This window comes from Patescibacteria group bacterium (assembly GCA_020148045.1).
Taxonomy (GTDB): Bacteria; Patescibacteriota; Minisyncoccia; order Minisyncoccales; family GWA2-38-27; genus JAHCRG01.
The window spans coordinates 1-207,536 of sequence record JAHCRG010000006.1; the positions used below are offsets into that span (position 1 = coordinate 1).

The 207,536-nt window shown below is 36.3% G+C and carries 236 protein-coding genes, 9 tRNA genes, 1 rRNA gene and 1 other annotated feature; of the genes, 213 read left to right on the top strand and 33 right to left on the bottom strand.

Going from position 1 to position 207,536, the window contains the following annotated elements:
- From KJA13_01405 to KJA13_01415, 3 genes are all read left to right on the top strand, one after another.
- A partial coding sequence (locus KJA13_01405) for a hypothetical protein (GenBank protein ID MBZ9577673.1) occupies positions 1-815 on the top strand: 815 nt, incomplete at its 5' end.
- Positions 816-994: 179 nt separating this feature from the next.
- Positions 995-1,303 (top strand): RNA-binding protein, encoded by a 309-nt coding sequence (locus KJA13_01410; protein ID MBZ9577674.1) that lies wholly within the window; start codon positions 995-997, stop codon positions 1,301-1,303.
- A gap of 176 nt (positions 1,304-1,479) precedes the next feature.
- Complete coding sequence (locus tag KJA13_01415) at positions 1,480-1,896, top strand: hypothetical protein (GenBank protein ID MBZ9577675.1); 417 nt, start codon at positions 1,480-1,482, stop codon at positions 1,894-1,896.
- Between the two features lie 56 nt (positions 1,897-1,952).
- Here KJA13_01415 and KJA13_01420 read toward each other — a convergent pair whose 3' ends face one another.
- Complete coding sequence (locus KJA13_01420) at positions 1,953-2,141, bottom strand: hypothetical protein (GenBank protein ID MBZ9577676.1); 189 nt, start codon at positions 2,139-2,141, stop codon at positions 1,953-1,955.
- A 295-nt stretch (positions 2,142-2,436) separates the two neighbouring features.
- On the opposite strand from KJA13_01420, the gene KJA13_01425 reads away from it, so the two are divergent.
- The 6 genes from KJA13_01425 to KJA13_01450 all read left to right on the top strand — a co-directional run bounded on the left by KJA13_01425 (position 2,437) and on the right by KJA13_01450 (position 7,280).
- A complete protein-coding gene (locus KJA13_01425) occupies positions 2,437-3,267 on the top strand; it encodes a hypothetical protein (protein ID MBZ9577677.1) in 831 nt (276 codons plus the stop codon).
- Positions 3,268-3,757: 490 nt separating this feature from the next.
- A complete protein-coding gene (locus tag KJA13_01430; protein MBZ9577678.1) occupies positions 3,758-3,952 on the top strand; it encodes a hypothetical protein in 195 nt (64 codons plus the stop codon).
- A gap of 176 nt (positions 3,953-4,128) precedes the next feature.
- Positions 4,129-4,749: a YkgJ family cysteine cluster protein gene (locus tag KJA13_01435; protein MBZ9577679.1), complete on the top strand. Its 621-nt coding sequence runs from the start codon at positions 4,129-4,131 to the stop codon at positions 4,747-4,749.
- A 113-nt stretch (positions 4,750-4,862) separates the two neighbouring features.
- Entirely contained in the window at positions 4,863-5,909 is a 1,047-nt protein-coding gene (locus tag KJA13_01440; GenBank protein MBZ9577680.1) for a hypothetical protein, read from the top strand.
- Positions 5,910-5,983: 74 nt separating this feature from the next.
- On the top strand, positions 5,984-6,547 hold the full coding sequence (locus KJA13_01445) for an MBL fold metallo-hydrolase (protein MBZ9577681.1): 564 nt from the start codon (positions 5,984-5,986) through the stop codon (positions 6,545-6,547).
- 157 nt (positions 6,548-6,704) lie between these two features.
- Positions 6,705-7,280: an Hpy99I family type II restriction endonuclease gene (locus tag KJA13_01450; protein ID MBZ9577682.1), complete on the top strand. Its 576-nt coding sequence runs from the start codon at positions 6,705-6,707 to the stop codon at positions 7,278-7,280.
- 5 nt (positions 7,281-7,285) lie between these two features.
- On the opposite strand, the gene lexA is transcribed toward KJA13_01450, so the two are convergent.
- Positions 7,286-8,752: a transcriptional repressor LexA gene (lexA, locus tag KJA13_01455; GenBank protein ID MBZ9577683.1), complete on the bottom strand. Its 1,467-nt coding sequence runs from the start codon at positions 8,750-8,752 to the stop codon at positions 7,286-7,288.
- Positions 8,753-8,836: 84 nt separating this feature from the next.
- Between lexA and KJA13_01460 the strand changes: the two genes are divergently transcribed.
- The 34 genes from KJA13_01460 (at position 8,837) to KJA13_01625 (ending at position 35,198) form a co-directional block, all read left to right on the top strand.
- The gene (locus tag KJA13_01460; protein MBZ9577684.1) at positions 8,837-9,562 is read left to right on the top strand and encodes a hypothetical protein; all 726 of its coding nucleotides are present in this window, start codon (positions 8,837-8,839) and stop codon (positions 9,560-9,562) included.
- Between the two features lie 103 nt (positions 9,563-9,665).
- On the top strand, positions 9,666-12,431 hold the full coding sequence (locus KJA13_01465; GenBank protein ID MBZ9577685.1) for a hypothetical protein: 2,766 nt from the start codon (positions 9,666-9,668) through the stop codon (positions 12,429-12,431).
- Positions 12,432-12,487: 56 nt separating this feature from the next.
- Complete coding sequence (locus KJA13_01470; GenBank protein MBZ9577686.1) at positions 12,488-12,862, top strand: hypothetical protein; 375 nt, start codon at positions 12,488-12,490, stop codon at positions 12,860-12,862.
- On the top strand, positions 12,863-13,483 hold the full coding sequence (locus KJA13_01475; protein MBZ9577687.1) for a hypothetical protein: 621 nt from the start codon (positions 12,863-12,865) through the stop codon (positions 13,481-13,483).
- A gap of 5 nt (positions 13,484-13,488) precedes the next feature.
- On the top strand, positions 13,489-14,064 hold the full coding sequence (gene rdgB / locus KJA13_01480; protein ID MBZ9577688.1) for an RdgB/HAM1 family non-canonical purine NTP pyrophosphatase: 576 nt from the start codon (positions 13,489-13,491) through the stop codon (positions 14,062-14,064).
- A gap of 53 nt (positions 14,065-14,117) precedes the next feature.
- Positions 14,118-14,918 carry a slipin family protein gene (locus tag KJA13_01485; GenBank protein ID MBZ9577689.1) on the top strand — a complete coding sequence of 267 codons (801 nt, stop codon included), beginning with the start codon at positions 14,118-14,120 and terminating at the stop codon, positions 14,916-14,918.
- 20 nt (positions 14,919-14,938) lie between these two features.
- Positions 14,939-15,697, top strand: a complete 759-nt coding sequence (locus KJA13_01490) for a CPBP family intramembrane metalloprotease (protein MBZ9577690.1) — start codon at positions 14,939-14,941, stop codon at positions 15,695-15,697.
- Between the two features lie 98 nt (positions 15,698-15,795).
- Entirely contained in the window at positions 15,796-16,077 is a 282-nt protein-coding gene (locus KJA13_01495; protein MBZ9577691.1) for a hypothetical protein, read from the top strand.
- A 292-nt stretch (positions 16,078-16,369) separates the two neighbouring features.
- Entirely contained in the window at positions 16,370-17,143 is a 774-nt protein-coding gene (locus tag KJA13_01500; GenBank protein MBZ9577692.1) for a hypothetical protein, read from the top strand.
- A gap of 523 nt (positions 17,144-17,666) precedes the next feature.
- Positions 17,667-18,254, top strand: a complete 588-nt coding sequence (locus KJA13_01505; protein ID MBZ9577693.1) for a hypothetical protein — start codon at positions 17,667-17,669, stop codon at positions 18,252-18,254.
- A gap of 79 nt (positions 18,255-18,333) precedes the next feature.
- Entirely contained in the window at positions 18,334-18,639 is a 306-nt protein-coding gene (locus KJA13_01510) for a hypothetical protein (protein ID MBZ9577694.1), read from the top strand.
- 69 nt (positions 18,640-18,708) lie between these two features.
- A complete protein-coding gene (locus tag KJA13_01515; protein ID MBZ9577695.1) occupies positions 18,709-19,053 on the top strand; it encodes a hypothetical protein in 345 nt (114 codons plus the stop codon).
- A gap of 122 nt (positions 19,054-19,175) precedes the next feature.
- Positions 19,176-19,682 carry a hypothetical protein gene (locus KJA13_01520; protein ID MBZ9577696.1) on the top strand — a complete coding sequence of 169 codons (507 nt, stop codon included), beginning with the start codon at positions 19,176-19,178 and terminating at the stop codon, positions 19,680-19,682.
- Between the two features lie 113 nt (positions 19,683-19,795).
- Complete coding sequence (locus tag KJA13_01525) at positions 19,796-21,580, top strand: peptidase S8 (GenBank protein MBZ9577697.1); 1,785 nt, start codon at positions 19,796-19,798, stop codon at positions 21,578-21,580.
- Positions 21,581-21,616: 36 nt separating this feature from the next.
- The gene (locus KJA13_01530) at positions 21,617-22,207 is read left to right on the top strand and encodes a hypothetical protein (GenBank protein ID MBZ9577698.1); all 591 of its coding nucleotides are present in this window, start codon (positions 21,617-21,619) and stop codon (positions 22,205-22,207) included.
- A gap of 48 nt (positions 22,208-22,255) precedes the next feature.
- Positions 22,256-22,786 carry a hypothetical protein gene (locus tag KJA13_01535; protein MBZ9577699.1) on the top strand — a complete coding sequence of 177 codons (531 nt, stop codon included), beginning with the start codon at positions 22,256-22,258 and terminating at the stop codon, positions 22,784-22,786.
- A gap of 163 nt (positions 22,787-22,949) precedes the next feature.
- The gene (locus KJA13_01540) at positions 22,950-23,600 is read left to right on the top strand and encodes a hypothetical protein (protein ID MBZ9577700.1); all 651 of its coding nucleotides are present in this window, start codon (positions 22,950-22,952) and stop codon (positions 23,598-23,600) included.
- 206 nt (positions 23,601-23,806) lie between these two features.
- Complete coding sequence (locus KJA13_01545; protein MBZ9577701.1) at positions 23,807-24,292, top strand: 8-oxo-dGTP diphosphatase; 486 nt, start codon at positions 23,807-23,809, stop codon at positions 24,290-24,292.
- A 4-nt stretch (positions 24,293-24,296) separates the two neighbouring features.
- A complete protein-coding gene (locus tag KJA13_01550; protein ID MBZ9577702.1) occupies positions 24,297-24,815 on the top strand; it encodes a GNAT family N-acetyltransferase in 519 nt (172 codons plus the stop codon).
- Between the two features lie 4 nt (positions 24,816-24,819).
- The gene (gene pgeF / locus KJA13_01555; protein ID MBZ9577703.1) at positions 24,820-25,512 is read left to right on the top strand and encodes a peptidoglycan editing factor PgeF; all 693 of its coding nucleotides are present in this window, start codon (positions 24,820-24,822) and stop codon (positions 25,510-25,512) included.
- A gap of 35 nt (positions 25,513-25,547) precedes the next feature.
- Positions 25,548-26,069, top strand: a complete 522-nt coding sequence (locus KJA13_01560; GenBank protein MBZ9577704.1) for a hypothetical protein — start codon at positions 25,548-25,550, stop codon at positions 26,067-26,069.
- Between the two features lie 8 nt (positions 26,070-26,077).
- Positions 26,078-26,389, top strand: a complete 312-nt coding sequence (locus KJA13_01565) for a divalent-cation tolerance protein CutA (GenBank protein MBZ9577705.1) — start codon at positions 26,078-26,080, stop codon at positions 26,387-26,389.
- Between the two features lies 1 nt (position 26,390).
- Positions 26,391-26,714 (top strand): hypothetical protein, encoded by a 324-nt coding sequence (locus KJA13_01570; GenBank protein MBZ9577706.1) that lies wholly within the window; start codon positions 26,391-26,393, stop codon positions 26,712-26,714.
- Positions 26,715-26,717: 3 nt separating this feature from the next.
- Positions 26,718-27,509, top strand: coding sequence for a DUF362 domain-containing protein (locus KJA13_01575; GenBank protein MBZ9577707.1), 792 nt, complete (start codon positions 26,718-26,720; stop codon positions 27,507-27,509).
- A gap of 4 nt (positions 27,510-27,513) precedes the next feature.
- Positions 27,514-27,708, top strand: a complete 195-nt coding sequence (locus KJA13_01580; GenBank protein MBZ9577708.1) for a hypothetical protein — start codon at positions 27,514-27,516, stop codon at positions 27,706-27,708.
- 272 nt (positions 27,709-27,980) lie between these two features.
- Positions 27,981-28,553, top strand: coding sequence for a hypothetical protein (locus KJA13_01585; protein MBZ9577709.1), 573 nt, complete (start codon positions 27,981-27,983; stop codon positions 28,551-28,553).
- A gap of 351 nt (positions 28,554-28,904) precedes the next feature.
- Positions 28,905-29,573 carry an HD domain-containing protein gene (locus KJA13_01590; GenBank protein ID MBZ9577710.1) on the top strand — a complete coding sequence of 223 codons (669 nt, stop codon included), beginning with the start codon at positions 28,905-28,907 and terminating at the stop codon, positions 29,571-29,573.
- A gap of 390 nt (positions 29,574-29,963) precedes the next feature.
- Positions 29,964-31,178: a hypothetical protein gene (locus KJA13_01595; GenBank protein MBZ9577711.1), complete on the top strand. Its 1,215-nt coding sequence runs from the start codon at positions 29,964-29,966 to the stop codon at positions 31,176-31,178.
- Positions 31,132-31,896: a hypothetical protein gene (locus KJA13_01600; GenBank protein ID MBZ9577712.1), complete on the top strand. Its 765-nt coding sequence runs from the start codon at positions 31,132-31,134 to the stop codon at positions 31,894-31,896. Before KJA13_01595 ends, KJA13_01600 begins: the two co-directional genes overlap by 47 nt.
- Before the next feature lie 93 nt (positions 31,897-31,989).
- A complete protein-coding gene (locus tag KJA13_01605) occupies positions 31,990-33,129 on the top strand; it encodes a glutaredoxin family protein (protein MBZ9577713.1) in 1,140 nt (379 codons plus the stop codon).
- Positions 33,126-33,701: a uracil-DNA glycosylase gene (locus KJA13_01610; protein ID MBZ9577714.1), complete on the top strand. Its 576-nt coding sequence runs from the start codon at positions 33,126-33,128 to the stop codon at positions 33,699-33,701. Before KJA13_01605 ends, KJA13_01610 begins: the two co-directional genes overlap by 4 nt.
- A gap of 1 nt (position 33,702) precedes the next feature.
- Entirely contained in the window at positions 33,703-34,455 is a 753-nt protein-coding gene (locus KJA13_01615) for a ZIP family metal transporter (protein MBZ9577715.1), read from the top strand.
- Between the two features lie 150 nt (positions 34,456-34,605).
- Entirely contained in the window at positions 34,606-34,842 is a 237-nt protein-coding gene (locus KJA13_01620) for a DUF5320 domain-containing protein (GenBank protein MBZ9577716.1), read from the top strand.
- Positions 34,843-34,922: 80 nt separating this feature from the next.
- A complete protein-coding gene (locus KJA13_01625) occupies positions 34,923-35,198 on the top strand; it encodes a DUF134 domain-containing protein (protein MBZ9577717.1) in 276 nt (91 codons plus the stop codon).
- Positions 35,199-35,266: 68 nt separating this feature from the next.
- Here KJA13_01625 and KJA13_01630 read toward each other — a convergent pair whose 3' ends face one another.
- From KJA13_01630 to purL, 3 genes are all read right to left on the bottom strand, one after another.
- Entirely contained in the window at positions 35,267-36,397 is a 1,131-nt protein-coding gene (locus KJA13_01630) for a hypothetical protein (protein ID MBZ9577718.1), read from the bottom strand.
- A gap of 11 nt (positions 36,398-36,408) precedes the next feature.
- Positions 36,409-36,651, bottom strand: coding sequence for a hypothetical protein (locus KJA13_01635; protein ID MBZ9577719.1), 243 nt, complete (start codon positions 36,649-36,651; stop codon positions 36,409-36,411).
- 147 nt (positions 36,652-36,798) lie between these two features.
- Entirely contained in the window at positions 36,799-40,734 is a 3,936-nt protein-coding gene (purL, locus tag KJA13_01640) for a phosphoribosylformylglycinamidine synthase (GenBank protein ID MBZ9577720.1), read from the bottom strand.
- Between the two features lie 243 nt (positions 40,735-40,977).
- Here purL and KJA13_01645 point away from each other — a divergent pair, with 243 nt between their 5' ends.
- The 16 genes from KJA13_01645 to KJA13_01720 all read left to right on the top strand — a co-directional run bounded on the left by KJA13_01645 (position 40,978) and on the right by KJA13_01720 (position 54,832).
- The gene (locus KJA13_01645) at positions 40,978-41,886 is read left to right on the top strand and encodes a phosphoribosylaminoimidazolesuccinocarboxamide synthase (GenBank protein ID MBZ9577721.1); all 909 of its coding nucleotides are present in this window, start codon (positions 40,978-40,980) and stop codon (positions 41,884-41,886) included.
- Positions 41,887-41,992: 106 nt separating this feature from the next.
- On the top strand, positions 41,993-43,486 hold the full coding sequence (locus tag KJA13_01650; protein ID MBZ9577722.1) for an efflux RND transporter periplasmic adaptor subunit: 1,494 nt from the start codon (positions 41,993-41,995) through the stop codon (positions 43,484-43,486).
- Between the two features lie 19 nt (positions 43,487-43,505).
- Entirely contained in the window at positions 43,506-44,210 is a 705-nt protein-coding gene (locus KJA13_01655) for an ABC transporter ATP-binding protein (protein ID MBZ9577723.1), read from the top strand.
- Positions 44,195-45,415, top strand: a complete 1,221-nt coding sequence (locus tag KJA13_01660) for an ABC transporter permease (protein MBZ9577724.1) — start codon at positions 44,195-44,197, stop codon at positions 45,413-45,415. The genes KJA13_01655 and KJA13_01660 overlap by 16 nt, the downstream gene beginning before the upstream one ends.
- Before the next feature lie 122 nt (positions 45,416-45,537).
- Complete coding sequence (locus KJA13_01665; GenBank protein MBZ9577725.1) at positions 45,538-46,404, top strand: class I SAM-dependent methyltransferase; 867 nt, start codon at positions 45,538-45,540, stop codon at positions 46,402-46,404.
- 152 nt (positions 46,405-46,556) lie between these two features.
- Positions 46,557-47,417, top strand: a complete 861-nt coding sequence (locus KJA13_01670) for a DMT family transporter (protein ID MBZ9577726.1) — start codon at positions 46,557-46,559, stop codon at positions 47,415-47,417.
- A gap of 306 nt (positions 47,418-47,723) precedes the next feature.
- Positions 47,724-48,317, top strand: coding sequence for a hypothetical protein (locus tag KJA13_01675; GenBank protein ID MBZ9577727.1), 594 nt, complete (start codon positions 47,724-47,726; stop codon positions 48,315-48,317).
- Positions 48,318-48,493: 176 nt separating this feature from the next.
- Positions 48,494-48,904: a hypothetical protein gene (locus KJA13_01680; protein MBZ9577728.1), complete on the top strand. Its 411-nt coding sequence runs from the start codon at positions 48,494-48,496 to the stop codon at positions 48,902-48,904.
- Between the two features lie 69 nt (positions 48,905-48,973).
- Complete coding sequence (locus tag KJA13_01685; GenBank protein ID MBZ9577729.1) at positions 48,974-49,378, top strand: Rrf2 family transcriptional regulator; 405 nt, start codon at positions 48,974-48,976, stop codon at positions 49,376-49,378.
- Positions 49,362-50,525, top strand: a complete 1,164-nt coding sequence (locus KJA13_01690; GenBank protein MBZ9577730.1) for a cysteine desulfurase — start codon at positions 49,362-49,364, stop codon at positions 50,523-50,525. Before KJA13_01685 ends, KJA13_01690 begins: the two co-directional genes overlap by 17 nt.
- The gene (locus KJA13_01695; protein MBZ9577731.1) at positions 50,518-50,991 is read left to right on the top strand and encodes an iron-sulfur cluster assembly scaffold protein; all 474 of its coding nucleotides are present in this window, start codon (positions 50,518-50,520) and stop codon (positions 50,989-50,991) included. Before KJA13_01690 ends, KJA13_01695 begins: the two co-directional genes overlap by 8 nt.
- A complete protein-coding gene (locus tag KJA13_01700; protein ID MBZ9577732.1) occupies positions 50,979-51,551 on the top strand; it encodes a DNA-3-methyladenine glycosylase in 573 nt (190 codons plus the stop codon). Before KJA13_01695 ends, KJA13_01700 begins: the two co-directional genes overlap by 13 nt.
- Positions 51,548-52,594: a tRNA 2-thiouridine(34) synthase MnmA gene (mnmA, locus tag KJA13_01705; protein ID MBZ9577733.1), complete on the top strand. Its 1,047-nt coding sequence runs from the start codon at positions 51,548-51,550 to the stop codon at positions 52,592-52,594. The genes KJA13_01700 and mnmA overlap by 4 nt, the downstream gene beginning before the upstream one ends.
- A gap of 108 nt (positions 52,595-52,702) precedes the next feature.
- Positions 52,703-52,861, top strand: coding sequence for a hypothetical protein (locus KJA13_01710; GenBank protein ID MBZ9577734.1), 159 nt, complete (start codon positions 52,703-52,705; stop codon positions 52,859-52,861).
- 58 nt (positions 52,862-52,919) lie between these two features.
- Complete coding sequence (locus KJA13_01715) at positions 52,920-53,762, top strand: MBL fold metallo-hydrolase (GenBank protein ID MBZ9577735.1); 843 nt, start codon at positions 52,920-52,922, stop codon at positions 53,760-53,762.
- On the top strand, positions 53,759-54,832 hold the full coding sequence (locus KJA13_01720; protein ID MBZ9577736.1) for a nucleoside monophosphate kinase: 1,074 nt from the start codon (positions 53,759-53,761) through the stop codon (positions 54,830-54,832). The genes KJA13_01715 and KJA13_01720 overlap by 4 nt, the downstream gene beginning before the upstream one ends.
- Positions 54,833-55,059: 227 nt before the next feature.
- On the opposite strand, the gene KJA13_01725 is transcribed toward KJA13_01720, so the two are convergent.
- From KJA13_01725 to KJA13_01735, 3 genes are all read right to left on the bottom strand, one after another.
- Positions 55,060-55,884 (bottom strand): metallophosphoesterase, encoded by an 825-nt coding sequence (locus KJA13_01725; protein ID MBZ9577737.1) that lies wholly within the window; start codon positions 55,882-55,884, stop codon positions 55,060-55,062.
- Between the two features lie 77 nt (positions 55,885-55,961).
- A tRNA-Pro gene (locus KJA13_01730) sits at positions 55,962-56,035 on the bottom strand.
- Between the two features lies 1 nt (position 56,036).
- Positions 56,037-56,258, bottom strand: a complete 222-nt coding sequence (locus KJA13_01735) for a hypothetical protein (protein ID MBZ9577738.1) — start codon at positions 56,256-56,258, stop codon at positions 56,037-56,039.
- 63 nt (positions 56,259-56,321) lie between these two features.
- On the opposite strand from KJA13_01735, the gene KJA13_01740 reads away from it, so the two are divergent.
- The 3 genes from KJA13_01740 to rpsG are packed head-to-tail and all read left to right on the top strand — an operon-like array spanning position 56,322 to position 57,886.
- Positions 56,322-56,945: a site-2 protease family protein gene (locus tag KJA13_01740; GenBank protein ID MBZ9577739.1), complete on the top strand. Its 624-nt coding sequence runs from the start codon at positions 56,322-56,324 to the stop codon at positions 56,943-56,945.
- 43 nt (positions 56,946-56,988) lie between these two features.
- A complete protein-coding gene (gene rpsL / locus KJA13_01745; protein MBZ9577740.1) occupies positions 56,989-57,402 on the top strand; it encodes a 30S ribosomal protein S12 in 414 nt (137 codons plus the stop codon).
- A 13-nt stretch (positions 57,403-57,415) separates the two neighbouring features.
- Positions 57,416-57,886 (top strand): 30S ribosomal protein S7, encoded by a 471-nt coding sequence (gene rpsG, locus KJA13_01750; protein ID MBZ9577741.1) that lies wholly within the window; start codon positions 57,416-57,418, stop codon positions 57,884-57,886.
- A gap of 84 nt (positions 57,887-57,970) precedes the next feature.
- Here the strand turns inward: rpsG and KJA13_01755 are convergent, their stop codons facing one another.
- Entirely contained in the window at positions 57,971-58,177 is a 207-nt protein-coding gene (locus tag KJA13_01755) for a hypothetical protein (GenBank protein ID MBZ9577742.1), read from the bottom strand.
- Between the two features lie 146 nt (positions 58,178-58,323).
- Between KJA13_01755 and fusA the strand changes: the two genes are divergently transcribed.
- The 41 genes from fusA to KJA13_01960 all read left to right on the top strand — a co-directional run bounded on the left by fusA (position 58,324) and on the right by KJA13_01960 (position 85,236).
- Positions 58,324-60,429 (top strand): elongation factor G, encoded by a 2,106-nt coding sequence (fusA, locus tag KJA13_01760; GenBank protein ID MBZ9577743.1) that lies wholly within the window; start codon positions 58,324-58,326, stop codon positions 60,427-60,429.
- Positions 60,430-60,554: 125 nt separating this feature from the next.
- The gene (gene tuf, locus KJA13_01765) at positions 60,555-61,754 is read left to right on the top strand and encodes an elongation factor Tu (GenBank protein MBZ9577744.1); all 1,200 of its coding nucleotides are present in this window, start codon (positions 60,555-60,557) and stop codon (positions 61,752-61,754) included.
- A gap of 66 nt (positions 61,755-61,820) precedes the next feature.
- Positions 61,821-62,168, top strand: coding sequence for a 30S ribosomal protein S10 (gene rpsJ / locus KJA13_01770; GenBank protein ID MBZ9577745.1), 348 nt, complete (start codon positions 61,821-61,823; stop codon positions 62,166-62,168).
- 100 nt (positions 62,169-62,268) lie between these two features.
- Positions 62,269-62,841 carry a 50S ribosomal protein L3 gene (rplC, locus tag KJA13_01775; GenBank protein MBZ9577746.1) on the top strand — a complete coding sequence of 191 codons (573 nt, stop codon included), beginning with the start codon at positions 62,269-62,271 and terminating at the stop codon, positions 62,839-62,841.
- A 96-nt stretch (positions 62,842-62,937) separates the two neighbouring features.
- The gene (gene rplD, locus KJA13_01780) at positions 62,938-63,567 is read left to right on the top strand and encodes a 50S ribosomal protein L4 (protein MBZ9577747.1); all 630 of its coding nucleotides are present in this window, start codon (positions 62,938-62,940) and stop codon (positions 63,565-63,567) included.
- A gap of 39 nt (positions 63,568-63,606) precedes the next feature.
- Positions 63,607-64,068 (top strand): 50S ribosomal protein L23, encoded by a 462-nt coding sequence (rplW, locus tag KJA13_01785; protein ID MBZ9577748.1) that lies wholly within the window; start codon positions 63,607-63,609, stop codon positions 64,066-64,068.
- A gap of 3 nt (positions 64,069-64,071) precedes the next feature.
- Entirely contained in the window at positions 64,072-64,872 is an 801-nt protein-coding gene (rplB, locus tag KJA13_01790; protein ID MBZ9577749.1) for a 50S ribosomal protein L2, read from the top strand.
- 24 nt (positions 64,873-64,896) lie between these two features.
- Positions 64,897-65,211, top strand: coding sequence for a 30S ribosomal protein S19 (rpsS, locus tag KJA13_01795; GenBank protein MBZ9577750.1), 315 nt, complete (start codon positions 64,897-64,899; stop codon positions 65,209-65,211).
- A gap of 3 nt (positions 65,212-65,214) precedes the next feature.
- A complete protein-coding gene (rplV, locus tag KJA13_01800) occupies positions 65,215-65,784 on the top strand; it encodes a 50S ribosomal protein L22 (protein MBZ9577751.1) in 570 nt (189 codons plus the stop codon).
- 3 nt (positions 65,785-65,787) lie between these two features.
- Entirely contained in the window at positions 65,788-66,534 is a 747-nt protein-coding gene (gene rpsC / locus KJA13_01805) for a 30S ribosomal protein S3 (GenBank protein MBZ9577752.1), read from the top strand.
- A 7-nt stretch (positions 66,535-66,541) separates the two neighbouring features.
- Positions 66,542-66,946, top strand: a complete 405-nt coding sequence (gene rplP, locus KJA13_01810; protein MBZ9577753.1) for a 50S ribosomal protein L16 — start codon at positions 66,542-66,544, stop codon at positions 66,944-66,946.
- A gap of 2 nt (positions 66,947-66,948) precedes the next feature.
- A complete protein-coding gene (rpmC, locus tag KJA13_01815; protein MBZ9577754.1) occupies positions 66,949-67,137 on the top strand; it encodes a 50S ribosomal protein L29 in 189 nt (62 codons plus the stop codon).
- Positions 67,119-67,346 carry a 30S ribosomal protein S17 gene (rpsQ, locus tag KJA13_01820; GenBank protein ID MBZ9577755.1) on the top strand — a complete coding sequence of 76 codons (228 nt, stop codon included), beginning with the start codon at positions 67,119-67,121 and terminating at the stop codon, positions 67,344-67,346. Before rpmC ends, rpsQ begins: the two co-directional genes overlap by 19 nt.
- Positions 67,343-67,711: a 50S ribosomal protein L14 gene (gene rplN / locus KJA13_01825; protein MBZ9577756.1), complete on the top strand. Its 369-nt coding sequence runs from the start codon at positions 67,343-67,345 to the stop codon at positions 67,709-67,711. The genes rpsQ and rplN overlap by 4 nt, the downstream gene beginning before the upstream one ends.
- A gap of 21 nt (positions 67,712-67,732) precedes the next feature.
- The gene (gene rplX / locus KJA13_01830; protein ID MBZ9577757.1) at positions 67,733-68,038 is read left to right on the top strand and encodes a 50S ribosomal protein L24; all 306 of its coding nucleotides are present in this window, start codon (positions 67,733-67,735) and stop codon (positions 68,036-68,038) included.
- Positions 68,035-68,592: a 50S ribosomal protein L5 gene (gene rplE / locus KJA13_01835; protein MBZ9577758.1), complete on the top strand. Its 558-nt coding sequence runs from the start codon at positions 68,035-68,037 to the stop codon at positions 68,590-68,592. The genes rplX and rplE overlap by 4 nt, the downstream gene beginning before the upstream one ends.
- A 1-nt stretch (position 68,593) precedes the next feature.
- Positions 68,594-68,779 (top strand): type Z 30S ribosomal protein S14, encoded by a 186-nt coding sequence (locus tag KJA13_01840; GenBank protein MBZ9577759.1) that lies wholly within the window; start codon positions 68,594-68,596, stop codon positions 68,777-68,779.
- The gene (rpsH, locus tag KJA13_01845) at positions 68,767-69,186 is read left to right on the top strand and encodes a 30S ribosomal protein S8 (protein ID MBZ9577760.1); all 420 of its coding nucleotides are present in this window, start codon (positions 68,767-68,769) and stop codon (positions 69,184-69,186) included. The genes KJA13_01840 and rpsH overlap by 13 nt, the downstream gene beginning before the upstream one ends.
- 7 nt (positions 69,187-69,193) lie before the next feature.
- A complete protein-coding gene (gene rplF / locus KJA13_01850; GenBank protein MBZ9577761.1) occupies positions 69,194-69,742 on the top strand; it encodes a 50S ribosomal protein L6 in 549 nt (182 codons plus the stop codon).
- Positions 69,743-69,751: 9 nt separating this feature from the next.
- Entirely contained in the window at positions 69,752-70,099 is a 348-nt protein-coding gene (gene rplR / locus KJA13_01855; protein MBZ9577762.1) for a 50S ribosomal protein L18, read from the top strand.
- 4 nt (positions 70,100-70,103) lie between these two features.
- On the top strand, positions 70,104-70,610 hold the full coding sequence (locus KJA13_01860) for a 30S ribosomal protein S5 (GenBank protein ID MBZ9577763.1): 507 nt from the start codon (positions 70,104-70,106) through the stop codon (positions 70,608-70,610).
- On the top strand, positions 70,579-71,010 hold the full coding sequence (locus KJA13_01865) for an uL15 family ribosomal protein (protein MBZ9577764.1): 432 nt from the start codon (positions 70,579-70,581) through the stop codon (positions 71,008-71,010). The genes KJA13_01860 and KJA13_01865 overlap by 32 nt, the downstream gene beginning before the upstream one ends.
- Positions 71,011-71,014: 4 nt before the next feature.
- Positions 71,015-72,310, top strand: a complete 1,296-nt coding sequence (gene secY, locus KJA13_01870; GenBank protein ID MBZ9577765.1) for a preprotein translocase subunit SecY — start codon at positions 71,015-71,017, stop codon at positions 72,308-72,310.
- On the top strand, positions 72,297-72,992 hold the full coding sequence (locus KJA13_01875; GenBank protein ID MBZ9577766.1) for a nucleoside monophosphate kinase: 696 nt from the start codon (positions 72,297-72,299) through the stop codon (positions 72,990-72,992). The genes secY and KJA13_01875 overlap by 14 nt, the downstream gene beginning before the upstream one ends.
- 24 nt (positions 72,993-73,016) lie before the next feature.
- Entirely contained in the window at positions 73,017-73,769 is a 753-nt protein-coding gene (gene map, locus KJA13_01880) for a type I methionyl aminopeptidase (GenBank protein ID MBZ9577767.1), read from the top strand.
- Positions 73,770-73,773: 4 nt separating this feature from the next.
- Entirely contained in the window at positions 73,774-74,817 is a 1,044-nt protein-coding gene (gene galT, locus KJA13_01885; protein MBZ9577768.1) for a galactose-1-phosphate uridylyltransferase, read from the top strand.
- A gap of 15 nt (positions 74,818-74,832) precedes the next feature.
- Positions 74,833-75,579 (top strand): triose-phosphate isomerase, encoded by a 747-nt coding sequence (gene tpiA, locus KJA13_01890; GenBank protein MBZ9577769.1) that lies wholly within the window; start codon positions 74,833-74,835, stop codon positions 75,577-75,579.
- Between the two features lie 68 nt (positions 75,580-75,647).
- Positions 75,648-76,169, top strand: a complete 522-nt coding sequence (locus KJA13_01895; protein ID MBZ9577770.1) for a hypothetical protein — start codon at positions 75,648-75,650, stop codon at positions 76,167-76,169.
- A gap of 16 nt (positions 76,170-76,185) precedes the next feature.
- Positions 76,186-77,901, top strand: a complete 1,716-nt coding sequence (locus KJA13_01900) for an alanine--tRNA ligase (protein ID MBZ9577771.1) — start codon at positions 76,186-76,188, stop codon at positions 77,899-77,901.
- 27 nt (positions 77,902-77,928) lie between these two features.
- A complete protein-coding gene (locus KJA13_01905; GenBank protein ID MBZ9577772.1) occupies positions 77,929-79,068 on the top strand; it encodes a hypothetical protein in 1,140 nt (379 codons plus the stop codon).
- A 1-nt stretch (position 79,069) separates the two neighbouring features.
- Complete coding sequence (locus KJA13_01910; GenBank protein ID MBZ9577773.1) at positions 79,070-80,344, top strand: hypothetical protein; 1,275 nt, start codon at positions 79,070-79,072, stop codon at positions 80,342-80,344.
- Between the two features lie 35 nt (positions 80,345-80,379).
- Entirely contained in the window at positions 80,380-80,604 is a 225-nt protein-coding gene (gene infA / locus KJA13_01915; protein MBZ9577774.1) for a translation initiation factor IF-1, read from the top strand.
- A 73-nt stretch (positions 80,605-80,677) separates the two neighbouring features.
- Complete coding sequence (gene rpmJ / locus KJA13_01920) at positions 80,678-80,794, top strand: 50S ribosomal protein L36 (GenBank protein ID MBZ9577775.1); 117 nt, start codon at positions 80,678-80,680, stop codon at positions 80,792-80,794.
- Between the two features lies 1 nt (position 80,795).
- On the top strand, positions 80,796-81,185 hold the full coding sequence (gene rpsM, locus KJA13_01925) for a 30S ribosomal protein S13 (protein ID MBZ9577776.1): 390 nt from the start codon (positions 80,796-80,798) through the stop codon (positions 81,183-81,185).
- A 163-nt stretch (positions 81,186-81,348) separates the two neighbouring features.
- Positions 81,349-81,729, top strand: a complete 381-nt coding sequence (rpsK, locus tag KJA13_01930) for a 30S ribosomal protein S11 (GenBank protein MBZ9577777.1) — start codon at positions 81,349-81,351, stop codon at positions 81,727-81,729.
- 14 nt (positions 81,730-81,743) lie between these two features.
- Positions 81,744-82,373, top strand: a complete 630-nt coding sequence (gene rpsD, locus KJA13_01935) for a 30S ribosomal protein S4 (GenBank protein MBZ9577778.1) — start codon at positions 81,744-81,746, stop codon at positions 82,371-82,373.
- A gap of 84 nt (positions 82,374-82,457) precedes the next feature.
- Entirely contained in the window at positions 82,458-83,327 is an 870-nt protein-coding gene (locus tag KJA13_01940) for a DNA-directed RNA polymerase subunit alpha (GenBank protein ID MBZ9577779.1), read from the top strand.
- A 1-nt stretch (position 83,328) separates the two neighbouring features.
- The gene (gene rplQ / locus KJA13_01945) at positions 83,329-83,679 is read left to right on the top strand and encodes a 50S ribosomal protein L17 (protein ID MBZ9577780.1); all 351 of its coding nucleotides are present in this window, start codon (positions 83,329-83,331) and stop codon (positions 83,677-83,679) included.
- Positions 83,680-83,683: 4 nt separating this feature from the next.
- Positions 83,684-84,040: a 50S ribosomal protein L13 gene (gene rplM / locus KJA13_01950; protein MBZ9577781.1), complete on the top strand. Its 357-nt coding sequence runs from the start codon at positions 83,684-83,686 to the stop codon at positions 84,038-84,040.
- Positions 84,027-84,536, top strand: coding sequence for a 30S ribosomal protein S9 (gene rpsI / locus KJA13_01955; protein MBZ9577782.1), 510 nt, complete (start codon positions 84,027-84,029; stop codon positions 84,534-84,536). The genes rplM and rpsI overlap by 14 nt, the downstream gene beginning before the upstream one ends.
- Before the next feature lies 1 nt (position 84,537).
- The gene (locus KJA13_01960; protein MBZ9577783.1) at positions 84,538-85,236 is read left to right on the top strand and encodes a PD-(D/E)XK nuclease family protein; all 699 of its coding nucleotides are present in this window, start codon (positions 84,538-84,540) and stop codon (positions 85,234-85,236) included.
- Here the strand turns inward: KJA13_01960 and KJA13_01965 are convergent.
- A complete protein-coding gene (locus tag KJA13_01965; GenBank protein ID MBZ9577784.1) occupies positions 85,209-86,618 on the bottom strand; it encodes a WD40 repeat domain-containing protein in 1,410 nt (469 codons plus the stop codon). The two genes, KJA13_01960 and KJA13_01965, sit on opposite strands and share 28 nt — an antisense overlap.
- A gap of 67 nt (positions 86,619-86,685) precedes the next feature.
- On the opposite strand from KJA13_01965, the gene murA reads away from it, so the two are divergent.
- The 25 genes from murA to gatB all read left to right on the top strand — a co-directional run bounded on the left by murA (position 86,686) and on the right by gatB (position 109,197).
- Entirely contained in the window at positions 86,686-87,960 is a 1,275-nt protein-coding gene (gene murA / locus KJA13_01970; protein ID MBZ9577785.1) for a UDP-N-acetylglucosamine 1-carboxyvinyltransferase, read from the top strand.
- A 7-nt stretch (positions 87,961-87,967) separates the two neighbouring features.
- A complete protein-coding gene (locus tag KJA13_01975; protein ID MBZ9577786.1) occupies positions 87,968-88,975 on the top strand; it encodes a rod shape-determining protein in 1,008 nt (335 codons plus the stop codon).
- 1 nt (position 88,976) lies between these two features.
- The gene (locus KJA13_01980; protein ID MBZ9577787.1) at positions 88,977-89,723 is read left to right on the top strand and encodes a DNA polymerase III subunit; all 747 of its coding nucleotides are present in this window, start codon (positions 88,977-88,979) and stop codon (positions 89,721-89,723) included.
- Positions 89,724-89,816: 93 nt separating this feature from the next.
- On the top strand, positions 89,817-90,374 hold the full coding sequence (gene frr / locus KJA13_01985) for a ribosome recycling factor (protein ID MBZ9577788.1): 558 nt from the start codon (positions 89,817-89,819) through the stop codon (positions 90,372-90,374).
- 1 nt (position 90,375) lies between these two features.
- A complete protein-coding gene (locus KJA13_01990; protein MBZ9577789.1) occupies positions 90,376-91,449 on the top strand; it encodes a site-2 protease family protein in 1,074 nt (357 codons plus the stop codon).
- Positions 91,450-91,479: 30 nt separating this feature from the next.
- Entirely contained in the window at positions 91,480-92,721 is a 1,242-nt protein-coding gene (gene proS / locus KJA13_01995) for a proline--tRNA ligase (GenBank protein MBZ9577790.1), read from the top strand.
- Positions 92,682-93,734, top strand: coding sequence for a rod shape-determining protein (locus tag KJA13_02000; GenBank protein MBZ9577791.1), 1,053 nt, complete (start codon positions 92,682-92,684; stop codon positions 93,732-93,734). Before proS ends, KJA13_02000 begins: the two co-directional genes overlap by 40 nt.
- A 13-nt stretch (positions 93,735-93,747) precedes the next feature.
- Complete coding sequence (gene gatC / locus KJA13_02005) at positions 93,748-94,050, top strand: Asp-tRNA(Asn)/Glu-tRNA(Gln) amidotransferase subunit GatC (protein ID MBZ9577792.1); 303 nt, start codon at positions 93,748-93,750, stop codon at positions 94,048-94,050.
- Between the two features lie 7 nt (positions 94,051-94,057).
- Positions 94,058-95,470, top strand: a complete 1,413-nt coding sequence (gene gatA / locus KJA13_02010) for an Asp-tRNA(Asn)/Glu-tRNA(Gln) amidotransferase subunit GatA (protein MBZ9577793.1) — start codon at positions 94,058-94,060, stop codon at positions 95,468-95,470.
- Positions 95,463-95,963, top strand: coding sequence for a hypothetical protein (locus tag KJA13_02015; protein ID MBZ9577794.1), 501 nt, complete (start codon positions 95,463-95,465; stop codon positions 95,961-95,963). Before gatA ends, KJA13_02015 begins: the two co-directional genes overlap by 8 nt.
- Before the next feature lie 157 nt (positions 95,964-96,120).
- A tRNA-Met gene (locus tag KJA13_02020) sits at positions 96,121-96,196 on the top strand.
- 1 nt (position 96,197) lies between these two features.
- Positions 96,198-96,271 (top strand) — tRNA-Asp (locus tag KJA13_02025).
- A gap of 160 nt (positions 96,272-96,431) precedes the next feature.
- Positions 96,432-97,298: a hypothetical protein gene (locus KJA13_02030; protein MBZ9577795.1), complete on the top strand. Its 867-nt coding sequence runs from the start codon at positions 96,432-96,434 to the stop codon at positions 97,296-97,298.
- 12 nt (positions 97,299-97,310) lie between these two features.
- Positions 97,311-98,015 (top strand): hypothetical protein, encoded by a 705-nt coding sequence (locus KJA13_02035; protein MBZ9577796.1) that lies wholly within the window; start codon positions 97,311-97,313, stop codon positions 98,013-98,015.
- 274 nt (positions 98,016-98,289) lie between these two features.
- Positions 98,290-98,769 (top strand): hypothetical protein, encoded by a 480-nt coding sequence (locus KJA13_02040; GenBank protein MBZ9577797.1) that lies wholly within the window; start codon positions 98,290-98,292, stop codon positions 98,767-98,769.
- A gap of 116 nt (positions 98,770-98,885) precedes the next feature.
- The gene (pheS, locus tag KJA13_02045; GenBank protein MBZ9577798.1) at positions 98,886-99,668 is read left to right on the top strand and encodes a phenylalanine--tRNA ligase subunit alpha; all 783 of its coding nucleotides are present in this window, start codon (positions 98,886-98,888) and stop codon (positions 99,666-99,668) included.
- 1 nt (position 99,669) lies between these two features.
- On the top strand, positions 99,670-101,664 hold the full coding sequence (pheT, locus tag KJA13_02050; protein MBZ9577799.1) for a phenylalanine--tRNA ligase subunit beta: 1,995 nt from the start codon (positions 99,670-99,672) through the stop codon (positions 101,662-101,664).
- A 6-nt stretch (positions 101,665-101,670) separates the two neighbouring features.
- Positions 101,671-103,629 (top strand): DNA topoisomerase (ATP-hydrolyzing) subunit B, encoded by a 1,959-nt coding sequence (gyrB, locus tag KJA13_02055; GenBank protein MBZ9577800.1) that lies wholly within the window; start codon positions 101,671-101,673, stop codon positions 103,627-103,629.
- A 24-nt stretch (positions 103,630-103,653) separates the two neighbouring features.
- A complete protein-coding gene (secE, locus tag KJA13_02060) occupies positions 103,654-103,854 on the top strand; it encodes a preprotein translocase subunit SecE (protein ID MBZ9577801.1) in 201 nt (66 codons plus the stop codon).
- Complete coding sequence (gene nusG / locus KJA13_02065; protein ID MBZ9577802.1) at positions 103,854-104,399, top strand: transcription termination/antitermination protein NusG; 546 nt, start codon at positions 103,854-103,856, stop codon at positions 104,397-104,399. Before secE ends, nusG begins: the two co-directional genes overlap by 1 nt.
- A 4-nt stretch (positions 104,400-104,403) precedes the next feature.
- Positions 104,404-104,829, top strand: coding sequence for a 50S ribosomal protein L11 (gene rplK / locus KJA13_02070; protein ID MBZ9577803.1), 426 nt, complete (start codon positions 104,404-104,406; stop codon positions 104,827-104,829).
- A gap of 11 nt (positions 104,830-104,840) precedes the next feature.
- A complete protein-coding gene (locus KJA13_02075; protein ID MBZ9577804.1) occupies positions 104,841-105,362 on the top strand; it encodes a cytidine/deoxycytidylate deaminase family protein in 522 nt (173 codons plus the stop codon).
- A 1-nt stretch (position 105,363) separates the two neighbouring features.
- Positions 105,364-106,077: a thymidylate kinase gene (locus KJA13_02080; GenBank protein ID MBZ9577805.1), complete on the top strand. Its 714-nt coding sequence runs from the start codon at positions 105,364-105,366 to the stop codon at positions 106,075-106,077.
- Between the two features lies 1 nt (position 106,078).
- Complete coding sequence (locus tag KJA13_02085; GenBank protein MBZ9577806.1) at positions 106,079-107,740, top strand: FAD-dependent thymidylate synthase; 1,662 nt, start codon at positions 106,079-106,081, stop codon at positions 107,738-107,740.
- Positions 107,737-109,197 carry an Asp-tRNA(Asn)/Glu-tRNA(Gln) amidotransferase subunit GatB gene (gene gatB / locus KJA13_02090; protein ID MBZ9577807.1) on the top strand — a complete coding sequence of 487 codons (1,461 nt, stop codon included), beginning with the start codon at positions 107,737-107,739 and terminating at the stop codon, positions 109,195-109,197. The genes KJA13_02085 and gatB overlap by 4 nt, the downstream gene beginning before the upstream one ends.
- Here the strand turns inward: gatB and miaA are convergent.
- Entirely contained in the window at positions 109,177-110,064 is an 888-nt protein-coding gene (gene miaA / locus KJA13_02095; protein ID MBZ9577808.1) for a tRNA (adenosine(37)-N6)-dimethylallyltransferase MiaA, read from the bottom strand. The genes gatB and miaA overlap by 21 nt on opposite strands.
- Before the next feature lie 74 nt (positions 110,065-110,138).
- Here miaA and KJA13_02100 point away from each other — a divergent pair, with 74 nt between their 5' ends.
- Entirely contained in the window at positions 110,139-110,393 is a 255-nt protein-coding gene (locus KJA13_02100; GenBank protein ID MBZ9577809.1) for a hypothetical protein, read from the top strand.
- A gap of 40 nt (positions 110,394-110,433) precedes the next feature.
- Here KJA13_02100 and KJA13_02105 read toward each other — a convergent pair whose 3' ends face one another.
- The 6 genes from KJA13_02105 to KJA13_02130 all read right to left on the bottom strand — a co-directional run bounded on the left by KJA13_02105 (position 110,434) and on the right by KJA13_02130 (position 120,322).
- The gene (locus tag KJA13_02105) at positions 110,434-111,612 is read right to left on the bottom strand and encodes a MiaB/RimO family radical SAM methylthiotransferase (GenBank protein ID MBZ9577810.1); all 1,179 of its coding nucleotides are present in this window, start codon (positions 111,610-111,612) and stop codon (positions 110,434-110,436) included.
- A gap of 87 nt (positions 111,613-111,699) precedes the next feature.
- Entirely contained in the window at positions 111,700-113,034 is a 1,335-nt protein-coding gene (locus KJA13_02110) for a hypothetical protein (protein MBZ9577811.1), read from the bottom strand.
- A 76-nt stretch (positions 113,035-113,110) separates the two neighbouring features.
- Complete coding sequence (locus KJA13_02115) at positions 113,111-114,733, bottom strand: hypothetical protein (protein ID MBZ9577812.1); 1,623 nt, start codon at positions 114,731-114,733, stop codon at positions 113,111-113,113.
- A 27-nt stretch (positions 114,734-114,760) separates the two neighbouring features.
- A complete protein-coding gene (thrS, locus tag KJA13_02120) occupies positions 114,761-116,461 on the bottom strand; it encodes a threonine--tRNA ligase (protein ID MBZ9577813.1) in 1,701 nt (566 codons plus the stop codon).
- Complete coding sequence (locus tag KJA13_02125; protein ID MBZ9577814.1) at positions 116,458-119,625, bottom strand: DNA polymerase III subunit alpha; 3,168 nt, start codon at positions 119,623-119,625, stop codon at positions 116,458-116,460. The genes thrS and KJA13_02125 overlap by 4 nt, the downstream gene beginning before the upstream one ends.
- Positions 119,626-119,752: 127 nt before the next feature.
- Positions 119,753-120,322, bottom strand: coding sequence for a hypothetical protein (locus KJA13_02130; GenBank protein ID MBZ9577815.1), 570 nt, complete (start codon positions 120,320-120,322; stop codon positions 119,753-119,755).
- Positions 120,323-120,500: 178 nt separating this feature from the next.
- Between KJA13_02130 and KJA13_02135 the strand changes: the two genes are divergently transcribed.
- The 34 genes from KJA13_02135 (at position 120,501) to KJA13_02300 (ending at position 144,579) form a co-directional block, all read left to right on the top strand.
- A complete protein-coding gene (locus tag KJA13_02135; GenBank protein ID MBZ9577816.1) occupies positions 120,501-120,851 on the top strand; it encodes a hypothetical protein in 351 nt (116 codons plus the stop codon).
- Between the two features lie 63 nt (positions 120,852-120,914).
- A complete protein-coding gene (locus tag KJA13_02140) occupies positions 120,915-121,550 on the top strand; it encodes a ribonuclease HII (protein MBZ9577817.1) in 636 nt (211 codons plus the stop codon).
- Between the two features lie 34 nt (positions 121,551-121,584).
- Positions 121,585-121,869, top strand: coding sequence for a 50S ribosomal protein L32 (gene rpmF / locus KJA13_02145; protein ID MBZ9577818.1), 285 nt, complete (start codon positions 121,585-121,587; stop codon positions 121,867-121,869).
- A 5-nt stretch (positions 121,870-121,874) separates the two neighbouring features.
- A complete protein-coding gene (gene nusB / locus KJA13_02150; GenBank protein MBZ9577819.1) occupies positions 121,875-122,300 on the top strand; it encodes a transcription antitermination factor NusB in 426 nt (141 codons plus the stop codon).
- Positions 122,300-122,992 carry a ribonuclease III gene (gene rnc, locus KJA13_02155; protein ID MBZ9577820.1) on the top strand — a complete coding sequence of 231 codons (693 nt, stop codon included), beginning with the start codon at positions 122,300-122,302 and terminating at the stop codon, positions 122,990-122,992. The genes nusB and rnc overlap by 1 nt, the downstream gene beginning before the upstream one ends.
- Before the next feature lie 13 nt (positions 122,993-123,005).
- Positions 123,006-123,467 (top strand): 30S ribosomal protein S16, encoded by a 462-nt coding sequence (gene rpsP / locus KJA13_02160; GenBank protein MBZ9577821.1) that lies wholly within the window; start codon positions 123,006-123,008, stop codon positions 123,465-123,467.
- Positions 123,468-123,593: 126 nt separating this feature from the next.
- On the top strand, positions 123,594-123,908 hold the full coding sequence (locus KJA13_02165; GenBank protein ID MBZ9577822.1) for a KH domain-containing protein: 315 nt from the start codon (positions 123,594-123,596) through the stop codon (positions 123,906-123,908).
- Positions 123,909-123,983: 75 nt separating this feature from the next.
- Positions 123,984-124,667 (top strand): tRNA (guanosine(37)-N1)-methyltransferase TrmD, encoded by a 684-nt coding sequence (trmD, locus tag KJA13_02170; GenBank protein ID MBZ9577823.1) that lies wholly within the window; start codon positions 123,984-123,986, stop codon positions 124,665-124,667.
- A 26-nt stretch (positions 124,668-124,693) separates the two neighbouring features.
- Positions 124,694-124,778: transfer RNA gene (locus KJA13_02175), tRNA-Tyr, on the top strand.
- An 8-nt stretch (positions 124,779-124,786) separates the two neighbouring features.
- A tRNA-Thr gene (locus KJA13_02180) sits at positions 124,787-124,860 on the top strand.
- A gap of 7 nt (positions 124,861-124,867) precedes the next feature.
- Positions 124,868-125,029 carry a 50S ribosomal protein L33 gene (gene rpmG / locus KJA13_02185; protein ID MBZ9577824.1) on the top strand — a complete coding sequence of 54 codons (162 nt, stop codon included), beginning with the start codon at positions 124,868-124,870 and terminating at the stop codon, positions 125,027-125,029.
- Positions 125,030-125,038: 9 nt separating this feature from the next.
- Positions 125,039-125,111: transfer RNA gene (locus KJA13_02190), tRNA-Trp, on the top strand.
- A gap of 63 nt (positions 125,112-125,174) precedes the next feature.
- Positions 125,175-125,669, top strand: a complete 495-nt coding sequence (gene def, locus KJA13_02195) for a peptide deformylase (GenBank protein ID MBZ9577825.1) — start codon at positions 125,175-125,177, stop codon at positions 125,667-125,669.
- A gap of 12 nt (positions 125,670-125,681) precedes the next feature.
- Positions 125,682-126,299: a protein-L-isoaspartate O-methyltransferase gene (gene pcm, locus KJA13_02200; GenBank protein ID MBZ9577826.1), complete on the top strand. Its 618-nt coding sequence runs from the start codon at positions 125,682-125,684 to the stop codon at positions 126,297-126,299.
- Complete coding sequence (gene mltG, locus KJA13_02205) at positions 126,296-127,228, top strand: endolytic transglycosylase MltG (GenBank protein MBZ9577827.1); 933 nt, start codon at positions 126,296-126,298, stop codon at positions 127,226-127,228. Before pcm ends, mltG begins: the two co-directional genes overlap by 4 nt.
- Before the next feature lie 46 nt (positions 127,229-127,274).
- Positions 127,275-127,799, top strand: coding sequence for a DJ-1/PfpI family protein (locus KJA13_02210; protein MBZ9577828.1), 525 nt, complete (start codon positions 127,275-127,277; stop codon positions 127,797-127,799).
- A gap of 11 nt (positions 127,800-127,810) precedes the next feature.
- Entirely contained in the window at positions 127,811-128,455 is a 645-nt protein-coding gene (locus KJA13_02215; protein MBZ9577829.1) for a hypothetical protein, read from the top strand.
- The gene (locus KJA13_02220) at positions 128,452-129,621 is read left to right on the top strand and encodes a hypothetical protein (GenBank protein MBZ9577830.1); all 1,170 of its coding nucleotides are present in this window, start codon (positions 128,452-128,454) and stop codon (positions 129,619-129,621) included. The genes KJA13_02215 and KJA13_02220 overlap by 4 nt, the downstream gene beginning before the upstream one ends.
- A gap of 39 nt (positions 129,622-129,660) precedes the next feature.
- Positions 129,661-129,771 (top strand) — a sequence feature (ribosomal protein L10 leader region).
- Positions 129,770-130,285 carry a 50S ribosomal protein L10 gene (gene rplJ, locus KJA13_02225; GenBank protein MBZ9577831.1) on the top strand — a complete coding sequence of 172 codons (516 nt, stop codon included), beginning with the start codon at positions 129,770-129,772 and terminating at the stop codon, positions 130,283-130,285. (Overlaps the previous feature by 2 nt.)
- A 4-nt stretch (positions 130,286-130,289) precedes the next feature.
- Positions 130,290-130,727 (top strand): 50S ribosomal protein L7/L12, encoded by a 438-nt coding sequence (gene rplL / locus KJA13_02230; protein MBZ9577832.1) that lies wholly within the window; start codon positions 130,290-130,292, stop codon positions 130,725-130,727.
- Positions 130,728-130,847: 120 nt separating this feature from the next.
- Positions 130,848-131,207, top strand: coding sequence for a hypothetical protein (locus KJA13_02235; GenBank protein ID MBZ9577833.1), 360 nt, complete (start codon positions 130,848-130,850; stop codon positions 131,205-131,207).
- A gap of 129 nt (positions 131,208-131,336) precedes the next feature.
- Complete coding sequence (locus KJA13_02240; GenBank protein ID MBZ9577834.1) at positions 131,337-132,215, top strand: short-chain dehydrogenase; 879 nt, start codon at positions 131,337-131,339, stop codon at positions 132,213-132,215.
- Positions 132,216-132,378: 163 nt separating this feature from the next.
- Positions 132,379-132,759 carry a hypothetical protein gene (locus KJA13_02245; GenBank protein ID MBZ9577835.1) on the top strand — a complete coding sequence of 127 codons (381 nt, stop codon included), beginning with the start codon at positions 132,379-132,381 and terminating at the stop codon, positions 132,757-132,759.
- A gap of 593 nt (positions 132,760-133,352) precedes the next feature.
- Positions 133,353-134,486, top strand: a complete 1,134-nt coding sequence (locus KJA13_02250) for a SipW-dependent-type signal peptide-containing protein (GenBank protein ID MBZ9577836.1) — start codon at positions 133,353-133,355, stop codon at positions 134,484-134,486.
- Between the two features lie 68 nt (positions 134,487-134,554).
- A complete protein-coding gene (locus KJA13_02255) occupies positions 134,555-135,193 on the top strand; it encodes a SipW-dependent-type signal peptide-containing protein (protein MBZ9577837.1) in 639 nt (212 codons plus the stop codon).
- Between the two features lies 1 nt (position 135,194).
- Complete coding sequence (locus tag KJA13_02260) at positions 135,195-135,707, top strand: signal peptidase I (GenBank protein ID MBZ9577838.1); 513 nt, start codon at positions 135,195-135,197, stop codon at positions 135,705-135,707.
- Positions 135,667-137,217, top strand: a complete 1,551-nt coding sequence (locus KJA13_02265) for a lamin tail domain-containing protein (protein ID MBZ9577839.1) — start codon at positions 135,667-135,669, stop codon at positions 137,215-137,217. Before KJA13_02260 ends, KJA13_02265 begins: the two co-directional genes overlap by 41 nt.
- Positions 137,210-138,364, top strand: coding sequence for a fibronectin type III domain-containing protein (locus tag KJA13_02270; protein ID MBZ9577840.1), 1,155 nt, complete (start codon positions 137,210-137,212; stop codon positions 138,362-138,364). The genes KJA13_02265 and KJA13_02270 overlap by 8 nt, the downstream gene beginning before the upstream one ends.
- 266 nt (positions 138,365-138,630) lie before the next feature.
- Positions 138,631-139,416, top strand: a complete 786-nt coding sequence (locus KJA13_02275; protein ID MBZ9577841.1) for a hypothetical protein — start codon at positions 138,631-138,633, stop codon at positions 139,414-139,416.
- A 71-nt stretch (positions 139,417-139,487) separates the two neighbouring features.
- Complete coding sequence (locus KJA13_02280) at positions 139,488-139,922, top strand: curli assembly protein CsgF (GenBank protein ID MBZ9577842.1); 435 nt, start codon at positions 139,488-139,490, stop codon at positions 139,920-139,922.
- Positions 139,923-139,937: 15 nt separating this feature from the next.
- Positions 139,938-140,858, top strand: a complete 921-nt coding sequence (locus KJA13_02285) for a curlin (GenBank protein MBZ9577843.1) — start codon at positions 139,938-139,940, stop codon at positions 140,856-140,858.
- A 50-nt stretch (positions 140,859-140,908) separates the two neighbouring features.
- The gene (locus tag KJA13_02290; GenBank protein MBZ9577844.1) at positions 140,909-141,886 is read left to right on the top strand and encodes a hypothetical protein; all 978 of its coding nucleotides are present in this window, start codon (positions 140,909-140,911) and stop codon (positions 141,884-141,886) included.
- A 496-nt stretch (positions 141,887-142,382) separates the two neighbouring features.
- Positions 142,383-143,288, top strand: a complete 906-nt coding sequence (locus tag KJA13_02295) for a hypothetical protein (GenBank protein MBZ9577845.1) — start codon at positions 142,383-142,385, stop codon at positions 143,286-143,288.
- A gap of 472 nt (positions 143,289-143,760) precedes the next feature.
- Complete coding sequence (locus tag KJA13_02300) at positions 143,761-144,579, top strand: hypothetical protein (protein MBZ9577846.1); 819 nt, start codon at positions 143,761-143,763, stop codon at positions 144,577-144,579.
- A 65-nt stretch (positions 144,580-144,644) separates the two neighbouring features.
- Here the strand turns inward: KJA13_02300 and KJA13_02305 are convergent, their stop codons facing one another.
- Positions 144,645-146,375, bottom strand: coding sequence for a hypothetical protein (locus KJA13_02305; GenBank protein ID MBZ9577847.1), 1,731 nt, complete (start codon positions 146,373-146,375; stop codon positions 144,645-144,647).
- 46 nt (positions 146,376-146,421) lie between these two features.
- On the opposite strand from KJA13_02305, the gene KJA13_02310 reads away from it, so the two are divergent.
- Positions 146,422-146,494, top strand: a tRNA-Val gene (locus KJA13_02310).
- A gap of 181 nt (positions 146,495-146,675) precedes the next feature.
- On the opposite strand, the gene KJA13_02315 is transcribed toward KJA13_02310, so the two are convergent.
- Positions 146,676-147,350 carry a CDP-alcohol phosphatidyltransferase family protein gene (locus KJA13_02315; protein MBZ9577848.1) on the bottom strand — a complete coding sequence of 225 codons (675 nt, stop codon included), beginning with the start codon at positions 147,348-147,350 and terminating at the stop codon, positions 146,676-146,678.
- Positions 147,351-147,418: 68 nt separating this feature from the next.
- Here KJA13_02315 and KJA13_02320 point away from each other — a divergent pair, with 68 nt between their 5' ends.
- Together KJA13_02320 and KJA13_02325 are read left to right on the top strand one after the other, a co-directional pair.
- Positions 147,419-147,802, top strand: coding sequence for a hypothetical protein (locus KJA13_02320; GenBank protein MBZ9577849.1), 384 nt, complete (start codon positions 147,419-147,421; stop codon positions 147,800-147,802).
- A gap of 16 nt (positions 147,803-147,818) precedes the next feature.
- Positions 147,819-150,320, top strand: a complete 2,502-nt coding sequence (locus KJA13_02325; protein MBZ9577850.1) for an ATP-dependent Clp protease ATP-binding subunit — start codon at positions 147,819-147,821, stop codon at positions 150,318-150,320.
- A gap of 59 nt (positions 150,321-150,379) precedes the next feature.
- On the opposite strand, the gene KJA13_02330 is transcribed toward KJA13_02325, so the two are convergent.
- Entirely contained in the window at positions 150,380-151,219 is an 840-nt protein-coding gene (locus KJA13_02330; protein MBZ9577851.1) for a hypothetical protein, read from the bottom strand.
- Positions 151,220-151,447: 228 nt separating this feature from the next.
- Here KJA13_02330 and mraZ point away from each other — a divergent pair, with 228 nt between their 5' ends.
- The 8 genes from mraZ to KJA13_02370 all read left to right on the top strand — a co-directional run bounded on the left by mraZ (position 151,448) and on the right by KJA13_02370 (position 159,658).
- The gene (gene mraZ, locus KJA13_02335; GenBank protein ID MBZ9577852.1) at positions 151,448-151,879 is read left to right on the top strand and encodes a division/cell wall cluster transcriptional repressor MraZ; all 432 of its coding nucleotides are present in this window, start codon (positions 151,448-151,450) and stop codon (positions 151,877-151,879) included.
- 8 nt (positions 151,880-151,887) lie between these two features.
- The gene (gene rsmH, locus KJA13_02340; GenBank protein ID MBZ9577853.1) at positions 151,888-152,730 is read left to right on the top strand and encodes a 16S rRNA (cytosine(1402)-N(4))-methyltransferase RsmH; all 843 of its coding nucleotides are present in this window, start codon (positions 151,888-151,890) and stop codon (positions 152,728-152,730) included.
- A 3-nt stretch (positions 152,731-152,733) separates the two neighbouring features.
- Positions 152,734-153,072 carry a hypothetical protein gene (locus KJA13_02345; protein ID MBZ9577854.1) on the top strand — a complete coding sequence of 113 codons (339 nt, stop codon included), beginning with the start codon at positions 152,734-152,736 and terminating at the stop codon, positions 153,070-153,072.
- Positions 153,069-154,694: a penicillin-binding protein 2 gene (locus KJA13_02350; protein ID MBZ9577855.1), complete on the top strand. Its 1,626-nt coding sequence runs from the start codon at positions 153,069-153,071 to the stop codon at positions 154,692-154,694. The genes KJA13_02345 and KJA13_02350 overlap by 4 nt, the downstream gene beginning before the upstream one ends.
- Before the next feature lie 27 nt (positions 154,695-154,721).
- Positions 154,722-155,768 carry a hypothetical protein gene (locus KJA13_02355; GenBank protein MBZ9577856.1) on the top strand — a complete coding sequence of 349 codons (1,047 nt, stop codon included), beginning with the start codon at positions 154,722-154,724 and terminating at the stop codon, positions 155,766-155,768.
- Between the two features lie 51 nt (positions 155,769-155,819).
- A tRNA-Glu gene (locus tag KJA13_02360) sits at positions 155,820-155,894 on the top strand.
- A 101-nt stretch (positions 155,895-155,995) separates the two neighbouring features.
- Positions 155,996-158,605: an HAD-IC family P-type ATPase gene (locus KJA13_02365; protein MBZ9577857.1), complete on the top strand. Its 2,610-nt coding sequence runs from the start codon at positions 155,996-155,998 to the stop codon at positions 158,603-158,605.
- Between the two features lie 15 nt (positions 158,606-158,620).
- The gene (locus tag KJA13_02370; protein ID MBZ9577858.1) at positions 158,621-159,658 is read left to right on the top strand and encodes a sodium:calcium antiporter; all 1,038 of its coding nucleotides are present in this window, start codon (positions 158,621-158,623) and stop codon (positions 159,656-159,658) included.
- 625 nt (positions 159,659-160,283) lie between these two features.
- Here KJA13_02370 and KJA13_02375 read toward each other — a convergent pair.
- Positions 160,284-160,523, bottom strand: coding sequence for a hypothetical protein (locus tag KJA13_02375; protein ID MBZ9577859.1), 240 nt, complete (start codon positions 160,521-160,523; stop codon positions 160,284-160,286).
- 121 nt (positions 160,524-160,644) lie between these two features.
- On the opposite strand from KJA13_02375, the gene KJA13_02380 reads away from it, so the two are divergent.
- From KJA13_02380 to KJA13_02390, 3 genes are read left to right on the top strand one after another with little or no spacing between them, the layout of a single operon-like run.
- Positions 160,645-161,679, top strand: a complete 1,035-nt coding sequence (locus tag KJA13_02380; protein MBZ9577860.1) for a DNA recombination protein RmuC — start codon at positions 160,645-160,647, stop codon at positions 161,677-161,679.
- Between the two features lie 6 nt (positions 161,680-161,685).
- The gene (gene rplU, locus KJA13_02385; GenBank protein ID MBZ9577861.1) at positions 161,686-161,997 is read left to right on the top strand and encodes a 50S ribosomal protein L21; all 312 of its coding nucleotides are present in this window, start codon (positions 161,686-161,688) and stop codon (positions 161,995-161,997) included.
- A 32-nt stretch (positions 161,998-162,029) separates the two neighbouring features.
- Positions 162,030-162,260 carry a helix-turn-helix domain-containing protein gene (locus tag KJA13_02390; protein MBZ9577862.1) on the top strand — a complete coding sequence of 77 codons (231 nt, stop codon included), beginning with the start codon at positions 162,030-162,032 and terminating at the stop codon, positions 162,258-162,260.
- 81 nt (positions 162,261-162,341) lie between these two features.
- Here the strand turns inward: KJA13_02390 and recR are convergent, their stop codons facing one another.
- Positions 162,342-162,935, bottom strand: a complete 594-nt coding sequence (gene recR, locus KJA13_02395) for a recombination mediator RecR (GenBank protein MBZ9577863.1) — start codon at positions 162,933-162,935, stop codon at positions 162,342-162,344.
- A complete protein-coding gene (gene dnaB / locus KJA13_02400) occupies positions 162,936-164,306 on the bottom strand; it encodes a replicative DNA helicase (protein ID MBZ9577864.1) in 1,371 nt (456 codons plus the stop codon).
- 469 nt (positions 164,307-164,775) lie between these two features.
- On the opposite strand from dnaB, the gene KJA13_02405 reads away from it, so the two are divergent.
- Positions 164,776-164,931: a hypothetical protein gene (locus KJA13_02405; GenBank protein MBZ9577865.1), complete on the top strand. Its 156-nt coding sequence runs from the start codon at positions 164,776-164,778 to the stop codon at positions 164,929-164,931.
- On the opposite strand, the gene cysS is transcribed toward KJA13_02405, so the two are convergent.
- Positions 164,883-166,289: a cysteine--tRNA ligase gene (gene cysS, locus KJA13_02410; protein ID MBZ9577866.1), complete on the bottom strand. Its 1,407-nt coding sequence runs from the start codon at positions 166,287-166,289 to the stop codon at positions 164,883-164,885. The two genes, KJA13_02405 and cysS, sit on opposite strands and share 49 nt — an antisense overlap.
- 64 nt (positions 166,290-166,353) lie before the next feature.
- Here cysS and KJA13_02415 point away from each other — a divergent pair, with 64 nt between their 5' ends.
- From KJA13_02415 to KJA13_02435, 5 genes are all read left to right on the top strand, one after another.
- Positions 166,354-166,971, top strand: a complete 618-nt coding sequence (locus KJA13_02415; protein ID MBZ9577867.1) for a GtrA family protein — start codon at positions 166,354-166,356, stop codon at positions 166,969-166,971.
- Between the two features lie 2 nt (positions 166,972-166,973).
- Positions 166,974-168,092: a DNA polymerase III subunit gamma/tau gene (gene dnaX / locus KJA13_02420; protein MBZ9577868.1), complete on the top strand. Its 1,119-nt coding sequence runs from the start codon at positions 166,974-166,976 to the stop codon at positions 168,090-168,092.
- Positions 168,093-168,348: 256 nt separating this feature from the next.
- Entirely contained in the window at positions 168,349-168,708 is a 360-nt protein-coding gene (locus tag KJA13_02425; protein MBZ9577869.1) for a hypothetical protein, read from the top strand.
- A 132-nt stretch (positions 168,709-168,840) separates the two neighbouring features.
- Entirely contained in the window at positions 168,841-169,686 is an 846-nt protein-coding gene (locus KJA13_02430; GenBank protein MBZ9577870.1) for a hypothetical protein, read from the top strand.
- Positions 169,687-169,830: 144 nt separating this feature from the next.
- Complete coding sequence (locus KJA13_02435) at positions 169,831-170,610, top strand: hypothetical protein (GenBank protein ID MBZ9577871.1); 780 nt, start codon at positions 169,831-169,833, stop codon at positions 170,608-170,610.
- Positions 170,611-170,720: 110 nt separating this feature from the next.
- Here the strand turns inward: KJA13_02435 and KJA13_02440 are convergent, their stop codons facing one another.
- On the bottom strand, positions 170,721-172,499 hold the full coding sequence (locus KJA13_02440) for a glycosyltransferase family 39 protein (GenBank protein MBZ9577872.1): 1,779 nt from the start codon (positions 172,497-172,499) through the stop codon (positions 170,721-170,723).
- 97 nt (positions 172,500-172,596) lie between these two features.
- Here KJA13_02440 and KJA13_02445 point away from each other — a divergent pair, with 97 nt between their 5' ends.
- Entirely contained in the window at positions 172,597-173,328 is a 732-nt protein-coding gene (locus tag KJA13_02445) for a glycosyltransferase family 2 protein (GenBank protein MBZ9577873.1), read from the top strand.
- 4 nt (positions 173,329-173,332) lie between these two features.
- Positions 173,333-174,337 carry a hypothetical protein gene (locus KJA13_02450; GenBank protein MBZ9577874.1) on the top strand — a complete coding sequence of 335 codons (1,005 nt, stop codon included), beginning with the start codon at positions 173,333-173,335 and terminating at the stop codon, positions 174,335-174,337.
- Positions 174,338-174,398: 61 nt separating this feature from the next.
- On the opposite strand, the gene KJA13_02455 is transcribed toward KJA13_02450, so the two are convergent.
- From KJA13_02455 to KJA13_02470, 4 genes are read right to left on the bottom strand one after another with little or no spacing between them, the layout of a single operon-like run.
- Positions 174,399-175,553, bottom strand: a complete 1,155-nt coding sequence (locus tag KJA13_02455) for a LysM peptidoglycan-binding domain-containing protein (protein ID MBZ9577875.1) — start codon at positions 175,551-175,553, stop codon at positions 174,399-174,401.
- Positions 175,554-175,557: 4 nt separating this feature from the next.
- Positions 175,558-176,295, bottom strand: a complete 738-nt coding sequence (locus tag KJA13_02460; GenBank protein MBZ9577876.1) for a methyltransferase domain-containing protein — start codon at positions 176,293-176,295, stop codon at positions 175,558-175,560.
- Between the two features lie 2 nt (positions 176,296-176,297).
- Positions 176,298-177,911, bottom strand: coding sequence for a hypothetical protein (locus tag KJA13_02465; GenBank protein ID MBZ9577877.1), 1,614 nt, complete (start codon positions 177,909-177,911; stop codon positions 176,298-176,300).
- Between the two features lie 32 nt (positions 177,912-177,943).
- A complete protein-coding gene (locus tag KJA13_02470; GenBank protein MBZ9577878.1) occupies positions 177,944-178,531 on the bottom strand; it encodes a WxL domain-containing protein in 588 nt (195 codons plus the stop codon).
- Between the two features lie 113 nt (positions 178,532-178,644).
- Here KJA13_02470 and KJA13_02475 point away from each other — a divergent pair, with 113 nt between their 5' ends.
- From KJA13_02475 to gap, 13 genes are all read left to right on the top strand, one after another.
- Positions 178,645-179,673, top strand: coding sequence for a hypothetical protein (locus KJA13_02475; protein MBZ9577879.1), 1,029 nt, complete (start codon positions 178,645-178,647; stop codon positions 179,671-179,673).
- A gap of 5 nt (positions 179,674-179,678) precedes the next feature.
- A complete protein-coding gene (locus KJA13_02480) occupies positions 179,679-180,587 on the top strand; it encodes a hypothetical protein (GenBank protein ID MBZ9577880.1) in 909 nt (302 codons plus the stop codon).
- The gene (locus KJA13_02485; protein ID MBZ9577881.1) at positions 180,560-182,041 is read left to right on the top strand and encodes a hypothetical protein; all 1,482 of its coding nucleotides are present in this window, start codon (positions 180,560-180,562) and stop codon (positions 182,039-182,041) included. The genes KJA13_02480 and KJA13_02485 overlap by 28 nt, the downstream gene beginning before the upstream one ends.
- A 181-nt stretch (positions 182,042-182,222) precedes the next feature.
- Positions 182,223-183,965: a cell division FtsZ family protein gene (locus tag KJA13_02490; protein MBZ9577882.1), complete on the top strand. Its 1,743-nt coding sequence runs from the start codon at positions 182,223-182,225 to the stop codon at positions 183,963-183,965.
- 1 nt (position 183,966) lies between these two features.
- Positions 183,967-184,848: a UTP--glucose-1-phosphate uridylyltransferase gene (locus KJA13_02495; protein ID MBZ9577883.1), complete on the top strand. Its 882-nt coding sequence runs from the start codon at positions 183,967-183,969 to the stop codon at positions 184,846-184,848.
- Entirely contained in the window at positions 184,845-185,723 is an 879-nt protein-coding gene (locus tag KJA13_02500; GenBank protein ID MBZ9577884.1) for an NAD(P)H-hydrate dehydratase, read from the top strand. The genes KJA13_02495 and KJA13_02500 overlap by 4 nt, the downstream gene beginning before the upstream one ends.
- Positions 185,724-185,737: 14 nt before the next feature.
- Entirely contained in the window at positions 185,738-186,499 is a 762-nt protein-coding gene (locus tag KJA13_02505) for an SDR family oxidoreductase (GenBank protein MBZ9577885.1), read from the top strand.
- A gap of 80 nt (positions 186,500-186,579) precedes the next feature.
- Entirely contained in the window at positions 186,580-187,500 is a 921-nt protein-coding gene (locus tag KJA13_02510; protein MBZ9577886.1) for an FAD-dependent oxidoreductase, read from the top strand.
- Positions 187,497-188,597 (top strand): enolase, encoded by a 1,101-nt coding sequence (locus tag KJA13_02515; GenBank protein MBZ9577887.1) that lies wholly within the window; start codon positions 187,497-187,499, stop codon positions 188,595-188,597. The genes KJA13_02510 and KJA13_02515 overlap by 4 nt, the downstream gene beginning before the upstream one ends.
- Complete coding sequence (gene apgM / locus KJA13_02520) at positions 188,594-189,796, top strand: 2,3-bisphosphoglycerate-independent phosphoglycerate mutase (GenBank protein ID MBZ9577888.1); 1,203 nt, start codon at positions 188,594-188,596, stop codon at positions 189,794-189,796. The genes KJA13_02515 and apgM overlap by 4 nt, the downstream gene beginning before the upstream one ends.
- Before the next feature lie 22 nt (positions 189,797-189,818).
- On the top strand, positions 189,819-190,547 hold the full coding sequence (locus KJA13_02525) for a thioredoxin family protein (protein ID MBZ9577889.1): 729 nt from the start codon (positions 189,819-189,821) through the stop codon (positions 190,545-190,547).
- Between the two features lie 4 nt (positions 190,548-190,551).
- Positions 190,552-190,779: a glutaredoxin family protein gene (locus tag KJA13_02530; GenBank protein MBZ9577890.1), complete on the top strand. Its 228-nt coding sequence runs from the start codon at positions 190,552-190,554 to the stop codon at positions 190,777-190,779.
- Positions 190,776-191,741 (top strand): type I glyceraldehyde-3-phosphate dehydrogenase, encoded by a 966-nt coding sequence (gene gap, locus KJA13_02535; GenBank protein MBZ9577891.1) that lies wholly within the window; start codon positions 190,776-190,778, stop codon positions 191,739-191,741. Before KJA13_02530 ends, gap begins: the two co-directional genes overlap by 4 nt.
- A 66-nt stretch (positions 191,742-191,807) precedes the next feature.
- Here gap and KJA13_02540 read toward each other — a convergent pair whose 3' ends face one another.
- Positions 191,808-191,984 (bottom strand): hypothetical protein, encoded by a 177-nt coding sequence (locus tag KJA13_02540; GenBank protein MBZ9577892.1) that lies wholly within the window; start codon positions 191,982-191,984, stop codon positions 191,808-191,810.
- On the bottom strand, positions 191,953-192,810 hold the full coding sequence (locus KJA13_02545) for a hypothetical protein (GenBank protein ID MBZ9577893.1): 858 nt from the start codon (positions 192,808-192,810) through the stop codon (positions 191,953-191,955). Before KJA13_02545 ends, KJA13_02540 begins: the two co-directional genes overlap by 32 nt.
- Positions 192,811-193,216: 406 nt before the next feature.
- Between KJA13_02545 and acs the strand changes: the two genes are divergently transcribed.
- The 10 genes from acs to KJA13_02595 all read left to right on the top strand — a co-directional run bounded on the left by acs (position 193,217) and on the right by KJA13_02595 (position 203,702).
- Positions 193,217-195,139: an acetate--CoA ligase gene (gene acs / locus KJA13_02550; protein MBZ9577894.1), complete on the top strand. Its 1,923-nt coding sequence runs from the start codon at positions 193,217-193,219 to the stop codon at positions 195,137-195,139.
- Positions 195,140-195,142: 3 nt separating this feature from the next.
- Entirely contained in the window at positions 195,143-195,697 is a 555-nt protein-coding gene (locus tag KJA13_02555; protein MBZ9577895.1) for a response regulator, read from the top strand.
- A 1-nt stretch (position 195,698) separates the two neighbouring features.
- A complete protein-coding gene (gene ppsA / locus KJA13_02560; GenBank protein MBZ9577896.1) occupies positions 195,699-198,074 on the top strand; it encodes a phosphoenolpyruvate synthase in 2,376 nt (791 codons plus the stop codon).
- On the top strand, positions 198,071-198,898 hold the full coding sequence (locus tag KJA13_02565) for a prepilin-type N-terminal cleavage/methylation domain-containing protein (GenBank protein MBZ9577897.1): 828 nt from the start codon (positions 198,071-198,073) through the stop codon (positions 198,896-198,898). The genes ppsA and KJA13_02565 overlap by 4 nt, the downstream gene beginning before the upstream one ends.
- 4 nt (positions 198,899-198,902) lie before the next feature.
- A complete protein-coding gene (locus tag KJA13_02570; protein MBZ9577898.1) occupies positions 198,903-199,892 on the top strand; it encodes a carbohydrate kinase family protein in 990 nt (329 codons plus the stop codon).
- A complete protein-coding gene (locus tag KJA13_02575) occupies positions 199,889-200,692 on the top strand; it encodes a class II fructose-bisphosphate aldolase family protein (GenBank protein MBZ9577899.1) in 804 nt (267 codons plus the stop codon). The genes KJA13_02570 and KJA13_02575 overlap by 4 nt, the downstream gene beginning before the upstream one ends.
- A 54-nt stretch (positions 200,693-200,746) precedes the next feature.
- Positions 200,747-201,184, top strand: a complete 438-nt coding sequence (locus KJA13_02580; protein ID MBZ9577900.1) for a hypothetical protein — start codon at positions 200,747-200,749, stop codon at positions 201,182-201,184.
- Positions 201,185-201,352: 168 nt separating this feature from the next.
- Positions 201,353-201,571, top strand: a complete 219-nt coding sequence (locus tag KJA13_02585; GenBank protein MBZ9577901.1) for a ferredoxin — start codon at positions 201,353-201,355, stop codon at positions 201,569-201,571.
- A gap of 3 nt (positions 201,572-201,574) precedes the next feature.
- On the top strand, positions 201,575-202,297 hold the full coding sequence (locus KJA13_02590; GenBank protein MBZ9577902.1) for a 50S ribosomal protein L25: 723 nt from the start codon (positions 201,575-201,577) through the stop codon (positions 202,295-202,297).
- Entirely contained in the window at positions 202,284-203,702 is a 1,419-nt protein-coding gene (locus KJA13_02595; GenBank protein ID MBZ9577903.1) for a lytic murein transglycosylase, read from the top strand. Before KJA13_02590 ends, KJA13_02595 begins: the two co-directional genes overlap by 14 nt.
- On the opposite strand, the gene KJA13_02600 is transcribed toward KJA13_02595, so the two are convergent.
- Positions 203,689-204,477 (bottom strand): PCRF domain-containing protein, encoded by a 789-nt coding sequence (locus KJA13_02600; GenBank protein ID MBZ9577904.1) that lies wholly within the window; start codon positions 204,475-204,477, stop codon positions 203,689-203,691. The two genes, KJA13_02595 and KJA13_02600, sit on opposite strands and share 14 nt — an antisense overlap.
- Position 204,478: 1 nt before the next feature.
- Positions 204,479-204,694, bottom strand: a complete 216-nt coding sequence (gene rpmE, locus KJA13_02605; protein MBZ9577905.1) for a 50S ribosomal protein L31 — start codon at positions 204,692-204,694, stop codon at positions 204,479-204,481.
- 77 nt (positions 204,695-204,771) lie between these two features.
- Between rpmE and rpsB the strand changes: the two genes are divergently transcribed.
- From rpsB to KJA13_02630, 5 genes are all read left to right on the top strand, one after another.
- A complete protein-coding gene (gene rpsB / locus KJA13_02610; GenBank protein ID MBZ9577906.1) occupies positions 204,772-205,497 on the top strand; it encodes a 30S ribosomal protein S2 in 726 nt (241 codons plus the stop codon).
- 33 nt (positions 205,498-205,530) lie between these two features.
- Positions 205,531-205,977 (top strand): translation elongation factor Ts, encoded by a 447-nt coding sequence (gene tsf / locus KJA13_02615; protein ID MBZ9577907.1) that lies wholly within the window; start codon positions 205,531-205,533, stop codon positions 205,975-205,977.
- Between the two features lie 2 nt (positions 205,978-205,979).
- Positions 205,980-206,291, top strand: a complete 312-nt coding sequence (locus tag KJA13_02620; protein ID MBZ9577908.1) for a hypothetical protein — start codon at positions 205,980-205,982, stop codon at positions 206,289-206,291.
- A gap of 4 nt (positions 206,292-206,295) precedes the next feature.
- Positions 206,296-206,366, top strand: a tRNA-Thr gene (locus KJA13_02625).
- 241 nt (positions 206,367-206,607) lie between these two features.
- Positions 206,608-207,536 (top strand): 16S ribosomal RNA (locus KJA13_02630); the annotation flags it as partial.

The following is a 207,536-nucleotide window of genomic DNA, read 5'->3' on the forward strand; positions in this document are numbered from 1 at the left end:
AAGTAGAAGAGGAGGCTGTATCTGGGAAAGGATTTGAAGCTGAACGCATATCAAGTGAACAATATGATAGTATTGAACTGTTTTTAAAAGATAATGGCTTTGAAGTAGATCTTTACAATATAGCTGACGGTACCTTTGTTGGATTGGTAGGGTATAGGAAAGAGAAGACTATTTGTGCTGTCTCCGGGGGCGCAACAGGATATAAAGAGGCCGAAGGCCAGTGGATCCCACCAGAACCTGACATCAAAGATGTAACGGTGAATTGCGGAAAGTTAGAGAAAACCGAGATGGAATATGCAACAGAGGACTGGCAGGTTTATACGAATGAAAAGTATGGATATTCTTTAAAGTATCCTACCGATTGTCTTTATGGACCTTTGCCTGGTTATTGCAAGCTGAAACCACCAAAAGAAAGGCCCCGAGAATGTTTATGCTACTTTAATGCTGAAGATCCAAACAGCGTCTCATTGGGAACCTTTACTGGCACAAAATCTGATTTAACCGGTGCTTCATTTGTTGTTTTCCATTCTATTTACGTTGATTATTATAGTCCTCCTGCTGGCACAGACCTGGTTGAATGGGTTAAAGAAAACTTTTCTTACTATGACGATATTCCCGATGAAATAAATATGGAAATAGACGGAATACCAGCTTTGAGGGTTTATACTCCTAAATCACCTATGGCTTGGTCTCAAGAAGACATTTACTTTATCAAGAGTGGTAAAGTCTTTCAGATTAGCATGTTAAACGTGGACAACGAAGATAATAGGGCGCTGTATGATAAAATACTTTTTACTTTTAAGATTTCGGAGTAAAGCTTATTCGGGGAGAAGTGGATTGTTTAACTTGACAGAATAAGTGCTACGTGTATACTTAAATAACTTTCTGTGGAAACTCAGAAGTAGGTCGATAAATTTAACCTGCGAGCTTCGCTCGCAGAACCTTGATTCGCTATTGTATAAATATATAATCTTGGATTAAGTTTCTAAAAAAAATGACAAATAAAGTTTATGTAGGAAGTCTTTCTTTTGATACCACTGAAGACACTTTAAAAGATTTGTTTTCCAAGGCTGGAACAGTAGATTCTGTTTCTATCGTGATGGATAAATTCTCTGGCAGATCAAAGGGATTTGCATTCGTGGAGATGTCTTCAGAAGAAGAGGCAAAAAAAGCAATAGAGATGTTTAATGGAAAAGAATTAGACGGAAGGAATATTGTAGTAGACGAAGCCAAACCGATGGTAAAGAAACCTTTTAGAAAATTCTCTGACGATCGTAGAGGATTTGGTAAAAAGAGGTTTTAGAAAGAAGATTAAAAATCAAATAGCAAAAGAGCCTTTCACAAAAGGCCCTTTTGTTTTAGATACCCACCAAATATGTTAGAATAATAGGAAATATGCCACTTACACCGTTTCATTGGGGACCGAGTTCTTGGATAGGACTGCTCTTGTTCAAGATTTTTGATTTCCCCACCCTTTTTATAGCCAGCGTTATAGTTGATATTGAACCCTTCTGCATTTTATTTTTTAGTTTGAATTACCCTCTTCATGGATTCTTTCACAGCTTTTTAGGTGGCTCAATATTGGCGGCGTTAACCGCGATAATTTTATATCTTTTGAAGGCTAAGATTAAAAAGATGATGGCTATTTTCAAATTGGCTCAGGACTCTTCATTTAAAAAAATCCTCTGGACCTCATTTTTCGGCGTTTATTTCCATCTTCTTTTAGATGCTTTTATACATCGAGATATGAAGCCGTTTTATCCTCTTGAAAGTAACCCTTTGCTTGGATTGTTTTCATCCTCACAGATTTATCTTTTTTGCAGTTTATCTTTCTTGCTTGGGATTTTAGTTTATTTATTTAGATTAGCGACTATCAAAAGAACAAAGAGTTTATAAGATAATAATAAGATAAAAAAACCGCCCCACTTAGTGAGGCGGTTTTTTTTATTGGATTAGCGTTCGAATCTTTGAGTTCTTCTTTTTGACCAGCACTCTCTACAATAGATTGGTCTGTCTGGTGATGGTTCAAATGGGAGTTCAGTTATTTCTTTTTCACAATCAGCGCATTTCCAATTTCCTTGGAACATTTTCCGAGGGGGGAAATCCCCTCCCGGTTGTTCATTAGGTTTTTCGAAAGCCATAACGAAATCGATACATCTGTCCACCGATCGCTTCGCTTAAAGCAACGGCAGGCAGGAATTTTAAAAAAAATAAAACGACCTTTTGATATAGTGTATTATATTCCTTGTCTTTTAAAAAGTCAAGGGTTGTGCTGTAATTTCTAACAAGGTAAAATAGGGTATAGAAATTTTATCAAGAGTAAAAACCCAGTCTCTGTAAACTTTCGTTTTTGTTGTGGTATAATAGAAGAAGCAAAAGTCGACAAAATAATAAAGAATAAAAAAGGTCGAGAAAAAATAATTGAAGATTAATATTATGAAAAGAAAAAACATAATAGTCATTGTAGTTGTTGTAGTGTTGATAGTATTGGTTGGAAGTTTAATCTGGTGGTGGGGTGGTAAAGAAGAAACTACAATTCCTTTGGGCGAACAAGAAGAGGAAGAGGAAGAAGAGGAGGAAGAAGTATATGGAATTCCGCTTCCAAAATATCCGAACATGACAAAGTTTATGGAAGAAAAGGATAAAGAAACTGAAAGTTTTTCAGTGATGTATTTTATAGAAGGACCGGATAGAACTGCGGAAATCATAGATTTTTACAAAACAAAGTTAGCTGCTGAGGGATGGACATTGGACAGCGAAATGTCTTTTGGAGAGATGTCAATTCTTGAGTTCTCAAAAGGAAAGAATTACAAGTTAACGTTGACTACTTCTTACGCAGATGGAATAACAAATCTTACTCTTGTCTATGAGGCGCCAACTGAAGAGGAACTAAAAGGACCCTATGATTCTGCTTCAGAGGTTGAACCTGCCTCAGACCTTAATGCTGCATTTCATGATGATTTTAAAGCAGTTCTTGTTTCAGTATTCGGAGGAGCAAAACTTACAAGTGCTTCTTCAGATAAGTATTACGAAGAGTTTGCTTACATTGTGAAAAGGAAAATTACCAAAGCGGATGCTCAGCAAGTAAGAGTTTCGCTTGATGGGAAAGGGTATGAAACAACCTCTACTAAAGCCGAGACCGATGTATACAAGTATAAGTTTTCTAAGGAAATGCTGGGAGAAACCTATAAGGAAATTAGCGTAAGGATTTACTTAGAAGAGGAAGGAAGCCGTCAGCAAAAGGTCTTGATTACGGTGTATAAATAATAACAGATAGAACTGAAAATCAATTTTAAAAAAGGTGTTATCTTTATCTAATAAAATAGGGAGAGATTTTGGATAGGTTAGAAACAGAGAATAGCTTTCGCAGATTTTAGGCGAAACCGCAGGTTTCGTCTTTTTTTACCTGATTGAGTTTTTAAAAAAATTGACAAGTATTTTATAACTTGATAAAATAAAAGGGATAAGTTCTTTCTGCGTAAGGGAAGAGGGTCTCTAAAAATAAGCAAGTTCATTGTGAACTTGCACCAATGTTAACTTTATTGGAGGATCCCGTCGAAAGTAATTCGTCCGGGAACAGATGACATACATTCAGCCTTTGACCCAGGATGACTGTTAAGAAAGTATGTTAAAAGACCCTCTCTCCCTTTTTCTTGCCCCCACACCAAAGTTCGGTAGTGGGGGTTATTGACAAATTTCTAATATACTGTTAAAATTTAAAATCAAATAGTACTTTAGATAAGAAAGGAGCATTAAAATGGCTGCTGTAAAATGTCCAAAATGCGGCGCTGATGGAGAATGCTTTTGTCGTGACATTGACCTGGGCGATATTTTTCAATATACATTGTTCTGTAAAAAATGCTGCCATAAAGAAGAGAAATATGAAAGAAATTGTCCATTTTGCGGTCAAGCGCAAAGAGAGCATTTAGAAACACCAATACAATGTTGGTAATAAAAAGCCCTTAAGAGGAGATACTTCCCTGCGGGCTTTTTTATTTTCGCCAACAAAAATCGCCAAAAATTGGAGTGTTACCCAAGAGCTTCGCTCTCGGGCTTGACTTTTTGGAGCGAAATAATAATATAATTATAGTTCTTAATATTCCAATAAGCAAAGAAAGGAGGTCAGAGATGACTGATCAGGAAATCGTAACTCAAGGAGACGTCACCGAAGAAGCTTTTCAAGAAGCGGTAGACCAAAAGAAGAGAAATGGGCTATCTTTTGTTCTCGCTGTTTACCAGACATTGGATGAATTTTTGGAAAAGGAGAAAGAAAATTCAGGAGTGACTCTGGCTTGCAAAAAGGGTTGTTCTTCGTGTTGTTATCAGTTAGTTAGCTGTACGGAGATGGAAATAGATGAGATCGTTAGATTTATAAAAGCGATGTCCAAACTCCGTCGTCGCCCTCTGGAGAGGAGATTAAAGAAATTTGCCACAAAGTGGCAAAAGTACTTCGGGAGGAATGAAATTGCCCTAAATAGGGATTCTTTCAAAGCGCTTCAAGATTGGCTAGGTGAAGCTTGCCCTTTTCTAAATGAAGGTGGAGGGTTCTGCGATGTCTATCCAGTCCGCACTATCGATTGCCGCACTGCCAGCAGCCTAAGTCCTTGCAATGAAGGAGGAAGAGGAGAGCGTTTCCTTTTTCAATCTGAAAATTGGGCTAACAACCTGATTTTAGATGAACAACAAAAAAGAGCAGGGAAAATGCGGGTAACGCCTATTCATCATTGGCTTCTCATCAAGAAGTTTTAGCCAAAGACCCGGGATAAGTCTTGGGTCTTTTTTTTGTTCCCTTGACATTTTGGAGCGAAATAATAATATAATTACAGTTCTTAATATTCAAACAAATCAGGAAGGAGTAAAAAATGGAACAGTTATATCTAGTAGGAGAACCTATTTTTAAACCACCATCCAGCAAAAAGCGCTATGCCCCAGTTAGTCAACTGGACCTTTGCCAGCAAGTTTTAAAGGAAACCCAGGAGCCGAATATAGTTCTAAAAAAACTTCAAGATGAGTATTTGGCAATCATTTGGAGTTTAAACGAGATAGGGATTAATTTTCGGATAATCTATTCCCACGAGGACAAAATCGATAAGCAGGTACTTGGAGCGTGTGTTCATGGCGTTGGATGCAGATTAGCAGGCTTCCATCAGGACTATTTTCCTCCCGCAGTTGCTTATCCCCGTGATTTTGTTACTGTCTTGCCAAAGCTTATTTTAGTGAATTCTCAAATGGCTAGGGTAAAAGTTGGAGAAAAAGATAATTACCGCATCCTTTCTTCGCCCTATGGAGAAGGTGGTCGGGTATTGGCTTGGGAAAAGACTATGCTCGTTTGCGAAAGATTAATTTTAGAAGATAAACATTCAAGCGGACCAAAAGGATTGCGAGAGATTAGACAAGCAGGAATAAAAATAGCCCTACTTCCTCTTCCTCTATCCATAGCATTTTCAATATCCGAAGTCGAAAAAAGAGCTTTTTTTAACGATCACCCTGACAGAGTAGCTTGTTTGATTCAAGGAAAAGACAGAGGCCTTCATCTTGTGGTAGACCCACAAATTCATACGGCAGATTGGAAGGGTCACAAACAAGCTCCTTCTTGGATTCAGAGGTTTCCGGAAGACACGATCAAGAGAATTAAGCAGGTCTGTGAACCATTAGAAATCGAGGTTCACTGTCCTAAAAAGCTGGAGATCCCTTATTCTCTCAACCTTATTCAATTTCCAGACGGTCAGGTTCTAATGACAAGCGGGGATGATTCTGTTGTAGAAGTGGTGAGCGAAATTGTGGGGGAGGATAAAATAGCCCAGACGCCGATTCCTATTCGTTTCTTTCCGGTTTGGGCTTATGCTGGCATTCGTTGTTTAGTCAATGAAGCACCTATGCCATTATTAAAGCCAAAAGCCCCGGTTTAGTAAGATTAACAACCCAGGGCTTTTTTATTTTAGTTGAATTTCCTCAAAAAAAGGGGTAGCCTGAAAGTAGAATTATGGCTGAAGTTAAAATTTTAATTGAAGGTTATACATCAGCAGATTCCGTTGCCGAAGGCGGCGAGGAAAAAACCTGCTCAACGATTACTTTAATTAAAGATAAAGATATTGTAATGGTTGTAGATCCAGGCGTTTTAGAGGATCAAAAAATACTTGTTGATAAGCTTAAAGAAGAAGGTTTAACTATAGATGATGTAAATATCGTTTGTATAACTCACTCACATCTTGACCATTACAGAAATATAGGGATGTTTCCTAAAGCAAAAACCCTGGAATATTATGGTTTATGGGATAAACAGACGGTTGATGACTGGCAGGAACAATTTACAGATGATATTAGAATTATAAAAACGCCGGGTCATAGCTACGATTCAATTACCTTTCTCGTAAGAACAGAGAAGGGAACTGTTGCTGTTTGCGGCGATGTCTTTTGGAAAGAGAATTTTCCAGAGGACGATCCCTATGCCTCAGATAAAGAGGAATTAGAAAAAAGCAGAAAAAAAGTTTTAGAAATGTCAGATTGGGTAATCCCCGGCCACGGCGGGATGTTCAAAGTCCGCTGAAAATCAAATCGGCGATACACAAAAAAGAGGTAAATTTTTGCTCCGGCAAAAGGTGACAAAAATTGACAAAATTTTTTCAAGGTTTAAGATAAAATATTCAGCTAAAAAAATTCGCTAAAATTTATAAAAAAGATATAAATTTTCTTCTTAATTAAATATGAATCAACTTACTAATAAATTTGTGTTTGCTAAAAAGAATATAAGAATTTCAGATACAATCTCAATTGAAAAAGATGATGTTGGTGTTATAGAATCTGAGGCAAAAAAAGACGCTTCCATTTTTTTTATAAGGATTTGGCAAAAGGTTACATTAAATAAAAATGATTTTGAAATTTTTGATACCAAAAAGATTGGAGACGGCTTTCCTAAAAAAATTTGTAATATTTGTCATAAACTTTTAAATACCACAGAATTTGCAAGAAATCAAAATGCTAAAAATAATAGACCAGTTCGAAGACCGTCATGTAGAGAGTGCAGAAAGCAACTTGAGGGGATAAACCCGACCCCAAAAGCAAAGCGTAAATGGCTAAAAAATAAACCACAAAATAAACCTTTTGAGTGTCCAATCTGTGCTAAAAGAACTATTGCAGGAATCACTAGCAAAGTGGTCCTTGACCACAATCACCGCACTGGAAAGGTAAGGGGTTGGATATGTGACAGTTGTAATACAGGAATAGGTAGATTTAAGGACGATATAGAGCTTCTAAAAAGGGCTATTAAATTCCTCAAGTAAAATAGTTAAAAATTTAACATTTTTAATCTTTTCTTGGTCAATTCAACATATTCTTTAGATATATCACAACCAATATAAAAACGTTTATTTTTAAGTGCTATTTTACAAGTAGTCCCAGAGCCACACATTGGATCAAAAACAATATCATCTTGATTAGTCCATGAAAGGATATGATCTTCAGCTAATTTTTCTGGGAAAACTGCGGGATGTTTAAAAGCAATTTTGTCGCTTGTCGTTCCATGAAGGCCTACGGCATATTCCCAGATATTTGTCATTGTTTTTTCAGGTTTAAGTTCACCTAAAATTTTCTTATTTATCCCATCTGATCCTTTGTTGAAAGGTAGCATTTCTTGCCCTTGCCTGACAGTTTTAACCTTTAGAGGATTGAATGTTTTTGGTTTACCTTTACTCAAAACAGACATAAATTCAAAACAGTTTGTATAAGCATTTGTCCTCATAAAAGGAGTATTTTTTTTCTTGTAAATCATAATATCATGAACATTAAATCCAATTTTTTGAAAGAATATCGCTTGCTTGAAACTCGTAAGGCTTCGATTCCCATTTTTAATTTTATCTCCAATAACCCAAACCAAAACACCCCCTTTCTTAGTTACCCTAAATAAATTTTTAGCAATACTCTCAAAGTCAAAATGATAGCCATTATAGTTTCTTAATTTATCATAAGGAGGCGAAGTGATTGTTAGATCGATGGAACAATCTGGCATTCGTTCCATTACATCAACCGCATCACCGCAAATAATTTGGCCTAAAGGCAAACTAGAATATTTTTTTATTTGTTTCGATGCTTTCTCGTTTGCAAGACTTTCTAAGTTTTTATTTCTGATAATATCAATAACTATTCCCTGGATAGTAATTTCTCTGTCTTTTTTTATTATAATTGGCTCGAGATTCTTATTCGCTGGCTGTAATCTAATGTGCTCTTTTTCTTTATAGAACTTTTTAAGCGTTGCTTCGTCATTATTAATAAGCGCCACAACTTTGTCGCCATTTTTAGCAACGGGTTGATTTTTGATAATAATGATATCGCCGTCACTAATGTTTTCATCAACCATACTGTTACCGATCACTCTAAGAGCATAAACCCCTCTTGATTTAGAAAGTCTGTTTTCGGGCACTGCAATTGTTTCTTTTTCTTCTATTGCTTCAATTGGTTGGCCAGCAGCTATAGTTCCAAGCAGGGGAATAGCTATTAGTCCTAATTCTCCCCTTTTATTATTTATTTCAATAGATCTTGGTTGGTTTTCTATTTTATTTAAAAATCCCTTTTCTTTTAATGCTTTTATATGTTGATGGACTGTGGCTACGGAAGACAATTTAAAATGCTCCTTCATTTCTTCTAAGGAAGGAGCATAATCATTTTTTTTAATGAATTTTGTAATATAATCCAATATTTGTTTTTGTCTTTTGGTTAATCCTTCAAAAAGTTTTCCTCTTGACCGTCTTTTCCTCATATTATAGAATTATAACATACCGAAAGAAAACCGAAAATAGTGTCAACTGTGGAAAACTAAAAATATTAAAAATTAATCAAATTTATGACAAATACAAATTATGGCATAAAGAAGAAAGGAGCTTCAAGATTTATTATAGTTGCTCCTCATGCTGCTGGAGACGATTTAAGGACTGGAAAAATTGCTGAAATTATTGCTAAACAATTAGGAGCATTTTTGGTTGTGAATAAAAAATACGTTAAGCCTACAAATTCTAAAGCTGGGATTAAGCCAGTAAAAGATTTTAATAAATTATCTATAAGGAATGAAAAATATGTATGGGGTAATAGTATAGCAAGCCAACATATGAAAGAGTTTTATGATGATATTCAAGAATTTGTAAACTGTGCTCACAAATTTAATAAAAATGCCGTTGTTGTTTATATTCATGGCATGAGAAATGGTAAGGATAAGATAGGCATAGATATCGGTTGTGGTCTTAAGTACCATGATAATAAATTAAAAACAGCAAAAATACATCCAGAAGCTGGTACGAACACTGGAGTGCGTAGGGCAAAGCGAAACCATATGGAACGTTTGAAGAAAATTTTAGGAGAGAGACTTAATAAGTATGGTTTGAAAGCTGGCATCGGTGAAGCTAAAAGAGGGAAGAAAAAATTTGCAGCTTGGGATAGGAGAAACGCGGTACAACTTCATGCTGGATCAAAAAATTATTCATTTCAATTAGAAATTGCTCGCAGTTTGCGTAATAAAGGTAAATTAAAAAATACATCAGAAATTATAGCAAAAGCATTGAAAGAAATATACTAAGAAAATTCAAAAATTGAGAAAAATTTAATAAAAAAATAAAGTAAAAAACTTATATTTCCGAACTAATTTCAAGGGTATATAGGAGAATATTTAGATAGAAACTATGACAGATAAAAATAATAAAATCGAATATCCGAGAGGCTCTGAATGGAGAAAGTGGGACTTACATATTCACACTCCGGTTAGTGGTTGGGACAAGAAAGAAATCTTAAAAACACCCCAAAGCGAAAAAGAAAAAAGAGAATTTTGTAAAAAATTCATTCAAAATGTTCAGAATAAGATAGATGTTATTGCGATTACAGAACATAACGACGGGAGCTATATTGATTCGTTATTAGACGAAGCAAAAAATCTAAAATCAGAGTTAGTGATATTCCCAGGCGTAGAAGTAATTTCTACAGAAGGAATTCATATGTTAGTGGTTTTTGATAAGGATAAGTATATTAAAAAAGATCAGATTAAAAACTGGAGTGATTATATTTCAGACTTTCTTGCTAGAATTAAAGTTCCGATAAAAAGATTTAAAAATAAGCAACCTCAAAAATCTGACATGAAAGCGATTGAAATATTAGAAGAAACGAATAAATATTTTGGGTTGGTAATTTTTCCCCATGCGTTGAGCGATCAAGGAGTTGTGAATGAGTTACGAAAAGATACCCTTTTAGGGTATGCAACCGCTCAAACAAAACAACAAATTTATACCCATCGCTTAGCGGGAGTTTTAGAAATACCAGATAAAATCGAGAATTTACCAAAAGGATATTCAGGAATTGTATCAGGTAAAGATAAAAATTACAAATATAAAAAAGTTGCCTGTATAAATTGCTCCGATGCAAGGAGCTTTTCGAAAGTAGGAATTAGTGGAAGTTATACATGGGTCAAGGCAATACCCACCCTTGAGGGCTTAAAACAGATTATTTATGAACCAGAGGAAAGAGTTCATATAGGATTAAAAGACCCTAGAAAATTTAACTATCCCATTCTGTTTAAACTTAAAATTGATAATTGCTCTAAATCCTTTTTCTTTGGAAAAGGATTGGAAGTAAATCTTAATCCTCATTTCGTCACTATTATTGGAGGTAGGGGAAGCGGGAAATCTGCGTTTCTGGATACGCTTGTTTTATCATTAAATAGAAGTGAGGTTTTAAATAGAGATAATTACATCAATAATTATTTAAAGAAAAAAGAAAGTCTTATTATTAAAGCGGATATTCTTAGTTCAAGTGATGGGACCGAAAAATCACTTTCTTTCAGGAGCCTTAGTAGTGATGAAATTATTAAAGAGTTCCCTTTTGAATATTATCCCCAAAAAGAGATAGGAAAACTAGCTGATCCAAGAAGTAAAACAGATTTAAGCAAGCTTATTTTCCAAAAAATCTTTGAGAAAAAAGCCAAGGAGGAGATAAAATTGATTAGAAAATATAATGACGATACACTTTCAGATTTAGGAGAGAATCGAGAACAAATTCAGAAAATTGAAAGAATTTTAAAAGATGAAGAGATTCTTAAGAAAAATTTGGAAGAAAGTAAAAAACAAATTGAATTTCTTCAAGATAAGAAAATCGAAACCCTTCTAGAAAAGAGAAAAAATTTTATTCAGATTCAAAACCAATATAAAGAAATAAAAGAAAAAATTAGTGATGAAATTAAAATAATAAAAGAAAATCTAGAAGTATTTCAAAAAAATCATTTTGATTATTTATTTTTTCAAACCGAGGGGAATAAGAATTTTTTACCTAAAAAGTGGATTCAATTTGAAAAGTCTCGTTTACCTCAATTACTAAAAAATATATTCGATGGAAAAGAAAAATTATTTACCGGTTTGGAGATATTACTTCAGGAGATTGAAAAATATATTAAATATTTCGACCTAGAAAAAGAAATCAAAGAAATTAGTAGAGAAATCCAGAAAGTAGTCAAAACAAAAAGTCTCTCATATTCTGACAAAGGAGTAGAAGATTTACAGAAAAAAATCTCTGATGTTGAAACTAAGCTTAAAAAAATTGAAGAATTGAAATCCCGAAAACAAGAACTGATAAAAGAAAGAAAGAAAATTAGGGAAAATTATTTTTTACACCTTAAGGAGATCAGAAAGAAACTAGAAGATGTTTTCGGTAGTTTCTGTAATAATGAAGGTAAAATTTTAAATGAGCGCATTCGGATAGGCTTCTTTTTAAGTACAAAAAACAAAGAATGTATAAAAATGATTGAGAAAAATCACATAGTAGAGGATTCATTTCGTGGATATTTTCCACGGGAAATATTATTGTGGGTGATGGAAAATAAGGGATTAAATAAAGTAATTGAAGCATTCCGCGAAGGGAGCTTTGATTCGTGGCGGAAATGGAAAAAGATAGGACCGCAAAAAGTTAGTTATTTAAATAATATCATAAACAAAGAGGGAATTGCTATGAGATTAGAAGAAATATTACCTACCCTTTCATCTGGCTTAAAATGGCGAGTTGCTAAAAATTATAAACCATTATCCGAATGCTCGATTGGAGAAAGAAGTACGGCTGTATTAAGTATTATATTAGTATCAGGAGAAACTCCTCTTATAATTGATCAGCCAGAAGATGATTTAGATCACTCATATATATTTAAACCCCTTGCCGATATTATTAAACATGTAAAAAAGAAGAGGCAGTTAATTTTTGCTAGTCATAATGCAAACATTGTAATAAATGGAGATGCTGAGCAGATTTTAATTATGGAAGCAGAGGGCGGGAAGCACGGTAAGATTACGATTTCCACGATCGAGGATATAGAAAAAAGAAATAAATTACTTTCTATTTTAGAGGGAGGAAGAGACGCTTTTGATAAAAGGGAGAAAAAATATGGCCCCGCAAACTCTCAATCAAAAAATTAATTGACCCATCACTACCAAAAGTTTTCAACTTTGATGTGAGAGCAAGGAAATAAAATATGAATGGATATTTTTGTAAAGAATGTAATCATAGAAAATGGCTTTATGAATGGTTAAAAATCAATTTTTGTTTCTATTGCAAGAAAAAAACACCAAATAATGTTAATATTACTGTTTCTGATAAAGTATCGATTAAAGATAATGTAAGGATAAAAATTAAAAGAAAAGGGTTTAAGAAATTTGTAATAGAAACTATAAGCGGATGGTTTAGCAGTGTGAATCCAAGATTAAATAAAGGAGTTAATATCACTCGGACTATCGACAAGGAAAAAAAATGGTATGATCACGTCGTGAAAGATGCAAATACCGGGGAAATTATTCATGAAGAACATGAACCATTGGATGAACATAAAAGCAAAAAGTCAAAGAATTAATTGAGAAATAAAATTATGATGAACGACATTTTAGAACAAGTCGTAGAAGATTATTTTAGAAGCAAGGGATATTTTACTCAACATAATGTTAAATATAGGCCTAATAAAGTGGGTCCACAGTATACGGTTTATTCTGATGTGGATGTCGTTGGTGTGCATCCTAAAAAGAGAGGTAGGGAAAGAGTCGTTGTAGTGAATTGCAAAAGTTGGCAGGTGGGACTTAATATAGATAAAACTTTAAAAACACTCGATAAAAATCCTAATAAAAAAATTGCTGGAAAAGAACAATGGAAAAAATTTAGAGAAATAAGTAATAAAGTTTGGGCAGAAGCCCTTAAGAAGAAAATATTTAATATAACTGGCCAAAAGAGCTTTAAATTTTATTTAGCAGTTACTAAATATAAAGGGAATAAAGATAGCTGGGAAAAATTTCCTTTATTTAAAAAAAATCTGATAGGCTGTGATATTGAAGTTATTGATATAAAAGCCATGCTTTTGGATACTTACAAATCAATAGGACGCACTCCGCTACACAGCGAATTAGGCCGTTTGTTGCAATTAATAAAGGCTAGTGGTGGTAAAATAGAATATATAGAAAAGAATAAAAAATCAAAAAATTGATTAGGATGAAAATCATATTTATAACTACAAATAAACATAAGTTTGAAGAAGTGCAGGGTATTTTAAAAGATTATCCTATTGAGTTGGAACAGTTGTCTATGGAGTACGAAGAAAATCATGATTCTAGAATGGAAGAGATTGCAACAAGTGCAGCAAGAAAACTTGCAGCAGAACTTAATAAACCACTAATATTAGAAGATACGGGTTTGTTCTTTGAGGCTTATGAGGGTTTTCCAGGAGCACTTCCTAAATTTGTTTTTAACGCTTTAGGATATAAGGGGATATTTAAGTTACTTCAAGGTGAGTCAAGAAAGGCATATTTTAAAACAGTAGCTGCTTATTGTGAGCCAAATAAAGAGCCTGTTTTATTTGACGGGATTGTGAGGGGGGATATTACTAATAAAGTATATAATAAAGATAAAGACGCAATGCCATATGATAGAATTTTTATTCCACAAGGTGTGTCCAAAACAATTTCTGATATGACGTTAGAAGAAAAGAACGCACTTTCTCAAAGAGCAGAAGCATTTAAAAAATTCGGGGATTATATTGTAAACAAAAATAAAAAATCAAAAAATTAATTAAGAAATAAAAGGTCGGAAAGGTTAATAATTAATTAAATTATTTTAAGAATATGACAAACACAATCTTAATAATTTTAGGAATAATTATCTTCATTATTTTGATTTCTATCAAGCAAATTAATCAGTATCAAAAAGGAGTAAAGTTTATGCTGGGTAAGTATATTGGTTTGATGAATCCGGGATGGAGATTGGTTTTCCCTATTATTCAGACCTATAGAAAAGTAGATTTAAGAGTAAAAGCAGTAGATGTACCAAGTCAGGAAGCAATAACTAAGGATAATATTTCAGTGAGCGTTAATGCTGTTATTTATTATAAGGTTCGAAGTGCTGATAAGGCAGTTTTAGAGGTAGAAAACTTTAATTATGCTATTTCTCAGTTGGCTCAGACAACAATGCGAAATGCTGTAGGTCAGGTGGATTTAGATGAACTTCTTTCCCAGAGAGACAGGGTTTCGGAAAACATAAGAACTATTGTAGATAAAGCCACTGATCCATGGGGAATTGAAGTTATCAATGTTGAGTTGAAAGATATAACTTTGCCGGAAGAAATGAAAAGAGTTATTGGCAAACAGGCAGAGGCAGAAAGAGAAAAAAGAGCAATAATTATTAAAGCTCAAGGAGAGGTGATTGCTGCTGACAACATGGCTAAAGCTGCTCAGATTTTGTCAGAATCAAAAGGAGCCCTGCATTTAAGGACTCTTCAGTCAGTTAATGATATAAGTTCTGACCAGTCAAATACTATTGTTTTTGCAGTGCCTCTGGAAGTTTTAAGGGCTTTTGAAGCATTTGGTAAAAAATTACCAAAAGAAAACAAGAATGAGGAAGATAATAGCCCTCAATCTCAACTTTGATTTTTTGGTAGAATGAAATAATGAAAGAAGAAACTAAAAAACAATTAAAAGTTTATACAATTTTAGTTATTATTTTGGCTGCGGCGGCAGCGTTAAGTGTTTTTTTTCTTGGTTCTATTCAAGTTGGCGGGCAGGAGATTCCGATGGAAATAGAAATACCGCTATATTTAGGTGCTTTGGCTAATTTTGGAATGATGTTAATAGGTTATGGCTTAGTTGGGTTATTGGGTTATTATTTATCAAAGAAATTAGGATGGCCTGGTATTTTTAATGAAAGAGAAAACTGGAAAAGGTTATTTTTAAGACCATTATATCTTGGTGTAATAGCAGGGATTATTTTAATTATTGCTCAGAAAGTATTTGTTTTATTTCATAATTTAGGAGAATTGCCTCATCCAGCTTTTCCTCTTTCTTTTTTTGCTTCTATTACAGCAGGAATAGGAGAGGAATTAATGTTTAGATTATTTTTATTATCTTTTTGGGCTTTTATTCTTCATTTGCTATTTAAGAGGTTTAAGAAACAAAACATAACAAACTGGATAGCTGTTATCATTGCTGCTTTAGTTTTTGGGGCTGTACACTTTCCAACTGCAATGATTCTTTATGGATTTACCTCACTTAGCCAGTTTCCAATTATTTTTATAGTTGAAATATTATTATTAAATGGAATTGTTGGCGTGGTAGCAGGCAGAGAGTTTATTAAATATGGCTTTATAGCAGCTGTTGGTATTCATTTCTGGGTAGACATTGTTTGGCACGTTATGTATGGATTATTTTAGAAAAAATAGTGTCAACTCTATTTTTATAAAAAATCAAAAAATTGATTAACCCATCACTACCAGAAATCCTACGGATTTTGGTGTGAGGGTAAAAATTTATGGAGAAGATAAATAAAAAACAATTTACAGAGGAAGAGGCGAAGAGGATTGGTGAGGAGTTGGGGATTGATTGGAGCAAGTTTGACGTGGAGCAGTTTCGGATGGGATTAGATGTGGAGCTGGAGCATGGAACAGTAGATCCAAAGACAAATGTTACTGACGATGATGAAATAATGACTGGCAAGATTGCTCTTGCTCACTTGAATGAATTTTCAGATTACTACACACGGCTTGAAAAGATGGAAAAAGAGGCAGAAGAATATTGGGAAGGGCTGAAGTAAAAAATCGCCCTCCGGGCGATTTTTTTGGTGGAGCGAAGAACTGATATTTTGCAAATCCGAGCATTTCGCTCGGCTTTTTATAAATTGACCCGGCATTATACCTACAATTCTCTTGACAAAGTCCTATCATGTTATATAACTTTAAGATAGAGTAAAGATAAGAAGAAATTATCTTAATTCAAAGCAATTTAAAAACTTAAAAGGAGATTATAGTGGATAGAAAAATTTGATGTGATGTTAGACAGTTTTTAAGATTAGAGTGTTTTTGGTTTTAGACAGAAAGGAGAAAAGAATGAACACAAAACCCAAAACCCTGTTATTTGTGTTTGTTGCGGCGGGGATGATTTTGTATGGCGGGTGTGCCGTGAGTGCTCCCCTTGTCGAAAAAGAGCCAAAAGAAGGCGTCTATTCGGCAGTAGAGGCAAGGCTCGTTATGGATCTCGTCTACTATAAGGCCGACCTGGGAAAGAAGATTACGACCACCCCTGTCCATTCAAGTGATTCCGGTTTTTTGTCAGGCGAAACTACAACAAAACCTGGCGGGGGAACCACCTTTGCACCCGGTCTGGGTCTGTTCGGCTCAATCGGGACCGAGAACTTGAGGGTTATTGGCGGTATTTCTAGTAGGTGGAATACGCTGCACCATGAAGACGGCTACCGGGAAGGATTTCACAGCACAAAGCAGCAGGTTTCCGACATCAGGCCGCCATCCAGGGGCTCTTTCGTCTTTACCCAACTGGTGCCTGGTACTTTTACCTTCATTCCTTCTGTGGGTCTTGAAGGTAAAATCAGGGAAAATCTTACGATAGGAGCAACTGTGGGCTTTCCTTATATGGAATGGACAGCCCGATCAGGCCATGACAGATGGGGCTCTTGGGAAACCGTCCAGGATGACTCCTGGAAGGGTTTCGGTACAAGGTATACCGGAACTCTTGGCTGGGACTTGAATGATAGCGACAAGATCTTCCTTGGCGTTTTCTGGGAGGAATACCGGCCCGAGTTTGCCGGCGAGGGGGCCGAGATATCTGGTATAGGTGGCTTATTTGGTTTTATTCGTAGATGGTGAAGCTACAATCGTCGCCCAGTATGTTTGGGACACATTTTGCGTAAAAAGGGCTGAAGTTTATTCAGCCCTCTTTTATTTGGGCGTTTTTTGACAATTACAGGGAGGCGCAGCGTAAGCCCTTGACAGGTTATTTTAATTGCGCTATATTGCTCAATGGTAATGGGTGAGCCAGATGAAGAGAGAAAGGTAAAAATAAGTTCAGTTTACAATAACATAAAAAAAAAAGAGCTTGAACTATTAACCTTTTAGCTCTTCATCATTAGGTTCTTCCCATTAATCACGGGTGAGAAGAGAGGCTGTTAGCGATCGCACAAAGAGGACATCTAGCTTAACCGACTAAGTTATTAATACAAGCAGAGAGAGTTAATACCCAAACCGGGTATAGATCGTTGCGTGTCTCTCTTTCTCATCCTATTGCTCTTTTAAAAGGGGCTTTTATCAAGCCCTTTTTTATTTGGGCGTTTTTTGGCTTGTCCTCACACCAAAATTGGAAGATTTCTGGTAGTGATGGTAAAATGAAGAAATGGAAAAAGCAACGCCTGTGACTTCAGCGGCTCCGGTTCCTCCTAAAAGCGGTGGCAGATCAGGATACGGGGCTGGTTGCGCAATAGGGTGTTTAATAATAGTGCTGATAACACTGTTAATCTTAGGTGCTTTGATTGGAACAGGGTATTATTTCCTTTTTATGAGAGAAAAAGAGCCGGGAAGTTATTTTGATGTTGATAAAAAAGCTGAAAAAACAATTAAATGCGACACTGCTTCCTGCTTGGAAGAAAATCTTAAGAAATGCGCCCCAGCTAATGGCGGGGCAGAGATAGGAGAGTTTGCCGAGGTTGAATTTGAAATCTTAGGGCAAAGTGGTGATTTCTGTGTGGTCTATGCTGAAGTAACTGAATTAAAAGAAATTCCTTCTCAATTGGAAGTAGCCCCTGATTTCATTCTTGAGAAATTGTTGGAAAATCTGACACTGGAGTGTTTAATTCCAGAGAGAGTTTATACTCAAGGGATAGAGGAAGTCGGGGATTACATTGGAGAAAATCCCCACGCTGCCTGCAAAGGTCCTTTATTTGATTTAATGGACAAATTTGGAATAAAAATAGAAGAATATTAAATTAAGAAAGTGTCCTGGCTGCGGAGCAAAACTTTAATTAGATTTGACAAAGTTTTAGGGCTGTGTATTATGATACATTATGGTGCTGAGGAGAAATATAATAATTATTTCGCTGATTATCTTGATTTTGGTTATTGGTTTTGTTGTTTTTAAAGAAGGATTAAAAGAAGAAGAAAAAGAGCAAGAAGCAGAACAAGGAATTTCCCTAGAAGAAAAACAGCAGATTGAGGCCTGGATAGAAGAAAATAATTTAAATCAATACGGGGATCCCAAAGATACAGTTTATACTGGAGGGACCCCGCTTTTTAATGAAAAGACCGGCGAGAGAATTGATAAATATGAATATATTTTAAGAAAACATCCGGATAGACCCTGGTTAAGGTAAAAATTGGAGGACTGAAAGGTCGACCGAGGTCATAAAGAATAAAAAATTAATTAAGTAGAAAGCAAAAATATGAAAAAATTAATTCTATTTGGAGCAATAGCAGTATTTCTAATGGCATCGATAGGAACAGTAGTAGCTAAGGGACCATATAATCCAAATGCAATTGACAAAAATCCAAATCTAAATGATTTTAGTGAGATTTGGCCCACAGCATTAGATTTACAGACGAATCTGGATGGCGACTTTGTTCAGTGGTTTCACAACAGACACTACATTTGTCAATGCACAGATGGTATGAATCCAGATGCGATAGCTAGCAAGCTAAGTGAAGGTTGGTTTATATGGCATCCAGCAACAGATGATCCACGCTACGAATGGTGCAGCAATCATGAATACATCATAAAAATGATTTAATTTCGTTCTTTTTCGAGATTCTCAATAGTCCACCCATTACATTAGAAACCCACATCTTTGAATAGAGATGTGGCAAAGGTCGACAATAATTAAATAATTAATAAGTAAAAAGAAAGAAAAAAATGAAATCATTAATCGCTTCAATTTTGATTTTAGGATTAGTTGGAATGGTAGTGGGAGCGGCAGTGAAGGCAGCTACAGAGGGAAGTGTTACTGCTACTGTAACTCCGGGAGTAGTTTCAGTGATAGTATCTCCAAACAGTTTCGATTATGGTTATATGACATTGAATACATCAAAGACTTCGCATGAGGCAGGCCAGACATCAGGAATAACTGCTACTGTTGGTGGTGTTAATACCGACCTCGAGATTAAAGGAGCTGATGCAACCTCTTCTAGTGGGTCATGGACACTTGTTGGTACCCCTGGATCAGATGAATATGTGCATGAATTTGGTGAAGGCGCTGATCCTAGTTCATACACTACTTTAACTACAACCTATGTTGATCTTGCTAGTGTGTCTGCAAGTGGGAGTTACGTCTTCGGGTTAAGAATTACTACACCTACTTCATCAACATATACAGAGGAATACTCTGTGCCTACTATTGTTCTGGCGAGCTGGGGAGGCTAATTACCCTAAATATTCTTAGAAAATGGTGTCAATTCTATTTTAAACGCTAAAATCCCTGCCCTGCTAAGCAGGGCAAAGCGTAAGTTTATATGATTAAAAAAGGGAATTTTTATATGTCAAAAATTTCTAAAATTTTGATATTGGTTTTGATTATTGGTGGGATGGTTTTTGGATTTGGTTTAAATAAAGGCACAGCTCAGTCAGAGCCGCCTTTTCCAATAATAGAAAAACCCTTCCCAAAAGCACTTTCGTCTCGATACGTTTCTGATGAAATTATCGTTAAGTTTAAACCAGGAGTATCGGCAGAAAGAATTAGTGAGATTTATCAGAAAGAAAAAATTCCTGAAGAAAAATATATTAGCCCCTTCGTTGGTTTTCGAGTTCTTAAAATCCCTGCCGGCAAAACCGTCGAAGAAATGGTTAATATTTTCCAAAAAAATCCGTTAGTTGAATATACGGAGCCAAATTCGATTTGTTATGCCTTTATGATTCCCGCTGATGAACATTATCCTTGGCAATGGAACTTTGATGATGATAATACCATTAATACCGGTGGTGCTTCTTCTAATCCCTATGGTGGGGCAAACGGAGGAGGGATTAGAATGGAGGAGGCTTGGGATATTGATACTACAGCTCCTTTATATGGGGGTGATCCTAATGTGGTAGTGGCTGTGTTAGATACCGGGATTGCTTATGAAAATTATAAAGGGTTTTGCCGCTCTCCGGATTTTGCTGGTTCATATCCTGGTTTTACTGCTGGTTATGATTTTGCTAATAGTGATATCCATCCTAATGATGATGAGGGTCACGGTACCCATGTAGCTGGAACAATAACCAGCTCTACTAATAATGACTACGTAGCTGGAATTGCTTTTAATTCGACCTTGATGCCAGTTAAAGTTCTCAACCGAAAAGGAGAAGGAACAGCCGATTGGGTAGCCGATGGGATTTATTATGCTGTCAATAATGGGGCAGATATTATTAATATGAGTTTAGGTTGGCCACCGGGTTACGATCCAGGAGAAACAGTTTATAATGCGATTAAATACGCTTACGATCATGGCGTTGTTCAAATTGCCGCCACTGGCAATGAGAGTGCCAGCCAAATTTCTTACCCGGCTAAATATTCAGAAGTTATTGCGGTTGGGGCGACAAGATATGATGAGACGCGAGCTTCTTACTCTAATTACGGAGAAGGAATTGACTTGGTTGCTCCTGGGGGAGATTTGGGTGTTGACCAAAATGAAGATGGATATGGTGATGGAGTTTGCCAGATTACATTTTCTGGAGGAGCCTGCAGCTGGTATTACGTTTGGGCGGATGGAACCTCAATGTCCACTCCTCATGTTTCAGGGGTTGTTGCTTTGCTTTTGGCTCAAGATTCTAATCGAACCCCTGATGACATAAGAAATATTCTTCAAAGTACTGCCGAAGATAAAGGAACAACTGGTTGGGATCAATACTATGGACACGGAATCGTTGATGCCTATGCTGCCTTGACTTACGCACCAGCTGTTTCTATTAGCTTAACCACTGATGGCTTGGTGGAATTTGGAACTTTACCATTGGAGGCAACAGCAGACAGTTCTGAAGATGTTCAAACTGTCAGTATTAATATAGGACCAGCTAACTTAGATGTTAGAAGCACGGTTTTTTCCGACAATGGAAACAGTTGGTCTCTGGGAACAACCAATGGTGACAATCAGGTAGTTTGGGAATATTCAGAGGATGGAAGCATTTGGACTATTTTTGAAGCTCCCGATACCCTGTATGATTTGGCTGATAATGTGGCCCAAGGAAATACTCAAAATCTATATTTACAGATAACTATGCCCACTGAAACCTCTTCTTCAAATCAATATAGTTCAGTAGTAACTATTGTTGCAACTGAACCTTAATGTAATAATTAATTAATAACTAAAATCATTAAAAATATGCAAAAAATTATTATTCTTTTTCTAACAGCTTCTTTAATTCTTCCTTTAATGGTTTTTGCCGGGATTGGTGTTGGGGTAAATCTTGGCAAAATAGAGATTGATGAGGCCTTGAAACCAGGAGGAATTTATAATTTTCCAAGTATTGGGGTAATCAATACCGGGGATGAACCAGGTGAATATGAATTGGCAGTTACTTATCATCAAGACCAGCCTCAAATAAGGCCAGCTCAAGAGTGGTTTAGTTTTAGCCCTTCTTCCTTTCATTTAGAGCCGGGTCAATCTCAAAGCGTGGCAGTAAAATTGGCTTTGCCAGTTAGAGTAAAGCCCGGAGATTATTTTGCCTATTTGGAAGCTCATCCTATTATTGAGGCAGGCCCGGGAACAACGATTGGCATAGCAGCTGCAACCAAAACTTATTTTACGATTGCTCCAGCTAATATCTGGCAGGCGATTTATTATAAAATTGCTTCTTTCTTTACGATGTATGCTCCCTGGACTTATGTAGCTTTAGCAATAGTGATAGGGGCTATAATTATTGTCATTTTTAGAAAGTTTTTTGCTTTGCGAATTGGAATTAAAAGAAAATAGGATGCGAATATTTATATGCGATTTTTGTCAATTGCGGATACTATTTATATGCCAAAGTATATAAAAAAAATTTTACTTTCAGTTTTTGTAATTTCTGTTTTGTTCCTCGTCTTTTTAGGAGTAAGCTATACCAAGAACAATTTAGCTTCTCTTTCTGGTATTATTACTGCTTGGGTGACCATCAATCCTTTAGAGGTTAATATTTCTTCTCCTAAGAAGGTGGAAGTAAATAGAGTTTTTTTAGTAAAAGCAGAAATAGAAAATAAAGGAGAGGAAAAAATTGAAAAAATGAAGACCAAGATTTTTCTTCCTGATGAGTTAGAATTGATTAAAAAAAACAAGGAACAGAAAACAGGAGTGTTAAATCCTGGGGGCAAAAAACTTATTTCCTGGTCAGTAAAAGGAAAAGAGATAGGGGAATATATTATTTCAGTTAAAGCTTCCGGAGAATTAAGAGGAGATTTAATTAGCGCTGAAGATAGCGCAATGGTTAAGATAAAAAAACCATGGAAAGAGGGTTGGCCCCAAAGATGGTTTCAGGGTATTATTGATTTTTTTCGAGTAAAGCCCGGCTATTAATTATAAGTTTGCTTGACAAATTTACCCCTATGATTAAAATGGGAATATCAAGTCCTCTTATTAGGGCAGCTCTTTAAAAAGAAGGCGTCTGATTGAGTAAAAACAGGAAGAAATTACAAAATTTTCCTTCTTTTTTTGTAATTACAAAACAGGAGATGGAATAATGGATAAAAAGGAAATTATTCAGGAAGTAAAGGAGCAAATCAAGCTAGAGTATATTAAATACCTGGTCTGGTATGGTAATCTGAGGGGGAACGACATTAATGTGATGGCAGTAATAGATAAAAGAGCCAGAGTTCGCCTTTATAAGTTGCCAAAATCAAAATTAGATATTTTGACGATTGGTAAAGACGAATTTCGAAGGAGATTGAGGATGCTTGACCCTGCAATTACCGAGCCCCTCATAACTGGTTTTCGATTATTAGGTGACGAGAGAGAGTTTAGTCTACTAAGAAGCAAAACATTTTTATCTTTACCTCTTTCAAACAAAGCACTTCAGTTTCTTAAAGAGAAAGCCAGGGAAAGGTTAGGAAATGCCAAAGAGCTGTTACAAGCTTCTGGGCAGGAAGATGAAGATAATTTGCTTCCCTGTTTGGTCAATCTTTCTTGGGCTTGCAGCTATTTTGGATTTGCTGAGTATTATGGGGACAGTCCCGAATTCGTTCCTATCACCTTTGCTCACTTATTGGCACAAGATGGAGAATTCGTACTCGGAGAAGTTATGGGAGTTTTGAAAGCTGTTAAATCAGGTAGAGAATTTAATAAAGACCAAGCGGTTGATTTGTTCAAAAGAACTCAGAAGATGTTAAGATAAATATATCGTGGCCGTTTGTGAGAAAAGGAAGCGTGGTAATGCTCACTTGTTATATTCGTCTGCTTCCTTTCCTCACCCTATTGCTCTTTTAATTTGCTGCGCGCAGGAATGGGAGCGCTCTTAATAGTTTAGCACTGAGTTCGCGCTCTCATCCTTGTTTTCAATAAGAGGTCCCAAAAGACCTCTTTTTTTGGTATAGTAAAAATATGAGACAGGCAACACTTTGTTTATTGGTCAAAGAAAATCAAAACAACAAAGAGCTTCTTTTGGCAATGAAAAAGAGAGGGTTTGGAGTTGGAAAATGGAATGGAGTTGGGGGGAAGATAGATTCAGAAAAAGGAGATAAAAACATAGCAGACGCAGCTATTCGGGAGACCGAGGAAGAAATTGGAGTGAAGATTAAAGATTTAGAAAAAGTTGCTGTTTTAAGTTTTTATTTCCCTTATAATCGGGCATGGAATCAAGACGTTCATGTCTTTTTAGTTAAAAATTGGGAAGGAGAGCCAATAGAATCTGAAGAAATGCTGCCAAAATGGTTTAAGGTTAAAGACATTCCTTTTAAACAAATGTGGGAGGATGATAGATTTTGGCTTCAGCAGGTTTTGGAAGGCAAAAAATTAAAAGCTAAATTTATTTTCAAAAAAGGAGAAAAGATTTCTAAAAAAGACGTTAAGGTTATAGAAAATATTTAAAATTATGCCTGTTATTAAAACAAAAAACTTTATTTTGAGGCCGTTTAAAAAAGGGGATGAAGTATCTTTAGCTAAGAATATAAATCATAAGAAGATTTATCGAAACACTTGGACGGTTCCTTATCCTTACAATTTAAAACATGGCAAAGAATTTATAAGAAAAGATTTAAAAGAGCAGAGAAAGAAGAAACCAGCAGAGATAAACTTTGCAATTGATATTAATAAGGAGGTTATTGGTGGAATTGGATTTAAAGAAATAGAGAGTCATCAAGCAGAAATTCATTATTGGCTTGCTCCGAAATGTCATAATAAAGGCATAATGACCCTTGCCCTGAAAAAAATGACAAAGTATGGGTTTGAGAAACTAAAAGTTAGAAGAATTTATGCTTGCGTTTTTCCTTTTAATAAAGCTTCAATGAGGATTTTAGAGAAAAACCACTATAAATTGGAGGGAATTTTAAGAAAAGAAGTTAAAAAAGGAAGGAAATTGTTTGACGATCATCTTTTCGCTAAAGTTAGATAAAAATATGTTTGAGGTTTTTAAAGAGTATGCTAATTTAATTGTTGTTCTTTCTGAAAAAAGTGATGGAGCGATGAAATTTTCACCTGAGAATAAAGAAAGATTTTTAGGAAAATTGGGGATTAAAGATAAATTGGCAGTGAAAGCAGGTTTGGTTTATGGGAATAATGTAAAGGTTGTTTCTAATGAGGAAGCCGGGAAGACAATAGAAAAAACCGATGGATTAATAACAGCAGATAAAAATTTATTTTTGACTATTACAATGGCTGATTGCCTGCCGATTTTTATTTTTGACCCGGAAAAAGAAATTATTGGTTTGGTTCATGGAGGGTGGCGGAATTTGGCTCAAAATATTTTGACTTTGAGTGTTGAGAAAATAGCTGAAAATTTTGGTAGTTTGCCAAAAGATATTTTAGTTGGAATAGGGCCAGGGATTTCCCAATGCCATTTTGAAGTGAAAGAAGATTTGTTAGTAGAATTTAAACCTTATTTGGGAAACGCTTTATTAAATAAAAACGGGAAATTATTTTTAGACCTAAAAAAAATAGCTAAAATTCAATTAATTAATTTAGGAATAAAAGAAGAAAACATTGAAATCAGTCCGGAATGCACTTTCTGTCTTTCCGATAAATATTTTTCTTATAGAAGGGATAGATTTAAAGAAATCAAAACAATGATGGCAGTTATTGGAAGGAAATAAAAAATCGCCCAAAAGGCGATTTTCTGGTAGAATGAATGTATGGAATAGAATTAGAAAGAACTTTTTTACTAAAAGAAATACCAAAAAATTTAAAAAACTGTAAATCTATTGAGATTCTCGATATTTATATTCCTCAGTCAGTAGAACATCCAATTTTGAGAATTCGAAAAAGGGGAGATGTTTTTGAGATGACTAAAAAATCACCAGTGGAAAACGATTCTTCAGAACAGGGAGAGCAAACCATTTCTTTGTCAGAGAAAGAATTCTATGAATTATCGGTAATGGAGGGAAAGAGATTAAGAAAAATTCGTTATTTTTACCCTGTAAATAATAAAATAGCAGAAATAGATTTTTACTTAGATGATTTAGAAGGGCTGGTAACTGCAGATTTTGAATTTGATTCGGTTGGAGAGAAGGCAAGCTTTGTAATGCCGGATTTCTGTTTAGCAGACGTTACCCAAGAGAAAGGGGCTGCTGGAGGTATTCTTGCTGGAAAAAAATACTCTGATGTCCAGTCCACTTTGGACAAATATAATTACCAAAAAATTAAATTATAGTAAATTATATGGATTTTGTTTTTGTTTATATAACTAATCCGACAAAGAGGGAGGCGAGAAAGATAGCTAAGCATTTACTTAAAAAGAAATTAATTGCTTGTGCGAATATTTTTCCAATAAATAGTTTATATTGGTGGGAAGGGAAGATTATTGATGATAATGAATTTGTTTTGATTGCCAAGACAACCAAGGCAAATTTTAAAAAAGTTAAAAAAGAAGTTGAAAAAGTTCATTCATATAAAATTCCCTGCATCGTCAAAATTCCCGTAAGTTCAAATAAAAAATATTTCAATTGGCTAAAAAGAGAAATTAAAAAATAATATGGAATACACAGATTTTAGGGAGATTTTAGAAATTATTGCCAAAGCTGCCGGGAAAATAGAGACAGTGGAGATTTATTATCCTAAAACTGAAAATACTCCTGAGGGATGGAGAGAAGTTGAGCCATATAGTTTAACTACTGATATAGGTGACGAAGGGGAACATTTAGTTTATGGAAAAGATCGTTTAAGCCCAGGTCATATTTTTAATGGATACACTGTGGGGAGTAATGATAAGCACTGTGACTCTTTTATAATTGGGAAAATTAAAGCAGCTAAACTTACTAATAAAAGATTTAAGCCAAAATGGCCAGTAGAATTTTAAATTATGAGCAAGGTTTCGCGAGTCAAAGTTGATAAAAATTTAAAAAGGACAATTTTGGAGGCAGTGGATGGGGTAAGTGGGTTTAAGAAATTTATCAAGAAAGGAGATGTGGTTTTGCTAAAGCCGAACTTTAATACTGCTGACCCTTTTCCAGGTTCCACTGATTTTAAGTTTTTGAAAACTGTAGTTGAATTGGTTTACGAATACAAGCCTAAGATGGTGCTGCTTGGCGATTCTTCTACAATGAGTTTGAACACACGGAGAGTAATGAAGAAATTAAGAATCTTTGATTTGGAGAAGATGAAGAGGCCTCCCCGGGTTTATGTTTTTGATGAGAGACCCTGGGTAAAAAAAGAGATACCAAATGGTAAATATCTAAAAAGAGTTTATATTACTCATTATTTAGATAGAGCTGATAAATTGATTCTTCTTCCTTGTTTGAAAACTCACTTTTTGTCTCAGTTTACCGGGAGCTTGAAGCTTTCCATGGGCTTTATAAAACCTTTTCACCGGGTTCACTTTCATATAAAACATCTTCAAGAGAAAATAGCAGAATTAAACAAAATTATTCATCCTGATTTGGTTATTATGGATGCTCGGAAGTGTTTTGTTAATAAAGGACCGGGACAAGGCAAGCTTGCTGAGCCGAATTTAATTTTAGCTTCAACAAGCAGGATTGCTATTGATGTTGAAGGGATAAAAATAATTCAGAGCTTTAGAGGAAATTCCCTTAAAGGTATTGACCCTTGGGAATTACCCCAAATTAAAAAAGCAAAAGAATTCGGAATTAAATAAAATTATGGAATGTAAAAAGGAAGAAAATTTAAAAGATTGTCCTTGTACTTATCCCAATTGTCCCAGAAAAGGGACTTGTTGCGATTGTATAAAATATCATTGGCAGACGGGTGAACTCCCAGCTTGTTTTTTCTCTTCAGAAGCAGAGAAAACTTTTGACCGCTCAATTGAAAAATTTATTGAAGACCAAAAGAAATAGCTATTGGGCTTGACAAAGGTTTTTGATGGACTAATATAGAAAAAAGAAAAATGTTTGGAGATATAACTAATAAATTGAATAATCATAACCTCTTAATCGGTTTACTTGGCTTGCTTCTTTTGCTGGAGAAGCCGATTGGGAGGTTTAACAAAAATTTCTAATTTCTAATTACTAATTTCTAAACATTGAACCTCCCAACCAGGAGGTTCTTTCGTTTTTGTACCTTGAAAAGTAAATAAGAAAAGGAATCTTTTTAAAGAAAGGAGCGAAAAATGAGTAGCGAAGCACAAACAGCTGTTTTGAAGGGAAGATTAGAGGGCATTGGTTATGAGTTGTCAGAGGACGAATTGATATTAGTTTGTAGAGGATTCGATAGCCTGGTTCAAGTAAAAGCTCCTCTTAATAATGGCGATCTCTATATGCTTGTCCAGGAAGTTCTTGTTCAAGAAGAGACAACAGCGGAGGGCTTGATTACAGTAAAAAGGGTTGATTATCGCCGTGAGCATGATGTTTTATCTGCTACAGTAGTTCTTTCCCAAAACGAAGTTGAATTTGAAGCCACTGGAAGTGGAGGTGGGCCAATTGCCTCGGTTTGGACGGCTATTACGGGGGCTGTTTTCGAGAAAGGAATTCTTTTAGGAGAAGTAAAGCTTAAAGATTTTAAGATTTTTGCAGAGCCAGGGGGAGTTGAGGCTAAGGGATTATCTACTATTTGTATGGAGAATGACGGTAAGATAGGTTATGCTAGAGGAGTTGACCAAGATATTATTTTAGCTTCTGCCAAGGCCATAGTCTCAGCCATTAACCATCTCCTGTATGTTCCTGTAGAATCTGCGCTCGTTTAGCACCAACAAGCAAAGGCTCAAGTGAAATTCTTGGGCCTTTTTATTTTTGAGTTTTCTATTTTAGGAGAATAAGGTAGAATAAGAATTAGAAAACGGTCGGAGTAATAAATAGTAACTAAATAAAAATATGTGTGAGACTTGTGGTTGTACCCCAGCAGAACCAGAAAAAGAAGGAGAAGCAGAGGAAGAAAAAGAAGAATAAAATATGGCTTTGTGTTGTAGAAGATAATTCCTCGAGAACTGTTCTCGGGAAGTTTGTTTTGTGTTAAACCCCGTAGAAGAATTTTGAATTGAGCTTTGCTCAATCAATACTATTGTTCAAAATTTCTCTACGGGGTAAAATAATTTAATATGATTACTTTAGCCCAAGTAAAAAAGAATCCTCAGATTTTAGAGTTTATTAAAGGGACAGAAAATGTTCTGGCTGCTCTTTCTTATACTGATCATGGTTTTAGGCATGCCGATTTAGTAGCTGATAGGGCAAGGACAATTGCTAAAGAAATTGGTTTGAGTGGAGAAGAAGGAGAGTTGGCGGCAATTGCCGGTTTTTGTCATGATATGGGAAATTTCTTGAGCCGTACTTACCATAACTATTTTGGTGCTTTACTTTTTTCACAAGTTTTTAAAGATAAATTTGAGCCAAAAGAATTAGTAACTATTATGCAGGCCATTGCCAATCATGATAAGAAGATAGAAGATGTGAGTTTTGCAAGTCCAATTTCTGCTATTGTTGTTTTAGCCGATAAATCCGATGTTCATCGCTCAAGAGTGAGTGCCAGGGTTATGGAGGAAATAAAATCTGATATTCACGACAGAGTTAACTATGCCACCAAGCTGAGTCGTCTAAAAATTGATAAAAACAAAAAAAGGATTACTTTGACATTAAGAATTGATACTAATTTTGTTCCGATAGTGGAATATTTTGAAATTTTTACTGACAGAATGGTTTTTTGCCGAAAAGCAGCAGAGTATTTGGGTTATGATTTCGGTCTGATAATTAATAAATTTAGGTTACTTTAGCACTAAAGGTCAGATAATTATTGTTAAAAAATTAAATAGAAACTATGGAAGAATTTATATTAGGAAACTCATGGGTTCTTTTATTAATAGCTCTCTGGACTCTCCCCTGGAAGGGAGTGGCTTTATGGAAATCAGCCCGCAACAAACAAATGGGCTGGTTCATCATCCTCTTGATTTTGAATACCCTGGCCATCCTGGAAATCATTTATATTTTCTACTTCAGCAAAAAGAAAACCCGGTGAGCAATAAACAGTAAACAAAAGAAACAGAGGCCCGTCCTCTGTTTTTTATTGCGCTATTGACAAAAAATAACAATAATGCTATAATTTTGGATAATTGTGGTCTTTGAAAAGTTAATTTGGAACTGAATATACAGAAAGGAAATAAACGATGAAAAAGATAGAACATATTCTCAGAAGATACGATACGATGTTAAAGATAGTTTTGCTTGCGCTGTGGTTGTTATGGGCGCTTCCGTTATTCTCTCCTCTGAAAGAATTTCTTGCGAGAGAAGCAGAATCTCTGGTAAGCCGCGATACCAAGAAGATAAAACAAGAAAGTTTAGAGTTGTTAGAGTTTGCTGGAGAGGAAGTAAAAAGAGCAAAGGTAGAAGGAATTTCCTACAGCCCTCAAAAATATTTTGAAGATTTGAAAGAAATCGAAGAAAAGAGGGACTCTAGTGAAACCTTCTATCCTCAATATGAAGTGGATCAATTGAGAGGGCTCGCTTCGGATAACCTTAAAAAAGGATATTATAAATGGCACAAATGGGAGAAGGCTTGTTCCATTTATAACAACTGGCGTAAAGAAAATACGCCTGAGGAGAACTTCTTTCCGATTGAAAAAGTTAGCTTGCGAGGGGTACTGTCTCGGTCAACAATCTTCTACCTGCGTTCGATGCTTTTAGTCCTTTTCTTTTATCTGATAAGGATGGCCCAGAGATACAAAAGCATTCTTGGAACCATCCTTGCTGATAAAAAGAAGTTCATTTTGGCAATTCTAGGATGGTTCTTCTACATCTATGAGTATCCCTACAATGTTGTCCGTGAGATAAGAGTAGAAGCAGAACTCCGTAGATTAAAGGGGCTATTCCGAGTTTTCAGTGCTAAAGAGTCAAAATTAGTCAGAGAAGTTGCTAATAGTAGTTATTACAAGCAATGGATTGCTGAATACCGTCAGCAAAACAGAGGTAGTTTTAGACGAGGACTATTCTTGGCTCTAATGGCAACTTTGTTCCTTCATCTATTGCTTTCCTCTAGTCTCAGAGCTTCGGAAAAGAGAATAAGAAGTCCAGGATTAATACTTTGTCGGGCAGAGAATCAGATTGAGACAGAACAGAATCTAAACGATGATACCAGTGAAGACACTCATCAAGTTGAAAGGTGGGGAATACCCCCAGAGATTGGATTACCTGAACCTCCATTACTGGTAATGATTGTAAGATTTCTAAAAGAGATTTGGCGCAGCAGACAACCAGATAGTATTGATCGTGTCCCTCGTTCCTCTCTGTTTGGTGTAATTAACGTCAACATTAACCAAACAATGAAAGGAAAAAGAAATGAATACGGTCAAAAAGATAATTTGGTTGGTTGTCTTATTAACTAGGGTAACAGGAGTTGTATTTGCTGGTGATGAGAGTCAAGATATTTCTGTAACCCTATCGTCGAAGATTTACTCAAAGTATCTTAATGAGGGCGGTGGTAACATTTTGCATGACAAGCCAGTTATTCAAACTGATTTGTTTGCTTCACTGCCAAAAGGATTTTATCTGGGTATTTGGCATTCTGCCGGGCTTGATGGAACGGGTTTGTCCTCTGACAATGGCGACGAAATTGATTATATTGTCGGTTGGAGCGGAAAAGTAGGAAAGGTTAATTTAGATATCGGCGCATACTACTTTGACTTGGTTGATATTTTTAAATCACCCCACGGTGATATAATCGAGCCTTATTTTGAAATAAGTAAAGGCTTTGATATCTCTGACAAACATTGCTTAACGCCCTATGTATGGTTTGGATTCCCTTATTCAGCAAAAGGTGATGAATTTGGGCATGGGTTTTACGTCCGTCCCGGCGTTAAACATGCTTGGCAGATAACTCCGAAACTCACGCTTAATCAGAAAGCTAATTTATTCTTTGACGATGGTGCTTGCGGTTTCGATAGCGGTCTATTTGGAGAATACCGCTGCAGTTTCAGTTGGCAGATATCTAAATCAACTACAATTGACTTGATATCTGTAAAAGGTATTACCCCTTTTACTTCGCTATCCGACAATCGCAAGACCGAAATTGTATATGGAGCGGGCATAACATACCGTTTCTAAAAAGTAAGGCCCTTTGAGGTTTGTAAATCTCAAGGGGCTTTTTCTTTAAAAATTATTGAAACCTGTTATAATATATAATCAAATATTATATTTATGAAAAAATATATTTTCGCTATTTTTGTTTTAGGGTTGTTATTTGGTGTTTTTGATTTTGTCTTAGCTCAAGAGAATCTACTTGAGATTAATTTTTTTTATACCAGGGGCTGCCATTATTGTGCTGAAGAAAAAAAGTTCTTGAATGAGTTGGAGCAGCAATACCCCCAAATAGAGATAAAAAGATTTGATATTTCCAAAAGGGAAAGCATTGAGTTATTAAAGAAATTTTATCAGGAATATGAGGTAGCAAAAGAAGAGTGGGGCTTATTCCCAATTACTTTTACTAGTGAGCGTTATTTCTTGGGCTTTGATAATATAATTAGCCAAGAAATAGAATCTTGTATTGAAAAGTGTGTTACTGGTAGAGAACAAGAAATTAAAGAAAAAATTACTCTCCCAATTATTGGTGAAATAGATGTCAGGAAGTATTCTTTACCTACACTAGCTGTTATTTTAGGAACTTTGGATGGTTTTAATATTTGTTCTTTAGGGGCTTTGATTTTGATTTTAGGCCTGGTCTTAGCTCTTCGTTCAAGAAAGAAAACTTTGCTTTTCGGTGGGCTTTTTATCCTGACAACAGCTATTGTCTATGGATTTTTAATAGTTCTTTGGTATCAAATTTTCTCTTTTCTTGTTCCTTATATGAGAACTATGGAAATTTTAATAGGTCTTTTAGGAATAGGAGCAGGGATTTATTTTTTAAGACAATTTATCAGATTTAGGAAATACGGCCCAACTTGTGAAGTAGGTTTAGGAAAAGAAATAATATCAAAATTTTCTTTAAGATTTCAAAAATTTCTTAAAGAACCAGGAAGTATTTTATTACTCTTAGGAAGTGTACTTTTATTTGCCGGAATAATTACCATTGTAGAATTTCCTTGTTCAGCTGCGGTTCCCGTTGTTTTTGCTGGTATTTTATCCCAGTCTCAGCTTCCTGGACTTTTTTATCTTTTATACATTGCTCTTTTTCTCCTCTTTTACATGCTAGATGAAATTATTGTTTTTCTGGTTGCTTTCTTGACAATGAAAGTTTGGCTTGCTTCAAGCAAAGCAATAACTTGGATTACCTTAACTGAAGCAATAATTCTTTTCCTACTTGGATTTTATTATCTTTTTGGATTTGGTGCTTTGTTATGAAAAACATAAACCAAGAACTAAAAGAAATTAAAGAGGAGGTTATAAATTGTAGAAAATGTCCTTTATATAAAACAAGAACTTATCCAGTAATCGGAGAAGGAAACCATCAGGCAAAAATAATGTTTGTTGGGGAAGCACCCGGGGTTCAGGAGGATAAAACCGGTCATCCCTTTTGTGGAGCAGCAGGAAGGATTTTGGATGAGCTTTTAGAATCGGTAGGGATAAAAAGAGAAGATGTTTACGTTACGAATTTGTTAAAGGACAGACCGCCAGGTAATCGTGATCCTCAAAAAGAAGAAATTGAAGCCTGTGTTCCTTATTTGGAGAGACAAATTGAAATTATCAAGCCAGAAATCATTTGTCCTTTGGGTAGGTATTCAATGAAATTTTTAATGGAGAAGTTTGACTTAAAAGACGAGATTCAACCAATTAGCAGAATTCATGGGAGAGTTTTTAAAATAAAGGAAGGATTGTCCCTAATCCCTCTTTATCATCCAGCAGTAGCAACTTACAACCCAAATATGAAAGAAATTCTAAAAAAAGATTTTAAGATTTTAGAAAAATTTAATTAAAATGAATGTTTTATTTTATATCTTAATTAGTACATTTTTAATCAGTATCATTGCTTTTATTGGAGCTGTAACTTTATTTTTAAAAGAAAAACTTTTGAATAAAATCCTTTTAATCTTAGTTGCTTTCTCTGCCGGTGCTTTAATTGGGGGAGCATTTTTACATTTAATTCCAGAGGCAATTGAAAAGGTTGGCTTGGAAGAAAACTCACTTTTAAAAATATTCTTATATCTAATTTTTGGTTTCTGTATCTTTTTTATCTTAGAACAGTTTATCAGATGGCATCATCACCACGCAACCCAGCATCCAGAAATAGCTCCTTTTTCTTATCTAATTTTGATCTCGGATGCTGTCCATAATTTTATTGATGGCTTGATTATTGCAGCTTCCTTTGTTGTGGCCTTACCAATTGGAGTAGTTACTGCCTTGGCAGTAGCTCTCCATGAAATTCCTCAAGAAATCGGGGACTATGGAGTTTTGGTCTACGGCGGATTTAAAAGAGTTAAGGCCTTGTTTTTAAACTTTTTCTCAGCAAGTGCTGTAATTTTTGGAGGAATTGTTGGCTTTTTGCTTTCAGAGAAAATCGGTCAGTCAATTATTTTCCTTTTACCTTTTGCAGCTGGCAACTTTATTTACATTGCTTCTTCAGACCTAATTCCTGAAATTAAGCATAAAGAAAGTTTTAAAAAATCAATAATTTATTTTCTTGTATTTCTGCTTGGGATAGCTTTAATGTTATTGATAAGAATTATATAAAAATGTTTTATAAAATTATAGACAGCCGAGAGTTATTCTCTCGGCTTTTTAGTTATTAACAGGTTAGGGTCTTGACAGGGTATTATTATGGGTATATACTCATAATAGAAAGGTCGGAATTATGATTACAAAATTAAGTAGAACAAAAACATGCCAAGATTTGACCAAACTGGTCCTTTGGGTCAAGGTCCTATGACTGGAAGAGGTTTAGGCCCTTGCGGAGGCGGAATGGGCTATGGCAGAGGCTATGGCCGTGGCTTTGGCTGGAGAAGATTCTATACCAGAAGAGAGGAAGCGGAAATTTTGAAAGAAGAAACAGAAGTTTTAGAAGAAGAATTAAGAGCAGTTAAAGAACGTTTGACTGAACTAAAGGGTCAAAAAAAATAAAAGAAGGCCGTAAACCTGGCTCCTCCTAAGGGGGGGCCAGGGTAGCCTTCTTATTTAAACAATAACATTAAATTTTGATTATGCCAAGACCAAGACTTTGTAGAAGAATTAGATTTCATCCAAATATAACCTATTTTAAACCTCGAGGTGTACCAATGAGACATTTGGAGATTGTTGAATTAACTACTGAAGAAGTAGAGGCTTTGAGATTAAAAAATATAAAAGATTTAGATCAGGTTGATTGTGCCAAGCAAATGAAAACATCGCAGAGTACTTTCCAGAGGATTTTATCATCTGCTTACAAAAAAATTACAGAGGCCTTAATAAAAGGCAAGGCAATTCAGATAAAAAAGTAGAGACCGGGTCTCTACTTTTTGATTAGTAGGTGAAAACTACTTTTTTGTTTTTGGAGCGAGTTTTTTGATTAATCTCCAGGAGGAGGTAAAGTAATATCCTCGGGTTCGAAGATAACTTTTCTCTCACCTTCTTCCACTATACCAAGATCAATTAAATGGTAATTAGATTTTTCGCCAGTATTAATAGTCCTCTCTACAGCAGATGGGGGCACGAACATGTAGTAACCAATTCCCCAGTTAAAAGTTGTAAGACAATCTTCCAGCCCTACCCCAAGTTCTCGCATAAACAGAAATAAAGGAGGTATTTCTTTTACCCAAGTATGGATACGGTAAGTGAGCCGCCGTTTATCAAAGGCTATCTTGCTTACACCACTACCAGTACCTGGCAAAAGAGCATGGATTTCTATCTCGTTTTCTAATAGCGCTTCAACCAGAGCTACATATGACCTGGTAGGAATAAGGGCTTCTTCTCCAAGCGTCCTACCAGTGGCAGGTAATTTGGTAAGAAATTTTTCTGGAAGCATTAGAGCACGTTTGATAACAAGCGAAATCCCGTTGGCGTGTAAGCCCGAAGACGTAACACCGATTATATGATCACCCGGTTGCAATTTTTCTCCAGTGATAAGTCGATGGGATGGAGCAATAATCCCGGTAACGCAACCACTCAAAGAGGGAGCACTTTTTACGGGTCGCTTAGATTTGATTAAATAACGGAGAGAAGGAGACTCGCCTGCGGGTAGGGCCATACCAACCATTTTGCATACTTTTAAAAAACCATTAGCTAAATCTTCGCTCCTTTTTTCATCTTGAAACCACTCGCTATCACCGGCAGCGACTTCGTCAGTGTAGACAACCGGCATTGCCCCTTGAGCAATTACATCATTCACCGCCATCAGGGCAGTATCCACGCCGATGTCATTATAGAAAGTTTTACCTGTGCCAGAAAACTGATACATCCATTCAGAAATCCAATTCTTATTTCCAAGACCTTCCTGAGTGTTGCACCAGAGGTGAGGATGGTTGCCCCGGTATTCATAGACAGCTCCATGGGGGTCTATTAAATCCATACGAATAAAGACCTTCCGTCGATTGGGAAAACTTAATGTTTGCTTTCCTGTTCTTATCATTGCTCGTTTAAAAGCTTCGATTTTACTGTAATCTACGCCAGCTTGAGCATAAGCACTTTTTTTCTTTGCCATTTTTATCCCTTTCAATGATACCGTATTGTCATACTTGTAATTCCCCTTGATCCTTTTCGAGGTGTAAAGCCAAAATATTTTTTGAATTCATAAATGGCCATCTCGTCTATTTTACGTACTCCATTTGAAGAATACCACCGGCCCTCAGTTTTTTTTAATTCTGCTTTTATAGGCCAACGGCGAATCCAAGATTCAGAAGAAGACTCGCTTGGATTGTCTCTTGTTACAATAAATTCCTTTGTGATTATCTTCATTTTCTACCCCTTTCAATTATAAATGAACAGTTTTCTTTTTCCAATGCTATTTTAATTATTATGATAAATTTGTCAACTGAAATTTAAAGAAAGCCCGTTTTATAAAACGGGCTTTTTTATCAACAAGATTGTGTTTCGTTGATACTATTAATGTTCTTCACACCATTTTCTGGCGTTTTGGAAAAGTTTTAGCCAGGGGGAAACTTTGAGCTTTGGCCATTTTCTTGACCAATAAAACCATTGCCAGAAAGTGAATAATCTTTCAGGGTGAGGCATCATTGCCAAGTGCCTACCATCAGGTGAACACAAAGCAGTAATACCCAGGATTGAACCATTGGGATTGTAAGGATATCTCATTGTGGGAACTCCGTCATCATCAACGAAGCGAAGGGGAGCCAAGTTTTTCTCCAGGACCTCCTTAAGAATCGAGTCGCTAGGGAAGAAACAACGACCCTCGCTGTGAGCTACCCAGATACCGAGAACTGAGCCCTCCATATCCTGGAGCATTAACGCTGGGCTGGGCATGACTTTAACTGCTATAGGTCGCGATTCGAAGATTCTTGATTCATTCCGGACAAAACGCGGCTGTTTTATTAGCTCAATGCCTGGCCGAGGTATCCAACCGAGAAAAGGCATAACCTGAGAGCCATTACAGACACCCAGAGAAAAAGTGTCTGGCCGAGAGTAGAAGTTTTCAAACTCTTTTTGGACTCGCTCGTTGGTCTTAATTACCCAAGCCCAACCTTTGCCTGCATCCAAAACATCTGCGTAACTGAAGCCACCTGAGAAAGCAATGCCTCGAAAATCATTCAAGCTAATTCTTCCTTCAACCAAATCAGTCATGGTAACATCCCAGGCCTCAAAACCGGCAGCATCGAAAGCTCCAGCCATTTCCTTATCTCCGTTAGTGCCTACTTCACGGAGAATAGCCACCTTTGCTTGCTTAACTTTCATCTTTATCTCCGGGGTTGCTTCGGGCTTAAAGCGAAGCTCTAGAGGAAGGCCTTTCCGGTCATAAGTATTTTTCCTTTCAGCTTCTACACAGGCCGGATTGGCTTGGAGTTTATCCAGCCGATAGGAAGTTTCTTGCCATATGTTTCGAAGTTTTCTCATATCTTCAGACAAGACAGGCTGACCTTTGTGATGAATCTTTATCTGATAATCATTAGTGGTACGTCCGAGTATATGGCAGCAACCCTCTAGTCCTTGGCCTAGCAAGAATCTCAGGATTCTCCTTTCATCTTTGGGCAGATATTCAATGACTAGGCCTAACTCTTCTGAGAAAAGTATAGGTAGGATGTTTGTTTTCCAAATAGGCCTGCGAAAGCTAATATACAAACCACAGTTTCCCGCAAAAGCCATCTCTAAGAGGCAGGTTATTAAACCACCATCAGAACGGTCATGGCCAGCTAAGATTAAATCCCTCCTGATTAGCTCTTGAATCGCTTCAAATCCCTGACGCAAAATTTGGGGATTTTCAACATCAGGGGCTTGATTACCAATCTGATTGTGAACCTGAGCTAAGGCTGAGCCCCCGAGTCGCTGCTTGTCCCTGGAAAGGTCAATTAACATCAATTTGCTTTGACCCGGCATTTTAATATCTGGGGTGACAACTCTAGTAATATCTGGGCAGGGGGCAAAACTAATCATTTGGACAGTGCCTGGTGACTTAACAGGATGTTTCTGGTCATTTTTGGTAGTCCAGGCAGTCATTGAGACGGAATCCTTGCCAACTGGAATTCGCAGTCCCAACTTACGGCAGAGACCGCTAGTTGCTTTAACTGCTTCATAAAGCCGGGCATCTTCACCTGGCTGCTTGCAAGGCCATTGCCAGGTAGCTGAAAAGTTAATTGACTCAAAGCTTTCAACCAGTGCCCAGACCAGATTGGTTAAAGATTCACCTAGGCTCATTCTTCCTCCGGCTTTTGGATTAACCAGACCTTTAATTGGCTGTTCACCAATAGCCATTGCTGTACCAGTAGTTACAAAGAAGCTATCAGCAGTTACAGCACAGTCAGCCAAGGTAAGTTGGCAGGGCCCAACTGTTTGTTGCTGAGCAACCAAACCACCTACTGAACGGTCAACCTTGCGAGTTAGGAATTGTTTTGAAGCAACCTTTGGCAAACGAAGAACTCGCTCTAAGGCCTTCATAACTGTTAATCCTTCTGGTAGTTGAAGTGGTTTAAGTTGGCGGAGTATCTTTTGGCACTTGATAGTCATCTGAGGTAAATTAGCCAGCAGGAAATTCATATCAACATCAATGGGTATTTTTTGCTCCCGAGGTGCGTCATCGGGGGCTGAGCGGTCAGTGACCACCAATTTCCCATCACCAGTAATTTCTCCAACCACATACATTGGGCAACGATTTCGCTGACAGATTTTTCGCAATGTTTCTAATCTCTCTGGCCAGACAATCATTACCATACTCTCTTGGGACTCATTGCACCAGAAGACATAGACAGGCATGGTTTTATCTCCGCAGGGAATCTCCCGGAGTTCATAGCGGGCTCCAGCAGGAAAACTAATTTCAGGTAGGGCTACACTTTCACCACCAGCTCCTAAGTCAGTAGTGCTGACAATAGGATTTTCGTCTCCTAATTCTGAGCAGGCCTGAAAGACATCATTCATTCGATTTTCCATTTCCGGATTAGCCCGCTGGACTGAATTCCAGTCAAGTTCTTCCTCTTGAGCACCAGCATCTTTGCTTGAACCAGAACCTCCACCCAAACCAATCCAATATCTGTCTCCACCCAACTGAACAACTGGATACCCCTTTTCGGGCTTCATTTTATAGGCATGTTTCTCGTCAATATAGCCAAAGTTCCCAGCCACCATACAAGTTTTTCTCCAGCCATGGTGTTCTTTGCCAATCATTTGTTCAAACGAAGTAAAAGAGCCCAAGATTACTGGCTGTCCGAACATGTTGCCATAGTAACTGGCTCCATTGGAAGCTTGGATGATAATCTCTAAAGGTGTTTGGAAACGCTTGGGATGGGACGCATACTCTTTTTCCCAAAGTAAAATATAATCTGGGATAAAGAGATTGGCTACATAATAACAAGCTAAACCAACAGTCACGATGCCTCCTCTGCCAGTACCCATTGGATCGCGGATAACACCCCCGAGACCGGTTGCTGAACCATCATAGGCGTCGATAGCTGTTGGATGGTTATGGGTCTCGACCTTGGCAAGAATGCAGGAGCTTATGGGTCGGCAGGCAAAAGGCGAGGGCCTGGTAGGGTCTGATGTCACAAGTGCTGTTACCGGCCTCCCGGAAAGCACAGCAGCATTATCAGTATAGGCAACCAGGACATTAGCTTGATTTGCTTCGGTCGTTGCCTTAATCATGCCAAAAAGAGTGTCGGGCATTTCTTGGCCGTCAATAATATATTTTCCGTTGAAACGGTGATGCCGGCAGTGCTCAGAATTAAGCTGGCCAAACATGAACAATTCAGCATCAGTAGGATTACGCCCTATCTTTTTGCAGTACTGATGGATATACTCTGCCATTTGTTCATCTATTGCTAAGCCTAACTGCTCATTAGCTTGTTTAATAGCCTTGACTCCTTTTTCCAGAAGAGGAATTAGCTGAACTGGTGCTGGTTTTACATCTATCTCAAAGCTGGTTACTGGCTCTGGATAAACTTGTTCTGTCATTCGGTCATGAATCAAGGCATAAATTTGCTTCCGTTGGGCAGAAGTAAGAAGAGAATTCCCTCTGGTTGTAATCTGAAAACGTCGGTTAGTTTCTATTCTGGTAACTAAGTCTAATTCACAAGCATGGCAGATAGAAACTGCGCTGGTGCTTTGGGGAGAAACCCAGGCTAAACGAGGACCAGCCTCGAATACTGGTTCAGCTAATCTGGTCTGACTTCCGAATTTTTCTGGTTCAAAAGTCTCACGCAGTAGCCCTTCCAAGCGCTCTAATTCTCCGGACCTAAAGGGCCTCTTAGAATCAACATAGAATCTTCGTTCAATCTTAACCCCTTCAATTAATGGCGAAACTTCTTTCTTAAGATCTTTTAACCATAACTGTTCTTCAATCTCCCAAAGTTTTGAAGTTCGAAAACGTGAAACAATCATATCTTTTCTCCTTTCCCAACCTATGGTTGGTCAGCCGTAGGCTGATTTTCCAAAAAATATTGTCAATGAGCTACTTGCCCCGCACCGAAGTTGTTCTGGTGCGGAGTTCGCATACGATACTCAACCATAGAAAATTTTATATTGTTTGTCAAATTTTTTGACAAAGTTTGGAAATTTGCTAAGATAATTCATTAACTAATAGTTCTTTGAGTTTTTAATAATTGAATTAGAAAGGAGATAGAGATGAAGCAGACGATAATAATAAGAACAATGGTTTCAGGACACAAACGCAGACAGGGTAAGGTTAGAGATATTTATAATCTCGGAGATGGCAGATTAGTTATTATTGCCACTGACCGGATTTCGGCTTTTGATGTGGTTATGGAAAATGGTATTCCTGATAAAGGAAAAGTACTGACTGCACTTACTAAGTTCTGGCTGCAAAAACTTCAGTCTGTGGCTTCGCCGCACCATCTTGTGAGTACAGAGCTTGATCGTCTTCCAGAGGAGTTTCAAAGAGAATGTTTTGAAGGCAGAGTTATGGTTTGTCGAGAAGCAGAGCCCTTACCTGTTGAGTGTGTGGTCCGAGGATACTTAGCTGGTAGTGGTTGGAAAGAGTATCAAAAGACAGGTCAGATTTGTGGCATTAAGCTTCCTTCAGGATTAAAGCAATGTGACAAATTGCCAGAACCAATTTTTACTCCAGCAACTAAAGCTCAAGCTGGCCATGATGAGAATATTACATTTGAAGATGTTTGTAAGTTATTAGCTAATCGATCCCTAGCAGAAAGCTTGAGAGATAGAAGCATAAATCTATACCGAAAGGCGCATGATTTTGCGTTGAAGCGGGGTGTTATCATTGCTGATACCAAGTTTGAGTTTGGTAGAGTTGATGGTACAATTCTCCTTATTGACGAGGTATTGACTCCAGATTCCAGTAGGTTTTGGCCTGTTGATGAATATGAACCAGGTCATGACCAGGTAAGCTTTGACAAACAGTTTGTCCGTAACTATTTAGAGACGCTCTGCGAGAATGGCAAATGGGATAAAACTCCTCCTGGGCCAAGATTGCCTGACACTATTGTTGCAGGAACATGGAACAGATATCGAGAACTTTACAGACGTTTAACGAGAAAAGATTTAAAGCCCTGATTATAAAATTGGGGTTTGCCCTCACACCAAAATTTTGGTAGTGAGGGCTTGTTTTTTTATTTTGAAAATTATAAAATAGAATATTACAAGTAATTTTAATAAAACTATGAGTAAAAAAATAATTTTAATAATTGTTATCGTCGTTGTTTTAGGTGTTATTATTTACCAGTTTTTCATTAAAGACGAAGAGCCAGAATTTGCTTTGGAAAAAGTAGTTATAGGTATGGTCTTAAAAGAAGTTTCAGAAACTGGAACAGTTAAAATTTCAGAAGAGATAAATCTTAGTTTTAAGAATTCAGGAAGAATTGATGAGATATATGTTAAAGTTGGAGATAATGTTGAAGCTGGCCAGAAGCTGGCTAAACTTGATACGAGTCAGTTATATATTGAACTAACTGAAGCTCAGGCTGCTCTTGAAGTAGCCCGGGCAAAAAAAACAGATACCGAGATTTCTCTTAAAAATGCTGAACAGAATTTAAAAGATGTAAAAGCTGATGCTGAGGAAGATTTAAATAGCGCTTGTGAGGATGCTCTTAATGTTTTAGATGATTCTTATTTGAAAACTTACGATGCCTATAATGCAGTTTATGAAATTCAGCGAGATTATTTTACTTCCTTTGATGAAAAATCAACAGAAGTAATAGAAGAAAAGTATAAAATTAAGAGTGATTTAGAGAGGATTGAAGCTTATGTTAATGATGCTAAAAACAACCCCCAAGAGGAGAATATTGATTTAATCCTTTCTAAAGTAAAAGAGCAATTAGAGGCGGTGAGTAATTCCTTAGAAATAGTTCGAGATATTACAGAAAGCGAAGCTTACCGCAGTTCTGTTTCAACCACTGACAAAACATCTTTAGATACTCAAAGAACAAACATAATTAATGTTATCGCTGATATTGTTAATGCCCAGCAAACTATTTCAACAACTAAAATTGTTAACGAGACCAATATTAATAATGCTGAAGCGGAAAGTTCTTTAATTAAAAACAAGTTACAAGAAGGCGGTTTATATCAAGCGCAAATAAGCCAAGCTCAAGCTAAAGTTTCTCTTTTGCAGAATAAAATTCAAGAAGCTGTTCTAAAAAGTTTTAATGGGGGGCAAATAATAAAAATTAATAAAAGAGAAGGAGAAGTAGTTCAGCCAACCGATTCTGTAATTTCTTTTCTCTCGGTCGGCCCTTTTCAAATAGAAGTAGATATTTATGAAGAAGATATTGTTGACGTTAAAGTTAATAATCCGGTAGAGATTACTTTGGCTGCTTTTTCCGATGAGATTTTAAAAGGCAGAGTAATTTCAATTGACCCGGCAGAAAAGTTGATTGGAGGAATAGTTTATTATGGAATAACTATTGACTTTGAGGAAACCAAGGAGGGGATTAAACCGGGCATGACAGCTGACATTATTATTGAAAGTGATAAAAAGGAAAATGTATTAGTTATTCCAAAAAGGGCAGTAAAGAAAATGGATGGCAAAAAAATAGTTCAGGTTTTTAAGGACGGCGAGGTTAAAGAACGAGAAATAGAAATCGGCTTGGAAGGAGACGAGTTTTTTGAAATTATTTCTGGATTAAGCGAAGGAGAGGAAGTTGTTATTGAATAAAAAATCTATGGCAGAGCCATTGATAAAATTAGAGAATGTCTGGAAAATTTACCAGTTAGGAGAGGTAGAACTTACTGTTTTAAGGGGAATAAGCCTGGAAGTATTTCCAGGTGCTTTTGTTACAATAATGGGACCATCTGGTTCTGGGAAATCAACCCTTATGCATATTATCGGTTGTTTAGATGTTCCCACTAAAGGTGAGGTTTTTTTGGAAGGACAGGATGTTGCAGAACTTTCTGAAGATGAGCTTGCCCAGATTAGAGGACAAAGAGTTGGTTTTGTTTTTCAGCAATTTAATTTGCTTCATAATCTTAATGCTCTTGAAAATGTAATGCTTCCAATGATTTTTCAAGGCGTCCCTGAAAATAAGAGAGTAGAGAGAGCAAAGAAATTACTCGCCTCTATAAATTTAGGAAAAAGAATTTTCCATAGGCCTGGCGAGCTTTCTGGTGGAGAACGGCAAAGAGTTGCTATTGCCAGAGCTCTATCCAATGACCCTGAGATTATAGTTGCTGATGAGCCTACTGGGAACTTAGATTCTACTACTGGAAAGATGATTATGGAGATTTTAATTGACCTTCATAAAAAAGAAAAAAAGACCATTGTTGTTGTAACTCACGATCCTCATATCGCAGGATACACTGAAGAGGTAATTAATATTAAGGATGGACAAATAGTTGCTAATCATAAAACAGCTGGAAAAGTTCTATGGGAAAAGCAATAAAAGAATATATCAAAATTGCTATAAGGAGTTTAAGAAAAAGGCGTTTAAGGAGCTGGTTAACTATGATTGGTGTTGTTATTGGTGTTTTTCTGATAATGTCGTTACTTTCTTTAAGTGAAGGAATAAAAACAGCAGTTATGACCCAGTTAAGGATGATGGGCAAGGATTTAATTATGATAATGCCTGGAGAGATTACTGATATAGTAAGCATGATGGTCGGAGGATTAGAATTAACTGATGATGATATTAAAGCGATAGAAAAAGCGGAAGGAGTAGATATTGTTGTTCCTATGACCTATAGGGGGGAGGCAATGAGATATCAAGGAGAAAAAAGAACAGTTTTATTATGCGGAATTCCCTTGGGAGAAAGCTTGGATATATTTAAAACTGATATGGGCTTTGAATTAGTAGAAGGACGTTGGCCAACTCCTGGAAAAAGAGAAATTTTCGTTGGTTTTTTAGTGCCCGAAGAAATTTTTCCCGGAATGAAAACAGGAACTCAGATTACTCTCAAAGGAAAGCAGTTTGAAGTTGTCGGAGTATTAAAATCTGTAGGGAGCAAGCAAGACGACTCTCAGGTTTATATAGATTTAGATATTTACCGAGAAATTACCGGAGAGAGAACAGGGGCTAAAATGGCTATGGCTAAAATTAAACCCGGTTATTCAGCCGACGAGGTAGTGGAAAACATAAAAGAAAATCTTGAAGAAAGCAGAAAGAGGAAACGGGGAGAAGACTTGCCATCTTATACAGTTATTAGCAGCGAGAAAATGACTGATATAGTTGGCAATGTAATGGGTTTGATACAAGTAGCAATTTTTGGGTTTGCCTCAATAGCCATTGTTGTTGGAGGAATAGGAATAATGAATACTATGTATACTTCAGTTCACGAAAGGATTCGGGAAATTGGAATTATGAAAGCAGTTGGGGCGAGAAGGAAAACTATAATTGCTATCTTTTTAATTGAATCTGGTATGTTTGGTTTGGTTGGCGGATTGGGAGGGATAGTTTTAGGATTGGGATTGGCTAAAATGGTGGAAATTTATTGCCAAACCCAAAATCTCTTTCTATTAAAGGCTTCAATTAGTCCCCAACTTGTTCTTTTTGGCTTAACATTTTCTTTCTTAATTGGCTGTATCGCAGGATATTTACCAGCTCGTTCTGCTTCAAAGCTCAACCCGGTCGATGCCCTCCGTTACGAGTAGGAGTTCGAGTCCTGTCCCCGGAGCAGGCTAGTGAGGCGTTCGGGAGACCGAGACGCGTCAAAAATCGCCACAATGGCGATTTTTTGGTAGGATGAAAGAAGATATTAATTATTATTAATATTATGAAAGCAATCAATACAGCTATGGGTGTTGCTTATGTAAGAGCTACAGGAATGTTGTATCCGAAAGAAAAACGACTTTTTGAAGATCCATTTTCTGAAAAATTATTGTCGCCTTTTTACAAATTTTTTATATTTCTCCAGCATTCATCTAAAATAAATGATGCCATTGTAAAATTGAAAGAAATGGGTTGGTTTTTTTGCCGCTTTCGTTATATAGATGACGTATTAAAAAATAGTATTGCAAAAAAGGATCTTGAATCAGTTGTCAACCTTGGTGCTGGAATGGACTGCCGGGCTTATTATGTTCCCGGTATAGAAAATATACGTTACTTTGAAGTGGATTATCCATCTATAATAAAAAAGAAAAAAGAAAAAATAAAGAAAATATTAGGAAAACTTCCAGATCACGTTGTTTATGTTCCTGTTGATTTTGAGAAGCAAAGTCTTGATACTGAATTAAAAAAAGCAGGATACAATTTAATCTCTAAAACGCTTTTTATCTCGGAAGGAGTTACGCAATATATTTTAAAAGAAGCCAATGATAGTATATTAAAATATGTAGCACAGGCTGCTCCTGGCAGTAAAATTGTCTTTACCTATATTCTAAAAAGTTTCATTGAGGGTAAAAACCTCAGGGGGGCTACAGAAAAGAGCATGTATAAATGGCTGGTTAAAGGATTTAAGATGTTTATTTATGGCCTGGACCCAGCTGAAATGCGCGATTATCTTTCAAAATATAATCTTTCTCTTATTGAAGATATTGGAAGAGAGGAGGTTCAGGAACGTTATATGAAATTAGTAGACCTTGATTTAAAAGTATTTGAAATTGAAAGGATTGCTCTTGCTAGGGTTGTGAAAACGGATTAGAGTTTTTCAGAATAATTAATTCGACAACAGGAAACCCCTCCATAAACCAAGTTCTAATATTGTACCATCCCCGGAGCAGGCTAGTGCTCGGTTCGAGAGACCGAGAGGCATAGAAAATCGCCAATAAGGCGATTTTTTGATACAATTGATGTATGGGTATTTTATCAGGATTATTAAGTATGTTTGGTTGGGGGACGTCAGATTTTTTAGCTGCTAAGTCCTCGCGAAAAGTTGGCTATCTCATAACTTACTTTTGGACACAACTTTTTGCTTTCTCTATTGCTTTTGTTTACCTTTTAATAAAACTCCCAACACTTAATATAAATAATGTATTTCAGTTCCTCGTTTTTATTTTGCCTGCTGGATTTTTGTATATGGTGGGTACCTTATTTTTTTACAAGGGGTTTACAAAAGGACAGGTTTCGCTTGTTAGTCCGATAGGAGCTTCGTGGGCGATGATTACTGTCATTTTAAGTTTTGTATTTTTAAAAGAAGTTTTAAAAACGAACCAAATAGCAGCTATTATTTTAATGATCATTGGTGTTGTGTTAGTTTCCATAAACTTAAAAGAATTGCTGAAAGTAAGAAAACTTGCTCTTCTTGGTGGGATAAAGGAAGGACTTATTGCTATGTTGGCTTGGGGATTTTCCTTATTCTTAATAGTTATTCCCAGTAAGACCTTTGGCTGGTTTCTTCCGGTATTCGGGTTAAAGTTATTTGGAATAATGTTCATAGTCATTTATGCAATGCTTATCAAGCAATCTCTTAAGGTAAAGCTTCAGTTGTCTCTTCTTGCTTTATTCTTCTTAGTTGGTTTTTCAGATATGGTAGCTTTCTTTGGCTACAGTTTTGGAGTAGAAGGGGAATATGCTTCAATCATTGCTCCTGTTGCTGCTTCCTTCCCATTAGTGACCATCATATTAGCAAGGATATTCTTAAAAGAGAGAATAGTTTTAAATCAAGCTTTTGGAATAGTTGGAATCATAGCAGGACTAATTCTAATTTCTCTATAAGACAGGTTCTAACATCGTCCATCCCCCGGAGCCATTTAGGGCTCATTATAACTTTTCAGGTTTTGTTTTTAGGATTTTTTTAGTATAATAATAGAATATATTAATAAATTAGTTTTTACTTAATCAGGAGAAGGCCGGAATAGAATTTTAAACGAGGATAAAATAATTATTTCAAAAAAGGTCGACACTTTTTATTAAATAAATTATTCTATGATAAAAAAATACCCATTTCTTATATTCGGTTTGCTAGTCGCTGTTTTATTAGTTAACCTTGTGGTGCTATTTAATGAGTTTTTGACACGAGATATGCTAGCTAAGATATTACCAGGGAAGCTAGGCAAAGGGAGTGTCTGTGCCACTATACAAGATGGTTTAATTTATACCCCTGATGGGGAGTTGATAAACACCGGCTACAGTGAGTGGGGGTATAACTACCAGGCGCATATGTTTAACGGCATGTATTGTGATTACCACCCAATGTACCGCCCCGGAGGTGCTTACTACGAGTGGTGTCAAGAGCATTATGGAGATGATAGATTGATGATGAAATGGAATGATCCCTGGTTGGCGAAAAAAGATTGTGACAGTGATGATCTTTTAGACCGTCATTATGGATATGATAGTTATATTGGCTCTGGCGCCTGGTTGACAAACCATACAAGCGGTTTATATCAAGAGGGTGAGCAGTCCTGTTCCTGGAACTATTTTGTCAAGATTTTAGCCGTGCCCAGCGATGCCGAAAAGATAGATAATGTTTGGTATTTAGCTGATGGTACAGAATTAGGAGAGGTTATCTGGGGATCATTTGCTATAGTTGAAAGTATATACAACGATACCTGCACAGGCGAACACGGAGTTGAGTATCTAAGTCCGGCAGGTCCTGGTTTTGGCAAGTTTTGATCTGCCTCCAATCTACTAATCTGAAATTATCTAATGTGGTTAGCAGCGAGAACCTCTTAAGTGTCCTGTTTTTTTAAATCAACCGCCAAGGCAGGATATTTAGCTAGTAGCTATTTGTTTTTTGCTGTTAGCTGAATTGTCGCCAAAAAGGCGGTTTTTTGATATAATGAGATAATATGAGAAAGAAAAAACTCATAAAAGTTATAGAACCGAATCCTAAACCTGTCCGTTTGTTCTTCTTTTGGGCAGGCATAACCGCTACTATCGCATACAGGATAATTATTATATTAAACTGGTATAGTCCTTTATGGGTAAAAGTTGCTTGGTATATTGGTACTGTTGGCTTTGTTCTTTATTTTGGTCATCGTTTTAATATTGCCAGAAAAAGAGCAAACTTAGTTAAAGATTATAAATTGATTGAGACTGTAGATAAGGCTGATTGTATTAGTTCCCAAAAGAAGTTGGCTCTTCATTATTTGGTTAAAACTAGTTTGACCTCAAAATCGAGATGGAATTCAGCAGTTATTTTTATTCTTTCCGTTATAGCGCTGCTTGTAGGTATCTTCATAGATATTTATAGTGTTTGAGTAAAACAGGTTGACATAGTATCTTGCTATTTGTTATACTAAAACCGACGAAATTAGTCGGTTTTTATTATGAAAATCTCAAAGAAATCACAATATGGAGTTCGGGCAATGGTTTATTTGGCAAAGAATGCTCTGAAAGATAAAGTTTGTCCAATAAAAGAAATCTCTGAAAAAGAAGAGATTCCTTTTGATTTTTTAGAGAAGATAATTTCAGAGTTAGAAAAAGCAGGTTTGGTAAAAGCTAAGAAAGGTGTTCAAGGGGGATATTTTTTGGCTAAAGAGCCAAAAAATATTACAGCAGGGGAGATTGTTAGGGTTTTGGAGAGCACGGTGCCAGTTAGTTGCGCAGGATGCCAAATGGCAAGAATATGTTCAGCGAAAAGTGTTTGGGAGAAAGTCCAGGATTCTTTAGAATCCACTTTAGATTCTGTAACTTTAGCAGATTTAATTAAAAAAAATGGCAAGAAAAAATAAAAAAATCTATTTTGATTACGCAGCTACAACTCCAGTAGATCCTCGCGTGAAAAAAGTGGTGGAACCTTTTTTTATTGAAAAGTTTGGTAACACAATGTCTCTTCATAGCTTTGGCCAGGATGCTAAAATTGCTTTGGAAAAAAGCAGAGAAGCAGTGGCAAATCTAATAGGTGCTAAACCAAATGAAATAATTTTTACTGGTTCTGCAACTGAAAGTAATAATCTTGTTTTAAAGGGAATAGTTTTTGCGAATCGTAATAAAGGCCGCCACATCATTATTTCCCAAATTGAGCATCCTTGTATTATGGAAACAGCAAATTGGTTGGAGAAACAAGGATTTAAAATAACCAGATTACCGGTTGATAAATATAGTTTAGTTAATCCTTTGGATGTTAAAAAGGCAATAAGAAAAGATACGATTTTAGTTTCAATAATTCATGGTTCAAATGAGATTGGTACTATTCAGCCAATTGAGAAAATTGGAAAAATCTGCAAAGAAAAAGGAGTTTATTTCCACACTGATGCTGTCCAGAGTTTTGGAAAAATTCCTATTGATGTAATGAACATTGATTTATTGACAGCCAGCTCTCATAAAATGTATGGGCCAAAAGGAGCAGCTTGCTTATTTGTTAGGGAGGGAACTAAAATTGAGCCTCTTTTACACGGTGGGGGCCAAGAAATGGGTTTGAGGGGTTCAACAGTAAATGTGCCGGCAATTGTTGGTTTTGCTAAGGCCTGTGAGATTTGTAAAAAAGAAATGAAAAAAGAAAGCCAGAGATTAACTAAGTTAAGAGATAAATTGATAAAAAATGTTCTTAAAATAGAAAACTCTCATTTAAACGGTCACCCTACCAGAAGATTGCCAAATAATGCTAATTTCTGGTTTTCTTTTATTGAAGGGGAATCTTTAGTTACCCAACTTGATCTTTTAGGAGCTGCTGTTTCAACCGGCTCTGCCTGTTCTTCTGCAAAATTAGAACCAAGCCATATTCTTTTGGCAATCGGCTTAAAACCCCAGGAAGCTCACGGCTCTTTAAGGATTTCTTTGGGCAGATGGACAAAAGAAAAAGATATTGATTATTTAATCAAGGTATTGCCTGGGATAGTTAAGAAATTAAGAAAAATCTCACCATTTAAACATGAATAAATCTGGTCCCTATTCAAAAAAAGTTATTGAGCATTTTTCAAGTCCTCATAATTACGGAAAAATAAAAAATCCTTCTGGCATTGGAAAAGTGGGGAACATCGTTTGCGGCGATGTCCTCTGGCTTTATATTAAAGTAGAGAAAGATAGAATTAAGGATATAAAGTATGAGACTTTTGGCTGCGTGGCTGCAATTAGCACCAGTAGTGTTGTTACTGATTTGGCGAAAGGAAAAATCCTGGAAGAGGCACTAAAGATTGACAGTAACAAAGTTGTAAAGTCATTAGGAGGATTGCCCTCTCTAAAATATCATTGTTCATTACTTGGTGTTGATGCTTTGTCTGAAGCAATTTATGATTATTTATTAAAGAATAAAAAAGAAATTCCAGAAGAACTTCAGAAAAGACACCAGAAAATAGAAAAAGAGAGAAAAGAAATAGAGAAAAGATATAAAAAATGGATGAAATAAAAAAATTAACCAGAAGTTTTTACGTAAGGCCAACTTTAGAGGTAGCCAAAGAACTTTTGGGTAAGTATATTGTTAGGAAAATTGGCAGAGAAAAACTGGTTGGGAAAATTATAGAAACCGAAGCTTATATTGGTCCCCAAGATAAGGCCTCTCATGCTTTTGGAGGGAAAATAACGCCAAGAAACAGGGCTGAATATTTTGTCGGCGGCCATATTTATATTTATTTGGTCTATGGAATGTACTGGCAAATGAATATTTCCACCAGCAAAAAGGAAAAGCCAGAGTGTGTGCTTATTCGTGCCATAGAACCTGAAGAAGGTGAAATTTCTTCAGCTAATGGACCAGGCAAGCTTTGCCGTTATTTAAAATTAGATAAGTCGTTTTATGGAGAGGATTTAACGAAAAGCAAAAGAATTTGGTTGGAAGATCGCGGCGAGAAAATTAAACCATCTCAAATCTTAGCAACAAAAAGAATTGGCATTGATTACGCCGGTTCCTACTGGTCCCACCGCAAATTGCGATTTTTAATAAAGGATTTTAAAAAATATTTAGTGAAATGAGAAAAAAAACTAAAAAAGTAATAATTGCTATATCTGGGGGTATTGATTCAAGTGTGGCAGCGGCTCTATTAAAAAGAGATGGTTTTGATGTTGTTGGAGTTTTTATGAAGTTATGGCCAAGTTTTGATGAAAAAAGAGCCAAAAGAGTAGCTAAGAAGTTAGGTATTCCTTTTTATGTCTTTAATTTTGAAAAAGAATTTAAAAAAAGAATTGTGGATTATTTTTTAAAAGAATATAAAAAAGGAAGAACTCCTAATCCTTGCGTGGTTTGTAATAAAGAAATTAAGTTCGGCATTTTGCTAAACAAGGCATTATCTCTGGAAGCTGATTACGTTGCAACTGGGCACTACGTTAGAAGAAAGGGAAACAAACTATTAAAAGGCAAAGATAAAGAAAAGGATCAGTCATATTTTTTATGGCAATTGGACCAAAAAATATTGGGGAAAATTTTATTCCCAATTGGAGATTATACAAAGACTGAAGTTAGGGAATTAGCAAAGAAATTTAAATTGCCTGTTTTAGATATTCCAGAGTCCCAGGAAATTTGCTTTATTCAGACGACTACAGTAGATTTTCTAAAAAAGCATCTTAAGCTGGAACCAGGCAAGATTATTGATAACAAAGGCAAGGTAATTGGACAACATCGAGGTTTGTGGTTTTATACTATTGGCCAGAGAAAGGGAATAGAACTTCCTAAGGGTCCTTTTTATGTATTAGATAAAGATTTAAAAAAGAATGTTTTAATCATCACTAAAAACAAAAAGGACTTGTATAAAAAAGAACTAATTGCTAAAAATGTTAATTGGGTTTCAGACAAAGAGCCAAAAATGCCCTTGAAGGTGAAAGCAAGGATTCGTTATCGTCATAGCGAGGTTTCAGCTACTATTAAAAAACAAAAGAATGGTAGAATAAAAGTAGTTTTTTCCAGAGGCCAGAGAGCAGTCACCCCTGGCCAGTCAGTAGTTTTTTATAAAGGCCAGGAATTATTAGGCGGCGGCATTATTTCAAATTACCCTCAGACCAAATCGGTATTAAGGGCTTGACTATTGTTTTTGCTTAAATTAAGGTAAAATATATATAATAAAGGTGTGAATAACTTTATTAAACTCTTAAAGGTCGGTTTTAAAAATTGCTAACCAAAATATATTACTATGCAAGGATATTGCGTTAAATGTAAAGCAAAAAGAGAAATACAAAATGAAAGAGAAGTAGCAATGAAAGGAAAAGGTAAGGTAAAAAGGAGAGCTCTCACCGGCACTTGTCCAAATTGCGGCACCAAGATGTTCCGAATTTTAGGAAAGAAGGATTAGGGAGTTTCGTTTCGAACCACAGCCCCGTCTGCCGGGGCTGTTTAGTTAAAGAAGGTAGATGTTTAGACAAAAAAAATTAGTTTGGGTTGTTTTAGGGATTTTGGTTTGTTTGAATGTTGTTGCTTGGATTGTTGTTTGGGATTTGAGTCAACCGAGGTTTCTTGAAGTAGTGTTTTTTGATGTTGGCCAAGGAGATGCCATTTTTGTTGAAACGCCTGATAGGCATCAGGTTTTGATTGACGGAGGACCTGATTTAACTGTTTTAGAGAAGTTGGCAAAAGAAATGCCTTTTTATGATAGAAGTATAGATTTGATAATTTTAACTCATCCGGAGCATGATCATTTCTTTGGCTTGCTTGAAGTTTTAAAAAGATATGAAGTAAAAAATATTTTATGGACAGGAATTATTAGGGATACTGCTGAGTGGGAAGAGTGGGAGAAATTGATTAGAAAAGAGGGGGCTGATATAATAATAGCTGAGGCTGATCAGAAAATAGATTTATCTGAAAATATATATCTTTCCATTCTTTATCCGTTTGAGAATTTAGAAGGTCAGGAATTTAAAAACAGCAATGATACCTCTATTGTTGCTGAATTAGTTTTTAATAATGTTTCTTTTCTATTTACTGGAGACATTTCAAAGAAAATAGAAAAGCAATTAATTGTTGATTCAGATATATTGAAAGTAGCCCATCATGGAAGCAAGACATCAAGTTGTTTAGAGTTTTTAGAAGCAGTTTCTCCTGAGGTTGCTGTTATCAGTGTTGGAGAGAATAATTGGAATCATCCACACCCTGAGGTCTTGGCAAATCTTAATCAATTTGGTATACAAGTATTAATAACCAAAGAATTAGGAGATATAAAAATTGTTTCTGATGGAAACAATTTTAAAATCCAATGAGAAATTTAGAGTTTCCAATTTTTAAAACTAAAGTTAATAATTCTTCAAAGAAGTTTGACCTGACTGATTTTAAGCAACGTCAGGCCTATTTTGATTTCAAAGCTGGAGAAGAAATTAAAAAACTTAGAGAATACTTAAAAGAGAATACTTTTATTGCTTATCTCTTGGGCAAAAAGAATTCTGGCAAAGGAACTTATGCCAAAATGTTTAAAGAAGTGGTTGATAAAGATAGGGTAGAGCACTTCTCTATTGGGGATATGGTTCGCAAGTTTGATGAAGTTGTACAAGATAAAAAGAAAAGGAAAGAGTTAATTTCTTTTTTGGAGAAAAATTATCGGGGATTTATACCTTTAGAAGAAATAATTAAGTCATTAGAGAAAAGAAGCACCAAAACCCTTTTGCCCTCTGAGCTAATTTTGGCTTTGGTAAAAAAAGAAATAGCAAAAAGAGGAAGAAAAGTTCTTTTTATTGACGGCTTTCCCAGAGATTTAGGTCAGGTTGCTTATTCATTATTTTTTAGAGATTTAATTGATTATCGGGAAGACCCCGATATTTTTGTGCTTATTGATGTTCCGGAAGCAGTAATTGATGAAAGAATAAAGTATAGAGTGGTTTGTCCTCTTTGCCAAACTTCAAGGAATTTAAAACTTCTTCCGACAAAGAAAGTTGAATATGATAAAAAAGAAAAAAAGTTTCATCTTATCTGCGATGATTCTGATTGTCAAGGAGCAAGAATGGTTCAAAAAGAAGGTGACGCATTAGGGATAGAGCCGATTAAGGAAAGATTAAAGACAGATGAAAAACTAATAAAACAGGCTTTTTCGCTCTATGGAATTCCCAAAGTTCTTTTAAGAAACTCTGTTCCAAAGGACAAAGCTAAAAAATTTGTTGATGATTATGAAATTACTCCAGAATATAGTTATCAATGGGATGAGAAAAAGGGAAGGGTAAAGATAACTGAAAAGCCCTGGCAGGTCTTGGATGATAACGGAGTTCCTTGTTATAGCTTGATGCCTCCACCAGTAGTAGTTTCTTTAATCAAACAGATAACGGAAGCCCTCGGGGGTTGACTTATTATTTTGCTATATGGTATAATAAAATAGCCCTGTGATTATCTGGTTAGATCTTGGACTATACTTGTTTTTTGGGTAAATCCTATATCTGTACTCGCCGTGGCGGGTATGTGCGGACAACCACTTGGAAGTTTTTCCTAAAGATTCTTTCTAGATGTTGCGGGGCTTTAAATATAGAAATAGCCGGGACTAACGGCTATTTTTGATTCCAAAAACTTCCTTTCTTATTTTGAGTTTATCTTAAATTGATCTATGAGATTTAAGTCAGCATCAAATACATCTACAACCAATTGATTATCAGTAATAGACAATCTGCAGAAATGATGAACTTTTATAAATAATTGGCTGTAAGGACTTGTTCGTGCTTGGTCATAAAGAGGGGCTCCTCCTCCACCGGTAATAATATAATAAATATCATTATATAATAATTTTTCATAAGCATGGGTATGTCCATTGAAAACTATATCTACACCATATTGTTCAAATAAAGGCACAATCGTCTGTCTAAGTCCTTTTTCATCTTCAGGGTGTGGGCCAGTGCTTAAAGGTGGATGGTGAAAGATTACTATGGTAAATTTGATTTTGTCGCTAATATTTCTTAAATCAGATTCAAGCCATTTATATTGTTCTGAATCCTTGCTGTTATCAGAATTGCTATCCAATACAATAAAATGGATATCATTTTTTTCTACAGAGTACCATTGTTCATTGTTTGGTAAATCAAATTTATCAAAAAACAATTGAGAATTACCTTCGTGGTTTCCTAAAGCAGGATAAAACTCCGCAGTTTTAGTTAATTCGGAAGTTATCGCATTAAAGATTGCCCACTGGTCGGGATCTGCGCCGTCTTCTACAAGATCGCCTGCGTGGAAGACAACCGTGGGTTTTATTCCTGCAATGGCATTTACAATTTTTTGGTGAGCAGCGTGACCAGTTCGACTATCTCCGTAAATAACAAAGGTTTCTAAGGAAGGTTGGTATAGAAACCAAAATAATACAGCGGCAATTAAAATTACAATTGCTGCTAATAATAATTTTTTGAGTTTCATATGATATTGTTGTCGGGGTGCCGAGAATTGCCAACCTATGGTTGGTCAGCCGTAGGCTGAAACTCTTAATATTATAGTCGGGGCACCCGGACTTGAACCGGGAATCACGCGCACCCCATGCGCGTATGTTATCCAATTACACCATGCCCCGATTATTTCCTTTTTCCTATTGCTTTGATACACTTCGTGCAAGCCAAAACTCGCTTACCAGCAAACTTTCGATAAGCTCTCTTTTTTACATCAATAGGAATACGTACCCATTGTAAATTGGGATATTTTCTTTTCTTGACGGTTGGATTGTATTTCCCTCTGAGTTTTTTTAACCTCCAAACCATTATTGATTTTTTCCCACAAATCGTGCATTCTTTTGCCATAGTGGTTTTATTTTACCAGAATATTTTAATCTTAGCAAGATTTATGTTATTATTGTTAATAATATGGAAATTTTATTTCAGATTATTGTTTTAGTTTTCTCTATTGTTATTCATGAAGTTTCTCATGGGACAGTAGCAAATTATTTAGGCGACCCTACGGCAAAATATGCTGGCAGGTTGACTTTAAATCCTCTAAAACACTTAGATCCAATTGGCTCGGTGATTGTACCAGTTTTTTTAATTCTTATGACAGGTACAGGTGTTGGCTGGGCGAAGCCAGTGCCAATTAATCCTCGTAATTTTCGCGACCAAAAATATGGTTCTCTTAAAGTAGCTTTAGCTGGACCAGGAGCAAATTTAGGCATAGCTTTAATTTTTGGCTTGATTCTTCGTCTTGGTTTCTTTTTAGATTTAATTCCTATTAATCTCTATGCAGCTTTTTCTTTTATTGTGATTATAAATATACTTTTAGCTATATTCAACTTGATTCCTATTCCTCCTTTGGATGGTTCCCACGTTCTTTTCGCTTTCTTGCCTTATTCAATGCAAAAAATAAAAATATTTCTAAGTCAGTTTGGTATTTTTATTTTAATTTTTCTTATTTTCTTTTTTCCGTGGTTTTTCTCATTTTTGTTTTATATTGTTAATTGGATTTCCGCCTTAATTGTTGGTGTTCCGTTCCCTTAAAAAATATTGACACCATTAAGTTTATTTGTTAACTTTAAAAATTATGCCTACAATTCATCAACTAATCAAAAAGGGCAGAAAAAAAGAAAAAAAGCGTTCAAAGACGCCTGCTTTAGCATTTAGTTTCAACATTCTCAAAAATAGACCAAAAGGATATCCTTCACCGTATAAAAGAGGAGTTTGCCTTAAAGTTTTTACTGCTACTCCCAAAAAACCCAATTCAGCTCTAAGAAAGGTGGCTAGAGTTCGTTTGACTAATGGAATGGAAGTTACCGCTTACATTCCTGGAGAAGGGCACAATATTCAAGAGCACTCAATTGTCCTGATTCGGGGAGGAAGGGTTAAAGATTTGCCCGGGGTAAGATATCATATAGTTAGAGGAGTTTTAGATACAGAAGGAGTGGAAGGAAAAAAACAAGGGAGGAGTAGGTACGGAACGAAGAAAGAGAAAAAATAAGACCTTTTGTAACATGGCTAAAGGGAAAAAGATAAAAAAACATCCAATAATGCCTGACCCTGTCTATAACAATGTTATTGTTGCTAAGTTTATTAACCAAATTATGAGGCGGGGAAAAAAGACGATAGCTAGGAAGGTTGTTTATCGGGCTTTTGATATTATAAAAGAAAAAACTAAAAAAGAACCTTTAGAAGTTTTTGAGGTAGCTCTTGAAAATGCTTCTCCCTTACTTGAAGTAAAATCAAAAAGAGTTGGTGGAGCAACTTATCAAGTTCCGGTAGAAGTGAAAGGGGATAGAAGATTAACCTTAGCTATGCGTTGGATAATTTTAGGAGCTAAATCAAAAAAAGGAAAACCAATGAGAGAGAAATTAGCTGCTGAATTAATGGATGCGGCAAATAACACTGGCTGGGCGATAAAAAAGAAAACCGACACCCACCGGATGGCCGAAGCCAACCGCGCCTTTGCCCACTTCGCCTGGTAAATAAAAGAGCACCTACTGATCCTCGGTGTTTCCACCTACCGATCTTCGGTGCTTTTGTAAAAAAGAACTGAGGAGACCCCATTTTTAGATATCTGAATGGCCGTAAGGTGATCCAGGGGCTCCGTAATGATAATCGTCGTCATACTTCGGTTTGTCTTTACGGGAACACCAGGCATCGGCAAGAATCCCTATAGCGACTATAATCATAAAAGCAAGAAAGCAAATCGCCAAATTGGTAAATGCTCCAGCTAAAACTCTACCACCTGAAAATTCGATAACACTCGTAAACATCTTGTTTATCCTTTCAAAAGAATAATTTATTTCGTTTTCGATACTAATATAATATTAACAGATTAAATTATGAATGTCAAGGTTTGAAAATTAAATTATTAAAAATTCATTCATAATTCATAATTCTTAATTCATAATTCAAATTTATGCCGAGAGAATATCCAATTGAAAAAGTTAGAGATATAGGAATTATTGCTCATATTGATGCTGGAAAGACAACCGTTACTGAACGGGTGCTTTTCTATACTGGAATTTCTCATAAAATAGGCGAGGTTCATGATGGTCAGGCAATTATGGATTGGATGGAGCAGGAAAGAGAAAGAGGAATTACCATTACTTCAGCTGCTACCACTTGTTTTTGGGTACCCGGAGGCCAAGAGAGAAAAAAAGAAAATGAATACAGGATAAATATTATTGATACTCCTGGCCATATTGATTTTACTGCTGAAGTTCAAAGATCATTAAGAGTTTTGGATGGGGCAGTGGTGGTTTTTGATGGAGTGGCTGGAGTTGAGCCACAGTCAGAAACTGTCTGGCATCAGGCAGATAAATTTAAAGTGCCAAGAATTTGTTTCATTAATAAGTTAGATAGAACAGGAGCTGATTTTAAAAAGAGCTTAGGGTCTATTTTAGAGAAGTTAACTCCAAATGCAGTAGCTTTGCAAATACCAATTGGGGAGGAAGATAAGCATGAAGGAATAATTGATCTTTTAGAAATGAAGACCTTAAAATTTGAGGGTGATTTTGGTCAGATAGTAAAAGAAGAGGAGATTCCAAAAGATTTATCAAAAGAGGCGAAGAAATGGCAAGAGAAAATGGTTGAGAAGATTGCTGCTGAAGATGAGAAGCTTTTAGAGAAATATTTAAGTGGCAAGGAAATTCCAATAGAAGACCTTAGAAAGACCCTACGGAAGGCTACTTTAGAATATAAACTTATTCCGGTATTTTGCGGAGCTGCTCTAAAAAATAAAGGAATTCAACCCCTGCTTGATGCTATTTGTTATTATTTCCCAAGTCCAAAAGATATGCCACCGGTTAAAGGAATTGACCCTAAAACTGACAAAGAGATAAAGAGAGAGCCGGATGATTCAGAAAAATTTTCAGCCCTCGCTTTTAAAATCGCAGCTGACCCTTATGTTGGTACGCTTACTTATTTTAGGGTCTATTCCGGTTCCTTGACAGCCGGCTCTTATTTGTTAAACTCAACCACAAGTGAAAAAGAAAGAATCGGCCGAATTTTAAGAATGCATGCTGCTGAGAGAGAAGAAGTAAAAGAAATTTTTACTGGGGATATTGCCGCTACGGTCGGCCTTAGAAATACCAGGACAGGTCATACCCTTTGTGATGAGACCGCTCCAATTGTTCTTGAGAAAATTGTCTTTCCAGAACCAGTTATTTCTATAAGAATTGAGCCAAAAACAAAGGCAGACCAAGAAAAAATGAGTTTAGCTCTTAAAAGATTATCAGAAGAGGACCCAACCTTTAAGATGAAAAGCGATTTGGAAACCGGGGAGACCATTATTTCGGGAATGGGTGAGCTGCATCTTGAAATTATTGTTGAGCGAATGAAAAGAGAATTTAAGGTTGAGGGTTCAGTTGGAAAACCCCAGGTTGCTTATAAAGAGACAATTAAACAAGAAGCTGAAGCAGAAGGAAAGTATATTAGACAGTCAGGAGGCAGAGGTCAGTATGGACATGTTTGGTTGCGGCTCAAGCCGAAAAAGCGAGGTGAGGGATTTGAGTTTATAGACAAGATTAAAGGAGGTATTATCCCCCAAGAATTTATTCCGGCAGTGAAGAAGGGAGTAAAAGAAGCAATGGATAAAGGGATTTTAGCAGGCTATCCAATGGTAGATTTAGAGGCCACTTTATATGACGGGTCTTTTCATGAAGTGGATTCTTCAGAGAATGCTTTTAAAATTGCCGCTTCGGCTGCTCTTCAGGAAGCAGCAAAGAGAGCAAATCTAGTTTTGCTGGAGCCGATTATGAGATTAGAAGTCATTGTTCCTTCAGAGTTTTTTGGAGATGCGATAGGGGATTTGTCTGCTAGGCGTGGAAAAGTTGAAGAAACTAAAGACCGGCTAAATCTAAAAGTTATTGATGCTAAGGTTCCTTTAGCTGAAATGTTTGGATATGCTACCGCTTTAAGGTCTCTAACTGAAGGAAGGGGAAATTTCACAATGGAATTTGACCATTATGAAGAAGTGCCTTCAAATATTACCCAGGAGATTATTGAAGGAAAAAGACGGTAATTAACATTGACAAATTTTTTAAAAATAATAAGATAATAATATAACCTTAAAATCATGAAACCTGGGGCCTGAAACCCGAAACATTTAGAAGTTTCAAGTTTCAAGTTTCAAGTTTCAAGTTTAACATGGCGGAAAAAGAAAAATTTGAGAGGGCAAAACTCCATATTAATGTTGGCACCATTGGTCATGTTGACCATGGGAAGACTACTTTGGTTGCTGCAATTTTAAAGGTTTTAGGCCTAAAAGGTTTGAAAGCCCAAACAAAAACAGTTGAGCAAATTGACGCAGCTCCAGAGGAAAAAGCCAGAGGTCTTACAATCTCTGTTTCTCACCTTGAATATGAATCAGAGAAAAGACACTACGCTCACATTGATTGTCCTGGTCACGCAGATTATATCAAGAATATGATTACTGGAGCAGCCCAGATGGATGGGGCAGTTTTAGTTGTTTCAGCTTCTGATGGCCCGATGCCTCAAACCAGAGAGCATATTTTGCTTGCTCGCCAAGTAGGGATACCTTCAATAGTTGTCTTCTTAAATAAATGTGATCAGGTTGATGACAAAGAAATTATTGATTTGGTTGAGTCTGAGATTCGAGAGCTTTTGAAAAAATATGAATTTCCTGGAGACAAAATTCCAATAATCCGGGGTTCTGCCTTAAAAGCTTTGGAAGTTAAGTCAGCAGACGATGAGGCAGCTAAACCGATTTTAGATTTAGTCAAAGCTTTAGATGAGCATATTCCAGAACCCACCCGAGAGATTGATAAGCCCTTTTTAATGGCTATTGAAGATGTTTTCTCTATTGAGGGTCGAGGTACTGTTGCTACTGGAAGAGTTGAAAGAGGAATAATTAAACCCAATGAAGAAGTGGAGTTAGTTGGTATAAAGCCCACCACAAAAACAGTGGCAGTAAGCATTGAAATGTTTAACAAGATTCTTGACGAAGGAAGGGCAGGAGATAACGTCGGTGTTTTGCTTAGAGGTCTTAAAAAAGAGGAGGTTGAAAGAGGACAGGTTTTAGCAAAACCAGGAACAGTTACTCCTCACACTGAGTTTGAAGGTGAAATTTATATCTTAACTAAGGAAGAAGGTGGACGACACACCCCTTTCTTTAAAGGATATAAGCCCCAGTTTTATATCCGAACCACTGATGTTACAGGAGATGTAACCTTGCCAGAAGGAACAGAAATGGTTATGCCTGGTGATACCGTTAATTTGGCAGTTAAATTGATTGCTCCGGTTGCCCTTGAAGAAAAACAAAGATTTGCAATTAGGGAAGGAGGAAAGACAGTGGGAGCTGGAGTAGTGGTAAAAATCATTAAATAGATATTCGCTCATTCGGTAACCGAATGGGCGAATATTGTTAAATATCCATAAAAGTGTTCCTTTAAGATGCCAGCCAAGGCCAAAAAGAAAGCAGTTGAAGAAGAAGAAATAAAACCAAAGCTTAGGATAAAGCTGAAAGCTTATGATTATAAAGTGATTGATAATAGCACTCGACAGATTGTTGAAACAGCTTTGAGACATGGAGCTGAGGTTTCCGGACCTGTCCCTTTACCAACCGAAATTCACAAGTATACAGTGAATCGCTCTTCTTTTATTCATAAAGATAGCCGTGAGCAGTTTGAAATGCGAGTCCATAAACGTTTAGTTGATATTTTGAACCCTAATCCCAATGTGATTGACGCTTTGATGGGTTTAACTCTGCCCGCCGGAGTTGACATTGAAATAAAAATATAATATGTTTAATATTTTTAAAACCTGAAAATTTTGTTAAAATAAATTAACATTGCCTTTTAAAAAAACTGGGCGATGGCCCAGTTTTTTTATTCCCATTGTTATGAAATTCATCCTTGGTAAAAAATTAGAAATGAGTCAAATTTTTGATGATAAAGGAAATGTTATTCCAGTGACTTTAATTGGAGCTGGCCCTTGTTATGTTACTCAAATAAAAAAAGAATCAGTTCAAATTGGATTTGAAAAATTAAAAGAGAAAAAAATTAAAAAACCCCAGAAAGATAGACCCTATCGATATCTTAAAGAGTTCAAAAATGATGTCTCAAAATATAAAGTCAAAGATAAGATTGATGTGTCAATTTTTAAACAAGGTGATAAAGTAAAAATTTCTAGTGTTTCTAAAGGAAAGGGATTTGCTGGTGCAGTTAAAAGATGGGGATTTCACGGCAGACCGGCTACTCACGGAACAAAACATGAAGAAAGGACACTGGGTTCAATTGGCTCATCTTTCCCTCAAAGAGTTATCAAAGGAAAGAAAATGCCTGGCAGAATGGGAGCCGAAAGAGTCACAGTTAAAAATTTAAAAGTAGTAAAAATTGACCCAGAGAATAATTTATTAGCAGTAAAAGGAGCTGTCCCCGGCAGAAGAGGAACATTATTGGAGATTAGAGGGTAGTGTTTAAAGTGATACTTTAAACATTTCCGCAAACCTAAGAACGTTGTCAAGAGCAAATAAAAAAGCACTCCGTAATCGAGGCGCTTGCGAAAAACTATGATTGTAAAAGTATATGATCAAAAAGGTAAAGAGGTTGGAGAGGCAAGATTACCGAAAGAGATATTTAAGGTAAAAATGAACCCTGATTTGGTGCATCAGGTTGCTTTGGTCCAGACTGCAAATCGGAGAAGAAAGATAGCTAAAACAAAAGGCAGGGCAGAGGTCCGTGGTGGGGGAAGAAAGCCCTGGCGGCAAAAAGGAACAGGAAGGGCAAGAGCAGGTTCAATTCGTTCTCCAATCTGGAGAGGAGGAGGAGTAACTTTTGGGCCTACAACTGTGAAAGTTTTTAAAAAGAAAATTCCCAAAAAAATGAGAAGAAAAGCTTTATTTATGGTTTTGTCAGCCAAAGCAAAAGAAAATTTACTTTTGGTTTTAGATAAGTTAGAAATTGAAAAAGCAAAAACGAAAGCAATGGCAGAGATTTTAAATAAATTATTTTTGAAAAAAGGTTCTGGCTTGGTGGTTTTGCTCCGGAAAGATAAGAATATAATTAAAGCAACAAGAAATATTCCAAAAACTGCTACAATGCAGGCAAAAGATTTAAATGTCTTGGATTTGCTTTCATATAAATATTTAGTAATGCCAAAAGAGGCAATAAAAATAATTAAAGACACATTCTTGAAATAATTAATTCAAATTTTTTTAGAAATTAGAAATTTTAGAACCATGGGTTTATTTGATTTTTTCAAAAAAAAGAAAAAAATAGAAAAGAAAAAAGTTGAGAAAAAACCAGAGAAGAAGATAGACCAACCTACGGTTGGCCAGCCGAAGGATGGGAAGAAAGTAGAGGCCCGTCCTCTACCCGAAGTTAAACCAGCAGTTAAGAGGCCAAAGAAGAGAATTTTAGGCAAGTCATCTCAAATTTTATATTCTCCTCATGTAACAGAGAAGACAACTGCGATAGAGGGAGAAAATAAATATGTTTTTAAAGTTTCGCCAAGAACTAATAAAAATGAAATAAAAAAAGCAATTGAGGGTTTATACGGAGTAAGTATAATTAGTGTTAAAATTATTAATATTCCTAAAAGAAAAAGGAGATTAGGAAAGCAGAAGGGATGGAGAAAGGGATACAAAAAAGCAATTGTAAAGATAAAGAAGGGGCAGAAGATTGAGATTTTGCCTCGTTAAAACATGAAAAAAAAGAAATTATCACAGAAGAAAATATTAACCAAAAAGAGGCCTGAGAAGAGGTTGCTTTTGAGTTTGAAAGAGAGAGCAGGGAGGGGAAGGTCTGGACGGATAACTGTTCGTCATCGAGGAGGTGGGGCAAAAAGGCGATATCGGCTGGTTGATTTTGGCCAGGAGAAGATTGATATCCCTGCCAAAGTTATTGCCTTAGAATATGACCCTTACCGAACTGCTTTTCTTGTTCTTTTGGAGTATAATGATGGAGAAAAGCGTTATCGGTTAGCTCCCAGTGATATAAAAGTTGGAGATGAGATAATTTGTGCTGAAAAAGCCGAAGTTAAAATAGGAAACAGAATTAAAGTTAAAAACATTCCGGTAGGAACTATGGTTTATAACATTGAACTTGTGCCTGGAAAGGGAGGAAGAATGGTTAGAGCAGCAGGTAATGCTGCAAAAGTTTTGGCCCACGAGGGGAAATATACGAATTTGGAAATGCCTTCGGGAGAAATTAGAAAAGTGTTTCAGGATTGTTTCGCTACCGTAGGGACAGTTTCCCATTCAGAGTGGCGATACCATACCATAGGAAAAGCTGGAAGGAGTCGTTTAAGAGGAAGAAGGCCAACCGTCCGTGGGACAGCAATGGTTCCAGCAGACCATCCTCATGGAGGAGGGGAAGGAAGGTCACCCATTGGTTTAAAGTATCCGAAAACACCTTGGGGAAAACCTGCTTTGGGAGTAAAGACAAGAAAGAAGAAAAAGTGGACAAATAAATATATTATTAAGAGAAGAGAAAAGAAGAAATGAAGATAATAAACTATTTACATAATTATGGCTAGATCGCTCAAAAAAGGTCCATACGTAGACGAGAAATTATTAAAGAAGGTTAAGAAATTAAAGCCAGGCGATGAGACAGTGATTAAAACCTGGGCAAGGTTTTGCACTATTACTCCTGAAATGGTTGGTTTTACTTTTGGAGTTCATAATGGCAAGGAACACATTCCAGTTCAGGTAACTGAAGATATGGTTGGTCATAAACTGGGAGAATTCGCTCCAACTACGAAGTTTATGAGACACGGTGGAAAAATGCAGCGAGGATTGGAACAAAAAGTAGCCCAGAGAGAAGCGGAAAAACTAAAAGAATAAATTATGGCAGTGACAGTTAAATTAAAATATCTTCGGATAGCGCCCAGAAAAGTTAGATTAGTAGCTGATATGATTCGGAAAAAGAAAATTGAGGAAGCTCAGAATTTTTTAAATTTTACTACAAAAAAAGCAGCAAAACCCTTGCTCAAACTTTTAAAAACAGCTGTTGCCGATGCCCGTCACAATTTTCAACTTGACCCAGATAATTTATATATCTCAAAAATTACTGTTAATGAAGGGCCTAAGCTTAAGAGATGGAGGCCGAGATCAAGAGGTATGGCTCATGAAATCCAGAAAAAAACTTCCCATCTGACTTTAGTTTTAGACGAGATTACCCCTGGCAAGAAAGTTAAAAAAGCGAAGAAGGTCAAAAAAGAAAAAGTTAAAAAGAAACCCGCCCTCGTTAGGCCTGCCCGTCCGGTAGGCAGGGCCCCGGCAGGCAAAGGAAAGAGGGAAGAAGAGACCAAAGAAATTCCGGAGATTGAAAAACCGAAGTTAAGACCGGAAACAGAGGCTCCGAAACCTAAAATTACGAGAGGAATAAAACGTATTTTCAGGCGAAAGGCCTTCTAAATTATGTCTCACAAAGTTCATCCAAAAGCATATCGAGTAAAAGAAATAACTGATTGGGATTCACGAGGATTTTATAGAAAACCTGCAGAATGCTTGGAGGAGGATTTTAGAATTAGAGAATTTTTAAAAAAGAAATTAAGCAGGGTTGGAGTAGAAAAGATTGAAATTGAAAGGTTTCCCAACAAGCTAAATATTATTATTTCTAGTGCTAGGCCAGGTCTTATTATTGGTCGAGGAGGAGAAGGAATTGAGGAGTTAAAAAAAGAGCTGGAGCAGAAAATTTTAAAGAAATCTCTTGCCAAGAAAACGGATAAAGAAGAAAAGAAGACAAAGAAACAAAGAGGACTCGCCTCCGCCCGCCTTGGGCGGGCTTCGGCCTATGGCCAGACGAAGTCGGCGGGCAAAGAAAAAGAACTAAGAATTGAAATCAGGGAAATTAAAGATCCTTGGACTTCTGCCAGCTTGAGTGCCCAGTGGATTGCTCAACAAATTGAAAAAAGAGTTCATTACAGACGAGTTCTAAAACGAGCACTAAGTAAGATTACTGGTCACAAAGAAATTCAGGGAGCAAGAATAGAAGTATCGGGCCGGCTCAATGGAGTAGAAATTGCCAGAAGAGAGTGGTTAGGAACAGGTCAACTTCCTCGTCAGACCATTAGGGCTGATATTGATTATGCAAAAGCTGAGGCACATTGTAGTTACGGAGTAATTGGAGTGAAGGTCTGGATATATAAAGGAGAAAAATTCTAATATGGCTATATTAATGCCTAAAAAAGTTAAACATAGGAAATGGAGAAAGGGAAGGTCTAAAGGCATTGAAGCCAGATCAACTGAGCTGGCTTTTGGTAGTTATGGGTTGAAGTCAATGGGCACAAAGTGGATAACATCACGTCAGATTGAAGCAGCCAGAAGGGCTATTATTAGATATCTAAGAAAAGGAGGAAAGCTTTGGATTAGGATTTTTCCAGATAAACCAGTAACTAAAAAAGGAACTGAGGTGCCGATGGGCGGTGGAAAGGGCTCGGTTGACCATTATGTTTTTCCTATAAGGCCGGGTAGGATTATCTTTGAACTTGAGGGAATACCTGAGGAAAAAGCCAGAGAGGCATTTAGAAAAGCAGGTGATAAACTGCCAGTAAAGACAAAGTTTATTAAAAGATAATTATGAAGGCAAAAGAATTAAAACAAAAATCCCGAAAAGAATTGCAAAAACTTTTACAGAATAATCAAGAGAAATTAAGACAGTTTCGTTTTGATTTAACATCGGGTAAGGTAAAAAATGTGAGAGAAATTAGACAAACTAAAAAGGATATAGCTCGTATCCTTACAAGATTATGCCAAAAAAAAGATTAAAAGGAACCATAGTATCAAATAAAATGCAAAAAACAGTAGTTGTTAAAGTGGAGAGAGTAAAAAAACATCCTAGATATAAAAGAAGATATAAGGTTCATAAGAAATATAAAGCCCATTATGACAAAGGAGAGTATAAAGTAGGAGATAAAGTTACTATTGAAGAGTGTCGTCCAATAAGTAAAGATAAAAAGTGGAGAATAGTGTCATGATACAGCCGCAATCAATGTTAAAAGTTGCAGACAATAGCGGAGCAAAGATAATTCAATGCATCCGGGTTTTAGGCGGTACGCGTCGAAGATATGCTCAAATCGGTGATATTATTGTAGGAGCAGTTAAAGTAGCTGAGCCAAGAAGACCAGTTAAAAAACACGATGTGGTAAAAGCAGTTATCGTTAGGCAGAAAAAAGCCTTAAGAAGGTCTGATGGTTCCTATATTCGCTTTGATGACAATGCAGTAGTAATTTTAGAGACAGGGAATAATCCAAAAGGGGGAAGAATTTTTGGCCCAGTAGCCCGGGAATTAAGGGAAAAAGGATTTGAAAAAATAATCAATTTAGCCAAAGATATTGTATAAATTATAGAAATGTTTTAAATTATGAAAATTAAAAAAGGTGATACAGTATTAATAATTTCTGGGAAAGACCGTGCTCGAAAAAGTAAGGTTATAGAAGCTTTCCCTAAACAAGGGAAAGTTGTTGTTGAGGGAATTAATTTGAGAAAAAAACATATGAGACCGAAAAAGTCTGGCGAGAAAGGCCAGATTGTTGAGACACCTGCCCCTCTTAATGTTTCCGATGTTAAACTTATTTGCTCAAAGTGTGGGAAACCGACCCGAGTAGGATATAAAATGGAGGGAAAAAGAAAATGTCGCATTTGTAAAAAATGTAAACAAGAGATATGATGCGCTTAAAAGAGAAATATAAAAAGGAAGTAATACCAGCAATGATGGAGAAATTCGGCTATAAGAATTCTATGGCTGTTCCTAAAATTGAAAAGGTTGTGGTAAATACTGGATTTGGTAGGTTGATTGTTGGTAAAACCTCAGAAGAACAGAAAAAGATTTATAGCCTTATTTTAGACGATTTAGCTCTAATTTGCGCTCAGAGACCGGTTTTAACCAAGGCAAAGAAATCAATCGCAGGATTTAAAATAAGAGAGGGGATGCCAATTGGGGCTGTGAATACTTTACGAGGTAGAAAAATGTACGATTTTTTAGAAAGAGTAATTCATGTCGCTCTTCCTCGCCTTCGTGACTTTCGGGGAATTGACATGAAATCTTTTGATAAAGAAGCAAATCTTACCATCGCTATTAGAGAACATATTGTTTTTCCCGAGGTTTCACCGGAAAAAGCTAAAACAATTTTTGGATTTGAGATAACCGTAGTTACAACAGCAAAAACTCGTGAAGAGGGAATTGCATTGTTGAGGTTGTTGGGATTTCCTATTAAGAAATAAAATGGCCAAGAAATCACAAATTGCAAAATCTAAGAAAAAACCTAAGTTTAGCACAAGGGTTGTTCGTCGCTGTTTTAGATGTGGGAGAAAAAGAGGATATATGAGAGAATTTGGCTTGTGCAGAATATGCTTTAGGGAATTAGCTAATAAAGGGGAAATCCCTGGAATAAAAAAATCATCATGGTAGATCCAATCGCAGATATGCTCAATAGAATACGGAATGCTCTAATGGTTTTACACTTAACGGTTTCTATTCCTTTTTCTAAGTTAAAATATGAAATCGCCAAGATTTTAGAAAAAGAAGGATTTATTGAAAAGGTGGAGAAAAAAGGAAGAAAAGAAAAAAAAGTTATTGAAATTACTTTGAAGAAGGAAGAAATTTCTGAAGAAAGCGGGGAAAAAATAAAACCGGCAATTTCTGGCTTAAAAAGGATTTCAAAACCAGGACAAAGAATTTATGCTGGAGCTAAAGAGATTAAGCGAGTTCGAGGAGGTTATGGGACAGCGATAATCTCTACTCCAAAAGGAATAATGACAGACAAGGAAGCGAGAAAAAAGAAATTAGGAGGAGAAATTATTTGTGAAATTTGGTAAAAAAACTATGTCAAGAATAGGTAAAAAACCAATTCCAATACCAGAGGGTGTGGAAGTTAAAATAGAAGGTCAGAATGTTATTGTTAAGGGTCCAAAAGGGGAGCTTCAAAAAGAGGTTCGTCCTGAGATTAAAGTTGAGATAAAAGAAAATGAGATTTTAGTTAGTCCTGAAAAGGAAACCAAAAAAACTAATGCTTTTTGGGGGCTAACTAGGACCTTGATTTCTAATATAATAAAAGGAGTTACCGAAGGTTATGAAAAGAAATTGGAGATACAGGGTGTTGGTTATAGGGCGAATTTAGAGGGAGAAGATTTGGTTTTGCAGGTTGGGTTTTCCCATCCAGTTAAAATAGATAAAGTTGAAGGTATAAAGTTTGAAGTTGAGAAGAATATTATAACTATTTCAGGTATTGATAAAGAATTAGTTGGCCAAATTGCCGCTAAAATTAGAAAAGTCAGAAAGCCTGAACCCTACAAGGGAAAGGGTATTAGATATTTAGGCGAAGAAGTCCGTCGCAAACCCGGCAAGAAAGTGGTTACTGCCGAAGAGCAATAATGATTAATCATGTTAGAGAAGCAGCAAAAAAGAAAAAGGCGTCATAAGAGAGTCAGGGCTAAAATATTTGGCACATCAAAAGTTCCTCGGCTTTGCGTTTTTAGATCAGCCGGCCATATTTATGTTCAATTGATTGATGATGAGAAAGGGAAAACATTAGCTTCAGCCAGCGATTTAGAGATTAAGAAAAAAAAGGATAAAAAAGCAGCTCTTGCCACAAAGGTTGGAAACTTGATTGCCAAAAAGGCAATTGAGAAAAAGATAAATAAAGTTGTCTTTGATAGAGGAGGATACAAGTATCACGGCCGAGTTAAGGCGCTTGCAGAAGGGGCACGAGAAGGAGGACTAAAATTTTAAAATTATGTTTATAAAAAAAGGACAATCAAGAAGAAGAATATTTGAGAAAAAACAAGAAGAGTTTGAGTCCAAACTTTTGGATTTGGCAAGAGTTACCCGGGTGACGGTCGGGGGTCGGCGTTTTCGGTTTCGGGCAGGAGTAGTGATTGGAGATAAAAAAGGAAGAGTTGGTTTTGGGGTAGCTAAAGGAAAAGATGTTGCCCAAGCAGTAGAAAAGGCGACAAGAGTAGCTAAGAAGAATTTAATCAGAGTTCCAACCACAGAAGAGACTATCCCTTATCCTGTTGAGGCAAAATTTGGAGCAGCCAGAGTTATATTAAAACCCCAAAGAAAGGGAAGGGGCTTGGTGGCAGGAGGAACAGTTCGGGTTATTTGTACTTTAGCCGGGATAAGAAATATTTCTTCAAAAATTATTGGAAAAACAGGAAACAAAATTAACAACGCCAAAGCCACAATTGAAGCGTTAAAAAAATTAAAGTATGCAACTACATCAGCTAAAACCAAAACATAAACTAAAGAAGAAGAAACGGATTGGCCGCGGGGGTAAAAGGGGTACTTATTCCGGCAAAGGAATCAAGGGCCAGAAATCCCGAGCTGGCAGAAAATTCGCCCCAGTTATTCGAGAATTGATAAAAAGATATCCAAAATTAAGGGGCTATAGATTCAAAAGGCACGAGGGAGATCTTGTGGTTGTCAATGTCGGAATTTTAGAAGAAAGGTTTAGAAGTTCAGAGATTGTTACTCCTAAGCTCTTGCTTGAAAGAAAAATAATTCGTAGAATAAAAGGAAAGGTGCCCAAAGTAAAAATTTTAGGCAGAGGAGAGATAACTAAGAAACTAATCATTGAGAATTGCGAGATTTCAAAAGTTGCAAAAGAGAAGATAGAGAAAGCCGGCGGCGAAATAAAATAAAAATATGTGGTATCACAAAATCATCCAAGTTTTCAAAATACGTGATTTACGCAAAAAGATTATTTTTGTCTTGCTAATTTTCGTTGTTTTTAGATTGATGGCAAACATTCCAATGCCGGGAATTGACGCTGATAATTTACAGAAATTTTTTGAACGATTTAAAATGATGGGTTTTTTAAGTATTCTTACCGGTGGAGCTCTGAGCAGATTTTCTATTATTATGTTGGGATTGGGCCCTTATATTACCTCAGTCATCATTCTCCAACTTTTAACAATGATTTTTCCTCAATTGGAGAGAATGTACAAAGAAGAGGGAGAAGCTGGACGTCAGAAATTTAACCAATATGGAAGATTACTAACTATTCCCTTAGCTATGCTTCAGGGGTATGCAATGCTGAGCTGGTTACAGCGGCCGCCAGATGCAGTAATTTCTCCTCCTCTTACTCCCTTTCAAACTTTAACTTCAATTTTAACTATTACTGCCGGAACTATATTTTTAATGTGGTTAGGAGAGTTAATTTCAGAAAAAGGGATTGGCAATGGGGTTTCCCTTTTAATTTTTGCTGGAATTATTGCCAGTTTTCCAATGAGCGTTTTCCAGGCCTATTCCGATATTAGTGTTGACCCAGCTAAAATTCCAAATTATCTATTCTTTGCTGCTATAGCTTTGTTTATTATTGCCGGGGTAATTTTAATTACTGAAGGAAGACGCAATATCCCGGTTTCTTATGCCAAAAGAGTTAGGGGAACGAAAATGTACGGAGGAGTTTCTACTTATTTACCTATGAATATTAATCCGGCTGGAGTAATCCCTATAATTTTTGCTATGTCAATTTTACTTTTCCCTGAAATGATTGCCAATTTTTTTACTGGAACTGGGGGAATGATGGGTAATATCGCTGGAAGTATAGCTGCTTTTTTGGCAAACCCGTGGGTTCGGGGAATTTTGTATTTTCTATTAGTTATTCTTTTTACCTTTTTTTACACCGCTGTTACCTTTGACCCAAAAGCGATTTCTACAAATCTTCAGAAAATGGGTGGATTTATTCCAGGAATTAGACCAGGAGGGTCAACTGCTAAATTTATCCATTATATTTTAAATCGGGTTTTGCTTATTGGAGCTTTATTCTTAGGCACAATCGCGGTAATGCCATCTATTGTTGGAGGAATTACCGGAGTTCAGAATGTTTTTGGTTTTTTAATAGGAGGAACTTCTGTGTTGATTGTTGTTTCAGTTGTTTTGGAAACAATGAAGCAGATTAATTCTCAGCTTCAAATGCGCGAATATGAAACTTTCTAAACAAATTATAATTCTTCTTGGGCCGCCAGGAGCAGGGAAAGGAACCCAGGCTGAACTTTTAGCTGATAAGCTTGATTTTTATTATTTAGAAACAAGCAAAATTTTAGAACAGAAGTTTAAGGAACCTGATAAAGAATCTATTAATATCAAAGGGAAGAAATACAATGTTTTAAAAGAAAAGAAATTATGGGAAGATGGGATTCTTTGTAGCCCATCTTTTGTTTCTTATTTGGTCAAAGAAAAAATAAAAGAGCTATTTAAATTGGGTGAAAATTTGGTTTTAGGAGGTTCCCCCAGAACTCTTTATGAAGGAAAAGAGGTAACGCCTTTGCTAAAAAAACTTTATGGGCCAGAAAACATTAAAGTATTTTTAATTGAAATAAGCCCAAAAGAAACAATTTTTCGAAATTCTCATCGACGGATTTGCGAATTGATACGTCACCCCGTTTTATATAATAAAGAAACTGTAAAACTAACAATGTGTCCTTTGGATGGCTCGAAGTTAATAAGAAGAAAAGGTTTAGATGACCCCGAAACTATTAAAGTTAGATTGAAAGAATACAAAGAAAGAACATTTCCTTTGATTGAACTTTTTGAAAAGCAGGGAATAAAGGTTAAAAAGATTAATGGAGAACAATCAGTAGCCAATGTCCACAAAGACATTTTAAAAACAATAAAATAGAGACCGGGTCTCTACCTTTTTTGAATGATAACTATAAAAACAGAAAAAGAGATTCAGGTGATGAGAGAAGGTGGTAAGATTTTGGCAGAGATTATGGCAGAGCTGGAAAACAAGGTTGAGCCAGGCATTACCACTAAGCATTTAGACAAGGTCGCAAGCGGCCTTGTTTTAAAATATGGAGCAAAGCCATCTTTTAAAAACTATCAGGGTTTTCCAGATACTCTTTGTACTTCAGTAAACGAGGAACTTGTCCATTGCCTCCCTTCTAACAGAAAATTACAACAAGGGGATATAGTTTCTCTTGATTTGGGAATCCGTTATAAAGGTTTTCATACCGATATGGCAATTACAATTCCAGTGGGGAAAATTTCGCCAGAAGCCCAAAGATTAATTAGAATAACAAAGAAAGCTTTAAAAAGAGGGCTAAGAAAAGTTCGGCCTGGCAATACTTTTGGTGATATTGGCAATACTGTTCAGAGATATGTTGAGGACCAGGGATATAATGTGGTCAGAGAGCTTTGCGGTCATGGAATTGGAAAAGAAGTTCATCAAGAACCGCAAGTTCCGAATTATGGTAAAAGAAAGTCAGGCCCTAAGCTTGCTGAAGGAATGACTTTTTGCATAGAACCAATGGTAACAGCAGGAGATTGGCATTTAAAAAAAGCCGAAGATGGCTATGGTTTCCAAACAAGAGACAATTCTCTCTGCGCTCATTTTGAGCACACCCTCGCTGTCACCCAAAACGGTTGTAAGATTTTAACTGGCAAGGTAAAATAGAATAATGGCTAAAAAATCAAAAAAATTGAGGTTTCCTTCGGAGTTGAGGATGGATTTGGTTAGTCAGGATTGGGTTGTCATTGCCACAGGCAGGGCAAGGAGGCCGGAAACATTTAGGAAAGAGAAAAGGGCTGCTGAAGAGGTTCCTAAAAAGAGCTGTCCATTTTGCAAAATTAAAACCCAAGAAGAGCCAACCCTTATCTTTGCTAAGGGCAGAAGGTCTCCTTTCAAGGGCTGGGGAAAGATTCCAAAAGATTGGACAACTATTGTTATTCCTAATAAATACCCGGCTTTTCTTCCTCATCCTAAATTAAATGAGCGAACCGAGGGGAAATTATACAAAAAAATGAATGCAGTAGGGTTTCATGAAGTAGTGGTTACTCGTGACCACAGAAAACAAATGGCTCAATTTTCAGTAGAACAGGTTAAAGAAGTATTTGATGTTTATCAGGAAAGGTATTTAGATTTAATGCCAAAAAAATTTGTTAATCATATATCTATTTTTCATAATCACGGTCAGGAGGCCGGAGCCTCAATTGCCCATCCTCACTCCCAAATTATTACTACTCCTCTTATTGATATTGATCTTCAAAAGGCTCTTTTGCGCTCCCAAGGTTATTACAAAAAGAGTAAAGGATGTATTTACTGCCAGATGAACAAATGGGAGGAAAGAGCCAAAAAAAGAATTGTTTTTGAGAATAAGGATTTTTTAGTAATTTGTCCTTTTGCTTCAAAAACCGCCTTCCAGGTTATTGTTTCACCAAAAAAACATCTTGCCTATTTTGAGCGGATAAAAGAGGAAGAAAAATGGGAATTAGCCGAGGCATTTCAGGTAGCTCTAAATAAACTTTACAAAGCCCTTAATGACCCTGCTTATAACTTTTATTTACATACTGCTCCCTCTGATGGGCAAAATCACGATTATTATCACTGGCATTGGACGATTTTGCCAAAAACAGCAACCTGGGCTGGATTTGAAATCGGGACAAGGATGGAAATATCAACAATTGAGCCAGAAAAGGCAGCAGGATACCTCAGAAAGCAATGAACAATGACAATATTTATGAAAACATTAATCGTTGCTAATTGGAAGACGAATCCCCAAACTCTACGTGGAGCTAAAAAACTTTTTAATTCTGTAAAGAGGGGAGCAAGAAATATTAAAAGGACAGAGATAGTGATTTGTCCACCCTTTGTTTTTTTATCTAATATCCAGTATCTAACATCTAATATCAAACTCGGGGCCCAGGACGTATTTTGGGAAAAAGAAGGAGCATACACAGGTGAAGTTTCTTCGTCTATGTTAAAAGATATTGGCTGTCAGTATGTGATTATTGGTCATTCGGAAAGACGAAGATATTTTAAAGAAACCGATGAAATAATAAACAAGAAATTAAAAGCTGCTTTAGCAGCAAAATTAAGACCTATTTTATGTATTGGAGAGACCCAAAGGGAAAGAGAACAAGGAAAAACCGAAAGCATTTTAAGAAATCAGATTGTTTCTGATCTTAAAGGTATTTCAAAAGCGAGGTTTTCCCGAGTCATTGTTGCTTACGAACCTATTTGGGCTATTGGAACAGGGAGACCCTGCGATGTTGAAGAAGCTCAGAAAATGGGTTTGCTTATTAGAAAAATTATTTCTAAAATTTACAATCAAGCTGTTTCTAAAAATGTTCGGATACTTTACGGTGGCAGTGTCAATAGCAAAAATGCAGCAGGTTATATAAAAGAAGCTGGTCTCCAAGGGCTTCTTGTCGGAGGGGCTTCTTTAAAGGCAAAAGAATTTATAAAAATAGTGAAAATAATTTAATGTTTAACACCCGACGTTAAACACTTTTAGTTGACTCTTCTTTTAAAATCTGCTAAAATAACTTCATTATGAAGCGAACTCTAAAAGGTTATTTTTTCAACCCAACCCGAGGAAATTTATCAGTCAGGGAAGTGATTGAAGAGATGATAGGTTATATAAAAGCAAAGCCAGAGAAGTTTTATGATATTATTGTTGGCTGTGATTCCTCCTCTGGAGATGAGCCACATTTTCCAGTTGCTGTGGCTATTTTGAGAGTGGGCGAGGGAGGGAGATTTTTTCTCAAAAAAATAAAGTATCCATCTTCTGTAAACAAAAAGTTTGTTAATTGGAGGGCCCGAGTTTTAGAAGAAGTTTTGTTATCTTGCGATTTGGCTTTATTTTTAAGGGAGGATTTTAAGAAGAAAATCCAAGAAATAAATGACGAGAATCTCCGTTACCAATTCCGCTATATTCATGCTGACATTGGTGAAAATGGCCAGACAAAAGATATGATAAAAGAATTAACCGGTCTTATTCGAGGAAATGGGTTTGAACCAAAAATCAAACCAGAAGCATATATAGCTTCGGTAGTAGCGGACAGATACTCTTAATAATTTCTAATTTCTGATGACTTCTGTTGAATTAAGAAAAAAATTTTTAAAGTTTTTTGAGAAAAAGGGGCACAAAATTGTGCCCTCATCTTCTCTTTTGCCTACTGATCCCAGTGTTTTGTTTACCACTGCTGGCATGCAGCAATTTAAAAGTTATTTTTTAGGAGAGAAATCTCCTTATGGGAATAAAGTTGCTTCTTGCCAGAAATGCTTTAGAACATCAGATATTGAGGAGGTTGGGGATATAGCTCATTTGACCTTTCTTGAGATGCTGGGAAATTTCAGCTTTGGGGATTATTTTAAAAAAGAGTCTATTGAATGGGCTCTTGAGCTTTTAACTGAAACTTGTGGATTGAAAAAAGAAAATCTTTGGATAACAGTGTTTAAAGGAGATAAGGAAGTTGCTGAAGACAAGGAATCAAGAGAAATTTGGAAAAAGCTTGGTTTTTCTGAAGAGAGAATTTATGGATTTTCAAGGGAAGATAATTTCTGGGGACCAACTGGTGAAGAGGGGCCTTGTGGTCCAACAACTGAAATTCATTATGATTCAACAGGCAAGCCCTGTTCTTTAGGTAAAAAATGTCTGCCAAACTGTAAGTGCGGGAGATTTGTTGAGTTATGGAATTTAGTTTTTAATGAGTTTTATCAAGACAGAGATAAAAAGTTGACGCCTTTAAAACAAAAAGGGGTAGATACTGGTATGGGTTTAGAGAGATTAGCTGTGGTTGTTCAAAAGAAGCCATCAGTTTTTGAAACTGATTTATTTTCTCTCATACCTCAAAGTCGGGCAGAGAGAATTATTGCTGACCATATTAAGGGGTCAGTTTTTTTAGCTTCTGAGGGAATTATTCCTTCAAATGTTGAGCAGGGTTATATTCTAAGAAGAATCTTGAGAAGAGCAATTCGCTATGGGAAAATTTTAAAAATGCCAAAGAATTTCTTGATTCCTTTAGCTCAAAAAGTTATTGAGATTTATAAAGAGGTTTATCCAGAAGTAAAGTCAAATGAAGCAGATATTTTAACTGTTATCCAAAATGAAGAAGAAAAATTTGAGAAAACTTTAGAACGAGGACTTAGAAAGCTTGAGAAATTAATTAGCAAGAATAAAGACATTAGCGGGGAGGAAGCATTTGACCTTTATCAGAGTTATGGATTTCCTTTGGAGCTTACTGAAGAATTAGCAGAAGAGAAAGGTTTCAAAGTTGATAAAACTGGCTTTGAAAAAGCAATAGAAAAGCATCAAGAGATTTCCCGGGCTGGGAGAGAAAAGAAATTTGGAGGAGTAGGGAAGGAAGCAGGTTTAGAAGCAACAAAGCTTCATACAGCTACCCATTTATTACATCAAGCCCTAAGACAAGTTTTAGGAGAGCATATTAAGCAAATGGGCTCTGATGTTACTTCTCAGCGGCTTCGTTTTGATTTTTCCCATTCAGCTAAAATGACGGAAGAGGAAGTTAAAAAGGTTGAGGAGATTGTTAATCAGAAAATTAAACAGGATTTAGAAGTTAAAAAAGAAGAAATGTCTTACAAAGAAGCAATAAAATCAGGGGCTTTGGCATTTTTTAAAGAGAAGTATCCTGAAAGAGTAAGTATTTATTCTATTAACAAGTTCTCAAAAGAAATCTGCGCTGGTCCCCATGTCAAGCGCACCTCCGAGCTTGGCAAATTTAAAATCATCAAAGAAGAATCTTCTGGCTCCGGCATCCGCCGCATTAAAGCCATTTTAGAATAAAAAAGAATTTTGTGGTAAAATTAAGTAATGGGATTTGATTTTTTTGGGACAAAAAGAAAAAAAGAAAAACTTTTTTTGGTTTTGGATATTGGGACTGAGGCGGTTAAAGGTTTGATTTGTAAGAAAGAGAATAGTAAAATTGTTGTTTTAAGTGCTTCTACCCAATATTTTGAAAGATATGGGGTGTTTGACGGTAGGGATTTTGAGACAGATGTGATAAAAAGAGCTATTTTGAAAACAATTAAGGAAGCTCACCAAAATTTAGGGGCACAGAGGCAAAACTGTAAAAAAAGGCCGGTTTTAGTTGGTCTGCCTCCTAATATTCTGAAAGGAAGAATTGTTTGGCAATCTTTTAAACGAGATAATTCAAAAAAGAAGATTTCTAAAAATGAGCAAGAACTTATTTATCAGCAAGTTTTTAAAGAAGCTCAGAAAGAAATTTCTCAAAGATTTACCAAAGAGTTTGGTATTTTAGTAGGCGATATTCAGTGGATTACTCAAAAAATTCTTGAAATAAAAATTGATGGATATCCAGTGTCAGAACTTCAAGGGTATGATGGGAAAGATTTAGGCATTAAAATCTTAGCAACCTTTTTACCGAAATATTATTTTGAAAATATAAAAAAAATTTTTGGAGATTTACAATTGAAGGTTTTTAAAATAATCCATTTAGCTGAGAATTTGCCCATTGTATTAGAAGATAAAATAGGGGACGGTATTTTCCTTGACGTTGGCGGACAAGCCACCCAAATTTTTTTAGTAAGAGGAGGCAATTTAAAACAAGTTAATGAATTTGAAGCCGGAGGGAAAGTGTTTTCTCAAGAGTTATCCGAGATTTTGGGAATTGATGAAGAGTCAGCTAGAACTCTAAAAGAAAGATATACAAATAAACTTTTAAGTCCTGAAGGTGAAAAGAGAATTAAAGGGATGTTTTTAGAGGAAAAAAGAACTTGGTATGAAAATTTAAAACAATCTTTACCAAAGGAGTTTTTCCCCTCAACTATTTTTCTTTTTGGGGGAGGAAGTTTACTTCCAGAAATTCAGGAAGTTTTAAAAGAAAATGGAATTAGGGTAAAATTTATCTATCCCAAAGACCTAAGAGATATTGAAGACACAATAAAGAATTTAAAGAGTCCTCAGTATGTTCCATCTTTGTTAATTTTTTAACATGGCTAAGAAATTTTATGATATTATTCCTCCAGAGAAGGTAACAGTCATCTCAGAAGATGACAGTCACCCTAAGGTGACTGTCACTCCGAAAAAGAGAATCTTTTTGAAAAGTTTAATTTTTTGTTTAGCTCTTTTGGTTCTCGTAGGAGTCGCGGGTTTTTTCTTTTTTTCTAAAGTAGAAATTGAAATTTGGCCAGAGACAGAGATTTTAAGTTTTAAAGAAACAGTCACTATCGATTTAAATGCGGAACATGCTGACCTTGAAGCAAAAATTATCCCGGGGAAAGTTTTTAGCGACCAAAAATTTACTTCTCAAGAATTTCCTGCTTCAGGTAAAGTTTTAAAGGAAGAAAAAGCCACCGGTATTATCCGGGTCTATAACGCCTACTCTACTTCTGCCCGAACATTAATACCTTCTCGCTTTGTTTCTGCTGAGGGAAAATTATTCAGGTCAGTTAAAAAAATAGTAATTCCTGGGGGGAGATATGAAAAAGGAAAATTTGTTCCCGGTGAGATTGATGCTGAGGTTCAAGCAGCCGAGGCAGGTCCAGATTACAATATTGGACCCTCTACTTTTGCTCTCCCCGCACTTGCTGGTACTTCCTTATATACCGCCATTTATGGAAGATCTTTCTCTCCTATGACCGGTGGTTTTAAAGGTGAAGTTTCTCAGGTTACCCAAGAGGACTTAGAAAAAGCTGAAAATGTTTTAGCTGAGGAATTAAAAAAAGAAAGTAGAGATTTTTTAAAATCAACTCTTTCTACAGATTTTGTTTTATTAGATGAGACAATATCTCAGGAGATTGTAGAGATTGATAGCTCAGTAGAAGCTGGGGCTGGAGTTGAATCATTTAATCTCCAAATTAAGGTTAAATCAGAGGGACCGGGATTTAAGAAATCAGACATAAAAAATTTTGTTAAAAATTGTATTAGTTTAGATATTCCTGAGGGTAAAAAAATTCAAGAAGAGAGTTTAGAAATCAATTATTTTCTTTTAGAGCAAAAGATTGATGAAGAGAGCGAGCCCTCACACCCAAATTTTGGTAGTGAGGGCAAGATTGTTTTAAATTTAGAAATTAAAGCTAAAATCTATTCAGACATTGATTTAACCAAACTTAAAAAAGCTCTTTTAGGGAAGTCCCTTAAAGAAGCAGAAGTATTTTTAAAAGATCTGCCCCAAGTAACTAAAGTTGAGATAAAATCCTGGCCGTTTTTAAAGAAAAAAATTCCAGAAGATATTAATAAAGTTGAAATAAGGTTAAGGATTGACTAATTAAAAAAACTTTGCTATATTAAACAATTATCTAAATGGCGAAAAATAATAAAAAGGTTTATCGGAAAACTGGTGTTGTCTTAGAGGCCTTACCTAGTCTTAATTTTCGAGTAAGGTTGGATGATGGAGAAGAAATAATTGCTCACCTTGCTGGCAAACTGAGAATTCATCGGATTAAGGTTTTACCAGGGGACCAAGTGACTTTAGAAATGACCCCTTATGACGAAAAACGGGGAAGGATAGTGTACCGCGGCAAGTAGATATTAGGTGTTAGATATTAGATGTTAGATTCTTTTTTTCTTTTATCCAATATCCAATATCTAAAATCCAATTATGAAAGTTAGACCCTCAGTAAAAAAAATCTGTAGACATTGTAAAATCGTCCGGAGAAAAGGACGAGTTTATGTTATTTGTAAAAAGAACCCAAAACATAAGCAACGCCAAGGATAATATGCCACGTATTGCTGGGGTTAATATCCCAAAAGAAAAACAAATAGAGATCGCTTTAACTTATATATATGGTATAGGTCGGTCTTTGAGTAGGAGAATTTTAACTGAAGCAGGCATTAATCCTAATTGCCGGGCTTCTGAATTAAAAACTGAAGAAATCAATAAACTTAAAGACATAATTGAAAAGAAATATAAAATTGAAGGAGGGCTCAGAAGAAAAGTAATGGTGGATATTAAAAGATTACGGGATATTGGCTGTTGGCGGGGAATTCGTCACATTAAAGGACTGCCAATTAGAGGTCAAAGAACTCGAACTAATACCAGGACTGTTCGGGGAAATGTCAGGAAGACAGTGGGATCTGGAAAAAGACCAGCTCCAGAACCCAAGTAAATCATTTTAACATCTTAACGTTTAAGCATTTAAACATTTTGAATTTTATTTTTGTTAATATATTAATATGTTTAAATGTTAGTATGATTTTGTGGGAAAGAAGCGTATCGTAAAAAAAACTGAAGAGGAACTTCTTAAAGAGAGAGAAAAAGTAGAGGCAGGGATGAGAAAAGAGATTAAGGTAAAAGCTCCTCTCAGGACAAAAGAGGGCAGAATTTATATTTCTTCTTCTTACAATAATACCTTGATTACTTTGACTGATCTTCACGGTAATGTTTTAACTTGGACCAGCGCAGGGGCGATTGGCTTTAAAGGAACAAAAAAAGCTACTCCTTTTGCTGCTTCAAAAGTAGCAGAAGGGATATGTTTGACAGCTAAAAAATTAGGAATTCAAAGAGTATCAGTTTTGGTAAAGGGAATTGGCTCTGGTCGGGAGTCAGCTATTAGGTCATTAGCTACTCATGGCTTAGATATTATTTCCATTACGGATGTTACTCCAATACCTCACAATGGTTGCAGACCACCCAAGGTTCGAAGGGTTTAAGGCACAAATGTGATATGCAGGATTCAAAATGTAAAATTTGTCGGCGGCTCGGGGTGAAACTTTTTCTAAAGGGCGATAGATGTTTATCACCAAAATGTTCAATGGTAAAAAGACCTTATCCTCCGGGAGAAAAAGGCAAGAAGAGAACTAGGGCTCTTTCTGAATATGGAAAAGAATTAAAAGAAAAGCAAAAACTAAAATATTGGTATAATCTAAATGAAAGGCAATTTAGAAAATATGTAAAAGAAGTTCTTGCAAAACGAGGAAAAGTAGAAGATGCCGGGGCTTTACTGATAAAAAAGTTAGAGAGCCGTTTAGATAATGTGATTTTTCGAATGGGGTTTGTTTCTTCACGCGTTCAGGCTCGGCAAGTTGTCAGTCATGGTCATTTTTTGGTTAATGGGAAAAAAGTTAATATCCCAGCTTATCAAGTAAAAAGGGGAGATAAGATTACTTTACGTTCTAGGTCTCCTAAAAAAACTATTTTTCAAAACCTTCCTACAACCCTAAAAAAACATAAACCCCCTTCTTGGATTGAACTTAATATTGAAAAATTAGAGGGAAAGATTATTAGCCAACCTAACTTGGAAGAAGCAATTCCGCCAGCTGAAATTTCCACCATTTTTGAATTTTATTCACGGTAAAAAACCTGAAACCTGAAACCTGAAGCCCGGAGCCTGAAACATTTTTAGAAGTTTCAAGTTTCAAGTTTCAAGTTTCAAGAAATTATGATTCTCTTACCAAAACAACCTAAAATTATTAGCAAAAAAGAGAACTGGGCTCGTTTTGAAATTGAAGCCCTATATCCTGGATATGGAGTAACAATTGGCAATTCTTTGAGAAGAGTTTTACTTTCTTCTTTACCAGGGGTAGCTGTTACTCAGACGAAAATTAAGGGGATTCAACACGAATTTTCAGTAATACCGGGTGTCTTGGAAGACGTGATTACTATTGTAATGAACTTAAAACAATTGAGATTTAAAATGTATACTGATGAGCCTCAGAAAGTAACCTTAAAAATTAAAGGCGAGAAAAAAGTGAAGGGTTCTGATTTTAAATTCCCCAGTCAGGTTGAATTAGTAAACAAATCCTGCTATCTTGCTACTTTAACTAATAAAAAAGCAGAACTGGGGATGGAGATTCAAGTTGAAAGAGGTGTTGGATATGAACCAGTTGAACGAAGAAAAAAGCAAGGGAAGTTGGAAGTTGGAGTAATTTCTATTGATGCCATTTTTACTCCTGTTAAAAGAGTAAGTTATAAAGTGGAAAATATGCGAGTAGGGGAAAGGACTGATTTTGATAGATTGTATTTAGATATTGAAACCGATGGAACAGTTACTCCCGAAGAGGCATTTTTTCAGGCCTCAGAAATTTTAGTAAAACACTTTTCTTTATTTGCAGAAATCTCTAAAGCCTTGGCAGGAAAGAGAGTTTCCGAAGAAAAGGCTCCTAAAAAGAAACCCGTTCTTGCTAAACGCGGGCCTACGGCAGCCAAAAAGAAGCAGAAAGAGTCGAAGAAAAAATCAAAGAAACCCGCCTCCGCCAAGAAAGCTTCAGCCGTCGGCTCGACGAAGTCGGCGCGTAAAAAATCAAAGTAATATGCGGAAACTTAAACAAGGAAGGAAACTCTCAAAAAAACGTAACCAACGTAAAGCTCTTCTGAAGGCATTGGCAAGTGCGCTTTTTTTGAATGAGAAAATAAGAACTACTGAAGCTAAAGCCAAGGAGGTTTCTAGGTTTGCTGAAAAATGTATAACCCGAGCAAAAAAAGGAGATTTAGCTTCCAGAAGAATTTTAGCAAAATATTTCGCAAAGCCATTAGTTAAAAAATTAGCTGATGAAATTGGACCAAGATATAAAAAGAGAAAAGGAGGGTATACGAGGATAATTAAGCTGGGTCCAAGAAAGTCAGACGGAGCAAAGATGGCGATAATTGAACTAGTGAAATAAATTTATGGAACGTAAAACTCATACAATTGATGCTACAAACAAGGTATTAGGTAGATTAGCTACAGAAATTGCTGTTTTACTTCGTGGCAAGAATAAACCCGACTTTGCCCCTAACAAAGATATGGGAGATTTTGTTACTGTCAGGAATTTTAGTAAAATCAGAATAACTGGTAAGAAGTTTGGGCAGAAAATTTATTACCGCCACACAGGGTATTTAGGAGGATTGAAGGAAGTTCCATTAAAAAAACTTTTTAAAAAAGATCCTTCCAAAGTTTTAAAAAAAGCAGTTTTCGGAATGCTGCCTAAGAATAAATTACGAGCAAGACAAATTAAAAGACTAAGAATCTATGGCAACAACTAAGAAGACAACAACTAAAAAAGTTAAGAAAGCAAAAAAGGTAGGGAAGAAAACAACTACTAAAAAAAAGGTCACAAAAAAAGAAATTAAGAAACCGAGATCTAAGCCAGCTCGCTATTTTGAGGCAGTTGGCCGGCGAAAAACATCAGTAGCCCGGGTGCGGCTTTTTACTCAGGAAGAAAAATTAATCTTGGTTAATGAAAAACCTTATCAAAATTATTTTCCTACCTCTGAACTCCAACAAACTGCTACCGCTTCCCTTAAAAAGATGAAAGCTCTTGATAAGTTTAGAATTTTGGTTAAAGTAAAAGGAGGAGGGGTTCATTCCCAAGCAGAAGCTGTTAGACATGGAATAGCCAGAGCTTTAGTGGAATTTAATCCTGATTTCCGGAAGCGGCTCAGGAGAGCAGGTTATTTAACAAGAGACCCCAGAATGAGAGAAAGAAAGAAATTCGGTTTAAAACGCGCTCGCAGAGGCCCCCAATGGTCTAAGAGATAATATGTTAAAAGAAATTATTGATAAATTTTATTTGGATAGACAAAGAGATAGAGGACAAGAGCATTTTTATATTAGTGAAGCAGGAAAGTGTCCGCGCCAGATTTTTTTTAAATTTAAAAATGCTCCCAGAAAAAAAATGGAAGCAAATATTTTGAGATTGTTTGACCACGGTGACCATATGCATCAGCTTATTATGAAGCCTTTGCTTAGTACCAGAGACATCCATATAGTTTGTTCTGAAATAGACATTCCTCCCGAAGAATTAGTCAGGGGCAGGGCAGACGCAATAGTTAGCGATGGAAAACAACTTTATGTTTTGGATATTAAGAGTATGAATAGTATGGTTTTTAAGAATTTAAATGAACCAAAACAAGAAAATGTTAGTCAGCTTCAACTCTATTTACATTATTTTAAAATACCAAGAGGAATACTACTTTATGTCGATAAGGATAAATTAGAATTAAAAGAGTTTCCGATAAGTTACAATCAAGTTCAGGCAGAAACCCTTTTAAAGCAATTGGCAACTTTGAAAAAACAGATTGATTCTAATACTATTCCTTCACGCATTCCTGGTTATCCAGAAAATTGGCAGTGTAATTATTGTCAATTTAGAGAAATTTGCGATATGGGGGCCCCAGATGAAATGAACTGGGAAGATTTTAAGAAGAAAATTCAGGGAGTTAATTCTTCCGAAACATAGAGATTTTCTTCAGAGAGAATATATAGTTTTTTATTGCTCCAGAAGATTTTAGGTTCTTTAAACTCAGTTAGGTCAACAATATTTATTTTATCTCTATCGTCGATTTCGGCGATTTTTATTTTATCCCCAGCATTAAAGATTAAATAATGATTCGTGTACCAAAAAACTTCATCAATTTTTTCTGAGAAGCGGGTTATAAATAACTGTTCTCCTGCTTCCTTTTGAGGTTGGTCATATTTTTTCCCCAGAAATAAAACCCAGATTTCATAATCATTAAAATAGACCAGTTTTTGGGAATCTGGAGAGAATTTAAAATTTTTAACTGGTTCAAAAAGTTTCTGGAAAGATTTTTTATTCCCATCAAAAATATATAAAGTATCATTCTCTTCTAAAAGAATATGAGAATTAGAAGCTGTTATCTCGTATTTAGCTTCTTCTTTCAGAGGAAAAGCGATTATATTTAATCTTTCTTCTTGGTTAAAAGAAAGGCCGGTCTTAAAAAGAAATCCTGAGGCATCAAGATAATAAATACTCTCATTAAGAATTGAACAGGTAATAAGATTTTCTAACACGGGTAGAGAGATTTTTTTATCAATTAAATCTACCTCGCTTAAGGCACGGGTTTCCTCGCCTGTTTCACTGGTCAAGGCGAGTAATACCAATAATTTTTGATGATTTTTAGGATGGAAGTAGACTTTTTCCACATCCGAGTTTAAGAAATCAAGAGAAGTTAAAAGCGCGGGAACCTTGTCTATTTCTAAAAGATAATATATCAGTTTCTCTTTTACTCCGACTTCCAACAATACTCTTTTTGAATTAGGAGAAAATTTTAAGTCAAATAGCTGAACTTTTTCTTTGGAAATATCTCCTTCATCAATTAGATGACTTTTGACATTTTTATCTAATTCAAAGAGCTTTAAAGCCCAACCCTGCTTCTTATCACCTTCTTCTCTTAGAATTATTTTTTCCCCATCCGGTGAGAAAAAAAAGTCCTTTGTTTCTTTTGTCATTACCGTAAATCTTGGATTTTCTGGGATTAAAACAATATTTTTTGCTTCGGTAACTTCTCTTTTTCTTATTTCTAATGTTTTTTCCCATGTATGAAACCCTTCTTTTTTAATTTCTACATCATATTTTTTGGACAGGAGATTTTCAACAAGTACTGAGCCGAAGAAAAAATCAGTTTTCTCTTTAAGTTCATTGTCAAGGTAAATTTGGACATTTTTGGGCCAGACCTTAAAATAGAAAACTCCCGGCTGGATAACTCTCTTTGTTTTCCAATCAAACCTCCAACCTAAAGAATAAAAAACAGTTAAGGGGGCTGCTATTAAAAATAAAATTAGCAAAAATAAGAATAGAATCTTTCTGGTTCTCCGGGTCATATATATATTTATTTTACCCTAAACCAACCCACTTGCCAACTTCTAAGTTTTGCTTTAAGATGGGAATATGGAAGAGAAGTTTATCATCAATGGCGGGAAATCCTTGAAAGGGGAAGTGGAAATAAAGGGAGCAAAAAATGCTGCCTTTCCTATATTAGCAGCTGCTCTTTTAACTAAAGAGCCCTGTGTTATTAATAATCTACCTCTTATTGAGGACGTTTTTCAGATGCTCAAGATTTTAGAAGGTTTGGGAGCTGAGATTTCTTGGTTAGGGAAAAGAAAAATTAAAATAAAATGTTCAAAGATTAATCCTTCAAAACTTCCCTTTGATGTTATTGGTTGTTTTCGAGGTTCTATTTTAATTTTAGGTCCCTTGCTGGCTAGGTTTAATAAAGTAAAAATTCCTCCGCCCGGTGGATGCGTAATTGGAGCAAGGCCTATTGATACTCACTTAGATGCTTTTTCTCAGGCAGGTATTAAAATTTCAACAAAAGACGATTTTTATTACTTTGAGGGCAAACAAGAAAAAAAGAAATCAAGCCAGATTATTCTTCGGGAATTTAGTGTTACTGCAACAGAAAACCTTCTTTTGTTTTCCGCCTCCAATTCCCAAAGGGCAATTTTAAAAATTGCCGACCAGGATTATCAAGTCCAAGAATTGATTAAAGTTCTTAAAAAAATGGGAGCTGAGATCAAAGAGGCAGGAACTCATGCTGTAGAAATTGTTGGAGCAGAGAAACTTAAGGGATTTGAGCATACTATAATCTCAGACCCTATAGAAACAGGCACTTTTATAGTAGCAACATTAGCAACCCAAGGAGAAGTCTTGATTAAAAATGCTGAATTTTCTTTTCTTGAACTTTTCTTAAAACGACTCCGGGATTTTGGAGCAAAGTTTGAAATTCTGGGCCCAAAATTAATTAAAATTCTACCTTCAAAAAACCTCAAAATAGATAAAATTCAGAGCTTACCCTATCCTGGAATCCATACTGATTTGTTACCTGAATTAGGGGTTCTGTCAACTCAAACCAAGGGCCCAACTTTAATTCATGACCCTTTATTTGAAGGTCGTTTAAAATATCTTGACGAGCTGAATAAAATGGGAGCTGACATTATTTTTGGTGACCCTCATCGAGCCATGATTTATGGGCCAACTCAACTTCAGGGAATTGAGATTCCTAGTCCGGATCTCCGGGCTGGAGCAGCTCTAATTATCGCTGGATTAATTGCCAAAGAGAAAACAATAATCAATAATATTTATCAGATTGATAGGGGATATGAACGGATTGAGGAGCGTCTTCAACAGCTGGGGGCGGATATAAAAAGAAGAGTTCAAAAATAATAAAATTATGTTTATCAAGAAAATCGGTATTGATTTAGGAACCTGCAATTCAGTGGTTTTTACTCCTCAAAAAGGAGTGGTTTTGAGTGAGCCGTCAGTGGTAGCAGTTGCCCTTACCGAAAATAAAATTCTGGCTGTAGGACAGGAAGCAAAAGAGATGACAGGCCGGACGCCCGATACTATCAGGATTTACCGACCCTTAAAGGATGGAGTGATTGCTGATTATCGAGTTACCGAAGCAATGCTGAGATATTTTATTAAAAAAGCAGCCACAGTTTTTAGGTTTTTAAAACCAGAATTATTAGTTGGAGTGCCAGCCGGTATTACTTCCACTGAAAAGAGGGCAGTGATTGAGGCTGGGATGGCAGTTGGAGCGAGGGCAGTTTATGTGGCAAAGGAGCCGGTTTTAGCTGCGATTGGCGCTGGCATCCCCATCAGTTCTTGCTCAGGGAATATGATCGTTGATATCGGCGGAGGAACTTCAGAGGTAGCTGTAATTTCTCTCGGCGGGATAGTAACTTGCCATTCGCTCAGGGTAGCTGGGGACAAAATGGATTGGGCAATTTCAGATTATATCAAGAAAAAATATAATTTAGCCATTGGTGAGCAGACCGCTGAAGAAATAAAAATAAAAATCGGGACAGCTTTGCCAGAAAAGGAAGAGAGAAAAATAGAAATTCGAGGCCGGGATTTAATTTCTGGATTACCCCAGAACATTAAGGTTACTTCTAATGAAGTTTGCGAGGCAATATCTGACCAACTTGGTGAAGTTGTTCAGGTAGTTAAGATAGTTTTAAGAGATACTCCTCCTGAACTTTCAGCTGATATTATGGATAAAGGAATGATTCTTTCAGGAGGAGGGGCGTTACTTAGAAATATTGATGGACTCATTGCTCAGGTTACCGGGGTACCCTGCTTTTTAGCTGAAGACCCATTGCTTTGTGTAGCAAAAGGAACGGGCGTGGTTTTGGAAAATCTTGAAGCATATAAGAAGAGTATAATGGCTAAGAAATAATATGGTTGATCATCAAAAACAATGGCAATTTTTAAAAAAATCAGCTGAGCTTGGGAAACTTCCCCATGCTCTTTTGTTCTATGGCCAAGAAGGATTAGGGAAAAAGGCATTAGCAATTGAGTTTTCTAAGTTTCTTATCGGGAAAATAAGCCCTCCCGATTTTATTTTAATTGAATCCGAAGGTAAAGAAATCCAGATTGCTCAAATAAGAGAGCTTATAGGAAAACTTTCTTTTAAACCCTATTTAGCTGATTTTAAAATTGCAGTTTTAAATAATGCTCACTTAATGACTCAGGAAGCTCAAAACTGTTTTTTGAAATTTCTTGAGGAACCGAAAGGAAAAACCATTTTAATTTTAGTAACAGCCTATCCTTCATTGTTGCTTCCAACTATTATTTCTCGAGTTCAGAAAGTCAGGTTTTTCCCAACAAAGGGTTTTGAGGTTGAAAATAACGAAGAGTTTATTTCGGACTTAATTAAAATAAGTGAATCTGATTTAGTTTCTCGTTTTCAGTATGCTAAAGATATTTCAACAGAAAATTTAAAAGAGATTTTAGATACCTGGTTAAGATATTTTAGAAGAATATTTATTTCTAGATTAACTGGGCGAGAAACAAAAGATTTTAGCCAATACTCTTTAACTAAACTAAAAGATATTATCAGACATATCCAATCAACAAAATTCTTAATTTTTACAACCAACACCAACTCCCGCCTTGCCTTGGAAATTCTGCTAATGGAGATGTGACTGTAGTCAGGATTTTCAAAATGGCTCCACGCTTTTATAGCTGGGGCTTTTTTTCTCGACAGTGGGGGAATTTTTTGTTATATTAAAATATATATGGAATACAAGGAGATTATTGAGAAAATTAAGCCGGAGATGGAAAAGGTTATCAGTTTTTTAGAAAGGGAATTAGTAAAGATTAGAACGGGCAGGGCTTCTGCTTCTTTGGTTGAAGATGTAGTTGTTGAATGTTTCGGGCAGAAGTTTCCTTTAAAACAATTAGCAGCAATATCTTCTTCGGGGCCTAGACAGATTGTTATCCAGCCCTGGGACAAGTCCTATATTGAGCCAATTGAAAAAGCGATTTCTCAATCAAGTTTAGGCACGGCTCCAGTCGTTGATAAAGATTTAATTCGTATCTCTTTACCTCCTTTAAGTGATGAGTACCGAAAAAATTTGCTTAGAATTTTGTCAGAAAAGCAAGAAGAGGCAAAGAAAACAATAAGACATTGGAGAGGAGAGGCCTGGGAGGAAGTTCAAGAGAGGACTAAACAAGGGGAAATCCGAGAGGATGATAAATTTCGGGCCAAGGATAACCTTCAGGAATTGGTAGATGAATATAATGAAAAGATTGAAGAGATAGGGGAGAGGAAGAAAAAAGAAATATTAGACTAATATGGTTTTAATTATAATTATAGCTTTTATTTCTCTTGTTGTTTTAATAATTCTTCACGAATTCGGCCATTTTATTTTAGCAAAGAAATTTGGAGTAAAAGTTGAGGAATTTGGTTTAGGTTATCCTCCTAGATTGTTTGGCAAGAAAATAGGAGAAACAATTTATTCTTTAAATCTTTTACCGTTCGGAGGTTTCGTTAAGATTTTCGGGCAGGAGAAGAGGATTGATAAACCACGCAGTTTTACCATCAAGCCATTTTACCAAAAAGCCCTTATTATTTTAGGTGGGGTTGTTTCTTTTTGGGTAGTTGCAGCAATTTTACTAAGTGTTGTGATGGGAATAGGGGCCCCGACAATGGTAGAGGATGAAGAAAACCAGGGTTTAGTCAACCCAAAAATTCAGATTACTGCTATTGCTTCTAATTCTCCAGCAGAGGAGGCAGGATTAAAGCTCGGAGACACGATAATGAGTATTTCCGGTACAGATATTAATAAAATAAAAGAAGTTCAGGGATTTACTCAAGCGCATAAAGGAGAGGAAATTATTTTAACAATTCGGAGAGGTAAAGAAGTTTTTGATGTTTCTTTAGTTCCCAGAGTTTCTCCTCCGGAAAATGAAGGACCAATGGGAGTGGCTTTGGCCAGAACAGCCTTGAAATCTTATCCCTGGTATCAGGCACCGATTAAAGGAATTGTGGCAACCTGCAATTTGACTTTAATGATAATTAAAGTGTGGGGAACAACTATAATGAATTTATTTCAGGGTAAGGGGGTGCCTGCTGGGGTAGAAGTAAGAGGAATAGTGGGAATTTTTGGACTATTCATTCAGGTAGGAGCTATGGGAGCAAGTTATTTTTTGCAATTCATAGCTATGATTTCTGTTTCTCTTGCTTTGATTAATGTTTTGCCCATTCCAGCTTTAGATGGCGGATGGTTGTTATTTCTCGTTATTGAAAAATTAAAGGGAAGGCCTTTAAATCAAAAAATCGTTCAGAATATCAGTCTTGTTTTCTTTTTTCTATTAATTGCTTTGATGATTTGGGTTACAATAAGAGATATAAGCAGAATTTTCTAAGGAAAATTCTTAATTTCTAATTTCTAAAAAATGAGGCAGTCACAACTTTTTTCTAAAACTTTAAAAAAAGCCCCAAAGGAGGCAGAAATTGCTTCTCATAAATTATTATTGAGAGGTGATTTTATTTCTCAATTAGCTTCAGGGATATATAACTTCTTGCCTTTAGGACACAGAGTTCACAGAAAAATAGAGAAGGTTGTGCGGCAAGAAATGAATGCGATTGATAGCCAAGAAGTTTTTCTGCCATCTCTACAACCAAAAGAACTCTGGCAAAAGACAGATCGTTGGGACCATATGGAGCCGCCTCTTTTTAAAATTAAAGATAGGCATAAAAAAGAATTTGCTTTAGGCCCAACCCATGAAGAGGTAATCACTGATCTGTTAAAGGGCCGAGTTCAATCATATAAGGATTTGCCTGTTTATCTTTATCAAATTCAAACAAAATTTAGAAACGAAATGCGCTTTACCGGCGGTCTTTTGCGGACAAGAGAATTTGTAATGAAAGACCTTTATAGTTTTCATCCTGATAAAAAAGATTTAGATAAGTTTTTTAATAAAGTTCTTTTGGCTTATGATAAGATTTTTAAGCGTTGTGGATTAAAGGCAATAAAAAGTGAGGCATCCGGTGGAGTATTCACCAAAGAAAAGACCTATGAATTCCAGGTTATGTCAAAAGAGGGAGAAGATAAGATAATTTATTGTCCTAAATGTAATTGGGCTGTTAATTTAGACGTAGCTAAAGTTAGAGCTGGAGGGAAATGTCCTAAATGTAAGGGCAAGCTGATTAAGAGCAATTCTATTGAAGTGGGGCATACTTTTAGATTGGGGACAAAATATTCTAAAGCCCTTAATCTTTATTTCAGAGATAAAAAAGGAGAAAAGAAGCCAGTGGTAATGGGTTGCTATGGAATTGGCCTGGGGAGGTTAATGGCAGCGATTGTTGAGATTAATCATGATGACAAAGGAATTATTTGGCCAAAAGAAGTAGCTCCTTTCCGGGTTCATCTAATTCAGATTGAGGATGATCAGAAAATTAGAAAAGCAGCAGAGAAGCTGTATAGAGATTTACAAAACAAAGCAGTTGAAGTACTATATGATGATAGAACTGATAAGAGTGCTGGAGAGAAGTTTGCTGAAGCAGATTTAATTGGAATACCAATTCGGCTGGTTGTTAGTGAAAAAACATTGAGAGATAGTTCTATAGAGGTTAAAAAAAGAGATGAGAATAAAACATGTTTAATAAAATTTTCTCATATATTTCAAATAATATAGCTATTGATTTAGGAACTGCTAATTCTCTGGTTTATGTTCAAAGTAGAGGAATAGTTATCAACGAGCCCTCGGTGGTAGCAATAAATCAAAAGACCGGCCAAATCCTGGCAATTGGTGAGGAAGCCAAAAAAATGGTTGGCCGGACTCCAGCCCATATTGTTGCTACCAGGCCTTTGGTTGAAGGAGTAGTCTCCGATTTTGAGGTTACCGAGCAAATGTTGAAGTACTTCATTGAAAAAGTTCACAAAAGGAAATTTATTTTAGGCCCTCGGCCTCGGGTTATCGTTGGTGTTCCTTACGGAGTTACCGAAGTTGAAAAAAAGGCGGTTCGTGATGCTGCCGGGAATGCTGGAGCAAGAGATGTATTTTTGATAGAAGAGCCAATGGCAGCAGCTATTGGAGCGAGATTAGCGGTTCAGGAAGCTGGTGGTAATTTTATTGTTGACATTGGAGGAGGAACAACTGAAGTGGCCGTGATTTCTCTTGGAGGGATAGTTATTGCCAAAAGCTTACGCATTGCAGGAGACAAACTTAACGAAGATATAATTCGATTTGCCCAAGAGGAATATAGGTTATTAATAGGAGAGAGGGGAGCCGAAGAGGTTAAAATTGGAATTGGTTCTGCTTATCCCTTAAAAGAAAAAAGAGAACTTCCTTTAAGAGGAAGAAATTTAGTTACCGGATTGCCGGAAGAAATTTTGGTTACTGATGAAGATATCAGGAAGGCTTTAGAAAAATCAGTAAAACAGATTGTTACAGCTATAAAGACCACAGTAGAGGAAACCCCCCCTGAACTTTTAGCCGATATTATGGCAAAAGGGATTTATCTTGTAGGCGGTGGCAGTTTGCTTAAAAAATTAGATGTCTTAATTCAAGAAGAGGTGAAAATTCCTGTTAAAATTATTGAAGACCCAATGACCACAATGGTTAGGGGAGCGGGAATGGTTTTAGAAAATCTTGATGAATTACATGAAATATTAACAGAAAGGGAGGAGATGGAACCACCAAAGTAAATTTCTAATTTCTATGATATCAAAACAAGACGTTCAACATATTGCAAAGCTTGCTCGGCTTGGTTTGACAGAAGATGAGATTAAAAAGTTCCAGAAAGACCTTTCTTCGATTTTAGATTACTTTAAGTCCTTAAAAGAAATTGATGTTTCAAAGATAGAGCCGACCTTTCATCCAGCTGAGCATTTTTTTAAGAGAAAATTAGGGATAATGAGACAAGATAGGGCAGAGCCTCAATCAATTAAAGTAGTAAATAAATTAGTTGAAGCAGCCCCTGAAAAGAGAAAGAGACATATCAAAGTTAAAGCCATATTTTAAATCAAAAATGGAGCTTCACCAACTCACTATCACTCGAGCTCATGAGGGATTAAAGAAAAAAGAATTCTCAGCTTCGGAATTAACTAAAGCTTTTTTAAATAGAATTGGAAAACTTGATAAAAAGATTTCAGCTTTTTTGACAATTACGGAAGATTTAGCTCTTTTAGAGGCAAAAAAAATTGACGATTTGGTTTCAGCTGGCAAAAATATTTCAATTTTAGCTGGTATCCCTTTAGCTGTTAAAGATAATATTTTAGTTGAGGGGGTGAAAACAACTTGTGCTTCAAGAATTCTTGAAAATTATATTGCTCCTTATGATGCAACCTGTATAAAAAAACTTAAAAAATTAGGAGCAATAATTTTAGGAAAGACAAATCTGGATGAATTTGCCATGGGTTCTTCAACTGAACATTCTGCTTTTTTCCCAACCAAAAACCCTCATGATTTGACCCGAGTGCCTGGAGGCAGCTCCGGAGGTTCGGCAGCTGCAGTGGCTGCTGATTTATGCTGCTATGCTCTCGGTTCTGATACCGGAGGCTCTATCAGGCAGCCTGCTTCTTTTTGTGGAGTTGTAGGATTAAAGCCAACTTATGGCGCGGTTTCCCGTTATGGTTTAATTGCTTTTGCTTCTTCTTTAGACCAAATCGGTCCTATTACTAAAACCGCTGAGGATGCTCAGATTGTGCTCCAAGCTATCAGCGGCAAGGATCCGTTAGATTCTACAAGCGTGGAACAAGAAACAAGAAACAAGAAACAAGAAACAAATATTGAAGAATTACGTATTGGAATTCCAAAAGAGTATTTTGTAGAAGGGATGGATAAAGAAGTTGAGAAGATAATCAAACAAGCGATTAAAAAAATAGAGGAAATGGGAGCGAAAATTGAAGAAATCAGCTTGCCTCATACAAAATACGCCTTAGCTATCTATTATCTTATTATGCCATCTGAGGCCTCAGCTAATTTGGCAAGATACGACGGTATTAAATATGGACTGTCAAAATCTGGTAAAGATTTGTTGGGTGTATATTTGAAAAGCAGAGCAGAGGGCCTTGGAGATGAGGTAAAGAGAAGGATTATGCTGGGCACATATGCATTGTCTACGGGTTATTATGATGCATATTATTTAAAAGCTCAAAAAGTTAGGACTTTAATCAAAGATGATTTTAATAAGGCCTTTAAAAAAGTTGATGCTATTTTTACTCCTACTTCTCCAAGCCCGGCTTTTAAGCTCGGAGAAAAAATTGATGACCCTCTCTTAATGTATCTTTCTGATATTTTTACTGTTTCAGTAAATTTAGTGGGATTACCGGCTATTTCTGTACCAGTAGGTTCAATAGGGAAGTTGCCAGTTGGTTTACAAATTATTGGGAAACCATTTGAAGAAAATAAAATTTTAGAAATTAGTAAAATCTATGAATAATATATTTTCTCTTATTTTATCTTCAGTATTTTTATTTTATCTAAAAATTATTTTTGTAATTCTTGCTTTGATTTTTGTAGGCAGTATAATTGCTCTTCTTTTTAAAAACACCTGGTTGAAAAGGCGTATCTTGGAAGACCTGGTAGAGTTTGTTGTTTATAGACCCTTTGGGGTGAAAAGAACTTTCAAGCGATGGGCTAAGATTACCAAAAGATTGGAAACTGGCAAGGAAGCAGAATGTAAGTTAGCTGTGATTGAAGCAGATAGTTTGCTAAACGATATTTTTAAAAAAATGGGATACAGTGGTGAGACAATAGGAGAGATACTAAAGCAATTAGATTCAACTACTTTGCCAAATATTGAGCAAATTTGGGAAGCACATAAAATCCGTAATAATGTTGTCCATGACCCTGATTATCACTTTACTTTAGATGAAGCAAAAAAAACGTTGATAATTTACGAAAAAGCCCTCCGTGACTTAGAGATGTTTTAAACTTCCAAGCAATAAGGTTTACCCTCACACCAATGAAATTGGTAGTGAGGGTTGATTTTTTTTGGAAAATATAATAAAATGGGCCTGCGGGGTGGAGAAGTAGTATCTTGCGAGGCCCATAACCTCGAGACGCGCGTGCAATTCGCGCCCCCGCAACGCCGGTGTAGCTCAGTGGTTAGAGCAGGGTCTTCATAAGGCCAAGGTCGGCCGTTCAAATCGGCCCACCGGCACCAGGCGGGTGTAGCTCAATTGGATAGAGCCCTGGATTGTCGATCCAGTGATTGCCGGTTCGAGTCCGGTCGCCCGCGCATTAAAAAATAAGGGGATTATCTCCTTGTTTTTTAATTTGACAGAAGTTTGAGAAATTGCTAAAAACAGAGGAGAGGCTAAATCCTCTTTTTAGCAAATTCGTTCTTTGAAAGTTAAATAAAAGATTGAAAATAAGAGATAAGAAAGGAGAAGATAGATATGATTGAGCTTTCGAATGGACATAAAATAAAATACGTTGCGGCGAGTGGAGCTTTGAAATTTAATGGAAAAGGATGGCTTCATGAGTGGCCCCTGCGCTGGATGGGGCTGCTTGATCCGTCTTTGTTTACCGTAGTAATCAAGACACTTACTTATTATCCAAGGAAGGGAAATTACCATTGGTATTGGCCTTTGGGATGTATTCGTTTGATACCTGATGGAGTAGTAAATGCGGTTGGGCTTACAAATCCAGGAATTGATTGGTTCTGTAGAAAAGTTGGACCTTCAATAGATTGTAAAAGGATCGCTTTAGTTGCTTCAATTCTTTCTGACAACATATTTAGCCTTACGACGATGGCAAGGATGCTTAATGAATTTGATTTAGTTGCCTTGGCATTGAATTGGTCATGTCCAAACACTGAAAGAGATTTTTTGGAAAACACAGCAAAAATAATAACAGGATGTACGAGTGTAAAAAAGGTAAGTCGCTTTCCCTTGATTCTTAAGCTTTCAGTAGTTCATGATATAAAATCAATTCTTCCTGAGGTTGTAGGAATTGTTGAGGCAATCTCAATTAACAGCGTTCCCTGGGAAATTATTTTCCCAGACAAGAAAAGCCCTCTTGCTCATTTAGGCGGTGGAGGAGTCTCAGGAAAAGTTGCCCAACCTCACACTTGGAAGTTTGTTGAGGAGTTGGTGGAGAAAACCTCAATTCCAGTAATTGGACCTAGTGTATGGGAATTTGATGACATTCAGGGATTGAGAATAATAGGAGCAAAAGCAATAAGCTTTGGCTCAATATTCCTCAGATACCCCTGGCGCCCCACGCAGTTTGTAAAGAAAGATATGAAAAGAAACCAAAAATGAAAGGAGAAAAAAATGAACAATATATTAAACCTACCAGATGATCCGGGGTGGTGGGAAACTAGGGTGATATCTCCGGAGCAAGTTTTTGAATACTTTAAGGCTTGTAGATGCGAGTGGTTATACGAGGGAGATCCCAGTCCTGATAAGCCGCACGCTAAGTTGGCCAGTGGAGAATGCAGTAGCGGTTACTACAATTGCAGAAGATTGTTCAGCATGAAACCTAATCTTTGCGCAATTTTTGCTGCCCAATTGGTGAGAAAAATAAAAGAACTTGACTTGATAGGTAAGTTTGACCATGTTGCAGGATCTTCTTATTCAGCAATTACTATTTCTTACGAGGTGGCAAAAATTACCGGAGTTTCCCATATCTTTACTGAAAAACATCCAGACAACCCAAGAGAGCAAATTTGGAATGGCAACATTCCTTCGGGCTCAAAGGTTCTTCAGGTTGAGGAGTCTGCTGTTACTCTTGGGACAGCATGGAGAGTTCGCCGGGCAATAAATAGAAGAGATGAAAGGATTGAGTTTCTGCCGAATATTTGCGTTGTTGTGCACCGACCTCCAAAACTTCAAGTAGATTATGGTAATCTAAAAGTAATTTCTTTGGCTGAGAAACAAATATGGGCAGGTGGGAAAAGTGAATGTCCATACTGCGAAGCTGGATCTCTTCCTTACGAGCCAAAAGCCATTTGGAATATGTTTACAGGAAAGGACTGAGGAGCCAAAAAATATGGCCGTTGAACTATAAGTTCAGCGGCTTTTTTCTTGGAAAAATTATCCACATAATTAGCTTGATTTTAAGGGGAACTACAAATATTGACATTGTTTATTGAGTTTGTTAATATCTGAATTGAAATAATAAACCAATAATATTGCAGAGAGTTTAACCAAAAAGAAAGGAGGTTTGCACTTTAAAAAATTTTTCAGGTGTTAATATAGGTCCTAACGAAAAAAAACAATTAAAAAAATACGAAATAGAAAGGAGAAAGAAATGTTTCCGACGATACTTTTGATAGTTCTGATAACCTGTATGGTGTTATCCATTGGTTGTTATTACTGGCTTAAGAAAGAGAAGGATACACCGCTTTTTTTAGCAATTATTTCCGCAGCCCTCTTGGTGGTGTTAATAGTTATCTGGTTACCTATTTACTGTACAACCCTTGCCGGTCTCGCTGAAATGGAAGCCTTTTTTGAAGCAACTAAAAGTGCTTACGAATATACCATTACCGCTACTCAGAAATTGGAAATAAAAGCAGTGAGCACTGATAAACCTTCTTTAGAAGTACTGGACATAGGAGAGTTAGCCTATCAAAAGCTTGGTTCCATAGCAAGCGAAAGGATAAAAGAGTTTCGGAATAAGGCGGAATGGTACAATGGAAAATTGAAAAGATACGAACGATGGAATCGTTTCTGGTTTACTGAAGGATTCGTGGTCGATGTTCCAGAAGAGCTGAAGTTGATAGTTCTTTAGTGATGGAAGCATCCGTCAAAAACTTAATAGTCGTCTCAAAGAGGCGACTTTTTTATTCGCTTTTTTATCCACATAATTAGCTTGATTTTAAGGTGATTTTGGGGTAAAATGAAGGAATGAAGAAGCCGCTTAAAATTGAGACCAAAGGAGATAAAATTGATGTTACTGTGCCTGGAGAAAAGCATGAGATTGGACATTTGCATCCTTTGACTTTGGTTAAGAGAAAAATTGAAGAGATTTTCCGGGCAATGGGTTTTTCAGTAATTGAAGGTCCTGAAATTGAAAATGAATGGTATAATTTTGATGCTTTAAATATTCCAAAAGACCATCCAGCTAGAGACCTTTGGGACACTTTTTATTTAAAGAATAGATTTCTTTTAAGGACTCATACCTCACCAGTTCAGATTCGCTATATGGAAAAGAATAACCCTCCTTTTAGGATTATTGTGCCTGGAAGGATTTTTAGGCACGAAGCAACTGATGCCAGTCATGAGATTAACTTTTATCAAATAGAGGGATTAATGGTTGGAAAAGATATTTCAGCAGCTAACTTCAAAGCAATTATTCAGGAGTTTCTTTCAAGGTTTTTTGGAAAAAAGATTAAAGCTCGCTTAAGGCCAAGCTTTTTCCCTTTCACAGAGCCATCTTTTGAAGTAGATATGACTTGTTTGCTTTGTGGAGGAAAAGGATGTAGTGCTTGTTCAAGAACTGGCTGGATGGAATTAGTAGGAGCTGGAATGGTTCATCCGAATGTTTTAAAAGCAGGCGGTATTAATCCTAAGAATTGGCAGGGATTTGCTTTTGGGATGGGAATGGATAGATTAGCTATGATGAAGTATAAGATAAATGATGTCAGATTATTTTATTCAGGAGATTTAAGGTTTTTACAACAATTCTAATATGATTTTTTCCTACAATTGGCTAAAAGATTATACTAAACTACCTAAACCAGACAAGCTGGTAGAGCTTTTAACTATGCACAGCTTTGAAGTTGAAGAAGTAAAGAAAGCAGGCAAAGACTATATTTTAGACATTGATGTTCTGCCAAATAGAAGTCATGACTGTTTGTGTCATTGGGGAGTAGCAAGGGAGATATCAGCTATAACAGATAAAGATTTAGAACCATTAAAAAGGAAGAAAATAAAGAAAGAAAAAGGGGAAATTAAACCGATTAGTTTAAAAATTAAATGTCCTAAATTAGTTCCTCGTTATTCAGCAATTATAGTGGAAGGAGTGAAAGTTGGTTCATCTCCAAAATGGTTGAAAGAGAGAATAGAATCGGTAGGTCTGCGTTCTATTAATAATATTGTTGATTTGACTAATTATGTGATGCTAGAGACAGGTCAGCCATTACATGCTTTTGATTATGAGAAGATTAAAAGTAGTCAGATGGTTTTACGAAAATCAAAAAAAGGAGAAAAACTAGTTACTTTAGATGACAGTAGACACACTTTAGATGAAGGAATGCTTGTTATTGAAGATAGAAATAGATTGATTGATTTGGTAGGTATTATGGGTGGAAAGTTAAGTGAAACCAGTTCTACAACAAAAAATATTGTTCTCCAAGCAGGAAACTTTGATAGACAAACAATTTACAAAACCGCAAGAAAATTAAATCATCGAACCGAGGCATCAAACATATATTCTCAGGGTATAGATCCTAATTTAACAATCTCTACTTTAGAGAGAGTGTGTTTTCTTTTAACAAAACTTGGTGGCGGTAAGATAGTTCAGATAACTGATATCTATCCAAGAAAAGTTCAACCAAAGAAAATAAAATTAGATTTAAAATATGTTGAGAGATTATTGGGAATAAGAATTTCTGCAAAACAAGTAAAAAATATTCTTGAGAGATTAGGATTTAAATATGCTAATAACATAGTAGAAGTTCCTAGTTTTAGAATGGATGTTTCTTTGCAGGAGGATTTAATTGAGGAAATTGGTAGGATTTATGGATATAAGAAAGTTTCAGCTACTTTTCCTGTTGTTTCTTTAATTCCGCCAAAAAGGAATTTTGAGATTTTTTGGGAAGATATCACCAAAAATATTTTAAAAGAAGGTGGATTTACCGAAGTTTATAACTATTCTTTTATCGGAAAAAAGGAAGCCGAGATTTTTAAATATAAAAGTAAAGAGATAATTGAGGTGGAGAACCCGATGAGCGTGGAACAGAAATATTTAAGGCCGAGCTTAATTCCCAATTTGCTCAAGAATGTAATAGATAATTTCAGGTATTTTAACAAGATTAAGATTTTTGAGTTGGGGAAAATATTTAGAGAGCAGGAAAAACGGATGTTAAGTGGATTAATTGCTCAAAAGCAAGGGAAAGCTGAGTTTTATAGGTTAAAAGGAATAGTTGATTCATTGCTGAGTAAGCTTGGGATAAGCAATGTTTGGTATGATGAGTACAAGCCAACTCCTGAACAAAGCAAGATTTCTATTTGGCAGAAAGGGAAGTGTGCCGAGATTAAGGTTGATGGGCAGGAAATCGGATTCTTAGGGGAGATTTCTTCAAGAATATTTAAAAAAACTAAAGTGGTTGTATTTGATATTGATTTTGAAGAATTAGCAAAACTTTGTTCTGAAGAGCATGAGTATCAGCCAATTTCTCAGTATCCGGCAGCTATTCGGGATTTAGCTGTCCTGGTGCCAATGAATATTAAGGTTGTAGATGTTTTAAATAAAATTAATATAGCAGGCGGGGCTTTAATCAGAGACGTTGACCTTTTTGATATTTATGAAGGAGAAGGTATCCCGCAAGGGAAAAAGAATTTGGCTTTCCATATAATTTATCAGGCAGAGGATAGAACTCTAAAGGCCAAAGAAATAGACAAAATACAAAATAAAATTATTAAAGTATTAGAATCTGAAGTAAATTGGGAGGTAAGGCGCTAAAATTTTATGGTTAAGAAAAAAACAATTAAGAAAACAAAACGAAAACCTGTTCAGAAAAAACAGGAAACTTATACTGCCAAAGACATTTATGTTTTGAAGGGCTTGGAGCCAGTGAGAAGAAGACCGGCAATGTATATTGGCTCAACTGGTACAGATGGCTTACACCACTTAATTTGGGAATGCGTTGATAACAGTTTGGACGAAGCAATCGCAGGCCACGCTGAAAACATTGAAGTTACTCTTTTGCCAGGGAATAAAGTTAAAACAATTGATGATGGACGAGGCATTCCAGTAGAGAAACACCCTCAGACAAAAAAATCAGCTTTGGAAACAGTGATGACCACTTTGCATGCTGGAGCAAAGTTTGGGGGGAAGGCCTATCAGGTAGCAGGTGGTTTGCATGGGGTAGGAGTTTCGGTTGTTTGCGCTTTGTCTAATTATATGAAAGCTGAAGTTTGTCGTGGTGGTTTAAAATATTGCCAAGAGTATTCCAAGGGAAAGGCAAAAACAAAAGTTAAAAAAATAGGTTCTTGTCGGCAAACAGGAACAACTGTTTTGTTTGAACCAGACCCGGAAATTTTTAAAGAGATTAAATTTAACAAAAAAAGAATTTTAAATCATTTGCGTCAACAGGCTTATTTAACCAAAGGAATTAGAATAACTTTTAAAGATGAAAGAGAAGAAAAAATAAGTTACAGTTTTTATTTTGAAGGTGGTCTTGCTTCTTATATTAAATATTTAATCCAGGGCTCTACTCCTCGCCATCCTAATGTTTTTTATTGCTATGGTGAAAAAAATGGGATGGTTGTTGAAGCTGCCTTTCAGTATGCTCAAGAGTATGAATGCTATGAAGAAGGTTTTGCTAATAATATTCATACCGAAGAAGGCGGCACTCATTTGACCGGATTCAGGACTGCTTTAACCCGAACTTTTAATGATTATGCGAGAAGAAATGATTTTCTTAAAGAATCGGACGGTAATTTATCAGGAGATGATGTTAGGGAAGGTTTAACTGGAGTTGTTGCAGTTAAAATAAAAGAGCCCCAGTTTGAAGGTCAAACCAAAGCAAAATTAGGTAATCCTGAAGCTAAGGTTATAGTAGACCAAGTCGTTTCTGAGCACTTAACTGATTTTTTGGAAAGGAATCCTCAAGATGCCAAAGCTGTCATTGAAAAATGCATTTTATCTTCTCGAGCTAGAAAAGCGGCAAGAGCAGCCAGAGAGACAGTTTTAAGGAAAGGAGCTTTAGAAGGTCTTGCTTTGCCGGGGAAATTAGCTGATTGTACCTCCAAAAAACCCGAAGAGTCTGAGCTTTATATAGTAGAAGGAGAGTCAGCCGGCGGAAGCAGCCGTCAAGCCAGAGATAGGCACTTTCAGGCAATTTTGCCCCTCCGGGGTAAAATCTTAAATGTTGAGAAAGCTCGATTAGACAAAATATTATCTTCAAAAGAGATTAGGGCTTTAATTATTGCTTTGGGGACGGCTATTGGTGAGGATTTCAATCTTGAGAAAACAAGATATCATCGAATTATTGTTATGGCTGATGCAGATTCTGACGGGAATCATATTAGGACTCTTCTTCTGACGCTTTTTTACCGCCATTTTAGACCAATAATTGAAAAAGGTTATCTTTATATCGCCCAGCCGCCACTTTATAAAATTCAGGCAGGGAAAAAAGTAGAATATGTTTATACTGAGGATGGGAAAGAGAAAATTTTAGCTTCATTTAAAAAAGAAAAAATAACAAATCCTTCTATCCAGCGGTATAAAGGTCTTGGAGAAATGAATCCAGAAGAATTGTGGTCAACTACTATGAACCCGGAAAACCGTATTTTATTGAAGGTTACCATTGAAGACGCCAAAGAAGCCGACAGAATTTTTGATACTTTAATGGGAGAAGAAGTTCCCCCAAGAAAGAAGTTTATTCAAACCTATGCAAAAAAAGTTAAAAATCTTGACATTTAAATTTTTCTCGGCTAATCTAAAATTATGAAAATCAGCAATCTTCCCTCAAAAATCATCGCATTTCTTAAAGAAGTAAGATTAGAAATGAAAAAAGTTAACTGGCCCACCAGAAAGGAAACTATAAAATACACTTTAGTTGTTATTGGAGTTTCGGCTGGAGTGGCTATTTTTTTAGGTGGGTTAGATTTTATTTTTACAACGATATTAAATAAATTTATACTCTAATGCCCAAACAGAAATTACCACAACAAAAGAATTGGTATGTTATTCACACTTATTCTGGCTACGAAGACGCAGTTGCTAAAAACCTAAGGCAAAGGGTTGAGTCTTTGGGTATGGAAGATAAAATTTTTGATGTTTTGGTGCCAAAAGAAAAAAAGATTAAAATTAAAAGTGGCAAAAGAAAAACAGTTGAGGAAAAAATCTATCCAGGTTATGTGCTGGTTGAAATGATTGTTACTGATGATTCCTGGTATGTTGTTAGAAATACCCCAAACGTAACTGGTTTTGTTGGGGTGGGCACTACGCCAGTGCCAATTTCACCAAAAGAAATTAAAGTTTTGAAAGAAAGAACTGGTGTTGAGACGCCTCAATATAAGATTGAAGTAAAAGTAGGGGATTCAGTAAAGATTGTTGATGGCCCCTTTAAAGATTTTGATGGAAGAGTTTCAGAAGTTGATGAGGAGCGAGGAAAGGTTAAGGTAATGGTTAATATGTTTGGTAGGGATACACCAGTTGAGTTGGATTCTCTTCAAATAAAGAAACTGTAAAATTATGCCCAAGAAAGTAATTGCCGTTGTCAAATTACAAATTCCAGCCGGCCAGGCAACTCCTGCTCCTCCGGTAGGACCAGCTTTGGCCCAGCATGGACTAAATATTGCTGAGTTTTGTCAGAAGTTCAATGATGCAACAAAAAATCAAACAGGTTTTACTGTGCCAGTAGAGATTACAGTTTACGGAGATAGAACTTATAGTTTCAAGACAAAACAACCCCCAGCTGCAGAACTTTTAAAAAAGGCAGCTGCGGTTGAAAAGGGCTCTGGTGAGCCCAACAAAACCAAAGTTGCTAAAATTACCAGAAGCCAATTAAGAGAAATCGCCCAAAAGAAAATGCCGGATTTAAACACTGATAATATTGAACAGGCAATGAAAATAATTGAAGGAACAGCCAAAAATATGGGAATTGAAGTAGGAAAATAATTTTTTATTACATGGAAGAATCCCCAAAAATAAATAATAAACAATCTAAATATATTCGCCCGACGTGGGATAAGTATTTTTTAGCTTTATTAGAACCATTAGGCAAAAGGGGAACTTGCGATCGAGGTCGTAGCGGCGCAGTTATTGTAAGTCCGGGGAATACTATTTTGGCTACGGGGTATGTGGGGGCGCCACCGGGTCAGCCGCATTGCGATGAGGTTGGGCATATGATGAGAACGGTAATTGATGAGAAGAACGGGAATAAATCTCAACACTGCGTGAGAACGCTGCATGCCGAAGAAAACGCCATTTTGCAGTGCGCTAAAGACGGGATAAAGCTTGAGGGAGCGACAATTTATTGCAAGATGGTTCCTTGTTATAACTGCGCCATGAGAATAGTGCGCGTAGGTGTAAAGAGGGTGGTAGCACAAAAAAGATATCACGCAGATCAGTTGTCAGTGGAATTATTTAAAAGTGCCGGCGTTAAAATATCCATAGTTGATAACACAATGGAAAAATACGCCCGACAATAAAATGCTCAAAAATCAATATCCGGGAAAATTTATTGTTATTGAAGGCCTTGATGGATCGGGAAAATCAACCCAATCTAACTTATTAGTTAAAAGCTTAAGAAAGAAAGGATATAAAGTAGCAACAATTGATTTCCCTCGACATGGTGAGAAACCAGCCTGGTTCGTTGACGAGTATTTAAGAGGAAAATACGGCACTGCAGAAGAAGTGGGACCTTATAGAGGTTCTATTTTTTATGCTTGTGATAGATACGATGCTGGTTTCAAAATAAGGAAATGGTTAAAAGAGGGGAAAATAGTTATCGCTGATAGATATCTTGCCTCAAATATTGGCCATCAAGGGGGTAAGATAAAAGATAAAAAAGAAAGAAAAAAATATTTTGACTGGCTTTACAATTTGGAATACGGAATCTTAGAAATTCCTAGGCCTGACTACACTTTAATTCTTAAGACATCTCCTAAATTTTCTTTAAAATTGGCTCATAAAATAACTGACAAAGAAAAGAAAGCAAGAAGAAAAGCTTATTTAGGAAAAAGGAAAAGAGATATTCATGAAAAGGACAAAAAACATTTGGCAGATGCTTTAAAATCGTATTTACACGCAGCTAAAGAATTTCCGAGGGAGTTTAAAGTTATAGAATGTATAAAAGGAGGAAAGTTATTATCTCCCAAAATAATCCATCAAGAAATTTGGAAAATAATTAAAAAAATTCTATAAAATGGAACTTGAAAAGTTTGCTCCTCTTTCTGAAAAATTAGAGCTTTCTGAAAAAGACCGTTACTCGCTTCAGCCCTTTTTTACTAATTTAGATAAGTCAGTGTTTGCCGTGACCTTTTTGCCACCAGAGGTAATCGGCGCTTTATGCTCAAGGACAAGCAGGGCAAAAGAGGACTTGAGAACTATTTTTTTAAATGAGTTTATAAAGCCGTTTTTGCAAAAAGAAAATGAATATGGAAAATCTTTGAATGCTCTAATTGATTTTTTGCACAAATATCCAATAGAACTAATCTTTTCAAATCCTAAAGGACGAGAATTTTATATCAAATGGCTTGCCCAATTTGGCGATGATTCGATCGCTCAAATGGCCGGCACCCATCTTATTTATTCAGCTCTTTCCCAGGTTACGATAAAGCACTTTGAGGATATGCGTCTTGGCATTGCTCCTATTGAGAAATCAACCCGTTATGTTGATTATTCATCTAAGATTGACAACCATTATCGTTACTATATTGACCCAACTTTAGAAAAGATGGGCTTGATTGAAGAATATAGAGGAGTAATGGATGGTCTTTTTGAAACATATAGTTCATTATTAGAAAAATACTTTGAGTATCTGAAAAAACATTATCCTGAAGAAAAAGAAAGTTTACTAAAAACAAAGACATTTGATACTATCCGGAAAATTTTGCCCACAGCAACTCTTAGCCAAATTTCTTTTTTTGGAAATGGCCAGGCCTTTGAATATTTAATAAACAGGTCTTTAAATCACAAATTAGGAGAAATACGTTGGGCAGGCCAAAGAGCTTTTGAGGAATTAAGCAAGATTATCCCTGCTTTTTTGAGGAGAGTAGAAAGCGAGGATTCTCAAAAATACAGAACATATTTATCAGAAAGAGGAAGTAGAGTTCAAGAAGCACTCAAGCAAATTAACTGGCGGAAAGAAAAGACATCTTCTGAAGCTCCGGTTAGATTGCTTGAGTATGATTCAGATGGTGAAAACAAGATAATTGCCAGCCTACTTTATTTAGAGCTTCACGAGCCCTACGAACAAGTCCTTCAAAAAGTAAGACGTTTATCAACTGCAGATAAGGAAAAAATTCTCCAGGAAGTTTTAAAAGATAGAAAGTTTAAATACTATAAAATTCCCAGAGCTTTTGAAAATGCTTATTTAAAGTTTGAAATTTTAATGAATATTGGTGCCTGGCGCGACTTGCACCGTCATCGTATCCATACTCAGTATAGAGAAAGATTCAATGTTTATAATGGGTTTGATATACCAGAAGAGCTTAAAGAGGCAAGTCTTGATAGAGAATTTAGTGAGGCAGTTTCAAGAGTTGCTGAATTATTCCAAAAAGTGGAAAAAGTTGACCCAGATGTTGCTCAATATTGCTGTGCTCTTGGGCACCGGATTAGATTTATTCAATATCAGAATTTGAGGTCTTTCTTTTGGGAGACAGAACTTAGAACTATTCCAGAAGGACATCCTGATTATCGGAGAATAGAGCAAGAGAAAATAAGGTTAGTTCAAAAAATCTATCCTTTGATTGGAAAATATCTTTTGGTTGATATGGGAAGTTATGATTTTGCTCGGCGCAAAGCTTCAGAGAAAATCGAAAAGAAAGAAAAAGAATTAAAACAATATTTCCAACAAAAATCATGAAATATAATCCTATTGTAGGTTTAGAAATACATGTAGAGCTTAAAACAAAGAGCAAAATGTTTTGTTCTTGCAAGAATGACCCGAATGAAAGACATCCCAATGTCAATATTTGTCCAATATGTACTGCCCAACCAGGAAGCTTGCCAGTTATAAACGGAGAAGCAGTAAGAAAAACAATAAAAACTGGCTTGGCTTTGAATTGTAAAATTCCCGAGACCTCCAAATTTGATAGAAAAAACTATTTTTACCCTGATTTACCAAAGGGATACCAGATATCTCAATATGATAAGCCATTCTGTAAAAACGGATATTTGGAAATCGGGGAAAAGAAAATTAGAATCACGAGAGTTCATTTAGAAGAAGATACTGGCAGATTGATTCACTCTGGAGACAGCTCTTTAGTTGATTTTAACAGAGCTGGTATTCCTTTAATGGAATTAGTTACAGAGCCGGATTTAAATTCAGCTAAAGAGGCAAGGAGGTTTGCTGAAGAACTACAATTAATTTTAAGATATCTCGGGGTCTCTGATGCTGATATGGAAAAAGCACAACTGCGAGTTGAAGTTAATATTAGTTTAAGTCAGGGTCAGAAATTAGGCACGAAAGTAGAAATTAAAAATTTAAATTCATTCAGGGCAGTAGAGCGAGCAATTGATTATGAAGTTGAAAGACAAACAGAAATTTTAGACAAAGGGAAGAAAGTTGTTCAGGAAACTCGGGGTTGGGATGAAACAAAAGGAATAACAGTGAGCCAGAGAGAAAAAGAAGAAGCTCACGATTATAGGTATTTCCCGGAGCCGGATTTACCGACCCTTCATTTAGATAAAAAGTTTATTCAGGAGATTAAAGTAGAGATTCCCGAACTTCCTCAACAGAGGAGAGGGAGATTGGCTCAGGAATATAATTTGGATGAGAAATCTATTGAAATCTTCACTTTTTATAAATATCTTGGTGAGTATTTTGAAAAAGTAATGTCAGAACTTAGAAACTGGGTAAAAGAAATAGAAACAAAAGAAAAAGTTGGAAAAGAAGAATTCTTGGAATTAACCAAGTTTGCTGTAAATTACATTATTACAGGTTTACAAGGACTACTTAAAAGAGCCTCAGTTATTGAAGGGGACTTCTTAATTACTCCAGAGAATTTTGCTGAATTTGTTACTTTGATTTATGAAGGTAGAATTTCAAGCAAGATTGCCAAGACGGTTTTGGAAGAAATGTTTAAGACCGGAGCTGACCCCTCTCATATTATTGAAGAGAAAGGTTTAACTCAATTAACTGACACAGGAGAGATTGAGAAAATTATAAAAGAGGTGATTTCAAAAAATCCAAAAGCAATTAAAGATTATAAAAAAGGAAAAGAAAATGCCCTCCAGTTTTTGGTAGGGCAGGTGATGGCTGCCACCCGCGGCCGCGCCAAACCCGATACTGTCCAGCAGTTATTGAAGAAATTTCTTTGAGAGTTTTTCTGCTTGGGAGTGGGTTTTTATCCAGTGGATTCGGTGGTCGCGCTTGAACCAGGTCATCTGTCTCTTGGCAAAATGTTCACTTTCTTTTTGAATTTTTTCCACCATTTCATCATAAGTTATTTTCTTCTGAAGATATTGAGCAATATATTTATATTCCAAGCCAAATTCTTCCAAACGTTTCCAGGAAAGCCCTGATTTTTTCAATCTTTTAATTTCAGCTATCATCCCAATCTTTAACCTTTTTAATAATCTTTTTCTTATTAGTTCTCTAAGCTCATTAGGGCTTTTTTTGATTCCTATTATTAAAACCTCAAATTGAAAAGGTTTCTTTTTTAATAAGGGAACCGGCTTTTTAGTTTTAATAATAATCTCAAGAGCCCTTATTAATCTTCTTTTGTTTTTGCTTTCAATAGTTTTAGCTCTACGTTTATCAAGTTTTTCTAGCATTTTAAAAAGTTCTTGGATACTTTTTTTCTCAAGCTTTTTTCTCAATTTCCAGTCCGGCTTTACTTCAGGGATAACAATTCCATCAACTACTGCCTGGATATAAAAACCAGTCCCTCCCACTAAAAAAGGGATTTTCTTTTTTTTATGGATTTTTTTTATTGCCTTCAAGGCCAGTTTTTGATACTGGACAACAGTAAATCTTCTTTTTGGGGAAGCCACATCTAAAAGATAGTGAAGGATACCTTTCATTTCTTTTTTTGTTACTTTGCCAGTTCCAATATCCATGCCTTTATATACTTGTCGTGAGTCAGCTGAAACAACCTCACCATTGAGCTTCTTAGCGAGCTTAATTGACAAATCTGTCTTGCCTGAAGCTGTTGGTCCCACAATAACGATTAATTTGCTTGACATATTTTTTAAATATATTATATTTAAATTAGAACCCTTAAAATTAATATAATGATTAAAATACAAGGAGATAGAAAATGACGGCTTTAATCTGGATTATTGTGATACTTCTCGCTCTTCCCTGGTTTGCTTGTGTTGTTTATAGTCAGTTCTTTTGGTTTTTCTTATGGTTAACTCTTGCTTTTTTGTTTGCGAAGTTTTTTATTTGGATTTTCCGCATAAAGAACGAAGCAGTTGCAGAGTTATTTGGGGGGATTGGGCTTATCATTGCGATGATTATGGTTAGTTATCCTTGGAAGTGGATGAACGATTTATTATCTTTTAACTTTTAGGCCGCTATATAAGCGTAGGCCGCTATATAAGCGGCTTTTTTTATTCTCCTTTTAAGCCCCAGGGAAGGGCATCGGTGATTTTTACTTTAGTAATTTTTCCAATTAGATTTTTTTGTCCTTTAAATTTTACAGTTTTATAATGAAATGACTTGCCAACTAGGAATTTATCTTTGTAGTTAGTTGGTAAAACTTCAATGGTTTTGCCAATATATTTTTTATTGTTCTCAAGGGCAGTTTGTTTGAGGATTTCTGTTAGAACCTTTTCTCTTCTATGTTTTTCTTTTTGAGGAACATTATCTTTTAATTTGGCAGCTGCTGTTCCCGCTCTTGGAGAATATTTAGCAATATATGCCATGTCATATTTTATTTCTTTAAAAAGTTTAGCAGTATTATTAAATTGTTTCTTTGTTTCTCCTGGAAAACCAACAATTACATCAGTAGATAAGGTAATATTTGGAATTTCTCTTTTAATTTTGCTTATAATCTTTTTGTATTGAGTAATAGTATATGGACGGTTCATTTTTTTTAAAATTTCATCATTACCTGCCTGAACTGGTAAATTAAGATATTTAGTAACTTTTTGGCATTTAGTCATGGCATCAATAAATTCATCTGAGAAGTCCTTTGGATGAGATGAAGTAAACCTAATCCAGAATTCTCCTGGAATATCATTAACTTTTCTGAGAAGTTGAGGGAACGAGATATTTGAGTATGAATTGACGTTCTGACCTAATAACCAGATTTCTTTAAATCCTTGTTTGATTAATCTTTTTATTTCACAGATAATTTCCTCTGCTGGTCGTGATGTTTCTCCACCCCTGGTGTAGGGAACAACACAATAAGCGCAGAAGTTATTACAACCTCTCATTATCGGCACAAAAGCAGAGAAATTATTTGAGTATTCTGGTTCAATATCTTTAATCAAATCTTTAATCTCCACAACTTCATCAAACTCTTCAGAAAGTTTTCTTCTGTCTTTTTTTAATATACACCCAGTTAGAATAGTCCGCCTGCCGGCAGGCAAGTTTTTTATTTTCGGCAGTAATCCATGAACTCTATCAACTGCTGATTGCCTAACAGAACACATATTAACTACTATCAAATCAGCCCCATCAATTTTTTGAGCTGGTTTATACCCTTTGTTTTCCAAAACTGCTGTAATTCTCTCGCTGTCTGATTTATTCATTTGACATCCATAGGTAATTAGAAAGTATTTCATACAGATTGATTCTACAATAAAATCCTTCGGTTTTCAACCTAAAAACTCCGCTTGTAAACGGAGTTTTAGGTATTCCACAAGGGGAGTTTATTCTTCTTCAATTATCTGGCATTTGCCTTCTACGCATTTAGTTTTAACTCCTGTGCATCTTGCAGTAATTGTTCCTGCAGGACCGCATCTTGGTTGGGGACAGTCAGCATCGGTTTCACATTCTTTTTTTCTGCATTCTCCTTTATAAGCAATTTCTACATTAGTCACTTTAGCATAACAGCTATTTGAGTAGGTTTTTCCATTAACTCCACAAACAGGGTCCCACAAAGTAATACAAGCCACAGGCTCTTCAGATATGCTTGGTGTTGTTGGGGTCTCAAGCTCTGCGGGAATTACGCATTTAAATTCTATTGCACAGCCTGCTTCATCTCTTTCAACAACAATTCTTCCGTTTGAGCAAAAACCAGGAGCAATTTTTTCTATTAATGGACAGGTTCTTTCTCGGTTCCTTTCTTGAACTCTTTCCAAAACTCTTTCTCGTATTTCCATTATTTTTCCTTTAAGTCTTGGTGTTTCAAATTTTAGATTTTCTAAGATTTCAAGCTGCTTCCCCTTATCACCTGAAATTTTATCTATATATTCTTTAAATCTTTCTTGGTCCTCAGGAGACATTTTTTCCAAGTCACCCTTTAATCTTTTAAGAACATTTTCTTGGGCTCCTTGGATTGCTTCTTTTGCTTGCTCTGGAACTTTTTCTCCCAATTCTATTAGAACTTCTAAATTCTTAAAGTTTTTATATTTACTTCCCTCTATCTCATCCATATTCTCTTCTAAGTTTTCTTTGATTTTTTCTGCCCTGTCTTCAAGTTTTGTCATTACTTCACCGAAGCTCTCTAAGTGTTTTTCTCTTGCTGCTTCTATTTTTTCAAAAACCTCTGAAGGAACTTGATTTTCTAATTTTTGAAGAACTCTTTGGTGTAAAAATTGATGTCTGGTAAATTTATCAAGAAATTCTTCTACTTCTTCATTTTCTTCTGCTTTCTGTTTAATATTTTGAACACGAGTCTGAATTCTTTCTAATGCTCTTTCATATTTTTCTGTTGCTTTTTCTAATATTTTTGGCTCTCCATTTTTCTCAACTAATGCTTTCAGCTCCATTAATTTTTCATTAGCGAATTCTTGCTCTAATTCTGATTTTTTAATTCTACCGAAAGCAAAGAAAGACATAATTCCTCGCCCCCATTCTTTTAGGAAGTAAAAAGGACTATCTGGTAGAAGTTTCGGCTCTTTTACTCCCAGGTCTTCTGGTTTAACCTCTTCATCAAGCTCTACCTCTTCTTCGATAGTAGTTTCTTGGGCAAGAGCAGTTAAACCCATAATTAATCCCAAGCAAATTGCAGGGATCAAAATAAATTTTATTGTACGACACATAGAAATAATCAACGAATAACGAATCCTGTACGAATTTACGAATTCGTAGATTCGTAAAAACTCGTAATTCGTAGGGTTAATGGATTTTTTCTTTTTTCTCTTTTAAAAAATATCTCCATTGTTCTAAGAACTCCACAAAGACCAAAAAGGGCATATCTATCAGGGCAGAAAATATGGCTGCTATAACATTATATCTTTTCCATTTAACTGTTAGCCACTTTCCTAACTGTATCACGGGCACAGCAAAAGGGTCAACAATGAAATGGAAAAATGATTCTTTCTCTTCAATTACCTGTAACTCTTTAGCTCTTTGTCTGATTTTTGCTCCAGCAAAAGCAATCAAAGAGAGAAAGACAACAAAGATTACATAAGAAAGGGGAGGGAAGTTCACTTGATAGAGCCCCAAGATTATTAAAGCAAGAATAAGACAGAAACCCAAAAGATAGAAAAGATTTATTATTGCGCTTAAAATAACGCTTCTTTTGGGAAAAGTTTTTATTTCGTAAACATCCATTTTTTCTCTTTCATGGACAATTTTCATAACTTCCATTACTACCTGTTCTTGGTTTTCCTTTTTTGGAGGTTTGATAGTTACAACTAAAAGAAACATTAAGAAAGTAGGACCTAAAATATCTACTCCGACAGCTAAGAAATTAAATTGACCGGTAAGGATTTTAGTGGCTGGGATTTCGATAGCCAAAAGTGAGACAATATTGGTCAGGAAAATAGATAAGGTGGCGTAGAAAGCTGCCCTGGCAAGTCGCGATTTTAAGGTTTTAACCCTTTTGTTATAGGCCTCTCTGATTAAAGTTTCTAAAACTTCTGGCTTTGATACTTTTTCTTCAATTCCCGTTGGCTCTTTGGAAAGAACATCTCCTAAAAGCAAGTAGGGAGTATCGTATCTTTCGCAGATTTGATAGAATTTGTCATTTAAAAGATGATTTAAATCTTTTTCTACGCTTTCTCTAATGGAATAAATATCTTTGGCAATATTATTAAGTTGAAGTTCTGAAAGGTTTATCCATTCTGGGTACCGGTATTTTAAAAGCTCATAACTAATTACCGGAGCATCTAATTTAAAAAGAGCCCTTTGGACAGCAATATAAACTTGAACATTTTTTTCTTTTTCGCTTACCCCTTTTATCTTGAAAACCCCTTCATTTAATCTAATCCTTTCTTTCATCAATTCAAACATATAATTTATTAGAGCTCTTTCCCTTAGAGAAGGGCTAAGGATTTCTTCTATTTCACAGGCAGCAATTCCTGAGAGCCAGCTATAAAGTTGAAGTTTTGATTTTTCGGGACCAGAGGAGCTGTGATTTAGAATAAAAATATATTTATCAATTGCTTTTTGGACTTCTTTAATTTTTGATTCTTCAATTTTATCATTTGGAAAGTGGCCGCCTCGAATTAACTCTAAAACCAAAGGTTTAGCAATTAAACTTCCAGAAAAATTTCCATCAGTTAGGTCTAATTGAGAAAAAATCCGTCTTTTTAATATTCTTTCAATTGCCCTTCTTTTTAGAAGATGTTCTTCTTTCCAGTCAATAATTCCTCTTATTTTCTCATAAAAAGCAGCCACCTTTGAGGCGACTTCGTCCACATGAATAGTTGGCACTTCTTCTGTAGGCTGGAGGGATTGATACCAGGACTGATAACGTTGTATTAGTCTTTGAGTAGGTTGGGATAATTGTGCCATAATAAGTTTCCAGAGGCCCGTCCTCTGTCACTTCTTCTTTGTTTCTATTTCTATTTTAACTCTATCAATAAATTTATCAACTTTCATCATTCCAATATCTCCTTTCTTTCTTTCTCTTACCCTGACTGATTTTGTTTTCATTTCTTTATCACCAACAACTAACATATAAGGGATTTTTTGGATTTCACCTTCTCGAATTTTCTTAGAAACAGTTTCATTTTCTTCCTTAACTTCTACTCTAAAGGAATTCAGCTCTTTTCCAACTTCTTTAGCATATTTTTTGTGACGAGCTCCTACCGGAATAACCCAGACCTGAACCGGTGCCAGCCATAAGGGTAAAGCTCCTTCATAGTGTTCAAGTAAAATGCCGATAAATCTTTCCAGAGAGCCTAACAAAGCCTGATGAATCATAATTGGTTCTTTCTTTTTGCCTTTTTTATCAATATAAGAAACATTAAAGGCCTTTGGTAAGTTAAAATCAATCTGGAAAGTACTTAATTGCCAGGGTCTTCCCAAAGAATCTTTTATTTTGATATCAATTTTAGGACCGTAAAAAATTCCTCCTCCAGGGTCAAGTTGGTATTTTAATTTCAATTTTTCAAAAGCATACTTTAGAGAATTAGTAGCTTTTTCCCACATTTTTAAAGCTCCCATAAATTTTTTGGGCCGGGTAGATAAATAAATTTCATAATCCTTAAAACCAAAAGTTTTTAGAATTTTAAGACCATATTTTAGGAGAGAAGTTAACTCTTTTGCCATCTGGTCTGGCGTGCAGAAAATATGGGCGTCATCTTGGGTAAATCCTCGAACCCTGGTTAATCCATGCAAAACCCCTGATTTTTCGTATCTGTAAACAGTTCCCAATTCAGTGAATTTGATAGGTAAGTCCTTGTAGCTTCTTATTTTTGATTGATAAATTTTAATATGAAAAGGGCAGTTCATTGGTTTTAATAAATATTCTTCTTCATCAATTTTAATAGGGGAATAGATATTTTCCCGATAAAAATCCCAATGTCCTGAAGTTTTCCAGAGATTCAGGTGTCCAATATGAGGAGTAGTAAGCCATTGATATCCTTGAGAATCTAGTTCTTCATATATATAGTTTTCAATTATACGACGAAGGATAGTTCCTTTTGGATGCCAAAGAGGAAGGCCAGCCCCAACCTCTTCATTAATACTGAATAATTCTAACTTTTGTCCTAATTTTCTATGGTCTCTTTTTTCTGCTTCTTTTTGGACCTTAAGATATTCATTTAATTCTTTTTTAGTTTTAAAGGCAACTCCATAAATTCGAGTGAGCATCGGATTTTTTTCATTACCTTTCCAATAGGCACCAGCAATTTTTGTCAATTTGAAAGCATCAGGATTTATTTCTTTTGTTGATTTAACATGAGGCCCTTTGCATAAATCTACAAATTCACCTGTCTGGTAGATTGACAGAGACCCGGCCTCTGATAGTTCTAGCTTGTAGGGTTGGTTTTTGAATAATTTCTTGGCTTCTATTTTTGAGATTTTTTTCTTTTTGAAAACAACGTCTTTCTTAATTATTTCTTTCATCTTCTTTTCAATTTTCGGCAAATCAGCATCTGAAATTTTCAAATTGTCAAAATCATAATAAAACCCTTGCTCAATTGCAGGCCCAATACCAAACTTCACTCTTGGATAGAGCTCTTGAACAGCGGCCGCTAAAATATGAGCCGATGAATGACGAATGGTATCAATTTTCATTTTTGTATAATTTCTTCAACTTCCTCAGCGATTATCTTGGGAACATTATCTCTATTATTAACCCTACCTGAGACAAATACAATCTTATTTTCTTGGAAAACAGTAGGATTTCTTTCAATTATTCCCGGAAAAACAACAACTTCGGTTTTATCAGTTAAATCCTCTAATTTTATAAAAAGCATTGGCTTGCCATTTCTGGTAATGATTTTTTTAATTCCAGAGATAATTCCTCCCACTCTAATTTTTTGACCCCCTTTATCAATTTTAATTTCGGCAAGTGGTAAGGCCTTTCTTTCTAAAATTCCTCTGAAATCTTCCAGGGGATGGGAGGTTACATAAAGGCCTAAAAGTTCTTTTTCCCAACTTAATTTTTCAAAATTTGTTGCTGGGGTAGCAAGGACTAAATTTAGGTGATTATTTAAACTGATTCCATCAAAGAGGCCCTTTTGGCCATTCATTCTCGCTTTTTGGGTTTCTCTTGACCATTCCAGTAATCTTTCTAAATTATGCAATAATTGGCTTCTTTCAGCAAATTCGTCAAAAGCGCCAGCTTTGATTAAGCTTTCCAAAGATTTTTTATTTAAATCCTTTGAATTAATTCTTTGAGTAAAATCTTCAATGTTTTTAAAGCCACCATTGTTTTTTATTTCTTCAACAATTACATCTATTACATTCTCACCAACATTTTTGATAGCCAGAAGTCCGAAACGAATCTTATTTTCCTTGGGCACCACAGTAAAGTTTTTTAAACTCTCATTAATATTTGGAGGCAAAACCTCAATTCCCATTCTTTTAGATTCTTCAATTAAAACAGCAATTCTTTCAACATCTATTTTTTCAGAGGTTAAAAGAGAAGCCATAAATTCAACCGGATAGTGAGCTTTTAAATAAGCAGTTTGATAGGCAATCGTTGCATAAGAACAGCTGTGGGAGCGGTTGAAACCGTATCTGGCAAAAGGTAAGGTCCACTGCCAGATTTTTTGGGCAACCTCTTTTTTAATTCCATTCTTCACCATCCCTTTAATAAATTTTTCTTCCTGGCTGTGGAGCAAACTCTCTATTTTCTTGCCAACGGCTTTTCTTAAAACATCAGCTTCAGCAAGTGTGAAGCCAGCTAATTGCTGGGCAATTTGCATTAGTTGTTCCTGATAGATACAAATACCCTGAGTTTTTTCTAAAATCAGTTTTAGTTTTGGGTGTAAATATTCTATTCTCTGTCTTTTATGTTTTCTGGCAATGTAATCTGGGATGAACTGGATTGGGCCCGGTCGGTAAAGAGCAATCATAGCAACAATATCTTCAAATTCAGTTGGCTTTAATTGTTTTAGGTATCTTGTCATACCATCTCCTTCTAATTGGAAGATGCCTTTTGTGTTTCCTTTTTGTAAAACTTTAAATGTTTCTTTATCATCTAAGGGAATATTCTCAATATCTACCTTAAGTCCGTTTCTAAGAACATATATTCGTGATAAAGTATCTTCAATAATAGTCAGATTTTTCAGACCCAAAAAGTCCATTTTTAAAAGTCCTAAATCTTCAATTGAGTGCATTTCATACTGGGTAACAATGTTTTCGTCATCTTGGGTAGGATGTTGAAGCGGGATTAAGTTTGAAAGGGACTGGTCGGACATTACTACACCACAAGCATGGGTTGAAGCATGGCGAGCTACTCCCTCAAGTTTCTTTGCTAAATCAATTAACTTTTTTGCTTGTTCATCGGTTTCATAAATGTTTTTGAATTCAGCAACTCTTTTTAAAGTTTCATCTAAAGTAAAGCCAAAAGGAATCATTTTAGCAATTTGGTCGCAATAATTATAAGTGTAATTTAAGGCCCGGCCAACATCTCTGATTACTGCCCGGGCAGCCATTGTTCCAAAAGTGATAATTTGAGCAACTTTATCTCTTCCATATTTTTGAGCTACATAGTCAATAACTTCATCCCTTCTTCTGTCAGTAAAATCAAGGTCAATATCAGGCATTGAAATACGGGAACTGGTCAGGAAACGTTCAAAAAGAAGATTATTCTTAATAGGGTCAACATTAGTGATGTTTAGTAAATAAGAAACTAAAGAGCCGGGCGCTGAACCCCTTCCTGGGCCAACAACAATTCTTTGACTTTTAGCCCAATTGACAAAGTCTTGAACAATTAAAAAATAAGAAGCAAAGCCAGTTTGTTTAATAACTGAAAGTTCATAATTTAATCTATCTATAATTTCTTTGTTTGTATTATCTTTGAAACGTCTTTTTAATCCTTGTTTGCAGAGTTCTTCCAGATATTCATCTGGAGTTTTAGCGTTTGGAACTTCAAAATAAGGGAGCTTGGTTTTTCCGAGTTCAAATTCAAAATTACAAAGTTCCGCAATTTTTTGAGTATTTTCAATAGCTTCAGGGATATCTTTAAACGCTTCTTCCATTTCTTTTTGAGTTCTTAATGAAAAGTCATCTGCTTTGATAGTTAGCCGTTCCGGGTCATTTGGGTTAGCGCCGGTATTAATTAACATTAAGATATCCTGGGCTTCAGTATCTTCTGGTTTTAAATAGTGGATATCATTAGTTGCCACTAAGGGAATTCCATATTTTTTGGAAATAGAAATTAATTCGTCATTTACAATTTTTTGTTCTCTGATATTTGGATGATGTTGAAGTTCTAAATAAAAATTATCTTTTCCAAAAATTTCTTGATATTTCTGGACTAATTTTTCTGCTTCTTCAAATTTCTTTGCCACTATTAAACGAGGAATTCTTCCTGCTAAGCAAGCAGTCATAGCAATAAGTCCTTTGGAATGTTTTGCCAAGAGCTTATCGTCAATTCTTGGCTTATAATAAAAGCCCTCCAGGTGAGCTTTAGTTATAAGTTTAACTAAATTTTTATAACCTTCTTCATTTTTTGCCAATAGGACCAAATGATATCTTTTATCATCTATGTTTGGCCTTTTCTGGTCCATTCCTTCTTGGGCAACATAGACCTCACAGCCAATTATTGGTTTAATTCCTCTTTCTTTAGCTTTTTTATAGAACTCTACAGCTCCATACAAAACTCCGTGGTCAGTCAAAGCCACAGAATTCATTCCTAATTCTTTAACATAATCCAAAAGCTCATCAATCTTTGGCAGCCCATCAAGCAGGGAATAGTGACTATGGACGTGGAGGTGAGCGAACTTCATTATACCATTTTACATTGCCAGAGAATGTAATGCAAGAGAAAAAATTGGCAGACCTGGTCTCTCAATTAAAACAGGCCGAGAGGTTACACCTTCCCGGCCTTTGCAGTTTGGTTGGTATGTTTGGCAGTCAGCCAATTCCCGGTTGTCTTCCGGAAATCCTTAGAAATATCCATTTTAATACAACGCCTAGGCCAACGCCCAAACCACAGCCCAGACCAACGACCAGGCCAAAGAGCAGACCAACGGCCAGACCAAAGAACAGGCTAAAGCCCAGACCAAGGCCCAGACTATTATCCAGGCCAGAGAACAGACCAACGACCAGACCAACGGCCAGACCAACGACCAGACCAAAGCCAAGACCAACGACCAGATCAGCGTCCAGACCAACGACCAGGCCAAAGAGCAGACCAACGGCCAGACCAACGATCAGACCAATGACCAGATCTTCATCTTTTTTAATTATCTCACTTGTAGAAAGAGAAATCAGGGCGATAGACCAAATAGGCCCTATTAAGATACCCCACCAGCGAGATACTCCAAAGGGAAGCTCTAAGGTCCAATTTCCTGTCATTTTAATGCTGGTTACCACTGGAACTGATCCTGCTGCCAGATACCAGATTGCCCAGAAAAGAGCAATCAAGCCCGCTGTTATTAAAGACCATCTCCACATTAACTTATACTTTCTTTCCTTTTTCATTTTTTTTATCCTTTCAAGAAATATTCTGTTAATAAAGACCAAATTTTGAACTACTCACACTATATACCCATCCGCCAATCCCGTCAAGTTTTTGTTGACTTTCAGACATATTTTGCTATAATTCTAATAAAACGAAGTATTAATTGTCCTTTTAAAAAAAGAAAGGAGGACGAGATGAATGAGTAAGAAAAGAACTGAAATAAATTTGATGACAATAACCGTGAGGGGGCTAAGAAGACTTCTCTCTCAGCTCCCGGTTATAGCTGGGGGAGCGAGGCCTAAAAAGGATCAAATGATTGAAGGCAGAGTAGGTGATACTTATTTTCGCATTACCAAAGAGAAATCGTCTAACCCTCCTGGTTATAGTTTTTATGCTCTTCGTGTTTCTAATCCCTCAAAAGATAAGCGCCTAACTTTAACTTCTACGTTTATTAGTTTGTTAGGCAATCCATTGATGGAATTTCCAGCTAAAGCTCTACCAGATACCGATTCTCTTTTTTGGGATGCAAAACAAATTGACATAGAGTAATAAAGAAGCGGTTTCTTAAAACCGCTTTTTTTTAATTATCGTTTAGCATGTTAGAATAATAAAATGAAATACCCTAATTTTAATGAGGAAAGGAAGTTGTGGAGAAAGGGATATAAGATGGTGGTTGGAATAGATGAGAGTGGAAGGGGCCCGTTAGCGGCACCAGTGGTAGCTGCCGCAGTTTGTTTTAAAAAAAATCCAGAATCTAACATCTATAATCCAATATCTAATTTAAAAGATTCAAAAAAACTAAGTTTTAAAAAAAGAGAAGAGATTTACAAGATTCTGCTTGAGACGCCAAAAATAAAGTGGGGGATAGGACGGGTTTCAGAGAAGGTTATAGATAGAATCAATATTTTAGAAGCAACAAAATTGGCAATGAAAAGAGCAGTGAGGAATTTAGAGAAGAAATGTTCTTGCTCTGATTTTTTGATAGTTGATGGGAATTTCGGCATAAACTTAGATATTCCGCAGAAATCAGTTATTAAAGCAGATGAAAAAGTTTTTTCTTGCGTTGCTGCCGGTATTATTGCTAAAGTTACCAGAGATAGAATGATGTTCAGATATCATAAAAAATACCCTTGTTATTGTTTTGATAGACACAAAGGGTATCCAACCAAACTACATCGGAAAATGCTTAAAAAACATGGACCTTGTAAAATTCATAGAAGGAGTTTTAGACCGGTTAGCAACTATTGAAAAGTTTTGATTATTTTGTTAGGATAGACTTATTATGGCTGTTCCAAAACAAAGAAAGACGAAATCAAGAAGGAATCAACGGAGGATGCATATTTTTCTTGAAGCTCCGGGATTAACGCCTTGTCCAAAATGCGGTAAGCTGGTTTTGCCTCATACTGTTTGTTTAAACTGCGGATATTACAAAGGAATAGAAGCGATTGATGTTATGAAGAAATTGACCAAGAAGGAAAAGAAGAAAAAACAAAAAGAAATAGCAGCCAAAGAAAAAGAAGAAAAGAAAGGAAAGCCATTGAGCATGGAAGGACTTTCTAAAAGATAATTATTATGGCTTCAAGACATTTATCACGTTCAATAGCAATGCAAAGTTTATATGAATGGGACTTTTCTGGTAAAAAATCAGAGGATTTAGAGAAGATTGTTGAGAAAAACATCAAAGAATTTGGACCAGGGCTTGAAGATAAGGAGTTTGTCTGGCAATTAGTTAATGGAGTTATTTCAAAGCTTTCTGACCTGGACAAGATTATTGAGAAAGCAGCTCCTGAATGGCCGATTGAACAAATAACTATTGTTGATAGAAATGTTTTAAGAATTGGGCTCTATGAGCTTTTATATGGAAACAAAGAAGAAGTTCCTCCAAAAGTTGCAATAAACGAGGCAATTGAGTTGGCTAAAACTTTTGGTGGAGAAAGTTCCGGAAAGTTTATTAATGGCGTCCTCGGCACCGTCTATAAAGAAATAGAAAAAAAATGATTAAGAAAGATTTTTCAAAATTAGAGAAAAAATTAAATTTAAAATTTAAAAATAAAGATTTACTTGTTCAGGCCTTTGTTCATAGGTCTTTTTTAAATGAAAATCCTGATCTTAAGCTTTCCCATAATGAAAGATTAGAATTTTTAGGAGATGCAATATTAGAAGAAGTAGTTACAGAATACTTATTTCGAAATTATCCTAAAAAATCAGAAGGTGAGTTGACTACTTGGCGAGCAGCTTTGGTCAATGCTAAAATGCTGGCAAAAATTGCCCAAAATTCGGGTTTTAATGATTTTCTTTTGCTTTCCCAGGGAGAATTAAAGGAAGAAGGTAAAGCTCGGCAGGATATTTTGGCTGATACTCTTGAGGCATTTATTGGAAGTTTGTATCTTGACCAGGGATTAAATTCTTGTAAAGATTTTATTGAGAAACATTTAATAAAAGAATTACCCCATATTATTGAAGCCCGTCTTTTTAAAGATGCTAAGTCACACCTTCAGGAAGAATCTCAAGAGAGATTAGGAGTTACCCCTATTTATAGAGTTTTGAAAGAGTGGGGCCCGGATCATGTTAAGCATTTCGTTGTCGGTGTTTTTCTTGGCAAAGATTTAATAGCGGAAGGGGAGGGTTCTTCAAAGCAGGAGGCAGAAGAAGCAGCAGCCAAAGAAGCCCTGAAAATAAAGACTTGGTAATTAGTATAATTTTATGCTTCGTATTCGTTTTTTCAGAGTCGGTAAAAAAAATCAACCTTCTTTTAAGATTGTGGTTACTGATAAGAGAAGGCCGCCAAGAGGTGGTCGTTTTGTGGAGGAAGTTGGATTTTGGAACCCTTTAACCAAAGAAAAAATGTTGAGAGCGGAGCGAATTAAATATTGGCTCTCAGTAGGAGCTAAGCTATCAGATAGTGTTAATAATTTATTAGTGAAAGAAAAAATCTTGGAAGGTAAAAAGATTCCTCTTCATAAAAAGAAGAAAGAGAAGAAACCCGCCTCCGCTGAAGTTACGGCGGGCAAGAAAGAAGTTAAGGAAGAAGCTAAGTCTGAAGAAGCCAAGCAGGAGAAACCAAAAGAGGAAGCTGCTAAGCCTGAAGAACCCAAAAAAGAAGTTAAAACTCAAGAACCAAAAGAAGAGAAAAAAGAGAAACCTAAAGAGGCAACTAGCTCTTGACACAATCTTTTTAAAGAGTATAATTAAAAATAGTAGCTTTTAAGATTCCTATTCTCTGGATAGATAGAGAATCAGGCGAACAGAAAAGGTCGAGCTACTTAGTAAGAAAATTAACTTGAACGACTTATGGCAAAAGATACTGACAAGGAATTCCTTGAGTTTATTGTAAAAGCACTGGTCGACCACCCAGAAGATGTCAAAATTGACCGAAAGGTTGACGAAATGGGAGTTTTACTTTCTTTGAAAGTAAATCCTGAAGACATGGGTCAAATCATTGGTCGAGCTGGTTCAACTGCTAGGGCTATTAGATCTTTAGTTCGAATTGTTGGCTTAAAAAATCACGCCAGAGTGAACTTAAAGATTGAAGAGCCGGAAGGTGGTAGAACAGCTGCTCAAGGGAAAAAAGCTTCATCTGAAGGATTGGAAGATTTGAAGCTGTAATCTCGGAAAAGATTTATCTTTTCGGAAAACAGTGCTACTATTATGGTAGGACTGTTTTCATTTGTTTTAAGTTTTATGATAAAGTTTGATATCGTTACAATTTTTCCAGAGATTTTTAACTCTTATCTTTCAGAGAGTTTGATTTCGCGGGCTATAAAGAAAAAACTAATAAAAGTTAATGTTCGTAATTTGAGAGACTGGACTTCTGATAAACACAAAACTGTTGATGACAAGCCATTTGGCGGCGGGCTTGGGATGGTGATGAAGGTGGAGCCAATTTTTAAAGCCGTATCGGCTTTAAAAAAAAGAACAAGAAACAAGAAACAAGAAACAAAAGTGATTTTATTTACTCCTCGGGGCAAAAAGTTTAATCAGAAAATGGCTTATCAATTCAGTAAATTGAATCAGGTAATTTTAATTTGCGGAAGGTATGAAGGGGTTGATGAGAGAGTAGCTAAACATATTGCTGATGTTGAATTGTCAATAGGGGATTATGTTTTAATGGGCGGGGAGCTTCCAGCTATGGTAGTAATAGAGACAATAGCCAGATTAATCCCCGGCGTTTTAGGAAAACCACAATTATTGAAAGAAAGAGTTACCAAAGAAAAAGGATTTGTTGAGTATCCTCAATATACTCGTCCAGAAGTTTTTTCTCCTAAAAAGGGTATAGATTGGGAGATTCCAAAAATATTGCTTTCCGGCAATCATAAAAAGATTGAGGAATGGAGAAGAAAACACAGGAAAATCATTGAAAAATAGCTATTTTTGTGGTAAGATAGCTTGGAGGGTGCGTAGTCCTATAGGGGGTAGGAGCAGTCTGTAAAACTGATGTCCGTATGGGCCCCGTCGGTTCGACTCCGACCGCACCCACAATAATTGCCAGGATAGCTCAGGTGGTTAGAGCACGTCATTGGTAATGACGGGGTCGTGAGTTCAACTCTCACTCCTGGCTCAGGGGTATGGCAAAGAAGAAACCGTTTATAAAGCTTCAATGTGAAGTTTGCAAAAGGATAAATTATTTTACTCGTAAATCAAAAAAATTAGCCGAGGAGAAATTAGATTTGAAAAAATTCTGCAAATGGTGCAGAAAACATACGGTACATAAGGAAGGGAAGAAATAAGAAGAATAAGGGTCCGTAGTTCAACTGGCAGAACGCTGGTCTCCAAAACCAGAGGTTCCAGGTTCAACTCCTGGCGGACCCGCAAAAATAGATGCGTTTCTCAACGCATCTTTTAATTTCAGCTGAAATAATATAAAATGATAATATGGCGATTTTAGAGATTAAAAAATTTAATGAGCCGGTTTTGAGAGAGAAATGCAAAAAAGTAGGGAGAGTGGATAAGAAGATAAAAAAACTTATTGTTGATATGGTTCAAACAATGAGAAAAGGACAAGGAATTGGTTTGGCAGCTCCTCAGGTTGGGGTATTGAAAAGAGTAATTGTTGTTCAAACTGATTTAGAGGGTCAGCGGATTTTAGCTTTGGTTAATCCTAAAATTATCAAAAAGAGCCAGGAAAAAGAAAAAAAAGAGGAAGGCTGTTTGAGTTTTCCCGGAATTTTTTTAGAAATAAAAAGAGCTGAAGAAGTAGAAGTTGAGGGATTAGATATAAAAGGGAAAAAAATTAAGTTGAAAGCAAAAGGACTTTTGGCTCGAGTTTTCCAGCACGAAATTGACCATTTGGATGGAATTTTGTTTTTCAACCGCTTAAGTTTTATCAAAAAATTAAGATTTAAACTAAAGTATCTTTCAATTCATTAAAACAAATTTATTATGAATTTAATTGATTCTCTAATTCAAGATGGCTGGTTAAAGACACCAAAAATAATTGATGCCTTTAGAGAGATAAAAAGGGCTGATTTTATGCCGGAGGATATGAGAAATTTAGCTGAACTTAATGAAGCCCTGCCGATTGGCTATGGCCAGACAATTTCCCAACCCTTAGTGGTTGCTTTTATGCTGGAACAGTTACAACCGGAATCAGGAGATAATATTTTGGATATTGGCTCTGGCTCTGGATGGACAACAGCCCTGCTGGCTCAAATAGTGGGCCCAAAGGGAAAAATTACAGCAATAGAAATAGTTCCAGAACTAAAAGAATTCGGTGAGAAGAACGTGGCTAAATACAATTTTATAGAAAAAGGGCTCGTGGAATTTATCTGTGCTGATGGCTCAAAAGGTTATGAAAAAGAAGCGCCTTTTGATAAAATTTTAGCTTCTGCAGCAGTCCAGGGAAAAATTCCTCAGGCCTGGAAAGAGCAAATAAAAATTGGTGGTAGAATAGTTACTCCTATCGGGTCTTCAATCTGGGTTTTAATAAAAAAATCTAAAAAAGAATTTGAAGAAATTGAACATCCTGGCTTTGTCTTTGTTCCTCTGATTCAAAAATGAAGTATTTTATAACATTAATTGTGGTTATTATTTTAATTGGAGGGTTTTGGGTTTGGCAAGGAATTTACTACCCAGTAAGTCCTGATTCTGATGAAACAGTAATTTTTCTGGTTAAAAAAGGAGAAGGAGCAAAGGAGATTTCAATTAATTTAAAAGAACAAGGCCTAATTAGATATGGCTCTTTTTTTAGAGTTTATGTTTTATTTAAAGAGGTCGGTGGAGATCTTAAAGCTGGGGAGTATGAATTATCACGAGCAATGGCCATTCCTGAGATTGTAAATAAATTAGCTTCAGGCGATAGAATTAAAAAGATAATTATCATAATTGAGGGATGGAATTTAGAAGATATTAGAAATTATCTTGAAGAAAAGGGGATTGCCAAGGCAAAAGAACTAGATCCGAGCTTGGAAGGTTATTTATTTCCTGATACTTATGAAATTTCTCCTGAAGACGGGATTGAAGAAATTGTTGAAAAAATGCTTGATAATTTTGATAAGAAACTGACTTCAGAATTAAGAGAAGAAATTTCTTCGCAGGGAAAGACCGTTCATGAAATAGTAATAATAGCTTCTTTACTTGAAAAAGAAGTGAGAACTTTTAAAGACAAGAAAATTGTTGCTGGAATTTTATGGAAAAGATTAGAGAGCAATATGCTTTTGCAAGTAGATGCAACTATCACTTATATCACTGGCAGAAAAACAACAAAAATTTTAAAAGAAGAACTCCAGATTGATTCTCCTTACAACACTTATAAATATAAAGGACTGCCCTTGGGTCCTATTTCCAATCCCGGCCTGGAAAGTATTTTGGCAGCGATTTATCCTCAAGAAAGCCAATATCTTTATTACTTATCTACCCCAGAAGGAGAAACAATTTTCAGCAGAACCTTGAAAGAACATAACGAAGCCAAAGCCAAATATTTAAAGTAGGGGCTTTGATGTTTATTGCGATAATTGATACAATAGAGTAAAGCTTATGAGAAAGAAAATAGCAATGATTATTGCTTTTCGGGAGTTTCGGGATGAGGAGTACTTTATTCCAAAGCAGACCTTAGAAGCTGCTGGAGCTGAAGTTACTACTGTTAGTACTTCTTTTGGAAAAGCAATTGGGAAGTTAGGCGGGGAGGCGGAGGTTAGTATTTTGCTCAGAGACCTTAAGGTAGCAGACTACGATGCAATTTTATTTATTGGAGGGCCGGGAGCTGCAAATTATATGGATGATGAGACCTGTCATCAAATTGCTAGAGAAGTGGTTGAAAATAATAGGGTTTTAGGAGCAATTTGTATTGCTCCTGCAATTTTAGCTAAAGCAGGAGTTTTAGATGGTAAAAAGGCAACTGTTTGGAGTTCTCCTCTGGATAGATCTACTGTCAAAATTTTAGAAGAAAATGGAGCAATTTTCCAAAAAGACTCAGTGGTTGTAGATGGAAAGATAGTTACTGGAAATGGACCTGGCGCTGCTAAAGAATTTGGAGAAAAAATAGTTGAAATTCTACAATAAATGCAATAAAAATGTCTATTTTTGAAAATCTTCCAATATTTGTTCTTCTTTTAGCTTTTTTTGTTGTTTTCGTTATATTTCTTTTTGGGGGATTTGTTATGTTAAGTGCAGGAATCGATATCCAGAAAATAGAAAGAGGTAGGAGAATCTTATTAAATTCCCTCTATGCTCTTTTTATAGTCCTGCTAATTGCTTTTGTTTTCTTCTTAGTTAGTTATCTGCTTCAAAGGGGAGAAGTTTTTAAACCACCTGAAGTTTCCGGAGAATTTCCTCCTTCCCTTGTTGCTAACTTCCCTCCAGCTCCTCAATTTATTGAAATTGGCGAGTATTACTTTAATGGACCTTGGTCATTGAAAGAGAATGATGTTATTGATAGAGCCGGGATATATACAATTTTATGTAAAAAAAACGGGGAATATGATATAATCTATATTGGGGAAAATGAAGAAGCAAGCCGCCTTTTAGGACATAGCCAATATAGATGCTGGCTGGAAAACTGCAATCAAGAACTCAAGAATCTTTATCTGGCAGCTTTTTGGATGCCGACAGACAAATATGGTTATGCTGTGAGAAAAAAATTCAAAGAGGAATTAGAAGAGCAAATTAAGCCGGCCTGCCCACCCCCAGTTACAGAATCTAATTATCTAAACCAATGAACAACTCAATATTTGAAAAATTTACCTTGGAGAGAAACTTAGTTTATATTTCGGTAGCAGCTGTTTTAATAGTTTTTGGACTTATATTTTATTTATTCTTTGGTCAGTTAACAAAGAACATCCAAGTTCTGACGCCTAACGGAGGTGAAGAATGGGAAATTGGACAGGCCTATGAGATTAGCTGGGAGGCAAAAGGATTGGAAAAAGTTGGCATTGTTTTGTTTAAAGGAATAGAGCCAAAATGGATTGCCAAAGATGTTGAAGCTGATTTAGGAAAATACGAATGGGAGATTTACCCCGGCCAAGAATACGGGGATGATTACTGGATTGTTGTTTTTGAATATCCCTGGCAAAAAGGCAATGAAATAGATTATTCAGATGGAGCTTTTGTAATTACTTATCCAGAACTTGCCAGTTGTGATGGCTTATCTATTGAGGGTGGATGGCCCTATCTGCCGAGCGATTTGCCAAATCTAAGAAGGGTTTTTATTACGGAAGAGAGTTTTACCGGAAATTTAGACGGGCTTCAAGGAGCTGACCAGAAATGTCAAGAAGAAGCTGAAAAACAGGGCTTTGATGGAAAATGGCAGGCCTTTCTTGGAGGGGATAGCGATGAGGATTTAGCCATTGAGAGATTAAAAAGAACTCCCAGAGAGACAGATGGCATTTTTGTTGTCGCTATTCCAGCTGCCACCCTGATTAGAGGAGCAACTTGCCATCGGCTTCTGGGAAAAAACTTTGATGAGTTTTTAGAGAAATTTTTAGACCTTGTAATAATTAATGAGGAAAAGTTAGAAAAGGATTTTCTGGAAGATATGAAAAATCTCTGGCTGGGACGTCTTGATGAAGAGAGTAAAAAAAATTGCATTACCATTGCTGCTGCCCTTTTAGCTCCCTACAAACCTCTTGCTGAAAAATACAGCTTTACAACCACCTGCCAAAACTGGACTCAAGAAAATAAGTTAGTTCAGGGTTACCCTGTGCCTGGAGGAGAACCAAAACCGTCGTTTCCCACCTGCTATACTTTGGCAGGGAAATCTACTGATGCAGTTGCTTTGGGTGGATTATCTTCTGGTTTAACAGGCAAGGACAAAGATGCTGCCTTTACTCTTTACCAAGGAAAATACTGTGACACTCAGCAGAAGCTTCTCTGTATTGAGAAGTAGCTAAAACCCTTGACAAGCGTTTAGATAGAAGCTAATATAACCTATATTAATGATTATCCGCAGACAGCAGGCAAGTTAAGACCTGCCGAGGAGTTATAGAAATTAATTCTCTGTTGTCTGTGGTTAACCCACAGATTTTTAATTTAAAATGGCTTTAACTAAAGAACAAAAACAAAGAATTGTTGAGGAATTAAAAGAAAACATTGATAAGCAAAAATCAATGGTTTTTGTGGCAATTGAAGGTTTAAAAGCAGCAGATCTTTTTGATTTAAGAAAAAGATTAAAAGCAGCTGATTGTTTATTAATCGTTGCCAAAAAAACCTTATTAGATATAGCTTTTAAAGAAAGAAAAGTTGGGATTGACCTGGAAAAATTAGCAGGCCAGGTTGCTTTAGTTTTTGGTTTTAAAGATAAAATATCTCCAGCTAAAATCCCTTATAATTTTTCATTGGAAAATAAGAACTTAAAAATCTTAGGAGGATTTTATGAAAATAAACTTAGAGATATTGAAGAAATTATTACTTTAGCAAGGATACTGAGCAGAGAAGAACTTTTGGCAAGGGTCGTTGGAAGCATTTCTGCTCCAATTTCGGGATTTGTAAATGTTTTACAAGCCAACATTAAAGGTCTAATATACATTTTTAAACAAATTAAAACACAATAAAATTATGACAGAAGAAATAAAAAAAGAAGAAAAAGAAGAGGAAAAAGTTGAAGTGCCAAAGAAATTTAAGGCGCTTGTTGAAGAGATAGAAAAGCTCTCTGTTTTGGATTTGGCGGAATTAGTTAAGATTTTAGAGAAGAAATTCGGAGTTTCAGCTGCAGCTCCGGTTGTAGCAGCTCCTGTCGGTCAAGCTCCGGCTGGCGCTGAAGTAGCCGAAGAAAAGAGCATCTTCAATATTGAGTTAACTGGAGTAGGGGAGAAGAAAATTGAGGTAATTAAAGTGGTTAGAGATGTTATGGAAAAAGGCCTCAAAGAGGCAAAGGACTTGGTTGATGCAGTAGCAAGCGGCGCTCAAATGATTAAAGAAAACGTCAAAAAAGAAGAAGCAGAAGAAATCAAAAAGAAATTTGAAGCAGCCGGCGCCAAAGTGGAACTGAAATAAGATAAAGAAAAGAGTAATTAGCAACTTGGAAACTCGGTTTCCAAGTTGCTTTTTAATTCCCCTTGAAATTTTTAGGAAATAGAGTTAACTTGAAAGTAGGTAAACTAAGACCATTCATTTATGAATCCTTATCAAGAAAAAATTAAAATCTTTTGCGAGGAAAGAAATTGGAATCAGTTTCACAATCCAAAAGATATTTTATTAGGTATTGTTGAAGAAGTTGGCGAATTTAGAAATATAGTTAAATGGGAGCAAAACCCAGAAGTAGTTAAAAAGCTTCTTTTTGAAAAAAGGGAAGAAGTAAAGGATGTTGTTGGCGATATATTCTGGTTTTTATCATTGTTGGCAAATAGCTGTGATGTTGATATTGATAAAGCAATTCAGATGACTATTGAAGATAATAAAAAGAGGTTTCCTATTGAGGAGACAAAAGACAAACACACAAATATCTATCTTGGAGGACACGATGGGAAGTATTAATAAACCTATGAAAGAAAAAATTAAGAAAATAGACTTGACACAGTTTTCGCCGGTGGTCAGGGGGCCAGAAGTAAACGAGGCACAAAAGTTAACTGGCAACGTTATAAATAAATTTAATACAATTATTACATGAACGAAGATCTTCCAACAGAAAATGAAATAGAGGTCATAGAGAATGAGATTCCTGATTCTCCCAGGGAATTTCATCTCGAAATGCCATTATATAAAGAAATTATTATCACGGAGGAAAATCTAAAGAAAATCTCTGAACTGATCGATTTTAGTGGCACAATCGATGCTTATTGTATTTATTGTGAAAAAGAAAGCGTATTTGAGAATTACGTTAGACCTGGTTTTGGGATCCCCGCTCTTAGGGCTCATGCGAAAAGTGAGTCGGAGAAATATTTCGGAACTTCATATATCTGTAGCCGGAGTAGGGCACATGAATACACTTCATACTTTCGAATTTGCGGTTCGGTGATACAAAAAGTAGGTCAATTTCCCTCTGTTGCCGACCTTCAGATTCCGCAAATTCAGAAATACCGCAAACTATTAGGAAATGAAAAATATAAGGAATTCACTCGAGCATTAGGATTAGCTGCACATGGAGTAGGAATAGGATCTTTTGTTTATCTAAGGAGAATTTTTGAAGACCTTATTGAAAAGGCTCATTCTATTGCATCTCAAAATCCTGAATTTAACGAGAGTGAATATAAGAGTGGTCGAATTGAAGAGAAAATTTCACTCTTAAAAGATTTTCTCCCCGAATTTTTAGTTAAACATAAATCTATTTACAGTATTTTAAGTAAGGGTATTCACGAACTCAGCGAGGAAGAATGTCTTAAACATTTTAACCCAATAAGAGTTGGTATTGAGTTAGTTCTTGACAAGAAACTTAAAGAGCTTGATGAGGAAAAGAAAGAAAAAGAGGCAAGCGAGACTATTAGTAAAATAACAACCGAACTCAAAACTGATAGTACTGACCAAGATAGCTCACCTGGGGATTAAAAGGAAATTAAGGACGTTTCTGATTTTTGGATTCTAAACAAAAAAGCCCGTCGCCGGGCGATTTTTATTTCTGGACTTGACATCCTGTTTTTAAGTTGTAGAATAACGCATAGAAGAATAGGAAGACTGCAAAACATAAATAACTAAAGCGAAAGCGGTCTTTATGTTTGAAGAAAGGTCGAAAAAAAATTTAAATTTAATCAATTATAAAAAGATGAAAAAATTAATTCTATTTGGAGTAATAGCAACTTTGTTAATGCTATCAGTAGGAACTGTGATGGCGCAACCAGGTCCTTGGAAATCTAAGAGTAATAAAGTAGAAACGATTCCTTACTATAATGGCGAGACTTTATTAAGAAAATGGACTGGAGACGGAGGTTTTCAGCTTTGGATAACCGGAAATAGAGAGTTGCATTGTGTATATAAGTTGGTAGGACAAAATGACGGAGATGGTTGGAGCGGACCATCAACCTGGATGAAGTACGACATTACACATGGCGGAAACGGACTTGACTATCTGTATAAATGTGAACCCTATGAATAGGTAAATCCTTTTTATATCAGAGCCGCAAAAAATCGCCCAGTGGGCGATTTTTATTTTAATTTCTGTTTTTATATCTCTATTTTGTCCGAGGTCCGACCTCGGGCAGTTTTGTTATATAAAAGCTTGACAAAAGTTTTAAAGTTTGCTATAATGTTGTTTAGAAAGAGAAAAGGGGTATTATATCTGGGCACCGGGTTAGATTGGTTTTTCCTCCCTAATTTTGGTGTCCAGATATAATCTCCCTTTTTTATTTGGGGCTGTGGATGAACTGTGGAAAACTTTGCTTGACTAGATCTACTGACTCATAATAAGATTATCTATTGTGGGTCTTTACTATCTAGAGGAGGAACTAGATTAAAAATTTTGTTTTTAAAAACTAAAGTTTATAAAAAAAGATTTATAGGAGTTCGAACCTTAGTATATAATTTTTTGTATATTAAAGCTTGAACTCCTTTTTTATTTGGAGTAAAGGTCGATCAAGAGTGGCTTACCCTAAGTTCTCCGGTCCTAGCTAGGAGGATGATAGGGGAAGTGCCTAGGTGGAGGACCTAAGGCAAGCCACTTAATTATTAATTAATTAACATAAAACTAAAATGAAAAAAATTGCAATTAGTTTAGGTATTATTGGAGTAGTTGCCGCCATTGTCATCGGCGCCACCACTGCTTATTTCAGCGACACTGAAACCAGCACTGGGAATACTTTAACAGCTGGAGTTATTGATATTGTAGTTGATGACCTAAATCCATGGGAAGCAAGTTTCTCTGAAGAGTTAAAGGATATGAAGCCTAGTTATACTAGATATATAGAATTTACAGTTAGAAATTTGGAAGATAGCAACCCAATTAATCTTTGGAAACATATCAATATTACTGAGCAGAGTGATGGAGTTATAACAGAGCCAGAGTGTGACGAAGGAAACGGAACATGGGATCAAGCAGGTCAGACATGTATAGGAGAGTATAAACCAAGAAACAATCTTGCTGCCTACATTATCTATGATATGTATGTGTGCAGAGATCCTCTAGAACAAGAATGTGAGACGGATGTAGATGGTAAGCCTACTACTGGAAGGTGGGAGCCAATTATTACAGAAGACCAGTATGTTCGACTTGATAATATCAGCTCTATTTGGATTTATTTAGGTCAATTAGTTCCAACTAAAGAATTGAAAGTAGTGCAGAGTTATCATTTGAGGTCTTGGCCAGGCGCTTTAGAGCCAGAAGTGACCAACTGGGCACAGGGTGATGTATTGACATTTGACATTGAGTTAATGGCAACTCAGTTAAATGCTCCGGGTCCAAAAGGCGCACAAGCTTCTCTTAATATGGTAGGTAAAGACCCAACAACTTGGGAGGAAATTCTAGATGGATCTGGTATATTAACATACAATACTTCGGGTCCGACTTTCAATTATAATTTTAGCGGAACTGGACTTAACAATATTAAGTATTGTTTAATCTACTATGCTGATCCATGGCCAGGGAATAATCCAGGTGCTTTGATTGCTAGTGGAACAGCGACTGCTAATAATCTTAGCCTGATAGGTTCTTATAACTTTGGATATGACTTACCAAATGCTAGTGATCAAAACGCTCCAGCTGGTGCAAAGATTTGGTTGGTTCCATGTGATGACTATGATGACACTACGAAGAGTATGAAGGCATGGTCACCAAGCACGTATTTGTTTGAAGAGAATTTGATTCAGTACGACGACACTGATAACTAAATAATCTAAAAGATTAGGATAATGCTGAAGGGAGGTTACCTCCCTTCAGCGAAGTCCAGTATGAAAGTATGAAAAAGATACTTGTTAGTTTAAGTATTATTGGAGTTGTTGCTGCAGTGGTTATTGGAGCAACGAGCGCTTATTTTTCTGATACTGAAACCAGCACTGGGAATACTCTCACCGCTGGGACTTTAGATTTACAAGTGGTATTTCCGTATGGCGGGGAACCTTATGCTGGTTTTCCCGGAACCCAAACTTATAATGGAGAGAATATTCCTCCAGTTGAAATTAACGATGTAAAGCCAGGAGATGAAGGCGTATTAAGATACCATATCAATAATATTGGTACTATTGGAGGAGAGATTTCAATAACCTTATCTAATGTAACTAACTCTCCTGGTGCTACTCCAGAACCAGAACTCACCCCTGATAATGGAGAATTAGGGGCTAATTTAGTGATAAATATTTGGTATGGAGATGAAGGTGAGTACCCAGATTATTCAAACCATGTTGTTACGGACACTATCATTAACGATTTAAATAACATCAAATATTTGCTTGGTGATTTAACGGCAGAAGGCGACCCAACCACTACTGATGGCAAAGACATTATGATTGAGTGGAAATTACCTTTAAGCGTTGGGAATGAGGTTCAAGGAGATATTGTCACTTTTGATATTGATTTAAACCTGGAACAAAAAGATTAGAATGAAACCATTTAAAATAATATATTACATTATTATTGCTTTTATTGGAGCAATTGCAGTTTTGTTGGTGGTTTCAGTTTTTCCCATTACTGGGAATTATAAAGTAATGATTGTTCAGTCAGGTTCAATGGCGCCAGAAATTAAGATGGGAAGTATAGTGATGGTAAAACCAACAGATGATTATAAGATTGGCGAGGTAATTACTTTTCAAGTGGGAAGGAACAAAGAGCCAATTACTCACCGAATTCACGATATCAAAGTTGTTGGGGGCGAGCCCCGCTATATTACCAAAGGTGATGCAAACAATGCCCCAGACCAGAGGGAGATTTCCCAGAGAGAGATTGTTGGCAAGGTTTTATTTGATATTCCTTATTTAGGATATGTAGTAGATTTTGCTCAAAAGCCCATTGGTTTTAGTTTAATTATTATTATTCCGGGTGCTGTCATTATTTTTGATGAAGCAAGGAAAATTTATGAAGAGATTAAAAAAAAGAAAGCCAAAAAAGCAGAATAGGGGAGTTATGAAAAAATCTATTTTGAGAATAGTTGTAGTTTTGCTAATCATGGGTCTCAATTGGACCGGTCTTTTAGCTATTGGCAGAACCCTCGCTTATTTTAACGATACTGAAAATACCTTAGAAAATAATCTTTCTGTTGGAACTTTAGATATTGTGCTGGACCCAGCCGGGGTTTATGTTTCAGGTTTGATGTATCCATCTGATGAAACATCCACTTCAATTAATTTTTCAAGTGTTGGGAGTATTCCCATCAAATATTTTTCAAAAATACTTCCTTTGACGGGAAATACGGATCCCTGCGTTTATGTCAATCTGAGTGCCACAGACGGCACACAAAATTATTCCGAGTCGTTGCTTGAATTTGTTTCCACCACTGCCACGCCAGAAGGACCTGTCAATTGGGATTATACGTTTACGATTGCTTCTTCGGCGCCGCCCGCTGTTTGGGGCAAGACCTGTTATTTCAAATGGTCTTTTACTGCCTGGGACAAGGATATGGCGGAGCCGAACAGTGGATTTATTGACATTGAGGAAAAATCCGGAGGCATAAAGATTGGCAAGACGATTGTTCTTAATGAAATTCTGGCAAATCCCATTGGGCCTGACGATGCCTATAAACCGAACGGCGAATGGGTGGAGCTTTACAACAACAGCAATATTGACATTAATGTTGCCGGCTGGGTTGTTTACGACTCTGATGACGAGCATAAACTTTACATAACAGCCGGAAATACCAATACCGGATCCACAATAGTGCCGGCGCACGGATTTTTGGTTGTCTATCGCGACGGAGACAGCGATTTTACCATTGACGATGACATAGAGACAATAAGGCTATATACCGGCTATCCTGTTTCTTCTTCAATTTTGATTGATTCTTATTCATATAGCGACGAGAAACCGGAGGGATATTCTTACGCCCGCATTCCGGATGGAGTGGGCGCATGGGTAGATCCAATTCCTACGCCTGGAGGACCAAATGTTTTAGATAATAAAGATGATATTACGTTCTCTGAACTTGTAGAAGAGTTTATGGATTCTAATGGAGGAACAGGAGATTTAATAGAGGAATTAGAAGAGTTAGAAGAGCCGATGGACATAGAGATAGTAACAGAGCCAGAAATAAGTACGGTAAGTGAACTCCCAGAGGATAGCATTATTGAAACAACCACTTCTTCTACAGAAGAAGTTATAGTTATAGAAGAAGAACCCGAGCCAGAGCTTGAACCAGAGCAGGAAACAGGAGAAATAGAGGAAGAAATTATTCAAGAAGAATCATTGATTGAAGAAGAAACTCCTACTGGAGAAGAGGAGATTCTTGAGGAAGAACCTGTTGTTGAGGGAGAAGAGCCAATTGAAGAGGAACCCGATCCCGAACCGGAACCATTAAAAGAGCCTGACCCCGAACCCGAACCTGAACCGGAACCAGAGCCAGAGCCAGAACCAGAACCAGAGCCAGAGCCAGAGCCCGAATTAAACAATAACGATAATACAGAAAATGAATAAAATATTTAATACAAGTTTAATTGTTTTAGGAATAGCTTTATTTTGCGCTACTCCAGTTTTTGCTAATGGTAATTTAATAGTAGAAGTTTGGGATGACTCACAGAGTAAATTTATACTGTTAGATTCTAATCCTTTATTCTCGGAGGCGAACTTTTTACCAGGTCAAGATGTTACCCGTTTGGTCAGAGTAAACAATAATAGTGAGAAGATTCAAAAAATAGGAGTGAATCTGATAGATGATTCTGCATGCTCAACAAATTGTCTCTCCGATGTATTAGATTTAGTTATTAGTGAAAATGGAAGCGCTTTATATTCCGGTTCCCTGACTAGTTTTTACCAAGCCGGCGAGAAACATCTTTCTAATCTGGGAGCAGGGGCTTCAACAACATATCAATTCTTAATCACTTTTAGGTCCGAGGCCGGTAATTTATATAATCCTAAAGAGGGTAACCCACAAGATACATCGGGCGCTGATTTTGATATTAAAATAGGATTTTTTGGTGAAGAATCAATAGGAGAAGAAATACCGGGTGGCGGAGGCGGAGGTTATTATATACCTGGCCTTGAGATTTATGATGAAGACGTTCCTGAAATTGGTGAAAGTTCTGTAACTATTACTTGGAAAACAACAAAACCAGCTACCAGTAGGGTAATCTATTTGATCTGTTCTCCAGAAGATCCTCCTCATGTTTTGGAGTTAGATAATCCGCCAAATTATGGATATACTTATTCAACAGATGAAAATCCCACAAAAGAAGAAGACCATACAATGGAAATTACCGGTCTTTTGTCAAATACAACTTATTGCTATCGTTGTGTTTCTCATGGTTCTTTGGCAGTGAGCACAGAGCATAGTTTTACTACTCTTAGTGTTATAGGAGAACAAGAAGAAGAGGAGGAGGAAGAGGAAGAAGAACTAGGCCCAATAGTAGGCGAGGAAGAAGAGGAAGAGGAAGAAGAGGAGGAAGAAGAGGAGGAGGAAGAAGAAGAAGTTGTTGAGGGGGAAGAAACGGGACTGGGCTGGCTCTTAGCAGCAATCGGTGATTTGTTTAGATTGGAGAATCTCTGGTGGCTTTTACTACTTCTTATAATTATAATAATTATTTTGTTTTTGTTATCTCGTAAGAAGAAAAGAAAAGAAGAATAAAAAAGCCTTTCTATACTGCCCGAGGCCCGTCCTCGGGCAGTTTTGGTATAAAAGGGGTGTGAGGGTTGACAAAATTCTTAGGTTGTGATAAATTATAGAATATTTAATCCGAGGTATTTAATCCGAGAGGATTGATTTTTATCTTGGCGGTTCGTTTAAAACTTAATTGGATAGAAAGTTAAAGAAAGGAGATGACAGTGAGAAGATAGAAAAAAAGGTAATTGTTGTTTAGAAAGCAATGTATAAACAAAGAAAGGAGAAAACGAATGAAAAGATTTTGGATGATTTTGGTATTGATGTTGGCCCTGGGTTTAGTTTTTACTTTGGCTGTTCAAGCAAAGCAGGAAAAAACAGAGGAGGTAAAAAAAGAGCCGGCAGAAACAGCATGTACAGCATGTGTTGTTGATGCCAGAAAATGTCGTGGTTTCAACAACGTAATGTATGGTGTAGTTTCTTTTAGAGAGGTTTGGAATAGTTCTAAATTTACTCTTCAAAAAGTATGTGTCGTAAAAGGTGACAAACCCAGCGTTTGGAGTTTTGAGGGTCGTGTAGCGGTTGTTTCTGAGATTACAACAACACAGCAAAAAGAGGCGAAGCAGCAAAAAGAGGTGAAACCCGAGAAAACTTCTGCAGCAGAAGAAAAATTAAGCAGGTCAATTGGAAAAATTGAAGAAGCAGAAAGAGCAGCAACAAAAAGAGAAATAGCAGCAGAAGAAGAACTGATGGAAGAAATAACCGGGTTAATTATTGAGCAGACCATGACCAAGATTGGTTATGAGTTCTACGAAAACTTCTTCATTCGTTGGGAAGCGCCAAAAGGGATTAAGGGCTACAACATCTTTATTGACGAGAGAGCCAGTCCTCTATGGGGAAGCTGGATTCAGATTAAGGTTGATACAACCATGGTTTGGAGCAAAGTGCTTAAACCAAGGTCTGAAGAGATTGAGGAAGCAGCCAAACAAGCTGTTGAAGTAACCAAGGGATTTCTCTCTCGCTATGAAGAGTACAAAAGAGAGCTTGAAGGACCAGACATGGTAGGCAGCGGTATTTAGGAGGGATTGTTAAGGAACGTGTAAGGTATTTGAAGAAAGTGTAAATTTAATCCAAAGAAAGGGGAAAGAAAATGAAACGATTAGTGATGTATGTTATTTGCGGCATTGTTTGCGTTTTGTTTTTAATGCCGGCAACTGAAGCCACAGCCACAGAATTGGTGTTTGAGTTCATAAACCCGTCTTTCGGCGGTTCGCCGTTTAATGGACCGTGGATGTTAGCTCAAGCAGAGGCCCAGAACAAGCTCGTAGAGAAGCAAAAGCCGTTTACAATGCCAAAGAGAGACCCGATACAGGACTTTGAAGATAGTCTGAATCGGCAGATACTCTACCAGATGTCAAGAAAGATAGTGAGTTCAGCATTTGGCGAGGAAGGCCTTGAGCCCGGTCAGTACAGCGTAGGCGATTACACAATTGATGTGACGGTTGATGTCATCAGTGGCATAAAAGTTACTATAACTGACACCGTAACTGGAAACTCAACCACTGTAAAAGTACCCTATTATTAAGAGAGGAGGTAAGAAATGAGAAGAATACTGAATATTGTGATTATGGCAGCCATGCTAATGGCACTTGTTCTTCTGTCTGGCTGCGCTACTACGATGGCTTCTATGTATACCGAGCGGGCAACTATGGCATTTACTACTGCTATTCATCAGGATTTGATTTCTCTGCCTCCGCCGGAAGAAAAAATTGTGGTAGCAGTTTATAAGTTTAGGGACCAGAGCGGACAGTACAAGCCTCATCCTGCCGCAGTCAGTTTTTCAACAGCTGTTACTCAAGGAGCTACTTCAATGCTGAATAAAGCTCTTGAAGATTCTGGCTGGTTTATCCCTATAGAAAGGGAAGGATTGCCTAACTTGTTGAACGAGAGGAAAATCATTCGTTCAACAATGATGCAGTATCAAGCCCAAAACAGTGAAGGCGAGAATTTACCGCCTTTACCACCTTTGCTCTATGCAGGTGTACTTTTAGAGGGAGGCATAATTGCCTATGAAACCAATTTAGTTACCGGTGGTTTCGGACTCAGATACTTTGGCTTAGGCGGTTCTACCGAGGCAAGGAAAGACCAGGTAACCATTTATTTGAGGGCTGTAGCTGTCAAGAATGGCAAGATTCTTAAATCTGTCTCAACCACCAAATCCATTCTTTCCAGAGAAGTGAATTTCGGTGTTTACAGATTTGTCAGAGTCAAGAGGTTGTTGGAGGCAGAAACCGGTTTATCCACTAATGAGCCTCCGTCAATGTGCGTCCTGGAAGCAATAGAGAAAGCTGTCTACGACCTGGTTGTAGAAGGCATTCAGGACGGCCTCTGGAATTTGAGAAATCCAGAGGACATCAACTCTCCGCTTATTCAGAAGTATTTAAAAGAAAAAGAAGCGACAGAGAAGATAGTTACCTTTGACGAAGAAGGTAACTTGGTAGCAGTTAAGGACGTTGAATGATTTCTATCCAGTATAGGCATAGACAGAGATGAAAGAAAGAGAGGTAATTTATGAACAGAAGGATTTTAATAGTAACAATGGCTTTGGTAATTCTTCTTGGTTTATCCGGCTTGGCTCTTGCTGATGGTAATACCAGCACTGTCGATCAGACCGGCAACGACAACAGAGCTAGGGTTAGCCAAGATGGCAGTGGTAATGAAGCCACTATCACCCAGGAAGGCGATGACAACGTTGCTTCTCAGAGTCAGACCGGCGACGAGGACATTGCCATTATCACCCAGACAGGCAATGGGAACACAGCTTACCAGTCCCAGACCGGCAGCACTAACAACCAAGCCACTATTGTGCAAAACACCAGTGGCACTGGGAATATTGCTAGCCAAACCCAGAACGGCAGTTGGAATATTGCCTTGATTCAGCAAATTGAAAGTAGTACTCTCAATACTGCTGCTCAGGTCCAGACGGGTATTGGGAACGATGCCTCGATTGAGCAGAGTGGGTCCGCAGCTGGGAACACGGCTAACCAAACCCAGATTGGAACCGGCGTCGCCTGGAACATAGCTAAGATACGGCAGAGGGGAAAAGACTCCATCGCCAGGCAATACCAGGACGGCCGTGGCAACGATGCCTATATTGGCCAGTTTTCATCTTACAACTATGCTGCACAGAACCAGACAGGTGAGTACAATGGGGCCAAGATTATGCAGTTTGCCGCACACAACATTGCTTACCAAACCCAAGTTGGTATCTCCAATATTGCTGAGATTGAGCAGCGGGGAGTTGGAAACTATGCTCGACAAAACCAGACAGGTGATGACAATGAGGCCAAAATTTCCCAGAACCCGTACCCTAGTGATGGTGGCGGCAACGTAGCTTACCAAACTCAGAACGGTAACGGCAACTATGCTGAAGCTACGCAGGTTGGTTGGAACAATTGGAGTTCTCAGACCCAGACCGGTGACTTCGATTCGAGCATTGTTACTCAGATAGGGGATGGTAATGTAGCTACGGTTGTCCAAACTCCGTAAGTTAAGTCAATGTTTTAACCCGGAGCAATAGTGCTCCATAGAATTTTCATCTTGTCTATATTTGGAAGAAATAAACCCCCACTACCAATTTCATTGGTGTGAGGGTAAACCTATTACTACCAGAAATTTTTTTGAAGTTTTGGTGTGAGGGTGAAGGGCGAGGATTAAAAAAATCTTCGCCCTGTTTTTATTTTTTATTTCCATTTCCGATTTTTTTTACATTTCTATTTTGCCCGAGGCCCGTCCTCGGGCAGTTTTGGTGTAGGGGTTGACCCCCACTTTTGTTAGTTTGAATGGAGGTTGACAATCTTCTTTGGTTATGATAATTTACAAGATATCTAAAAATCAATTCGTTAAAGGAAAAAATCCGAGAGGATTGATTTTTATCTTGGCGGTTCGTTTAAAACTTAAAAGGTAACTTGGTAGCAGTTAAGGACGTTGAATGATTTCTATCCAGTATAGACATAGACAGAGATGAAAGAAAGAGAGGTAATTTATGAACAGAAGGATTTTAATAGTAACAATGGCTTTGGTAATTCTTCTTGGTTTGTCTGGATTAGCTTTTGCCGATGGGAATGTGAGCACGGTCAATCAGACCGGCGCTGGCAATAGTGCTACGGTTAGCCAAGCTGGTATTAACAACGATGCTGAGATTACTCAAAATGGCAATGGGAACGTTTCTTCTCAGAGCCAAGCCGGCCCTGTTGGTAATAACGAAGCTAAGATTCTCCAGGTTGGTAACACGAATATTGCTTCCCAAGACCAGAGGATCGGCAACAACCTGGCCGAGATTAAGCAGACCAGTACAGGTAGCAACCTTGCTTCTCAAATCCAGTGGGGCCAATGGAATATTGCCCTGATTGAGCAAATTGAAGGGAGCAACGGCAATAGGGCTTACCAAGTCCAGCTCAGTAAAGGCCACAATGCTTATATTAAGCAGGACGAGAACGCAACTGGCAACTATGCTTCTCAAACCCAGTCTGGTGGTCCTGGGATGGGCGGCGAGAACACCGCTGGGATATGGCAGAGCGGAGACTCCGCCACTGCCATTCAGAACCAGACTGGTAATGTGAATGGTGCCTACATTAGGCAGAGAGGCGTTGCCAGCCGGGCTTACCAAACCCAATATGGTATCTCCAACGCCGCCTTTATTGTCCAGTTCTCATCTGGAAACTATGCTGCACAAGACCAGACAGGTGAGGGCAATGAAGCCAGGATTCGGCAGTTTGGCGGTGACGGCAACGTAGCTTACCAAACCCAGAACGGTAACGACAACGATGCTTTCGCTACGCAGGTTGGTTCTAGTAATTTCAGTTCTCAGACCCAGAACGGCACCAGCGATTTCAGTGTTGTCCAGCAGATAGGAAACGGTAATGTGTCTACGGTTGTCCAAAGCAACTAAGTCAATGTTTTAACCCGGGGCAATAGTGCTCCATAGAATTTCATCTTGTTTATGTTTGGAAGAAATAAACCCCCACTACCAATTTCATTGGTGTGAGGGTGAAGGGCGAGGATTAAAAAATCTTCGCCCTGTTTTTTTCGATTTTTTTACATTTCTATTTTGCCCGAGGCCCGTCCTCGGGCAGTTTTGGTATAAAAGGAAGGTTTGACAATCTTCTTTGGCTGTGATAATTTACAGGATAGTTTGAAACCAATTCTTTGAAGGAAAGAATTAGGAGAATTGGTTTTTAACGGTTCTTTGAAAATTTAAGAAAGGAGGTGATGGAAATGGAAAGAAAAATGCCAAGAGAGCCACCCGGAGAATAGATTAAGCCAGAAAATGAAGTATTTGTTTTGGCAGTCAATTGTATTTTGTAGGAAATTTTATTGAAAAGAAACTGTTTTTTCACAATTAAATTCAGAAAGGAATTGTTATGGAAAAGAGATTGTTACTGTTAGTTGTGGTGCTTGTGGTGGTTGGTTTGGGGAGTTCTCCTGCTTTTGCCTTAGACCCGATGGGGCCTCCAACAGGGAACCTGAGACAGGGGCAGTCTCAAGCAGGGATTGATTACTCCTACAGCACAATGGACCTTAAATTAACCAACGGTAAATGGACTGAGTATAAAAATGGAAGGTTTTACGACTCAGGAGAAGCGTTTTCCTTGACCCTCAAGAATTTCAAGATGAATAAGGTATATGCCAACTTTGGATATGGCATCTTTGACAACTGGGACCTATTTTTGCGTTTAGGCGGAGCAGACGCCAAATTTGGTGACTCAATCTGGGAAGAAGGAGAAAAATTTGATGGCCCGGCTAGTTTTACAATTGGCTTTGGTACCAAAGCAACCTTTTATCAAGAGGGTCCTCTCAAATTGGGCGGACTGTTTCAAGCAAGTTGGGCTGATTTGGATGGGCATCTAAAAGCAAAGGACTGGGCTGACTCTGTTGATATTGAGCTTACTGAGATGCAAATCGCTATAGGCCCAAGCTATGAGCTGGCAGACGGTGTTTCTATTTACGGCGGCCCCTTTTTCCATTTCGTTAATGGCGATTTAGATGATAATTTTAGTGAGACGTGGAACGGAGATGTCTTGAGTTCGAAATACTCCTGGGATATTGGTGAGGCCTCTACTTTCGGTTATTATATTGGTTTTCAGGGAGTGAACCTCACCGAAAACATTTTTCTCAACATCGAGTACCAGCGTACAGCATCAGCTGATGCTCTTGGTCTGAAGCTCATCTGGAGATTTTAGTCAAAACTAAGCCGAGGAGGTAGCTATCTTTACCCCTCGGCATTTTTTATGAAGCCCGACTTCACTTAATTCATCTCTATTTTGTAAACTTCTGAGTTGTTGAGAAGATGGATTGTTTTGTTGTCTGAGGAGATATCAAGATCTTTGAGATTATCAAATTTTTGGCTTTGGAATTGCTTGATGATTTTGCCTTTTTTATCAATAATAACAACTCTGTTTTTTACTGGTTCTAAAAGATAAAGATAGGGGATATCTGCTTTGGTTTTGATTTGAGTAATATTTTCTGGAAATGGGAAGAAATCAGGGATTATAGTTTCTTGAAAAGAACCAGCATAGTAGCGAAGGACTGAATTATCTTCGTTCAAAATCCAAACTGAACCGTCAACTGTCATTGATTTTGGCTCAGAGCAAGGGCCTTTATCTTTCGTCCATTTTTTAGGAGAGCCCCAATTTAGAGCCCCTAAGAGAGAATATTTAATAATCTCGCAAGTTTTTTTGTCTAAGAAGTAAAGATTGGAAAGGTAAGAAGCGGATAAATCAAAATTAAATTCAAATGAAGGTGGGTCAACAAGAGAGCTGGAAGGAGAAGAGAACAAGCTTGAATCCGGTTCATTTACAAGTTCGGGATTTTCAATCTTTTCTAATTTGTTTAAATTTTCCAAGTTTTCTTCAATTGATTGTTTTAAATCAATTATATCAGAAGTTTTTGTTTCGGTTAAAGGTAAAATTTCTTTCCAGGCCTCTTTAAAAAGAGAATTGGCTTCTTCTTCGTTTTTAAAAATTAAAAAGCTTTCTGCCTGATTAACTTTTTCTTGTATCTTAGCTAAAGAGGTTCTAATTTCTTTTTCTTTTCTTCCCACTGCTTGTTTAAAAATTAAAAATCCCAGGAGGAGAACAGAAGCTAAGACAAGAATCAGAATTAGCTTTTTCTTAATGTTTGTCTTGGGACGAAGTTTTTCTATTATAGGGCCTGGTGTAGGTATTTTTATTTTTGGCAATTTTATCTTTGGCAAATTTGGCTTTTTGATAATCTTCGGAAGTTTAAAGGGAAATCTAATTTTTGGAAAGGAGAATTTCTTTTCGCTTTGAAAAAGAATCGCTTTGCCTCTTTTTGTTGGTTCTGTTTTTACAACAGAGAGGAGGCAAGTCCCAGAAACTTTTGAGCCCTCGCCTTTAGTAAAAAGAGAAGAGGGTAAAATTTCTTTTATTTTTTTTCCATTAATATTTTCGCTTTGAGCGATTTTAGTCAATAGATTTTGCTGAAGGAAAAATTCAAAAATCTCCTTGGTCAAAACCAAGATTTTATCATCTTGAGTTAATTTGCCTGAAACAACATTAAGAAAAATTTTCAAAGGATAGGGTTCAATTTCCCGGAGGTCTAAGTTTTTACCAATATCAATTATTTGTCCGGCTCTTAACAGCAAAATTTTAATATCGCCGGTTTTAGTAAAAATTAAATTAAAATCTTTTAAAGAAAAAACAGCAAAGTTTAAGTTTCCCAGCCAGCTGACATTTTCCTTTTTTACTTTTTCAGCTAAATATTCATTTGTTTTTTTTAAACTTTGCGAAAGAGCTTTTTCAGGAAATTTTTGGGAAAAAGTATAATAGCTTTTCTTGATAGCTTTAGCAATATCATCTAAAAGTTTTAGATTTTGGGGCAGAACGTTCCGAAGTTCTCCAACAACGTATAAATTTCCTAGGTTCTTCTCGTAGATATTTTCCGGTTCATAAATAAAACTGTCAAAGATTTGGTCTTCTTTTAGTTTAGGGTTAAAATGTAGTTCAAATACTTGCATGATAGTTCTATTTATTATAATATATATAAAAATGGTGAGCAATCTTGGGCGTATAGCTCAGTGGTTAGAGCGCACGGTTCACATCCGTGAGGTCTGTGGTTCAAATCCACATACGCCCACAATGGCATCATTAGAGTAGCTTTTTGGTTCTTTCACCAAGTTTCACCAGAGTTTACTCTCTGCACAATGATGTCAGCAAGCCCTCACACCAAAATTAGTAGTGTGACGGGCAAGGGAGAGTTTGGCGTTCCCTCTCCGGCCAATACTCTCCCTCTTTTTTTAAAACAAAAGCCCAGCTTCTCATTGCTGAGCTTTTATTTCATCTATACCCCTTTTGTAATAGTCCTCCAAACTCTTCCAGCCCCAATAAATCATTAGTATCAGACCTAAATCAATCAAGAAAATGGAAAGATTAATTAAAGGAAATCCTTGGTATTTTTCAATACTTAAGGAAAATAGCCAAACCAGAATTACAGTAAAACCGCAGCCAGTTTTCCTTCGCCCCCATTTATTGGGAGAAAGATCAATTTTTATCCCTTTAATGTAATAGTAGAAAGCTCCAATACATCCAGCAATAAAAATTGCTCCAACTATTGAAAGCATCAAAATTCCCAAAGCAGTGGTAAGGCCGTTAGTATAGAAGGGTAGGTTCGTTAACTTCCAACGATTGTGCCAGATTAAAACCATCAATGCTGGATAAATAAAAACATGGTCTGCTAGTATGTCTAAAATAGAACCAAACACACTTTTACCGTAACGTCGTGCGATCGGCCCATCAATACAATCGGTGAAAGTAGCGAGCCCGCCCAAAATATCTATTAACCAGAGTCGGTCGGGATTATTAATGGCTGTAAGCAAAAACCAAACAGCCATTACCAATCTACTTAAAGTAATACTGTTGGCTAGGTTTTGTTGCAGCCAAGTTGGTATCAAACGAATCTTTTCTCTTATATATTCAGAGATTTTTCTGTTCATTTCATTCTCCTTTCATTTTTCAGTTGAGAAGGAACATTTTTGTTTTTTGTTGGATGTAGTATAATATAATAATGAGTATTTTTTTGCAAGGATTAATTTGGCAGTTTTTTGATGTGCCAAAAGCAATTTTAAAGGGCTGGAAAAATTTTCTTTTGTTTAATTTAAATTATTTTTCAGTTCCTATTCTTTTGAAAACCTTTTTTTCTCATTGGCGCAGATATCATTATCCTTATGGAAAAGTATTTGAGGCATGGAAAAACATTGAGACATTTGTTTTTAATATGATGTCCAGAATTATTGGGGCTCTTTTAAGAACCATTTTTATAATTTTGGGACTATTCATAGAAGCTTTAATAATTTTAGGAGGAACGATAGTATTTTTTGGCTGGCTTTTATTGCCAGTTTTATTATTGGCAGGATTATTATTCGGCTTAAAGCTCGTTTTTTACTAATTTTGTTTCATGACCTATGTTCAACTTTAATCTTAAAAAAGCAAAGATATATCAAGCGGTGAAATGGGAAAAGTTTTCGTTTTTTAGATTTGCTAAAATTTTAAAGATATTGTTTTTTGTTTTGTTTGTTTTAGTGTTTTTAGCATTTCTTTATGGATTTGTGCCGGAGAATTTCTCGCCAGAGACCAACAGGACTCTATTAGGTCTTTCAATAATTTTTCTTGTTTCAACTCTGAGTTCTTGGATTAAAGAAAGCTTTTTTAATTTAAAATTAAAAAAGCCAGAGCTTAAAGCTAATATTAGTGAAGCATTATTAGATCCGGAGAGCTATAACCTGGCTGAGTTTTTAAGCTTTGAAGCAGCTAAGGCGGTTAGTAAGTCCAAATTAAGCTCAACTCGTCTTTTTTATTTTATTTTAATTGATAACCCGAAATTAGATTTTATTTTCTTACGCGCCCTTTTGGATTCCAACGAGATTAAAAAAATATTAAAGAAAGAGTTAAAGGCCAAAGAATCCGATAATTTTCAAAGAACTATTCTTGAGGCCTTGGGAATAGCCCAGAAAAAAAATCATACCAGAATTGAAATAGGGGATGTCCTATCTGCTCTTGCCAAGCATAACCTGATTTTTAAAAGGATTTTAGTTAAACATAAACTCAAAGCCGAGGATATTGAAAATTTAACCTGGTGGTTGGAAAATATTAAAGAAAAAATCAAAAAAAGGAAAAGGTTCTGGGAATATGAAAATTTAGCTAAAAGAGGAACATTGGCTAAAGAATGGACAGCTGGTTATACGATAGCTTTAGATAGATATTCCAAAGATTTAACTGATTCAATTAGGAAGAAGGATTTAGAATTTGTTGGCCATAAAGAAGAAATGAAGAGGATAGAAAGAATTTTAGCTAGAAGAGAAATTAATAATGTTTTAATAATTGGGGAACCAGGCACAGGAAAAAGAAGCATGGTTTATGCTTTAACCCAGATGAGTTTATTAGGCAGAAGTTTGCCTGGGGTGAGTTACAAGAGGGTGGTTGAATTAGATGTGCCGGCTTTACTGGCTCAACTTGAAAGTATGGAAGATGTTGAAGCTACTTTAGATAAAATTTTCCAGGAAGTAGTTTTGGCTGGCAATATTATTTTGGTGATTGATGGATTCCACAACTATATTGGCCAAGTTTCCAGGCCAGGAATAATTGATATTTCAGGAGTTATCGCACCCTATTTACGTTTTCCCCAATTTCAAATTGTAGCAATTACAACTTACGAAGGTCTTCACAGATATATTGAAAAAAATCCTTCTATCTTATCTCTTTTTGGGAAAGTAGAGGTTTCAGGAATCTCCCAAAGGGAGACGCTTGTGCTTTTGGGGTATTTAACCTTTGCTCTTGAGAAAAGATACAAAATCTTTATTTCTTATCCTGCTATGCGAGAGATAATTTCTTTGACTGACCGTTATTTCCCTTCCCTTCATTTTCCCGAGAAAGCCATAGACATTTTAGATGAAGTAGCAGTTTATGTTGCGGGCTCAACAAGAGAAAAAGTAGTTTTGCCAAAGCATATAGCTAAGATTATTACCGAAAAGACCGAGATTCCGGTGGGAGAGATAGAGGCGAAAGAAAGAGAGGTTTTACTCAATTTAGAAAATTTAATTCATCAAAGAATTATTAATCAGGACGAAGCAGTAAAAGAAGTTTCAACTGCCCTTCGGAGAGCCAGGTCAGAAGTTACAGTAAGAAAAGGTTCAATGGGTTGCTTTTTGTTTTTAGGACCTACCGGGGTTGGTAAAACCGAAACCTCAAAAGCCCTGGCAGAGTATTATTTTGGTTCAGAAAAGAAGATGATAAGATTAGATATGTCAGAGTTTCAAGATATAAAAGACATCCCTAGATTGATTGGTTCTGCAACTGAGACAGGGCTTTTAACAACTCCGGTTCGGGAAAATCCCTTTTCTTTAATTCTTTTGGATGAAATTGAAAAAGCTAATCACAATATTTTGAATTTATTTTTACAGGTTCTTGATGAAGGTCATTTAACAGATGGTTTTGGAAGAAAGGTTGATTTTAAAAATTCAATAATTATTGCCACCAGTAATGCTGGTTATAAGGTGATTTTGGAAGCTTTAAAAAGAAAAACCGAATGGGCAGGAGTAAAACAAAAACTTTTAGATTATCTTTTTGAGAAAAGAATATTTAGACCAGAATTTATCAATCGTTTTGATGCAGTTGTCGTTTTCAGGCCCTTAACCAAAGAAAACCTTTTAGATATTGCTCAGCTGATGTTATCAAAATTAAAAAAGAATCTTCAAAAAAAAGGCATTGAATTTATAATTACAGAACCCCTCAAAGAAAAAGTAGTTGAATTAGGCTATAGCCCGGTTTTCGGGGCAAGGGCAATGAGAAGGGTTATTCAGGATAAAGTAGAAAATGTTTTAGCTTCTGCCTTGCTTTCCGGCCAACTAAAAAGAGGGGATAGAGTAGAACTTGACCCAAAGAAATTTAAACTGATTATTAATCCTTAATAATAAAAACAAGAAATAAAACAGGCCGGGTGGTCTTTGACCACTCGGCCTTTTGCTTTTTAAAATTCTATAGCTATTGCCGTAGCTTCTGGGTAGTCTTCGTGGGTTAAGGATTTCTTATCATCTGCAATTTGGCGGGTAGCTTCTAGGATAGCATACAGCCCACCCTTTTTATAAAGCCGGATTATTTCTCCTGCCATTCCTAATTCATTTTTTGTCCATTCAAACGGAATGAGACCGTCAGAGAAAAGAAGCAAAAACCCTATTCCCGCCCGCGGAAGTGTAAATTTCTGCCAAAAATGTTCAAATTCAGGCTGACCATTAAGAAGAGCAAATCCTCCTTGCTTAGTGTTGATATTGGCTCGTCGCTTTTCTGTAAGAATGGGGCGGAATTCCTCCCACATTTTCTGCCTATCTCCTTTATGTTTTTTCATAAGCTCTGCGATAATGAGAAGAAGTTCCTCCTCGTAACTATATGTTTTGTTAGGGGTTGCTCCAAGGGTTCCGTCTTTTGTTTGCCATATTGCTAGAGCATCTCCTCCTTGAAGAATGTGGATATTCGTAGTGTTTACAGATGCTACAACAAAAGCAGCAGAAGGAAGCAATTCTGATTCCTTTAGAGATAAACCACTTGCCTCAATATCCTGGCGAATCAAGCTATTTGCTCTCCGAACAATGCCTTCCAAAGAAGATGTTGCTGGAGAGGCATTTCTAAAAGCATAAGAAATAATATGTGATGCAAGTTGACCACCTGTCATTCCGTGAAAAAGTGTTGGACCTTCGTCAGGAAGATAAATTCCGGTTATGCCATCAGTTACAGCATAGTAATAAGGGGGCTGGAAAATAATCCCATCTTCAGGGATACGCGCACTACCTTGATCATACAAAACCTTTATCATTGGTTACTCCTTTCTTTCATTTTTTGATTTTCAAATAACATTGGTTATGACAACAGCGCCATAACACTTGAATTGTATCATAGTATATCAAATCTGTCAAGATTTTGTGGGTGTGAAAAAAATGTGGAAAAGTATGGGTTGACGGGGGTATATGAAGTGGGGTATAAAGAAAGCAGAGTGTATAATTGTGGAAAACTATGGGAAAACCCCTAGTTTTTGTGGAAAACTATGTTTATTGGAGAATATTGTCATATTATAGATACTAAAAAACGTTTATCTCTTCCAGCTAAATTTCGAAGAGAGCTCGGTAAAAAAGTAACAGTGACTAGGGGTTTTGAGAATTGTTTGGCTATTTATCCAGAAAAAGAATGGAAGATAGTAACAGATAAGTTAGAAAAATTGCCAACAAGTCAAATTGGAGTCAGAAGTTTTAGCAGAGTTATTCTTGCTGGTGCCATGGAGGTTAGCTTAGATAAGCTAGGAAGAATTCTTATTCCAGATTATTTAAAAAAATACGCTGGTTTAAAAAAGAATGTTATAATCTGCGGACTCTCTAACAAGTTAGAAGTTTGGGATGTTCAGAAATGGGAAATATACCGGAAGAGAGCTGAAAAGGATATTGAGAAGGTTGGAGAGCAATTACCAGAGTTGGGAATTTAAATTAAAAAATGCACATACCTGTTCTTCAAAAAGAAGTTTTACAATATTTAGATCCAAAGCCAAATGAAAATTTTATTGATGCAACGATTGATGGCGGGGGACATACTATTACTATCCTCGGGAAAATTAAGCCAAATGGGAAAGTATTGGGGATTGAAATTGACCCAGAAATTTATCAGAAATTGGAGTCAAAGAATTTAGACAGATTAGTTTTAACAAATGATTCTTATGTAAATTTAAAAAGCATCCTTGAGAAAAGTAATTTCAGACCGGTTAATGGAATATTATTTGACCTTGGAATGTCAAGCTGGCACTTGGAAGAATCGGGCAGGGGATTTACATTTTTAAAAGATGAGCCACTTGATATGAGATATAGTTTAGAGAATAATTTAACTGCTGAAAAAATTATAAATAATTATTCTCAAGAAGAGATTGAAAAAATATTGAAAGAATACGGAGAAGAGAGATTTGCCAGAAGAATTGCTAAAAGAATTATAAAAGAAAGGCCCATTAAGACAACTCTTCAACTGGTAGAGATTATTAAAAGAGTAGTCCCGGGGAGAACAAAGATTAACCCAGCCACCCGAACATTTCAGGCATTAAGGATTGCTGTTAATGATGAGCTAAATAACTTAAGGAAAGTTTTACCCCAAACAATAGAAGTTTTAGCGCCAGGGGGAAAGATTGTCATAATTTCCTTTCATTCTTTAGAAGATAGAATTGTCAAGAATTTTTTCAAAAGTTCAAATTTAAATATCTTAACAAAAAAACCAGTAAGACCTTCAAAAGAAGAAATTAAAATTAACCCCCGCTCGCGTAGCGCGAAGCTCCGAGCAGCGGTAAAACAATAAACAATGAACAATACTCTAACACTAAACCATCCATTGATTATAAGACCCCTAAAAGGGCCAATTACTTTGAGGTTATTTTGGCTTTTAACCATTTTATCAGTAGCCGCTCTTTTGGCTTTTTATGTTTTTCAAATTAATGCAGTAGTTTCAGAAAGATACTTAATTCAAAAATACGAAAAAAGAATAAGTGAGATTTCAATGGAAAATCAAAATTTAGAAATTAGTTCGGCCCAGACGAATTCTTTAGATAATATCACAGCGCTCTTGGGGGAACTTAATTTTGAGAAAGCAGATAAAATTCATTACATCCGAGTTTTAGATACTCAAGTTGTTGCAAAATGAAGAAATGGCGTGTTAATTTAATCTTTATCGTAATTATCTTATTTGGGGCGGCTATTATTAGCCGCTTGGTTTATCTTCAAATTATTCAAGAAGAACTTTATAAAGCATTAGCCCAAGGACAACAAAAAGACTTCCAACTTATAAAAGGGGAGCGAGGAGAAATTTTTTTTAGCGGAGGAGAAATTTTAGCTACAAATATAAAGGGAAGGTATGTCTTTGTTTCTCCTCAAGAAATTAAAGAAAAAGAAAAGACAGCAAGGACGCTTTCTCAAATTTTTAATTTAGAGGAAGAGTTGATTTTAGAAAAACTTAAAAAAGATAGTTTGTTTGAGAAAATAAAAAGCAAAATAACAAAAGAGGAAGAACAGGCTCTAAAAGAAATAAATTTAGCCGGGGTTTATTTAGGAGAAGCGGTTTTTAGGGAATATCCTCAGAGAACTACGGCTTCTCAGACCATTGGATTTTTCGGGGGCGGAGAAAGAGGACAGTATGGAATAGAAGGTCATTATGATGATGTTCTTCAGGGGGAGGAAGGAATTCAAGAATTTAACAAAGGTTTTGATATTTTTCTAACTCTTGACTATAATATTCAATTTATGGCTGAGAAGTTATTGGAGAGCGCCAAAGAAAATTTAAATATTAAAGGAGGTCAAATTATAGTTTTAGACCCCAATTCAGGAAAAATTTTAGCTTTAGCTAATTTTCCAAACTTTGACCCAAATAATTATTCAGAAGTTGATTTTGAGCTCTTTCAAAATTCAACAGTTCAAAAACTTTTTGAACCGGGTTCAGCCTTTAAACCGATTACTATGGCAGCTGCCCTTGAGCAAGAAAAAATAACACCCAAAACTACTTATATTGATACCGGGAAAGTAAAAATCGGAGAACACACTATTGATAATTATAATGAAAGGGTGTTCGGAAAACAAACCATGACCGAGGTTTTGGAAAAATCAATTAATACTGGAGCAGTATTTGTTGAAAGACAGTTGGGGCACGAGCTTTTTTTGGAATACATAGACCTGTTTGGTTTTTTTGAACCAACTGGAATTGATTTGCAAGGAGAGGAATTTTCTGAAAATAGAGAATTTAAAAAAGGCTATGAGATAAATTTTGCCACTGCCTCTTATGGTCAAGGAATTGAAATGACACCTATTCAATTGGTTAGAGCTTTTTGTGCGATTGCTAATGGGGGGAAATTAGTCAGGCCTTATATAGTAGAAAAAATTGTTGAGAATGGTACAATGATTGAAACCCAACCTGAGATATCTTCAAATCAGATTATTTCCCCCAAAACTGCTTCTCAGTTAACGGCAATGTTAATTAGCGTAGTTGAAAATGGTTTTGCCAGAGCAGCTAAAGTTCCAGACTACTACATTGCTGGAAAAACCGGTACTGCTCAGATTCCTTGGTCAACTCTTGATATAGATAAAAGAGGTTATTCTCAAGAAACCTGGCAAAGTTTTATTGGATTTGTTCCTGCTTTTAGTCCCAGGTTTCTAATTTTAATAAAACTTGATAATCCTGGAACTAAAACTGCTGAATATTCAGCAGTCCCAATCTTCAAAGAATTGGCTAAATATATTATAGATTATTTAGAGATACCACCGGACTACGAATAAATAATTTTCAATTTGAGAGCCTAAACTATGAGCATATTTAAAAAACTCATCTTTATTTTCAAAAGGCCTTCTGTTATCCTTATCACCGGTAAGGGTCGTTCTTGCGCTACTCAAGCTATTTCCAAGGCATTAAAGTCATACACTGAAAAGGGAAAAATTAAGATTTTTGAATCAGATTTATCAGAACCCAAAGAGATAGAAAAATTTAGCTTCTTGCTTAAGAGGTCTCAATTGCCAATTTTAGTGGTGACTCATATCGGAGATATCCCGGCAGATAAAGATTTTTTTGCTGGAGACAGAGAAGAAACTCTTCAGATAAGAAAGTTAGCTAAAATTTTGCCAGACCGGGCTTTCCTAATTTTAAATTTTGACGATGAAACTGTTCGGGAAATAGAAAATGAATCTTTAGCTCATTCTTTAACTTATGGCTTTCAAAAAAGAGCGGATTTTCGAGTAAGTGATATCAACCTCAATTTAACCGGAACAAACTTTAAAATGAATTATGAGGAAAATATCGTTCCTTTTTGGCTAAAAAATCTTTTTGGAAAAGAGCAAATATATAGTGCCTTGACAGCGATTTGTCTGGGGGTAGTAAAGAATATAAATTTGGTTGAAATATCTCAGGCCTTAGGGACTTATGAATCGCTTCCTGGAAAAATGAGATTAATAAAGGGCATAAAAAATTCTTCAGTTCTTGATGATAGTGAAAATGCTACTCTTTTTTCAATGATTGAAGGTTTGGAGATTTTAGGAAAGATTGAGGTAGAAGGGAGAAAAATTGCTGTTTTAGGAGATGTTTTAGGAATTGGAAAATATACAATTGAAGCCCATGAAACGATTGGGGAGAAAGTAGCCCGAGTTAGTGGTTTACTTTTTACGGTTGGCTCAAGGACCAAGTTCATTGCCCAGGGAGCAATGAGTAAGGGAATGCCAGAGCAAAATATTTTTCAATTTGATAATATTGAAGAAGCGAAAAAAGCTCTTCAAAAAGAAATAAAAAAAGGTGACTTAATTTTAGTAGATGGCTCAAAAGAAATGAAAATGGGGGAGATAATTGAGGAGATAAAAGCGTAATAGTTTTTGTAAATCGACAAAATCTAAATTTTATGATAAGTTAGATATGATGCCGCCTTCGTCTAGTGGTTTAGGACATCTCGTTCTCAACGAGAAGATTCGCGGGTTCGAATCCCGCAGGCGGCACACAAAAAGAGGTTTTTAACAAACCTCTTTTTTTATTATAGCATTAGAGTTTTTTTCCACAAGGTTTTAAATATGTCTCTTTCTTGTTAGAATAAAACAATATGACAAAAGAAGTTGCGTGGCACAGTCTTTCTTGGAGAGAAGTGGTTGAAAAGCTTAAATCAGATTATAAAGATGGCTTAGATGAAAAAGAGGTAAAAGAGAGAAGAGAGAAATTTGGCAGAAATTTACTTCCAAAGGAAAAGTCCCTCTCCAAATTGGAGATATTTTTAGAGCAATTCAAAAGCCCCTTAATTTATATTTTAGTGATAGCTGGAATTGTGGTTTTGTTTTTTAAAGAATTTACTGATGCTATTGTTATTTTCGGGGCTGTTATTTTGAATACTGTTGTTGGATATTTTCAGGAAAATAAAGCCAGTCAAGCCCTGAGAAAACTAAAAAAGATAGTTAAGATTAAAGCCCAGGTAATAAGAGAAGGAAATATAAAAATTATAGATTCTGGAGAATTGGTTCCAGGTGATATTTTTATTTTAAGTCCTGGAGATAAGGTACCAGCTGATGGGAGAATTATTGAAAGTTATAATTTAAAAACTAATGAAATGGCTTTAACTGGTGAATGGCTGCCAGCTGAGAAAAAATCAGATGTCCTTCCAGGGAAAACACCGTTGGCAGATAGAGATAATATGGTTTATATGGGAACGGTTACAGAAGATGGGAAGGCAAAAGTTGTTGTTACCTCAACTGGCCTGGAAACTGAAATAGGCGAGGTAGCTCAGATGGTAAAAGAAGCCAAGGAAGAAAAGACACCCTTGCAAAAGAAGTTAGCGAGGTTTGCTAAAATTGTTGGTGGAGTTATTGTAGCGATTTGTATTGTTATTTTCATTGAAGGAGTGATTACCGGAAACACTCTCTTGGAAATGTTTGAAGTAGCAGTAGCTGTGGCAGTAGCTGCTATTCCCGAGGGTTTGCCAGTAGCAATGACAGTCATTTTGGCTTTAGGGATGCAGAGAATTTTAAAAAAGAGAGGATTAGTTAGAAAACTTGCTTCAGCAGAAACCTTAGGAAGCACCAGTATTATAGCAACCGATAAGACCGCCACCTTAACAGAGGGAAAAATGAAAGTAACTGAAATTTTAACAGAAACAAAGGCAGGCCGACGTTTAGCTCTTAAGATTGCCACTTTGTGTAATGAGGCGTTTATTGAAAACCCAGAGGAGCCAATGGAAAAATGGGTTATCCGAGGCAGGCCAACAGACAAGGCATTGCTTTTGGCAGGGGTACAAGCTGGAATTAATAAAAAAGAATTGGAAAGAAAAATGCTAAAAACTGCTGAACTTCCATTTAGCACAATAAATAAATACTTAGCTCGGGCATTTGCCTTAAGTAAAAAAGAAGACATCCTTTATATTTCTGGGGCCCCTGAAAAAATATTGGAAATATCAAAATATTTAAGAAAAGGCAATAGGGAAATACCCCTGACCCCAGAGATAGAAGATAAAATAAAAGCTGAATTGGAGGAGTTGACCGGGGAGGGATTGAGAGTAGTAGCTGTTGGTTATAAAAAAATTAAGAGCTTGAAAAGTTTTTTTGATAATTTGGTTTTTGTTGGCTTAATAGCCCTAAAAGACCCGGTTAGGAAAGAAGTGAAAAAAGCAATAAAAATCTGCCGACAGGCAGGGATGAAACCGATTATTGCTACTGGCGACCACAAGTTAACAGCAAAGGCAGTAGCTCAGGAATTAGGATTTAAAGTAAAGGAAGAAAATATTATGGAAGGCAGAGAATTAGATAAACTTTCAGACAAAGAATTTGAAAAGAGGGTAAAAGATATTCAGATTTATGCCCGAGTTGAACCGAAACATAAAATGAGAATTATTCAGGCCTGGCAGGAGAAAGGGGAAGTAATAGCAATGACTGGAGATGGAATTAATGACGCCCCAGCTTTAAAGAAAGCTGATATTGGAGTAGCTTTGGGCTCGGGCACAGAAGTTGCCAAAGAGGTTTCTGACCTTGTTTTGCTGACTGATAATTTCAATATCATTGTAGCTGCAGTAGAAGAGGGGAGAGCGATTATTGATAATGTCCGCAAGGTAATTACCTATCTGCTTTCTGATTCTTTTACTGAAACAATCTTGATTGGAGTAGGTCTTTTCTTTGGTTATTTACCAATTACTGCTGTCCAAATTTTATGGGTAAATCTTATTGAAGACGGTCTTCCTGATATTGCTTTAGCTTTTGAGCCAAAAGAAAAAGATTTAATGAAGCAAAAACCTCAGGGTCATGATATGCCGCTTTTGAATCGAGAAATGAAAGTATTGATTTTTATTATTGGGATAATAACTGATCTCTTTCTTTTAGGATTATTTTTCTGGCTTTTAAAATATTCTAATTATGAAATTCCTCATATTAGAACAGTGATTTTTGGGGGATTAGCCATAGATTCGCTTTTTTATGTTTTTTCTTGCAAAAGTTTAAGAAGGAATGTCTGGCATATAAATCCGTTTTCTAATAAGTTTTTAGTTTTTGCCTGGGTTTTCGGCGCTCTAACCCTTATCGGAGCCATTTATCTATCTCCGCTTCAAACTCTTTTGAAAACCGTGCCCCTAAATCTTTTTGATTGGGGATTACTTTTAACCCTTGGTCTTATTAATTTAATTTTGATTGAGGCTACGAAACATTATTTCATTGTGAGGCATCAAACTGATATATAAAGTATTTATAATAATATGATTTGGTTATTCATTTTTATAATCTCTTGTTTCGTCTTATTCTGGTCAGGTTCCAGGTTAGTTAAAGGCCTAATAAGAATGGCTCGGTATTTAGGTTGGCGGGAGTTTGTAGTAGCTTTTTTTGTTATGGCTTTTGCTGGTACTCTCCCTAACCTATTTGTTGGAATTAATTCGGCTTTGCATGGAATCCCCCAGCTTTCTTTTGGAGAAGTTGTCGGTGGGAATGTTGCTGATTTAACTTTAGCTGTGGCTTTGGCTATTTTAATCGGCGGCACCGCCCTGCAAGTTAGAAGTAAAATGGTTCAGACCAGCACTATTTTTACTGTTGCAGTCGCCATTTTACCTTTAATTTTAATCTTGGATGGAAATTTAGGAAGGGGCGATGGTTTAATTTTACTTTTAGCTTTTGGTCTGTATATCCTTTGGCTTTTTTCAAAAGAAGAAAGATTTAGAAAGGTTTATAAAGGAGATAAATATAAAGAAAATAAAAATAAAGAAAATAAAAACGAACAGGGACACAACCTACGGTTTATAGATTTTTTAAGGAACAGAAAAGAGCCAAAAAGTATTAGACGGTTTAAGACCTTTTTAAAAGATTTAAGAAAGATAACAGTGGCTTTAATTTTACTTTTAGCAGCTTCCTGGGGAGTGGTCCAAAGTGCTCAGGTTTTTGCTGATGCATTAAACGTTACCCTTCCAATAATTGGGATTTTAATTGTTGGATTAGGAAATGCCCTCCCAGAAACTTATTTTGCCATTGTTTCGGCAAGAAAACGACATACCTGGCTGATTTTAGGAAACTTAATGGGCTCGGTTATTGTTTGTGCTACCCTTGTTTTAGGAATCGTTGTTTTAATTCACCCAATTAAAGACATTGACTTTTCTCCTTTTGCTATTGCTCGTATCTTCCTTATAATTTCAGCTGTATTCTTTTTGATAGTTGTTAGAACCGATCAAAAAATCACTAAAATAGAAGCTTTTCTCCTGCTGGGAATTTACATCCTTTTTCTTGTAGCTGAAATATTCTTCAGATAAAAAAAGGAAGGCTGCTTGCTGCAATACCTTCCTTGTGGCATTGTGGAGGATAAGGCATTAGCCTTGGCAGAACTTCGTGGGGAACTTCCAAAGCCATGTCTGACACGATGCCATTTCCGTCGTTCTATTTTCATTATAGACTCATCATTTACATCCTGTCAAGGGGAATCACTACGAGAACAGTTCTCGTAGAAATAAAGCAGGCCGAAAGTTTAATCTCTCGGCCTTTTGGTTTATTGCTGAGAATATGCTTTGGGTTGACCAAATCTTCTTCTCCTTTCTTTTTGGAAATGTCGCAAGAAACTTATTGCTAAAATCAGGCAGAACATATCCGAGAAGCCTGCTAGGTAGTACCCAAGATAGTCAGGGTTATTCATTAGGTCTAATAAGTTTCCTCTCATGAATATGGCCAAAAGAATTATAAAGAAAATACCATATTGAAGACAATTTTTCTCTGTTACATTCATAACTACCTCCTTTTAAATTTTGAAGTTGCTTTTGTTTAATATATATTATCGTAATATTTTAAATTTGTCAAAAGAACTACGAGAACAGTTCTCGTAGAAATAAAACAGGCCGAAAGGTTTTTGTCTTTCGGCCCTTAGCTTAATATAGTGAGTGTGTTTTAGCCTAACATATTTTCTTTTTTCTTTCTGTCAGATGGTAGCATGTGGGTGTTAGAAAAAACACTGACAAACAGCAAGAATCCTATTCCAATCACTATTGCCCCTCCAAAAAATAAAACTACTACTAAATCAATTCCTAATTTATGGATGGATTCCACTGCCTCAAGAATGAGAGAAGTCCCTATGTAGATAGCCAGAACACCCGCGAAAAGCAAGATTATTTTTTTTATAAGTTTCATCTTTTCTCCTTTACTTATTAAATTTTGAAGTTACTTTTGTTTAATATATATTATCGTAATATCTTAAATTTGTCAAAAGATAATTGATTTTTTATTGGAAACATTGTAAGATGAGGTAATGATGGAGTATATAATCGGAATTTTAATATTAATTATTGTTGGTTTGGCAGTGGGGCTTTTTTTATTATTGAGAAAAAAACCAGAAAAGCAGTCAGATGCATTAGTGATGCTTCAGCAGCAAATGAATCATATTAGTCAGGTTTTAGATAGTAAATTGTCTGAATCAACTAAAGCCATCCAAGCCCAGTTTGGACAAAGCGCTAAAATTATTCAGGATGTTACAGAAAAACTTACTCGGCTTGATGAAACCAATAAACAGGTTGTAAGTTTCGCTGATCAATTGAGAAATTTACAGGATATTTTAAAGAACCCAAAGCAAAGAGGGGTTTTAGGAGAGTATTATTTAGAAACTGTTTTGAAAAATGTCTTGCCTCCCGGCTCATATCAAATGCAATATCCATTTAAGGATGGAACTATAGTTGATGCTGCAGTATTTATTGATAAACGGATTATTCCAATTGATTCTAAGTTTAGTTTAGAAAATTACAATAGAATATTAGAAACAAATAACCCCGAAGAGAAAAGAAAATACGAAAGAGCTTTTATAAATGATCTTAAAATTAGAATTGACGAAACATCAAAATATGTAAAACCAGAAGAAAACACAATGGATTTCGCTTTTATGTTTATTCCTTCAGAAGCAGTTTATTATGATTTGCTTATTAATAAAGTTGGAGCGGTTACTGATGATACCAATAATTTGATTTACTACGCTGGCAAGAAAAAAGTTATAGTTATTTCTCCTACTTCTTTCTTGGCATATTTGCAAACTGTTCTTCAAGGACTAAGAAACCAAAAGATTTCAGAACAGGCCAGAGAAGTGATTAGAGAGGTTGAGCGTTTGGGCAGGCATTTGGGAAGTTATAGTGAATATATGAAAAAACTTGGAAATCACTTGGGCACAACTGTAAGTACTTATAAAAAGGCCCACAAAGAATTTGCCAAAGTTGATAAAGATGTGGTAAAAATTACTGGTACAGGGTCAAAAATAAAACTCAAAGAACCAGATATTGAACCACCATTATTAGAAGAATAACTGAATATGTTAGCTGTAATTAAAACTGGGGGCAAACAATATCTTGTTAAACCCGGGGATAAAATAAAAATTGAGAAAATTGCAGGGAAAGAAAGAAAGGAGATAACTTTCAAAGAAGTTTTGTTATTGGAGAAAAATAAAAAAGTGGAGATTGGCACGCCTTTAGTAAAAGGCGCTAAAGTGATTGCTAAAATTTTATCACAAGGCAAAGGAAAAAAAGTCATCATTTTCAAATACAAACCAAAAACCCGCTACAAGAAAAAAGCGGGCCATAGGCAACCCTTTACCGAAGTCGAAATATTAAAAATTGAACTTTAAAATTTTTGAACAGAGAAGAAAGGAGAGAAAAAATGGATTACAGTATCCTATTTAGAACTAATTTGAGGCGACTTAAAGAAAAAGCTGGCGTCAGTTTTAATGAAATAGGGCAGGCAGTAAATCGAGGAGCTGGAACGGTTCAGCGATGGGGACCCGATGGACTACCAGATTATAACGTCTTGGTTGGTTTAGCTGATTTTTTTACTAAAACTTTAGGAAGATTTGTTTCCATTGATGAATTCTTTGATAGAAAGCCGAACTAGCCAGCGTCCCAGAAATCATTGGTTTTTTAGAAAAAAGGCCTCTTGAGAGGCCTTTTTTTATTTGTTTCAAGTTTTAGGTTTTTATTTTCTTCCTTCAAAGGCGCTGGACAGGGTGTCTTCGTCAGCGTACTCCAATTCGCCACCAACAGGGAGGCCCCGTCCGAGGCGGGTGGTTTTAATATTAAAAGATTTTAGTTCTCTTTTTATAAATAAAGCAGTGGCTTCGCCTTCAGTAGTGGAATTGGTAGCAATAATGATTTCTTTAAAACCATTATTTTTAATTCTTTCTTTTAATTCTTCAATCCTTATTTTCTTTGAATCTGCTTTTTTAAAACTAATTGTCCCGCCCAAAATAAAATAAAGACCCTTGTATTTCTTTGTTTTTTCAATTGAAATTAAGTCAGTTTCTTTTTCTATCACACAAAGTAATGTTTTGTCCCGCGAATTATCTCTACAAATAGAACATAAAGTTTCCTCTGAATCCTCAAAAGGATTAAAACAAGATGAACAGATTCTTATTGCTTTCTTCAAATTGGTTATTGAAGCCAAAAGCTCATCAAATTTTTCTTGAGGAAGTTTTATTAAATAAAAAACAAAACGGGCAGCAGTTCGCGGCCCAACAGTGGGGAACTTAGAAAACAAATCAATAAGTTTTTGAATAGATTTTGGATACATTTATTCTGTATATTCTCCTTTTTCAAGGTTTCTAAAGCATACTCTTCGGTCGTCAAAATAAAGTTCAACTTTTCCTACCGGTCCATTTCTATGTTTAGCAATAATAATATCAGCAATATTTTTCCTGGTAGTGTCAGGACGGTACCTGTCCTCGCGATATATAAAGAGCACCACATCCGAGTCCTGCTCCAGGCTCCCACTTTCACGTAAATCTGCTAATCTGGGGATTTGGGGGGAGCGTTGTTCTACTGCCCGGGAAAGCTGGGATAAAGCAAGGACTGGAACATTAATCTCTCTAGCCAAACCTTTAAGGGCTCGAGAGATTTCAGTTACTTGTTGAACCATAGTGGTCGCTGGATTTCTGGGCTCCATCAGTTGTAAATAATCAATAATAATAAGCCCTAATCCATGTTCTGCCTGTAATCTCCTTGCCATTGCTCTCATTTGCAAAACATTAGAAGAGGCAGCATCATCAATATAAATTGGGGCTTCGGATAGCAGACCCATTGTATGTTGAATTCTCGTAAAATCATTGTCTTCGCCTTCGCTGGAAAGCCGGCCAGTCCTTAACCTCCATAAGTCAACATTAGATAAACCAGCAATCAATCTATCTACTACCTGGTCTTTTGACATTTCTAAACTAAATAATCCTATTGGGATTTTTTGATTGACGGCAATATTAGCTGCAATATTTACAGCCAAAGCGCTCTTTCCCAGAGAGGGGCGGGAAGCTAAAATTACCAGGTCAGATTTTTGGAGGCCAGCTAAAATATTATCTAAATCAGTAAAGCCGGTTGGAAGTCCTCGAAGACCTCCTTCGTGTTTGGAGAGTTTATCAATTCTTTCAAAAGCATCTTCTAAACCATCTTTAATCAGGATAAACCGTTGGGTTAAACTTTTTTGGGCAATACTAAAAATTCTTTGTTCAGCCCGGTCCAAAAGCACATCAATATCTTCTTTTTCGTCATAGCCTATTGAATTAATTTCCTGGCTGGCTTCAATTAAGTCCCTTAAAATTCTTTTTCTTTGGACGATTTTGGCGTAATTTGAGATATGGGCAGCAGTAGGAACAGTATTAATAAGTTCAGTTAAATAACTATTTCCACCAACTTCTTCCAAGAGTTTCTTTTCTTTGAGGCGGCTAGAAACAGCTAATAAGTCAACTGGTTCTCCTTTTTCAAAAAGCTCTACAATTGCCTGGTAAATTTGCTGATGATTTTGTTTATAAAAATCTCGCGGCTGAAGGAAATCCGCCACCTTAATAATAGCGTTCTTATCCAACGTTAAAGAACCTAATAAAGATTTTTCTGCCTCAATATTTTGGGGCGGAAGTTTTTCAGGCCCGCCCAAGTTTTGATTTTCCTTAGCCATCAATTCCTGTATAGCAAAAATAAGAAACTATGGCAAGAATTTGACAAAGAAAAGACCCAAAAAGCCCCGCCAAGGCAGGGCTTTTTTGTTTGACAAGATTTAAATAATAAAATATAGTGTTAATAGAAAGGAGATGGTTTGTTGAAAAGTTAAAGAGCACATTTACAAAAGAAAGGAGCGTGCGGTATGGCACGTAAAGATATGAGACATAAAAGTGAAGAGGAGCTTGCTTTCTTAGACAAATTATCCAAAAGTCCTTACAATCCCGAAGGTTTACCAAATGATGGAGCAGTTGAAAGGGGTGACTTTGTTTGGAAACGGGAAGGTATTGGTCATGTATTTTTTCTGAGGCGGAAAAATCCTAAGAAAAGACCTAAGGGCCTTTATGATGGGATACCTTTATTTGTTAGATCGTCTGCTTCACTAAAAGCTTTTGGACAACTAACAATGGAGGATTATTTAAGCTTTTTTGCCAAGAGATTCGGACTTTCACTCAGAAGACTTAAAAAAAGAGGAGAGGAAAAAATTTGGCAGTTTTATAAACCAAGGAAAAAACCAGATTAACAAAGCCTGCAATTATTTGCAGGCTTTAATTTTCGGGCCTTCTTTTGTGTCTTTAATCTGATAGCCCATTTGTTTGATTTTTTTTCTTATTTCATCAGCTAATTTCCAGTCCTTTTTTTTACGGGCTTGCTCTCTTTGTTTGACTAATTTTTTGACAGACAAGGAGATTTTAACAGCTTCTCTTTTACCCCAAAAGATAAAACTAAAAACTTTATCAACTTCCTTTAAAAATTTTAAAATATCTCTGGCATCTTTAGAAGTGAGTTTATTTTTGTTGAGCAGTAGATTGCCTTGATTGACTAATTGAAATATTGAGGCCAAAGCCCTTGGCGTGTTAAAATCATTTTCCATATGGTCTTCAAAATCCTTTTTAATTTTTGAAATTAGATTTTTAGCAATTTTTGTTTTTTGTTTCTCGTTTCTTATTTTCTGTTTCTTGATTTTATCTAAAAATTCGTCAATTCTTTCCAACTGCCTCTTGACTTGGTCAATCTCTTTTTCGCTATAATTGATAGGGGAGAGGTAATGAGTTTTGAGAACAAACAGACGGAGAATTCTGGCTGAATGATTTTTTAAAAAGTCCTTGATAGTAATAAAATTGCCAAGAGATTTTGCCATCTTTTTTCCTTTGACAGTTAAAAACCCAGTATGAAGCCAATATTTTACCATTGGGCTTTTGCCGGATATAGCTTCCATCTGGCTAATTTCAGCTTCATGATGAGGGAAGATTAAATCTTTTGCTCCGCCGTGAATATCATACTGGGGCCCAAAATATTTTTCAGTAATAGCAGTATCTTCAATATGCCAGCCAGGACGCCCAGGTCCCCAGGGACTGGGCCATTTTGGTTCTCTTTTTTTTGAGAATTTCCATAAGCAAAAGTCACCCTTGTTCCTTTTATCTTTTGCCTCGTCAATTCGGGAAACAGCGTCCTCGGCTTGAACAGCCGTCCTTCCAGAGAGCTTGCCATAATTTTTAAATTTAGAAATGTCATAATAAATCCCGTCTTTTATTTGATAAGCAAAACCTTTGTCCAGTAATCTTGTGACTTGGCTAATGATTTCTTTAATGTGAGCTGTTGCCCTGGCATACTTGGTAACACTATTTACATTCAGGGCTTTCATATCTTTTAAGTATTCTCTTTCAAATTTCTGAGATAAGTTCTTCCAAGAAACCTTTTGTCTTTTTGCTTGATTTATAATCTTATCATCAACATCAGTAATATTTTGAAGATAAAAAACATCATACCCCTTTTGCTTGAGATATTTAGCTATCATATCAAAAACAATATAGGTCCTTGCATGACCAATATGAGAAAAGTCATAACTTGTTATCCCGCAGACAAAAAGATTTATCTTTTTACCTCTTCTGGATTTTAAAATCTCTTTCTTTCTGGTTAAAGTATTGTAGAGTTTGAGCATATTAATTCATTTTATCATAAAATTTAGTCTTTTCAAAAATTAAAATTTGTGATAAGATAAAAGAATGAGAAAAGCAAATATTATATATCCTTTTATTATCGGAGAAGCGATTGCCTTAATTTTCCTTGGCGTTTTAAAATATTCACCAGAATATTTGCCAGAAATGCCCTCCTTTATAATCCGAATGGTATGGTATTTCCCCATAGTTTTACCCCTTCTTTCAATTTTTGGCGTTTTTGTTGCTTCTCTTTTGACGAAAAAAATCCCAGCCCTTTTTCAACTGGCTAAATTTGTTTTAGTTGGTGCCTTAAATACTTTTGTTGATTTTGGGATATTGATTCTTTTATTGACAATTTTTGGAGTTGCTGCGGGCTTGCTCTATTCTATTTCCAAAGCTTTTTCTTTCAGTTGTTCAGTAGTAAACTCTTATTTCTGGAATAAGTTTTGGACTTTTGAGAAAAAAGAAACTAAGGGAGCTGGCAGGGAGTTTGGAAAGTTTTATTTAATAGCTGGAATTGGGTTTTTCCTTAATGTTAGTATTGCTTCTCTTATAGTTAATATTATTGGACCTCAATTCGGTTTGTCAGTAGAAATCTGGGCAATAGTCGGAGCTTTTATAGCTGTTCTTTGTGTTTTTATCTGGAACTTTCTCGGATATAAATTTATAGTATTTAAAAAGTAGCTATGGCTAATTTAGTTTTATACAGAAAATACAGGCCGCAGACCTTTACTGAGATTATCGGCCAAGAGCATGTGGTCCAAACCCTGACTAATGCAATTGCTTCAGGCATGATTTCCCATGCTTATTTGTTTTCTGGCCCCCGGGGTTCAGGAAAAACCACTATTGCCCGGCTTTTGGCAAAATCAGTAAATTGTCGTAATCATAAGGATTCTGAATTTGAGCCCTGCGATAAATGCTCTTCTTGTTTGGAAATTAAACAAGGCAACTCTTTAGATTTGATTGAAATTGATGCTGCCTCACACCGAGGCATTGATGAAATCAGAGAATTGAGAGAAGGGATTAAATTTGCTCCGACAAAAGAAAAATACAAAGTTTTTATAATTGACGAGAGCCACCAATTGACCCGCGAAGCAGTCAATGCTCTTTTAAAAACTTTGGAAGAACCACCTTCTCATGCAATATTTGTTTTAGCTACAACCGAGATTCATAAAATGATTCCAACCATTATTTCCAGATGCCAGAGATTTGATTTCAGAAAACTAACCTTGCCTGAAATTATCAAAAGATTAGATATTATTTCTAAAAAAGAAAAAGCAAAAATTGATAGACCAGCTCTGGAACTCATTGCTTTAAATTCCGGGGGTTCAATAAGAGATGCTGAAAGTTTATTAGACCAGGCCTTGACTTTTACCGGAACTTTAGGGAGAGAGGGGATAATCAAAACAGAAGATATTAAAGATTTATTGGGATTGACAGATATAAATTTAATCAACCAGTTTGTTGATTTTATTTCTGAAAAAAGCGGGGAGAAAGCTATTAAATTTTTGGAGGAAACTTTTGAAAAGGGTTATGACCCTCAAGAATTTGCCAAGGCATTAGTTCGTTATTTAAGGCAGACAATGCTTTTGAAAATAAATCCCAGTCCAATGAACCCGGTGATTATTGGTTTAACCAAAGAAGAGCAAGAAAAAATTCAAACTCAGGCAGAGAAGTTTAACTCCCAGGAACTTCAGCACATTTTAAACCTTTTTCTGGAGGCAGAAAACAAAATGAAATATTCCTCAATTCCGCAACTTCCATTGGAATTAGCAATAGTTGACATAATACACCAAGAAGGGTAAAATATATTTTATTCCGGGGTCATCTAATGGTAGGATGTTGGGTTTTGGTCCCAAAAATTTTGGTTCGAATCCAAACCCCGGAGCACCGATTAGAGGGTTAATAACTCTCTTTTTATTTGACTAATTTAAATAATAAGTATAATCTTTAAGCAGTATTTTCCAAATAGAATAATGAAAGAATAAATCAGAAAGGGAAAAAATGGGTAAAAAAAAATCAAATAAGCGGATTTTAAGACCAATAGAAGTAGAAGATTTAATGAGGGGGCGTGCTGGAAAAATTACTATTCGTTTTGATCCGCAAGACTTAGTGGAATTACAATGTCATTGTGATTATGATCCTAAGCTATGCGGTAAAGAAGACGAAGATAACAAAGTAATGTTAGTAAGAAAAATAGAAGTTCAGAATCCCGATGGTTCTTGGAGCCCTTATCCAAGTGTTACTTGGCTCGATGGCGTTGAGGGTGAAGACGATGAACAACTTGTTACCAGAGCTTTTATTAAAAAAACTGACGAAGAAGGATTTGACATCATGAGTTCTTGGCAAGGGGTTCCAGATGGAACATTGATGTGTGCTGCTAAAGGAGCTGGTATTCATACGGAAACCATATATGGATAATAAATATAAAGCGACTTATCGTTAGATGTATAAGTTGCTTTTTATTTTCCTAAACAGGTTCTAACATCGTCCATCCCGTGGCACGCCAAAAAAAATCGCCAAGAAGGCGATTTTTTGGTAGAATAAAAAAGCATGTATTTTGATTTTCCAATTATAGACATACATACTCATTTAAGAGAATACCCTTCTCTGGGTTTAAGATTGAAAAACCGAAAAAACATAAAGAATGTCTTGGGCAGAGAGGCATACTTTGGTCGGATTAACATCTTTCTTTATATGGCGAACACCGAACCGCCATTAGACAGCCTTGGGATTATAAAGAAATCATTAGAAATTCCAAGATATAAAGAAGTAAAAGCAATACCGGTAAGCGCGATTACAAAGAATTTAGATGGAAAAGAGCCAGTTGATGTGGAGAATATAAAACCTTATGTTGCAGGATTTAGCGATGATGGAAAATGTTTAGGCAATCTAGAAATATTAAAATATGTACTAAGTAAAAATGTTTTGGTAATGGCTCATTTAGAACCCGAAACGGAAATGCTGAAAAAATATTTAGAGATTTATAGCGAGACTGGTGGCCATTTACATTTCCAGCATATAAGTAGAAAAGAAAGTGTTGATTTAATCAGAATAGCAAAAAAGGATGGATTAAAAATAACTTGTGAAACCTGCCCCCATTATTTTTATTTTACTTCTCGAGACATGGATCTAATAATGAATCCTCCTCTTGGAGACACCGAAGATTTAAACGCCATTATTGAGGGGTTAAAAGACGGCACAATAGATGCAATTGCTTCTGATCACGCACCCCACGATGACCCCTTAAAGAATGGTTTAAGGGGTATAAGAGTATTAGTTCCTTTGTCTTCAGGATTGGTTTTAAAAGGTTTTTTAAACGAAGAACAACTGAAAGAGAAACTGTATACTAACCCCAAAAAGATAATTGAAAGTGGGGGATATAAGCTTCATCTGTGAAGTAAGCTTCTTTAAATTTCAACCAAACAGGTTCTAACCCTTCAATTTTTCAGGGCAGGCATCGTCCAAAAAAATCGCCAAGAAGGCGATTTTTTGGTAGAATAGAAACGAAAGGTCGCAATATAACTTTAATTAAAAAATAATATGTCTAAAACATTAATTGCAATCATTACCATAGTAGTTATTATAATAGTAGGTTATTGGATTTATCAATCAATTTCAGCACCTCAAGGAATAACTGAGGCAGAAGCCAAGAACTGTGAAGTTGATTCTGATTGTGTTGTTTTTGGAGAAGATGGGGACTGTAATTGTGGATGTTTTAATAAAAACTACCAATGGGAAAAAGAAGGCGATTGTTTTTGTGCAGCCCCAAAGTCCTGTAAATGCGTAAATGGGAAATGCGAAGGAGTTTTTGAAGAAGAGCCTTTAGTTTCTAAAGAGGAAGCAATAAAAAAACTTTTTGCTGAAAAGTACGATAAAGAAGTTTCAGAAATCACCATAAATATCAGCAAGGAAACAGAGGGTCATCTTATGGGCGGAGTTAAGTTTGGAGAAGGAGGACCTGGCGAAGAGGGTGGTTTTTTAGCAGCTAAAGAAAATGGTAACTGGAAATTAGTATATGATGGGGTTGGAGCTATGTTTTGTTCAGACATTGAGCCTTATAACTTTCCAGTAGATATGGTTATTGAATGTTGGGATGAAGAGGCTGGAAAAGTAAAAGATAGAGCAGGAGAGGCATGTATTGATTCTGGAGGCGAGATAACAACTTCTCTATGCTGTAAAGCAACCAGTGATTATCCAAACCTCTGTCTTGTTGGTCCCTGCGGGTGTGCTCCGGATTACAGCCATCAGGTAAAAATTTGTGATTGTGGACCCGATAAATGCTTTAATGGTAATGAATGTGTAGTTCTGGAAAATAAATAGGAAAATTCTCCCAAAACTAAGTTCTAACATCGTCCGTCCCCCGGAGCAAAGTAAAATTGCCCAGCGATGGGCAATTTTATTTATCCAATGAACAAAACAATAGTTAAATCTTAGGGAATATAATAGATAAATATTGAGTTGCCGACCCGGGTTATTGGCTGATAATCGTCAAGCCAGCGATAGTAGCCGGTTGGTTGATCAAAACCATGGGTAGGACTTCCTTTGCCTCCCTGAAGAAGGGTTGCCGAGACCGCCAGATAACTTCCTTGGGGAAGTTCTTTTTTATTACGATCGCCCCACCAGGAAGCATATTTTTCTTTTAGATAATATTCGGTATCGCCTCCGCCAAAATAATCAACATAAATTTTCTCAATCTTATTTTCATCCACCCATTTTTTTAGTCGTTTCAAATCCTGGCCCCAATCATAGTTTGAATCCACCACATATTTGTATCCATTTTGGGGCCCTCCGGCAATTTCATTAAAATAGGTTAAGTAGTGAGGCCAAACCAAGAGAGAAGAAATTATGTAAAAGCCCAAAAGCACCGAAACAAGAGAAGTTCCCATTTTTTTCCGGGATATGCCGGGTATTCTTTTTATCCATTTTGCTATTCCCAGACTAACTAAAATATAGGTAAAAGGAAAAACAGGCAAAAGGTGCCTTACTCCAATATTAAGAGTTCCAGTTATAGAAGTGAGCCAATAAATTATTAAAAATACCATCATTGAAAATTCGGGAAAATGATTTTTTATCCAATCTTTTAACCGATGAAAAGTATTTTGCCAAAAAGGCTTTTTAATTATAATTAACCAGGCTGCATACAAAAGAACAATTAAAGTTAAAATATGAAAAGCTAAGGGTATTTTTAAAAGATAAACAGTCGGGAAATAATACCACCAGCCCCCATTTGAAATTTCATTAAGAAAATACACAGTATTGCCGCCAGCTACCCTTTGAGTAACCATTAGAAGTCCTAAAAGATAATAGGCATAGGGTCGGAGCACTGGTTTGTCAGCCATCCAGAGACAAAGATTTTTTAGAGGATTTATGCCGCTTGAAGCTAAAATAAATTCAGAATCTTGTAATTGGCGTTCGGCTGGATAATTTAAAAGATGAAATTGATAAACCGGCCAGATAAGAATCATTCCAATTATTCCTACAATTAGAGCCAGCCCGATGTATTTCAGAATTCCTAAGAGGCATTTTTTAGAACCCTTTTCTTGAGACCAAGCATAAATTACGGTAATTACAGCAAAGAAGGGAACAAGCAGGGCTAAGGAAAATTTTAAGAGCATTGATAGCCCGAATATCAGCCCGGCTAAAATTATATTCTTTTTTGTCGGGCTTTTTAGAAATTTTAACCAAAAATAAGTAGCCAAGACCACTCCCAAAGCAGCTGCAATATCAGTAGTTACCAATCTCCCATGAGCCAGAAAAGTAGGGGAGAAGGAAAATAGGGTTAAGACCAAAAGAGCAACTTTGTTTCCGGCTAATTCTCTTGCCCAGCGAAAGAGGAACCAACCTAAAAATATTAAAAGCAAAATCATTGGGATTCGGGCCCAAAATACAATCTGATCAGGATTGTTCCCCGAACGATACAAAAACTGAGAACCAAACCACCACTGTTCATTAATTCCCTCAGTCCAGGAAGCATGGTTTTTTGGGAAATTCAGGTCCAAAGATAGAAGAGGGACAGCAGCTAGGTCTTTTATCAATGGCGGATGCTCCGGGTTAATTCGAAAATCTTTCTGGGTTAAATAAGAATAGCCGGCCGGGATATGAGACATTTCGTCCATGGTGGCTGAATCATCTTTCATACTGAAAAAGCAAACTAAGAATACCGTAAGAAGCAGAAGACCAGCGATTAAATTTGTGAGACGGTTAGACATGTTAGTATTTTAACATCCTCTATGTTAAAATACAATTGCAAGTCGAATAATTAACATTAGTAATTAAAATAAAATAATGAATAACCAAAATCAAAAAATTCACCTTTCAGTGATTATTCCAGCCTATAATGAAGAGAAAAGAGTACCAAAGACCCTGCGGGAAATTAATGATTATTTGAAAAAACAGTCTTATTTGTCGGAAATTATCGTTGTTAATGACGGTTCAACCGATAGAACTTCAGAAGTAGTCAAAGAATTACAGAAAATAATTCCAAATTTAAAATTGATAAATATCGAAAACTCGGGTAAAGGCTACGCAGTCAAAAAAGGAATACTTGAGGCCAAAGGAGAATATCGAATTTTTACTGATGCCGATAATGCAACTTCAATTAATCAGGTTGAGAGAATGTGGCCAGAGTTTTCCAAGGGATACGATGTTGTCATCGGTTCGCGAGATGTTAAAGGGGCGGTCCTGGCTGTACCTCAACCCTGGTTAAGAAAGGTAATTTTGGGAGGAGGTTTTAAATTAGTTAGAAAAATAATTATTGGTCTTTGGAAGATTCAAGATACTCAGTGCGGTTTTAAGGGTTTTAAAGAAAAGGCAGGGCAAGATATTTTTTCCAGAGTCACAATTTACCGTTTTGGATTTGATCCCGAGGTCTTGGTTATAGCAAAAAGACTGGGCTATAAAATTAAAGAAATTCCCATAACTTGGATAAATGATCCAGAAAGCAAGGTAAAATTTAAAAATATGGTTAAAATGTTTTTTGAGATATTAAAAATCAGATGGAATCTAATTTTGGGAAAGTATAAGAATATAATAAAATAAATTAATGCCAAAGATTGTTAAAAATGCTTTAGGGAATTTTTTGGTGATTTGCCTTATTTTTACTTTGGTGACGGTTTGGATTTTTTCCGGCTGGCCCCAGATTTGGCAGAAACCGCCAGTGCCACCGGAAGTAAAGGAGGTTAAAGCTGCGCCGGAAACGCTTTCATTATATGTTAACACAGAGGTTTCGGTTGGTGTTTGGACTACCGCGGGTACGGTTCCTTATCTTAACGCACAAGACCAACCAACCAACTATATTTATAGTATTGGCAGAAATTCTGATTCTGGTGTTTATGGCTTTGCAGACACTGCTCAAACAGGCACGATTAATAGCGTTTATCTTTATATTTATGCTTACGGAGTTGCTTCTACTAATTTTACAACATACATAAATTCTACTGATACCGGTTTAGGACCACCTACAAGTTGGGGTTGGGTAAGCGTTAATGTGTCAACAATTCTTACTACTTGGGACGCTATAAATGCTGCCACTTGTTATTTTGATAGACCAAATACTACCGATAATGCTGGGGTTGATGCCGCCTACTTTTATGTAGATTATACTCCTGCTCCTACGTTGGATATCACTGCTCCTGAGAATGTTCAGATGCCTGATTATACTTTAGGAGGAGTGGGATATAGCGAGAGAAATTTTAATGCTGACCCTCCGGCTTTAGTTCAGGTGACTGCTGAAGCTGGTTTTACTGTTACTGTTTCTTCCACTAATCTTACTGGTGGGGGTAACACCATTCTTGCCTCTGATGTTAAATTAAAAACTGACGATAATCCCGAAACCAATCCCACCCAAATTCCAGCGGCAAATTGCAGTGGTTTTAGCGAGATAGACGAGCCGATTAGCGATGAATATAGTTTAGATTCTACCAGAACCATTGTAACCACTTCATCTGGCAGCGGCACCTGCGATATTTATCCGACTATTAAAGTTTACATTTCTAATAATCTTTTGGCTGCGGAGGTTACTGGTACATTAACTTTTACTGTTCAGTAATAAATAGAAAACAAAAATCCACCGAGTTTTATTTGGTGGATTTTTAATTGAGGGACATCAGTTATTTCTTTTTTGGAATAAATAGAGTGTCTCCTTTTTTTAATATATAGGGCGGTTTGAGACGATTAATTCGGGCCAGTTTTTTCCAGGAAACACTATATTTTTTAGCAATATCCATAATAGTCTGCTTTTTTTCTACAGTATGACTTTCCATAGTAAGCTTGACTTTAGCTAACCAGAGATGCCAGAGCAACCGGCCAAGGAAGAAAAGAATAATTAAGACAACTAAGAAAAATATTAATGGCCAGGGAATAATAAAGAAAGAAATATTTTTTTCAATGGTTTGATTATCACCATAATTGATAAGGAGGCTGGCTCGGACAAAATTAAAAGCCGGAGGATTTTCCCAGCGTCGAGGAAGGAGAGTGGATTTTACAGGAAAGGTAGTACCCAGGGCAATGTTTTCCAGGGTAGCTATATGACCGCCAAAAATATCACGTATCTCAATGGTAGCCAAAGGATTAAGGTGGACATTACCGGTGTTTTTTAAAGCAATGTTAAGCTGTCCATATTTATGAAGTCCTAAAACATGTTTAATCTTTTCCCAGGTAGTATTTTTATCGGTAAGACGTTTATTATGAATAGTAAAATCAAAACCAGTTAGCTCAATTTTTTTAACAATTTCACCTGGTACCGTTTCATAGACTCGCACCCCTACCCGGGTGATAATGGTTAAAGCCCCTTCTCTGCCGCCTTTCTGCCTTTCTAAATTCTCCACTATAATTCCACCCATATGATCACCCACCTCAGCGTCTTGAGGAATAGAGATAGTGAAATAGATAAGCTGCTCAGTATCATTTGGAATAACTAATTTATAACTCTCCATTTCAATCCACCCGCCAATACCCAGACGTTCATCGCCTTCATTATTCAGGGCAAAAGCACCGTCTGGAGTGAGGCCAGCATCTACTGGATAAATTTTTATTTCTACATCTTCACCGGTACGATTTTTAATTCTTACTGCGTCCCGCTTACTTTCTTCTTTGTCAAGATTGTAAATAAACCAGATATCAGAATATTTGACATCAAGGTCAGGAAAAGCTGGTAAAATACTTAAGCCTCCTATCCCGGCTGCCTTAACCTCCATGACCCCGCCTATTATGCCTATTATGATTATTCCTATAATTATTAACTTTATTAAATTATTTTTTTTCATAATTTTAATTCTTTTGGGCGAGACAGACAACTGAAGTGCCAAAGGGAAGATTGATATATTTAAGTAATTGAGCTTCTATTTTTAATGTAAAAATTAAAAGATTATTAAGAAATTTTGGTAAAATAACGTAAGAAGTTTGAGGAGTTAAATTACCTTTGGATAATATACCCTTTAATAAACGATAACCTAGAATTAAAGGAAAGGTAAAAGTAATAACATAACTTCGTTTCACTACCCGAAAACCGGCTTGATTGAGTTTTTGGTGGAGCTGAGAAGCAGTATAGCGGCGGAAATGATGAAGGGCTTCGTCATGCTCTGACCAAATAAACTGGTAGGCAGGAGCAGTAATTAAAAGTAGACCTTGGCTTTTCAATACTCGATGAAATTCCTTGAGAGTCTTTAAATCATCAGCAATATGTTCAATTACATCGAGGGCGGTAACTAAATCAAAAGATTTATCACCAAAAGGAAGTTTTTCTGCTTTGGCTTGCCGGAGATTTTTAAAACCCCGTTTGCGAGTAAATTGTAGAGCTTTTTTTGAAGAATCAACTCCGATAACCTTTCCAAATTTTCCCAAGGTGGCCAAATTGATACCGGTCCCACAGCCTACATCTATTATAACAAAAGGTTCTTCATTGGGCAAATAGTTTTTTAGCAGCCTATAAATAATTTTACCTCTACCTACATGCCACCAGTAGTAATTTTCGAATTGATATAATTTTTCGTATTCGTTTTTCTCCATAACTAAGGTTTTTTAATAATAATACTAATTTCATCTTGATAAACTATTTGCCAATCGGCATTTACTAAAATATACGAAACAACCCGTTGAGGATATGCTAATACCCAATCAATGTCATATTTATCAATAAATTGAGCATAATTCATTTTACCACTTAAAAAATTATCATGATCTTCAAAGGGATTTCTGCCCGGTAATTGCCAGATTGCCATCCGACCATCAATAAACACCTTTTTCTCGGGCAATTGCCAGGTTAAATAGCCTCCCCAATTATATTCATTAAACATCTGACCGGGAAGTTCATCAAGATGCTGTTTGATATATTGAACCGCCCCGTAAGGGTAGTTTCCGGCTTGGGCAGCTTTCTCGGGAGAATTAATTAAAGGAAAAGTTTGGGTTACTCTCTGCCAACCAATCAATACAGTTACTAAAAGTAAAAGCGAAATTACTAATTTTGAACGTGACATTGAAGAAAGAGTTTCACCTACCAGATTTTTCATTGATGAAACCCATAAAGGAAGGGTAATGACAATATAGACTGGCATATGGCGCCAAGAAGAAAAACCAAAATAAAGAGAGATTAAGGCAAAAGCTATTAAAGTAAAGCCCAGTTTTTTTATATTCAGCAGCACTAAAAATCCTAAAAAAATCACATAGATAATAAAGAAATAGCTCATGGCATTAGCTGAAGTAACATTCTGCCATTCACCAATATGTTCTTTTACATAAGCTCCGGATTGAGTTTGAGCAAAAGTATTATAAATCTCTTTATAAATTCCCACTCCATAAGGATTAACCAAGGTTGCCAGTATACTTATTAAAAATATTAATGCCAGCTTTCCTAAAAGTTGTTTGCTTAATACTTCATTTTGGAACCACCTGATATTAAATAAGCGTTTTTTTAATTTTACCAACCAAATTTTGATTAGGGTTTGGGAATAAGAAACAGAAGAAGATTGCCAAAAAGAAATCTTTTGGTAGAAAAACTTTGTTGTTTCTAAAAGAAGAAATAAAAATAATACCACCAGACCAATAGAAAAACCGCCATGTAAATTTACCCAGAAAAGAAAAATTAAAGGTAGCCAAAAGATTAATTTATTGGAGGGAGAACGACGCCAGCGGAATAATAAAAAAATAATTAAAGCTAAACTAAAAAGAGTAATGACCTGAGGTCGAATTCCAATAATGGGAACACTGGCCAGGGAGCCAATTAGGGCAGCAGTGATCCGGTATTCCCAGCTGGTAAAAATAGCTGAGGCAGCTAATAAGAAAGCGGCGCTGGCTATGAGAGAAAAAATAATTACTAAGGGCCAAAAACCAAAATTATTATAAATCCAGAAAAAAATAATATCAGTAAACCACTCGTGGGCAATCCAGGGGTAGTCAGCCATACTATGGGAGAGCATATCTAAACGGGGAATAGTACGATGTTCTAAAAAATATCTACCATTAGCTAAATGCCAGCCCAAATCAGGATCTAAAGGAGCTTTTAAATTAATAAAGAACATTGCAATTAAAGCAAGAAATATAAAAATGAGCAATCTCTTTTGCGGATAAAATTTAAAATCCCTAATTCTTTTGATTAGGGATTTACTAAATTTACCAGATTGATTCATACAGCTCTTTTGATAATTCTTGTCCCTCTAAATTACGAAACCGTTAAAGTTAGTACCGCAGTATAATCTCCAGCAGCATCCCCGGCTTCAATACTAAGATTCATCACGGTGTTATCTAATTGGAAAGCACCAGCCCCATTGCCAGCACTCGCTGTCATCATATTAACAGCATTAGTGGCATTAGACCCCAAAGCCTGGTTATCTGAACCAGCAGTAACCCCGGTGTTATCAGATGAATTTAAGTTAGTAACATCACCAGGACTCGTTTTTGCTCGAGCATAGGTATTTAAGATATTAGTACCTGCTTCCAGATTATTAGCAGTAGCAGTTAAGGACCAACCGCCAGAATTGCCCCGATAGTCAGTGACCTGGATATTGTTCATATTCTCCTGTTGGTTTGAAGCTTGACCAGCAGTAGCATCGGGCCAGTCGAAATCTGTATTTTCTGCAGCCGTATCTAAGGAGCCAGTGGTAATATTAACAGCCAAATTGGTAGTATCTTGATTACTAGCAGTAGCAACATTGAGAGAAGTAAAGAGCATCCCAAAAAGTATGCTCAAAATTAAAAGAGAATAAATTCGTTCTTTAATAGTTTTTATTTCGTTTTTTACCTGGGACATATTTGTATTTCTTAATTGTAGCATGATTGTAGATTATCCTGTCAAGAGAGGTTATCCACAAGCGATATTTTATTATATTTTCTTTTCTTTTAATATTTCGTTATAATAATAAAATGCTTAGTAATAGTCTTTTAAAAAAGACCTCCCTGCTGATTTTATTTATTATTTTTAGTTTATTAATTAGTGAATATTACACTTTCGCCGCTGATACTCAACTTCATATTGAGATTACCGCAGTTTGCGGCGACGGCGAGAGGGAAGGAAACGAGGAATGTGATGGAGATGATTTAGGAGGCCAAACCTGTCAGGGGCTTGGTTATGAAAGCGGGAATCTAAGCTGCTATCCAGCCGGCGGACCCGACGAATGCACCTTTAATACTTCTAATTGCACAACTACAGCGCCGCCTTCGGGCGGCGGAGGCGGTGTTGCGCGAGTTGCAACTAAAGTTATCTTCAAAGGAAAAGCTTATCCAAATTCCTCAATCACAATCTTAAAAGATGGCAAAATAACAACTACTGTTAAGGCAGATTCCAAAGCAGATTTTAGAGCAGAAATTACTAATATCACTGCTGGAATTTATACTTTCGGTCTCTGGGCTAAGGATAAAGATGGTATAAAATCTATTACTTATACCTTAACTTTTCGTGTTTTCTCAAATACCACAACTACGGTTAGCGGAATTTATTTACCCCCGACTATTGATTTAGATAAAACTGCTCTTCAAAAAGGAGAAACTTTAAATATTTTTGGCCAGGCTGTGCCAGAAGTAGAAGTTGATGTTCATATTCATTCATCAGAGATTATTGAACAAGTTCAAACTGATGAAATTGGCGCATGGCTTTTGGCATTTGATACTCAACCTTTGGAAGAAGGTTCTCATATTACAAAAGCTCGTTTTAACTTAAACGAGGAAGAAAGAAGCGGATTTAGCGGGCTTTTGACCTTTTATATAGGAGAAGAAGGTCTGCCTGAAGAATTTTGTCCTCGTGCTGATTTAAACAAAGATGGAAGAACAAATTTAGTTGATTTTTCTATTTTACTTTATTGGTGGGGCAGGGCTAATGCTTGTGTTGACCAGAACAGGAACGGGATAGTGGACTTGCCAGATTTTTCAATTATGATGTATTACTGGAGCGGCTAAACTATATGACAAATCAAAAATCAAAAATTATTATTTTAATTATTGGTCTTCTTTTATTTCCTGTTATTGCTTTTGCAGCAACCTTGTATTTAGAACCATCCCAAGGAGAATATCAGCCAGAAGATACTTTTATAGTGAAGATAAAAATTGATATTGAAGAAGAATGTATTAATACTGTAAAGGTTGATTTAAAGTTTTCTCAGGAGATATTAGAAGCAGTTGATTTCAGTCAAGGTGATTCTATTTTAACTCTTTGGTTGGAAACTCCTCAGATTAATCAATCCGAGGGTTTAATTTCTTTTGTTGGCGGAGTACCGGCAGGTTATTGCGGGGAAATACCTGGCGGCGTAGGAGAGAGTAATTTATTAGGAAGAATTATATTTAAAGTACAGGAAAGCGGGATAAAGCAAGCAGAAGTAAAGTTTTTACATACTTCACAAGTATTATTAAATGATGGGCTGGGGACTTTGGCTGAATTAAGTACCAAAGGAGTAGCATATACAATTTCGCAGGAGAGATTAGGACCTGCAAAAGATGAATGGCAGCAAGAACTTGAAGAAGACAAAATTCCCCCAGAACCATTTGAAATAGAAATTCATCAGGATTCGGCCATTTTTGAGGGTAAATATTTTATTATCTTTTCTACCACTGATAAACAAACTGGTCTTAGTCATTTTGAGTTTAAGGAGGGGGAAAGAGATTGGGAAAAAGCGGAAAGCCCTTATCTATTGGAAGACCAAAGCTTAAAGAGTATAATAAAAGTGAAAGCAGTTGATAAAGCAGGAAATGAAAGGATTGCTGAATATATTCCAGAAATTCCAAAGAAACCATTTCCTTGGTGGATAATCCCCGTAGTTTTATTCGGTGTCTTGGTAGTAATTTGGATATGGAAAAAATACATAAAAAAACACTAATTTTAGCTTTGTGTATTTTTGCGCTCTTTTTTGCATGCTTTTGGGTAAATGAAGCCCAGGGGGCTTCGGTTTCTTTGTATTTATCTCCTTCCAGCGGCACTTATACTGTTGGCAGTACTTTTCCTGTTGCAGTTAAAGTAAGTAGCGGAGGACATGCAATTAACGCTGCCGAAGGAGTTTTAGTTTTCAATACAAAAGAGCTTGAAGTAGTTAGCGTTTCAAAATCAAGCTCAATTTTTACTCTCTGGACTAATGAACCGACTTTTTCTAATTCTACTGGAAATATAACTTTTGGCGGAGGCACGCCCGACAAATTTACCGGAACTTCAGGAACTATTATTACTATTACTTTTAAAGCTAAAGCTAATGCTTCAGCTAAGGTAACTTTTTCCTCAGGTTCAGTTTTAGCAGCTGATGGAAAGGGAACAAATGTATTAGATAATATGGTTTCTGGAACTTATGTTATTCAAAAAAAAGTAATTACTGAACCTCCAGAAGAATACACTCCTCCAGTTCCGGCCGGAGCTCCAGCTGCTCCTATTGTTTCTTCTCCTACTCATTCTGACCCGGATGAATGGTATTCTAATAATAACCCAGAATTTTCCTGGGAGCTCCCTCCAGATGTTACCGGAGTAAGTTTAGCGCTTCATCCAGAACCTTTTGCTGATCCCGGACCGATTTCAGATGGTTTAATGGTATCAAAGAAATATGAAAACGTTGAAGGTGGAATCTGGTATTTCCATATTAAATTTAAGAATAAATATGGCTGGGGCAAGATTACTCATCGAAAAGTTTTAATTGCCTTAGAGGCACCGATTATTACTGATTTTCCTCAGACAGTTCAAGTAGAAGATATTTTAGTTATTAAGGGAGCTTCTAAATACCCGGATGCCACAGTTACAGTTTTTGTTAAAAAAGAAGGAGAAGAACCAATTACTAGAGATATTAAGACAGATAGTGAAGGTAATTGGACTTTTATCTATGACAAAAGTTTAGAGAAAGGAACTTATCAGGTTTGGGCAAAAATAACTGACAGCCGAGGCGCAAAGAGCTACTCAACCGAAAAAATTACTATCGCAGTTACCTTGCCAGCTTTAATAAAGTTTGGTAAAATAACTATAGGTTATCTAACAGTTATGATTACTCTTATATCCTTAATTATATTATTAATATTAACAATCCTTTTGTTAATATTAATAACCTTTTATGCTTGGTATCGAATTTCTCTTTGGCGGAAAAGAATTGGGAGAGAAACAGAGGAGGCGAAAAGAAGTGTTGAACAGGCCTTTAGTAATTTGCGTAAAGAAGTTCGAGAGCAGGTTGAATATTTTGATAAGAGACGAGGCTTATCAAAGGGAGAAAAAGAAATTCGCGATAAATTACAAAAAGCCTTAAGGGTTTCTGAAGAAGCTATTAGCAAAGAAATCAAAGATGTAGAAAAAGAATTGGAATGAATGGTTAAAACTTTCACTTGAAGTAGTCAAAAGATGTTCTTTTGGCTACTTTGTTTGCCCCCACACCAATATTTTGGTAGTGGGGGTCGAATTTTTTCAAAATTTTTGTTATCATAGTAATACAGAAAACTGTTCTCTGTAAGCTGTTGCTTTTTAAAGGAAGGTTAGGTAGAATAAATTAATGGTTAAGAAAAAGAGTATGGCCAAGAAAAAGAAAACTAAACCTCGTACCACTGTTCGAAAAAAGAGGTTGGACAAAAGAACTGGAAAAAAAGTGCTACGGGGTAAAAAAATAGAAAAGAAAAAGAAAACTTTAAAACCTACCAAAAAGAGGAAAGTTAAGGTTAAGGCTAAATTAAAAGTAAAGAAAAGGGTAAAAATAAGAAGAAAACCCAAGAGGACTAAGTCTGTAAAACGTCGAACTATTGTACGAAAAAAGGTGCGGGTTAAACCTCCTTTTTCTGACATTACAATTCACAAAACCAAAATCAGGGTAATCGGGATTGGAGGAGGAGGTGGTTCAATTGTTTCAGAGATTGTTTCCAGGATAAAGAAGGCAGATTTTGTAATAGCTAATACTGATATTAGATCTCTTAGGGCAGTAAGACAAGTAAAGCGATTTCAGTTTGGTCAGAGTTTAACCAAAGGATTGGGTACTGGGATGAATACTGAGTTAGGGGAGCTGGCTGCCCTAGATGAGAAAGAGAAAATAAAAAAGCTTTTTGAGGGGCAAGATCTTTGTATTATAGTTGCCTGTTTGGGAGGAGGAACTGGCTCAGGGGCTACCCCTGTTTTCGCTAAGATTTCAAAGAATTTAGGTTGCCTTACTTATGGAATTTTTACTTTACCTTTTGAATTTGAGGGAGAGAAAAAAATGGAGATTGCCAAAGAATCTCTTGAGAAGATAAGGCCTAACCTTAATGCTTATTCAGTTATCCCTAATGAAAGAATTTTTCAAATAATTGATAAAGATACGCCTTTAAAAGATGCTCTTTCCGCTATTAACGAAAGATTAGCTGAGAACTTAGAAGGATTAATTGGGATGATTTACTTGCCCGGTCTCATTAACATTGATTTTGCTGATTTGAGAACGATTCTTGGTGGTCGCGGTCGTTTAAGTTATTTAAATACAATAGAAATTGAAGAGCCCGATAGGGAAGAGGTAGCTAAAAAAGTAATTTCCAGTCCCCTCTATCCTTACACTATCAAAGGAGCCAAGGGGATTTTATATAACATAGTAGGAGGAAAGACGCTTCAGCTTTCAGAAGTTTCTCAGCTGTCAAAGATAATTGCTGATTCCATAAATAAAAATGCAAAAATTATCTTCGGCATTAGTCAAGGTCAGAAATATCAAGGGAAAATCAAGATAACCCTGTTAGCTACAGGTTGTGGGAAAAAGAGATTTTTGTTAAAACCCACTGAGAAGAAAACCAAATCCTTTACTTTTCGAAAGAAGCCAAAAAGGAAAAAGAAAACCCCAAAGACAAAAAAGCCAAAAATAGAAAAGAAAGAAAAGCCGAAATCAAAAACCAAGATAGTAAGGAAACCCAAATCCAAGCCAAAAGTAAAAATAAAAGAAAAAATTAAAATTAAAACTAAACGCAAAACTGTTAGTAAGAAAGCTTTATCCCGCACCTTTTCTCGATTAAAAAAGGTGAGGGGTTTAATTAAAAAGAAACCCAGGAAAACTAAGCCCAAAAAAGAAAAAGTAATTCCCAAAACTAAAAGGCAACTCAAAAGGAAAGAGAAAAAAACTAAAGGGCCTGCCCGCCATTCGCCTAAGGCGAAGCCGATGGCAGGCGAGAAAGTTAGACGAAATGCTCTTCAATTAAAAAAGGTTATTGAAGAAGAAGAAAAAGAATTATTAGAAAGGGAAAAGATTTGGGAAACCCCGGCTATATTTAGAAGAAAAATAAATGATTAATATGGAAATAAAAAAAGCTATTATTCCTTTGGCTGGTGCAGCTACAAGATTTCTGCCCTTAACAAAGGTGGTGTCAAAAGAGCTTTGGCCATTGGCAGATGTACCGATTATTCAATATATTATTGAAGAAGCAAAGAACTCAGATATTCAAGAGATAATTTTTGTTCTAAACCCTGAGAACAAAAAGGTTTTAGATTATCTAAAACCTTCTCCTAAAATAGAAAAAATCTTAAAAGAGAGAAAAAAAGAAAATATCTTGGCAGAGATGAAAAAATTAGAAGAACTTTTAAAAGATATTTCTTTTTCTTATGTTTTACAAAAAAAGCCTTTAGGGGACGGTCACGCGCTTTTACAGGCGGCAAAACTTGTAGGGGAAGGACCTGTGGCTTGTATGTTTGGAGATGATGTTATTGATTCAAAAACACCCGGTGTTTTACAATTAGCCAGAATTTTTAAGACCTGCCAAAAACCAATTATTGCCCTCCATCGTCCGCCTAAAGATAAAATCCCTCAATATGGAATAGTTGGTGTTGAGAAAATTGCTAATCGTCTTTACAAAATTAAAAAAATCATAGAAAAGCCATCTTTGGAAGAAGCTCCTTCTGATTTGGCAATTGTGGGAAGATATATTTTGACTCCTGAAGTGTTTGATTATTTGAAAAAAGCCAGGCCCACTAAAAAGGGAGAAATAATTCTGGCTGAGGTTTTTAATAATCAGATGCTGAAAGATGGTAAAGTGATTTATGGATATGAATTTGAAGGGAACTGGCTTGAATGCGGGGATAAAATTAGATGGCTAAAATCAAACCTTTATTTCTCTTTGAAACATCCCAAATTCGGCCCTGAATTAAAAAATTATTTAAAAGAATTAAAAATAATATGATTGAAGTAAATAAATCCATTCTAAAAAATATCTATCAAAAAAGGCCTGCGACTGCCAGAAAATATGATTATGGTTTGTTGTTAGTTATTGGCGGTTCAGAATTTTATAGTGGTTCTCCAGCTTTTTCAGCCCTTGCTGCTTTTAAAACAGGAGTAGATATGGTTAGAATTATTGCTCCAAAAAGAGCGGCTGATATAATTGCTTCTTTTAGCCCTAATTTAGCAGCTTATCCTTTACAAGGAGTTCATTTGAACAAAGAGAACTTAATTACTTTAATTTCAATGACGAAAGGCGCTAAAGCTGCTGCTAAAGGAAAAGCAGCTGTGGTGATCGGCGGAGGAATGGGAAGGTCGCAAGAAACCCAAGAAGCAATTTTGGAATACTTATCTCAGGTTTCCGTGCCAGTTGTTGTTGACGCTGATGGAATTCATGCTTTAGGGAAAAAACCAGAAACAATATCTGACCAACCGTCTTTGATTACTCCCCATGCTCACGAATTTTTCGTTTTGACAGGAAAAGAAGTGGCTGAACTTTCTGACGAAGAGAAAATAAGGATAGTTCAGGAAGAAGCTGGCCGGCTTAAGACAACAATTTTATTAAAAGGAAAAATAGATATAATTTCTAATGGCAAAGAAGTTGCTATTGCCAAAGCTGGTTCTCCATATATGACCGTCGGCGGTATGGGAGATACTTTAGCTGGTGTTTGCGGGGCTTTGTTAGCAAGAGGGATGAGTCCTTTTGAAGCAGCCCAAGCCGGTATTTTAATCAATGATTTGGCTGGAGAAATAGCTTGCAAAAAATTAGGAGAATCAGTAATGGCTACTGATTTAATTGAGGCAATCCCTCAAGTAATAAAAGGTCGCTTTCTAAAATAAAAACTTAATTAAAGATGCTTAATTTAAAAAACAAAGTAGCAATTATTACCGGAGCCAGAAGAGGCATGGGCAGAACTCATGCTTTAACTTTGGCTAAGGCAGGAGCAAAAGTGGTTGCTTCTGATATTTCTTTAGAGGATTGTGAAAAAGTAGTAAAAGAAATTGAAAAAGATGGAGGAGAGGGCTTGGCTCTAAAGTGTGATGTTACTAAAAAGAAAGAAGTTGAGGAGATGGTTAAAAAGACAGTAAAAAAATGGGGCAGGTTGGATATTTTGGTAAATAATGCTGGAATTTGTCAATTTAAACCATTTCTGGACCTAACTGAAGAAGAATGGGATAGGACAATTAATATTAATTTGAAAGGATATTTTCTTTGCGCCCAAGCAGCAGCAAAAGAAATGGCAAAGCAAAAGTCAGGAGTGATTGTTAATATTGCGTCTGTGGCTATGGGCCAGCAGGGAATTGGTTTTCCTAATATTGTTCATTACTGCGCTTCAAAAGGAGGAATTGTTGGGATGACTGAAGCTCTGGCTCTTGAGATGGCACCATATAATATCAGGGTTAATGCTATTTCTCCTGGAATGATTGATACTCCAATGATTGACCCGGTTAAGAAAGATCCTCAACAAGAAAAAGGAATTTTAGCCAGGATTCCAATGCATCGCATGGCAGATGCTCAAGAAGTTTCTAATTTAGTTTTGTTTCTGGCATCAGATGAGTCCTCTTATATGACCGGCTCCACTGTGGTAATTGACGGCGGCTGGCTCGCCGGGTAGTTATTCTCTAAAAACTTTTGAGAAGCCCCGTCCAGGCGGGGCTTTTTCTTTTTAGAGGAATGGTGTAAAATGGATATAATATGAAGCATGATTTAATTATTATTGGTGGGGGACCGGCTGGAATGACAGCTGGTATCTACGCTGGTCGTTTGGGTTTAAAAACTCTTTTAATTACCAAGAGCTTTGGAGGACAAATAGCTAAGAAGGCTGTAAGTATTGAGAATTATCCTGGATTTGAATCAATTTCCGGAATTGAATTAGTTCAGAAAATAGAAAAGCATTTGAAATCTCAAAAAATTGATATTGAGATGGATGAAATAAGAAAGGTTGAGAAAAAGAATAATGATTTCTTGGTTTTTGCTAAAAGCAAAAAAGAATTTCAGGTAAAAGCAGTAATTCTGGCTTCTGGAGCTGACCCTCGTCCTTTGGAGGTTCCCGGCGAGAAAGAATTTATTGGCAAAGGGGTGAGCTACTGCTCCGTCTGCGATGGTCCATTGTTTAAGGATAAAGTTGTAGCCGTGATTGGAGGAGGAAATGCTGGTTTTGAAACAGCTATATTTTTAGGTCAACATGCTAAGAAAATATATATTTTAGAATATGCGTCAGAGCCAGGGGCAGATGCTGCAAATCAGGAAATAGTTAAAAAAGCTGGCAAGACAGAGATAATAACAAATGCTGCTCCAAGAGAAATTAAGGGAAAGGATTTTGTAGGTTCAATAATCTATGAAGATAGAAAAACAGGAAAAGAGAAAACTTTAAAGGTTCAGGGCGTCTTTGTGGAAATTGGTTATCAGCCAGCAACTTCCTATGTTAGGGGCTTGGTTGATTTTAATGAAAGGGATGAAATAAAGGTAGATTATGAAACCTGTCAGACAAAAACTCCTGGGCTTTTTGCAGCGGGAGATGTAAATGTAGGTTCTGCTAAGCAGATTGTTACAGCTGCAGGCGAAGGAGCAAAAGCTGCCATAGCCGCTTATAACTATATTCAAAAGAAAACATGATTAAGGGTTTGAAAGCAAGAGAAATATTGGATTCCAGGGGGAAGCCAACTGTTGAGGTTGAATTAAGAACTAATAAAGGTGTTTTTAGAGCATCTGTTCCTTCAGGTGCTTCTGAAGGAAAACACGAGGCAATCGAGTTAAAAGCATCAGAAGCAGTTAAAAACGTAAATCAAATTATTGCTCCTGAGCTTGAAGCTAGAGATCCAGCTCTTCAGAAAGAGATAGATGAGTTAATGATTGATTTGGATGGTACAGAAAATAAATCAAAATTAGGAGCTAATGCTATTTTACCTGTTTCCATTGCTGTTTGCCGAGCTGGTGCTGCTGTTAAAAAACTTCCTCTTTGGAAATATATTTCTCAAATTGCTAAAACAAAACCTGGTTTACCTACACCTTCTGTTCTTTTAATTGAAGGGGGACTTCATGCTAAAAATAAACTTGATTTCCAGGAATTTATGATAGTTACGAAGTTTGAGCAAGCAAAGGAAATTTATCAGAAGCTTGGAAAGATTTTAGCTACAGGGCTAGGTGATGAAGGTGGTTTTGCTCCACAGATTTCAGACCCAAACCAGACCCTGGATTTTATTATGGAGGCGGCCAGAGGATATACTATAAAAATAGGCCTGGATTGTGCTGCGTCACACTGGAGGAAGAAAAAATATGACATAGATTTTTATACCAGCTTAGTTAGCAAATATCCAATTATTTTTCTTGAGGATCCTTTTGGAGAAGAGGACTGGGAACTGTTTCAGGAAATTACTAGAAAATTGGGTAAAAAAGTGACTATTGTAGGAGATGACCTTTTAACCACTAATGTTAAAAGAATCAAAAAGGCTAGAAGTAAAAGGGCTTGCAATGGGACAATTATTAAACCAGATCAAGTTGGCACAGTAAATGAAGTTATTGAAGCTGTAAAATTAGCCAAGTCGTTTGACTGGAAAATTATGGTCTCTCATCGGGCAGGGGAGACCATGGATGATTTTATTGCTGATTTGGCAGTTGGCATTGGCGCTGATTTCATTAAATCCGGCGGTCCAACCAAACCTGAACGATTAGTAAAGTATAACCGTTTATTAAAAATCGAAGAAGAAAAATGAAAAAGATTGTTTTAATTATTATTGATGGGCTGGGGGATAGGCCGATTGCGGCTCTTGGGAATAAAACCCCGCTTGAAGCAGCTAAGACGCCTAATTTGGATTTTTTAGTTGAAAATGGAATTTGTGGTTTAGTTGAACCTAAGTTTCAAGGCGCTACCCCAACATCTGAAGGCGCCCATTTTTCTTTGTTTGGTTATGACCCTGAAGTTTATAAAATAAGGAGGGGAATTATTACAGCAACAGGCGCTGGGCTTAAAGCAAAAAAAGGAGATGTTGCTTTGAGAGGAAACTTTGCTACTGTTGATAAAGAACTAAATATGATTGATAGAAGAGCTGGCAGAATTAAAAATCCAGGTCTTTTGATTAAAGCTTTAAATGGAATAAAAATTAACAATGTAAGATTTTTATTAAAAAGCGCCACAGAACATAGATTGGGAATTATAATGAGAGGGAAAAATTTGAGCCCTGATATTTCAGACGGTGATCCTCATTATGGAAAACTTGGGAAAAAGGCAAGAAAAATTAAACCTTTTAATAAGAGTGCTAACGCAGTTTTTACAGCTAAAGTTTTGAATAAATTTTTAAAAAGAGCCGGTCAGATTTTAAAAGCTCATCCCTTGAATAAAAAAAGAGAAAAAATGGGATTGCCAGTAGCAAACTATATTTTAGTGAGAGGTGCTTCTACTGTTAAAAAATTACCTTCTTTTAAAAAGAGATATAACTTGAAAGCCTGTTGTATCGCCGGCAAGTTTCTTTATCAACAGATTGGCAAGATTTTAGGGATGGACCTGATAAAAGTTAAAGGAGCTAATGGGCTTGTTAACACAAACTTGAAAGGGAAAGTTCAAGCTGTAAAAAAGGCCCTGAGAAAGTATAATTTTGTTTTCTTACATATTAAGGCAACGGATTCTTTGGCTGAGGACGGGAACTTTAAAGGAAAAAAAGAATTTATTGAGAAGATAGATGGAAATTTGAAACCAATTTTAAATCTTAAAGATACCTTAATAGTAGCTACGGCTGACCATTCCACTTGCTGTTCTCTCAAAAGACATTGTTCAGAGCCGATACCAATTTTAATTTTTGGCGATGGTAAAGATTCGGTGAAAGAATTTTCTGAAAAGGTTTGTCAGAAAGGAAAGTTAGGAAGAATAAAGCAGACAAATTTAATGAAGAAAGTTTTGGCTATTGCCAAGAAATAAACATTTTGCTAAAATAAAAAATATGAACAAGAACTTATTAGCAATAGCAATTATTATTGCAGGTGTCCTAATTGCTGGGGCAATCGTTTACACCAACTATTCAAAGTCTTCAGAAGAGGGTGAGGTTTTGTCTTCCCAAGAAGCCGGGGAGAAGATGGTAAATTTTATTAGTGATAATATCTTACAGGGAGAAGCTGCCATTTCTTTAATAGAGACATTGGAAGAGAATGGGTTGTACAAAGTTAAGTTTGAGGTTGAAGGAGAAGAGGTAGAATGGCGTATAACAAAAGATGGAGAGCTTATCTTTCCTCAAGTAATTGATTTAGCAGAATTTGAACTACCGGCAGAAGAGACAGGTCAGACAATTGGGAATTTTTCAGTAAGTAATGATGAAGTTTGTAAAGAGAATGGTAAACCCATTGTTTATTTTTTTGGCTCTGAGGAATGTAGTTATTGTAAATGGGAGCATCCTGTAATGGAAGAGGTGGCAGCAAAATTTGAGGGAGAGATAGCTTTTCATAATAATATGGATTCAGAAGCTGATATGGATGTATTTTCCAAATATAGCACTGGCGGTGGCATACCAACTTTAGTTTTAGGGTGTAAATATTACCGAGTTGGAGCTGGAACCCAATCTGGCGAAGAAAAAGAAACAGAGTATTTAACTGCTTTAATTTGTAAGTTAACAGAGAATAAACCTGCTGACGTCTGTAGCTCTGTTCAAGATTTAATTAACGAAATAAAAGATTAATGAAATGGTTAAAGTTTTTTCCACCCCAAGCTGTCCATACTGTGTTACTTTAAAAGAATTTTTGAAAGAGCATGATATTGAATTTGAAGATATTGATGTTTCTCAAGATAAAGTTGCTTTGGATGAGATGGTAAAAAAATCAGGCCAGATGGGAGTTCCAGTTGTGGATATAGATGGCCAGATTGTTATTGGCTTTGATAAGGAGAAAATCACTAAATTATTAAATCTATGATAAAAATTGCTATAAATGGTTTCGGAAGAATAGGTCGTCCTACATTCCGAAGAATTATTGACAATCATCCTGATTTGGAAGTTGTTGCTATTAATGATTTAACTGATAACAAAACATTGGCTCATCTTTTAAAATACGATTCTATATATGGAAGATATGATAAAGAGATTACTTGTGCTATGCTTGCTGAAGCAGAACCGGAGAAACTTCCATGGAAGAAATTAGAAGTTGATATTGTTTTAGAATGCACTGGTCGTTTTACTGATTTGCAAGGAGCTAAAAAACATATTAAAGCAGGCGCAAAAAAAGTAATAATTTCAGCTCCCGGAAAAGACCCAGAGATTCCGGGTTTTGTTTTGGGCGTTAATGAAGAGAAATTTGACCCTAAAAAAGATGAAATTATTGATATGGGCTCTTGCACTACTAATTGTTTGGCTCCGCTCGTAAAAGTTTTAAATGATAATTTTGAAATTAAAAATGGCTTTATGACCACTGTTCACAGCTATACCAATGACCAGAGAATATTGGATTTACCTCACAAGGATTTAAGAAGAACCAGGGCCGCTGCTTTGAATATTATTCCAACTACTACTGGGGCTACCAAAGCAATTGGAAAGATTATCCCTGAATTAGACGGGAAGTTGGATGGAATTGCTATAAGAGTTCCAACTCCAACAGTTTCAATTTTAGATTTAATCGTTGAAATAGAGAAATCAACAACTAAAGAGAAAGTTAATGCTGCATTTAAAAAAGCTGCTAACCAGCTTAAAGGGATTTTGAGAGTAGAAGAAGAGCCATTGGTTTCCACTGACTATATCGGCGACACTTATTCAGCCATTGTTGACGCTTCTCAAACAATGGTTAAAGACAAGTTAATTAAAGTCCTTGGCTGGTATGATAATGAATATGGTTATGCCTGCCGTTTAGCAGAATTCACTGAATACGTAGGCAAGAAATTATAATTATATAATTTAGAGAAGCAAAAAGGCCGAAACTTTCGTTTCGGCCTTTTTGCTTCTTGCTCCTCTTTAGTCTTCTTTCTCTTCTTTTTTTTCTATTTTCTTTTTCTCTTCCACTTGCGGAAATCTCTTTTTAATATCTTTAGTAAGCCAATCACCGCTAAGTTTTTGGCTTCTTTTTATTATATCAGTGGTGGTATATTTTTCTTTGGTTTTATCTCTTTTTGGAAGATTTTTTAACATCATTTTTTTCTATATAAATTATTTTAAAGTAATATTTTTTAAATATTTCCTCAAAGTCTTTTTTGATTATTTTCCATTCTTTCAAAGACTCTAACTTTTCAACGGTCAGCTTGAGAGCATTTTTTGCTTCATTTAAAAATATAGAATATTCGTGCGCTGGATAATTATTAACAAAGGCTCTCGCTGTTCGAAGAGCTTTTTTGAAATCATTTTTCATCATTGCAGCCGATAATAAATCTATGGCATAAAATAAAGCTACTCTAAGTTCCCGATAACTCTTTTGAAGGTGATAAGGGTCAATTTGTTGAATAACTGGTTTAACAAATTCGGTTGCTATATGTAGAGCTAACTTAGCAGAATCAAGTCTTGATAATTTAATTTCGTTTTGACGAAGAAATTTATATCGGTCGTTTGCTATACTCTCTGAAAGATTAGATAGTGTCGTTATTATATTTTGGATATCAAGTGCAGATATCCTTGAACCATCTCTTGGGTGTTCCATAGGTAAATCCAAAGGACCAAGAGCAGCTTTGTCGCTCATATAAATTACATCTCCTCCTAATGCCATTAAAGTTCCCGCACTTTTTGCATAATTTGGAATAAGTATATAAATTTTTTGAAACCTCTTTCTCAAAAGAGTCATAATGGCAACTGCAGAAAAAGGATCTCCTCCATATGTTTGCAAAACCAAAAATAGCTTTTCACTTTGGTGATTTTTAATTTCTTTTTCAACTTCGTCTAAACAGGTTGAATCTATTTTTCTATTTTCATCTACTAAAAAAATTAAGTAGGAAGTTTTTGGCATCAATCTAATTATATCATAATCCAAAAATATTACAAATTTACTTGACTTATCTTTTAAAGAACTTTATACTGAAAGTAGCCTCCCAGAGGCAGCCCGTTAGAGCAACCGCAACATAGCGAGAAGCGGGGCAACGGCAATACGATGAAATAAGTGTAAAAATCCTTATAGTAGCAGTAGAGTTTGACTCTCAATTCGAGAAGATATACAACTAACTATTATAAGGGGCTTATTGAAGGAGATATGTGCTGGGAGGCTTTTCGTTTTTGGAAAAATTCCATTACTTGAAACATTGGGCTATATGCCTTGAAGGGGGCTTTGAGGAGAGGCCTTGACCATGCCAAAAATCGTCCGATCGGACGATTTTTGGCATGGGTACTTTTTCACAGAAAAACCTTTGTTAAATTTCTTCTACAGGGTATAATAGAATAACATGATTAAAAAAGGCAATCTATATTATCCAAGCAAAGAATTTAAAAAAAAGGCCTGGGTTAATAATAAGGCAATTTATAAGAAAGCTAGCAGGAATCCAAAAAAGTTTTGGGAGGATTTAGCCAAAGATTTGCTTTGGTTTAAAAAATGGAGAAAAGTTTTTGTTCACAAGCCGCCATACTTTAAGTGGTTTGTAGACGGAAAACTCAATATTACTCAAAATGCTTTGGACAGAAATTTAGAGAAGAAGAAAAATAAAGTTGCTCTAATCTGGGAACCGGAGCCAATTAAGGAGAAATCAAGAGTTTTCACCTATTACGACCTGTTTAGAGAAGTTAACAAATTTGCCAATGTTTTGAAGAAATTAGGAGTGAAAAAGGGGAATAGGGTAGGAATTTATTTGCCAATGATTCCAGAAGTGGTAATTGCAATGTTGGCTTGCGCTCGTCTTGGAGCAGTTCATTCAGTTGTGTTCTCAGCTTTTAGTTCTCGGGCTTTGAACATAAGATTGCAAGATACTAAAGCAAAAATCTTAATAACAGCAGATGGTTATTTTCGGCGAGGTAAGGTTATTGATTTAAAGAAAAATGCTGACGAAGGTATAAAGAAGACAGAGGTGAAAAAAGTTATTGTGGTAAAAAGAACAGGGAATCCAGTCAAGATAAAGAAAGGTCGTGATCTTTGGTGGCAGGAATTAATTGAGAAGGAGAAAGACCAATGCGAGCCAGTACCAATGGATTCAGAAGACCTTTTGTTTGTGCTTTACACAAGCGGGAGTACGGGACGGCCCAAAGGCTGCGAACACGTCTGCGGTGGCTACACTGTCCAGGCCTATTGGACAGGCAAATGGATATTTGATTTGAAAGAGGATGATATTTTTTGGTGCACTTCAGACCCTGGCTGGATAACAGGACATACCTACACAGTTTATTCTCCATTGCTTAACGGAGTAACAAGTCTGATGTATGAAGGCGTTCCGGATTACCCGACGCCTGATAGATGGGCTCAGATTATTGAAAAATACGGGGTGACGATTTTTTATACTGCGCCAACAGCCATCCGGATGTTTGAGAAATACGGAACAGGTTTAGTTAGAAAGCATAAATTTAAAACCTTGCGGCTTTTAGGTTCAGTAGGTGAGTGTATTGATCAAGCAGCGTGGCAGTGGTATTTTAAAGAAGTTGGAAAGGGAAAGCGTCCTTTGGTAGATACTTGGTGGCAGACGGAAACAGGCGGAATTTTAATTACTTCTTTACCCGGCCTCGGTCCCTTTAAGCCAACTTTCACCGGACTACCTTTTCCGGGAATAAAAGCTGATATTTTAGATAGTAAGGGAAAATCACTGCCTCCTAACAAAGAAGGAAATTTGGTGATATTGCCTCCTTTCGCTCCCGGGCTTTTGCGAGGGGTCTATAAGAATCCAAAGAGATATTTAAAAACTTATTGGAGTCAATATGGTAAGAAAACTTATTTTACCAGCGATGGGGCTTATCGGGATAAGAAGGGACTAATAAGAATTATTGGCAGGGTTGATGATGTAATTAAAGTAGCAGGCCATAGGGTAACTACCGGTGAGTTAGAAAGTGCGATTGCTTTGCACAAAGATATCACAGAGTGCGCTGTGGTTGGCAAGACGGATGAAATAAAAGGAGAGGTTCCAATTGCTTTCGTGGTTTCCAAAACCAAAAAATCGTCAGAAGTGATAGCAAAAGAGGTAATTACTCAAGTGAGAAAAGAAATAGGACCGATTGCTTCGCCTAAAGAAGTTTATCTGGTTAAAGATTTACCAAAAACCCGCAGCGGAAAAATTATGAGACGGATTTTAAGAAAATTATTTACCGGGGAAGAGTTGGGCGATTTGAGTACTTTAGCTAATCCTGAAAGCGTTGAGAAGATTAAAAAAATAATTCACCCGATTAAATAAAAAATGAAAGTTCTTATTGCAATTGACAATAACTTTATAAGGGAAACCTATTCAGAGGTTTTTAAGACAGAAAATTTTGAGGTGTTAGAGACAAAAAAGGGAAAAGAGGCCCTGGCTTTGTCTAAGGAAGAAAAACCGGATATTGTTATAGCTGACATCGCTCTTTCAGAAATAGGAGGATTTAAATTATTAAAAACCCTCAAAGAAGAAACTTCAACTGAGAAAATCCCAGTAATTATTTTTGCTCAATTTGAAAAAAAAGAGGATAGGAGAAAAGCAATGGAATTGGAAGCCAAGGACTTTATTGCAGCTGCCAGCGTTTCCCCAGTTGAAGTAATTCGAAAAGTAAAAATTGCTTTAGGGAAACAAAGATCTTACCGTATATCTATGCCGAAGGACCTACATGATGCCAGAGAATTGATTACTGATTTAGGTTATAGTTATGATTTTAAATGTCCCAAATGCGGCTCTGATCTTTTGTTGTGTTTAATAAGAGACCTTTCAAAAGGTGAGAAATATTTTATATTATCTGTTATTTGTCCTGAATGTAATAAATGATATGCTAAGAAAATCTCAAAAAAATATTCTATGGCTTAATAAAATCGGTTTAAAAGATGTTCCCTTGGTGGGAGGAAAAAATGCTTCTTTGGGAGAGATGTATAGAGAGTTTTTTAAAAAAGGGGTTAATATTCCAGATGGCTTTGCTTTGACTACCAAAGCATATTGGAAGTTTTTAAAAGCAAATAAAATTGATAAAAAATTGAAAGAAATTTTTAAAGAATTTGAGCCCAAGAGTTTAAAAAGTCTTCAAGCAACCGGGAAAAATGCTCGCGCTTCTATTTTAGAAGGAGAATTTCCCGATGATTTAAAAAGAGAGATTTTAAGAGCTTATCAAAAATTAGAGAAAAAATATGGTGAAAATCTTGCTGTTGCTGTTCGTTCTTCTGGGGTTTGCGAGGATATGCCCGAAGCTTCTTTTGCCGGCCAATTCGAAACTTTTTTAAATATTAAAGGAGAGGAAGAATTATTAAAGGCGATTAGAAAATGTTTAGCTTCAACATTTAATGATAGGGTTATTGCTTATAGGGAAGAAAAGAAAATTCCTCATTTAAAATTTGCTCTTTCAGTTGGAATTATAAAAATGGTAAGGAGTGACTTGGCTTCATCCGGAGTAATTTTTACTTTAGATACCGAGACCGGTTTTCCTGATGTTGTTTTGATTAATTCTATTTGGGGGATAGGAGAAATGATTGTAAAAGGAAAAATTACCCCTGATGAATTTTATGTTTTTAAATCGACTTTGGAAAAGGGGTTTAAATCAATAATTGTTAAAAATTTGGGAAGGAAGACAAAGAAATATATCTATAGCAGAAAAGGAGGATTAAAAGAGGTAACCGTTAGCCCTGCTAAACAATTAAAATTTTCTTTAACTGATAAAGAAATTTTAACTTTATCTCGCTGGGCAATTTTGATTGAGGAACTTTATTCAAAAAAATTCAAGAAGTGGATGCCCCAGGATATTGAATGGGCAAAAGACGGAAAAACCGGAGAGCTTTTTATTGTTCAGTCAAGACCAGAGACAGTTCATGCTTCGAAAACAGCAAAAACTTATGAGGAATATGAAATCAAAACTAAGAAAAAGCCAGTTTTAACTGGCATTGCTATTGGAGATAAAATCGGGTTCGGGAAAGCAAAAATAATTCCTGATGTTTCAAAAATTGACCAGTTTCAAAAAGGGGAAGTTTTAGTGACTAAAATGACTGACCCTGATTGGGTTCCAATAATGCGTTTAGCTTCAGCAATTGTGACAGATGAAGGCGGAAAAACTTGTCATGCAGCAATAGTGGCAAGAGAACTAAACATTCCTACTATTGTCGGGGCAAGAGAAGCTACAGAAAAACTGAAAACAGGGAATACAGTTACTGTTGATTGCACTCAAGGATTAAATGGCAGAGTTTTTGAAGGGAAAGTTCCTTTTGAAGTAAAGGAGTATAATTTAAGGAAGATACCTAAATTGAAAACAAAAATAATGCTCAATATTGGAGCGCCAGAAATAGCTTTTAAGACCTCTTTTCTACCAAACAATGGAGTCGGGTTAGCTAGAGAAGAATTTATAATTGCTGAAAAAATTCGGGTTCATCCTTTGGCGCTTTATCACTATAAAGATTTAAAAGATAAGAAGTTAAAGAAAAAAATTGCAAGAATAACAATTGAGCATAAAGATAAGAAAGAGTATTTTATAAAAGAATTGGCTGAAGGAATTGCTCAAATAGGAGCTGCCTTTTACCCCAAAGAGGTAATTGTTAGGTTTTCTGATTTTAAAACAAATGAGTATAGAAATTTAATTGGAGGGGAGCTTTTTGAAAGAGAGGAAGCAAATCCAATGCTTGGATTCAGAGGAGCTTCCAGATATATTGATGAAAGTTTTCAGCCAGCTTTTAAAATGGAATGCCAGGCAATAAAAAGAGCAAGAAATATATTTGGATTGAAAAATATTTCAGTGATGGTGCCATTTTGTAGAACCGTGGAAGAGGGAGAAAAAGTAAAAAAACTAATAGAAAAGTTTGGGTTAAAAGAACTGAAGATTTATGTGATGTGTGAAATTCCATCTAATGTTATTTTAGCTGAAGATTTCTTGAGAATTTTTGACGGAATGAGTATTGGTTCAAATGATTTAACCCAATTAGTTTTGGGTATTGATAGAGACAATGCCCAGATAGCTTATATCGGAGATGAAAGAAATGAAGCAGTAAAGCAGATGGTCAGTAAAGTTATTAAGCTTTGTCGGCAAAAGAAGAAATATTGCGGAATCTGCGGCCAGGCTCCAAGCGACCTACCAGAGTTTGCTAAATTTTTACAGAAAGAAGGCATAGAAAGTATGTCTTTAAACCCTGACACTGTAATCAAAACAATTTTAAATTTGGCTAAATTATGAAAAAACAAAAGGCATTCACTCTAATTGAAGTTTTAGTAGTTATTGCTATAATAGGTTTTTTAGCCAGTATTACTTTAGTATCTATAAAAGAAGCCAGAGAAAGGGCCAGGATTGCCAAGGGTCTTAACTTTGCTGCCCAAGTTCATCACGCTCTCGGAGCTTATGCAGTAGGAATTTGGGATTTTGATGATAATACATTTCCTACTCAGGATATAAGTGGTTATGAAAACCATGGTGATTGCACAAATTGCCCTATTTGGACCGCTGAGAAAGATACGCCAAGCAGAAAGGGTTATGCTTTGATCTTTGATGGTCAGAATGATTACCTTGATTGTGGAGATGCTAATTTATTAGGTGGGGGAAATCAATTTACCATAATGTATTGGGCAAGACCAGGTAGAGATTTAAAGGAAGAGTCATCTGTTTGGTATGGAGGTGTAACAGAATACACAGAATATTCGCTAGGTTGGCAGGGTTGGACAGATGGCATAACTGTAGATTTTTTAGATACTTCTGGAACCCGTCATTTTATGGATACTTGGGATACTTATCTTTTAGAAGACCAATGGTATCATATAGTTGGGCTTTATGATGGTACTTATTTAAAAGTCCATATAAATGGAGAATTTATAAGGCAGGAAAATGAGGGTTCTCATACTGTCAGAACTACAACTAATGCTTTTAGAATTGGTTATGCTGGAGGAGTTTATTGGGATGGCACAATCGACGAAGTCCGCGTTTATGAAGAAGCCCTGACCTCAGCCCAAATCAAAAAACTCTATGTTGAAGGAGCGAGAAAACGGGGGTTATTAACTCAAGAATAAAAATATGTTTGATATTATAACTTTTGGGTCTGCTACTTGGGATGTTTTTTTGAGACCAAAACCAACCCAGGGCTGGCAGGTAGTAAAAAACAAAAAATTTATCACCGGTAAAGGGATTTGCTTTAATTTGGGTTCCAAGGTTGATGTTAAAGATATTTGTCTTTCCTCTGGTGGAGGTGGAACTAATACAGCTGCTACTTTTGCCAAGCAAGGTTTTAAGGTAGCTTATTGTGGCAGAGTGGGGGATGATTTGAGTGGTCAAGAGATAATTAAAGAATTAAAGAAATTTGGGATTGACTGTCAGTTCATTTTTAAAACAAAACTGAAACCGACTAATTGTTCCATTGTTTTAAATAGCGGTTTAAAAATAGACCGAACTATCTTGGTTTATCGAGGGGCATCAGAACTCTTGGGAAAAAAAGATATTCCCTGGAGCAAATTGAGAGCAAAATGGTTTTATTTAGCTCCTCTTTCAGGAAAACTCTGTAATATCACCGAAGATATAGTTAATTTCGCTTACAGAAATAAAATAAAAATTGTTTTTAATCCGGGTAACTCTCAACTTTCATTGTCTCCAGAAACCCTGAAAAGAATTGTTAAAAAAGTCAATATTTTAGTTTTAAATCAAGAAGAGGCTTCTTTGTTAACTAAAATTCCTTATCAGAAAGAAAAGAAAATTTTTAAAAAAATTGATGAAATATGTCCTGGTATTGCTATAATGACAAAAGGTCCCGGGGGAGTGGTAGTTTCTGATGGAAAAAAGCTTTATCGAGCCAAACCTGCAAAAACAAAAGTAACTGACCGGACCGGAGCTGGGGATTCTTTTACTTCTGGATTTGTTTCTGGTTTTATAAAAAAGGGTAAGATAGAATATGCTATTCAAATAGGCACGGCTAATGCTTATTCCTGTCTTCAAAAATGGGGAGCTAAAGATGGATTATTAAAAAACAAGGAAAAGTTTAAAAAAGTGAAAGTTATAAAGAAGAAATTATGACATTAAAAGATTGTCTTAAAAAAGCACAGAGACAAAAGTTCGCTATTGGCCAGTTTAATTTCTCAACTATTGAGCAGTTGAAAGGGATTTTGGCTGCTGCTCAGAAAACAAGGGTTCCAGTGATTTTGGGGACCTCTGAAGGGGAAAGTAAATTTTTGGGTCTGAGAGAAATTATTGCTTTGGTTGAAATCTCTAAAATGAAATACAAGGTTTCTGCTTTTTTAAATCTTGACCACGGAAAGGATTTAAATTGGCTCAAAAAAGCTATTGATTTTGGATATTCAGCAGTTCATTTTGATGGTTCAGGATTAGCCTTTAAAGAAAATGTAAAACGTGCTAAAAAGATAGTAGATTACGCTCACAAAAGAGGGGTTTTAGTTGAAGGAGAAATAGAAGCTATAAAGGAGAAAAACCTGACTTCTTCAGTTCAAGCAGAGAAATTTGTTAAAGAGACAAAAGTAGATAGCTTGGCAGTAGCTATAGGGAACATTCACGGATTATATACTGGAATGCCAAAATTGAATCTTGGAAGGTTAAAAGAAATTAACAAAAAAACAAATGCTTATCTGGTTTTACATGGAGGGTCAGGTATTCCAGATGTTCAGATTAAAAAAACAATCAAGCTCGGGATTGCTAAGATCAATATTAATACTGAATTAAGGCTAACTTGGAAAAGAGCTTTAACAAGAAGTTTGAAGGCCCAGGAGATTAAACCCTATAAAATTTTGCCCAAAGTTCAAAAAGCTATCCAAAAAAAGGTCGAAGAGAAAATAGGAATCTACCTCGCTAACGCTCGGTAGAACCTTGATTCGCTAAGGTATTAAAATATAATCTTAAATTAAAACTATTTGAAAATGAATAAAAAAGATTTTTTAATAATAGGAGCAGGAATAGTTATTTTGGTTGCAATAATTTTAGTTGCTGTTTTAACAAAGGTTCCTGGAGAGGTGAATGTTATTACTGAAAAAACAGAATATAAAATTGGGGATGTTATAAAGGTAAAAATTGAAAACAATTTAAAGAAAAACGTTTGTTTTTCTTCTTGTTATCCTTATTATCTTGAGAAGAAAGAAGAGGAATGGAAAAGTTATGATTATATGGGTTGTCCAAACAGTGATTTAGTTAAAGATTGTATTGATTCAAGGCAAGTCAAAGCATTTGAACTTATTGTCCCTCCTATTGAGGAAGGACTTCACCGGCTTGCTATATCAGTTTGTATTGGATGTAATCTTGACGAAGTGTTTAGAGAAGACCAAAAGTTTTATTCTAATGAGTTTATAATCAACGAATAACGAATCTAATACGAATATAAGAACCTGGCTTCGCCAGAACCTTGATTCGCTATTGTATAAACACATAGTCTTGAATTAAGAATTCGTAAAGCAACCCTACGGGGAGTCTCATTTGTTTTGAAGAAAAAATAAGACAGCGAAACTAATTCGCTATTCGTTGATGATTTTATGAAGATTATCCATGAGCGAGAAAAATGCATTGGTTGTGGGTCTTGTGCAGCAATATGCCCAAAGTATTGGGAAATGGCCGAAGATGGAAAAGCTAAACTTTTGGAAGCCGAGGCAACCCCCCAAAAAGGAAATTATGAGTTAGAGATAAAAGAAATTGAATGTAACCAAGAGGCAGCTGATGCCTGCCCGGTGGAGTGCATCCACATTATAAAATAATCGATGTTAACCCTTAAAGCCAAAATTAGAGAGGAGCGGGGTAAAAAGGTAAAGAAATTAAGGAAGAGGGGTATTCTGCCTGCTGTTTTATATGGACCAAAGATAAAAAATTTATCTTTGGAAGTAGACTTAAAAAAGTTTGGAAATATTTATAAAGAAACTGGAGAAAGTTCTTTGATTTCGCTTGAAGTAGGAGATGAGAAATTTCCAGTTCTAATTCATGAAGTAAAAAAGAACCCATTAACTGGCAAGCCAATCCATATTGATTTTTATCAGCCAATTCTTACCGAAGAAGTTGAGGCAACAGTTCCAATAGTTTTTGAAGGAGAAGCTCCGGCTGTAAAAGAATTTGGAGGAACTTTAGTACGGGAGATTTCAGAAGTAGAGGTTAAAGCCCTACCCAAAAATCTTCCCCATGAAATTAAAGTGAATGTAGAAAATTTAAAAACCCTTGGAGATGAGATTTTAGTAAAAGATTTAGAATTGCCAGAAGGTGTTGCAGTTCAAAGAGAGCAAAATGAGATTGTGGCTGTGGTTACTGCGCCAGAAACAGAAAAGATAGAAGAAGAATTAGAAAAACCGGTTGAAGAGAAGGTAGAAGAAGTGGAGGGAGTGGAGAAAATTGAGGGAGTGGAGGAAGCGGAGGAGAAGAAGGAACCCGCCTCCGCTGAAGCTATGGCGGGCAAGAAAGAAGAAGAAAAAAGCAAAAAAAATGAAAAGAAATAAATTACTGAAAACTATACACTACACACTATTCACTATTGTTTTTATTTCGGTTTTATTTTTGCCGAATTTTGTTTTTGGTGAAGAAGATTTGACTGAAATATGCCAGGAAATAATTAATAAAGGGCAACAAAATCTCTCAAAAGAAAATTACCAAGCATTATTAAAAGAGTGCCAGGCTTTCTATGAAGAGGAAATTGCAGAAATTCAAGGAGATCTTAGCAAAACTGGAGCGGAAAAAAAGACCCTCGAGAACAAAATTTATACTTTAAACAAAAGAATAAAAAATTTAAATTATCAAATTTATCAAAGTAATTTAATTATTAAAGATTTAGGAATTCAAGTTGAAGACACAGGGGCCTCTATTGAAAAAACCTCTTTGAAGATAGGAGATTCAAAAGAAAAATTAGCTAATATTTTAAGAACTATCTATGAAGAAGACCAAAAACCAATAATTGAAATTTTGCTTTCAGAGGACGAGCTTTCTGATTTTTTTGATAATTTAGTGGCTTTAGAACTCTTAAACTCTAAAGGCAAAGAACTTTTACAGAATATTAAAACTCTAAAAATAAATTTAGAAGAGCAGAAAATATCTTTAGATGAAGAGAAAGAGGATTTGGAGCATATGGTGGAGATTCAGACCCTTCAGAGCAAAGAGAGTGCTGAAACAAAAGAAGAACAAGAGTATTATTTAAAAATAACTGACGCACAATATCAAAAGCAACTTCAAGAAAGACAAGAAGTTGAGGCAAAAGCAGCTGAAATCAGAGCCAGAATTTTTGAATTAATAGGAATACCAAAAGCTCCTACTTTTGGTGAGGCCTACGAGTTAGCAAAGGAGGTAGAGAAAATAACTGGAGTTAGACCGGCATTTTTATTAGCTGTTTTAACTCAAGAGTCAAATATTGGGAAAAATGTTGGCCAGTGTTATTTAAAAGATACTAAAACAGGAGCTGGAGAAACTATTAAAACTGGCAGGACTCTTTCCCGAGTTATGAAGCCGACAAGAGATGTAAATCCGTTTTTGATTATTACTAAAGAATTAGGAAGAGACCCCTTCAATACTCCAGTATCCTGCCCAATGAGCTATGGCTGGGGTGGAGCAATGGGGCCTGCTCAATTTATTCCCAGCACTTGGATGCTCTATCGGGACCGGCTCAAAGCAATTGCTGGAAAACCAGGTGATCCATGGAATATTAAAGATGCCTTTTTAGCAGCAGCTTTATATCTAGCAGATTGTGGAGCAGCCAAGCAAACTTATGATGGCGAGTTTAATGCTGCTTTAAGTTATTTTGCCGGACCAGGCTGGTATAAATCTCGCTATAAAACTATTTACAAAAGGGATTACGGCTATCCAGTAATGGCAATCACTAAAGCCTACGAATCAGATATCGCTAAGATAAAATAATAAAAAAAGCAAATTTTGGAATCGTATTCAAAGTTTGCTTTTTATTTAAGATTTTTTTGGAGGGTTTGGACGAGTTTGTCGAGTTTACCTTGCATGATGTCTTCAAGGTTGTGCCATTTTTTTTGATTCTATGGTCAGTGATTCTGTCTTGAGGAAAGTTATATGTTCTGATTTTTTCTGCTCTTTTCGCCGCATGAATCTGAGCTTTTCTTTCACCCCCCATTTTTGCCATTTCTTCTGCTTGCTTTTTTTCCAAAAGCCGAGCTGCCAAGATTGAAAGGGCATTTTCTTTGTTTTGGAGTTGATTTCTCTCTGTCTGAGAAGTAACAACCAAGCCAGTTGACAAGTGAGTAATTCTGACTGCTGTGTCTCTTGTGTTGACATATTGGCCTCCCGGGCCTGAAGCTCGGTAGAAATCAATTTTTATTTCATCTGGCCTGATTTTAATTTCTGCTGTTTTGGGTTTAGGTAGGACAGCCACTGTAGCAGTTGAAGTATGAACTCTCCCTGACTTTTCAGTTTCCGGTATTCTTTGGACTCGATGAACCCCTCCTTCATGTTTCATTTTAGAAAAAATATCACTATCTTTTAATTCAAAAATTATTTGTTTAAAGCCACCTAGTTCAGTAGGATGGGAATCTAAAATTTTTTGCTTCCAATCTTGGAAAGCAGCATATTTTGAATACATCTTAAATAAATCAGCAGCAAAAAGAGCAGCTTCTTCACCGCCTGTTCCAGCCCGTATTTCTATTATTACTGAACTTTGTTCCGGCATGTTACTTCTTTTTCTTTTTAGCTAATCTCTTTCTGAATTTCTCAACTCTTCCCATAGTGTCAACAATTTTTTCTTTTCCAGTATAAAAAGGATGACATTTTGAACAAATCTCAACTTCTATCAGTTCTTTAGTTGAGCCGACTGTAAATGTATTCCCGCAGGCGCAGATAACCCTTGCCTTTGGATAATATTTGGGATGGATGTCTTTTTTCGCCATGTTTTTTAATCTTAACAGATTTTTCCAAAAAATCAAGGCCTTGATTTAATGTTAAAACAATGATATATTAATTTTATATGGTAGAAGACAAGAAAAAAGTTAAAAAGGAGGATTTTAAGCTAAGGCCTGAGGAGATGACTGAGGCAGGTTTGCATTTTGGTCACCGGACTTCCCGAATTAATCCAAAAATGAAACCATATATTTATGGGGTGAGAAATAGTGTTCATATTATTGATCTTGAAAAGACCACAGAAAAATTTAAAGAAGCTCTTAAATTTATTAAAAAACTTATTTCGGAAAATAAAACCTTACTTTTAGTTGGTACAAAAATCCAAATTAAGGATTTAGTGAAAGATGTCGCCAAAGATTGTGATTTGCCTTACATCAGCGAAAGATGGCTGGGAGGAACCTTTACTAATTTTAAAACTATTAAAAAACGGCTTGAATATTTTAAGGACTTGGAAGCAAAGAAAAAGAAAGGGGAATTGACAAAATATACAAAAAAAGAAAGGGCTAAGATAGATGAAGAATTGAGAAATTTAGAAATTAAATTTGGAGGAGTAAAAGAATTGGAGAAACTTCCCGATGCTATTTTTGTTTTAGATATGAAAAAAGATGCTTTGGCAGTTAAAGAAGCGGGGAGGAAAAGAATTAAGATTATTGGTATAGCAGATACTAATGTTGACCCAACCTTAGTTGATTATCCAATTCCAGCGAATGATGACGCAATATCTTCTGTGAAATATATCCTAGATAAAGTAAAAGATGTTATAATGAAAGCAAAGATTAAAGCAAAGAGCTAAGTGTTTAAAGTGACACCTTAAATAACATTATGTATGTCAAACATCGAGCAAATCAAACAACTTCGTCAGGAAACTGGCGTTTCAATATCGGAGTGTAAAAAGGCCCTTGAGAAAGCAAAAGGGGATTTTGATAAAGCGAAGGAGATTTTAAGAAAGTGGGGAAGAGAACTGGCTGGGAAAAAGTCAGAAAGAAAAGCTGGATTGGGAATAGTTGAAGCTTATATCCACCCTGATAAAAGAATTGGGGCAATGACTGAGCTGCGCTGTGAAACTGACTTTGTTGCTAAATCAAAAGATTTTAAAGAGCTTGCTCACGAGCTTTGTTTACAGATTGCTGCTATGGACCCAGAAGAGAATTCTTTGCTATCTCAGTCCTGGATAAAAGATGAAACAAAAACCATCAGAGAGTTAATTGATGAATATATTGCAAAATTAGGAGAGAATATTATTGTGAAGAGATTTATAAGATACGAAATTTAATTATGTTAGAGTTAATTGCTACAATTATACTTTTAGTTGGTCTTATTGGAATGGCCATCATTATATTCCAAAAGATTCCAGTTCTAACTGAATTGTTAACACAAGAGGTTGAGAAGCCAGGAGTTTTAGACAGACTCAAGCATAAAATAAGAAATAATGGAACCATTAAGTCCTTTTCTCCTTTATTGCTGTTGCAGAGAATTCTTTCCGGGATTAGGGTTTTAATTTTGAGAACTGAGAAGAAGCTGCGTCAGAAATCCATTGAAAACAAATTCTCTGACGATTATTGGAAAAGGATAAGAAAGGAGAAGTAATTGTGCTGGAGTAGCTTAATGGTAAAGCAGTGGTTTTGTAAACCACCGACGTGAGTTCGATTCTCGCCTCCAGCTCTTGACAAAGGTTTTTGAAGAAGTAAAATGAAAGTGGATAATTAAATAATTAAAAAACATGTAAGATTTAAGAAAAAATTAAGGCACCAAAATACCCGCGAAGGTATCTAATGATTTGGATGTCTTCGCGGTTATTTTTTGGAAAGAACGTTGACAACTTAACCCTGTTAAATTTGCTTCGCAACTATTTAACGGGATAAATAAGGACAATTCAGTTTTTTAGAGTTGTCCCGACAATATTTTTTTTGAGAGTTTGATCCTGGCTCAGGATGAACGCTAGCGGCGTGGATAAGGCATGCAAGTCGAGGGGTTCTCGTTTCGGCGGGGACACCGGCAAACGGGTTAGTAACACGTAGATACATACCGTTCACACAGGCATAACTCATCGAAAGATGAGCTAATTCCTGATGGTCCTGCCCTCGGGCGGGTAAAGGTTTCGAGCAATCGATTCCGGTGGATGAATGGTCTGCGGCTTATCAGCTTGTTGGTGAGGTAATGGCTCACCAAGGCAATGACGGGTAGGGGATATGAGAGTGTGTTCCCCAACAAGGGCACTGCGACACGGGCCCTACTCCTACGGGAGGCAGCAGTCGAGAATAATTCGCAATGGGCGAAAGCCTGACGATGCGACGCCGCGTGCTCGAAGAAGCCCTTCGGGGTGTAAAGAGCTTTTCTGGAGGAAGAACCTTCGGGTGACGGTACTCCAGGAATAAAGAGATGCTAATCACGTGCCAGCAGCAGCGGTAATACGTGATCTCTAAGCGTTATCCGGATTTATTGGGCGTAAAGCGTTCGTAGGCGGTTAGATAAGTCTCTGGTTAAAGCCCCATGGCTTAACTATGGGAATGCCAGAGATACTACCTAACTAGAGGGCGTTAGAGGCTGATGGAACGGTCGGTGTAGGGGTGAAATCCGTTGATATCGACCGGAACACTAAAAGCGAAGGCATTCAGCTGGAGCGACCCTGACGCTGAGGAACGAAAGCGTGGGGATCAAAAAGGATTAGATACCCTTGTAGTCCACGCTGTAAACGATGGACACTAGCTATTTGAAGTGTCGACCCTTCAAGTGGCGAAGCTAACGCGTTAAGTGTCCCGCCTGGGAAGTACGGCCGCAAGGCTAAAACTCAAAGGAATAGACGGGGCTTCACACAAGCGGTGGACCATGTGG

Coding starts and splice junctions, on each gene's coding strand:
- KJA13_01410 (MBZ9577674.1), top strand. CDS start 995: ATGACAAATAAAGTTTATGTAGGAAGTCTTTCTTTTGATACCACTGAA.
- KJA13_01420 (MBZ9577676.1), bottom strand. CDS start 2,141: ATGGCTTTCGAAAAACCTAATGAACAACCGGGAGGGGATTTCCCCCCT.
- KJA13_01425 (MBZ9577677.1), top strand. CDS start 2,437: ATGAAAAGAAAAAACATAATAGTCATTGTAGTTGTTGTAGTGTTGATA.
- KJA13_01430 (MBZ9577678.1), top strand. CDS start 3,758: ATGGCTGCTGTAAAATGTCCAAAATGCGGCGCTGATGGAGAATGCTTT.
- KJA13_01435 (MBZ9577679.1), top strand. CDS start 4,129: ATGACTGATCAGGAAATCGTAACTCAAGGAGACGTCACCGAAGAAGCT.
- KJA13_01440 (MBZ9577680.1), top strand. CDS start 4,863: ATGGAACAGTTATATCTAGTAGGAGAACCTATTTTTAAACCACCATCC.
- KJA13_01445 (MBZ9577681.1), top strand. CDS start 5,984: ATGGCTGAAGTTAAAATTTTAATTGAAGGTTATACATCAGCAGATTCC.
- KJA13_01450 (MBZ9577682.1), top strand. CDS start 6,705: ATGAATCAACTTACTAATAAATTTGTGTTTGCTAAAAAGAATATAAGA.
- lexA (MBZ9577683.1), bottom strand. CDS start 8,752: ATGAGGAAAAGACGGTCAAGAGGAAAACTTTTTGAAGGATTAACCAAA.
- KJA13_01460 (MBZ9577684.1), top strand. CDS start 8,837: ATGACAAATACAAATTATGGCATAAAGAAGAAAGGAGCTTCAAGATTT.
- KJA13_01465 (MBZ9577685.1), top strand. CDS start 9,666: ATGACAGATAAAAATAATAAAATCGAATATCCGAGAGGCTCTGAATGG.
- KJA13_01470 (MBZ9577686.1), top strand. CDS start 12,488: ATGAATGGATATTTTTGTAAAGAATGTAATCATAGAAAATGGCTTTAT.
- rdgB (MBZ9577688.1), top strand. CDS start 13,489: ATGAAAATCATATTTATAACTACAAATAAACATAAGTTTGAAGAAGTG.
- KJA13_01485 (MBZ9577689.1), top strand. CDS start 14,118: ATGACAAACACAATCTTAATAATTTTAGGAATAATTATCTTCATTATT.
- KJA13_01490 (MBZ9577690.1), top strand. CDS start 14,939: ATGAAAGAAGAAACTAAAAAACAATTAAAAGTTTATACAATTTTAGTT.
- KJA13_01495 (MBZ9577691.1), top strand. CDS start 15,796: ATGGAGAAGATAAATAAAAAACAATTTACAGAGGAAGAGGCGAAGAGG.
- KJA13_01500 (MBZ9577692.1), top strand. CDS start 16,370: ATGAACACAAAACCCAAAACCCTGTTATTTGTGTTTGTTGCGGCGGGG.
- KJA13_01505 (MBZ9577693.1), top strand. CDS start 17,667: ATGGAAAAAGCAACGCCTGTGACTTCAGCGGCTCCGGTTCCTCCTAAA.
- KJA13_01510 (MBZ9577694.1), top strand. CDS start 18,334: ATGGTGCTGAGGAGAAATATAATAATTATTTCGCTGATTATCTTGATT.
- KJA13_01515 (MBZ9577695.1), top strand. CDS start 18,709: ATGAAAAAATTAATTCTATTTGGAGCAATAGCAGTATTTCTAATGGCA.
- KJA13_01520 (MBZ9577696.1), top strand. CDS start 19,176: ATGAAATCATTAATCGCTTCAATTTTGATTTTAGGATTAGTTGGAATG.
- KJA13_01525 (MBZ9577697.1), top strand. CDS start 19,796: ATGTCAAAAATTTCTAAAATTTTGATATTGGTTTTGATTATTGGTGGG.
- KJA13_01530 (MBZ9577698.1), top strand. CDS start 21,617: ATGCAAAAAATTATTATTCTTTTTCTAACAGCTTCTTTAATTCTTCCT.
- KJA13_01535 (MBZ9577699.1), top strand. CDS start 22,256: ATGCCAAAGTATATAAAAAAAATTTTACTTTCAGTTTTTGTAATTTCT.
- KJA13_01540 (MBZ9577700.1), top strand. CDS start 22,950: ATGGATAAAAAGGAAATTATTCAGGAAGTAAAGGAGCAAATCAAGCTA.
- KJA13_01545 (MBZ9577701.1), top strand. CDS start 23,807: ATGAGACAGGCAACACTTTGTTTATTGGTCAAAGAAAATCAAAACAAC.
- KJA13_01550 (MBZ9577702.1), top strand. CDS start 24,297: ATGCCTGTTATTAAAACAAAAAACTTTATTTTGAGGCCGTTTAAAAAA.
- pgeF (MBZ9577703.1), top strand. CDS start 24,820: ATGTTTGAGGTTTTTAAAGAGTATGCTAATTTAATTGTTGTTCTTTCT.
- KJA13_01560 (MBZ9577704.1), top strand. CDS start 25,548: ATGTATGGAATAGAATTAGAAAGAACTTTTTTACTAAAAGAAATACCA.
- KJA13_01565 (MBZ9577705.1), top strand. CDS start 26,078: ATGGATTTTGTTTTTGTTTATATAACTAATCCGACAAAGAGGGAGGCG.
- KJA13_01570 (MBZ9577706.1), top strand. CDS start 26,391: ATGGAATACACAGATTTTAGGGAGATTTTAGAAATTATTGCCAAAGCT.
- KJA13_01575 (MBZ9577707.1), top strand. CDS start 26,718: ATGAGCAAGGTTTCGCGAGTCAAAGTTGATAAAAATTTAAAAAGGACA.
- KJA13_01580 (MBZ9577708.1), top strand. CDS start 27,514: ATGGAATGTAAAAAGGAAGAAAATTTAAAAGATTGTCCTTGTACTTAT.
- KJA13_01585 (MBZ9577709.1), top strand. CDS start 27,981: ATGAGTAGCGAAGCACAAACAGCTGTTTTGAAGGGAAGATTAGAGGGC.
- KJA13_01590 (MBZ9577710.1), top strand. CDS start 28,905: ATGATTACTTTAGCCCAAGTAAAAAAGAATCCTCAGATTTTAGAGTTT.
- KJA13_01595 (MBZ9577711.1), top strand. CDS start 29,964: ATGAAAAAGATAGAACATATTCTCAGAAGATACGATACGATGTTAAAG.
- KJA13_01600 (MBZ9577712.1), top strand. CDS start 31,132: ATGAATACGGTCAAAAAGATAATTTGGTTGGTTGTCTTATTAACTAGG.
- KJA13_01605 (MBZ9577713.1), top strand. CDS start 31,990: ATGAAAAAATATATTTTCGCTATTTTTGTTTTAGGGTTGTTATTTGGT.
- KJA13_01610 (MBZ9577714.1), top strand. CDS start 33,126: ATGAAAAACATAAACCAAGAACTAAAAGAAATTAAAGAGGAGGTTATA.
- KJA13_01615 (MBZ9577715.1), top strand. CDS start 33,703: ATGAATGTTTTATTTTATATCTTAATTAGTACATTTTTAATCAGTATC.
- KJA13_01620 (MBZ9577716.1), top strand. CDS start 34,606: ATGCCAAGATTTGACCAAACTGGTCCTTTGGGTCAAGGTCCTATGACT.
- KJA13_01625 (MBZ9577717.1), top strand. CDS start 34,923: ATGCCAAGACCAAGACTTTGTAGAAGAATTAGATTTCATCCAAATATA.
- KJA13_01630 (MBZ9577718.1), bottom strand. CDS start 36,397: ATGGCAAAGAAAAAAAGTGCTTATGCTCAAGCTGGCGTAGATTACAGT.
- KJA13_01635 (MBZ9577719.1), bottom strand. CDS start 36,651: ATGAAGATAATCACAAAGGAATTTATTGTAACAAGAGACAATCCAAGC.
- purL (MBZ9577720.1), bottom strand. CDS start 40,734: ATGATTGTTTCACGTTTTCGAACTTCAAAACTTTGGGAGATTGAAGAA.
- KJA13_01645 (MBZ9577721.1), top strand. CDS start 40,978: ATGAAGCAGACGATAATAATAAGAACAATGGTTTCAGGACACAAACGC.
- KJA13_01650 (MBZ9577722.1), top strand. CDS start 41,993: ATGAGTAAAAAAATAATTTTAATAATTGTTATCGTCGTTGTTTTAGGT.
- KJA13_01660 (MBZ9577724.1), top strand. CDS start 44,195: ATGGGAAAAGCAATAAAAGAATATATCAAAATTGCTATAAGGAGTTTA.
- KJA13_01665 (MBZ9577725.1), top strand. CDS start 45,538: ATGAAAGCAATCAATACAGCTATGGGTGTTGCTTATGTAAGAGCTACA.
- KJA13_01670 (MBZ9577726.1), top strand. CDS start 46,557: ATGGGTATTTTATCAGGATTATTAAGTATGTTTGGTTGGGGGACGTCA.
- KJA13_01675 (MBZ9577727.1), top strand. CDS start 47,724: ATGCTAGCTAAGATATTACCAGGGAAGCTAGGCAAAGGGAGTGTCTGT.
- KJA13_01680 (MBZ9577728.1), top strand. CDS start 48,494: ATGAGAAAGAAAAAACTCATAAAAGTTATAGAACCGAATCCTAAACCT.
- KJA13_01685 (MBZ9577729.1), top strand. CDS start 48,974: ATGAAAATCTCAAAGAAATCACAATATGGAGTTCGGGCAATGGTTTAT.
- KJA13_01690 (MBZ9577730.1), top strand. CDS start 49,362: ATGGCAAGAAAAAATAAAAAAATCTATTTTGATTACGCAGCTACAACT.
- KJA13_01695 (MBZ9577731.1), top strand. CDS start 50,518: ATGAATAAATCTGGTCCCTATTCAAAAAAAGTTATTGAGCATTTTTCA.
- KJA13_01700 (MBZ9577732.1), top strand. CDS start 50,979: ATGGATGAAATAAAAAAATTAACCAGAAGTTTTTACGTAAGGCCAACT.
- mnmA (MBZ9577733.1), top strand. CDS start 51,548: ATGAGAAAAAAAACTAAAAAAGTAATAATTGCTATATCTGGGGGTATT.
- KJA13_01710 (MBZ9577734.1), top strand. CDS start 52,703: ATGCAAGGATATTGCGTTAAATGTAAAGCAAAAAGAGAAATACAAAAT.
- KJA13_01715 (MBZ9577735.1), top strand. CDS start 52,920: ATGTTTAGACAAAAAAAATTAGTTTGGGTTGTTTTAGGGATTTTGGTT.
- KJA13_01720 (MBZ9577736.1), top strand. CDS start 53,759: ATGAGAAATTTAGAGTTTCCAATTTTTAAAACTAAAGTTAATAATTCT.
- KJA13_01725 (MBZ9577737.1), bottom strand. CDS start 55,884: ATGAAACTCAAAAAATTATTATTAGCAGCAATTGTAATTTTAATTGCC.
- KJA13_01735 (MBZ9577738.1), bottom strand. CDS start 56,258: ATGGCAAAAGAATGCACGATTTGTGGGAAAAAATCAATAATGGTTTGG.
- KJA13_01740 (MBZ9577739.1), top strand. CDS start 56,322: ATGGAAATTTTATTTCAGATTATTGTTTTAGTTTTCTCTATTGTTATT.
- rpsL (MBZ9577740.1), top strand. CDS start 56,989: ATGCCTACAATTCATCAACTAATCAAAAAGGGCAGAAAAAAAGAAAAA.
- rpsG (MBZ9577741.1), top strand. CDS start 57,416: ATGGCTAAAGGGAAAAAGATAAAAAAACATCCAATAATGCCTGACCCT.
- KJA13_01755 (MBZ9577742.1), bottom strand. CDS start 58,177: ATGTTTACGAGTGTTATCGAATTTTCAGGTGGTAGAGTTTTAGCTGGA.
- fusA (MBZ9577743.1), top strand. CDS start 58,324: ATGCCGAGAGAATATCCAATTGAAAAAGTTAGAGATATAGGAATTATT.
- tuf (MBZ9577744.1), top strand. CDS start 60,555: ATGGCGGAAAAAGAAAAATTTGAGAGGGCAAAACTCCATATTAATGTT.
- rpsJ (MBZ9577745.1), top strand. CDS start 61,821: ATGCCAGCCAAGGCCAAAAAGAAAGCAGTTGAAGAAGAAGAAATAAAA.
- rplC (MBZ9577746.1), top strand. CDS start 62,269: ATGAAATTCATCCTTGGTAAAAAATTAGAAATGAGTCAAATTTTTGAT.
- rplD (MBZ9577747.1), top strand. CDS start 62,938: ATGATTGTAAAAGTATATGATCAAAAAGGTAAAGAGGTTGGAGAGGCA.
- rplW (MBZ9577748.1), top strand. CDS start 63,607: ATGGGTTTATTTGATTTTTTCAAAAAAAAGAAAAAAATAGAAAAGAAA.
- rplB (MBZ9577749.1), top strand. CDS start 64,072: ATGAAAAAAAAGAAATTATCACAGAAGAAAATATTAACCAAAAAGAGG.
- rpsS (MBZ9577750.1), top strand. CDS start 64,897: ATGGCTAGATCGCTCAAAAAAGGTCCATACGTAGACGAGAAATTATTA.
- rplV (MBZ9577751.1), top strand. CDS start 65,215: ATGGCAGTGACAGTTAAATTAAAATATCTTCGGATAGCGCCCAGAAAA.
- rpsC (MBZ9577752.1), top strand. CDS start 65,788: ATGTCTCACAAAGTTCATCCAAAAGCATATCGAGTAAAAGAAATAACT.
- rpmC (MBZ9577754.1), top strand. CDS start 66,949: ATGAAGGCAAAAGAATTAAAACAAAAATCCCGAAAAGAATTGCAAAAA.
- rpsQ (MBZ9577755.1), top strand. CDS start 67,119: ATGCCAAAAAAAAGATTAAAAGGAACCATAGTATCAAATAAAATGCAA.
- rplN (MBZ9577756.1), top strand. CDS start 67,343: ATGATACAGCCGCAATCAATGTTAAAAGTTGCAGACAATAGCGGAGCA.
- rplX (MBZ9577757.1), top strand. CDS start 67,733: ATGAAAATTAAAAAAGGTGATACAGTATTAATAATTTCTGGGAAAGAC.
- rplE (MBZ9577758.1), top strand. CDS start 68,035: ATGATGCGCTTAAAAGAGAAATATAAAAAGGAAGTAATACCAGCAATG.
- KJA13_01840 (MBZ9577759.1), top strand. CDS start 68,594: ATGGCCAAGAAATCACAAATTGCAAAATCTAAGAAAAAACCTAAGTTT.
- rplF (MBZ9577761.1), top strand. CDS start 69,194: ATGTCAAGAATAGGTAAAAAACCAATTCCAATACCAGAGGGTGTGGAA.
- rplR (MBZ9577762.1), top strand. CDS start 69,752: ATGTTAGAGAAGCAGCAAAAAAGAAAAAGGCGTCATAAGAGAGTCAGG.
- KJA13_01860 (MBZ9577763.1), top strand. CDS start 70,104: ATGTTTATAAAAAAAGGACAATCAAGAAGAAGAATATTTGAGAAAAAA.
- KJA13_01865 (MBZ9577764.1), top strand. CDS start 70,579: ATGCAACTACATCAGCTAAAACCAAAACATAAACTAAAGAAGAAGAAA.
- secY (MBZ9577765.1), top strand. CDS start 71,015: ATGTGGTATCACAAAATCATCCAAGTTTTCAAAATACGTGATTTACGC.
- KJA13_01875 (MBZ9577766.1), top strand. CDS start 72,297: ATGAAACTTTCTAAACAAATTATAATTCTTCTTGGGCCGCCAGGAGCA.
- map (MBZ9577767.1), top strand. CDS start 73,017: ATGATAACTATAAAAACAGAAAAAGAGATTCAGGTGATGAGAGAAGGT.
- galT (MBZ9577768.1), top strand. CDS start 73,774: ATGGCTAAAAAATCAAAAAAATTGAGGTTTCCTTCGGAGTTGAGGATG.
- tpiA (MBZ9577769.1), top strand. CDS start 74,833: ATGAAAACATTAATCGTTGCTAATTGGAAGACGAATCCCCAAACTCTA.
- KJA13_01895 (MBZ9577770.1), top strand. CDS start 75,648: ATGAAGCGAACTCTAAAAGGTTATTTTTTCAACCCAACCCGAGGAAAT.
- KJA13_01900 (MBZ9577771.1), top strand. CDS start 76,186: ATGACTTCTGTTGAATTAAGAAAAAAATTTTTAAAGTTTTTTGAGAAA.
- KJA13_01905 (MBZ9577772.1), top strand. CDS start 77,929: ATGGGATTTGATTTTTTTGGGACAAAAAGAAAAAAAGAAAAACTTTTT.
- KJA13_01910 (MBZ9577773.1), top strand. CDS start 79,070: ATGGCTAAGAAATTTTATGATATTATTCCTCCAGAGAAGGTAACAGTC.
- infA (MBZ9577774.1), top strand. CDS start 80,380: ATGGCGAAAAATAATAAAAAGGTTTATCGGAAAACTGGTGTTGTCTTA.
- rpmJ (MBZ9577775.1), top strand. CDS start 80,678: ATGAAAGTTAGACCCTCAGTAAAAAAAATCTGTAGACATTGTAAAATC.
- rpsM (MBZ9577776.1), top strand. CDS start 80,796: ATGCCACGTATTGCTGGGGTTAATATCCCAAAAGAAAAACAAATAGAG.
- rpsK (MBZ9577777.1), top strand. CDS start 81,349: ATGAGAAAAGAGATTAAGGTAAAAGCTCCTCTCAGGACAAAAGAGGGC.
- rpsD (MBZ9577778.1), top strand. CDS start 81,744: ATGCAGGATTCAAAATGTAAAATTTGTCGGCGGCTCGGGGTGAAACTT.
- KJA13_01940 (MBZ9577779.1), top strand. CDS start 82,458: ATGATTCTCTTACCAAAACAACCTAAAATTATTAGCAAAAAAGAGAAC.
- rplQ (MBZ9577780.1), top strand. CDS start 83,329: ATGCGGAAACTTAAACAAGGAAGGAAACTCTCAAAAAAACGTAACCAA.
- rplM (MBZ9577781.1), top strand. CDS start 83,684: ATGGAACGTAAAACTCATACAATTGATGCTACAAACAAGGTATTAGGT.
- rpsI (MBZ9577782.1), top strand. CDS start 84,027: ATGGCAACAACTAAGAAGACAACAACTAAAAAAGTTAAGAAAGCAAAA.
- KJA13_01960 (MBZ9577783.1), top strand. CDS start 84,538: ATGTTAAAAGAAATTATTGATAAATTTTATTTGGATAGACAAAGAGAT.
- KJA13_01965 (MBZ9577784.1), bottom strand. CDS start 86,618: ATGACCCGGAGAACCAGAAAGATTCTATTCTTATTTTTGCTAATTTTA.
- murA (MBZ9577785.1), top strand. CDS start 86,686: ATGGAAGAGAAGTTTATCATCAATGGCGGGAAATCCTTGAAAGGGGAA.
- KJA13_01975 (MBZ9577786.1), top strand. CDS start 87,968: ATGTTTATCAAGAAAATCGGTATTGATTTAGGAACCTGCAATTCAGTG.
- KJA13_01980 (MBZ9577787.1), top strand. CDS start 88,977: ATGGTTGATCATCAAAAACAATGGCAATTTTTAAAAAAATCAGCTGAG.
- frr (MBZ9577788.1), top strand. CDS start 89,817: ATGGAATACAAGGAGATTATTGAGAAAATTAAGCCGGAGATGGAAAAG.
- KJA13_01990 (MBZ9577789.1), top strand. CDS start 90,376: ATGGTTTTAATTATAATTATAGCTTTTATTTCTCTTGTTGTTTTAATA.
- proS (MBZ9577790.1), top strand. CDS start 91,480: ATGAGGCAGTCACAACTTTTTTCTAAAACTTTAAAAAAAGCCCCAAAG.
- KJA13_02000 (MBZ9577791.1), top strand. CDS start 92,682: ATGTTTAATAAAATTTTCTCATATATTTCAAATAATATAGCTATTGAT.
- gatC (MBZ9577792.1), top strand. CDS start 93,748: ATGATATCAAAACAAGACGTTCAACATATTGCAAAGCTTGCTCGGCTT.
- gatA (MBZ9577793.1), top strand. CDS start 94,058: ATGGAGCTTCACCAACTCACTATCACTCGAGCTCATGAGGGATTAAAG.
- KJA13_02015 (MBZ9577794.1), top strand. CDS start 95,463: ATGAATAATATATTTTCTCTTATTTTATCTTCAGTATTTTTATTTTAT.
- KJA13_02030 (MBZ9577795.1), top strand. CDS start 96,432: ATGATTGAGCTTTCGAATGGACATAAAATAAAATACGTTGCGGCGAGT.
- KJA13_02035 (MBZ9577796.1), top strand. CDS start 97,311: ATGAACAATATATTAAACCTACCAGATGATCCGGGGTGGTGGGAAACT.
- KJA13_02040 (MBZ9577797.1), top strand. CDS start 98,290: ATGTTTCCGACGATACTTTTGATAGTTCTGATAACCTGTATGGTGTTA.
- pheS (MBZ9577798.1), top strand. CDS start 98,886: ATGAAGAAGCCGCTTAAAATTGAGACCAAAGGAGATAAAATTGATGTT.
- pheT (MBZ9577799.1), top strand. CDS start 99,670: ATGATTTTTTCCTACAATTGGCTAAAAGATTATACTAAACTACCTAAA.
- gyrB (MBZ9577800.1), top strand. CDS start 101,671: ATGGTTAAGAAAAAAACAATTAAGAAAACAAAACGAAAACCTGTTCAG.
- secE (MBZ9577801.1), top strand. CDS start 103,654: ATGAAAATCAGCAATCTTCCCTCAAAAATCATCGCATTTCTTAAAGAA.
- nusG (MBZ9577802.1), top strand. CDS start 103,854: ATGCCCAAACAGAAATTACCACAACAAAAGAATTGGTATGTTATTCAC.
- rplK (MBZ9577803.1), top strand. CDS start 104,404: ATGCCCAAGAAAGTAATTGCCGTTGTCAAATTACAAATTCCAGCCGGC.
- KJA13_02075 (MBZ9577804.1), top strand. CDS start 104,841: ATGGAAGAATCCCCAAAAATAAATAATAAACAATCTAAATATATTCGC.
- KJA13_02080 (MBZ9577805.1), top strand. CDS start 105,364: ATGCTCAAAAATCAATATCCGGGAAAATTTATTGTTATTGAAGGCCTT.
- KJA13_02085 (MBZ9577806.1), top strand. CDS start 106,079: ATGGAACTTGAAAAGTTTGCTCCTCTTTCTGAAAAATTAGAGCTTTCT.
- gatB (MBZ9577807.1), top strand. CDS start 107,737: ATGAAATATAATCCTATTGTAGGTTTAGAAATACATGTAGAGCTTAAA.
- miaA (MBZ9577808.1), bottom strand. CDS start 110,064: ATGTCAAGCAAATTAATCGTTATTGTGGGACCAACAGCTTCAGGCAAG.
- KJA13_02100 (MBZ9577809.1), top strand. CDS start 110,139: ATGACGGCTTTAATCTGGATTATTGTGATACTTCTCGCTCTTCCCTGG.
- KJA13_02105 (MBZ9577810.1), bottom strand. CDS start 111,612: ATGAAATACTTTCTAATTACCTATGGATGTCAAATGAATAAATCAGAC.
- KJA13_02110 (MBZ9577811.1), bottom strand. CDS start 113,034: ATGTGTCGTACAATAAAATTTATTTTGATCCCTGCAATTTGCTTGGGA.
- KJA13_02115 (MBZ9577812.1), bottom strand. CDS start 114,733: ATGGCACAATTATCCCAACCTACTCAAAGACTAATACAACGTTATCAG.
- thrS (MBZ9577813.1), bottom strand. CDS start 116,461: ATGAAAATTGATACCATTCGTCATTCATCGGCTCATATTTTAGCGGCC.
- KJA13_02125 (MBZ9577814.1), bottom strand. CDS start 119,625: ATGAAGTTCGCTCACCTCCACGTCCATAGTCACTATTCCCTGCTTGAT.
- KJA13_02130 (MBZ9577815.1), bottom strand. CDS start 120,322: ATGAAAAAGGAAAGAAAGTATAAGTTAATGTGGAGATGGTCTTTAATA.
- KJA13_02135 (MBZ9577816.1), top strand. CDS start 120,501: ATGAGTAAGAAAAGAACTGAAATAAATTTGATGACAATAACCGTGAGG.
- KJA13_02140 (MBZ9577817.1), top strand. CDS start 120,915: ATGAAATACCCTAATTTTAATGAGGAAAGGAAGTTGTGGAGAAAGGGA.
- rpmF (MBZ9577818.1), top strand. CDS start 121,585: ATGGCTGTTCCAAAACAAAGAAAGACGAAATCAAGAAGGAATCAACGG.
- nusB (MBZ9577819.1), top strand. CDS start 121,875: ATGGCTTCAAGACATTTATCACGTTCAATAGCAATGCAAAGTTTATAT.
- rpsP (MBZ9577821.1), top strand. CDS start 123,006: ATGCTTCGTATTCGTTTTTTCAGAGTCGGTAAAAAAAATCAACCTTCT.
- KJA13_02165 (MBZ9577822.1), top strand. CDS start 123,594: ATGGCAAAAGATACTGACAAGGAATTCCTTGAGTTTATTGTAAAAGCA.
- trmD (MBZ9577823.1), top strand. CDS start 123,984: ATGATAAAGTTTGATATCGTTACAATTTTTCCAGAGATTTTTAACTCT.
- rpmG (MBZ9577824.1), top strand. CDS start 124,868: ATGGCAAAGAAGAAACCGTTTATAAAGCTTCAATGTGAAGTTTGCAAA.
- def (MBZ9577825.1), top strand. CDS start 125,175: ATGGCGATTTTAGAGATTAAAAAATTTAATGAGCCGGTTTTGAGAGAG.
- pcm (MBZ9577826.1), top strand. CDS start 125,682: ATGAATTTAATTGATTCTCTAATTCAAGATGGCTGGTTAAAGACACCA.
- mltG (MBZ9577827.1), top strand. CDS start 126,296: ATGAAGTATTTTATAACATTAATTGTGGTTATTATTTTAATTGGAGGG.
- KJA13_02210 (MBZ9577828.1), top strand. CDS start 127,275: ATGAGAAAGAAAATAGCAATGATTATTGCTTTTCGGGAGTTTCGGGAT.
- KJA13_02215 (MBZ9577829.1), top strand. CDS start 127,811: ATGTCTATTTTTGAAAATCTTCCAATATTTGTTCTTCTTTTAGCTTTT.
- KJA13_02220 (MBZ9577830.1), top strand. CDS start 128,452: ATGAACAACTCAATATTTGAAAAATTTACCTTGGAGAGAAACTTAGTT.
- rplJ (MBZ9577831.1), top strand. CDS start 129,770: ATGGCTTTAACTAAAGAACAAAAACAAAGAATTGTTGAGGAATTAAAA.
- rplL (MBZ9577832.1), top strand. CDS start 130,290: ATGACAGAAGAAATAAAAAAAGAAGAAAAAGAAGAGGAAAAAGTTGAA.
- KJA13_02235 (MBZ9577833.1), top strand. CDS start 130,848: ATGAATCCTTATCAAGAAAAAATTAAAATCTTTTGCGAGGAAAGAAAT.
- KJA13_02240 (MBZ9577834.1), top strand. CDS start 131,337: ATGAACGAAGATCTTCCAACAGAAAATGAAATAGAGGTCATAGAGAAT.
- KJA13_02245 (MBZ9577835.1), top strand. CDS start 132,379: ATGTTTGAAGAAAGGTCGAAAAAAAATTTAAATTTAATCAATTATAAA.
- KJA13_02250 (MBZ9577836.1), top strand. CDS start 133,353: ATGAAAAAAATTGCAATTAGTTTAGGTATTATTGGAGTAGTTGCCGCC.
- KJA13_02255 (MBZ9577837.1), top strand. CDS start 134,555: ATGAAAAAGATACTTGTTAGTTTAAGTATTATTGGAGTTGTTGCTGCA.
- KJA13_02260 (MBZ9577838.1), top strand. CDS start 135,195: ATGAAACCATTTAAAATAATATATTACATTATTATTGCTTTTATTGGA.
- KJA13_02265 (MBZ9577839.1), top strand. CDS start 135,667: ATGAAGAGATTAAAAAAAAGAAAGCCAAAAAAGCAGAATAGGGGAGTT.
- KJA13_02270 (MBZ9577840.1), top strand. CDS start 137,210: ATGAATAAAATATTTAATACAAGTTTAATTGTTTTAGGAATAGCTTTA.
- KJA13_02275 (MBZ9577841.1), top strand. CDS start 138,631: ATGAAAAGATTTTGGATGATTTTGGTATTGATGTTGGCCCTGGGTTTA.
- KJA13_02280 (MBZ9577842.1), top strand. CDS start 139,488: ATGAAACGATTAGTGATGTATGTTATTTGCGGCATTGTTTGCGTTTTG.
- KJA13_02285 (MBZ9577843.1), top strand. CDS start 139,938: ATGAGAAGAATACTGAATATTGTGATTATGGCAGCCATGCTAATGGCA.
- KJA13_02290 (MBZ9577844.1), top strand. CDS start 140,909: ATGAACAGAAGGATTTTAATAGTAACAATGGCTTTGGTAATTCTTCTT.
- KJA13_02295 (MBZ9577845.1), top strand. CDS start 142,383: ATGAACAGAAGGATTTTAATAGTAACAATGGCTTTGGTAATTCTTCTT.
- KJA13_02300 (MBZ9577846.1), top strand. CDS start 143,761: ATGGAAAAGAGATTGTTACTGTTAGTTGTGGTGCTTGTGGTGGTTGGT.
- KJA13_02305 (MBZ9577847.1), bottom strand. CDS start 146,375: ATGCAAGTATTTGAACTACATTTTAACCCTAAACTAAAAGAAGACCAA.
- KJA13_02315 (MBZ9577848.1), bottom strand. CDS start 147,350: ATGAACAGAAAAATCTCTGAATATATAAGAGAAAAGATTCGTTTGATA.
- KJA13_02325 (MBZ9577850.1), top strand. CDS start 147,819: ATGTTCAACTTTAATCTTAAAAAAGCAAAGATATATCAAGCGGTGAAA.
- KJA13_02330 (MBZ9577851.1), bottom strand. CDS start 151,219: ATGATAAAGGTTTTGTATGATCAAGGTAGTGCGCGTATCCCTGAAGAT.
- mraZ (MBZ9577852.1), top strand. CDS start 151,448: ATGTTTATTGGAGAATATTGTCATATTATAGATACTAAAAAACGTTTA.
- rsmH (MBZ9577853.1), top strand. CDS start 151,888: ATGCACATACCTGTTCTTCAAAAAGAAGTTTTACAATATTTAGATCCA.
- KJA13_02345 (MBZ9577854.1), top strand. CDS start 152,734: ATGAACAATACTCTAACACTAAACCATCCATTGATTATAAGACCCCTA.
- KJA13_02350 (MBZ9577855.1), top strand. CDS start 153,069: ATGAAGAAATGGCGTGTTAATTTAATCTTTATCGTAATTATCTTATTT.
- KJA13_02355 (MBZ9577856.1), top strand. CDS start 154,722: ATGAGCATATTTAAAAAACTCATCTTTATTTTCAAAAGGCCTTCTGTT.
- KJA13_02365 (MBZ9577857.1), top strand. CDS start 155,996: ATGACAAAAGAAGTTGCGTGGCACAGTCTTTCTTGGAGAGAAGTGGTT.
- KJA13_02370 (MBZ9577858.1), top strand. CDS start 158,621: ATGATTTGGTTATTCATTTTTATAATCTCTTGTTTCGTCTTATTCTGG.
- KJA13_02375 (MBZ9577859.1), bottom strand. CDS start 160,523: ATGAAACTTATAAAAAAAATAATCTTGCTTTTCGCGGGTGTTCTGGCT.
- KJA13_02380 (MBZ9577860.1), top strand. CDS start 160,645: ATGGAGTATATAATCGGAATTTTAATATTAATTATTGTTGGTTTGGCA.
- rplU (MBZ9577861.1), top strand. CDS start 161,686: ATGTTAGCTGTAATTAAAACTGGGGGCAAACAATATCTTGTTAAACCC.
- KJA13_02390 (MBZ9577862.1), top strand. CDS start 162,030: ATGGATTACAGTATCCTATTTAGAACTAATTTGAGGCGACTTAAAGAA.
- recR (MBZ9577863.1), bottom strand. CDS start 162,935: ATGTATCCAAAATCTATTCAAAAACTTATTGATTTGTTTTCTAAGTTC.
- dnaB (MBZ9577864.1), bottom strand. CDS start 164,306: ATGGCTAAGGAAAATCAAAACTTGGGCGGGCCTGAAAAACTTCCGCCC.
- cysS (MBZ9577866.1), bottom strand. CDS start 166,289: ATGCTCAAACTCTACAATACTTTAACCAGAAAGAAAGAGATTTTAAAA.
- KJA13_02415 (MBZ9577867.1), top strand. CDS start 166,354: ATGAGAAAAGCAAATATTATATATCCTTTTATTATCGGAGAAGCGATT.
- dnaX (MBZ9577868.1), top strand. CDS start 166,974: ATGGCTAATTTAGTTTTATACAGAAAATACAGGCCGCAGACCTTTACT.
- KJA13_02425 (MBZ9577869.1), top strand. CDS start 168,349: ATGAGGGGGCGTGCTGGAAAAATTACTATTCGTTTTGATCCGCAAGAC.
- KJA13_02430 (MBZ9577870.1), top strand. CDS start 168,841: ATGTATTTTGATTTTCCAATTATAGACATACATACTCATTTAAGAGAA.
- KJA13_02435 (MBZ9577871.1), top strand. CDS start 169,831: ATGTCTAAAACATTAATTGCAATCATTACCATAGTAGTTATTATAATA.
- KJA13_02440 (MBZ9577872.1), bottom strand. CDS start 172,499: ATGTCTAACCGTCTCACAAATTTAATCGCTGGTCTTCTGCTTCTTACG.
- KJA13_02450 (MBZ9577874.1), top strand. CDS start 173,333: ATGCCAAAGATTGTTAAAAATGCTTTAGGGAATTTTTTGGTGATTTGC.
- KJA13_02455 (MBZ9577875.1), bottom strand. CDS start 175,553: ATGAAAAAAAATAATTTAATAAAGTTAATAATTATAGGAATAATCATA.
- KJA13_02460 (MBZ9577876.1), bottom strand. CDS start 176,295: ATGGAGAAAAACGAATACGAAAAATTATATCAATTCGAAAATTACTAC.
- KJA13_02465 (MBZ9577877.1), bottom strand. CDS start 177,911: ATGAATCAATCTGGTAAATTTAGTAAATCCCTAATCAAAAGAATTAGG.
- KJA13_02470 (MBZ9577878.1), bottom strand. CDS start 178,531: ATGTCCCAGGTAAAAAACGAAATAAAAACTATTAAAGAACGAATTTAT.
- KJA13_02475 (MBZ9577879.1), top strand. CDS start 178,645: ATGCTTAGTAATAGTCTTTTAAAAAAGACCTCCCTGCTGATTTTATTT.
- KJA13_02480 (MBZ9577880.1), top strand. CDS start 179,679: ATGACAAATCAAAAATCAAAAATTATTATTTTAATTATTGGTCTTCTT.
- KJA13_02485 (MBZ9577881.1), top strand. CDS start 180,560: ATGGAAAAAATACATAAAAAAACACTAATTTTAGCTTTGTGTATTTTT.
- KJA13_02490 (MBZ9577882.1), top strand. CDS start 182,223: ATGGTTAAGAAAAAGAGTATGGCCAAGAAAAAGAAAACTAAACCTCGT.
- KJA13_02495 (MBZ9577883.1), top strand. CDS start 183,967: ATGGAAATAAAAAAAGCTATTATTCCTTTGGCTGGTGCAGCTACAAGA.
- KJA13_02500 (MBZ9577884.1), top strand. CDS start 184,845: ATGATTGAAGTAAATAAATCCATTCTAAAAAATATCTATCAAAAAAGG.
- KJA13_02505 (MBZ9577885.1), top strand. CDS start 185,738: ATGCTTAATTTAAAAAACAAAGTAGCAATTATTACCGGAGCCAGAAGA.
- KJA13_02510 (MBZ9577886.1), top strand. CDS start 186,580: ATGAAGCATGATTTAATTATTATTGGTGGGGGACCGGCTGGAATGACA.
- KJA13_02515 (MBZ9577887.1), top strand. CDS start 187,497: ATGATTAAGGGTTTGAAAGCAAGAGAAATATTGGATTCCAGGGGGAAG.
- apgM (MBZ9577888.1), top strand. CDS start 188,594: ATGAAAAAGATTGTTTTAATTATTATTGATGGGCTGGGGGATAGGCCG.
- KJA13_02525 (MBZ9577889.1), top strand. CDS start 189,819: ATGAACAAGAACTTATTAGCAATAGCAATTATTATTGCAGGTGTCCTA.
- KJA13_02530 (MBZ9577890.1), top strand. CDS start 190,552: ATGGTTAAAGTTTTTTCCACCCCAAGCTGTCCATACTGTGTTACTTTA.
- gap (MBZ9577891.1), top strand. CDS start 190,776: ATGATAAAAATTGCTATAAATGGTTTCGGAAGAATAGGTCGTCCTACA.
- KJA13_02540 (MBZ9577892.1), bottom strand. CDS start 191,984: ATGATGTTAAAAAATCTTCCAAAAAGAGATAAAACCAAAGAAAAATAT.
- acs (MBZ9577894.1), top strand. CDS start 193,217: ATGATTAAAAAAGGCAATCTATATTATCCAAGCAAAGAATTTAAAAAA.
- KJA13_02555 (MBZ9577895.1), top strand. CDS start 195,143: ATGAAAGTTCTTATTGCAATTGACAATAACTTTATAAGGGAAACCTAT.
- ppsA (MBZ9577896.1), top strand. CDS start 195,699: ATGCTAAGAAAATCTCAAAAAAATATTCTATGGCTTAATAAAATCGGT.
- KJA13_02565 (MBZ9577897.1), top strand. CDS start 198,071: ATGAAAAAACAAAAGGCATTCACTCTAATTGAAGTTTTAGTAGTTATT.
- KJA13_02570 (MBZ9577898.1), top strand. CDS start 198,903: ATGTTTGATATTATAACTTTTGGGTCTGCTACTTGGGATGTTTTTTTG.
- KJA13_02575 (MBZ9577899.1), top strand. CDS start 199,889: ATGACATTAAAAGATTGTCTTAAAAAAGCACAGAGACAAAAGTTCGCT.
- KJA13_02580 (MBZ9577900.1), top strand. CDS start 200,747: ATGAATAAAAAAGATTTTTTAATAATAGGAGCAGGAATAGTTATTTTG.
- KJA13_02585 (MBZ9577901.1), top strand. CDS start 201,353: ATGAAGATTATCCATGAGCGAGAAAAATGCATTGGTTGTGGGTCTTGT.
- KJA13_02590 (MBZ9577902.1), top strand. CDS start 201,575: ATGTTAACCCTTAAAGCCAAAATTAGAGAGGAGCGGGGTAAAAAGGTA.
- KJA13_02595 (MBZ9577903.1), top strand. CDS start 202,284: ATGAAAAGAAATAAATTACTGAAAACTATACACTACACACTATTCACT.
- KJA13_02600 (MBZ9577904.1), bottom strand. CDS start 204,477: ATGCCGGAACAAAGTTCAGTAATAATAGAAATACGGGCTGGAACAGGC.
- rpmE (MBZ9577905.1), bottom strand. CDS start 204,694: ATGGCGAAAAAAGACATCCATCCCAAATATTATCCAAAGGCAAGGGTT.
- rpsB (MBZ9577906.1), top strand. CDS start 204,772: ATGGTAGAAGACAAGAAAAAAGTTAAAAAGGAGGATTTTAAGCTAAGG.
- tsf (MBZ9577907.1), top strand. CDS start 205,531: ATGTCAAACATCGAGCAAATCAAACAACTTCGTCAGGAAACTGGCGTT.
- KJA13_02620 (MBZ9577908.1), top strand. CDS start 205,980: ATGTTAGAGTTAATTGCTACAATTATACTTTTAGTTGGTCTTATTGGA.